Origin of the sequence: Agrobacterium sp. MCAB5, from assembly GCF_052114365.1 — a bacterium.
GTDB classification, from domain to species: domain Bacteria; phylum Pseudomonadota; class Alphaproteobacteria; order Rhizobiales; family Rhizobiaceae; genus Agrobacterium; species Agrobacterium tumefaciens.
Genome location: NZ_JBFREP010000008.1, coordinates 115,344 through 280,818, shown reverse-complemented (window position 1 = coordinate 280,818; position 165,475 = coordinate 115,344). Strand labels below are relative to the sequence as shown.

Genomic DNA, 165,475 nt, shown 5'->3' with positions numbered 1-165,475 from the left:
GAGTAGTGATCTGCGATTGAGTTTGATCTGCTGTTATCGGCATGATTGGCCTCCAGAGAGTTTTCTAGCGACCTCACTCTGCCATGGTGCAGGCCGCTACTCACCCCTGATGGGATCTCAAGGCGGTAAATACATATCCTGTTCCCTGTACAGTAGATGAGGACCGCACATCTGGAGCATTTATTCACTCAGGCATGCGACCCAAGACTCACCACACTTCAGCGACACGACGCCTGCAGCAACTTGCGGCAGTCCCGAAATGATGGCGCTTTTGACGTACCATTCGGCGATGGCGGCGATCTGGGACCAGCTTTTCGCAACGAGCTCGAACTGCATGGAGAGGAACATCAGGCGCGATCTCGGATTCGTACGGAGAGTTACTCAATGGGACAGGCGATCACCATATTTTCTTGGACCGAGAGAGTTCAGGCACCAAGGGCCTCGAGTCTTTCTATCCATGGAAAAAGGACCGGGCTGTCGTAGATCGATGGAAGGTGACGTCGGGTGAAATAACCTATTTTGCGGAAGACCTGGAAACATCGTCCGACAATCCGGAGTGCGCAAAAACAAGGATGATGCTGATCTTACGGTCCGCCGGTTCATATCCAGGCGAGTTTATAGGGAAAAATTTGCGAAAGCGAAGGAACACAGTTTCGAAAACGTGCAGGAGGTTTTCGATCCCGTCATAACTGTTGGGCGGTCTCGGTATTTCTATCTGACCTCACCAGCGCTTCGAATGTCGACCGGTGCATTTCCCTTAACGGTTTGCGTCGGCGATCGCTCATGCAGTTTGTCTGTTGAGATCAGGCCGCAGTTGTTTGCCCGCTTTCGATATTCCCCTTCCGTATGCGGATTCGATCGGCTTCTTGAAACGACCCTAGCCATCCACAAAAGGCTTCTGTCGCGTATTCGATGACTTCGCGGTAGAGTGTGACTCGCTCCGCCGGGCTGTTAAACATCACCGTTGCTCAGACATACACCGATGACGGAATTGGCGCACCACGCTGAAGCTGCAACCGAGCTAGCGCAACTTCCGAAAATGCTTTGATATACTCCTGCCGGGCTCCATGTCCGTCGGTAACATCAGCGGCCCCGCGCACCCTTTCCAAGCAACGGCGACTTCAATCTCGCCAGTCGTGGAAATGTGACCTTGAAGTGCGACCACATATGTGCGGGCTCCTTTTTCAATTTGAGGGATCGTGCCATTAATGAAAAACGACTGAACCTTCACGCCAGCCGCGGGCCCATATGGAATACGCGGATCAGATCCAACTCGGCTACGCGCGCTCTGGGCACTCATCAACTTAATGTTCCTCTGATTCGGTCTCTGACCGATTGCCCATAATCGTGCCCTCCGAGCAGTACGACCGGCTTTCCTGACTTTGACCGGAGGGATGTTGCGGTAAGCGCTTCCTTTGCCTGCTCGAACTCAAAGGTCATCAAAGGCGGCGGCGTGAGGGATCCGATGACAAGCTTCTTGAAGATCTCGTTGCGAGCGTGCTTTGCGGTTTCTGGATATGCAGCTACAAAATGCCTCACGTCGACACCGACGAGCGAAGCGCTTTTCAAGAGTGCCAGATTTGATGGGATGGCCGGGATTGATCCCGACGCGAAGCCGATGACGAGATGACGGCCCTCTTTGCCAAGAGAGCGGAACAGGGTTTCGCTTAACGAACCCCCTATTGGATCTACAACCACATTGATCCCGTGCGGCGCCAGTCGCCTGAGTTCGTCACGCAGGTGCGGATCTGTGGGTGAGATCGCGGCGATGGCGCCAAGCTGCAACGCACGGGCACGGCTCTGCGGATCCGAGACAAGCGCGAAGACCCGGGCGCCTCGGTCTCGCGCCATCTGGACAGCGGCCGAACCGACGCCTCCGAGCGCCCCGGCCACCAACACCGTTTCGTGTGCTTGGAGTTGGCCTCGTTCGCTCAATGCGTAACGAGCGGTCTGATAATCTACGAGCACCGCAGCAGCTACGCGCAGGTCGAGTTCGTCCGGAATGACGTCGGTTTCTGCTGCCGACACGACAATACTGTCGGCGAGACCACCACCTAACTGCCAGGTGACGACACGCGCTCCCACTTCAAGGTCACGCACATCAGGGCCAATCATGTCGACAATTCCACTGATCTCGCCTCCAGGAGTGAAGGGCAACGTCGGTGTCATCTGGTAGCGGCCCGCGGCGATCAGTCCGTCCACGAAACCGAGCGCCACCGCGTGCACTCTGATGCGCACCTGTCCCGGGCCGGGATAAGGATCCGGCACGTCCTCGAATCTGAAATTTTCCGGGGATCCCAGCTCAAACGCGGTCAAACGGCGCATGCAGCCCTCCGCAATCAGTGGAAGAGCTCGACGGCAAGTGCAGTTGCCTCACCACCGCCAATGCACAGTGAGGCCACCCCTTTTGTCAGGCCGCGCGCCTTTAGTGCCGAGAGCAGCGTGACGAGGACCCTTGTTCCCGAGCAGCCAAGCGGATGGCCCAGGGCACAGGCGCCTCCGTTGACGTTGAGTTTTTCATGAGGGATTCCAAGATCGCGCATGGTGAGCATGGGAACGACTGCGAAAGCCTCGTTTATCTCGAACAGATCGACGTCATCGGTGCTCCAACCGAGCTTTTCCAGAAGACCGCCGATGGCGTAGACCGGAGCCGTGGTAAACAGACTGGGTTCCTGTGCGAACCCGCCGGTCCCGCGAATATAAGCAAGCGGCTGCACGCCCAGCTTCTCCGCAGTGGACAATCGGGTTACAACAACGGCCGCCGCTCCGTCCGAAATGGAAGCAGAACTTGCGGCTGTGATCGTTCCGTTCTCCTTGAACGCCGGACGGAGCTGAGGGATCTTCTCCCGCTTTGCTTTTCCGGGCTGTTCGTCGGCAGCAAGATCGCCCGCTGCTACGATTTCCTTCTTGAAAGAGCCGTCTGCTATTGCTCTGGTTGCACGATCGAGGCTCTCCATTGCGTAAGCGTCCACGTCGGCCCGGGTGAACTGGTAGGTTTCGGCCGTCTGTTCGGCGAACGCGCCCATGGACCGCCCGCGATCATATGCATCTTCCAAACCGTCGAGGAACATGTGGTCAATGACCCGGCCATGCCCCATCCGCGCTCCTCCTCGATGCTTCTCCAGCAGATAAGGGGAATTGGTCATGCTCTCCATGCCACCCGCGACAACGAGGCCTGCGGTCCCGACAGCCAAAGCGTCGTGCGCCATCATGATCGTCTTCATGCCGGATCCGCACACCTTGTTGACGGTCGAGCATGGGACGGACCAGGGAAGGCCCGCATTGTGGGCGGCCTGCCGCGCCGGCGCCTGTCCGAGCCCTGCCGGGAGGACGCAGCCCATCAACAACTCATCCACATCGTCCGGTCGGACTGAGGCGCGTCGTAGAGCTTCGCTTATCGCAATCCCGCCGAGCTCGGTCGCCTGAAAGTTCTTCAAGCTACCCTGGAAAGAGCCGATTGGAGTGCGGGCGGCGGATATGATTACGATCGGGTCCCGTTCAGTGTCCATGTTAGTTTCCTTATCTTCCGAGATCTATTTGCCGCTTCGGCGAGAAAGAAATGCCGCTACGCCTCGCTGGAAGGCTTCCGACTGCCAGTGCGTTTCGAGCGTCGCGATCTCTGCTTCGAGGCCATCGGAAAAGTTCTGTTCATCGACCATCGACAGCAGCACTTTTGCCCGGCCCATCGATTCCGTATCGCCGCGTGTCATTGCCAGAACATGGCGCTCAGTGGTGGCCAGAAGATCGGCATCGTCAACGACGTCGAATACGAGGCCCCACTCGCGGGCCGTCCCGGCGTCGATCGATTCCGCACTCAGGATCATCCATTTGGCGCGCTGCCAACCGATCGCGCGGTGCAGACGCACAGTTGATCCCCCGCCTGGAAGGAGACCCTTCGAGAGATGGGCGTCGCCGAAGGTGGCGGATTTGCCGGCAATGACGAGATCACAGGCCAGTGCGATTTCAATGCCCCCCGCACGTGCTGCACCGTGTACGGCGACCGCGACGATGAGATGCGATCGCTCAATCCTGATCGTGACCTCACGGAAGAGGTCGAGCAGCTTGCGCACCCCACCAGGACCGTTCCCCAACAGTTCGTTGAGATCGGCTCCCGCGCAAAAATGTGCGCCTGAGCCGTGCAGGACAATCCCCTCGATGCCCGGCGTTGCCTCGGCACGGTCGATGGCGTCGAGGATCTGCTCAAGGGTCTCGACATTCAGGGCATTCGCGCGCTCTGGCCGCGAAAGCGTAATCCACGCGATCCGTCCCTCCCGCTCGCAAAGCACGTTGATGCGCTCTCGCGGTGCGGGGGCGATGTGAACTGCAACGTCGTTCATGTGTCGTCTTCCTTGATGATCACGCTGGAAGCCTCGCTCCGCCGTCGAGGCGGATCAGAGAGCCGTTAAGATAGGTATTCTCAACGATGTGTCTGACGAGAAGCGCGAACTCCGTCGGCAGTCCCATGCGCGCCGGATAGAGGAGGGCGCGTTTCAGCGCCTCGATCCCCTTCTCAGGTATTTGCTCGAACAGTTCGGTGCCGAATAGGCCCGGCGCTATCGCGACGCACCTGACGCCGTATTCTGCGAGATCACGCGCAACGGGGAGGGAGAGTGCTGCTACCCCCGCCTTGCTGGCGGCATAGGCGGCCTGGCCCTTCTGCCCGTCCTCGGCTGCGACCGACGCCGTGTTGACGATAATCCCGCGTTCTGCGGCCTCTCCCAACGGATCGTTTTTGACCATGCGTGCCGCAGCGAGCCGCATGACGTTGAAGGTCCCGTTGAGGTTGATGTCGATCACCTTGCGCCAGAGATCGAAATCGTGGGGATCGCCCCGCGAGACGATCTTGGCGGAGGAAGCGATACCAGCGCAGTTCACGGTGGCCCGGAGAGCACCGAACTGTTCAATCGCCTTGTCGAAAGCGTTCTCGATCTCATCGGGATTTCTGATATCCACTGATGCCGATACGGTCTTTTCAAGCCCAAGCTCAGATTGGAACTCTGCCAGTCGGTCCTTGTTGAGGTCGAGTAGAAGAAGATTGGCCCCGGCGTCATAAAGGGCTTTTGCGGTCGCCCGTCCCAAGCCTGAGGCGGCACCGGTAACAGCGCACAGCTTTCCGTCAATCTGCATGAGCGGTTTCCTTGGTGTTCAGCGTTTCAAGCGTACCTTCGCGTGCCTGCTGCCTGACCACGAATCTCTGAATTTTTCCGGACGGCGTTTTAGGCAGGCTCTCAACGAAATAAATCCGGCGTGGATAAGCGTGGGCGGCGAAGTTCTGCTTGACGTGTGACTGCAGTTCCTTGGCCAGAGCCTCCGAAGGCACCACGCCGGCTCGCAGCACGACGACCGCTTCGAGCACTTCACCCCGGACCTGGTCAGGGATTGCGATAACCGCAGACTCGGCTATAGCGGGATGGGTCGCCAGGACAGATTCGACCTCGAAAGGGCCGATTCGATAGCCTGCCATGATGATGATGTCGTCGTCACGCGCACTGAAATACACGTAGCCCTCGTCATCGATCCTGGCGAGGTCGCCGGACAAGTACCATCTGCCATCGCCCGCGAACTTTTCCTGAGATTTGACCGGCTCCTCGACATACCCTGAGAACCAGGCGAACGGGCTCTCGCCGAGTTCGAAAGCCAGACGGCCGACTTCTCCGGCCGGGGCAAGCTCATCCTCGTCCAGCTTAAGCACAACGGCCCTCCACCCGGGCATTGGCAACCCCATCGATCCCTCCTTCAGTGGACCATGGAGATCCGGATGGTGATGATTGTTGACCAGCATGCCCGCTTCCGTCTGTCCGAAATGATCATGCACCAGAACACCGAGCGCATCCTTGCTCCAGGCGTTGACTTCGGGTGTCAGCGGCTCGCCCGCGCTGCTTGCGCAGCGAAGGCTTACCAGGGGAGGTGTGATGCCCGAACCTATCAGCGATCGATAAACCGTTGGCGCCGCGGTGAAGTTGGTGACGTGAAACTGCGACAGCACCTTGTATGTGAGTTCGGGCGAGAACCCGGCGCAAAGCATGATGGACGGTGTTCCGGTGGTGAGCGTCGCCAGCACACCAAAGTACAGGCCATAACCCCAGCCAGGGTCTGCAGAGTTCCAGAAAACGTCATCCGGCTTCAGGCCGAGTGCGAATTCCGCATAGGCATGGAAACCCGCGAGCGCCTTTGCCGGAACGACCACGCCTTTCGGTTTCCCCGTCGTGCCGGACGTGTAGATTTGAATGAAAGCTCCATTTCCACCCACCGCGACGCTCGGTGTACCGCTTGTTCCCGCCGCCAATAGCGTATCGAACGACAGATCTCCATTCGAGCCATGACCAGTGGTCATGACGCGCCATGTCGGAGCCGGATGTTCCTTTTCGAGGGTACTCAGCTTGGTCCGCTGCGAAGCGTCGCAAGCCACGAGCTTTGCACCGCAGGATGCCAGTCTGAACTGAATGGCTGGAGGCGCGAAGGCCGTGAAGAGAGGAACGTGGACCGCCCCGATCCGCCAGATGGCGATGATGGTGACGAGGTACTCGCGTCCCTTGCCCATCAGCGTCGCAATCCGGTCTCCCTGGACGACTCCGAGGTCGAGAAAAGATGCGGCTAGCTTTTCGGACTCAACGCGAAGCTCGCCGTAGGTGAGTTTCGCAGACGAGAGATCGTCCCCGATTATGGTGTGCGCGACGGCGTCTGCCGGATGTCGGTCGCAAAGATGCCATGCGACATTGAAGTCTGCTGAAGAATAAGTTTGGACGAGTTCCAGGACGCGGTCCTGCGTGGATTGAGCGTAGCTCATGATAGGCCTCCCGTGTGACGGCGAGCTCCACCTCGCCTTACTTGACTGAACAAGTGTTCAGGACGCTAAAGCTCGACTGTACACTTGTCAAGTATCGTTTTGGCTTTCATAACAATGAACACGATCATCCGGCTGCAGCCGCGCCGATGTAATGGGAGACGATGCTGATGGACGCCGACAGCGAGGAAAGTGGCGGACGGAAGTTTGCGGTAGGACATGCCTTTAGCAAGTCATTCACCTTCGATGAGCAGGGTATAAGCGCGTTCGCGTTGGCAGCGGGCGACACTAACCCGCTGCATCACGATGGAGCGGTCGCAGAACGCTCGCGTTTTGGCGGAATTATCGCCAGTGGGACTCACTATACCGCGCTCATGATGGGACTGGTAGCGGATCACTTTTCACGCACGGGCGAGATGGTAGGCCTCGAATTCAGCTTTCAATTCCGAAAAGCTGTCCCGGCTGAATCTACGATGCACGCTGAATGGACGATCACGGACGTGGTGCGAAACGACAAGCTTGGTGGCCACATTGTTCACCTGGCCGGGACGCTGAAGCGCGGCGACGTCGTCCACGTCACGGCTCTTGGGAAAGCCCTGTCCATCACCGAATGAAGAAACAAAAAAAGGCCGCGGCATCGTGCGCCGCGGCCCTTGCTTGTGCTTGTGCTTGTGCTTGGACGGTTAGCCCTTGGATATGTCAGTCCCGCGTGTTTCACGCGCGAAGATCAGACTCAGCACCATGCAGGTCGCGGCGATGCCAACTGGATAGTAGAGACCCGAATAGACGTTTCCTGTCGCTGCTACGATCGCGAACGCCGTAGCTGGCAGGAACCCGCCAAACCAGGCGGCGCTCAGATGGTACGGGAAGGACATCGCGGTATATCGAATGCGTGACGGGAACATCTCCAGCAGGGATGTCGTCGTCGGCGCGAACACCATAGCACCAAGTGCAAGCAGCACACAAAGCAACGCGATGATAGCCGGACTATTGACCTCCTCCGGATTGGCGTTGCCCAGCGGATAGCCGGCGTCAGTCAGAGCCTGCTTCAGTTCGGTATCGAGGCGGGTTTTCTGCGCGGCGGCGTCAGCAGCGTCAGCCGGGTAGCTCAAGATCGTGCGGTCACCGACCTTGACTGCCGCGACGGTTCCCACTGCCGCTTCCTCGCTTCGATAGTTCAGCCCAAGCCCCGTGACTGCACCAATTCCGACATCGCACGACTTGACAAATTTCGCGGTTCCGAGAGGGTTAAACTGGAATGAGCAATCCTGAGGATCTGCAACGATCGTAATCGGCGCACGATCCTGTGCAGCCTCGAGCGCCGGATTGGCAAAGTGGGTAAGCCCCTGAAAAGCCGGGATGGTCACGATTGCGGCGATAAGGTAGCCAACGATATAGACCGGTTTTCTTCCAATCTTGTCCGAAAGCTTGCCGAAGACCACGTAGAGCGGGGCCGTCAGCACTGTTGCCGTGATCAGCATCAGGTTCGCCGACAGGTTTTCAACCTTCAGAACCTTTGTCAGAAAGAACAGCGTGTAGAACTGGCCCGTATACCAGATAACGGCTTGTGCAGGTAGAATGCACAGGGCCGCAATGATGATGAGCCTGACATTCTTCCAGGTGCCGAATGTTTCAGCCAAAGGAGACCTGGAGGCTTTGCCTTCTGCCTTCATGCGCTTGAATTCCGGGGATTCGTCCAGCTTCAGACGGATCCAGAGAGAAACCCCGAGCAGCACGATCGAAATCAGGAACGGAACGCGCCAGCCCCACAACGTGAAAGCATCTGGCCCCAGAGCAAGCCGCAAGGGAATGATAACCGCAACCGCGAGCAGGAATCCGATGGCGGCAGTCATGATGATATAAGCGGTGTAAGTTGCGCGTTTATCGGTTGGCGCATGCTCTGCCACGTAAACCATCGCCCCGCCGAACTCGCCGCCAAGAGCAAGACCCTGAAGCATTCGCATGGTCACGAACAGGATAGGTGCCGCAACACCTATAGTCGCATAGGCAGGGAGAAGACCGATCAGGAATGTGGAACTGCCCATGAGCACGATGGTTATGAGAAAGGTGTATTTGCGACCCACGAGGTCGCCGAGACGTCCGAAGACGATGGCGCCAAACGGCCGAAGCATAAAGCCGGCGGCAAATCCGAGGAGGGTGAAGATAAACCCAGCCGTCGGATTAACACCCGAAAAGAATGCCCTCGCGATTTCAGTCGCGACAAGGCCGATAAGGAAAAAGTCGTAGAATTCGAATACTGTCCCAAGAGACGCCGCGAGTATGACCTTTCGGTCTCGCGCGGATATGCCCTCGGCCCGGGTCATTGTTTCCACATGTGTCATCTGATCCTCCCAATCAGTTAAATTCGCGAAGGATGACAATCATCCGCGCGGATATTTTTGGTCGAGCAGGAGCGTTCGGCGTGGATCTGATCCGCGACGATGCGCTTGCTCTAAAGCAATCGGTCAATGAATGGCGAATGCGGTGCAGGTGCTCTCGGTTCGCTCCCTGCAAACCGTGACTATGCCCCTGTCCAGTCTCCTCCCACTAAGCTGAACAACTGTTCAGCGATAGTACGGTTGACTGTACACTTGTCAAGTCGTTTCAGTTGACTTTTGCCGATCAGCGTTTCGTGCCGCAAGGACTGTTATGGAGTGTCGAAGACGAAAGGGAGCGACGCGGCAAGATGTGTAGTCCCCCGCGATTGTTACGGGGGAGTGGGCTGCTTCAGGTTTTGAGGGGCTTAAAGAGCTTGAGCAGCGCAGTTTCGCAATCTTCACGCAGCGCGCCGTAGCTCCGCTCCCAGTTCTTGTCCTGCAGCCACTGGATGAAGCTCCCTTCAACGACTGCACGCGCGCGCTTGGCAGCGCCGGCAAGATCGTCCACCTCGAACAGACCGGCCTCTACGCCCTGCCGGATCACGCTGGCATAGGTGCCGTCGATATGGGTCCGAAGCAGGTCGGCGAGTTCAACGAATGTCGACTCGCGCGTCGAATACTGTACGAGGTCAAGATAGATCAGATGGAAATCGCGGCTGGGCTTGGGCCCAAGGAAAACGCCGTCCATGAGGGCCGAAAAAGCCGCGCGCGCATCCTTTGCATTGGCAACCTTCTTCGAGATACGGCGCACGGTCCCCGCGAGCGCCCATCGCATGGTCTCCATGACGAGGGCATCTCTTGACTTGAAATGATAGCCAATCAGCGCCGGACTGACCTCCAGTTCCTTCGCGATCCGGCGCAGAGACAGTTGCTGCGTACCGATCGTCGCCATTGCCTTATAGGTCCCGCGGATGATGCGGATCTCGTGCGGAGAGTAGGTCGGAATTTCGAAGCCCTGCATGAAGGCGTCGTCTTTGACGCCGACCGGTGAAGGAGGGGATAGTGTTTCTTTAGTGTTATCTTGCAACTTGAAGCCTGACTCGAACCGGGGACCCAAGCTCATATGCCAAGACCGGCTCGGAGGCGTCAAGTGCGACGAAATCGAACTGATTGCGAGCGTTGCATTCCGTTCAACTTTGCTTCGGCTGGGCCACCTCCTCGAATTCTGTCAGAACCCCGAACAGACCGGAGGGATGGGCGAATATAACGGGATTGCCATGAGCGCCGATCCTTGGCTCACCCGAGCCTAGAACCCGAATATCATTGTCTCGAAGCACGGATGTCACAGGGTCAAGTTTGTCGACCTCGAAGCATATATGATGCATGCCGCCCAAGGGGTTCTTATCCATGAAGCGCTCTATCGGGGACGCATCACCTAGCGCCTGAACAAGCTCGATCTTGAGGTTTTGGAATTCCAGAAAACACACCTGTACCCCGTGCTCTGGAAGCTTCTGCGGTTCGGAAACGGAAACACCGAGACGGCGATAGGTTTCACCGGCCAATTTCAGGTCTGGAACCGCGATCGCGATATGGTTTACTCTTCTGATCATTATGGCCCCTAGCTGTTTAGTCGTTTGCCTTCGAGCAGATCAAGGATCCTGTTTGCAGCGTCGAGCACATTGGTACCGGGACCGAATACGGCCGCTACGCCGTTTTTGAGGAGAAAGTCATAGTCCTGTCTTGGGATCACACCCCCGACGACGACAACGACCTCATGTCCATTCCTCGTTCGCAGGGCCTCGACAAGCTGGGGAGCAAGCGTCCTGTGTCCCGCGGCGAGAGAGGACATCCCGACCACGTGAACGTGTTTGCGCATCGCAAGATCGGCCGCTTCTTCGGGCGTCTGGAACAACGGTCCCGCGATCACCTCAAACCCGATATCTCCGAAAGCAGACGCAATCACTTTGGCGCCGCGGTCATGTCCGTCCTGGCCAAGCTTCGCAATCAGAATACTCGGCTTCAGTCCGGTGGAGGCAGCAAGATCCCCAAGCCTGGTCACCAGTGTCTCGTACTCGGGATCGTTTTCGTAGGCCGGGCCGTAAATGTCACTGACCACTTCGGGCACGGCTTTGTGATCGCCGAACACCGTGCGCATTGCGTCCGATATCTCCCCGACCGTTGCGCGAGCGCGGGCCGCGTCGACAGCAGCCTCGAGAAGATTGCCAGTACCTGTTGCTGCGATCGTGGAAAGAGTGGCGAGCGTGCGCGCCACAGACTCGGGATCTCTTCGCCGCTTCACCTGCTCCAGCCTATCGACCTGAGCCTTGCGAACCAGGGTGTTATCGATAGCGAGGATCTGCAGTTCGTCCTCGTTTTCCAAACGATATTTGTTCACCCCGACGATCACCTCGTCTCCCCGATCGACCCTTGCCTGGCGCCGGGTCGCGGCTTCTTCGATAAGCCGTTTGGGCAGTCCGTCTGCCACCGCCTTGGTCATGCCGCCGAGTGCCTCGACCTCCTCGATCAATGTCCAGGCTTTCGTCGCCAGTTCATGCGTGAGGCTCTCAACGTAGTACGAGCCGGCCAGCGGATCGACAACCTTGGTCACGCCGGTCTCGTGCTGCAGGATAAGCTGGGTGTTGCGGGCAATACGGGCCGAAAATTCGGTCGGAAGAGCGATGGCCTCGTCGAGCGCGTTGGTATGCAGCGACTGGGTGCCGCCAAGGGCTGACGATAAAGCTTCATAAGCCGTCCGGATGACGTTGTTATAAGGATCCTGCTCCTGCAGCGACACGCCCGATGTCTGGCAGTGCGTCCGGAGCATAAGCGATGACGCCTTTTTCGGTTCGAATTCTTCCATGATCCGCGTCCAGAGAAGGCGCGCGGCGCGCAGTTTGGCAGCTTCCATGAAGAAGTTCATGCCGATGGCGAAGAAGAACGACAGCCGTCCAGCGAACTCGTCCACACTCAGGCCCTTTGCAAGTGCTGCACGCACATACTCTCGACCATCTGCCAGCGTGAAAGCGAGTTCTTGCACGAGTGTCGATCCGGCCTCCTGCATGTGGTAACCGGAGATGGAGATTGAATTGAACTTCGGCATTTCTTTCGCCGTATATTCGATGATGTCGGCGACGATCCGCATCGAGGGCTCAGGCGGATAGATATAGGTATTGCGGACCATGAACTCCTTCAGGATGTCGTTCTGGATGGTCCCCGACAGTTCGGCGCGCGAGCAGCCCTGTTCCTCGCCGGCAACGATGAAGGAGGCGAGGATCGGGATCACCGCACCGTTCATCGTCATCGATACCGACATATCCTTCAGCGGGATGCCGTCGAACAGGATCTTCATGTCCTCGACCGAGTCGATCGCCACACCGGCCTTGCCGACATCGCCCTCGACGCGTGGATGATCGCTGTCATAGCCACGATGGGTCGCAAGATCGAAGGCGACCGACAAGCCCTTCTGACCGGCTGCAAGATTCCTGCGGTAGAACGCATTCGAGGCCTCAGCGGTCGAAAACCCGGCATATTGACGGATCGTCCAGGGCCTGCCGGCATACATTGTTGCGCGCGGCCCGCGCACGAACGGCTTCATGCCCGGGAGCGTGTTCAGGTGGTCAATGCCGTCAAGATCGTCCGCCGTGTAGAGCGGCTTGATATCAATGCCCTCGGGCGTGCGCCATAGAAGCGTCTCCGGGGAGGCCTTGAGTTCTTTCTCGGCCAATGCGCGCCATTCGTTCGTTGCCTTTGACATAAACGCCTCCGTCACGCGAATTCCATGATAAGTTCATCGACGGCCAGGCTCTGTCCTGGTGTCACTACGATCCGCTTGACGGTGCCTTTCCGCTCGGCCTTCAATGAATTCTCCATTTTCATGGCTTCCACCGTCGCCAGTGTCTGCCCTGCCTCCACCTCATCCCCCGCTTCGACAGTCACTGACGTGATGATGCCGGGCATCGGGCAGAGGAGCAACTTCGAGGTGTCCGGCGGCAGCTTTTTCGGCATTAGCCTGGCAAGCTCCGCGACCCTGGGCGAACGGACGTGAACGCGGACATCGATGCCGTTCCAGCGGAGCCGGATCGACGAGCCAATCAGATCGACCTTGACCCCCATGGACATCGCGTCGACCAGAAAGGCCCCATGGCTTTGTCCGGGGAGCCACGTTCCGGCGATCGCTATCCTTGAGCCGTCAGCAAGAACTATTGCCGCTCCATCCACGAGCGTTTCGAACGACAGCGGTACCTCGGTTGAAGGGAATGACACGACCCATGCGTTTCCGAGCGTGCGCTGATGGTTCCCGATCGCGCCTGAGATCGACGTAGCACGCAACTGTACGGTTTGATTGATGAGCGCGGCCACCGCAGCCAGTCGGGCATACTCCTCTGGTTCCGGTTCCACCCCGACGAACCCTTCAGGGAACTCCTCATCGATGTAAGCGGTGGTCAGTCGCCCTGATCTGAACCGCTCCTGTCTCATGACTGCCGACAGAAACGGAAGGTTGTTCCCGCAGCCCTCGACCTCGAAATCGTCAAGCGCCGCCGCCATTGCGTCGATAGCCTGCGTCCGATCTTCCGCCCATGTGCAGAGTTTGGCGATCATCGGGTCGTAGTACATCGAGATCTCGCCGCCCTCAAAGACGCCGGTATCGTTGCGCACGATGGTGCCATCGGACGTCTTGCCTTCGACTGGTGGCCGGTAGCGCGACAGACGCCCAATCGAGGGCAGGAAGTTGCGATAGGGATCCTCGGCATAGAGCCGGCTTTCGATCGCCCAGCCGTTGAGCTTGATGTCGTCCTGAGCGAAGGACAGCATTTCGCCGGCGGCGACACGGATCATCTGCTCGACCAGATCGATGCCGGTGATGAGTTCCGTCACCGGATGCTCGACCTGCAGGCGGGTGTTCATCTCAAGAAAGTAGAAATTGCGGTCGCCATCGACGATGAATTCGACGGTGCCAGCCGAGTGATAGCCGACCGCCTTCGATAGCGCCACCGCCTGCTCGCCCATGGCGCGCCGGGTGACCGCATCCAGGAACGGCGAGGGGGCTTCCTCGATGACCTTCTGGTTTCGCCGCTGGATCGAGCATTCGCGCTCGCCGAGATAAACCACAGTGCCGTGTTTGTCGCCGAGCACCTGGATTTCGATATGGCGCGGCTGGGTGATGAATTTCTCGATGAAGATACGGTCGTCGCCGAACGAACTCTTCGCCTCGTTTTTCGAGGCCTGAAAACCTTCGCGGGCTTCCGCGTCGTTCCAGGCGATGCGCATTCCCTTGCCACCACCGCCGGCGGACGCCTTGATCATCACCGGATAGCCGACCGAAGCGGAGATTTTCACGGCTTCATCCGCATCCGCAATCAGGCCCATGTGGCCCGGTACTGTGGAGACTCCTGCCTCGGCGGCCAGCTTCTTGGAGGTAATCTTGTCGCCCATCGCCTGGATAGCGCCGACCGGCGGGCCGATGAAGGCAACGCTTTCGTTTTCCAGCGCCTGCGCAAACGCTGCGTTTTCAGACAGGAAGCCATAGCCCGGATGGACCGCATCGGCACCGCTCTTGCGGATCGCATCCAGAATCCTGTCGATGAGGATATAGGACTGGCTGGAAGGTGCCGGCCCGATATGAACGGCCTCGTCAGCCATCTTCACATGCAGCGCATCGGCATCCGCATCGGAATAGACGGCAACGGTCGCGATGCCCATTTTCTTTGCCGTCTTGATGACCCGGCAGGCGATCTCGCCACGGTTGGCGATCAGAATTTTCCTAAACATGCTTCTTGGCCGTCCGTTCAATGAGGAGTTTCGCGCCCTGGTCCCGCGCGGTCATGCCACTCCCGCGCAAACTTTCGGCTATGTTGATTGCGCACAGGCACCAATCCATATGGCCCTCGTGGTGGTTCCAGACGAGCGCGTCCTCATCGTCGAGCACGCTGGCTAACTGCCGAGGGGTCGCAATTTCCACCCCGTCCATCACCGCTATGACACATCTGATGTTGTCTAAAGCGGGATCGTGTCGTGCTTCTTCCATCGGCCTACCACCTCCTTATTGCGCAATGAGGCAAACGCACGGGCGATGCGTCGGCGGGACGAGTGCGGCATGATCACTTCGTCGATGAAGCCACGCTCGGCCGCCACAAACGGGTTCGCGAATCGCTCCTCGTATTCCTTTGTCCGGGCAGCGATTTTTTCCGCATCGCCGAGTTCCGAACGATAGAGAATTTCGGTCGCTCCCTTGGCGCCCATCACAGCGATTTCAGCCGTCGGCCAGGCATAGTTGACGTCGGCCCCAATGTGTTTCGATGCCATGACATCGTACGCTCCGCCGTAGGCCTTGCGGGTGATGAGGGTCACCATCGGCACTGTTGCTTCGGAATACGCAAACAGCAACTTCGCTCCGTGCTTGATGACGCCACCATATTCCTGTGCAGTCCCAGGCAGGAAACCGGGGACATCCACCAACGTCAGGATGGGGATGTTGAAGGCATCACAGAAACGCACGAAGCGAGCGGCTTTCCGTGCGCTGTCGATGTCGAGGCATCCCGCGAGAACCATCGGCTGATTGGCGACGATCCCGATAGTCTGCCCTTCAATGCGGACGAAGCCAGTGATGATGTTGCGTGCAAAAGCTTCCTGTATTTCGAAAAAGTCGCCTTCGTCGGCGATCGCGGAGATCAACTCCTTCATGTCGTATGGTTTGTTCGAGCTGTCGGGAATGAGGGTGTCGAGTCGCTGCTCCATCCGGCCCGGGTCGTCATAGAACGGGCGGACCGGCGCGGTAGCCTTGTTGTTGAGTGGCAGGAAATCGAACAACTGACGCACTGCTTCAAGGGCCTCGACATCGTTCTCATATGCGCCATCGGCAACGGAGGATTTTTTGGTGTGTGTGGAGGCGCCGCCCAGCTCTTCCGCCGTGACGATCTCGTTGGTCACGGTCTTCACCACATCCGGCCCGGTTACGAACATGTAGGAGGTGTCGCGCACCATGAAGATGAAGTCGGTCATGGCAGGCGAATAAACGGCACCACCGGCACACGGCCCCATGATGACAGAGATTTGAGGCACGACACCGGAGGCGATGACGTTGCGCTTGAAAACGTCGGCATAACCGCCGAGCGAAGCAACGCCTTCCTGGATACGGGCGCCTCCGGAATCATTGAGGCCGACAACGGGCGCGCCGACCTTCATCGCCATGTCCATGATCTTGCAGATCTTCTCCGCATGGGTTTCGGAGAGTGAGCCGCCGAGCACTGTGAAGTCCTGGCTGAAGACATAAACCTGACGGCCGTTAATTGTACCCCACCCCGTGACAACACCGTCGCCGGCGATTTTTTGGCTGCCCATGCCAAAATCCACCGCGCGGTGCGTGACGTACATGTCAAATTCTTCAAAGGAGCCGTCGTCGAGAAGGACTTCGATGCGCTCCCGCGCCGTTAGCTTTCCCTTTGAGTGCTGCGCGTCGATGCGCTTTTGCCCGCCGCCCAGGCGGGCCTCCGCACGACGTATTTCCAGGTTTTCTAGAACTCGCTGCATCTGTCCTCTCTTTCTAAGTTTTTCTAGGATGGAGCCGATGTGAAAAAAAGAGTTGGAAATGTGCGCAGGGGAATTTACAATAATTTATAATTGAAATTGTGAATTTGCAAAATGGCCGTCGGAAAGCTTTTCATAGGCAAGAGTGTGCGGGAGCTTCGGCTGTCGCGAAAATGGAATCAGGTCCAGTTTGCTGAAAGGCTCGGGATATCGACGAGTTATCTCAACCAGATCGAAAGCAACAACCGGCCTGTATCAGCCACCGTACTCCTGGCACTGGCCGATAAGTTCCAACTTCAGCTCTCGGAAATAGCAGGCGGCGAGGGTGATCGCCTTCTGTCAGCGTTCTCGGAGGCGCTAGGTGACCCCCTGTTCGAAAGCCTTTCACCGACGGTCCAGGACATCAAGCTTGTGGTGCAGAATGCTCCGAGTATAGCCCACGCAATAATCCTCGCTCACCAGGCATACAGGCGTAGCACCGAACAGCTCGCGAGCATCGATGAGGAACTGGCCAAAGGAATGGCAGAGGCGACACCGTACGAAGAGGTGCGAGACTATTTTCATTTCGTTGACAACTATGTGCACGATCTGGACGTCGCTGCAGAGCGGCTGGCTACAAAGCTCGGACTACCGGAAGATTCCTTCGGCGCGATGAAGCGAGAGTTGGACAGATGCGGCATCACTGTGCGCCACGTTATAGACGAGGGCGCGCTTCGGAGCTTCCACACCGACACATCGACACTCTATCTAAACAAGCACTCCCCGGCCCAGACGCAGCAGTTCCAAATGGCCATTCAGCTTGCTCAACTTGAGTTCAGTGACAGCATTGCTAAGATAGCCTTGGCGGCGGGTTTCCGAACGGAAGAGGCGGTAGAGATCTGCAAGATCGGCCTGCAAAACTACTTCGCGGGCGCACTTTTAATGCCCTACGGCGATTTCGCGAAAGCCGCGATGGATCTCCGTCACGACGTCGAGCTGCTGGCGCTTCAATTCAACACATCGATCGAGCAGGTCTGCCATCGGCTTTCCACCTTGCAACGGCCCGGCCAAAAAGGCGTGCCGATGTTCTTTGCCAGAATTGATCGTGCGGGCAATATCACCAAGCGCCACAGCGCAACCAAACTTCAGTTCGCTCGCTTCGGAGCGGCTTGTCCGGTTTGGCACGTGCATCGCGCTTTCGAATCTCAGGGGCGGATCTTGCGTCAAATGGCGGAAACCCCTGACGGCGGAAAGTATCTCTCGCTGGCGATACAAGTGACAAAGCGTTCTGGTGGGTTTCGAGGGCTAGATATAGCATATGCGCTCGCTTTTGGATGCGAAATGAGCAACGCCGAGGCATTTGTCTACGCAGATGAATTTCTTGAGGCGCAAAGACCGGCGTTCCAGCCGATTGGGATTTCCTGTCGGATCTGCGAACGGATTGGATGTGCGAGCCGAGCCTGGCCGCCTGTGAAAGGACGTATCGGCGTAAACCATAATCAAAGAATGACTTTGCCTTACGCCATATCTTGAAGCCATGAACCATTTTCCGATCCGCGCTTGTCACACCAAATTGCTCGAAAGAGCCATCTGCTCTATGAGACGGACTAGGCATCGGGTGGTTGCCGAGCGCGAACTTAGCGCCCCCATGTGTTATCCCCCACGTACTTATGCTCCGACGTATGTACGATGGTCAGAGGCTCTGAACCGCCCCGGCTTTGCCGGAGACCCGGACTCCTGAGAAGTAGGGTCTATGACAAGCAAGACGACGAACAAATTCTCCCCTGAAGTCCGAGCCCGTGCCGTGCGAATTGTGTCGGAGCATGAAGCCGAGCATCCGCCGCGGTGGACTGCTGTTTCCTCTATCGCAGCTAAGATCGGCTGCTCGGCACATACGCTCAATGAGTGGATGAAGAAGGCCGAGGTCGACAGTGGCAAGCGGGCAGGTCTGCCAAGCGACGTGGCGGAGAAGATGAAGGCACTGGAACAGGCGAACCGCGAGCTCCGTCAGGCCAACGAGATTTTACGAAAAGCGTCAGCATATTTTGCCCAGGCGGAGCTCGACCGCCCACTGAAGCGATGATTTCCTTCATCGATGGACACCGCTCGGTGCTCGGGGTCGAGCCAATCTGCAGACTGCTGCCGATTGCCGCGTCCACCTATTATGAGGTCATCGCCAAGCGCGATCACGGCAACCTTCTTTTCTACCGCCATTGCAAATCCCGGTAAATTCAGGAAGTCCCGCAATTTAGGTGCCTGGATCGGTCTTACAACGCGCCGCTATCAATCCGGCAAAGTCGACTATGACGGTCATATCCCCAGACGCGGAGATCGTCATTTTCGCTGGCTTTTCTACGAAGCAGCGTTGGTTACTGACACGCATCCCAAAAGAGAGCTGCTTACGAACATGGGGGCTTCAACTCCGTGAACGCATAAGCTTCAAAAGAGTTGCCGTGGCCGGTGGCGCGCAAACTTGCTGTCACCATGCACGCCGGGCTGGCGACAGGAGAATCTTTGATCCGCATGCGGGAATCGCATTGTAATGGCGTTCGACGCCCGAAATGTCCCTGCCGGGACGCGAGCCGAGCCATTCCGTTGAGGGGGTTACATCGCTGTCTCAGCTGAATGCGTGGTCCACGTTGAAGGCTCGTTCCGCGAGGCTTTATCATGCGGCGACAGTTGTCCACCGCGACGACAAACATACATCCGACAGTGTCGTTTCAACATCAGAACGCTGGGCGCCCCACTTGCGATTAGACAACCCCATCAACGCGGCTAGAGTGGATTGCGCATTAAAGGGCCGGAAGAAAACACTGATGAATGATCCATGATAGGAAAAACGTATTAGATGGCTTCAAACTTAGGAATGGACCTGTTGCGCCATTCGAACCCACGATACCCTTCACTGCATTTGCAAAGTGCGCTTCTAGAGGTCCAAAACAATGAACGCCATCCAGCGCTTCTCGTCCCGCCTTGAGAACGTTTCCTTTGTACTGCGGTGAATTAAATGCTTATGCAACGTGCTCGGGTGGTAGGAGGCCGGGCGGCTTGACAGTGGTGATTGGGAGGCGCTGCACCGAGTGGGTTAATGTGAATAATAAGTGGTCCGTGCATTCGGCTCTGTCTGACTGCATTCTGATTCATACTAGGGAGGAGCATCATGAAGACTTCAAACAGCCGCGGCATTACGCGCCGAGGGCTTATCGCCGCGGGAGCAGCGCTACCTTTGGTCACTATCCTCGGATATCCGGCCTCGGCTGCTGAGTTCGAGTTCAAGCTTGCGAATGGGCAGCCTGCAACTCATCCAGTTAACATTCGCGCCCGAGAGGCGCTCGATCGTATTCGCGAGGCGACGAGCGGACGACTCGACATCAAACTGTTTCCGTCCGGTCAGCTAGGATCTGACGCTGATCTGATGTCTCAGGTGCGGAGTGGCGGCATCGAGTTCGCTGTAGCGGCAGACGTAATTTTAGCATCTTTAGTGCCGCTATGCAGCATTTCGAGCATCGGTTTTGCCTTCAAGGACTACGATGCCGTTTGGCAGGCGATGGACGGGGATCTCGGAGATCATATCCGGGCCGGGATCGCGGAAACGTCCGTCACCACCGTATCGAAAATCTGGGATAACGGCTTTCGTCACATCACTTCATCGACGCGTGAAATCAAAACGCCCGACGACCTCAAGGGCTTCAAGTTGCGCGTACCGGCGGCGCCGATCTTGACGTCGCTTTTCGCGGCGCTTGGCGCTGCGCCCACAGCGATCAACGTCACCGAGACCTATATGGCTCTGCAGACGAAAATAGTTGAAGGCCAGGAGAATCCGCTACCCACAATAGCCACCAACAAATTTAACGAGGTACAGGAAACCTGCAGCCTCACGGGTCATACATGGGGTGGTGTTTGGATTATTGGCAATAAGCGCGCTCTCCAGCGTCTACCGGAAGACATTCGAGAGATCGTCGCACAGGAGTTCGACCGCTCTGCCGCCGACCAACGTGCTGACGTCGCAGCGCTCAATGTCACTGCCCGCGGGGAAATGGAAGGAAAAGGTCTCCGTTTCATTGATGTGGATAAGGAACTGTTCCGTCAGTCCTTGGCAAATTCGACTTTCTATAAGGACTGGAAAGAAAAATTTGGGCCGGAAGCGTGGGCGCTGCTTGAAAAATATTCCGGAACGCTGGGGTAAGTCTTGAGTTCAATCCAACAGGTTGGATGAACTCCCGGGGGGAGGGCGAGGCCGTAAAAGCGGTATCAAGCAGCAGCAGTCGCTGCTTCAACAATGAATGCTTAGGTCCCGGTGGTGCTGCTATTCGCTCTCGGGACTGAGGCAATGACAGAAAGCGGAGGATGGAATAACATGGTGGCAGTTAGCATTGATACGGGCCAATTAGAAGGTAATCCCACCCGCCCAAGGGGCGGGTCGGCGCTGCTCAGGCCCATAGAAATGATCGCCTCCGCCATCTTGGTGGCGATCATAGGGCTGCTGCTGACCGGCGTAACCTTCCGCTATGTGCTATCGGCTCCCCTCGTCTGGGTTGATGAGGTCACCGGATTCGGCTTCCTCTGGCTTGCCATGTTTGGCGCAGCTATCGCTATCGATCGCGATGAGCATCTTCGCCTGAGCTTGTTCGTCAACATGTTGCCGGAAACACTGCGGGGTTTCTTCGCTGCCTTGGGGACACTTCTCGTGGCGGTCTTTCTCATTGGGCTGTTGTGGCCTGCCATCGATTACGTCATCGAGGAGCGCTATATAACCTCGCCGGCGCTTAATATTGCCGCAAGCTGGCGCACGTCTGCGCTCCCTGTTGGTATCGCCCTGATGGCGATACTGTCGCTCAGAGAGACTGTGCGATCCGCCAATGTTCTCGAAATCTTGATGGCCGGTGCCCTTATTTCTGCCGCAGGCGCAACGCTTTGGCTCGCCTCCCCCTTTCTGCCGTCGTTGGGCCAAATCAACATCCTCATTTTCCTCGTGGGCTTCGTTGCCTTCTTTCTTGTAATCGGCGTTCCTATCGCCTTTTGCTTCGGCCTCGGTGCACTCACTTTCCTGACCTTCACAAGCTCGGTGCCGACAATGGTGATGATCGGACGAATCGACGAAGGCATGTCGAGCATTATCCTCGTGTCCGTTCCAATCTTCGTTTTGCTGGGTTGCATCCTGGACGCCACGGGTATGGGAAGGGCCATCGTCGAGTTTCTGGCTTCTATGCTTGGACACGTTAAGGCCGGCATGTCGTATGTTCTTCTCGGCTCTCTCTTCCTTGTATCGGGCATTTCCGGCTCCAAGGTTTCCGATATGGCGACTGTCGCGCCGGCCCTCTTCCCGGAAATGAAACGCCGGGGCCACGAGCCAAGGGAGATGATCGCACTTCTTGCTACCGGCGCCGCCATGGCCGATACGGTTCCGCCCTCAATCCTGCTGATCGTTCTCGGGTCAGTGGCGGGCGTCTCCATCGCCGGCCTGTTCACCTCTGGTTTTGTAATAGCGATGGTTTTGCTTCTCGCTCTCGCCCTCCTCGCGCGCTGGAGGGCGCGCGGTGAATCAATGGACGGTATTCGGCGGCCCTCGCTCCGGACAGTCGGAAAGGCGCTTATCGTTGCTGCTCCAGCATTGATGCTACCCTTCATTATCCGAGGTGCTGTGGGTGGCGGGATTGCGACGGCAACGGAGGTCTCCACCATTGCAGTGCTCTACGCCATGATCATCGGAATGGTTTTGTACGGAGGTATCCGCCCCCGCAAGATCTACGCCATGTTAGTGGAAACGGCAGCGCTCTCCGGAGTGATCCTGATCATCCTAGGAACAGCATCGGCCATGGCCTGGACGTTGACGCAGACCGGCTTCGCCTCGCAGATGGCAGCGATGGTAACCGATCTACCCGGGGGATGGGTTTCCTATATGTTGGTTACAATTGGTGTGTTCATACTGCTCGGGAGCGTCCTCGAGGGATTGCCAGCCATTGTCCTTATGGCACCAATCATGTTTCCGATCGCGAAGACCTTAGGCATCAACGACATTCACTATTCTATGGTGGTGGTGACGGCTCTGAATGTGGGATTGATGGCACCGCCGATAGGTGTTGGCTTCTACATCGCCTGCAAGATCGGCAACGTCTCCCCAGATGATGCCATGCGAGGCATCTGGCCATATCTGGGCGCACTTTTGGTCGGGCTTTTGGTCATTGCCCTGGTCCCAGCTTTATCAACCGCATTCCTGTAAAGAGGGAGATTTGCGCGTTTCCGGTACTCATCCCTCAGGTCCCAAGGCGACCCCGTTGACGGTCTTACGGCGTCGAACGCACGGCCGATCGGGGCGGTTCGCTTGTCCACATTGGACCGTCGAAGATAGAATCCGAGTTACCGCCGCTGCTTGGCAAGACAGGCACCGGGTACTCCCTAACGGCAATCGGGTAGTGGAGCCGTCCGGTCTGCTGGATGCGGTTTACAATTTTGCAGTAACAAGCGAGCAGGTTAAGTTACTGGGGGGAAAGACGAAATTAAATTGCACGAGCGAGCGCGATCGGCGGATCGTGAGCTTAGAATGTTCGACCGTTTTTCGCTCCCGTCCTGACCAACCGTCGGCCCACTGCGACGCGTAAGCTGAGCGCGTTCAGCCGTTTCTGCTCCGACCAGAGAGGAGCACTCTCCCTTCGTGTCCCTGACACACGCGTCTAGAGTACTGAAATAGTAGGTAAGCGCGTCGGCATCATAGGCTGTGTCCGCTAGGAACACTTCGGGGTCGACCTCCAGAAGAGGCTTGGCCTGCGCCAGGCCCGGTCTCAGAGAGAGCGCCACCGGACTGCCGAGCGTATCGAGCATCACATGAATCTTCGTCGTCAATCCGCCTAGGGACCGACCGATCGCTTGATCCACCCTTCTTGCGCGCCAGCACTATGCAGGTGGGCGCACGATGGTGGAATTCAGCATCAAGAACTCGTTGTCGTGATCGGCAGCCCAGTGTCTGAATAGACGCTCGCAGATGCCGCTTACGCCACATCGGCGCAATCCCATGCGGACGTTTTTTCAGTCTCCGAACGCTCGCGAAGAACTAGCCAAGTTATCCCAGCACAGTATTGATAAAGCACCGCTTCCACGAAAAGGCGATTATCCGCAACCGTATCCCAACATGACATTTGTCCCGCAATCCATAACGACGTGCTATAACCAGCCCTCCAGTAGCGGGTCTGCTATGAATCACATAAAACTTTATTTGGGAATCTGGAGCCGTAAGTTATTTTACTGACGACGCGCTCTAGTATCTAAGGGATAAAGCAGGGGAATTTGCCTAATGTCGGAACGTGAGTATCGTAGCAGCGATCAGCCTAGGCCCGTCCGTATGGACGACGTTGCACGCGTGGCGGGGGTTTCGCAAATGACCGTTTCTCGGGCTTTGCGTAGCCCGGACCAAGTGTCAGCTGAGACACGGCGACGGATCACGGAAGCGATGGCATCGGTCGGCTATCTGCACAACAAGATCGCCGGGGGCTTGGCTGCGGAAAAGACCAACATCATCGGGCTTATCACAACGACCCTGCAGAACCCCCTGGTGGCGTCTGTCGCACAGGGCGTTTGCGACACGATCGCAAAGAGCGGATATCAGCTAATGCTCGGCATGGGCGAAGACACCGAAGCTGAAGAGCGGGTCATTCGCGAATTCCTATCCTATCGTCCAGCTGCGCTTCTGTTACATAGGACGAGCCACACCGAGTCGGCTAGGTCCCTGCTGAGAACGACAGGTCTACCGGTGGTGGAAATGGGTAATCTGGTGGCGCGCCCGATCGACATGGTCGTGAGTTTGTCGAACTTTAGCGCTGCCAAGGCCATGACTGCATATCTGGCCACCAAATACGTCCGTATCGCTTATGTCGGGATGGTCTCCAAGGGCGACGACCGGTTCATGTCGCGCCGGCGAGGCTACTTGGCTGCGTTGCGCGAGGCTGGCATTCAGCCAGATACTGGCACGATACTCGAAGTTCCCTCAACCGGTCCGGGTGGCGGCGGCGACGCACTTGCTAAACTCATGGACGGGCGACCGGATACCCAGGCTGTGTTCTTCGCAAGCGGTGCCCTCGCCAGCGATGCACTGGCCGAATGCAAAGCACGCGGCTGGAAAGTACCGCAGCGACTTGCAATCGCGGGATTTGATGATTACGAATCCGTGATCAGCTCGATGGCCAGCATCACGGCAGTCCGCGTTCCCCGTTACGAGATCGGATCCCGCGCCGCCGAAGTGGTCCTGGCTCGCCTGCGCGGTGACCAGGACGTTCCCAAGCGAACAGAATTTGCATTCGAGATAATCCGGCGGAAAAGCACCTAAACCGCCACGGGCGTTGCCAGCAGTCGCCCGGGACAGCGTCGATCGTAACCGGAACCTGCTGAACAGACGAGCGACGCCTCGTATGGCGCAGGGTGCCTTGCCCAATTAGGCTACAAATTGCAACAGCCATAAGTGCACAAGGAAAACATGCTATAAAAGGCCTCAGAGTTGGTGCGGAAATTTTACAACTCGAAAAAAGCCTTCGCCGCATGAGGCGGATTGATGCCAGTTTGAGGAAGACGGGCGCGTTGCGCGACAAGTTTTTGAAGTTTTTAACCAGTCGGCGGCATCGCCCCAGCCGAACACGTCCACTCTACGACCCAGCGCCGTGTGGCCAGCTCGATCTCGATCCGCAAAAAAAGCTGATCTTCACAGACGAGACCGGTCTTTCGCCGAAGATGGCACGTCTGCGTGGACGTGCAATTCGCGGCGAGCATTGTCGAGCTGGCGTGCCCCATGGTCATTGGAAAACAACGACATTCACCGGCGCCCTGTGCCTGACCGCCATGACCGCGCCGTTCGTCTACGATGGAGCGGTGAACGGCAACGTCTTCCTGGCCTATGTCGAGCAGTGTTGTTACCGACCCTTAAGCCCGGGGATATTGTCGTCATGGACAATCTGCCCGCGCACAAAACGGCCGGGGTGCGCGAGGCCATCGAGCGCAAGCCCAACAGTCCCGACTCCAACCCCATTGAAAATGCCTTCTCAAAGTCGAAGGCCATGTTGCGGGCTCGGGCAGAGAGAAAGATCGATGCCCGTTGTGGGATGCGGTCGGCGTATTGATGCCCCGCTTCACGCCGATAGAATGCGCAAACTACTTCAGAGGTGCTGGATATGACCTGGATTGAACAGGGTCTGCTCTAGAAGTCGGTCGGACAAACCAGTGCGTGCAGCAGACCTACAGTGTCGACAAGGATATGCCGCTTCTTCCGAGTGATTCCTCCTTGCACGCTACCCGCAGGGGTCGATGCAAAGCACACTTTTTCCTTGCCTTTGACGCTCTGGCTGTCGATGATCGCCGCCGTCGGACTGACCTCCCCGCCCATCGCCTCGCGGTATTTCACGTACAGATCCCCATGAATGCAGCCGAGAATGCCCTGTCAGTTCCACCGGTCGAAATCGCCGAACAGCGTGCTTTAGCGACAGGTCCTTCGGCATGGCTCGCCAATGGCAGCCCGTGCGGAGAACATAAAACAGGTCGTCGATGACGTCGTCTAGATCGACCTCACTCTTGCGGCCGCCACGCTTAGCTGGCGGGATCAAAGGCTCAACCAGCACCCGTTCCGCATCCGTCAAATTGTCCGCATAGCGCAATAGGTTATATTCCCCTCGGTTCGTCGTCATCCACGTCGTTTCCATGTCCGCGTCGAGTTAAATTAGTTGGAGAGAATCACAACCGATTTATGTTGTTTAACTTGTTTATGGTCCGACACGTAGACGTACGGGATGATCGCTGAATGAACGCTTTCGAGGTTAAATTGGCACGGCGATCTTACAGCCAGATCGGTTTGCCGGCTCTACTTCCACTGAAAACGTTCCGCACAAATTCACTTGCGGGACATGCTCGCATCGATTATGTTTGCGTAATCATTTTGTGGGAAAGTCTTCCCGATCTTTGGCACGTCGGACCCCATTGCTAACGGGCGGGGCGCTGCAGGAAGTGAAGCGCACGGAGTAGCTCAACACGGAGGAAGAGCTAAGGCGTGTTGCTCATCGGCGTTGACGCTCCTTGAGCGGCCTATTGCCGAGAGCCTCGGTAAGATGAGTTAGGTTTGGTGCGCCAGGATGCCGGAAATGCAGGCGCTTCTGCGGAGGAAGAAAAGTCATGAAGCACTATCAAATGTTCATAGGTGGGCGTTGGGTCGAGGGCTCAAAAGGCGAGCGCTTTGATACAAGCGATCCTTACACTGGAAAACCTTGGGCAACTATCGCGCGCGGTACCGAAGCAGATGCAGCGCTCGCCGTTGAAGCTGCCCACTCGGCAATGCGCGCCGGCGCATGGGCAGTTATGTCGGCCAGTGCACGGGGCGCACTGATACGTCGTCTCGGAGATGCGATCGCCGAGAAAGCAGATTTTCTAGGCGAGCTAGAAACCCGTGACAACGGTAAGCTGATTTCAGAGATGAGACTGCAGGTTCGCTATCTCCCGCAGTTCTGCTACTATTATGCCGGTCTAGCGGATAAAATCGAGGGAACCGCACCTCCGGCAGAACGTCATGGATACTTCAACTATACACGCAACGAGCCCATCGGCGTTGTCGTGGCTATTACGCCTTGGAACTCTCCGCTGTTCCAGGCGGTGATGAAGGTTACGACGGCGCTTGCTGCTGGTTGTTCCGTGGTCGTGAAGCCGTCGGAATTCACTTCTGCATCGACGCTGGAACTCGCAAGKCTGGTTGAGGCGGTCGGCTTCCCGCCGGGTGTGTTCAACGTTGTATGCGGTTATGGCAAGGACGTAGGCGACGCGCTCGTCCGGCATCCTAAGACGGCGAAGATATCCTTCACCGGCAGCGAGTACGCGGGACGCACGGTCTACGAGGCGGCGGCGGGCGACTTCAAGTCCGTTACGCTGGAGCTCGGTGGCAAGTCGCCGAACATCGTCTTCGAGGACGCCAATATCGAGGACGCTTTGAAAGGAGCGGTCTCCGGCATCTTTGCCGCCTCTGGACAAACTTGCATCGCTGGCTCGCGCCTGCTCCTGCAGGAATCGATCCATGACCAATTCGTTGAACGCTTGCTCGCCTTCGCGAAAACCGTGCGGATTGGCAATCCCATGTTGGAGGACACCCAGATGGGACCGGTGGCTACGCCGCCCCAGTTCAAGAAAATTCTCGACTACATCGACGTGGCCAAGTCCGAGGGCGCGGAACTTGTACTTGGCGGAGGATCATCCGATGCCGGCGAGTGGTTCATCCAACCGACAATTTTCACCAATGTCGATAACAGCATGCGTATCGCGCAACAGGAGGTTTTCGGCCCCGTACTCTCTGTCATCAAGTTTCGTGATCAGGATGAGGCAATCGCCATCGCCAACGACACAATGTACGGCCTCGCCGCCGGGGTATGGACTCAGGACATACGGCGCATGTTTACCATGGCCAACGCGATTGAGGCAGGTACGGTCTGGATCAATACGTACCGTGATGCCAGCTATACGATGCCTTTTGGCGGTTACAAGAATTCGGGTGTGGGTTTTGAAAACGGAATCAGTTCAATCCGGCAATATCTCAAGACCAAGAGCGTGTGGATCAACTACGACTCCGAAGTCCCCAACCCGTTTGTTATGCGCCTGAACTGAGGGGCTTGGCCAGCTCCGGTCGAACACTGCAAAAAGAGACCCGTTGCCCATTCACGGCAAAATCGACGAAGGAGTGCGGATCGACATCTGCGGTAACCGTGACATTCAATCTATTTAGATAGGTCGCGGCATTGACGTTACTTGCCGGGGCATGCGCGGCGGATGCGAGGCTTCTTTGACAAGAAGGCCCCTGCTTGCCCCAATTGAAGCTGAGGAAGAACGGACCCGTAGTCTCCTCGATAATCGGTAAGCAGGACCCTTATGAAAAGTGCAGAACAACGTTTCACGTACATCATCGTCGGAGCTGGCTCAGCCGGCTGCGTACTAGCGAACCGACTTTCCGAAGATCCTTCCAATACGGTCTGCCTGATCGAGGCGGGGCCGGTCGATCGCAATCCGCTGATTCACGTGCCCCTTGGCATCATGCGGCTACTCAAACATCCGCGCCTGAACTGGAATTTTACCACTACCCCACAGACCCACGCCGGCAACCGCAAGATCGCGATTCCACRTGGCAAGACGCTTGGTGGGTCGAGCTCGATCAATGGCATGGTCTACACGCGGGGCGATCCCACGGACTATGACGACTGGGCGAACCTCGGGAACCCGGGTTGGTCATTTCGAGAATTACTGCCTTACTTTCGACGCTCCGAGAACAACCGGGATTTCCGCGATTCGGTCTACCACGGTACCGATGGCCCGATTGAGGTCGGGTTTCTCGACCGGTACAATCCGCTGTCCGAGGTCTTTTTCCAGGCGGGAGAGGCACTGCAGTATCACCGCAACGAGGATTTCTGCGGCGAGACGCACGAAGGCTTTGGGCGACGCCAGGCGTCAATCGCGCGCGGCCGCCGCTGTTCCACGTCCACGGCATATCTAGCGCCCGCGCGCCACCGCCCGAACCTGCATATACTCACCGGCGCCCTCGCCCGCCGAGTGGTCATCGAAGACGGCCGCGCCGTTGGTGTAGAGATTGAGACTGATGGTGAGGTGCGCTTAGTGGAGGCCGACCGCGAGGTAATCCTATCCGCCGGGGCGATCGGCTCCCCGCATCTTCTGTTACTGTCAGGGATTGGCGATGCAGACGATCTGCGCGAAAAAGGGATCGAGGTAAAGCATCACCTCCCCGGAGTCGGGCGAAATCTCCGGGACCACATCGCGGCTCCGATCCAGTACAAAAGTCCAAGCACTGTGCCCTACGGGTTGTCTTGGAAGAGTTTGCCTCGGCTCGCCTGGGATGTCCTGTCCTACCCGTTCACCGGACGGGGACTGCTCGCCAACAACATTCTTCATTCCGGCGCCTTTATCCGCAGCCAGCCCGGTCTAGCCCGCCCAGACGTCCAACTCATATTCGTCCCCGCGCTTCGGGACAAGGCGGGGCGCATGGGTCGCGGATTTGGCTTCGGCATGCTAAGTGTGCTTTTGCGCCCGAAGAGCATAGGCCGCGTATTCCTCCTAAGCGCCGACCCAAAGGCCGCACCTGGAGTTGATCCCAACTTGCTTGCTGAGCCCGAAGATGTCGAAACCGTTGTGCGGGGCCTGCGCATCGCCAGACGGCTAGTCGAGACCGAGCCATTCGCTCCTTATCGCGGATTGGAGATAGACCCGGGCCGCGACGTAGAACGCGCGGATGATATGACAGCTTATGTGCGCGAAAACTCACACACCGCGTATCACCCGGTCGGCACCTGCGCGATGGGTCCAGGAAAAGAAGCTGTAGTAGACAGCGAATTGAGGGTTTACGGGATCAAAGGGCTTCGGGTCGCCGATGCTTCGATAATGCCCACTCTGCTCGGAGGCAATACCAACGGCCCTACAATTATGGTCGGCGAGAAAGCGGCTGACATGATTCTTGGGAAGCAGCCATTGGCAGCAGACCCTTTGCCTTGAAACTCATTGGTACGCTCGAACGGCTCGGCTTACTGTTCGCCGGAGTGGAGGTCGCCGTCTCCGCTTAGAATCGATGAAGCCGTGTGCTTCTTGGAAGAGGCTGCTCCTGAAGAGGCCTTCTCCACGGCCGACATAGCAGTCCGGCAGGCCCGCGCAAGGCGAACGGGCTGGAGCTGTCAAGCAGATAAACTGACTATCATTGCATTAATTCAGCCTCCTCCGCGGGGCATCGGTACAGATTTGCTATCAAAGATATATGAACTGCGAATTTTACTTCCCGGTCGGCCCACAACACATTTGCGGTCCATCAATTCTGGAGGTTTTCATGACAAACACGCTACTCGCCCGCCTTGCTTCGCTAGATACGAACACCGTCTCTGATGCGCTGGACTTCCTCGGCCTTCCTGGTGCCACCTATGGTCTTAGGCCGCTGTGGAATTGCCCGAAGATTGTCGGCCGGGCCAGCACAATCCAAATCGGAGCGAAGACCGACGACACACTGACGCCGCATCTCATTACGCCCGTTATCGCTTCGATCACCACCGACGACCGCATCCTCGTGATCGCCGGTGGCCTCGAAGGCATTTCCTCCTGGGGCGACATCATCGCAAACGCCGCGACGGTCAAAAAAGTGCGAGGGACCATTATCGATGGTGTCAGCCGGGACATCGAGGGCAGCGAGTCCATCGGCTATCCGGTCTACGGTCGCGGCGTAACCATGATCAGCGGCCGTAATCGTGTCGTGCAGCTCGGTTCCGGCACCCCGATCGAGGTCGCCGGCGTGACGGTAAATGAAGGGGATTACGTAATCGCCGACCGCTGCGGGACGGTTTTCGTGCCGGCCGCACGTATTGAAGAAGCGCTTGATCTTGGAGAGCGCATAGCCAAGCGACAGGACGGTATGGTGAGAGAGGTCCGTTCAGGACGTTCTGTCGCGGACGTGATGCACGATAAGGAATTCGAAGCCATTCGTCACCAGTGACCACACCTTCAGGAGCAATACAGATGAACAATCCAAAAAGCGCCAGTTCCGAGGATCAGGAACTCGTTGCACTCTTCGTCGGCCTCGACACGCCAGGTGTTTCCGATGCGCTGGACAAGCTCGGCATTCACGGGCAGGCGATCGGGATCGCGCCACTCGCCAATTATACTAAGGTCACAGTAGGCCCTGCATACACGGTGAAATACGTACCCGCTGCCGTGCCTCCGGGTAGTGTAGGTGATTTCATCGATGATGTGGCCGAGGGAGACATCATTGTCATCGATAATGATGGACGCACCGACTGCACGGTATGGGGCGACATCATGACTCAGTATGCCGGACTACGCGCCATCGCGGCTACGGTCATCGACGGCGTCTGCCGCGACGTCGGCAAGGCGCTTGCGGACGGCTATCCTTTGTTCACGGCAGGCCGCTTTATGCGAACCGGGAAAGACCGAGTTCAGGTGGAATCGGTCAACGCCACGGTCGGGATCGGTACGGTCCGCGTTGCATCCCGCGATATTGTAGTTGCTGACGCAAACGGTGTGGTGATCGTACCGCGGGCCCGCGCCCGTGAGGTCGCGGAAGCAGCCCACAAGATAGAAACCACCGAGGCAGCAATCCGCGAGCAAATCGCGAAGGGAGCGACGATCGGTGAGGCGCGTGCATCACTTGGCTACCACAATCTGCAGCGAAAGGCTTGAGTATCACAACGACTGACAGTGTCACGCAGACCTGCAGGGGGTGCGTGACATTGGGGATCAAGCGTCGAAAACGCTTCTTCAACAGGGCGTTGGCGCGGCTAATCTTCATCGACGAAACCTCGACCAATACCCGCCTGACCAAACGCACCGGATAGTCACAGAAGGGGCAGCGCTATGCCGCCTATGCGCCGTTTGGAAAATGGAAGACGCAAACCTTCATTGCCGGTCTGAGATGCCACGGCCTCACGGCCCCGTTCATTGTCGATGCGCCGATGAATGGTCGCATGGTCGAAGCCTGGATCGAGACCCAGCTCGCGCCGACGTTGTCGCCTGGCGATGTCGTCATTCTTGACAATGTCGGCTTCCACAAAAGCCAACGGGTAAAACAGTTGGTCAAGGATCGAGGCGCATGGCTGCTGTTCCCGCCACCCTATTCGCCAGACCTAAACCCGATCGTGGCCTTCTCAAAACTCAAGGCCCTCTTGAGTGAGAAAGCGGGCCGCAGCAGTTTTGATGCAATCGCAACAGCGCTGGGCGATATTATCGACCTCTTCTCCGTTGCTGAATGCCAGAATTTCTTCAAGGCGGCAGGATACGAGGTGGAATAAATACGACACGCTTTAAGTGTTTTCATTCAAACGTTGCCGCCTCGATTTGATCAGTGCGCAGGTTCGACAGACATACCAATCAGAGTGTCGATAAATTCATTGCTGCGTGTCTTTTTTGTAATGATGGATATGGTGGCGATGTCGCATCTCTGCGCGATCGGCTTGTAGATGACTTTGTACAGCGCAGGTAACGCACGCGCGTAGGTGCTGGGAATCAAAGCTACTCCTTGACCACAGCCGACCATGGCGTTTTGCGCGGAAATCGACCTACATTCACTCAAGGTGCGAGGCGTGTATCCGGCAGACGAGCAGAGTGAGATAATGCTGTCAAAGAACTCAGGAGCAGTCTGACGAGGAAAAAGGATCAAAGACTCCTCTTTCAGGTTCGCGAGGTCGATCTTAGTGTGTGCGCTGAACGGATGGCTATCCGTTAACGCCACGACAAGATCGTCTTTCTTCACGAGCTGGACATCCAGTTTTTCTGGACCACGCGTGAGGCGTGCGTAGGCAGCATCAAGTTCGCCTGACTCAACCAACTCAAGCGCCTGGTAGCTATCGATCTCAACAATTGACAACGACAGGTCCGGGAAGGTCTGGCGCAATTTTTCCACGATCGGGGGTAAGATATTTTCTATCACCGAGAGGATCGCGCCGATCCGCAACTCGCTGGCTTTGCCGTCTTTTGCGGCGCGAACCATTCCATCGACGCGAGCAGCGTGGTCAATGAAGCGGCGGACCGTGGGGAGAATCGCGGCGCCATGGACTGACAGGATCGTGCCGCGTCGTGACCGATCGAAAAGCTTAACGCCCAAGGCATGCTCTAAGAGCTGGATCTGCTGTGTCAGGGGCGGTTGCGACATACCCAGCCGAACCGCCGCCCTGCCAAAATGTCCTTCTTCGGCGACAATCAAAAAGGCATGTAAGTGGCGGACCAAACGAAAATCGATCATGCTCATAGCATCAGCATATCAACGGCCTTTGTCAATCGTAATTGACATATGAAAGGCCCCGATTAGACTATGCGTTGAGGATATCGTGACGCTGGTGCGTCAATCGAAGAAAGCGTGTTTTCACATTTGGTTGGCATCCAGAATGGCGGCACGCAAACAGCTGCGAGAGCGGTTTTTTCATCATTCATCGCTGTGTCGTGAAGGGGTATAATGGTGCGCGATCTACTTGAACTTGGTACGTCAACGCTGAGCGAAGCCTCCGGCCTAAAATGTTCGCTCGACCCAGCCCTCCGCCCGGTGTGGAAGGGCGCTGCGTTCGCTGGACCGGCATTTCCGGTCAGCTGCCCTCCGGGGGACAATTTAGCCATTCATCTAGCAGTGGAGCGGGCGCCGAAGGGAAGTGTGCTCATGGTCGATGCCGCAGGCTGTCAGGCCGGATATTGGGGAGAAGTGTTTGCTGTAGCGGCGGAAGCCCGCGGCATCGTCGGTCTCGTGATCGACGGAGGCGCGCGCGACATCGATGCTTTAGAAGCCCGGGGCTTTCCCGTCTTCGCCCGGTGCGTGTCCATGCGTGGCACGATCAAGCGTCAAGCTTTGTGCGTTGGCGAAACCACGACAGTCGCGGGCGTCTCTGTCGCGCTGGGGGACATGGTCGTCGCCGACGTCGACGGCGTAATGAGTATTCCAGCTCATCATTTGGAAGCCACCTTATCGGCGGCGAGGGACCGTCAGGAGAAAGAGAAGATCGTGATGGACCGACTTCGCAAGGGCGAAACGACAGTGGAAATTCTAGGCCTGACTCACTACCGCAATTGACGGCCTGTCAGATGGACCATCGACAGAAGCAGAGTGAGATCGAGGTAAAGGTGACATGAATACCGTGAACACGCCCGGTGCGGGAACCGCTACGACCGCAAGTACGCAAGCGCCCAAACTCGTGCGCGGGCCGCTTGGCAAGATGCTTGCCTTGAACGACTTTGAGAGAGTGGCCAAACGCCACCTTCCCAAATCCATTTTTGCCTATGTCTCGGGCGTCGCGGAAGAAGGGCAGGCAGCCGACGCAATTAACCGGTCGTTCCACGAAACCAGGCTGATGCCGAGGGTGTTGCGCGACGTTAGCGGCCGCGTCCAGGCTACGACACTATTCGGCAAAACTTACAACCATCCGTTCGGCATCGCACCGATGGGCAGTAGCGTCCTGGCAGCATTCGACGGCGACGTGGTGCTTGCGCGGTCCGCGGCGAAGCGAGGCATTCCTTCAATTGTTAGTGGTGCCTCGCTTACGCGTCTCGAGCGCGTTGAAGACGAAGCGCCAGGGCGCTGGTTTCAGGCCTACCTCGGCGCCGATGAGGCACGGGTCGAAGCGCTCGTGGATCGAGTTGCCAACGCCGGCTTCGAGACACTTGTCTTTACAGCGGATGTTGCTGTACTCGGGAATCGCGAGCACTATGTGCGGGCGGGTTTCGAGACACCACTTCGACCAAGTTGGAATCTGGCGTGGCAGGGCGTAACGCACCCGCGGTGGCTGCTCGGCACGGCGGCGAAGACGTTGATGAAACATGGTATCCCCCACTTCGAGAACATGGAGGCCTATCGAGGAGCGCCTATTCTTTCCCGCAATGTCATGCGTGACTTTGGCAAGCGCGATCATTTCAGTTGGAAACATCTGGAAATCATTCGCAGACGGTGGAAGGGCAACCTTGTCGTTAAGGGCATACTTGCAGCCGCGGACGCTCGGATCGCTGCCGATTGCGGCGTAGATGGGATTATTGTCTCGAGCCATGGTGGGCGGCAACTCGACGGTGCCGTGGCTCCTCTCCACGCTTTGCCCGGGATCATTGACCAAGCCGGCTCCACAACCGTGATGTTGGATGGTGGCATCCGCCGCGGGACAGATGTGATCAAGGCGATAGCGTTGGGCGCGCAGTTCGTTTTCGTTGGCCGACCATTCCTTTATGCCGCCGCCGTGTTTGGCGAACGCGGAGTGATCCGCGCTATTGATCTTCTCTCTCAAGAAGTAGACCGAAACCTCGGAATGCTCGGGCTGAAGAACATAGGGGACGTTGATAGATCAGTCATCGCTTAGTAAAGGTGAAGACGTATAGGCATGTTTGTTTTTGTCGTAGGTGGAGAGATATTTATGTTACCCTATCCCAAGTATGACATTGTTGTGATGGGAAGTAGTATTAAGCTTGACGTGGGATTTATCGGGATATCGAATATCACACTGATTCAAGTCGAGGATGGCTACATTCTATTCGACGTTGGTGGCCCTGTTACACGCGACATGTTGGTAAAGGGGCTGCGCGACAGGGGGCTTTCGCCGAACGATATAACTAAAATATTTCTCTCGCATCTTCATAGCGACCACTGCCTCAATATCGACCTTTTCCCGTTCAGCACCGAGGTTTTTGTAAGTAAGGCAGAATGGAATTACGCCGACAGGCCGCATGAGAAGGACATCTACATACCTTGGCTCATCAAGGAGCAGCTTTCCAAGTATAGGTTGTCGGTGATTGAGGGCAGGGGGGATCTCGCGCCGGGCGTCAAGTATTTCCCGGCCCCCGGACATACGCCTGGTTGCTATGCGATCAAGCTGGCCTTGCCTGATGGCTCAAGGGTGACGCTGGCCGGCGATGCTCTCAAGATGCCAACCGAGGCGCTTCGGGGTAGGGCGGACATGTGTTTCGACACTCAGGAATCATCCGCGACTACAATTGCGGAAATTTTATCCGATAGCGACCTCATAATCCCAGGGCATTATCCGCCCCTGACACTGGAGGATGGCAAAATATTCTGGACGGACAGCCAGTGCATTTCTTTAGTGGTCAGATAATTCAACACAACCCGGTTTCCGTTCACATTATCCCGGATTTTGGCAAGATCTGCGCAGCCGGTCCTGCATACCAGAGCCTTGGCTGAGGTTGCCGTCAACAAACGTAAGGACGAAAAGCGTGGCTCGAGAACAGACGATTCATGGCGCGGATTTCAAGGCAAAGGTGGCCCTAGAGGCCATTCTCGGCGATGCGACGATCTCTGAACTGGCGTCGAACTATGGGCTGGATCAGACGATGGTGTCTTCTTGGAAGATCAAGGCGCTCGAAGGTATGTCCGAGATTTTCTCGCACGACGCCCAGGCGGAAGCCGCTGTTCTGGAAGATGAGGCCTATTCCGAGGTCTGCCAAATGTCATTGCAGATGCGCTGGGGCGATATGGATGCCGCCGGACATCTGAACAACACCGTCTATTTTCGTTTCATGGAGCAAATCCGGATTACATGGTTTGAAGGCCTCGGCCTCCTCGGCGATGTTGGCCATGGCGAAGGACCGGTTATCGTTGATGCGGCCGCCGCTTTTCTGCGGCAGTTGAGCTACCCGGGTGATGTTCTTGTCACAATGTCGGTCGGGCTGCCTGGCCGAAGCAGCTTCGATACCCGCTACAAGCTGAGCCGCGCTGATGAGCCGGAAAAAATCTGTGCTACAGGCTCCGCTCGCTGCGTCTGGATTGACTTTTCCAGGCAGAAATCAGTGCCGATGCCAGACAGCTTGCGGAATACACTTCTACAGGCGCGCCTGACTTGCGCCCCGATTAACCCAGGTTCGTAATGAGCGCGCTCGGGGTTAATCGAGCGTGTGATCACCAGCAGAGCCGATCGTGATCTGCGCTAAGTCATAGCCGAGCGAGGCAGATTATTTCCGGCGCGAGATAGAGCCGTGCTGCCCTCCGTCACGTTGACTCACCATAGGCAATGGCGTCCTCGTCGCGCGTCGGCGAAAACATGCCGACGCGAAATTAGGGCCACTCAGGCATAGAATGATACCGTCGAGCGCAGTACTATCAACAGGCATGATATGCGGGGCCCTACGGCTATTAATCCCCAGTGGAGATCGGCGTGCAGGATGAGACGTGCGTTGACGTGAGCGCTGATGGCGAAGACGGTAGCTTGTCCGAAATGCGGAGAGCCCGTCAGCCGGCGATGATGTTCCAGGACTCTCTCTTCATATACAGTCAGCAGGTCGCACTCGAAGGGCGTGCTGTGCTGCGGCGCGGCTGACGTGTCACAAACCGCGGCCCGATGACCGAGCGGCGGTTCTTTAGGCGCCTATTTCTTAACGATCCCGATCCTGTTGCCGCGCACGACACCGAGCCAGATCTCGTCCCCGAGGTCGAGGGCGCTGGTGACGAAGCCGAGCAGTTTCGGATCGGCATCAACCTTCAGCCGGTGCTTCACCGACATGTCCGCCGGATGCAGTTCGACGACGTCGTCCTCGCCTCCGCAAGTCTGTGCGTCGGTCCCCAAGCATTGGACTACATTCATGAATACTTCCTGATTGTCTGACTGTGCCACCACCAAGAACGTTCCGTCGTCCGTCTTATGAATGTTGTCCGGATAACCAGTGATCTCCGCAGTCACGCGCGGGGTCGATCCATTTCGACTAATCTTGTGAACCTTTTTGGCGCCCCATTCCGCCACTATGAGGGAGGCGTCGTCCAACGCAACGATGCCGTTAGCGCCCGCCATCCCAGAATCCGGAACCTTGGACCAGCCCTTGCCCGGATGCCATTCGAAGACATCGCCTGTGAGCTTCCCCTGCATCATGTCCGAAAACCAGGTTTTTGAACTCGCGATCTGGAAGTAGACGGTAGCGGCAATCCCGCCATCGGGAAGCTCGGCAAGCCCATTCAATGAATCTCCGTTCGGGCTAGGGAGGCAACCAACCCATTTGAATTCGGGAACCTCGTCTCCCTTCGGCGTGACTTCGAATACCTCAACCGCTTCGCGCTTTCCATGATTGATCGCGAACAGAAGTTGCTTGCCATCCTTGCCGGCGACGAACGTCATACCGTGGCCGACAAATTCCTCCGCGACGAGCGGGCTCGGGCAGCCCGGATAGGCTGCGTCGTTGTAACTGGCGGCCGAGCCGTCGATGGGCAATACGCCCCATTGCCGGCTCTTCCGATGAATGATCGAAATCGCGCCTTTCTTAACATTCGGCGACCCGAGCTGGCTGGCCACAATCCAGGGCGTCCCGTCCAGAGGGAGCAGTTCCTCTGCGTTCACCGGACCGCAGACGAATTCGAACTTGCCTGCCGGATCACAACTTCCGCTTCTCAACTCGACCGCGTTCGCCGCCACAATAGACGTTCCAAGCAGCGCGCCGGCGGTCACCGCCACGGCATAGAGACATTTACCGAAATACGCCGTCATGGATTTCCCCCCACGCGAACCCTCCCAGAGGTTCCACTGCGTAAGGATAGTTGAAGGCTGCCGGCTCTGGCAAGCGAAATTATGTTTGCGCAAACGTCTGTCGGCAAGCGATTGTGATCAGATCACACTTCAAGAATATTCATATTGCATCATCCCGTCGGCACGCTTCGTCCCACAGTGCATCGTCAATCTCATTGCATCGGGGTGTCCGCGACCAGCTCACGGAGAAAAATACCACGAGCCTCATTCTCACATTCGGTGAAGGACCCAATTGCCGCTTTGCATCAGGCGCGCCCGTAGCCGGACGTTGGCGAGATTCTCGAACTCCCCTCGACCGGTCCGGGCGGCGGCGGCGCCGCACTCGCTAAACTGCTCGACGCGCGACCGAATACTCAGGCCGTCTTCTTCGCAAGCGGTGCCCTTGCCAGCGATGCACTAACCGAATGCAACGCTCGCGGCTGGAAAGTGCCGCAGCGGTTGACGATCGCTGGGTTCGACGATTACGAATCCGTGATCAGTTCCATGGCCAGCATTCCCGCAGTCCGCGTTCCACGTTACGAGATCGGATGCCGCGCTACCGAAGTGGTCTTGGCGAGCGTAGGTGGTGGCGACAAGAGCGTTCCGAAACGCACAGAGTTGCCTTTGAGATCATTCTGCGGGAAAGCACAGGATCCGGGGCGGGGTCGTTCGGCGGTCAGGTGTACACGGCCCCGGCCACTGATGTATCGCCCTGCAGAGCGGCCATGAGCCGCCAGCGCGGCCTCGTGGTCCTAATGGATTCAAAGCTGCGCCGCAATCTTCGAGCATTTCATAATTGCGATCGTGGCCTCCGCGCACGGCGGAATCGCGATGACTCTCTTAGAGAGGTAAAGGCGTGTGATCCGTTGCGTCGCAGGATAGCTTCGATATCGGTTGTATAGAACGGGTTTATCTGACGCTTGACGATGTCGAGGTTCGCCTGGGGTTGGTGCGACGGTCTCGTAAAACTGCTCTTTCAACGCCCCGACGGAGAATGTCAGCATTGCGTATCGCTCCGAACAGCGCCGCGGCAGCGGGCGAAACCAATCGGAGCGCAAACTTTTGCGTAGAATGATCGATTTGCCAGACCATTTCCGAGAAACTGTTTGAGCAAAGACAATGAGCCTGCTAAGGGCTTCTGCGGGGCTATGATTGCGTAAACATATAAGTCTGGCGGATACAGGCGCGTCGTCCCACGACTTCGACGCCTATTAGTCGGTCAACCCAAAACATCAACGGAGGAGACAATAACTATGCTTTCCCGATTTATGGCAACCGGCCTCTTGGCCATGGGCGTGCTCGCCGGCTTCCCGGCGACTGCGGCCGAACCGATCGTCGTTGGCGCCACCATCTCGCAGACGGGCTCTCTGGCCGACTCGGCCGAACACTACCGGAAGGGCATTGTGCTCTGGCAGGAACAGATCAACAAGGCAGGCGGCCTGTTAAACCGGCCGGTTGAGTTCAAGTATTATGACGATAAGAGCGACCCGGCGACGGTTGCCCTCCTTACGGAGCGGCTGATAACCGATGACAAGGTCGACTTCCTGATCGCTCCGTTCGGATCCGCCAACGTGATAGCCGCCAGCGCTGTGTCGGAGAAGCATGGGAGAGTGATGATCAATTCAGGCGGCAGCTCGGAGAAGATCCATGAGCGCGGCTTTAAGTATATTTTCCAGACGGGCTCCAACATCCTCACATTTGGCACCGGCGTCTTCGCAGTAGCGGAGCAGCAGGGCTACAAGACGATGGCGGTGGTCAGCCGCGACTATGAGGCTGCGCACGAATTCTATGAGACCATCAAGCCAATGGCGCTCAAGAGCAACATCAAGATCGTGATGACGGAGTATTTTCCAATCAACACCAACGATTTTTCCCCCTACTTCGCTTCCGCCCGCAAGCTCAATCCGGATGTCTGGCTCTCGCTCGGCTATCCAAATGAGGCGATCGAGATCGTCCGCCAGATGCGCGCAAACAACTACATGCCGAAGATGTTTGTACACAATGGTGTGGCCTTAGAAGGCTACCTGGAAGCTACGGGAAAGGACGCGGAGTATACAGTCGGCATGTCGAGATATCATCCGAGCATAAAGATCGGGAATAACGAGCAGTTCGTCAAGGCATTCAAAGAAAAATGGGGCTACGAGCCGGGCTATTACGCAGCCACTAGCTATGCGGGCCTGCAGGTCTTGCAGCAGGCTGTTGAGAAGACCGGCAGTACCGACCAAGAGAAGCTCCGTGAGGCCCTGCTGACACTGGAGACGAATGACGTTCTGGGTCCCTACAAAGTTGATGAGACTGGCCTCCAGACTGCCCTGCAAAGCATGATTGTGCAGGTTTTGAATGGCCAGTGGGAAATCGTCTGGCCGTCCGAAATCCAATCGAAGTCAGCGGTCCTCCCGACTCCGGATTGGTCCAAGCGCTAAGCGCCGCCGCACTGACAACCAACTGGCCGATACGGCGTTGATCCCGGCAGGCAAGAGCGTTATCTCACTTCGAGGATCATGGGCGCGGTCATGCCCAATAGCCTGAGCGCACCGGAGAATGTCGTTGTCTTCCAATGGCCGTCTGGGATCGGAGAGCGGCATCGCTCTCCACAAATGGCCTGTCCGAGAAGCCGGCACATTTTCGTGCTGAGACCGTTTTCATCGATGAAGACGATCCGCGCCGATCGAGATCGAGCTGGCCGTCGAACCAGTCCCCACGACGCTTCGTGAGGTCGTGGCGGTCCTGCTCCAGTGCATGTGCGGTCTTTTTTGAAAGTCGAGCCGCGCTTTCGCAGCCAGACATCGAGCGCGTTACGGCCAATGGAAACGGCTCTCTCCTCATGCAATCGCAGGACCATCTCGTTGAGGGTGATGTCCTTTGTTTCTTCGATCATGCCGACGATGAAGTCCTCGTGGGCATCAAGGAGCGAGCCACCCCGTCGGCCTTGTTTCGCAGGCGTCAGCCGACCAGCGCGCGCACTCGCAATCCAGGCGATGGCTGTCGAAATGCCGATCCCAAACCGGGGCGCTGCTGAACGCGCCGACATGCCACCCTGTGACGCAGCCAGAACGCGACTACGCAGATCATCGCTGAAAGCGCGGGTCATATTGCCTCCGACCAAATCACCCGTCAGAGCGATGGAAACAGAATTCGCCAGCCACGCGAATCCTCAGTGAGATTCCGCGTTCAACGGACGCGCTCTAGGAGACAGAGGACGCCCTCTTAGGTGAAAGCCCATGTGGAAGTCGACCGAGTGGGAGGGCTGTATGCCCCTCGGTCCGGTTTCATCGAAGTGACGGGGGATGGCTTAGATGTTTACGCAAACAATTTCGTTTGCCAAGCCAGCACCTCTCGTCTATGTTTGCGTAATCATGGTCGGCTTGCCAGATATCGACGCGTCCTACGGGCGCTACATTTGCACTTTATGCAGGGCAAGGTCGGGCCCTCAATATGGAGGAGGTACGAGGATGAGTGATTCGAATGGTGATACCGCATTTGCCGGAAAGCGCATGCCACTAGAGGGCGTACGCGTTCTCGACATATCCAACTACTTGGCGGCCCCCACAGCTTCAATGTTTCTGGGTGATTATGGCGCCGACGTGGTCAAGATTGAGCGGCCGGGGCACGGCGACGAGATGCGTTACTGGGGCAACAGTAAGAACGGTGTCGGTCTCTATTACAAAGTGGTGAACCGAAATAAAAAGTCGGTGTGCGCCGACCTTCGTACTCCATTGGGAGTCGAAATTGTGAAGAGGCTGGTGAAGGACGTCGACATCGTCGTCGAAAATTACCGGACCGGAACTCTGGAGAAGTGGGGTCTCGACTACGATGTCCTTAGCGCCATAAATCCCGGGCTGGTGATGTTAAGAATTACCGGCTACGGCCAGACTGGGCCAAACCGCAATCGCCCCGGGTTCGGAACCCTTGCGGAGGCATTCTCCGGATTGGCATACATCACCGGCCATCCGGACCGGCCGCCGCTCCTGCCCGGCTTCGGGCTGGGCGATGCCAGCACGGGCTTGATGGGCGCCTTCCTCACGATGGTGGCCCTTCATGAGAAGAAAGTGAACGGGGGCAAAGGGCAAGTCATCGATCTCGCCCTCTATGAGACTCTCTATACCCTGCTGGGTCCGCAAGTGGTCAACTATGACCAGCTCGGCATCATTCAACAACGCGAGGGGAGCCGGCTGCCTTTCACGGCGCCACGCAACACCTATGAGACGCGTGATGGTAAATTCGTCGCAATAGCCGGCAGCACTCAGAGCATTTTCGAGCGGCTGTGTGCTGCCCTCGACGTCCCCGATCTCGCAAATGATCCGCGTTTCTCGGATAATCGGGTGCGCTTGGAAAATGCAACGGAGCTTGATGTGCATCTCCAGAAGGCGATTTCGAATTTCGATTTGGATGATCTTTTGTCTCGTCTCGTGTCTTTTGAAGCGGCGGTAGCCCCTGCCTACAGTGTTGCCGAGACCTTCGACGACCCACAGTTTATAGCGCGCGAAAACGTAGCGTCCATCCCCGACGAAGAGCTTGGCGGCCCCTTGCGCATGCAAAACGTTGTCGGGAAACTCTCGGCGACGCCTGGTAAGATCCGTTCCACTGGGCCGCGTTTGGGCGAGCATAACCGCGAGGTACTGATTGACCAGCTAGGGTTCAGTGAAGACGAGCTGCGTGCAGCACAGATCGTCGTCTAATCGGAGCGTGGCCCATGCTGAAACTGCCAAACAAGGTTAAGATCGTCGAAGTGGCGCCGCGGGATGGTCTTCAAGGCTTTCCGCGTTGGATTGATACGGAAACCAAGATAGCCATCGTCGATCGGCTGAGCGAGGTCGGGTTTCCAGTCATCGAGGTCACCGGGTTCGTGCACCCGCGGGCCATCCCCAATCTGCGTGACGCTCAAGAGGTGATGGCAGGGATCAAGCGCCGGCCGGGAACGGTGTACCGGGCGCTTGTCCCGAACGCCAAGGGCGCGGAACTGGCGGTGCACTCGGCTGCACCGCCAGATGAAATCCTGGGTCTTATCACTACCAGCGAAAGGTATATGAAAAAGAACCAGAACATGAGCACTGAGCAGGCGATCGAGCAGGCCATCCGCGCCTTCCAGATTGCCAGCGATGCCGGTGTCGGCTTCGTAATGGCTGTCGCTTCGGCTTTGTGGGACATTTACGATGGTCGCGTCCCGGTAGACAGGGTCGTGGACCTGGTGGGACGGTTTCGTGATGCCGGAATCAAGCGATTCTATTTCGGCGGAAGCTTGGGAATGGAAGATCCGCGGCATGTTAGTGAGCTATTCGGGGCAGTGAACACGCGTTGGCCGGAGCTCGAAACCGGCTTTCATGTTCACAACATGGCTGGCACTGCGACGGCCAACATCCTGGCCGCACTTGATGCCGGCGCGACTTTCGTTGAAGGCGCGATATGTGGTATCGGCGGCGGCGTCGCCATGCCAGGCGGAATTAGTGCTCTCGGCAATCTTGCGACTGAAGACATTGTCTATCTTCTCAACGAGATGGGAATCGAGACCGGTCTCGACACTGACGCGACGATCGCCGCTTCGCGTGACATCGCTGATATTCTCGGCATCCAGCCCGTGGGGCATGTAGCTTACTGCGGTTCGCGCCGCGAGCTGATGGAGAGAGGGCAGTAGCGCCCCATGTGGAATCCGAGGTGAGCCGGCTCATCGGATTGGGCGGAGTATGTGGCAGTCTGTCCACTGATCATGTTTCAGGTTCCTCAAGAACGGGCCTGGGCAGGCACCGCGCCTGATCAAAATCGGCTCGACGAGAGGGATGGGTAAAGCCACGTTCTGTGCCGACAGCCGGGCATTCGCCAAGTGACCAGCAGGAAACTACGCGAATATCCCGATAAACTTCGACGACTGAGTGGAGGACCGCTATGAATTCGATCAACAATTCCATCCAGACCAATGCGCCTTCGGGCACCGACCAAGATCCGCAGGAGACTGCGGACTGGGTACAGTCGCTCGATTCCGTTGCAAAGCATGCTGGCGGCTCCCGAGCGCGGTTTCTTCTCGACGAGCTCGACCGTCGTGCCAAGCAACTCGGCTTGGTAGAAGGTGCTCTTCCCTACTCGCCCTATCGAAATACCATCGAACTTGACAAGCAGCTTCCATATCCCGGCGATCTCGCCATGGAGGAGCGCATCACCTCGATCATCCGCTGGAACGCCCTGGCAATGGTGGTTCGCGCCAACCGGGCCTACGGCGAACTCGGCGGTCACGTCGCCAGCTATGCATCCGCCGCGGAGATCTTCGAAATCGGCTTCAACCATTTCTTCCATGCCAACGACGGGCAGCACGGCGGGGATCTGGTGTTCTTCCAGCCCCATTCCGCGCCCGGCGTATACGCTCGCGCGTTCCTTGAGGGCCGACTCACCGAGAACCAACTCTCGCACTACCGGCAGGAAATCACAGGTGAAGGCCTCTGCTCTTACCCTCATCCATGGTTGATGCCTGACTTCTGGCAGTTTCCAACGGGATCGATGGGCATCGGTCCCATCAGCGCAATTTACCAGGCGCGATTCATGCGTTATCTCCGGGATCGCAAGCTGCATGACACCAACGCCCAGCATGTCTGGGGCGTGTTCGGCGATGGAGAGATGGACGAACCGGAATCCATCGCGGCCCTTTCGCTCGCTGCCCGCGAGAAGCTCGACAACCTGACATTTGTCATCAACTGCAACCTGCAACGCCTCGACGGTCCGGTACGAGGCAATGGGCAGATCGTCCAGGAGCTGGAGAGCGTCTTCAAGGGCGCCGGCTGGAATGTCGTCAAGGTTCTATGGGGATCGGAATGGGACCAGATCTTCGCAAGGGACGAGAACCATAGCCTGCTCAAGCGTTTCGCAGAGACCGTCGACGGAAAGTACCAAACGCTGGGCGCCAAAGACGGTGCCTACAATCTGGCACACTTCTTCGATGGCGACCCGGAGGTAAAGCGCTTGGTTTCGCACATGTCCGACAAGGATATCGAAGCGCTTAAGCGAGGCGGTCACGACTTCAAGAAACTACATGCTGCATTCCAAGCGGCCAAGGATACCAAGGGGCGGCCAACCGTTATTCTCGCCAAGACCAAGAAGGGCTTTGGCATGGGCGGCGCCGGGGAGTCGCGCATGACCGCCCATCAGGCCAAGAAGCTCGAAGTCGGTGCGCTCATCGCATTCAGGGACAAGTTCAGCTTGCCACTGACCGACAAACAGGTCGAAGATCTCGAATTCTTCCGTCCTCATGAAGACTCCTCTGAGATGAAGTATCTCCGTGCACGGCGCGCAGCGCTGGGTGGCTTTTTGCCGCGGCGTCGGTCGTCGTCGGACCCGATCGCAGTTCCGGCATTTTCGAGCTACGCGGATTTTGCGACGAAGCCGGACGGCAAGGAGATGTCGACCACCGTTGCAGCGGTCCGTCTCTTCAGCAATCTCCTCAAGAGCAAGGATTTCGGCGATCGCATCGTTCCGATCGTAGCGGACGAGGCCCGCACCTTCGGGATGGACAACCTCTTTCGACAGGTCGGCATCTACTCCCCCGTGGGACAACTTTACGAACCGGAAGATGCCGGCTCGATGCTCTACTACAAGGAGTCTGTCGACGGGCAACTCCTCGAGGAAGGCATTACCGAAGCGGGCGCCATATCGTCCTGGGTCGCCGCGGCAACCTCTTACAGTGTGCACGGCAAGCCTATGCTGCCGTTCTACATCTACTACTCTATGTTCGGTTTTCAGCGCGTCGGCGATCTGATCTGGGCGGCCGCCGATCAGCGGGCCCGTGGCTTCCTGATCGGCGCAACTGCCGGTCGTACGACCTTAGGCGGCGAAGGGCTGCAACATCAGGATGGCAGCAGCCATGTGATGGCCGCCACCGTTCCCAACTGCCGCGCCTACGATCCCGCCTATGCCTACGAAATGGCAGTGATCGTCGATCACGGTGCTCGTCGCATGATGGAGGATGGCAAGGACGAGTTCTACTACATCACCGCGATGAACGAGGGCTACGCACAGCCATCCATGCCTGCCGGAGTCGAAGAGGGCATCGTCAAGGGTATGTACCGCCTTGCGGGTCCTGAGGGCGAAGCCGCGATCAGGCTTGTCGGTTCGGGTGCTATTTTGCCCGAAGTGGTTGCCGCCGCAGAGCTGCTGAAGACGGATTGGAAGATCGAGGCGGAGATCTTCAGCGCGACAAGTTTCACGGAGCTGGCGCGGGAAGCGCGCGAGATCGAGCGCGAGGAGATGTTCGGCGCGGAAGCTCACGCTCGTCGCAGCTATGTGGGTACCCTGCTCGCAGGTCAGGCACCGATCGTCGCCGCGACCGATTACGTCCGTGCTTATCCTCAGTTGATCGCCTCATACGTGACCGGAAGATTCGTGGTTCTGGGCACAGATGGTTTCGGAAGGAGCGACAACCGTCGTGCGCTCCGTGACTTCTTCGAAGTCGACCGCCATCACGTCGTGGTCGCCGCACTCTCCACGCTAGCTTCGGAGGGGAAGATTGATCGATCGAAAGTGCTTGAGGCGATCGGCAAATATGGCATCACCTTGAACGTCGACGCTCCATGGAACTGCTGATGCCAATGACGCCCTGTGAGCGTAACGCCATCTACCAAGGACATTTTCAGCGCACACATTCCCTTCGGAATGGCCAGCGCTTACCCGAATGATAGGGAGGAACCGCCGATGGGCGTCCCACAGACCATAGAATTGCCCGACATCGGCGATTACAAGAACGTGCCTGTCGTCGAGATCCTCGTCAAACCAGGCGACACCGTGACGGTCGACCAACCGTTGATCACTCTGGAGTCCGACAAGGCCACCATCGAAGTGCCTTCCCCCGTCGCGGGCAGGGTCATTCAACTCCTGATCGAGCTGGGCCAGAAAGTATCACAGGGTGCCCCGGTGATGGTGCTGGACGCCGGAGAAGTCGCGGAAGCAGGATCAGCGGTCGTCACCGCCGCTCCGCCTGCCCGGGAAACGGCGCAAGCACTGGCTGCGGCGTTTGCGCCGACGGAGCCTCTGGTCGAAAAAACCTCGCCTCTAACAACGTCGCCGTCTGCGGGTTCGACGCATGCCTCGCCCTCTGTCAGGGCATTCGCTCGCGAGTTGGGTGTGGACCTGGGCAGGGTGCCGGCCAGCGGTGCCAATGGCAGGATACTTCGCGAGGACGTGAACAACTTCATCAAGGCCCAAATCTCCGGTGGCAGTGCCCAGACGCCGGTCTTGTCGGCATCCGGCATCCCCTCGCTTCCGACCTACGATTTTACCAAGTTCGGCGAGATCGAAAGCGCGCCGCTGTCGCGCATCCAGAAGATCGCTGGCAGCAACCTGCATCGCAACTGGCTGAACATCCCGCACGTCACCAACTTCGACAACGCAGACGTGACTGATCTCGAAGCGTTCAGGCTTACCTTGAATGGGGAGAAACGGGATCCGGCGGTCAAGGTTACCATGGTGGCCTTCCTTATAAAGGCTTCGGCCTTGACCCTCGCCGCCCATCCCCGCTTCAACACCTCACTGGACGGCGAAACGCTGATTCAGAAGAAATATGCGCACGTCGGCTTCGCAGTGGACACGCCGAAGGGCTTGATGGTCCCCGTCATCCGCGACTGCGATCGCAAGGGCTTGCTGGAGATAGCGGCGGAGATGGGCGCGCTTTCAGACAAGGCTCGCTCCGGCAAGCTGCAACCGTCGGAGATGGAGGGCGGAAGCTTCTCGGTGTCGTCGCTCGGGGGGGTAGGGGGAACCGGGTTCACGCCGATAATCAACTCGCCCGAAGTCGCGATCCTTGGTGCGGCGCGTTCCCAAGTGCAGCCTGTGTGGGATGGCAAGGACTTCCAGCCTCGACTCATCATGCCCATAAGCCTTTCCTGGGACCATCGTGTCGTCGACGGAGTCGCCGCCGCTCGGTTTCTTGGCCACTTGGCGACGATGCTCGGCGACTTCCGCCGCGCGATCCTCTGATAAACATCGAGAGAAACGTCATGACGACAGTCGATATTCTGGTGCCTGACCTCGGAGACTTCAAGGAAGTCGTCGTCGCAGAGGTATTTGTTAAGAACGGCGATATCGTCGCCGCCGAGCAGCCGGTCGCGTCGGTTGAGACGGATAAGGCGACGATGGACATTCCCGGTCCATCGGCCGGGACGGTCATTGATGTGAGGGTATCCGTCGGCGACACGGTCAGCAGTGGGTCCCTGCTGGCCACGCTTGAGCTTTCGGCCTCCGGGCACGCCCCGGTTCCCGCAACTACTGCCGCCGGTGTCGGCGAAACCCCAAACATTGCCCCCGGGCAGCAGGGCTACGACCTGCTCGTCATCGGGGGTGGTCCAGGCGGCTATACAGCTGCATTCCGGGCAGCCGATCTCGGACTACGGGTGGCACTGGTCGAAAGATATGACGTGCTTGGGGGCGTTTGCTTGAACGTGGGCTGCATCCCATCCAAGGCGTTGCTCCACGTCGCGGCGGTCAAGGAGGAAGCCGAACGGCTCGGAACTCACGGCGTAAGTTTCGCGGCGCCAGAAATCGACGTCAACAAGCTGCGCGGCTTTAAGGAGGCAACGGTGAGAAAGCTTACCGATGGACTCGGCCAAATGGCGAAGCTGCGCAAGGTCGAACGCATCACAGGAACAGGGAAGTTCGGCAGCCCCAATCATGTATTGGTTAGCACTGACGCCGGTGAGCAGCGGATCGACTTCAAGTCGTGCGTCGTGGCGGCCGGATCGACTCCGGTGGCACTTCCCTTCCTGCCCGACGATCCACGTGTCATTAACTCGACTGGTGCCTTGGCCCTGGAGTCCATCCCGGAGCGGATGCTGGTTGTGGGCGGCGGCATCATCGGACTGGAGATGGCGACCGTCTACAGTGCACTGGGCACACGCATCGACATCGTAGAGCAATTGGATCAGCTCCTTACAGGCGTCGACAGTGACTTGGTCGCCATCTGGTCTAAACACAACGCGCATAGGTTCGACCGCGTCATGCTGTCTACGAAGCTGGCATCCGTCGTGGTCTCTGAAGAAGGTTTGTCGGCGACCTTCGATGGCGGCAACGAGCCTGCAGTCTACGATCGCGTGCTGCAATCAGTCGGTCGCCGTCCGAACGGGGGTAACCTCGATCTTGACGCTGCAGGCATCGAAACCCAAAACGGCTACATCTCGGTCGACGATCAGATGCGCACGAGCGTTGGCAATATTTTCGCTATTGGCGACATAGTCGGACAACCGATGCTGGCGCACAAGGCGGTCCATCAGGGCCACGTGGCCGCCGAAGTCTTGGCAGGACACAAATCGGCGTTCGATCCGATGGTCATTCCGTCTGTTGCGTACTTGGAACCTGAGATCGCTTGGGTGGGCCTTACCGAAGATGCTGCGAAATCAGACGGTATCGAAGTCAAGGTAGGGCGGTTCCCATGGGCCGCATCTGGGCGCGCGATAGCAAATGGCGTCGAGTATGGACAGACCAAGCTTATCTTCTCGGTGAAGACTGGCCGCATCGTAGGCGGCGCGATGATCGGACCCAATGCAGGCGACATGATCGGGGAGGTATGCCTGGCAATAGAACTCGGTGCAGACGCAGCCGATGTCGGCAAGACTATCCACCCCCACCCCACGCTTGGCGAGACCATTGGCATGGCCGCCGAAGTTGCACAAGGAACGTGCACTGACTTGCCGCCAATGCGGCGACAATGAGAGGGTCTGCACCTGTCAACGCCGGAATAAAACCAGGCCCGGCGGCGAACTAAAACCAGGCCACCTTGGAGCGCCCATAAGTCCTGCTGGAGGGCGCAGCCCGAGCGGGTTCTCATGCGCGCGCAGCTTTTGGTCGTCGGACAACGAATTTGCCAAGGTTGGCGCATCTTGCGCTGCGTCCCGTTAATAACCACTCACGCAAAAATTAAACACGGTGTGTGGTACGCCCCTCAGTAGTTTCGCAGCTCCGTGTGGAAGACCAGCATTGTTTTGATAGGAAGCTGCATTTTGTCCACGGTTGGTTTGGCCCGTCTATCTGGGAGAAGCTGAACGATCGCATTGATAGCTGAACCGGACCCAGCATTCCGTGATTAACCGACGGATCACGCAATGCTGCAATGCAGAAATCGCGTTTCATTTTCCTCAAAGCGTCAGGCATAATCAGCAGCATGCAAAAATGAGGTATCCTTTAATGACGCAGGTTCATCAATCGACATTCGCGACGATCCGCCAAAAGATGTGGGTTGCAATTGTGTCTTCGCGCCAGCGCGAGGTCAGACGGGTTCTGCAAGTGCGTGATCTCGAAAAATAAGATCGATTGCGACAGCCGTCACACCTAGTGACAGATCGGAAGGGCGATGTCACGTGGTCTGCAGCTTAACGATTGACGGATAATTCGGCGAGGATGAACTCGACGATAATCAGTTATAAGAACCATCGCCTCCCACCGCAGATCATCTCGCATGCTGCGCGGTTGTATTTCCGGTTCCCGTTGAGCCTGCGGCTGGTCGAGGAAATGTTGCTGGAGCGCGGCATCGTCGTCTCTTACGAATGATACGGCGATGGGGTCGAAAATTCGGGACGGCTTATGCGAAGAAGTTGCGGAGAAAGAAGCCTTCGCGCAAAGATATCTGGCATCTGGACGAGGTCGTGATTTCCATCGGCGGCCGAAAATATTGGCTGTGGCGTGCGGTCGATCAGGACCCACGTTCTCGATGAGATCGTTCAGACCCGCCGCGATACCAAGGCTGCCAGGGCGGTTGATGGTCAGGCTGCTGAAGAAGCAGGGTCTGTCGCCGAAGCGCATCATCACCGACAAACTGCGCTCATACGGCGCGGAAAAACGGGACGTAATGCCCGGCGTCGAACATCGATCGCACAAGGGCCTTAACAATCGTGCAGAGAATTCTCACGTGCCGCTTCGAAAACGGGAGCAGGTGATGCAGGGCTTCCGATCCGCGGGAGGATTGCAACGTTTCGTCTCGATCTTTTCAGCAGTCACCAATCTCTTCGTGCCACCGCACCAGAAACGCTCAGCCCTCGCCACACATTTTCATTGGATCCGCGCGAGGACGCTCGTATTGCGTTTCCTCGAGGGCTAACGGCAGGGTGTTTCCGGAACGCGAACCTGATACAATGCCCTATGCTATGTTTCGAGGTTGACCTTGGCATAGTGGTTTGTCGTATCGAGGCTCACGTGACCGAGCCAGCTACGGACACGTCTCGCGCAGTGATGGTAGGCTGGCCTATCCGACACTCTGGACTACGAGGCGTCGCGAGGAGCAAGGTGACCGTTTAGGACTCGGAACTCCCTCGGTGTGCAATTGGCTTCACGTTTGAAGAACTTGCTGAAATGGCTCGCTTCCTGAAATCCAAGTTTTTCCGCGATGGCACCCACCGTTAGGTCCGTATGGGTGAGCAGGCGCTTGGCTTCGAGATTGATGCGTTTGGAAATAAATGCCTTCGCGCTCATGCCAATTGCCAGAGTGGTGGCACCGGTCAGGGTTTTTTCGGTGCAACCGAGCTCCGTCGCGTATTCGCTGAGTTGGTTCCACTTGGCGTAGCGCTGTTCTACCAGCTTCTGAAAGCGCTTGAAGCGCTGTAACGCGGTAGAAACCCGTGAATCTTGCGTCCGCCGCTCGCCATGAACAACGGTCAGCCAACTCATCAGGGCATAAAACTGGTAACGCAGCAGTGCGTTAACATTGCCGGTAAGCTCGCTTGCGGGGCCGGCATCCTTGGACAGTAAACCCCCGATCAAAGAATCGTAGCGCATCTGCAGGATCGAACGCGCCGCCCGATCGAGCTCTGAAAAAGGCTTAGCGTGATGGTGTTTGTCGTGATTCATTTGCTTCATTGAGATTGGAGGATGGATGCGCGGCGGCGATCTGAGGACAGGTGAACTCTTCAGCAATATCGATCTTGAGGATTGCGTTCGTCGTGATCATCCGCTGAGGGCGATCCGCCAGATCGTGAATGATGCACTCGTCTTGCTGGAGCATGATTTTGCAGCATTCTATTCGCCGATCGGGCGACCATCGATCGCGCCTGAGAAGCTTTTTTACGCGCCATGCTTTTGCAAGCCTTCTATTCCATCCGCTGTGAGCGGCTTTTGATGGAGCGGATGGAATGGGCTGACGACTGGAGCCCGGTCACTGCCGCCGGTCTTGTTCGGGGCGCAACATTGTGTAATGTCCGAAAAGTATCATCCAATGTCTGAACTTTACCTTTAATCAGCATCGGTAAAGTCCGATAAAGCTTATCCGGTCCTCGGATGCTCGTGCACCTGAACGCCGTTCCTGAAGAGGCGTCTTGTTGCAGTACGAATTGTTTGCTGTCGGCACCCGGGAACTGCGCCAAGCTAAATACCTGCGAAAGCGCCACGCCGGTCCGAAGAAGGGAGTTTCCATGAATACAACCATGCGAGCCGTGGTGGTCTCTGAACCCGGCGGCATTGACAAGCTTGTTGTCAAGGACGTGCCATTACCCGGCGTTGAACCCGGCTATGTGCGCATACGGGTGAAGGCGTTTGGCGTCAACGAGTCCGAAGTGACCAGCCGCAAAGGTTTGTCCAGCCCGGATTTTACAATGCCGCGTATACTGGGCATCGAATGCGTCGGTATCGTAGATCAGGCCTCACCTGGCAGCGATCTCCAGCCCGGCCAGATGGTGGCCACTATGATGGGTGGCATGGGCAGATCGTTCGACGGGGCCTATGCCGAATACACCGTTGTCCCCACCTCCCAGGTCATCCCGTTCGAGACAAAGCTTCCCTGGGATGTCGTCGGGGCACTTCCGGAAATGCTCCAGACTGCTTACGGCTCGCTGACCAAAGGGCTCGACCTCCGCCCTGGTCAGACGCTGCTGATCCGCGGCGGCACATCGACGGTCGGCCTTTCGGCGGCTTCGATCGCCAGTGAAATGGGAGCGGTCGTGATCGCCACCACGCGCCGTCCGGATCGGCTGGAGATGTTGCGGGGCGTCGGCGTGGACCATCCGATCGTCGATGACGGAAAGGTCGCCGACGCTGTTCGGGCGATCTTCCCCGACGGTGTCGATGCGGCGCTTGAACTGGTGGGCGGCCGGGCCTTGCGGGACACGATGCAGGCGACTCGCGTCCACGGCACGGTCTGCTTCACTGGCGCCCTGTCGGACGACTGGACAGTCGCCGACTTTAGCCCACTTGGCTACATTCCGTTCGGGGTGCGGCTGACGGCCTACGGCGGTGGAGCCACCGACCTGCCAGCCGAGGTCTTCGACCGCCAACTTCGGGCCATCGCGGCCGGCCGGCTGAAGATCTCTGTCGCCAAGGTCTATCAAGGACTGGAGAGAGTTCGTGACGCGCAGGCCGACCTCGAGGCGCGGGCAGAGCCGGGCAAATATGTAGTCGTTCTCGACTAACTCAGCCGCGCACCTATTCATCCCAGAAAAAGGACAAGCAGATGTCGAAACAATCCGAACAGACGAAGCACCTTGCCGAACACTATGTCGATCAACTGTCGGACTGGGCGAAAATCACGACAAAGCCACTGTTCGGCGCTGTTGCGCTCTATCGCAACGATAATGTCTTCGCCATGGCCTGGCAGGGCGCGCTTTACTTCAAGGTCGATGACGATTCGCGCGCCCAGTACGAGACAGCGGGCTCCCACACGCTTGGCTATTCGCACGAAGGAGAGGACCACGCTCTCAAGTCTTACTGGACTGTTCCTGCCGACATACTGGAAGATAATGAGAAGCTGCATGAGTGGGCCGATCGCGCCTACCAAGCTGCACTGAAGAGCGGCCGGACCTGACTTGCAGCCGCCAATGACTTTGACTGAAGCTGAAACAGCCGGCCCGCTTGCCGGTTTCACGCCAGCGACCCGCACATGGTTTGCGTCGACGTTCGCTGCGCCAACGGCTGTGCAGGCAGCAGCCTGGGCGGCTATCGGTGCGGGTGAGAACGCGCTGGTGATCGCGCCGACCGGCTCTGGAAAGACCCTCGCCGCCTTTATGCAGGCCATCGATCAGTTGTTCCGCGAGCGAACACAGGACCCCGTCTCAGACGCAACCCCCGGATCGTCGAAGTCGGCGACCCGCATCCTTTACATTTCGCCGATCAAGGCGCTGGGCGCTGACGTCCAAAGGAACCTGCGCATTCCGCTTCAGGGCGTCAGCGCAGAACGCCAGCGTCGTGGCGATCCGCCGGTCGAAATCTCTGTCGGCATGCGCACTGGCGACACGCCGGCGGGCGAGCGAGCCATCCTCATACGCCGCCCTCCCGATATCCTGATTACCACTCCTGAATCGCTCTACCTGATGCTGACCTCAAAGGCCCGTGATACCCTGCGCGGTGTGCGCACCGTCATCATCGATGAAATTCACGCAGTGGCCGACGGCAAGCGCGGCTCGCACCTGGCACTCAGTCTCGAGCGTCTTGAGGCGTTGGTCGACGAACCGGCGCAGCGGGTGGGACTGTCTGCGACGGTGCGGCCCGTGAATGAAGTTGCGCGTTTCCTGGGAGGAGACCGGCCGGTCACGGTGGTAAACCCGCCCTCCAACCGTCAGATCGATCTCAAGATCGTCGTGCCCGTTGAGGATATGACCGACATTCCGGCAAGGAATGACCAAGCTCACAGCGGCCAGCAGAGCGGCCGGGTATGCTCGATCTGGCCGCATGTCGAAGCCAGTATCCTCGATCAGGTGCTTGCCCGACATTCGACCATCGTCTTCGCCAACTCGCGGGGCCTTGCGGAGAAGCTGACGGCAAGGCTGAACGAACTTTACGCCGAACGCTTTACCGACGAAATCCCGGCCCCATTGCCGGACAGCAACAGTGAACCTGTCCATCATGACTCTTCCTCGGGAAGCGCCGAGGCTCGATCGTCGGGCGCGCCGCCGCTAATTGCGCGGTCACACCACGGTTCGGTCTCGAAGGCGCAGCGCGGCGAGATTGAGCGGGCGCTCAAATCCGGCGATTTGCGATGCGTTGTCGCAACATCGAGCCTCGAACTTGGCATCGACATGGGACTGGTCGATCTGGTGATCCAGGTCGCGGCGCCGTTTTCAGTGTCAAGCGCCCTGCAACGGGTCGGACGTGCTGGCCATCAGGTCGGTGGCACTTCGTCCGGCTTGATCTATCCGCGCACAAGGCGCGATCTGCTCGACGCTGCCGTTACTGTCGAGTGCATGCAAACTGGCCGTATCGAGGCGATCGATCCGCCGCGCAATCCGCTCGACGTGCTGGCGCAACAAACAGTCGCCGCGGTCGCCATGGATCCCCTAAATGTCGATGACTGGTATATGGCGGTCAGGCGTGCTGCACCTTTCCGGAACCTGCCACGCTCCGCCTTCGACGCCACTCTCGATATGCTGACAGGCCGCTATCCCTCTGATGATTTCGCAGAGTTCCGGCCACGCATCGTCTGGAACCGTGAAACCGGCGTGCTGACCCCACGCCCTGGCGCCCACCAGCTTGCGGTGACCAGTGGCGGCACCATTCCCGACCGCGGCATGTTCAGCGTCGTGTTGCCCGAAGGTGAGGAGCGGGCCGGCTCGCGCCGCGTCGGCGAACTCGACGAGGAAATGGTCTACGAATCTCGCGTCAACGACGTCGTCACCCTCGGCGCTACGTCCTGGCGCATTCAGCAGATCACCAACGATCAGGTGATCGTAACGCCAGCACCGGGCCGGTCGGCACGGTTGCCCTTCTGGCGAGGCGAGGGGGTTGGGCGACCGGCCGAACTGGGAGAAGCGATCGGCGCCTTCCTCGGAATGCTCGAAGCCAATGTGGACGTCAACGGTGATGGCGATATAGCGCCAGTATTAGAGGCACGGCTCAAGGCGACCGGGCTTGATCGGAACGCCGTCGTCAACCTGTTCAGCATGATTACCGAACAGCGCCGCGCCACCGGTGTGCTGCCTACGGATCGGACCCTGGTGATCGAGCGTTGCCGCGACGAAATCGGGGATTGGCGGGTCATCCTGCATTCGCCATACGGTCGCCGTGTCCATGAACCCTGGGCACTGGCGGTCGCGGAACGCATCCGTCAGCGCTGGAACATCGACCCATCCGTCGTCGCCAGCGATGACGGCATTGTCGCTCGCATGCCCGACACATCCGGTCGCATACCGGGCTCGGAACTGTTCACTTTTGATGCTGTCAGCCTGCGGCAACTGGTAACCGAGGCTCTCGGCGGGTCGGCGTTGTTCGCGGCCCGCTTCCGCGAATGCGCCGCCCGCGCCCTGCTGCTACCGCGTCGGAGCCCCGGCCGCCGCTCTCCACTCTGGCAGCAGCGCTTGCGCGCCGGCCAGCTATTGGAGATCGCCCAAGGTTATCCGGATTTTCCGATACTGATCGAGGCGGCCCGGGAATGCCTGCAGGATGTCTATGACCTGGCCGCTCTCGACACGCTCATGGAGCGCCTCGGCGACGGTAAAATCCAGATCGCGGAGATTACCACCGAGGTTCCCTCGCCGTTCGCGGCCAGCTTGCTGTTCGGCTACGTTGCTGAGTTCATGTACGAGACGGATGCGCCGCTCGCCGAGCGCCGGGCCTCGGTGCTGTCGCTTGACAGCGGGTTGCTGAGCGATCTTCTGGGCCAGGTTGATATTGGCGAACTGCTCGATCCGGATGTCATCGAGCGCGTCGAAGGTGAACTGCAACGCCTTGTGCCCGACTATCGGGCGAAAAGCGCCGAGAGCGTGGTCGATCTGCTGCGCGAACTCGGCCCCTTGTCGGCGAGCGAAGTCGCCCGGCGCCTTGCCGATGGAAGCGGCGACGCCAAGGCGCACCTCGCTTTGCTTGAATCCGAACGGCGTGTCATCCGGGTGCCAATTGCCGGCGACGACCGATGGGCCGCCGTCGAGGATGCAGCCCGGCTGCGCGACGCGCTCGGCGTGGCACTGCCAGCCGCCATTCCCGATATCTTCCTGCAACCGACCGCTGAACCGCTGCGCGACCTGGTTGGGCGCTATGTGCGCACCCACACGCCTTTCAGCACCGGCGAGATCGCAACAAGTTTCGGTCTTGGCGTGGCCGTGGTCGACATGGCCCTGGAGCGGTTGCGCGATCAGGGCAAAGTGTTGAAAGGGCGGTTCGGGGTGGAGCGCCGCCTTCAGGCGAAGGATCCCTCCGGCATTGGCGGCAATCCCCTGGCGCAACATGAATGGGTCGGCGACGAGGTGTTCCGGCGCCTGCGGCTGCGGTCCCTTCAGGCTGCCCGAGAGGCTACCCGCCCGGTGCCTCGGGAAGCCTTTGCGCGCCTGCTGCTGGAGCGGCACGGCCTTATTGCCGAATCCGCCGGCCATGCCGCCTTAAAGACGACGAGCCCACCCGGGGGAGCGATCGAAGGGATAAATGGCGTCGCCCGCGTCGTGCAACAACTGGCCGGTGTACTTCTGCCAGCCTCCCTGTGGGAGAGCCAGATCTTGCGGGCCCGCGTCAGCGACTATACGCTTGGCATGCTGGACGAGTTGATCGCCACCGGCGCGGTTATCTGGTCCGGCCATGGACGGCTTGGCGAAGAAGATGGTTTGGTGGCCCTGCATCTTCAGGAGTTTGCTAACGAAACCCTCGCGGCTGTGCCCGCTGCGGCGACGCTCCCGCCGCTTCAGCAAGCGATGCTCGACATCTTCGCCGATGGCGGGGCATATTTTGTGCGCCAGATCGTCACGCTGGTGCAAGCCAGGCACCCAGGGATTGGCGGGCGGGAAACCGGGTCGCTTCCAGCTGAAATTCATGAGGCGCTTTGGGATTTGGCCTGGACCGGATATGTCACCACTGACACCTGGTCGCCATTGCGCTCCCTCTCGGGCGGTACGCAGGCATCGCGCAGGCCAAGCCCAGTTCGTGCCTCTGGGCGACCGGGCGGGCGTCGCGCTTTGTCCTTTACCGGGGGCGGGGATCCGGCTTTGGCAGGCCGCTGGTCCCTGCTGCATAGAGAGCCGGTCGCCGATACCGTCCGCGCGGTTGCGTTGGTCGAGGGACTGCTTGATCGTTTCGGCGTCGTCACACGCGGCGCGGCAGTCGCCGAAGAGGTGCCGGGAGGCTTTCCTGCGCTGCAACCGGTGTTTCGCGGAATGGAGGATACGGGCCGTGTGTTGCGCGGCCGCTTCGTGGAGGGATTAGGGGGCGCGCAGTTCGCGGAGCGCTCAACAATCGAACGGCTCCGCGAATTGGCCGACGCGCGGCCAAGTGAACCAATCGCGGTGGCATTGTCTGCCGCCGATCCGGCCAACCCTTTCGGGCGGATTCTTCCCTGGCCAACTCATCAATCCCCGGTGCGTCCGGCACGACGAAGCGGTGCCTTCGCCGTCATCGTCGATGGACGTCTGCTGCTGTACTTGGTCCAGGGCGGGCGCAATCTGCTGACCTATGTCGATATCGACGATCCTGCCATGTCCCGGACGCTGGCAACGGGTTTGCTGGCGCTGTCCGCCGCGCTGAAGCGCGAGCCACACCTCGTGTTTACCCTGGAACAGGTCAACGATCTTCGAGTGGCAAAAACCAGCCTGTCGCCCGCCTTGCGCGCCATCGGTTTTTCCACGGTACCCAAGGGGCTGATCTGGTTCGGTTGACGCCGGGATCGTTGGTTAACTTTGTGGAGAAAGCGTTGAGGGCAGATCATGCCGCATTTCGACCGGGTGATCCCGCCTGTCAGACGTCGGCGCTGTTCGCCGGTCGTTCGCGCTTGGCCATTGACTTGAGGACAAGCCGGTAGGAGGTCTTCACCGTTTCGGTCACCAAAGTGCTGGTGATACCTTTGCCTGAGCCAATGGATATCCAGTGGTCTTTGTCGAGATAGCGACCGGCAGTCACGGATGGAAAGCGGTCGAACAGGGGGTCCCGTTGTTCGTGACCGACCTTCACCGTGATAATTCGCTCGGTCGGATCATCCGTCACGATCAGGAAGACCTTGGCACCGACCTTGTAGACATCTAGCTTTTCGACGAAAGGGCGCCCATGGCTGACGCCGGGTAGTCCGGATGCGACTTTACGAGCGAGGGACTGCAATCGCTGGCCGGACAAACTTCGTTGCCGCATCCCTGCGGGGGTGAGCTCATCAAGCAACGGCAATTTTGACCGCACCAGCCGATAGGACTCTCGCACCTCCTCCTCGACGAGGTCCTTGGTGATGGTATCGCCCTCCGTAATCGAGACCCAGTGCCGCTTGTTCATACCATGGCCGGGCGAGATCCCTGTGTGTCGCTGGCGCAGTATTTCGGCTCGGATGGGATCGGCCTTGATGGTCACCACCGCGCCTTCCGTCACGATCATAAATGTTTTTCCCAACACCCGGTAAACTCGTCTTTCTGAACCAGCCGCCTGCTGTAAAGCGACCTCTGGGAGTTGCTCAGCGGCTGTACAGGCGGCGGCGAGTGTTTTAGCGTCCATCGGAAAACTTTCCTCTTCAGCGGCGGTCATACTCGAATAGTCCTCGCCGGTTGTAACCGGGGCCGCCGTTAGACGACAGCCCTGGTCCCGAGCCGCCGAGCCTTCCTATGTATTTTAATCGTTGTCGCGAAGTGAGGAAGTGTCCCGGATAGGCGGGTTGCCAAACAGGCGGCGATATTCACGATTGAACTGCGTGGCGCTTTCGTAACCGACCGACAGCGCAGCGGTCGCGGCGTCGATCCGATCGGTCAGCAGCAGGCGTCGGGCCTCGTGGAGGCGGATGTGCTTTTGGAACTGGAGGGGGCTCATCCGGGTGATGCCGCTGAAATGATGGTGGAAGGTTGAGACGCCCATGGCAGCCATCTCGGCCAACTCCTCGACCCGCACGGAGCGCGCATGGTTTTCCCGGAGCCAAACGATCACCCGACCGATCCGATTGCCCCGCGTTTCCAGCATCGCGATCTCCCGCAGCCAGGCACCGGCGGGGCTGAGCAACAAGCGGTAGGTCACCTCGCGCATCAGCAATGGCCCCATAAACGGTATGTCTCCAGGCCGGTCCGCCAAGGCCTCTAACCGAATGACAGCGTCGAGTAGATCAGCGGTTACGGTTCCGAGCGCCATCGGTATGTGCACCGCGTCATTGATTAGTCCATGACTGTCGATGGTGGCGGCGACCTCCTGCGCGATCTGTAGATCCAGCTTGAGCATGATCGATAGGAACGGGCGGACCGAACTCGCCTCGATGACATGAGACATTGTAGGTAGATCGACGGACGTCAACAGAAACCGGTCCGGATCATATTCGATCCAATCCGCGCCGAGAATCACGCGCTTGCGGCCTTGAACCGGAAGCGCGAGGCTCGGCTCGTAAAGGGCTGAAACGGCGTCGCTAGGGCTGTCGCGGCGAATAAGCAGTAGGCCGGGTACGGGGGAGACATGTTCGCCATCGCTTGGCAGAACGTCGCCGATTCTGAGCGCCAGCGTCGACCGTAGGTGATTTAGGCGATGCTCGTCGCCGTCGTTCGGTGCATGAGAAGGCGATGTCGTGAAAAGCATGTGGACAGAATGACACCCGGCACCCTTCCAGACAAGCGATATGAGCCTGATCAAGAGAAATGGGCAATTATTCGGAAGGATCGGGCTAACCGGTCCTGACGAGTGAAGCGTAGAAAGGCTCCATCCCAGCCACGTGGTGCACAAAGATTACAGGCTGCGGGTTCGCGTACTCGATGGAGGGATGACGATCAGGCAACCGAAGCCTCGTTCAATGACGAAGCGATACTAATCACGAATGTTCGTCATTTCCCGCCAGCAGATACGCCGAAATGTGGAAAAGAATACGTCGGCGGATTTCTATCAGGAAAAGGATACAGAATGCAAAAGCGCAGGTTGGGCACAAACGGTCCGGAAGTCTCTGCCATCGGCTATGGCGCCATGGGCTTTCATCTGGCTTACGGCTCTGCCGACGAAGAGGCCGGCCTAGCGACAATCCGTCGTGCGTACGATCTCGGCGTGACGTTCTTCGATACGGCCGAGCTTTATGGCTGGGGCGACAACGAGAAGTTCATCGGCCGCGCCGTCAAAGGCTTCCGCGACGACGTCTTGTTGGCCACCAAGTTTGGCTTTACCCCCTCATGGGGGACTGACAGCCGCCCCGCGCACATTCGCGAAGTTACCGAGAACAGCCTGGGCTATCTGGGTGTCGACCATATCGACGTGCTCTACCAGCACCGCGTTGATCCGAACGTGCCGATCGAAGATGTGGCCGGCACGGTCAAGGACCTGATCGCCGAGGGCAAGGTCAAGCATTTCGGATTGAGCGAGGCTGGTCCCCAAACCATCCGCAAGGCTCACGCCGTGCAGGAAGTGGCGATGCTTCAGACCGAATACTCGGTCTTCGAGCGCGACGTGGAAGTCCTGTTTCCGCTCTTGCGAGAGCTCGGCATCGGCTTCGTCCCGTACTCGCCGCTTGGCCGTGGCTTTCTAACAGGTGCGGTCAAGCCGGCCGCCGAACTCGAAGAGAGTGATATGCGCCGGGGCGATCCTCGCTGGCAGCCCGGCAATTTCGAAAAGAATGTCGAAGCCGTCCGCCAGTTGAAAGAGCTTGCTGCATCGAAGTGCGCGACCGTATCGCAATTGGCGCTCGCCTGGTTGCTGGCTCAGGGCAACGACATCGTGCCGATCCCGGGCTCTCGCAAAGCGGAGCGCGTCGCGGAAAACGTCGGTGCCGCCGATCTGGTGCTGACGGCGGAAGACCTAGCGAAGATCAAGGAAATCCTGCCTGAAGGCGGTTTCGGTGAGCGCTATGCCGAAGAATTCGCGCCGATCTGGATCTGACCGCGCCTCGCGAGCCCGGTCCGCACCTGCAAGTTCGGATCATTCCCCCAATCGTTGCGAAAGAAAAAGCATGTCTCTCACCAATTACCGCGCCCTTGGCCGATCCGGCCTTATCGTCAGCCCCCTGGCGCTCGGCACAATGACCTTTGGCACCGATGTGTGGGGTGCGGACGAGGCTGGCTCGCGCGCCATCTTCGAGCATTACCGTGAAGCCGGCGGCAATTTCATCGACACAGCCGATATCTATAGCGATGGCGAAAGCGAGAAACTGGTCGGCAAATTCATAGCCGATAGCGGCTCACGCGATGAAATCGTGCTTTCGACGAAGTTCGCCTTCAACGCGTCGGCCAATCCGACATCGGGCGTGCACGTCGCAGGCGACAACCCGAACGCGGGCGGCGCGGGCGCGAAGAACATCCACCGGGCGCTCGACGCCTCGCTGAAACGGCTCGGCACCGACTATATCGACCTGTACTGGATGCATATCTGGGATCAGGTCACGCCGATCGAGGAAATCGTCCAGACGCTCGGCGACCTCGTTCGCGCAGGCAAGATCCGCTATTACGGCCTGTCGGACATGCCGGCCTGGGTGGCGATGAAGGCAGCCACGATCGCGGCGGAACGGCGGGTGCCAGGCCCGATCGCGATGCAGCTCGAATATTCGCTAGTTGCGCGCGACGTGGAGAGCGAGCATTTCCCGGTAGCGCGCGAGGCCGGGATGGGCGTGATGCCATGGAGCCCGCTGGCCGGCGGTTTTCTATCCGGAAAATACCGGCCAGAAAATATTAAAGGCAAGGGTCGGCTCAGCGGTCCCAATCCGCTCGGCGACACCAAGTTTACCGAACGTAACTGGACAATTCTCGGAACGCTGGAACAGGTGGCAGCGGAGCTGGAGCGCCCGATTGCCGAGGTTGCGCTGGCATGGACACTGGTGCACGAGAGGGTGGCATCGACGCTGGTAGGCGCCAGCAAGGTCTCGCAGCTCGAAAGCAACATCGCCGCCACCGACCTCCGTCTCGACGGCGCGCATCTCGAACGCCTAAACGATGCGAGCGCGCCCTCGATCGGGTTTACGTCCGGTCTCGGCTCACCGATGATCCGTCGCATGGTCTTCGGCGGTCACAATGTCCTCGGGTGGGGTGAGTATCCCCGCTGGATGAACGAGGTGTAGAACGTCGACCGCTTCAATCAGGCGGCCGGCATCGCAGCCGCACGCAGTAAATAAGAAACGCAACCACACCGGGAGTAGGTAATGGGTATGAGACGATCACGATATTCGGCTGCTGCCTTTGCGGCGGCGCTATATGCGGCGGCCTTGACCGGCGCTCATGCGCAGGCTCTTCAACCTGTCGGCCATATGAATTTTCAAGGCAAGTTCCTCGTTGCGATATCGGATGCGGACATGGTGGCCTCGGCCTATCGTGACGGCCGGCTCGGGCCCGAACAGGGGCAGGATGCGCTTTCGGTCATCCGGCTGGACAGGCCGCCGTCAGAGTGGCGCGCAACAAGTGTTCCGGTCGGCAATGCCGTCGTTGGTCCTCCCACCGCGCTCACACTCACGCAGGACGGGCGCTACGCGATCGTGGTCGAGACGCGCGGTCCACGTCCCGCCGGCAAGGCTGATGCCGTCATGTCCGACATGCCAAACTCGCGGAAGATCACAGTCGTCGATCTGAGCGATCCGGACCACCCGACGGTGGTTCAGACCCTCGACGGTTTTGCACAGCCTTCGACGGTTGCCATCAATGCAGGCGGAAACCTCGTCGCCATCAGCCATGCGCTTGGCGGAGATGGACGTGAAACACCATTGGCGCTCTATCGGTTCGCGAACGGCCGATTGTCGTTTTTGTCCGCCTCCGCGATTCCGGGCTGGACGCCCGGCGACTTGTTGATGGATGCCAGCTTCCACCCGCAACTCAACATTATCGCCCTTACCAACTGGACGCGACCGGAGTTGTCGTTTGTGGAGGTCGTCGGCGAAGGCGACGCGACGCGACTGGCCCGCTGGGGCAATTCCATTCCGATCAGTTGGTATCCCTTCACCGCCAAGTTCACTCCAGACGGTCGCCACATCCTGACGAATTCCATCTATGCAGGGCTCGGCGGCGAGGCGCCTCCCGGCACGATCACCAGCATTCGCCTCGATGCGTCGCGCGATGAAGATGGAACGCCGCAGCACATCCAGGTGTCGCGCGCCGAGGTCGGCGTCGTTCCCGAAGGGCTTGCTGTCAGCCCGGATGGCCGATGGGCAGTGACCGCCAACCTTGAACGTAGCCCGCCGGCTCATGACGATCCCTCGCAGTCTTTTTTCTCCTCTCTCAGCTTGCTGCGGATAAACCCGGAAACCGGCCATCTGACGACGGTCGGCACCTATCCGTTCGACGGCATCCTTCCCGAATCCGTGGTGTTCGACAATTCCAGCCGTTTCGTCGCCGCAACGACCTACGACCACTATGACGGAAGGATGCCGGGCGGATCGATCGATTTCTGGCGCATCTCTGGCGACCCTGGCGATCCCGACCGGATCGAGTTCGTGAAGACGAGCTATTCCGTCCCGGTGACGCGCGGCCCGCATGTGATCAGCATCGTGCGCTAGCCGATGGACCAATCGGGAGACGGGAGACATGACAAACCATTGCCCCGTGTTTCCAGTCCACACAACGCCCCGGACAGGATCGCAGTTCCGCCACGCATCACATCCGACCTCGCATCTCGCTAGGAATGACGATGTTCGGGAGAGGAGAATAAATGTCGAATAAATCTAACCAGCCTGCAGCCGCAATAAGTCGCCGATCCACCCTGCTTCTGGCGGTTGCCGGAACCGCTGGGTTGGCGATGGCGCCGGCGAGACACGCTGAGGCGCAAAGTGTCATTGCCACATTGGATGACCGGGATTTCGCTCCCGGTTGGCGTCGTTTCCAGATCGGGGATGCGCGCATAACCTGCTTGCTGGATGGCGTTTCCATCGCAGAAGGGTTCGATCCGATCTACGGCCCGGATCAGGATCGCGGGGCCATGCAGGAGTTGATGAGGGCAAACGCCTTGCCGGAGGATCGGTTCGCAAGCTCCCTCATGCCGGTAGCGGTGCAGCTCGGCGACCAGCTCGTCGTGGTTGATACAGGATTCGGCGCGGCAGGCAGTGAAAGGGGTACGGGCATGTTGCTGGAGCGGCTGGAAGCCTCCGGTTACAGCCGAAATGATGTGGACCTCGTGCTGTTCACCCATCTCCATATCGATCACATCCTGGGGGTCTCGGAAAATGGAAACCCGCTTTTCCCAAATGCTTCCTACGCAGTCGGGCGGGTAGAAATGAACTATTGGGAGACCGAGGCGACAGGCGATGGCGCGGGTCTCGTCGCGCGATTGTTCGGGCCGCTTCGCAAGCGCACCCGCCTTCTCGACGATGGCGAGGCGATCATGCCGGGACTGACGGCGCGGGCCACCTATGGACATACGCCAGGAATGCTGGCTTTCGAACTTGACGGGGGCAACGGCCATCGGCTGCTGATCACAGGGGATGTCTTCCACAGGCCCATCGCCTCCTTCCAGCGGTCAGACTGGCGGGTGCCGTTTGACGTTGACCACGAGGCCGCAGTCGCGACGCGGCACCGGGTGGCTCAGCAATTGGCGGAGACAGGCATGCCGTTCACGGCATATCACCTTCCTTTTCCCGGTATTGGCTATGTGCAGCGTGACGGCGACGCCTATCGCTTCATACCCGAGAGCTACCAGTTGGCGATGAACAGGAAATAGGCCGACGTGTTCGATGAAAGCGTCGGTGCGGTAGAAATTCACGCAGAGCAATCGGCGGTGTTGCCGGACACAGTGTTCCTGAGGGGCAGCGTGGGCTCGCGACTTGAAAGCGCCATTGGTAGTGACACGGTGTGTTCAGTAGTAACTTGCGCAAGACGACACTGTGGCCGAGCTCATCCGTGTGGGATAACGATAAGGAGTTTGATAAATGGAAAAACGTAAACTCGGCAATTCTGGCCTTCTGGTTTCGCTGGTCGGGCTCGGCTGCAATAATTTTGGCGGAATGAGAGAGTCGCTCGATGTGGAAGGGGCACGTCTGGTAGTTCATGCAGCGATGGATGCCGGAGTGAATTTCTTCGATACAGCGGATGCCTACGGTGTGAATGGCGGCTCCGAGATAGTTCTGGGTGAAATTCTTGGCAGCAACCGCGAGGAAATCGTTCTGGCGAGCAAGTTTGCTTTGCCAATGAACCCTGAGAAGAGCACGCGCTACAATGGCTCGCGCGGTTACATCATGAAGGCAGTTGAAGACAGTCTCCGCCGTCTGAAGACCGACTATATCGACCTCTACCAGTACCATTTCCCCGATCCGCAGACGCCTATCGAGGAAACATTGCGGGCACTCGACGATCTCGTCCGTCAGGGTAAGGTGCGTTACGTTGCCTCTTCCAATCTTGCGCCGTGGCAACTGATCGATGCATGGTGGACCACGCGTCACCATAATCTTCACAGCCTGCTGTCGACACAGCACGAGTATAGCTTGCTGGAACGCGGCGTAGAAACCAGTCTCTTCCCGGCGCTTGAGCGCACCGGAATTTCACTGCTGCCTTACTTCCCACTGGCCAGTGGACTTCTGACCGGCAAGTATCGCAAGGGGCAGGCAATCCCGGAGGACACGCGCATGTCCATGCCTTATTTCCAGGCGGGCATGACCGATGAACGTCTTGATACGGTGGGAAAACTGATCGCTTTCGCCGAGTCTCGCGGCCACACCATGTTGGAGCTCGCCATGAGCTGGCTTGGTTCTAACCCGTTGGTTTCCAGCATCATTGCTGGCGCCACTCGTCCCGAGCAGGTTACGGCTAACGCCAAGTCAGTTGGCTGGAAGTTGTCCGCTGAAGACCTCACGGAGATCGACGTCATCACCGGCAAATAACACTGGCCGGCGCCCCCCAAGGAAATCTCCATGAGCAAGTCCATCATGATCGTCGGCGCGGGCCCCGGCATCGGCCAGTCTGTCCGCCCGCTTCGGCCGCGAAAGGCTGGAGCGTCATCCTCACCGGCCGCGCAGAAGGAGCCGTGCCTGTGCCCGAGGGGCTGGAACTGGCTGAGGCCGCCGCGCTGCCAATGGGCGTCATGACCGGGTACGATCCCATCCAAAAGGGGCTTCGATGCCAAGCCAGGATACCTTATCCTCGTCACCGGCGCGGCCGGAAGCGTGGGCCGGGCTGCGATCTGTGCCGCTGCCTCGCGCGGCGCGACCGTTGTCGCTCTCGTGCGCGCGCCTGTCGAAGTCGCCATCAGCGGTGCAGCAGAAACCATCGTCCTACCAAACGACGACGCCATATCCGGAGCGCTTCCGTACACATCGCGAGCATGGGGCTTTGCTGGCCACGTAGGGTCAACGGCATCCTGGCAGATTATCTGACGCTGATTTCGACATTCCTGCACGCAGGTTTGAGGTTGGCGTTTGAGCCGTCAGCGATGGATGCTGCTCATCGCCGATGAGCTTCCTGCAAGATAACGGTGACTGCTTCTCAACATTTGTTGATCGAGCTGGCACATAATGGATTTGACGATCCAGTCTGGCTTTGCAAGACTGGATTACGCAATCCACTTATGGAGATGAATTTGGATCGACGCAATTTTCTTGGACTGTCAATCGGCGGCACTCTTGCTGCGACTGCGATTCCCACGCTGTCTTTTGCACAAACGGAGGCTGTCGCCCCAACTCTGCCTGTTCGACTGACCGAGCGTGGTTCGGTTTTACCGACCCGGGGCAACATCACGGGGGCTTCGCTTCCCACCAATGGCGGTAACCACGGGATGCGGTACATGACGCCCGGTCGGTTCGGCATGGGCGGCACACAGATAGGCAATATCTTTGCGCCTATCAGCGATGCCGACGCGCACGACATCCTGCAGGCTGCCTGGGACGCGGGCGTACGGTATTTCGATACATCCCCGTTTTACGGATTCGGTCTTAGCGAGTACCGGCTCGGCCGTTTCCTGCACACAAAGAACCCGGATGATTACGTTATCTCCACAAAAGTGGGCCGCATCCTGACGGCCGCCGGCAAACCCGTTGGCGACAAGGCAATCTGGACTTCACCTGCACCGTTTAACTATGCCTACGATTACACAGCAGCAGGCGCGCGCCGCTCTGTAGAGGACAGCCTTCAACGTCTCGGACTACCGCGGATCGATATCGTCTATATTCACGATCTTTCTCCCGACAATTCCGAGCTTCCCGGTTCCTGGGAGGACGTCTACAAGGTGGCCGCGCCGGGAGCCATGTCGGAATTGTCCAAAATGCGAGACGAAGGTCTGATCAAGGCTTGGGGCTTCGGCATTAACACGCCCAATGCAGCCGTCCGTGCGACCGAACTGGACGGTCCTGTTCCCGATATCGTGCTTCTCGCCTGCCAATACACCATCATTGATCACGATGAAGCGCTGACGAAAACTTTCCCGGCACTTCAGAAAAAAGGCACGTCCGTCGTCGTCGGCACGCCTCTCAATGACGGTTTTCTGGGTGGTCGCAGCCGCTTCAACTTCAGTGCAGATCTGCCCAAAGGGGTCGCGGAAAAGCGAGCGAAGCTGATGGCTGTCGCCGACAGGTTTGGACTAGATATCCGAACGGCAGCGTTGCAATTCGCCGCTGCACATCCGATCGTTTCGGCGATTATTCCCGGCGCTCGCGCTCCGAGACAGGTCGCCGCCAACGTTCAGTCGATGAAAGTTGCGATCCCCGAGGAGTTCTGGCAGGCGCTCCGAAGCGAGAAACTGATTGCCGATAGCGCCCCGACAGCATCGTAGCACATCAAGCCCAGGATCGCATTAATACGACAACTGCAGCTACCGCATGAACCGCTGCCAGGAACTGGTGTTCTGGCAGCGGTTCATGCGAGCCTTGTAAACCACACCGGAGGATCGTCTTGAGCACCAAAATCCGATTTATTCTAGCGGCTCTTGCCTGGGGGCTGTTCGCTGCATTGCCAAACGCGCTTGCCCAGACCGTTACACCGTCCATATCCCAGCAACCGCGCAATCTGGTGCAGGAGGAACAGAACCGGTCTCTCGTCATCGAGTTCTACACCAAAGTACTCAGCGAGCGCCGGGTTGATCTGGCACCAAATTACATGCGGGAAGATTACATCCAGCACAATCCGCTGGCACCGAACGGCCGCGAGGCGTTCATGAATTTCTTCCGTGAGATGTTCAAAAGCTTTCCCCAATCCGAGCACCGCATCATTCGAACTGCAGTGGATGGCGATCTGGTTTATCTTCATGTTTTTGCCAGAAACAATCCTGAAGATCGCGGACGCGCGGTGATGGATATCCTGAGGGTCCAGGACGGCAAGATAGCCGAACATTGGGATGTGGTACAGCCGGTTCCGGAGGGCTCCGCAAATCCGAATTCCATGTTCTGAACTACCGCAGTTTCCGGATCCGATTGTTTTGGATGGCTGGCTTACCGAGGTTGCAAGCCGTCCAAAACTCCAGTTGCACAGGGAGGTTGTCCTTTCCAAGCAAGGAATTGGTTGAGCACGATCATCCAAATGCATCTGTCATCTAGCGTATGACAGATCAGCGATGTCAAAGGCTTGGTTGCGCACAGGTAGACGCTTAGGCGACCGCCGCCATTTCAGACTTAGCCCACTCTGCTGTAAACCTCCCGGTCTCGCCACATGTACATTCCAAGAGACTTGGTTCACCGAGAGGAATCAGTTCCCCCCATCCGCAGTCACCATTTTCAGGCGTCGGGTTGCCTCTGAAAAAACTGCTTCCAGATGGCTGCTGGAGCCTGTCGTTCTGAGAAGTAAAAGTCCGCCCTGTATGCCCGCAAGGAGAGATGCTGCAAATGGTTTGGGATCGAGTTCCGAGGAAACGCAGTTAGCACTCTGCAGCGCCTTAACGCCGGAAGCAATGGCTTCTTCCCATCGACTTTGCATATCCATGAGCAATTTCTGCGTTGCGGGGTCGGCAGGATCTACCTGCGTAATAATTCGGCCGAAACCGCAAAGAATTCCTCTGCCGGTGTAGCATGAAATCATATTCTCGCACCAAGCCTCCCAGCCCGGCCAGTCCTCGAGGGTCTGTAGCCAGTGTTCCTGTTCTTCGAAAAATCGATCGATCTCGAAGGAGAGCACGGCAATAAACAACGCCGCCCTGCCTTCTGGAAAATAGTGGAAAAGTTGGCTGCTGCTAATTTTGGCGGCGGCCTTCACATCCTCCAATGTCGTATGTGCAAGGCCTTTGTCCTGCACAACAGCAGCGGCCGAACAGATGATTCTGTCGCGTACGGCCCGTCCTTTTTGGGTGATACGAATCGTCATAAGAAAATGCTATTTATTCCTATTGGTGAAAGCGGCTAATGGATATCACAGGCCGCCCTGATCCGTAAAATTAAAGATGAAAGCGAGCCGATCCCGGCTGATATCATTATCTCGACGTCGGACAGATCGGGACATGGACACCGAACCAACATCCGGTTGTTGACAATACTTCGAGCGCAGGCACGATATCGGATCCGACAGCAAAAAGAGAATAAGGGGCAATTAGCAAGTCTATTGCCGGTTGGAATATCGGGGAGTTCGTGGCCGACCTGCCAAGCGGTTTTCCGATGCGCATGCGTGGTTTGGCCGCGTTCCACACCATGGTGCTCTATAGATGAACCCGTTGAACCCGAACCTGCCCTCACGAGCATAACATTTGAACCTTGCGGAGCGAGGCCGGATGATGCCTCGCATCAGAGCCAGAGCCAAGCTCCTGGATAAGGGTAGGGGTGTAAATGCGACCGGAGACGATTAAACGGACGGCCACTTCAAAGGCGGTCGGTCGGCGATGGTCGAAGAAACCACCGCTGCCAGCCAGGTCCTCGCAAACGAGGAGCAAAACTGCAGGATCAACTTCAGCGTTTCCGGCTGGAGGTTCAAGTAGATGAAGCCCGCAAGTATTTCGAAACGCAGCCTAAACGACCCCACGCTTCGATTCAAAAGCAGAAGTGGCGCAACCTGTGGTTTGCGCCACGTCGTTACCCACGTTGATGTAAGAAAGCCGTGTCAGGCACATTTGCCGGTAAAAGAAAATGCCTAAGCCACCGTCGGGTGTTCTATTGCTTGACGCATCTCCCGGACATGCCGCGCCGGCGGCGCGCCAAATTGCCTGAGATACTCGCGGCTGAATTGGGAGGCGCTCTCGTATCCGACCGCGAACGCCGCATCAGACGCGCTATGACTGCCCGCCAGCAACAGTTGGCGCGCCTCCTGCAATTTAAGCTGTTTCTGGTACTGGAGAGGGCTGAAACCCGTCATCGCAAGGAAATGGCGATGCAGGCTTGCACGGCTCATCCCGCAGGCATCGCAAAGGGCGTCGATCCGAAGGTGCGTGTCGGTATGATCCCGGATCCACGCGATGGCGCGCCGGACACGGTCTAAGGCGCCGTCGGGGCGTGCGATTTGGCGCAGCAATCGCCCTTGGGGACCTTGCAGCAACCGGTACAGTAACTCGCGCTCGATCATAGGGCCAAGGACCGGAATGTCGGTGGGACTATCGAGCAACGACAGCAAGCGCAGCAATGTATCGCGAAGCGGAGGCGTCATCGGATTGATCGCAACCCCCATGCCGTCTTGATCGCCTTCGCGTACTGACGGCATTGTCGCAGCCAACTCAGCCAACAGCGCCGGCTCCAGAACCAGGGAGACCGCGACATAGGGCCGACCCTTGCCGGCATCCAGGATTTCCCCAATCAGCGGCAGGTCAAGAGCGCTTACGAAATACTGAGCGCTATCGTAACTTAGAACGGTGTCGCCGATTGCGACACGCTTGGACCCCTGTAGAATGAAGCAGATCATTGAGCGATAAAGGCAAGGAGCCTTCCCGGTGGAGTCTTCTCCTACGAACATGTCGAGGCGAGGGATCTGTGTGTCCGTCAAGCCTGTCGAGGCATGACGCAAAACAATATCTAGATGCGGCGCGAGGTCGTCTGTCATTCCGGCATTGTGTCATGTTTCGTCCGGGAAAGCAAAGGCATTGAGACGATAAGGCAAGAAGTTGAGCCGATCGGGCGGGTTTACATACCGGTATTGGCCTATCTTGGATCCAGCAAAAGCGCTTTAGGGCGCAACGATCCGAGAAAGGCACTCCATGACCCACCCAATCGCACTCATCACCGGCGCAAGCCGCGGCCTTGGCCGTAACATGGCGCTTCATTTGGCCAAGCGAGGGGTCCACATCATCGGCACCTACCGCACCGGCGAAGCCGAGGCAAACGCCGTGCGTCAGGAAATCGAAGCTCTAGGTGGCAAGGTGTCGATGCTGGCACTCGATGTGACCGATATAGCGAGCTTCGCGGCGTTCGCCGGAGCCGTCGCCGAGACGCTCAATAAAGATTTTCACCAGGATCGTTTCGACTATCTCGTCAACAACGCTGGAAACGGCCTGTTCTCGAACTTTGTCGATGCGACTGAGGAGCAGTTTGCTTCCCTGGTTTCCACCCATCTCCAGGGACCGATTTTCTTGACCCAGAAGCTTCTGCCGCTGATCGCGGACGGCGGGCGCATCCTGAACGTCTCCTCCGGCTTCGTACGCTTCACCATGCCGGGATACAGCCTCTATGCAGCCATGAAGGCCGCAGTCGAGGTACTTTCCCGTTATCTGGCTGTGGAGTTGGGTGAACGCAGGATCCGCGTCAATGCCATCGCGCCGGGCGCCATCGCAACTGATTTCGGCGGCGGTGCCGTGCGCGATAATGAGGGAGTGAACGCGTATGTGGCGCAGGGCATTGCACTCGGCCGCGTCGGCCTGCCGGACGATGTGGGTAGCGCCGTCGCCGCCATCCTGTCCGACGACATGGCTTGGGCGAACGGCACGACCTTCGATATTTCGGGCGGGCAGTTGCTGTAATCCGTGACGATTACCTGTCCCGACCTCTTCGGCGACGATCTGCGTCAGCATGATGCGATGATCGCCGCCTGATCCCGCCTAATGTTAAGGACCAAAATCATGACAGAAGCATCCAAGAGCGCGCTGATCTTGATCGAATACGTCAACGACTGGCTCTCGCCGACCGGCGGAATATATCCATCGTTTCAGGATCGCGAGCAGGTCGACACCGCAATCACAAATTCAACGATCGCGCTCGCCGAAGCCCGCCGTCGCGGGATGCACGTGATCCACGCCGCGCTTAAGTTCGAGCCTGAGTTCAAGGTCCTGGGCGAGGGCAAGTACGGGCTGCGCAAGATGATGCGCGATTACGGGTCGTTCCTGGGCGAGCAGGCAGAGTTCTTTCCTGGCTTCGAGCCTGCAGAGGGCGAATTCGTCGTCCGCGAACGCGGCGGCGGGAGCAGCGTCTTCGTCGGCACCACTCTCGACAGCTATCTACGCAACAACCGCATCTTCGACATCTACCTTGCCGGCTTCTCCCTGCGCCAGTGCGTTGAATCCTCGATGCGCAACGCCCACGATCTCGGCTATCACACCAACGTCATCTACGACGCGTCGGCCGGCTACACCCGGAAGCAGCAGGAGGACTTCGTGGCTGAAATCGCGCCGTTCTACGCCAACGCCATGACCACGCAGGATTTCGTGGCGCAGGCGTGAACCCTAGCCGGGTCCAGCCATCACGGGCACCAGGCATTCGCGCAGCCGGAAGTGGAAGCGATACGATGATCGGAATGATAGTCGGACTTACCATTGCACCGGGCAGCGGCGATGCATTCGAACGCGCATTCGCGGTGCAGGCTGCGGCGGTCCGCGCCAACGAGCCCGGCAACCGGCAGTACGAACTGTTCCGCTCGCAGACGTTGCCCAACAACTACACGCTCGTCGAGATCTACGACGATGAGGCAGCGCTCGCCGCGCACCGGGCATCGCCGCAAATGGCGACGAGCCGCCCGCTGACAGCGCCGTTCCTCGTCGAGCCGCCCGCCATGCAGGTGTTCGACGTTGTATCCGCTGATGCAGGCGTATCTGCTTCCCAGCAGTTTCGCCCGGCGGATCCGCAAGGCCGCAACACAGGAGATCGTAACATGCCGACCCCAATGGAAACGGTCAGTGCTTTTTGCGCTGCATTCTCGGAAAATCACGCGGAAGATGCGATCCGGCGATGGTTTACCCCCACGACGATCTGGATCAATGAAGGATTGTCGATGACTACTGGCGTAGAAGAGGCGATAAAACGGCCCAGATCGCCGGACGTCGCAGCTGTCTATTTCGACATGCTTTCGATTGCTGCGGACGGAAATCGCGTTCTTACCGAAAGACTGGACCGCTTCGTGCGCTCTGACGGGAGCGAGGTCGCTGCACTGAAGGTGATGGGCATCTTCGAAATAGAAGGCGATTTTATTGTTGCGTGGCGCGACTATTTCGACGTCAATCTCGCCAAAAAAATGCCCAAAGATCAACAATAGCGGCTCGGGCCTATCCGACCATGCCGGTGGATCCGTCGCCGCTAATTCTGTCAAACGGTATGGGTGAGGCAAACGCTCCCCCATCGCCCTTCCTTGCCGCCTCACGAGAGATTATCATGCCAGACAGCCACCTCACGCTTATCAGCCATCCGCTTTGCCCTTTCGTTCAAAGAGCGGCGATCGTCCTCTTGGAAAAGGGCGTGTCGTTCGAGAGGATCGACGTTGATCTCACGGACAAACCGGACTGGTTCCTTGCGCTCTCTCCAACGGGCAAAGTACCCTTGCTGAAGGTGGAGCAGGAAAACACAGAGAACGCGACACTATTCGAAAGCATGGTGATCTGCGAATATCTTGAAGAGACGCAGAGCGGTCGCAAGCTCTACGCGGAAGATGCGCTGTCGCGCGCCCAGCAGCGGGCTTGGATCGAATACGGCACGGCAACGCTTACCGAAGCATGGCAATTCCTGAACGCGAAGGACCGCACGACTTCCGACGCAAGGCTTGCCGCCTTTCGGGAAAAGCTGGAGCGACTGGAGGAGGTCGTTGCTGCAGAACCCTTTTTCAGCGGTGACGCCTTTGGCATGGTCGATGCTGTTTACGCGCCTGTCTTTCGGTATTTCGACATCCTTGATCCGGAAATATCCCAGCCAATCTTCGAGGGCCTTCCCCGCGTCACGGCGTGGAAAAAGGCGCTGGCGGCACGAGAGAGCGTCATTGCCGCTGTAGGAGGCGACTATGCCGAGCGTTTCCACCAGCACCTACGTCAGCACAAGGCACTCCTTGTTGACTGATTGCCGGTTATAAGCCACCGCTGTCTCAGCTCTCGACGTTCCCCGTGGCCGAAGGACCGAATACATGACTGATGCTAATACCGCTGCCCACTCGATCCGCTCTTGGCTAGGCATCCCTTATGCCACCGCCGAACGTTTTCGCCGTCCGATCCTGCTGCCGTTCGATCCGGGCCGACCATACGACCAGAAGGGACCGGCCCCGCTGCAAGCCGGGGACACCAGCTGGCTCGAGGCCGACAATGGGTTCTCGGAGGATTGCCTGAACCTGAACGTCTGGGCACCTGAAAACGCCGGCAATCGGCCCCTTCCGGTGATTGTCTATATCTATGGCGGCGGGTTCGAGCTTGGTGCAAACACCCAGACAACGTCAAACGCCTCGGGTCTGGCCGCGACCGGCCGCGCCGTCGGGGTGTCCCTCAACTACCGGCTCGGGCCGTTCGGCTGGCTTTCACTTTCACACTATGGGGGCGTGTTCGCGGACGCCACCAATCTCGGCCTCCAGGACATCATCACCGCACTCCAGTGGGTAAAAGCGAACATTGCCCGTTTTGGAGGCGATCCGAACAACGTCACCGTTACCGGCCACAGCGCAGGTGCTTTCGCGACCCTCGCCCTCCTTGCCGCGCCATCGGCCGATGGCCTCTACCACCACCTCGCGGCTTTCTCCGGCATGGCTTCACGTTTGGTGCCTGCGTGGGGCGCGGAAGAACGCGCACTGGACGTGCTCACCGCGCTCGGAATTCAGGACGATCCCGAGAAGCTGCTGAACATTGACGCAAAGTTGCTCGCCGAGACAATGAGCAAGACGCAACCTGCAGACCCCGGTGCACGCCACGGCATCGACAACAATGTCATTGCCATTGTGGATGACCACGCCCAGCCGGGTGGTATCATTGCGCATCATCCCCTGCGGGTCCTCGAATCCGGACGGCATCGGGACATTGACATCCTGTTAAGCAGCACTACCCACGAAACCGACTGGTGGGTTCTTCACAAGACCAAGGACTTCGATCCCGGCAGCATCAGCGAACTCGTCAAGGAATTCGCCACGAGGAATCGAATTCCACACAGTCTCGCCCGTGCGGTCATTGGCGCGTACGATATCGACGGGCGCACTCCCGTTCAGGTCCGCGGGGCATTGCTCACCGATTTCTCCTTTACTCTGCCACACGTCCGTGCTGCGCTGGCGCACGCCGCAGCGGGCGGAAATGCGCACCTGCTGTCGGTCGGCCCCGTCGAGGGCGCGCACGCGGTGCATGGCACCGAGATGTACGGCATTGTCGGCCAGGAACGCCCAGGTGCCAGCGGAGAGCAGATTGTCCGCGACACCTTCGTCCGTGACACCCTCCTGGATTTTGCAGAAGGAAACAGAAACCGCCTTTGGACTGCCGTTAGCACCGAACCCACCACCAAAGGGATCGGAAACATGCCATATGACGCGACCCTCCATGCGGCCGAAGTCTTTAAAACTTTTCAAGGCATCGAGAGGCCCTGAGCTGCCCTCCGGACAAAGTGACGGACAACCCGCTCTGGCAGAGCCACACGCGGAAACGAGAGATCACGACGAACCCGTCATGCCACCCCGGATGGGTATTTGCCGCAAGGGTCGACTTATTTCGTCAGGTCGTAGCTTTCGTCGAGAAGCGCGAAGACATCTTCCCTCGATACTGATCCATCGAGGACAACGGTAAGCCAGTGCTCCTTGTTCATATGATAGGCCGGCCTGAAGCCAGGCTTTGTCTTGAGGTCGTCAATTTTTCCCGGATGGCATTTGATGTCGATCACATCGACATCTCCTTCGCCTTTGAGAGCTAGCTTTTCCTGAGGTACATTCATGATCAGCCCAAACCATCTGTTGTCGTCGGTATGGCGAAGGATCGCGTACCGCGGAAACTTCTCGAACGGATAATCGGGTTTGGCGTCGAACTTCCTTTTGGCGTAGTCGAAGATTTCAGAACGTCCAATCATGAGAGATCTCCTGTGTTGTCCTGTGTGCCCGGTCCTTGTACATATACATAGAGTTGGCAAAGCCTTTCGTTCCAGGTTTTCACCCTTACCAAAGCCGACGGCTCGCAATGCCTGCAACATCGGGCTGCCGCCGAGATAAACCTAGCGTTTGACGTTAGTGGTCGCCGCTTTCGGCAACGTCTGGCCTCACACTAAGCGATTTCGGTCGATTGGTTCCCCCCAAGCCCGCCTTCGCTCTCTCGGTATCTTGACCCGGCGGTGCTCCGAAGAGACGCTTGTATTCACGGCTGAACTGCGAGGCGCTTTCATAGCCGACAGCGAACCCCACCTCGGCTGCGCTCACGTGGTCCGCGATCATGCGGCGACGGGCCTCGTGGAGCCGGATGTACTTTTGATACTGGAGTGGGCTAACGGCAGCGACGGATCTAAAGCGGTCGTAAAAAACGGACACACTCATGCCCGCAAGGTTTGCGACCGCCTTGAAATCGAGACGCTCGGTATAATGATCCCGGATCCAGGCCATGGCTTTTCGGATGTGCGCCAAGCGCGAACTGCTTCCGGCGATCTGACGGAGGAGGGTGCCGTGCGGCCCCATCAGCAGCCGGAACATGAGTTCATGCTCCAGGGACTGCGCCATGACCGGTATTTCAGCCGGGCGGTCGAGCAACTCCAACAATCTTCGCCAAGCCCCCACAAGCGACGCACTCGCGGCACTCACCCCGTATCCTGACGCGATCGGCAAATCAGGTATCGAGGCCATTTCGAGTATAAGATCCGATAGCACTACAGGATCGAGAAAGAGGCCGACCGCAACGAACGGCTTGTCCTTCGACGCCTCACAGACTTGGCCTAACGCGGCGATCTCAGCCGCCATGATCATGCTCTGGCCGGGGCCATACTCGAACATCTGGTCGCCGATGAACATGCGTTGGGTCCCTTGGATTACCAGAGACGCTGCAGGGTCGTAGACCAGGGGATCGACTTCGGTCGTATGGTCGAGGGTGTAAGCAACCAGCCTTGGCAGCTGTTGGTTTGGCCGTCCGGCATGCCGCACCGCCATTTCGCGGATTTCGTCGAGTTCGCTCATCAAGGCACGTTAGCTTGATTGCCCAGAATTATCAAACATTCCGGAAAATCAGGCAATGATGGCGGATAATCCGACATCGTGGCGTCGCGGTTCGTCCACTATTTTTAGGCTCAACAACGAGACCATTAAGGCCTCGAGATCAATTAAAGGAGCTACTATGCCCACCCCAATCAAAACTGTTTCGGCCTTTTGCGCTGCGTTTGTTGAAGACGGCGGAAGGCCAGCTGTCCATCGCTGGTTTACTCCCACCACGAGTTGGGTCAACGAAGGTGTTTCCGTGACAACGGGCATCGATGAGGCCATCGCCATGATCAACGAACTGGAGAAGTCGATGGGCATCGCGACGGTCCATATCGATATGCTCGCGATTGCCGCAGACGAAAACCGCGTTCTCACTGAAAGGCTCGACCGGTTCGAGCGTGCCGATGGCAGCGAAATCGGACGGTTCAAGGTCATGGGCATCTTCGAGCTCGAAGGCGACAAGATCGTCGCGTGGCGGGACTATTTCGACGTTAAAGCCATCGAAACGTTCGCCGCGCCTTGAGGAGCCCGCTCGCGGACGATGAAAAGGGGCGGAGGTTATTGTCTCCGCACCGAGCGCGCAATTCAACTCTAGATAATGAGCAAAAGACTACAGCTACTTTTCGATAGGCCGATCCCTCCGCTTAGGTCACTCTTATGAATTTAGACGTGGAGAGTGTTCAAATGTTATCTGCGCTTATAACCAGGCTGCTGGGATGGTTTAGGTCGTTGCTAGGTATCAGTCGCCCGATATATCATTCAAGTAAAGGACAACAGAATGCCAAAGCCCATCGAAATCGTCAAAGCCTTCTCCGCTGCTATCCCTGAGGAGGATGGCAAGGTCGCCATCCGGCGATATTTCACGTCCCAGACGGTTTGGGTCAATGAAGGTGTTTCGAGAACGACCGGCATTGACGAAGCCATCGCGTTTCTTCAGCGGCCAAACAGATCGAGGAGCGTCGCGGCAGTCCATTTTGACATGCTCGCGATCGCCGCAGACGGGAATCGCGTGCTCACCGAGCGACTGGACCGCTTTGTACGCGCCGACGGCAGTGAGATCGCCGCAATCAAGGTGATGGGCATATTCGAGGTGGAGGGCGACCATATCGTGGCTTGGCGCGATTACTTCGACATCAACGCTGGTAAAAAATTGTCAGATGATAAGAGCTAGCTCACTGGAGCCTTGGTCGACTCTATACAGATGTCCCGTCGCAAGCCTGCAAAACGATAGTCCAAGCTTCATCGCTCAGATCGGTTCAGAAGTGCGCCCAAGCGTGCGATGAAACAAGCAGCGGCAGGGCGCACAGGGTGGCCCGCTTTATATACTGAGTGGAACGGATAGGGGCGTTCCTCCCATTCGGCAAGACGCAGCCTTTTGAGATTGCCAGCGGCAATATCTTCGCTAATCAACGGTTCTGGCAAGTTACCCCATCCCAACCCTGCAAGGATTAGGTAGTGCTTCGCTCTGAGGTCAGAAACTCGAATAGTTTCGGTTGCAAGTACTGAGAAATCCCGCCCCGCGGACAATTTCGAATTATCCGATAGCACGACTTGCGTATGGCGCTGCGCCTCGGAGGAGCGTATCGCGTCCTCTTTATACGACAAGGGGTGATCAGGTGAGGCGACAGGCAGCAGCCTGGTTTTGCCGATATACGTATGATCGAGGCCATCTATCCGGTAAAAAAGGGGGCCACTAATACCGATATCGGTCTCTCCACTAAGAACGCTTAATGGTACGCCCCCAAGCAATTCGATGCGAAGCGAAATAAGCAAGCTCGGAAATTCTTCCCGCAACTCCTTTAATACAGCAACAACCCAGGATGCCGGAAGCAAGGCGTCAACTACTAAGCGCAGTTCAGGCTCCACTCCAGAAAGAAGCCCGTCCACCCTGGCGGCCAGACCATCCATCTCCTGTACTATACGCCTTGCATCGACCAGAACCGCTCTTCCAACCTCCGTAAGGACAGGACGCCGCTTGCTTCTATCAAACAATTCGACCCCACCAAGCTGCGCTTCCATGGCTGCTATCGAATAGCTAATGACCGATTGTTGCCTATTAAGATGGCGGGCTGCAGCCGCGAAGCCTTTCTCGTCCACGACGGTGAGAAAAACACTCATTTGGTCGAGTGTGGGTAGCTTGCGTCTTCTATCGATAAAACTGTTCATTAGGATAGACATTATAGGAATTTATCGATCAGTCAATTTGATGGATTTAGACGGCGAACCTGACGAAACCACTGCCGCCTTGCCGATCGTTGTCGTGAAGTGCAACGGCCAGACAATTAGATTGAGGGCCCCATGAAGATAACTACAGTCTCCACCGCGTTGCTGGCGGGATTTCTTTTCAGCTCGGCAGCACTTGCTGCGAGCGACGACGGTGTCGCAATGGACGCATCCAAGTATTCGGATCGGATTGTCAAAAAGGACTTCACCGCGGCCGCCTGCCCGGACAACCCGAGAGCTCTCGAACACATCAAGGGAAATCTCTATCGTCACACGACGGGTCCCGGACTGGCCGTCCACAGCGGTTTGGTACTTATCACCACCGAAGGCGCTTTAGTCATCGACCCCGCGATGACATGCACGTCAGAATGGCTAAAGAATGAGATTCAGAGTAAATTCCACGTGCCGGTAAAATATGTCGTGTACACCCACGCACATGCCGACCATATCAGCGGCGGACAGATTTTCCAGCAGGCGGGCGCAATTGTGGTAGCGAATGCCAGGGCTGTCGAGCCGATCGTGGGAGAGGGGATACCGACAGCGCTCCCCGACAAAGTGTTCGATGAAGATATGACGATCACTCTCGGAGGCGAGAAAGTTAATCTTCATCGTGTCGCAGGCAGCCATTCCGACAGCATGGTAATGGTGTCGTTTCCGAAGGATCGGGCTTTGCAGTGCACCGACGTGTGCGAGAGCAAGTCGATGCCATATAACGACTTTCTTGACTTTTATTATGAGGGCTGGGTCGAGACGCTTGATTGGGTGATCAAACAGGATGTCGATTTCATTGATGTTGGCCATTACACACCTGCTGCTAAGGCAGATATCGTTGCAGAGCGCTCGTACATGGTTGATCTGCATCAGCAGGTGCTTGATCTTGTGCGTCAGGGACAGTCCTGGGACGAACTGTATCGCAACATAAAGTTCAGTCCTGAAGTCCAGTCATGGACCGCATTCAGCACAATGAAGACCTTAAACGTCCTCGGCATGTATCGCTGGGTCAGCAATCATCGTCGCGGCAATTGGTAATGAAGCCGGTAAACGCATAGCCGGGCTTCGATCACGAGAAAATTGGCCTGTATAATTCATCAGAAAGATAAGGGGTTCGCAAAATGGATAAATCTCGTCGATTTCTGCTTCAAGGCGCTGGAGTGGGACTTGTGGCAGCAGCGATGGAGCCGGCTGCGGTACACGCAGCCAATGGCGCGAAACCAATGCACCAAGCTTCACAAAAGCAGTTGCCGAAAAATAAGCCGCTATTAATTGTGAACTTCGACCTTCTGGAACAGGAAGCAAAGAAGGTCATGTCAGAAGCTGCCTATGCCTATATCGGGCACGCAGCAGGCGACGAGTGGACCTACCGCGAGAACCGCCGAGCTTGCAACGACTTCTCAATCCGAACACATCGTCTGGCGGGAGTGTTGGCCAAAAGCATCAACCTCGAAACCGACCTGCTGGGCCATAGGCTGCCCTTTTCGATTATGGTTGCTCCTATGGGTGCCCAGATCTTTGCCAGTCCCATCCCCGAACTCGCCGCAGCTGGTGGAGCAGGTATGGCGGAGCTCTGTATCAATCGTCCGGGGCATCAAACAGGCCGTTGGAAGAGATTGCGGAGGCAACAACAGGGCCTAAATGGTTCCAGCTTTACTACAATGCCGATGAAAAAGTTACGCAGAGCCTTCTGGACAGAGCCCGTAACGCTGGCTACAGCGCTGTCATTCTCACGGCGGACGCCTTGGGTCCAGGCGCCAGCGACGAGTTCATTCGACTTGGCCGACCGTTTCCCAGCGAGTTCACCTTGGCAATCACGACCCGCGTTACGGTGGCACCGGTGACTTCCGCAATAAGAAAATTGATCTGACTTTCGATGATATTGGTCGTGTCAAATCGATGTCTCGCCTCCCCGTCGTTGTGAAAGGTATCATGCGGGGTCCCGACGCAGACGCAGCGATCAAAGCCGGGGCAAGCGCTGTTCAAGTTTCGAATCATGGCGGTAGACAGTTGGATGGATTACCTGCCTCGATTTCCGTCCTGAGCGAGGTGGTGGAAGCTGTAGGAGGTCGCGTTCCCGTCATCTTCGATAGCGGCATCCGTCGCGGCATCGATGTCGTCCGCGCTCTGTCGCTAGGTGCGACGGCCGTCGCAGTAGGTCGTCCGGTTCTGTTTGGCTCCGTCATGGGTGGCGCCCAAGGAGCGCAAAGCGTCATCGAGCATCTGCGCGACGAGGAAGTGGTTGGAACGTTGGAGCGCCTCCTCGAAGAGCTCGGAAACGTGCTTTTGATCTGGCAGCGAGCACCTCAACTGAACTGATGGGGTGGATGCCCCCTTCCGGCCGGCATCGGCGTATGATGCCTGCCTAGCGCCATTGTGGCGCTCACGGAGGGAAAGCAGATGACACAGGTGAATATCCTTGCGATCGACCTCGCGAAGCGGAGCTTCCAAGTCTGTGGAACGGATCGCTGTTGATTTTCACTGAGAAGTGACCCGGCGGGGGTGCGGATAAAAACTTGGACTGATTTATAAGATCAGGCCGAGACTTTTACGATATTCGACCGGGCTGAGTGAGCCCAGCGATATCTTGATGCGCTTCTCATTGTACCAGCAGATATAGGCATCCACCTCGCCGACGAACTGTTCGATGGTCATGGCCTTCCACTCCCGAGGATAGAAGAGTTCGTTTTTCAACCGGCCGAAGAAGCCTTCGCACGCGGCGTTGTCTTGAGAGCAACCCTTTCGGGACATCGAGCGAACCAGTTTCGCTTCGCTGATCCGGGTCAGCCAGCCTGGCCAGCGGTAATGAGCTCCGCGATCGGAATGAACGATTGGCCGTTCTTCAACTTCGGTCACGGTCACAATGGCTGCATCCAGCATGGTGTTGACCAGCCCTGCATCGGGTTGCGTTCCAATCGACCAACTGATGACCATGCCGTCGAAGCAGTCGATGATAGGCGAAAGGTAGACCTTCCCAGCTGGGATCTGGAACTCGGTGATGTCTGTCAGCCACTTCACGTTCGGCGCATTCGCATGGAAATCGCGATTGATTATGTTCTCGGGCGCCGGACTGATTTCTCCCATGTAGGATCCGAAACGCTTTCGACGTGGTCTTGCGACCACCAGCTGCTCCTGCTTCATCAAGCGCTGGACCACCTTTTCCGAGATTGTCACGCTCTGCCTGCCCAACGACGCCTGTAGTCTGCGATAGCCGTAACAACGATGGTTCGTTTCAAAGATTTCCGTCATGCTGCGGCGGATGGCGACATATTTGTCTGCCAGGCCCGCACGGATCCTGTGATAGAAGTAGGAGCTGCGCGCCAAGCCCAATTGGGCAAGCAGTTCCGGCACTCGATAGATAGTCCTAAGGGCGTCAACCAGCTGTGTCTTCTCCCGATTACTCAGGATCTGCAGATCGACGCCCAGGCCTTTTTTTAGCAGTTCATTGGCCTTCTTTAGGAGGTCATGCTCGAGTTGCAATTGGCGGACATCGCGCTGGAGGGCTTCGAGCTGTCGCTCGAGTTCTTCACGTTCTGGCGCTTTAGCGTTGGTTTTGCGGCGTTTCATGGATGAAGAAGCCTCATGACCGAGAAGCTGGTCTCTCCAGCTATACAATGTCGGCCTTGAGACGCCCAGCCGGTCAGCCACCTGTTGAGCGCTTTGATCTCCACTACAGAGACCTATGACCCCTACTTGCCGGATCTCATCGGAATAGCCACGGCGCCAAGATCGACCAACCATGGATGAGCGCGCCTCCGGAAAGGCCTCCCGGACCCATCCGGTTAAAGTTCCGCGACCAGGGTAGCCAAGCGCCCTCATCGTTGAAGAGATGCAACGATCGTGAGTGCGGTAATGCTCAAGGGCAGCCTGCTTTTGGGCCTCGGAAAATTTTGGTGCTCGAGCTACCGCCTGAACACGCAAGTCGCGATTCTCGACGTGCTCGCGGTACCAACCCCTCAAAGCATTCTTTGTGGGATAACCCAACTGCCGAATGGTTGCCTTGAGCCGCTTGCCAAGCCGGATGTAGAGCTCAACGGCTCGAAGTCTGTCTGCGTAGGAATACATGAACTACCTCCTGCTGGTGGTCCAAGTTTTCGTCCGCACCCCCTATCCTGCGCTACCGGGTCACTTCTCAGTGGCAATCAACAACCAGCGGTCGCGAGCGTTCCCCGCTTTGAGTGTCTGGATCGTTCCGAGCTTATTAAAATTCGCCGTCATTGCGACTAGCCGCTGGTGGACAACTTTGTCGAGGATGAGTTGATCGTGCTCTTGGCTACGTTCGCGCTCATCGCGAGCATTGGCCAGCATAAGAACTTTGGTTCAATTTCCTCGATCTATCGGCGACGAAGGGATTGTTGTGATTGATGAGCATGAAACGGCGTTGGGCAAGATCGCTTCCGTTTTGGCACGCTTGACGATGTTGCGTCTCATATACCTTGTAGTACATCAGATATCGTGTTTGGTATGTGATGGTAATTTGATGATGAATAGCGAATGACGAAAGCGTGCTCCTGTTGACAGCATACGTTTGTGAATTTATAGATACGCATTAGTTTGTATTATAGACTACAGAGTCTATCTTCCGTACGGTCGGACTAGTTGGCGCGCCCTTTTGAGCCTCAGGCAGACGGTAAATTTAACAGCAGGGTTATGCAGGGTTATCATGTACGTTTGGGACTTAAATGTAATCTGGGACTATAAAGGGCTGCTTCTAAGCGGTCTGCTATATACCGTCGTGTTTGCGCTGCTGACGATCATAGGTGGCATGATATTCGGACTGAGCGCGGCGTTTGCGCGGCTGTCAGGCAGCTTGTTTCTGATCGCACCATTCGCAGCCATCACCGAACTCTTCAGATGTACGCCCCTGCTCGTAAGCCTAATCTGGTTCTACTATGCGCTGCCTGCTCTTCTTGGCGTCGAGATTAGTGCGAGTGTTGCCGCTTTCTGGGCGTTGTCTTTGTATGGTGGTGCATTCTACGGCGAGATCATCCGGGGCGGCATCAAGTCAGTCGACGAAGGCCAGACCGAAGCCGCAAAGGCCTTGGGGATGAGACGAGGCGCTGTCATGCGCCGTATCGTGTTGCCCCAAGCACTCAAGAAGATGGTTCCTCCCTTGGTAAACCAGTCCATTATGCAGTTGAAGAATACCTCGCTTATATCTGTCCTCGCGCTGCCAGACCTCATCTATCAGTCGCAGTTGATCACACATGAAACTTACCGACCGCTTGAGTTGTACTCAGCTGTCGCGGTGCTCTATTTCCTCATTCTGTTTCCCGCGACTCTTCTGGCTCGACGCCTGGAGATCAAGAAAAGTATGGGAGCGTGACCATGCTAGTGTCTTCCAATGAAACCGTCGTTCGCGTGTCGAAGCTCAACAAGTATTACGCCGACCATCGAGTGCTGCAAGACATCGATTTCAGCGTCAAAAAGGGCGAGGTTGTTGCACTGATCGGGCCATCTGGATCCGGTAAATCAACGCTTTGCCGATGTCTTAACCTCTTGGTGGCCCCAACAACCGGCAGTATCGAAGTTTGCGGCAAATTATTTGAGTTCCAAAAATCGAGCCGCGCCCCAAAAGATAATAGCTTATCGGCGTTCCGCGAACAGATCGGCATGGTGTTTCAGAGCTTCAATCTCTTCCCCCACATGACGGTAATCGAAAATGTCATCGAAGGCTTGGTGACAGTGAAGAAGCGCAAGAAGGCTGATGCGAAGCAGGAAGGTCTCGCATTGCTGCAGAAAGTCGGCCTGAGCCCAAAAGCGAATGATTACCCGGCGCAGTTGTCAGGCGGACAAAAGCAGCGCGTCGCTATCGCTCGCGCTTTGGCAATGAAGCCAGAGGTCATGTTGTTCGATGAGGCTACATCGGCGCTCGACCCTGAATTGGTGGCCGAGGTGCTTAGCGTGATGAAGGATCTCGCCAAAGAGGGAATGACCATGGTCGTCGTCACGCACGAAATGTCATTCGCGCATGACGTTGCGGATCGAGTGCTGTTTATGAAGGAAGGCTTGATCGTCGAAGACGCTAGATCGAACGACTTCTTCGCAGCACCAACAACCGACGCGGCTAAAACGTTCTTATCTCACTATGTAAGGCCGTAGCCGCTGGAAGTGAGTACCACGAACCCTGAAAGTTCGCTGGCGTTGTTTGAACAAACAAAATAAGGGGAAGTTCATTGGAAAAGATTGATAATACTCGGAGCCGTAGAGGATTCGGTAAACTGGTTCTCGGTGCAACGGCGACTGCTGCTTACATCGGAGTTCAAACAAAGCTTGCCAGCGCGCAGCCTTCTGACTCTAGAATTGACAAGATCAAAGATCGCGGCGTCCTTCGGGTCGCAGCACCTGTTGGCGAGCCCCCGTACTTCGTCAAGGACCTGAAGAGCGGCGAGATCATCGGCGCGGCTGTCGAGATGGCCAAAGACATCGCGAATATTCTCAAGGTCAAGGTTCAGTTCGTCGACTCGACATGGGGCGACCAGATCCTTCAGCTTCAGACCGACAAGGTCGACATTGGTATGGCTTCGACGCACACCGGTGCTCGCGCCTTGGCTGTCGGATTCACGATCCCTTACTTCAATCAAGGTTATGGGGTTGTCGCAAAGCCTAATGTTGAAGCGAATAGCTGGGCCGACATAAATAAGCCGGAAATCCGTATAGTGACCGACATCGGCTCCACGCAGGAATTTGCGGCGCGTCAGAATGCTCCGAAGGCAACAATTACTTCATTCCCAACTCGCGATGAGGTGATACTCGCCATGCAGTCGGGCAGGGCAGATTGTGCAGCATTTGCTGCCATACCCGGACTTGCAGCCTTGAAAAAAACGCCGCAGCTTGGTCGCTTCCTGATGCTGCGCGATCCAATGGTTGCGATGCCGACGGGCATTGTTATCCCAAAAGAGACCAATAGAGACTGGCGTGATTTCCTGGACGCCTGGATTGAGTACAACAAGGGCGCTGGGCAGATTGGCGCGTGGATGCGTGGTGGGCTTGCGCTGGCAGGCGTCAAAGCAGAGGACATTCCGCCAGAGGTAATTTTCTGATCCACAGGGGCGGGGTTATGCTCGCCCTTTTTTTATTCGGAGCTTGCAACCTAAAAACAAAGCCCTATCGAAAAATTGTTACTTGTTCTTATATCGCTGTTATCCACCCGACGCTGGTTATGCCGATTCAGTATTTGGGCAGGAAGTTGGCCAAGCGCGTAGAACAGGGCGTAGATACCAACGATCAGACCCGCCTGTGTTCGAGAGGCTGAATTCTTCCTGGATACGGTGAATGCAATGTCGATATCGGCCCCGTCTGCCGCCGCTAACGCATACCGATAACCAGCCAGCGAAAGCGTGAGCTTCGGTCGCCGGATCGGTGAGCGCCGCTGATAGCCGGGCGGCGTGGAATACGGCAGATCATGTTTTCGCAGCAAGCCCCCAACCCGGTCAGTCATCGAGTGTCTGCAGACAGTGCTCCTGTTTGTCGAAAAAACGATCGATCTCAAAGGAGAGCACGGGAAGAAACAACTCCGCCCGACCATCTGGAAAATAGTAGAAAAGTCGGCTGCTGCTAATTTTGGCAACAGCTTTCACGTCCTGCAGTGTCGTATGTGCAAGACCTCTGACCTACACGACAGTAGCGGCCGAGCAGAGCATCCTCCCAGTGCAAGTCAGGTGGATTTTGGATCGGTCTTTGCCAAGATGCAGGCATTGAACGCAAGCGGCGCTGGCCGTTAGAGGTGAAGCTGACCATCCTGGCGCAAGCAGCTCAGCCTGGCGCGCGTGACCTTTCGGACACTCTGCCACTGCGGCAAATGGATGCCGGCAAAGAACATCAGCGGTTTGGTTGCGTCGCGGGCGCACCACGTATTGGGCACGTTTCCGCCATCCTCCTGGCTGGCCGGATCCGGTTCCGCGAAACTTGTAACCGGGACGAGGCATCCGTTTTCGACACCGAACCATCGTCTCCAGTGCGGGAAACTGAGCTTGCGCACATTGGTTGTGCCACGATCGGCCTCCATGCGGATCATCTCGTCGAGATCGAAAGGCTTGCCCTTGGCTTTGGCGGCCTTCTCAAGTGCGAAGCGCGGGGAGGGCAGTCAGTTGCCCGAAAGCCTGAATCCACTGCCGGATGAATGGCTATGCTCATTGATGCTCTCCTTCCCTCCCTGGCCGTTTGCGATATGCCCGGCCGAGCTCTGCAATCAGTCTGCTAATCGTTGCGCGTGCCAGCGCAGATGGTCCTGCATAAAGGTCGAAGTGAAAAAGTAGGAGTGGCCGTAGCCTTCCTGCATGCGAAGCTGCAGGGGAAGCCGCCGATATTCGCCCTTGTCCATGACATTGGCATGCGTGCAGGTCAGGCCGGACAGGTACCACAGCACCGGGCAATTGCCCCCGGCGGCGTGCGGCGGCAGGTATACCGCGAAGGTCATGTCGCAGCCGCAAGAATCCGAGCGATGGACATAAACCCCTTGAGTACCGCCGTAAGACTTGTCGATGGAGATGGTTTTCATGGCTTAGTAGACCACCACGCCGCGGATCGATTCACCCGAATGCATCAGCTCGAAGCCCTTGTTGATGTCTTCGAGTGGCATGGTGTGGGTGATGAGCGGATCGATGATGATCTTGCCGTCCATGTACCAGTCGACGATCTTGGGAACATCGGTACGACCGCGGGCGCCACCGAATGCAGTGCCCATCCAGTTGCGGCCGGTGACCAACTGGAACGGACGCGTGGAGATTTCCTGACCGGCACCGGCCACGCCGATGATGATCGACTTGCCCCAGCCGCGGTGCGAGGCTTCCAGTGCCTGACGCATGACCTTGGTGTTGCCGGTGCAATCGAATGTGTAATCCGCACCGCCGATGGTGTCGCCATTGCGCTTCGTCATGTTGACGAGGTAGGGCACGATGTCGTCGCCGACTTCCTTCGGGTTGACGAAATGCGTCATGCCGAAGCGTTCGCCCCAAGCCTTGCGCTCATTGTTGATATCGACGCCGATGATCATGTCCGCACCGGCAAGGCGAAGACCCTGCAACACGTTGAGACCGATGCCACCGAGACCGAAGACGATGGCGGTGGAGCCGATCTCGACCTTGGCAGTGTTGATGACGGCGCCAATGCCAGTCGTCACGCCGCAGCCGATGTAGCATATCTTGTCGAATGGCGCGTCGGGATTGACTTTGGCCAGCGCAATTTCAGGCAGAACCGTGTAGTTCGCAAAGGTCGAGCAGCCCATATAGTGGTGAATCTTGTCCTTGCCGATGGAAAAGCGTGATGTGCCGTCCGGCATCAGGCCCTGGCCCTGCGTGGCGCGGATGGAGGTGCAGAGATTGGTCTTGCGCGACAGGCAGGAATAACACTCGCGGCATTCGGGCGTGTAGAGCGGGATGACGTGGTCGCCCTTCTTCACAGATGTGGCGCCCGGTCCAACGTCCACAACGATACCAGCACCTTCATGGCCGAGAATGGCGGGGAACAGACCTTCCGGGTCGGCACCTGAGAGCGTGAAGTCGTCGGTGTGGCAAATGCCGGTTGCCTTGACCTCGATCAGCACTTCGCCGGCCTTGGGGCCTTCGAGCTGCACGGTCATCACTTCGAGTGGTTTTCCTGCCTGAACGGCAACAGCGGCGCGAACGTCCATCGTTGAGTTCCTTTCCGGATTTTCAGTTGAGATATGTGCCCAAGCCGAACGATCAGTTTGCTCGATCGTCCCGCTTGGGTCACTTGAGAGCCAAGCCCTTATCGACCGCGGACATCATCGCGCGGGCTTCAATTCTGTCGTGAGAGGTACGTGGTAGAGGAACGAGGCGCTGGCGTTTCCGCAAAGCGCCCCGGTTTTGCTATTCCTCAAACCACCAACGATTGATGCAGCGGAACCCGTCGAGATCGCCGTCCGACGACAGGGCCTCTTGATGCTTAACCCTGGATTTGGAAGCCCAGACGTAATTCGCGAACATTGGGATGACGGAGCCGCTCTCATCGTGAACGAGTTGCTGCATCTCGTGATACATGCCGGCCCGCTCCTTTTCGTCAACGGTTCCGCGAGCCTTAATCAGGAGTTCGTTAAAGCGATCGTTTTCGAACCGGGTTTCGTTCCACGTAGCGCCTTTCGAGTAGGCGAGCGTGAACTGCGCATCGGCCGACGCCTGTTGTGTCCAGTAATCGGCAGTGAACGGCTTTTTCATCCAGACGTTTTCGAAATAACCATCGTCGGGTTCGCGCGTCACATTGATCGTGACGCCGGCTTTCGACGCAGAGGCAGCAAAAAGCGCGGCGGCGGCGTTCGCACCCTGGAATGCGGCTTCCGAAACGCTGAGCGGGATCTCCAGAGACGTCAGTCCTGCCTGCTTGAGATAGTACCTCGCTTTGTCCGGATCATATTCACGCTGTGGAAGACTGCTGTCCCAATATGGGTGATTGGAGGCAATGGGGTGGTCGTTCCCGAGGGTACCGTGGCCAGACAGAATCTTCTCGAGCATTTCTTTTCGGTCGATGGAGTACTTTACTGCCTGGCGAACGTTCTTGTCCTTGAAAGGATCGGTATTCGCCATCATGCCGAAGATGTAGTAGCGTCCACTTGGAACGTCGTCGATCGTGATGCCCTTGACGCGCCTGAGCATGTCGAGCGTTCTTAGGTCGATGGCATTGGCCACGTCCACTTGTCCGACCCGCAGGGCGTTCATGCGCGCAGCGGCATCTGTGATGATGATCACCTCTGCGGTATCAAAGAAGCCGACGTTTTCCTTGTCCCAGTAATTTGGGTTTCGCTTGAAGCGGATCCTTTGTCCCGGCTCAAAGCTTTCAATGCTATAAGGACCAGTGCCGTCCGTGGTAGTGACGTCGGCTTTGCCATCCTTCGATGGCACAATCACAAAACGCAGATCCCTTAGAATGCTTGGAAAATCGACGTTAGCGTCCTTAAGCTTGAAGATGATTTTGTTCGGAGCTTCGGCGAGGATATCGTCGACCGCCGCCAGCGCCGACTTGGCGGGAGAAGTGGTGTCCGGACCGCGATGTCTGTTGAACGAAGCGACGATATCATTCAACTCGAGCGACTTTCCACTATGGAAAGTCACGCCCTGCCGGATGGTGAAAGTCCAGGTCTTGAGATCGTCGGAGTGTTCCCATTTTTCAGCGAGATCGGGAACAATCTCTCCGTTCGCGGCGCGTTTCGTCAAGTTGCTGCGGGCGGTAGCCATCGTCAGATAGGCGGAATCGTAGAGAACATTCGCGGGATCCAGGGTATCCTGCGAGGAGCCCCCAGATAGGCCGATCTTGATATGGCCGCCGCGCTTCGGCGCGGCGAACGCCGCCTTCGGCGCGGCTGACAACAGCAAACCAGCCGCTGCGGTTTTCATGAGTGTTCTTCGTTTGATTTCGAGCATTTGTGTTCCCCTTTTGCGATATCGCTTCATTTTAATTTGAGCGTTGAACCTAGCCGCATAGATACAGAGCCCCTCCCGCAACCTGCGGGAACCAGGCAAGGGCTGTGTCAGTTGAGGACGTGAGAACCGGCGGAATGGCCAGGAATGATACCGCGGGCGAACGTGGCGAGACTCGCGGAGCGTCGTCCCCTCAGTGAAGTTGAACTCGTCCGGCATGCCTCTCTCCCAGAAATGGATGAAAAGTGAACTCATCCCATTAAAAAAAGACGCATAAGTATGTAATTCAATCCAGCAAGTCGGGTATGAAGTCAAGCTCGTTCGTGGAAGCGGCTTCAAAATGTTTGCAGCCACCCGCAGCTCTGACCAATCGAGGCAGCGATTACTAAAAGCGAGGAGCGGGATAATCGTCAGCCAGTGCGCAAACCGCTTTATTGTCCCGGCTTCGATCAGCGCCATCAATGTCCGCCGGCGACGAGCAAACAATTTCCCTCAAGGGTTGTCCGTAATCCGCGCTGACCTCCATGAGTGTGATGTTGGACATTTGAAGATTTTCCTTGTACCGCCGGGTTATTTTTTATACGTATGGGTACATTGAAGGCCACCGCAGACATTATAAAGGAACGCGTGCCTGCGGAACGGGCCCTACGCTCTGAAGTAAGAACAGTCTTTCGATTAAGTTCAGGAGCGAGGACACCCAAGGGAGAGTTAAGGCATGGAACATCACACCGTGGGTCTCGGCGGGGAGAATCTTGCCTCGGTAGCAATAGACCGGCCAAGCGGACGGTCAAATGGCGTGTATGGACGTCTTGCACGGCTGATTGGACAACGCGCACTGCTCGCGATCACATCGCTTTTCGTCGTCTCAGTCATCATCTTTGGATCGGTTACGCTTCTTCCCGGCAACTACGCAACGGCCGTCCTAGGTCAGTCGGCGACGCCGGAGACTGTCGCTGCTTTCGAGCGGGAACTTGGGCTCGACCGCCCTCCGGTGGAGCGCTACATTACCTGGATTAGCGGCGCGGTGCGCGGCGACTTTGGAGCATCGTTCACAAGTCGCGGCGACAACAAACGCTATGTAACGGCGATTGTCGCTCCCCGGCTTTACAACACCCTTTTCCTTGCTAGTTTCGTAGCCCTCATAGCGGTTCCGTTATCGATATGTCTCGGAATAGTTTGCGCTTTTTATAGAAACGGTTGGGTAGACCGGGGACTGAACAGCGCGACGCTAACAGCTATCTCGGTCCCTGAATTCTTCGTCGCATACATCCTGACCTACTTCGTCATCATGCGAGACAATTTTGCGATGACAGGATTGGCGCAGGTGCTGCCAGAGTGGCTTTCGCAGGGCATCGCCGTCGTATTCAGCTATATCCCAGCATTCCCGATACTGGCCGACGTTTCCCCAGACATGGGGATCGGCGATCGAATTTGGATGTGCATGCTTCCGGCGATGACACTGGCCTTGGTGACGATTGCATATATGATGAGAATGACGCGGGCGGCCATCATCAATCTCCTCGCCACCCCGTACGTGGAGATGGCCTACCTAAAAGGAGTGAGCCCGTTCTCGGTCATTGTACGGCACGCGCTACCGAACGCTTGGGGCCCTATCGCCTACGTGGTTACGGTCAACCTGGCATACCTGATCACTGGTGTGGTCGTGGTGGAGGTTGTCTTCGTTTACCCCGGCGCCGGGCAGCTGCTTGTCGACGGCGTTCGATCGCGTGACATACCGGTTGTACAGGCCTGCACGCTCATCTTTGCGAGCGCATACATCCTGCTCAACCTGATCACCGATATCGTAACTATCGTAACCAACCCAAGGCTACTTCACGCGCGATGACCAATATGAACAACATCGAAACCGTTACACCCGCGCTGCGTACGCCCTTTAAACCGGGCCGTACCCGTCGCACTAAGCTCCGCAAGGCCCTTATCACCGCTCCAATCAGCGCTTGGTTTGGCTTGGTCGTTGTAGCCACTTATGTTGCCGTGGCTCTGTTCGCTCCCCTGATTGCTCCCTATGGCGAAGCGCAGGTATTCCCCGAACCATTCGCACCTTGGAGCGAGCAGTACCTTCTTGGAACAGACCAATTGGGCCGCGACGTCTTCACTCGTCTGGTCTACGGTGCACGGAACACCCTTGGTATTGCGGTCCTGACGACTGGGTTGTCCTTTTTCATCGGGGTCTCGCTTGGGGTCGTGGCCGCTTTGCTCCGGGGATGGGTCGATCAAGTCCTCTCGCGATCAGTCGATATCGTATTGTCGATCCCCGGTCTGATTTTCTCGCTGATGCTTCTGGCAATCTTTGGATCAAACGTCTGGAGCCTTATCCTCATCATCGCTGTCCTGGACTCGACCAATTTCTTCAGATTGGCACGCACCAGCGGCTTGTCGGTGGCATCGCTGGAATTCATTGAAGCAGCCAGACTACGTGGCGAGCGCTCGCACTGGATCGTCTTCAATGAAATTCTTCCGAACATTATGCCTCCGCTCATCGCGGAAGCGGGTCTACGTTTTTGCTTCGTCYTCCTGACGATCTCAGCGTTGTCCTTCCTCGGCGTTGGCATACAACCACCGACAGCCGATTGGGGATCCATGGTGCGCGAAAACGCGACACTGATCACCTACGGCGACGTCACCCCACTTCTGCCCGCAGCGGCCATCGGCCTTCTGACGGTAGCCGTAAATTTTGTTGTCGACTGGCTCTTGCATAATCTGAGTGGGCTTAAAAATGGGCAATGATAAACGCAGCTTCGATACGCGCTCCAAAGGCGGCGATCTTCTCGAGATCAGAGACCTGCGGATCGACGGGTACAGCAACGACCGCTGGCACGAGATTGTAAAGGGCGTTGACCTCACGGTTAAGCGCGGAGAGATTGTCGGCCTTATCGGAGAGTCGGGAGCGGGAAAATCTTCACTTGGTCTCGCGGCAATGGGCTATGCCAAACCCGGATGCAAGATCGTTGGCGGCCAGGTATTGTTCGATGGCGAGGATCTTACGCGCTGTTCGGAAAAGCGCCTTCGGGACCTTCGTGGAAACCGGATCGCGTATGTTGCGCAGAGTGCTGCTGCGGCGTTCAATCCGGCCAAGCGCCTTATTGCGCAAACTATAGAAGCGGCGGTTCGCAGAGGCATCAAGTCCCGTGAAGAGGCTGAGGCCGATGCGATCGAGCTCTACCGAGAGCTACATCTGCCCAAACCGGAGGAGATCGGCTATCGTTACCCGCATCAGGTCTCAGGCGGGCAGCTCCAGCGCATAATGACCGCAATGGCCATGATCTGTAAGCCGGACCTCATCATTTTCGATGAGCCGACCACAGCACTGGATGTGACCACACAGGTCGAGGTTTTGGCGTCGATCCGGTCGTTGGTCGAGCGCCACCACACCGCCGCGCTTTACATTACCCACGATTTGGCCGTTGTTGCCCAGATGGCGGATCGAATCAAGGTTCTTCGGTACGGAACCACAGTCGAAGAGGCGCCGACGAACGAGATGATTACCGAGCCCAAAGAGGACTATACGAAGTCCCTTTGGGCCGTTCGGAACCTCTACAAGGAGCCGACGACGTCAGAGGACTCGTTGCTCTCCGTTCAGAACCTTACGGCATCCTACGGGACGCACCAGGTGCTGCACGACATCAATATCGTGCTGCCTAAGGGGCGCACTGTCTGCGTTGTCGGCGAGTCCGGCTCTGGGAAGTCGAGTCTTGCGCGTTCAATCGCGGGATTGTTCCCTCCCACGAGTGGTTCGGTCTTATACTGTGGACGGCCGCTTCCAAGCTCGCTTCGAAGTCGCGACCGATCGGTGCTGAAAAAGATCCAACTCGTGCACCAGATCCCTGATACAGCATTGAATCCACGCCACACCGTCGGCGAGATTCTCTCCCGAGCGATCCGGGTATTCAAGAATATCAAGGGTGCTGCGCTCGTTGCGGAAACTGTCAAGCTGCTTGAGCGGATAGAACTCGATTCATCGTACTATGATCGTTTGCCATCAGAGCTTTCGGGGGGGCAGAAGCAGCGCATCTGCATCGCCCGAGCACTCGCCGCGGATCCAGAACTCATTATCTGTGACGAAGTGACGTCTGCGCTCGATCAGGTGGTTCAAGAGGGCATCCTCAAGCTGCTAACTGATCTGCAACGCGACTCCGGTGTCACTTATATGTTCATCACGCATGACATCAACACGGTCCGTGCTATCGCTGACGAAGTTATCGTGATGAACGACGGCAAGATCATTGAGCAGGGTCTCAAGACCGATGTCCTGAACCCTCCATGTCACCCCTATACCGAACTCCTGCTTTCGTCGGTTCCAAAAATGGAGACCGGTTGGCTGTCTTCAATTCTAAGTGCGCGGGCGGGCTCATCGACTGCAACAGCAGAAAAAATCCAGAAAACTGCCGTGTAGCCGCCGATATCCGAAAACTGGACGTAGCAGTCCCCGGGGGATGGCGAGCGGAGAATTCGAAGGTCTGCACTTGACGCCTTCGGCCCCCGAGAATACTAATTAGACTAAATTCCTACTCGTCAGTTTGTGATGGTGACTTGTCGCCGATACCGGGCGCGAGGAACTTGAAGAACTCTTGGGAGCGTCGCTACATGCTGAAAGAATACGACTTCATTGTTGTCGGCGGCGGATCGGCTGGATGTGCCCTTGCGGCGCGGCTCAGCGAAGACCATTCAGTATCGGTGCTCCTGATCGAAGCCGGGCCGGACGCCAGCCCCTGGCAGATCAGGATGCCTCTTGCCGTCGATAGTCTTCTGACCTCTACCAAGTACAATTGGGGATTTGAGTCCCAGGCCGAAAAAGGTCTCAACGGAAGAACGATGAGCCATCCCCGCGGCAGAGTAATTGGCGGCTCTTCGGCGATCAACGGGATGGTGTACACGCGAGGCAATCCGCAAGACTACGACGAGTGGCGCGACGAGCATGGATGTACAGGCTGGGGTTACGCCGATGTTCTCCCGTACTTCAGGCGGATGGAAACCGCCAAGGCAGGCGATGACCGCTACAGGGGCAGAACGGGGCCGCTGCGCGTGACGCGGCCAAAGCCAAACAATCCGCTGAACGCGGCGTTCCTCGAAGCGGGAAGGGCACTCGGCTATCCCATTTCTGACGATATAAATGGACCTCAACATGAGGGCTTTGGCGTCGCTGAGCAAACCATCATCGATGGTCAACGGAATACAGCCGCGGCGGCATTTCTGAACCGTGAGGTACGATCTCGTTCGAACCTGACGATCACCCCGAGAGCACTTGTCGAAAGAGTGATCTTGGAAGGAAAGCGTGCAGTTGGCGTTCGGTGCAGGATGAACAACGGCTCCCTGACGTTCACCGCACACCGCGAGATCATCCTCTGCGCCGGGGGTGTCGGCACTCCTCACATTCTTCAGCTTTCGGGTATCGGACCCGCAGAGGAACTGCTCAAGCACGGAATTCCTGTGGTTCACAATGCTGCCGGAGTTGGAAGCAACCTTCAGGATCATCTTGATCTTCCGGTTCAGTTCTCCTGCAAACAAGCTGTTAGCCTGAGACGGGCTGCGGCATGGCCGAACAAGGGCCTGGTCGGCGTAAACTGGTTTCTGTTTAAGAAAGGCGTTGCAGCGAGCAACCAGTTTGAGGTGAGCGCCTACATCCGCACAAGAGCCGGTCTATCAAAGCCCAATCTCAAATTTGAATTTTTCCCTCTAAGCATCTCGCACGACACTTTTAAGCCGCATCCGCAGGAAGCCTTCCAGATCCATTGTACTGCGGAGACTTCTTTTGCCCGCGGGACATTGCGTCTTCGCTCCAAAGACGCCTCACAAATGCCCCTGCTTCAGTTCAACTATCTGTCCGACGAACGAGACATGCAGACGTTCCGGGAAGCGATCGCCCTGGTTCGTGAGCTCGTTGGCACTGCTCCTTTCGAAGCTTTTAGAGGCGCGGAGATTGAACCTGGAGAGGCGGTCCAGAGCAAGGAGGCACTGGATGCCTGGATCCGCAAACGCGCCACAACGGCATTTCACATAGCAAGCACTTGTGCGATGGGCCGAAGCAGCGACCCCAAGGCTGTGGTGGGTCCCGATCTAAAGGTACATGGCGTGGAGGGCCTCCGGGTGGCGGACTGCTCTATTATGCCCGTCGTCGTTACCTCCAATCTGAATGCCTCGGCCATGATGATCGGAGACAGAGCTGCGGATCTGTGTCTCGGACGTCCGCAGCTAAGTCCATCGAACGAGCCCTACTGGGTCAACCCGAACTGGCAGACAAGCCAACGCTGACGCTGTACGTGCCGCGCGGAGCGGAAGGTTTCTGAACTGAAGTTGACTATGTGAGCTGTTCTATTTTCACGGCTCCAACATTCTTAGAAGCGGAGATACTCATGGATGCCAAGGTAACCGTCCCCGAAAAAATGCGCGCCGTTCTGCTCACGGGCTATGGTGGCATCGACAAGCTCGAGTATCGGGACGACGTTGCAGTTCCACTGCCCGAAGTAAGCGAGGTGCTTATCCGGGTTGGCGCTTGCGGGGTCAACAATACCGACATCAATTTGCGCACTCGGTGGTATGACCGCGCAGTCAATGAAAGTCTGTCCGAGGATGTCGGCCTCAGAGGCGCAGATGCCAAGGGTGAGGATGACAACGACACAAAAGGAACATGGAGCTCCCAGGCTGCTCTGTTCCCGCGTATTCAAGGGGCCGCGGTAGTTGGTACCATTATCAAGGTCGGTGCCGGCGTTGACGATTCCAGGATCGGACAGCGGGTGATCGTCGATCCTCAGGTGAGAGATCTTGCGCTACCGGAGCGCGCGCAGTTGATTGCTTATCTTGGCGGAGACAGGGACGGCGGCTTCGCAGAATTTACCGCGGTGCCCTCGGAGAATGCTTATTCAATCGATAGTTCGCTGAGCGATGCCGAGCTGGCAACGTTTCCGACATCTTACGATACCGCCGAAGAAATGCTTGCACGGGCGCGTCTGGGGAATGGCGAAACGGTGGTCATAACGGGGGCTGCAGGCGGTGTTGGCACCGCGCTGATCCAGCTCTCGCTCATTCGCGGCGCACGCGTCATTGCCATTGCCGGCGCTGCAAAGAAAGAGCGTGTTCTCTCGCTCGGGGCGCATCATTTCGTTGCGAGAGAAGGCAAAGACGTTCGGGCAGATATCGAAGCGATCTCCGGAGAAAATGGCGTCCACGTCGTCGCGGATGTTGTCGGTGGCCCATTCTTCACCGACAGTTTGAAATTGCTTGCCCGTGGGGGTCGTTACTCGACGGCAGGTGCTATCGGAGGGCCGATCCAACCTATCGATCTTAGAGACCTGATCTACAAGGATCTGGAAATGTTCGGGATTACGTGCCCCACACCAGAGACGTTCCGCGCCGTTGTAGATCATGTCGCATCCGGTCGGTTGAGACCCCTGATCGAAAAAACATTTGCACTGCGCGATCTTCCACTCGCCCAGACTGAATTGGTAAAGCGTAATCACGTCGGAAAACTGGTCATAGTTCCCTGACGCCATCAACGGGTCGATCAAACTCGCAGCCATTGCCCTTGCAAACAAAATGGCAAGGATCATTTGGGCGGTGATGACCGCGAGGAGACCTACCGACGCACAAGTATCGATCGCCAGGATCAGATGGATGCTGGCGGTCGTAAGTGCAGCGGCAGTCAAGGCGTGGATGACGCGACAGTTGATAGACGAGCTCAGGACACCGAGCTGCGGGCCCTTCGAGCGCGTCAGTTTGTTATGAACCCGGTCCCTCAATCTGATCTGGACCAGCAGCGAGATGTGCCACCTTTATGCAGACCCGACGCATGCAGCCGCCGACTTTCGCGCGCCAAATAAGCCTCTTGTTTGACGGGAGCCATTCACACAGATGCAGCTCGTGATGAGCGAGGCGATGGTTGCCCGGTCTTCGCTGTGAGCACACCTCGCTGGCGAACCTCATGAAGCAGTATGGTATCTCACGGACCAAATTAAGGGTCAGCTGTGGCACGACCTTTCCGCCCGATCGAATGATATCCGAGACGCGCATGCGAACAATAGCTTGCTGCGCGTCTCGAGTTGCCGGTGTTGGGGAGGGGGTTATGCTGCAAGCCACCAACGGGCGATGCATTGGAAGGAATCGAGGTCTCCAAGGGTGGTCAGATCCTCAGGGCGGCGCACTTTGTCCGTCATCGCCCAGACGTAGTTTACAAAAGCGGGGTTCACCAGCCCGCCTTCATCGTGAATGATCTTTTGCATTTCATGATACATCCCAGCACGAGAGTTCTCGTCGACTGTTTTGCGCGCCGTGACCACAAGCTCATTAAAGCGTGGGTTACTGAAATGCGTCTCATTCCAAGGCGACTTGGGCAGGAACGCTTCGGTGAACCGCGCATCGGCGGTGATCGCCTGGTGCCAATAGGCAGCGCAGAACGGCTGTTTCATCCAAATTCGTTCGAAATATCCATCGTCGGGCTCTCGGCTGACCTTAAGGTTGATGCCGGCGGCCTTGGCTGAAGCCGCATACAGCTCGCCCGCTGCGGTTGCGCCGGGGAATCCGATCTCAGCGACATTCAACGGAATGTCGATCGTGTTTAGTCCCGACTGCTTCAGGTAGTACTTGGCCTTATCCGGATCGTACTCGCGCTGCGGGATATCAGTAGCGCTGTATTTCACATTCTTGAAGATGGGATGGTCATTGCCAACGGTTCCGTGGCCGAGCAAAACCTTATCCACGATCTCCTGCCGATTAATCGCATACTTTAGGGCAAGGCGAACATTATTGTCGTTGAAGGGAGCCACGTCCGTGAGCATGGGGAGACCATAATAGAGCCCGCTCGGCACGTCCTCCACTTTTATCCCCGGCACACGTTTCAGCATACCAGCGGTTTTGAGGTCGACCGAGTTAACCAGGTCCACGCGGCCTGAGCGCAAAGCGTTCATCCTGGCAGCGGCGTCCGCGATTATAACGATCTCGGCGGAGTCCAGGAATCCGTAGTTATCGAGGTCCCAGTAGTTTGCGTTGCGCGTAAAGCGCATGCGCTGTCCAGGCTCGAAGCTCTCAAGCGAATACGGTCCGGTACCGTCCTTGCTGGCCCGGTCGACGTTACCGCCCTTCGACGGCAAGATCACAAGGAAGTCCGTCCTGAGAAGGCTCGCAAAATCGACGTCCGGGCTCTCGAGGGTGATCACGACCCGATTCGGCCCATCGGCGGCGATCTTGGTAATGGGCTGCAGCAACGCCTTAGCCGGCGATGCCGTCTCATCTCCGCGATGGAGGTTGAGTGACGCGACCACATCGTCGGCGGTCACGGTCTTGCCACTGTGGAAAGTTGCGCCTTTGCGGATATTAAAAACCCATTGCGTCAGGTCCTTCGAGGGCTCCCAGCTCTCCGCGAGGTTGGGAACAAGCTCACCCTTGGAATCCATTCCAACGAGCGTGCTTCTCATCGTTGCCAAGGTCAAAAAGCCAGAGTCGACCGGTGTAGCCGTCGGGTCAAGGGTATCTGTTGACGTTCCGCCAGCGAGGCCTACGCGCAGATGACCGCCTCGCCTTGGTGCGGCCGACGCTTGTCCCGAAAGGGCACTCGCGATGACGGCAGCGCCCGTCGCTTTCAAGATCGTTCTACGTGAAATTTCAATCATGGTCTGATCCCCTTTTTTACATGATATCCTTAGTGGTATCTTTTTGTACGGGACAGTGTATTCCAACTCGGGTGGACGTCAAGGACAATTGTCCAACTTCGTCAATCCGGTCAGCGCCGCAGAAAAGGCTCCGGCGCATGCCTCTCCCCCCGATGGACACAGTCACCGCAGAAGTGGGCTTACACCTATACCCTCTTGTCCCATCGACTAGGATCGCTCCGTGCAGAGCCCATCGCGATACACGAGCCTTCGATGCGGCGATCAATCATGCCTTGAAAAAAATCAGGCCGCGATGTTCTGCTGCCTGACTGAAACCCTTATTCGAACCACCACCGCTCGATACAACGGAAGCCATCCAGGTCGCCCTTGGTCGAAAGTTCCGGCTGATGCATAACGTTCGCTTTCGTTGCCCAGACATAGTTTGCGAACATCGGGATTACCGCGCCACTTTCCTCGTGGATCAGATGTTGCATCTCGGAATACATTTCTGAACGCTTGGCTTCGTCCAGTGTCGCCCGGGCCTGCACAAGCAGATCATTAAAACGCTTGTTATCGAAGTGCGTCTCGTTGAATGGAGAACCAGGCGCGTAGCCTTGAGTAAATTGTGCATCCGCTGAGGCAAGCTTCGTCCAGTAGTCTGCCGTGAAGGGTTTCTTCATCCAGACATTTTCGAAGTACCCGTCGTCCGGTTCACGTGTCACATCGATAGTTATCCCTGCCTGTTCGGCGGAAGCGGCATACAAAGACCCTGCCGCAACCGCACCTGGGAAAGCTGCCTCGGAGACACTGAGCGGGATTTTGAGAGATGAAAGCCCGGCCTGCTTGAGGTAAAATTTCGCCTTTTCAGGGTCAAACTCTCGTTGCGGCAGGCTCTTATCAAAATATTTTTGCGCCCGGTCGAGAGGCTGATCGTTCCCCACCGTTCCATGTCCGAGCAGAATTTTATCAACCATCTCCTGGCGATTGACGGCGTACTTTACCGCCTGACGTACGTTCTTGTCGGTGAAGGGCGCGGAATCCGACATCATGCCGAAGATATAGAAACGGCCACTTGGAACATCCTCGACCTTGATCCCCGGCACTCGCTTAAGCATATTGAGCGTTTTCAGGTCCGCGAGATTGATCACATCGACCTGTCCTGAACGCAATGCATTCATTCGCGCGGCCGCATCAGTGATGATGATCACCTCGGCGGTGTCGAAGAACCCGGATTTCTCGGCATTCCAATAGTTGGGGTTTCGTTTGAACCGAATTCGCTGGCCCGGCTCGAAGCTCTCAATAACATAAGGCCCGGTTCCATCCATCGTCTGGCGATTCGCCTTCCCGTCTTTGGCAGGCACGATGACCAGCCGCAGATCGGTCAGAACTGCGGGGAAGTCAACATTGGGCCCGTTCAACTTCACGACAATCTTGTTATTGCCGTCAGCGACGATGTCGGTCACCGGGTCAAGCAAGGATTTTGCGGGAGAGGTCGACTCGGCGCCCCTATGTAGGTTGATCGAGGCGATGATGTCCTCAAGTTCGAGCTTCTTGCCACTGTGGAAAGTGACGCCGGGGCGGATCTCGAACGTCCACTGTGTAACGTCGGCGGACGGCTCCCACTTGACAGCGAGACCTGGTGAGAGGTCGCCGTTGGGCTCGACGTTGGTCAACGTGTTTCGAGCGGTGGCCATGGTCAGATACGCCGTATCGTAGACCACGCTGGCAGGGTCGAGATTGTCCTGAGAAGATCCTCCCGCAAGGCCGATCCGAAGATTGCCGCCGCGTTTCGGAGCCGCCATTGCCGGGCGGTAAGCGACGGACGCGAGCATCGCCGCTGCCGTGCCTTGCATGAACGTTCTTCGAGTGACGTCGATCATCGGAAAGATTCCCCTTGTACTGGTCAGACAAATTTTATACCAATGCGTACATAATAGATCGCCGCGCTGATGTGTCAAGCGCCGTCAGACACTCGCCAGTTCGTTGCCGGTCTTTCGGATCGATCGACCAGCTGGCCAACGGCGCGACTTACAGACGAGGGATAGATCAATGATGGAAATCGACGACGTACTCGCCCACTTGCCTCCTGAGATCGTCGTTCGCGATCCGGATATCGTAAGCAAATATACCACTGATTTTCGACATCTTTATATTGGTCGAACTCCAGCCGTCCTTCGACCGCGGTCTGTGAGCGAAATTCAACAGATCGTCGCGGCGCTGCGCGCGCGCGCCGTTTCGGTCGTGCCCCAAGGCGGTAATACAAGCTACTGTACGTCTGCTACGCCGAGCGATGACGGAAGCGAAATTGTTGTCAGCCTGGAGCGCATGAACAAGATCCGAGAGATCGACGCCGGCAATCTATCAATGACGGTCGATGCCGGGTGCGTGCTCAGCCAACTGCAAGACGCCGCCGCAGACAAAGACCTGATGTTGCCCTTGAGCCTCGGATCCCAGCAGTCGTGCCAGATTGGTGGAAACATTTCCACGAATGCTGGCGGGATCAACGTTGTCCGATATGGAATGGCGCGGGAGCTGGTTCTCGGCCTCGAGGTGGTGCTACCCGACGGTTCGCTGATGAGCGACTTAAGCCCGCTGAGGAAAAACAACTCCGGCTATGATGTAAAACAGTTGTTCATAGGAGGCGAGGGCACCCTCGGCATCATAACGGGAGCATCGTTGAAGCTGGTGAGAAAGCCTAAGCAGGTGGTGACGGCTTTTCTCGCAATTTCCGACATTTCTGAATTGTCAGCGCTTCTCGATCAAGCTCAGCAGTTCACCGGTGATGCAGTCACCTCCTTCGAATACGTTTCGAACAGTTCGCTGGAACTGCTTCTTCAAAAGCGGCCCCATCTTCGGCGGCCCCTTGAGGAGGCGAGCGAGCACTACATACTGCTAGAGGCAGCAACATCGTCTCACCTCCTCGACCTCCCGGGTGCGGTCAACGCTCTTTTGGAGGACGCAATGAGCATCGGGTTGGTAACGGATGGCGCAATCGCGGCAAACGAAGAGCACCGAAAGCAGTTTTGGCATCTCAGGGAGAATATCCCTGAAGGAGAAGTTTTGAACGGAGGATCCGTCAAACACGACGTTTCGGTCAGGACCTCCCGCCTTGCTAGCTTCATCGAGGAGGCATCAGGGATCGTGCGCACTCATTCATCGGAGGCGATCCTTTCAGTCTATGGTCACGTCGGGGACGGAAACGTCCATTTCAACGTCGTTCCTCCTAAAGGGGCAGTAACCGGCGCTTTCAAATCTTCATTCGAGGAGATGGTCTCTCCGCTTATTTACAAGCTGGTCGCGGAGATGGGCGGGTCCTTCAGCGCCGAATACGGAATTGGCCGGATAAAACTCGACCTTCTCGATAAGTACGGTGACCCCGGCAAGCTCGCTGTTATGAAAGCGATAAAAAAAGCCCTCGATCCGGCGGGGCATATGAACCCTGGCAAAGTTGTGAGATCGGCAACGGGATCCTCGGCAAGACCGTATCCATGAGGATCGCTTTCGAGATGACCAGCCGATCACCGAAGGATTTTCCTCGCAAAAAGCGCAAGGATGTGGACAACCTACGGTCCGGGATGTAGAGATACGCCACAGTATGTTTGCGGGCGCCTCCGCATAAGCCGGTAGCTGAGATCCGCTCTCTCCAGGAGCGAGACGAAAGACAAGAAAGAGGAACATCATGGAAAACGCGAGTAAGTTCTATATCGATGGAAAATGGGTAGCGCCAATTTCCAGTGAGACCCGCGAACTCATCGACCCGTCGACCGAGAAAGTCTACGCAAAGGTGGCCATGGGGAACGCCGCTGATGTCGACGAAGCGGTGAAGGCCGCCCGTCGCGCATTCCCAATTTTCTCGAAGACATCGGTGAGCGAGCGCATTGAATTGCTGGAGAAGCTTGGCGCGATTTTCCGCCGCCGCGAGCGCGAGATTGCCGAGACGGTTACGCAGGAGATGGGAATGACCATTTCCCTTAGCACGACCGGCCTGCTCGACTGGTGCAAAGTACATACGGCCGAAACAATCGAGATTCTCCGGACATTCGAGTTTGTCGAGAACATCGGCACCACGACCGTCTACAAGGATCCCATCGGCGTTGTGGGCCTTATTACGCCGTGGAATTTTGCGATTGGTCAGGTATTCACGAAAATTCTGCCGGCGTTGGCAACAGGATGCACGATGGTGCTTAAGCCCAGTGAGCTAACTCCACTCGACGCAATCATCCTCGCCGAAATCATGGATGAGGCCGGCGTTCCGGCAGGCGTGTTCAACCTTGTCAATGGCGACGGTCCCACCGTTGGGGACGCGATCTCCCGGCACCCCGATATCGACATGGTTTCCTTTACAGGCTCCACGCGCGCTGGTGTTCAGATCAGTAAGTCCGCTGCTGATACAGTTAAACGTGTCGTTACCGAACTCGGCGGCAAGTCTGCGAACATTATTGTTGATGACGCTGATTTTCCGAGCGCGATTGAGAGCGCGATCGCAAACTGCTTCTTCATCAACGGCCAGGCATGCGATGCAGGAACTCGGCTCCTCGTTCCGCGGAGTCGCCTCGATGAGACGGTCAAACTCGCCGCCGCCGCGGCAGAAGCCAATGTCGTAGGTCCTCCGAGCGACCCGAAGACCACACTTGGTCCAGTCATGAATGCAAACCAGTTCAGGAGCATTCAGGAGCGCATCAAATCCGGCATCGAGGAGGGGGCTCGGCTGGTTACGGGCGGCCTCGGCCGGCCAGAGGGGTTTGGCGCCGGGTATTTCGTAAAGCCGACGGTATTCGCCGACGTGCAGCCAAGCATGACAATCTACAAAGAGGAAATCTTTGGACCTGTGCTCAGCATCATTGCGTATGATGACCTCGACGACGCTGTTCGGATTGCAAACGACACCGAATATGGTCTGGCGGCACACATCACAGGTAAAGACATGGAGAAGGTGCGAAAGCTCGCACGCGAGTTGAGGGCAGGATCCATTTACGTCAACTCGCCGGATGTGGACCCGAAGGCTCCCTTTGGCGGCTATCGGCAGTCTGGCAACGGGCGGGAAAACGGCAAATACGGCTTTAACGAATACCTGGAACTCAAGGCGGTTATCGGACACGGTTAGTGTGCGAGAGTAATCGAACGAAAAGCAGGCTACGCCGTGCCGGTGCAGCCTGCATTTTCCGGCACGCAGAGTGCGTGGGTGACAAGCCGCCTTCGATTACGCCTGCGTGGGATAATCGTGCGACTCGCAGCCGCCTGATGACTTCAGACGGCCGACTATCGATGCCGTCGACATATTCGCAACAGGACGGGACGGAACTCGCGCTCATAGCGTCGCCATGCATCGGAAGAATCGGAATGGTTTCTTGCGTGCGCGAAAGCTGCAACATTGTGGCGACAAGCCAACTTGCAAGCGTATTTCCTCGGTCCGGCTCCAACGACGCGCGATCCCCGAGCGGACCTGATCAAGGGCCTTGTCTTGCCTGGTCGTAGCTCGTTCATGCCTCCAGCCCCCCGCGATATCTCGAAAACCGCCGCCTCGGGTGAAACAGTAAAAAATTTGAGGTCTGTGGCATCTTCCGTATTGTACTAAGCGGAATGTCTTTGTACTAATGCGTATATATGGCCCTTCGCAGTGATGGCCGGCATTTCGCACACCTTTCATTCGGTTCGTCCAAGTGGAGACAGACATGAAGATTCTCGTCCCCGTCAAGCGGGTGGTTGATTACAACGTGAAGATCCGCGTGAAGCCGGATGGCACTGGGGTAGAACTGGCCAACGTGAAGATGTCGATGAACCCCTTCGACGAGATCTCGGTGGAAGAAGCGCTTCGCCTCAAGGAAGCCGGCAAGGCCGAGGAAGTGATCGTGGTCTCGATCGGCCCGGCCAAGGCTGAAGAAACGCTGCGCACCGCGCTCRCCATGGGCGCCGACCGCGCCATTCTCGTCGAGACCGACGACGCCGTCGAACCGCTCGCTGTCGCCAAGATCCTGAAGGGCGTCGCGGACGCCGAACGGCCGGGCCTGATCATCGTCGGCAAGCAGGCGATCGATGACGACTCGAACCAGACCGGTCAGATGCTGGCCGCTCTCCTGGGCACCGCGCAGGCCACCTTCGCCTCGAAGATCGAGATCGGCGATGGCAAGGCAACCGTGACCCGCGAAGTCGAYGGCGGCCTGCAGACAATCGACRTCAARYTGCCGGCMGTSGTCACCACCGACCTGCGCCTCAACGAGCCGCGCTACGCTTCGCTGCCGAACATCATGAAGGCCAAGAAAAAGCCGCTCGACAGACAAGCGCCCGCCGATTTCGGCGTTTCCACCGCGCCGAAGCTCAAGGTGCTGAAGACCGAAGAACCCTCGGGCCGCACGGCAGGCGTAAAGGTGGCATCGGTCGCTGAGCTCGTCGAAAAGCTCAAGTCCGCTGGCGTTCTCTAAGCGTCGAGAAAGGAATAAATCATCATGGCAATTCTTCTTCTGGCTGATCACGACAACGCCACGCTTTCCGACCAGACCGCCAAGACGCTGACGGCCGCCGCCAAGATCGGTGGCGATATTCATATCCTCGTCGCCGGCAGGGGCGCCGGGACTGCTGCCGACGCGGCCGCTCAGCTTGCGGGCGTGTCGAAAGTATTGCTCGCCGAAACGGACAATCTTGCGGAGCCGCTGGCCGGCCTTATTGTCTCACTAGCGGGCGGCTACGACACGATCATCGCGGCTGCGACCTCGACCGGCAAGAACGTCCTGCCGCGCGTCGCAGCCCTGCTCGATGTCGCGCAGATCTCCGAGATCATCGAAGTCGTCTCGGCCGACACCTTCAAGCGCCCGATCTATGCCGGCAACGCCATCCAGACGGTCCAGTCGCTCGACGGTAAAAAGGTGATCACCGTTCGAACGGCTGCCTTTTCCCCGGCCTCCCCAGGCCCATCCGTTGTCGTCGAGGCTCTTCCGACGGCATCTTTGCCTTCAGACCTCTCCAAGGAGGTTTCCATTTCCATCACGCCGTCGGATCGCCCCGACCTCACGTCTGCTAAAGTCGTGATCGCTGGCGGACGTGCGCTGGGGTCTTCAGAGAAGTTCAAGGAAGTTATTCTCCCTGTTGCGGATAAGCTGAATGCCGCTGTGGGCGCCTCACGCGCCGCCGTCGACGCAGGCTACGCGCCGAATGACTGGCAAGTCGGTCAGACCGGCAAGGTTGTCGCCCCACAACTTTATATCGCCGTGGGTATTTCGGGCGCGATTCAGCACCTGGCGGGCATGAAGGATTCGAAAGTCATCGTCGCCATCAACAAAGACGAGGAAGCTCCAATCTTCCAGGTAGCTGACTACGGACTTGTTGGGGATCTCTTCGAAATTCTGCCGGAACTGCACAAGGCACTCTGAGATCGATATGGCGACGTTGGCTGGAAAGAGCGCAGCTCTAAAATGGCAAGAAGATCTGCTTCTCGCCGGTTCAAGTCTAATGGAGACCCGGCCGTCTCGAACGCGACGAGTGGGTCGGCCCGTCGAGCTATCGGAAATCCAGCAGTTGCTTGGCGATATTCTCCTTGCATACAACGTTCCGCTCATGGCGAAGTTCAACGCCGGAAAGATCATGACTCTGCTGGACCGTGCTGGGATCGTGATTTCTGATACCGCACCCGCGTCCCCGCAGCCACTTCTAGATTCAGGGCGGGAGATCCTACGTAAGCTTTGTCAAGACGGGGGGCAATATGGGGCACTGGCCCGCGGTCTTCTAAGACTTATGGATCGCATCGAGTGGACCCGAGGTGGCGGTGGACCGTTCGCAAGCCTAGACTTTGGACGGAGCCATTTACACGCGCTTCTTGTTGAACCGGAAGCGACAGAACATCGAACTGACCTGCGGGTCGGCCTCACGTTGATGGCACCCTACACACGGTTTCCCGATCATAGGCAATATCATTCAAAAGTGTTTCTCCCCCTGACGATGGGCGAGTTCCGCTTTGGCGACGAACACTGGCTGGGAGCTGGACAAGGCGACATCCTCTTCAACGGCGCTGGCCGACTCTGCGCAATACGATGCACGGGTCGCCCGCTTTTCATCCTCTGGTGCCATCTCCAGGCATGACGCGGTCGTGTTCGAGGGAGGTCGATTCACACAGGAGAGACAGATGCGATTGATACTGCTTGGGCCACCAGGGGCCGGGAAAGGCACCCAGGGCCAGCGCTTGATGGAGCGGTTTGATATTCCCCAGCTTTCGACCGGCGACATGCTTCGCGCGGCGGTGAGAGCGTCAACTCCCATGGGCCTCGAAGCGAAAGCGGTTATCGATTCCGGCGGGCTCGTGGGCGATGACATAGTTGTCGGGTGCGTTAGGGAGAGGTTGGCTGAGACGGATGCGTTAAACGGGTTCATTCTCGATGGTTTCCCGCGAACCTTGCCGCAGGCGCGAGCGTTGGACGATATCCTAAGTGCGGGCCACCAACATCTCAACGCTGTCATCGAGCTTGTCGTTGACGAGGCGCAGTTGATAAAGCGGGTCGAAAAGCGCGCCCGGGACGCTATCGCGAACGGAATGGAGCCTAGATCCGATGACAACCCGGAAACCATGCGAAAGCGTCTAGCGTCGTACCGCGAAAGTACAACCGTGCTTTCTAACTTCTACTACAACCAGGGGCGGCTCATATCCGTGGATGGAATGCGCGAAGTCGATGTCGTGACTGCGGAAATCCTGGAGGCACTAGCATGAACGAAGAAGTGGGCGGACCTCTTCGCCTATGGCGAGGACAGGTGCTGGCGGATTGGCTCGATTACAATGGTCACATGACGGAGCATAGGTATCTGCAGGTCTTCGGGGAAAGTTCAGACGCGCTTTATGGCGAGCTCGGCGTCGACTTTGGTAATGCTACAAATGGTGCATACTTTACGCTTGAAACGCATATACGCCATCGCGCCGAGGCGAAACTGCACACTCCACTCTGGAGTGAAACCGAAATTCTCGGTTACGACGAAAAACGCCTACACTTGCTCCACAGGCTCTTCGACGAAGGGAACAATTTGCTTGCCACGGGAGAGCACCTTTCCATCCATGTAAAGAACGCTGCGGTCACAGCGGCTCCCGATTTAATGCAGAAACGGATCGCTATGATATTCGATGAACACCGTCAGCTGTCGAAGCCGGAGGGTGTGGGCAGCGTGCTCAAGAAACCGCTTGCCTACAGCCGTTGATCCCGACGGGTTTAAGTTTTGATGCCAGGCCGATAGTCTGAGTTGCTCGTCGTGCGCGGGCAATACCAAGCTCATCGTCGGACCTTACCGAAGAATGCCTGCGCCCGTTCGGTCTGCGGTCGCGTGAAGATTTCGTCGGGCGCGCCTTGCTCGACGATCAACCCGGCGTCCATGAAGGTGACGGTATCTGCGACTTCACGTGCGAACCCCATCTCGTGCGTGACGACCACCATAGTGGTACCGTCCCTCGCGAGTTCTTTCATCACGCCCAACACCTCACCGACAAGTTCGGGATCGAGTGCACTCGTGGGTTCATCAAACAGCATCACCTTAGGCCGCATTGCTAAGGCGCGAGCAATAGCAACTCTTTGCTGTTGGCCGCCCGAAAGCATACGTGGGTAGGCATCTTTTTTATGTTCGAGGCCAACCTTCCTCAGCAGTATGCGAGCGTAATCGACCGCCTCTTCACGGGCGATCTTCTTCACGCCAATCGGTGCTTCAATGATGTTCTGGAGAACGGTCATATGCGGGAAGAGATTGAAGCCTTGAAAGACCATGCCAATGTCTGACCGGGCCTTTGCAATGTCTTTTTGACCGAGTTCGTAGAGCTTTCCATTTTGCTGGCGATAACCGACCAATTCCCCGGCTACGGCGAGGCTGCCCCCGTCGAGGGGTTCCAGATGGTTCATGCATCGCAGGAAGGTGCTCTTCCCAGATCCTGACGGGCCGAGGATGCAAGCGACTTTGCCATATTCAACGTCGAAGTTGATCCCCTTAAGGACTTCGAGGTTCCCGTAACGTTTTCTTACATTTCGTGCCGAGACGGCAGAACCGCCGAAACATTTTTCACTAGCCGTCATTTCACTGGGCTCCCGGTTTCCTCGATCCTCGGCGCTGTGGCAGCAGTTGCGTCACTTCGACCGAAGTGGCGCTCGAGAAAGAATTGGCCAGTTGATAGGACCGTTGTAATCAGAAGGTACCAAATCGAAGCCACAATGAGCAGCGGAATGGTTTGGAACGTGGTCGAGTAAATCAGCTGTGCGGAATAGAGGAGCTCCTGTATCGCGATCACGCTGACGACGGATGTCGTCTTCAGCATTCCGATCAGCTGGTTTCCAGTGGGCGGTATGATAATCCGCATTGCTTGTGGCAGAACAATCCTGACCAAAATTCTTCGACTGCTCATGCCAAGCGCCTCGGCTGCCTCGCGCTGCCCTGGAGGGATTGCGTTGAGGCCAGATCGGACAATCTCTGACATATAGGCGGCCTCATTGAGGCCCAGACCCAAGACCGCCGCCACGTACACGGTGATGAATGTGTTGGCATCCAGGCTCAGAAATGTCGGGCCGAACGGCACCCCAACTTCGATCTGTGGGTACAGCGCTGCGATATTGTACCAAAAGATCAACTGCACCAGGAGAGGTGTGCCGCGAAATATCCACGCATATCCTGTCGCGAACTTGTTCAGCACAGGATTTTTGGATGATCGCATGACCGCGATGACAGTTCCAAGGACCACACCGATAAGCATGGCTGCCACCGTCAGCCAGAGCGTCGTGTACAGCCCCTCGATGATGGACCGATCGAACAAGTATTCTCCAACGACAGCCCACTGGAATCGAGGATTTGTGAATGCAGAGCGGACCAGCGCTGCAAATATGATCGCAATCATCGCTCCTGCCGCCCAGCGTCCGTAATGACGCATACGAACAACCGGCAGATCAACATGTTCGGAAGTTTTTGAGCTCGAATAGACGGTGGAGGACATTTGGCGCATTCCGATTCTGGCAAGGCGACATGGGTCCGAACTCCGGACCTAGGGAGCTGCCTATCCGATAAGGCAGCTCCAGAGTGTGGCTATTCCTCTTTATAGACTGGCGGGTTAGAGCCCTGGGCATAGATTGTCGCTTCGGTAATAGCCCCGTATCCCGTGTCATTCTTTTCGAGGATTTTTGTGTAGTCGCCTGTTTTGATAAGGTGGTCGAGGGCCGCTTTGCTCGCCTCTAGCATCTGCTTCGAGTTATCGTTGCGCGCAACGGCAATAGCGCAGACGCCACCACCAAGTCTGCCGCTTCTGTCGATCCCCGGATTGGCCTTCATCATGTCGCTGGCCACGCCGATATCAGCCCTCACGGCGTCAACTCGTCCACTGACGAGCGCCAGTACCGCCGCGCTGCTTGTCGGAAACGCCTCGACCTTAATCGGGGCCGCCGCACATGACGACTTCGCCTTCTCCAACGCAGCCAAATCCACCGACCCGGTCATAGCGGCAACACTCTTACCGCAGACGTCGGGGACCTTCTCTGGAGTGAACTTCGAATCTTTGCGAACAAGGAAGGTTGCATAAGTCTGCCAGCTGGTGATGAAGTCGGCGGCCTTCATACGTTCGCTGGTGATGTAGAATTCGCCAAAGGATATGTCGAATTTGTTCGCCTGGAGACCGGTCAGTGCCGAGGCGAACGGAATGAGGGTTACTTGCGGCTTGAGCCCAAGTGTCGCGGCCATGGCATTCGCGAGATCGACATCCATGCCCTTGAGTTCAGAGCCGACCTTATATGCGAATGGCTTGCCTTGATCCGGCATGGCGATGCGCAGGACACCTGCTTCCTTAACCAACGGCGGCAGCTTCGCCGCAATTTCGGGAACCGCAGGCAGGTCTTCAGCGCCGGCGTTAACCACGCCGGCAGCCAGTGCCGGAAGGATTATGGCGAGGGCTTTGAAGCTTCGAGCAAATGGAACTTCCATGTCATTCCTCCTGGTTGGCGCAACCGTCCATCCGTGTTCCCTTAGTCTAGTTCAGGTACGGGCGCGATTTGGAATGTACGCATAAGTCTAAGAGCTAGTCTAGCTAGTTTGTTATACGGCCCGCGCGGAATCTCGGCGCTATCGAGGCTTCGAAAATTGTCCGTGGTCGGACGGCAATTTCCGGTTGAAAAATAGGTTCGAGCCAAGTGACGGCGCGGCTTAGTAGAAGCCGCGGCACAAGAAGTCAAAGATGAAAATGAACAGATCGAGCCTGCCCGATGAGCGATTTCTGGACGTCATTTCGACCGGTCTGGCACGCTATCGCTACACGGTTCTCGATCAATATGAGCCGGTTGCTCGACCCACGCGGATTAACGGGTAGGGCCCATGTATCGCAGCAGCTCTTGAAGCAACCGCGCCGGTCAGGGATATGGAACCAGGAGGCAGGCAGGGGGGACACGGGGAGGCCGTCTCGCTCGGCCTCCCGCCATCCTCAGATGCTCAAGCAGAGGTATTTGATTTCTGTATAGTCATCCAATCCGTATTTTGAGCCTTCGCGGCCTTGTCCGGATTGCTTGATGCCGCCGAATGGCGCGACCTCAGTCGAGATTAACCCCGTGTTGATGCCGACCATGCCGTATTCCAGTTCTTCGGCAACACGGAAAATCTTCGAGATGTCCTTCGAGTAAAAGTACGAGGCCAAGCCGAACTCGGTATTGTTCGCCAATTCGACGACCTCTTCTTCGGTATCAAACTTGAAGAGCGGCGCGACCGGTCCGAAAGTCTCCTCTCGTGCAACCTTCATGTCCGCCGTGACACCGGTCAGAACCGTCGGTTCGAAGAACAGCCCGCCTCTATCGTGAGGCTTACCGCCCACTGCAACTTTCGCGCCTTTGGACAACGCGTCTTCGATGTGCTCCTCAACCTTCGCAAGCGCCTTCTTGTCGATCAGCGGCCCCGCGTTGACACCCTGTTCGAAGCCGTCTCCGACCTTCATGGCGGAAACCCGCTCAGCCAATTTCTTCGCGAAAGCATCGTAGACGCCGGACTGCACGTATAGCCGGTTTGCGCATACGCATGTTTGCCCATTGTTGCGGTATTTCGACACCATCGCGCCTTCAACGGCGGCGTCTAGATCTGCGTCATCAAAGACGATGAATGGAGCATTGCCGCCCAACTCCAGCCCAAGCTTCAGGATCTGCTCCGCTCCCTGGCGGGCGAGGATACGGCCCACCTCGGTGGAGCCCGTAAAGGTCAGTTTGCGAACCTTAGGGTTTTCGGTGAACTCCAATCCCATCGCCGAGGAGTTCTTGGAGGGGATAACGTTGAAAATGCCCGCTGGAACGCCGGCACGATCTGCAAGCAGCCCGAGTGCCAGAGCGGACAGTGGTGTCTCGCGGGCAGGTTTCGATATCATCGCACAACCGGCAGCGATTGCTGGAGCCATCTTTCTAGAGAGCATGGCATTTGGGAAGTTCCAAGGCGTAATCGCTGCCACGACGCCCACGGGCTGCTTGATGACCATGATGCGCTTGTCAGGTAGATGGCCTGGGATGACGTCGCCATAGAGGCGTTTAGCCTCCTCGCCGAACCATTCAACGTAAGAGGCTCCATAAAGGATCTCTCCACGGGCCTCGGCAAACGGCTTTCCCATCTCCAGCGTCAGAATAGTCCCGAGGTCGTCGGCATTTCCAACCATGAGATCGAAGAGCTTTCTAAGGATCGCCGCGCGCTCCTTTCCGGTTCTCTTGGCCCAGGATTTTTGTGCTTTGTAGGCGGCATCGATCGCCCGCTTGGCTTCTCCCCGGTCCATATCGGGAAGGGTCGCGAGGACTTCCCCGGTTGAAGGATTGGTCACGTCGAATGTCTTGCCGCTATCGGCGGCACCGACCCATTCGCCCGCGATCAGGGCCTTGTCCACCGCAAGGGATGGATCCTTCAGTTTCGACGTCAGACTGTTCGAGATCGTCATATCAGCCCTCCTGCACGGCTTCGCGAATGCTTTCTTCGAGGATGTCGAGCGATTCCGCGAAGACGTCATCCGGAATTGTGATTGGCGCTAGAAAACGAATGACATTGCCGTAGACGCCGCACGTGAGGAGAATCAGCCCGTTGTCCAGAGCCTTCTGCCTGACCTTGTTCGTAAAGTCGGGATTGGGCGTCTTTGAACCAGGCAGATTGAACTCGACTGCGTTCATAAACCCAAGGCCGCGAACGTCCGCAATCTGCGGGACTGACTCCCTGAGAGACTGCAGTCGCTGTTTGAGCCGGTTGCCCAGAAGCGCAGCCCGCTCATTGAGACCCTCTTCCTCAATCACGTCCAGGACGGCGTTTCCGGCTGCGACGCCAATCGGATTTCCGCCATAGGTTCCGCCAAGACCGCCGGGCCCGGGAGCGTCCATGATTTCCGCACGCCCGGTGACGGCCGCGATCGGAAAACCCCCGCCGAGGCCCTTTGCCATCGTCGTAATATCTGCTGCGACGCCGTAGTGCTCCATCGCAAAATGCTTACCCGTCCGCGAGAAGCCGGTTTGTACCTCGTCGGCAATCAGCAGGATGCCATGCTTGTCCGCAAGTTCACGAAGCTTAAGCATGAACGCCCGCGGGACCTCGTAGAAGCCGCCTTCACCCTGGACGGGCTCGACGATGAACGCCGCAACGCGAGCCGGGTCAACGTCAGCTTTGAACAGCTTGTCGAGGACGGACAGCGAGTCCTCAACGGACGTGCCGTGCAGTTCGACAGGGAAGGGAACGTGAAACACGTCCGGCATCATTGCGCCGAACCCTGTCTTGTAAGGCACGACCTTTCCAGTCAGTGCCATACCCATGAATGTCCGGCCATGGAAGCCGCCTGTGAATGCAATGATTGCGGAGCGATTGGTCGCGGCCCGCGCGATCTTCACTGCGTTCTCAACGGCCTCAGCGCCGGTGGTGACGAAGATCGTTTTCTTTTTGAAGTCGCCTGGAACGAGATCATTGAGACGTTCCGCTAGCCGCACGTAGTTTTCGTATGGGACGACCTGATGGCAGGTGTGCGTAAAACGGTCGAGCTGGGCTTTCACAGCTTCGATAACCTTGATGACGGTGGCCGGTGTTGACCACCGCAATGCCGGCGGCGAAATCGATATAGCGCCGGCCCTCGACATCCCAAATTTCCGCGTTCTCTGCGCGTTCGGCATAAACCTGCGTTGTGACGCCCACGCCCTTGGATACGGCGTCGTTGCGGCGTGAGGCGATTTCTGAATTCAGCATTGGTAAACTCCTGGAAAGTAACAACCTTCACATGGTCGGATAGACAGGTCCCTCGCCGCCCTGCGGCGGGACCCAGTTGATGTTCTGGTTCGGGTCCTTGATGTCGCAGGTCTTGCAGTGGACGCAGTTCTGGGCGTTGATGACAAAGGTGTCCTTGCCGTCCTTCTCCACCCATTCGTAGACGCCGGCGGGACAGTAGCGGGTCGACGGACCGGCGTAGATGTCGTGCTCTGATGACTTCTGCAGCGCCATGTCCTTGACCTGCAGATGAACAGGCTGGTCTTCCTCGTGATTGGTGTTCGACAGGAACACCGAGGAGAGACGGTCGAAGGTGAGAACGCCGTCCGGCTTCGGATAGTCGATCTTCTTGTGCTGCGAAGCCGGTTCCAGCGAAGCGGCGTCGGTCTTGCCGTGGCCGAGCGTGCCGAAGAAGGAGAAGCCGAACAGCGTATTGGTCCACATGTCGAGACCGCCAAGACCGATGCCGATAAGCGTGCCGAACTTCGACCAGAGCGGCTTGACGTTACGGACTTGTCTCAGGTCCTTACCGATCGCAGTCTTGCGCCATTTGTTCTCGATCTCGACGACTTCGTCATTGGCGCGGCCCGCCGCGATTGCATCGGCAATCTTCTCGGCGGCCAACATGCCCGAGAGCACGGCATTGTGGCTGCCCTTAATGCGGGGAACATTGACGAAGCCGGCCGAGCAGCCGATCAGCGCGCCACCTGGGAAGGTCAGCTTCGGGACTGACTGGTAGCCGCCCTCGGTGATGGCGCGGGCGCCATAGGAGAGCCGCTTGCCGCCCTCGAAGGTGGTGCGGATCGCCGGATGGGTCTTGAAGCGCTGGAATTCCTCGAAAGGATAAAGATAGGGGTTCTTGTAGTTCAGGTGGACGACGAAGCCGACGGCGACCATATTGTCTTCGAGGTGGTAGAGGAACGAGCCGCCGCCCGCGGCCATGCCGAGCGGCCAGCCGAAGGAGTGCTGCACGAGACCTTGGCTGTGGTTCTCCGGCTTGACCTGCCACAGTTCCTTGATGCCGATGCCGAATTTCTGCGGCTCGCGATCCTTGGAAAGGTCGAATTTGGCGATCAGCTGCTTGGCGAGCGAGCCGCGCACGCCTTCGCCGATCAGCACATATTTGCCGAGGAGCGCCATGCCCCGGGTGTAGTTCGGCCCAGGCTCGCCGTCTTTTTCGATGCCCATGTCGCCGGTGGCGACGCCGATGACAGCGCCGTCATCGTTATAGAGCGCTTCGGTGGCGGCAAAGCCGGGATAGATCTCGACGCCGAGCGATTCGGCGTGGCCTGCCAGCCAGCGACAGACAAGCCCAAGCGATACGATATAGTTGCCGTGATTGTTCATCAGCGGCGGCATCAGCACGTTCGGCAACCGCAGTTTTCCGGCAGGGCCGAGCACCAGGAATTGATCGTCAGTCACCGCTGTCTTGAAGGGATGGGCGTCCTCTTCGCGCCAATTGGGCAGAAGCCGGTCGATGCCGATGGGATCAACCACGGCACCCGACAGGATATGCGCGCCAACTTCGGCTCCCTTTTCTAGCACCACGACCGACAGTTCCGGATTGACCTGCTTCAGCCGGATCGCCGCCGAAAGACCTGCCGGACCGCCGCCGACGATCACCACGTCGAATTCCATGCTTTCGCGTTCGAGGTTCATACTGTTACTGCCAAAAATCTATTATGGAGCGTCGTTCTGGCGAACATGGTGGTTCGCCAGTTACCCGTCACTGACGCATTGTGACAGGCATGGATTCAACTTAGTAAGAGGTGACGCCCTGCAGTTTCTCAAGCGCCTCTACATATTCGTTGAGCATCCGCTCGATCTCGGATTTCACCGTCGTATGCTCGTGCATATCGCCAACTGCCTGGCCGACGGAGTAGGTCCAGTAGTCGAGGTTCCGACCGCGCTCGGCGCGCTTGAATGGGTACCCGTTCATGATCGATTGCATCGGCCAGTCAAGGGGCTCCGGAGCCTCGGGACGGTGCCAAGCGTCCACGTACTTGGTGTAGAGCATGCGACCTTGCTTACCGGTCATAGCCTTGGACAGGCGCGCGTCTTCGGATGCGGCGGCAAAGAGCTTTTCTCGCATCTCCAAGCTCAGATCGCTCTCGGCCGTTCCCAGCCAAAGCGAGCCCATCCAGACACCCTGGCAACCGAGTGCCAAGGCGGCCAGGATATGCGATCCGCGCGTGATCCCCCCTGCCGCCAGCACGGGGATGCCTTCAGCCGCCTCGACGACCTGTGGCCATAAAACCATGGAGGCAATATTGCCCACGCTTCCGCCGGCCTCTGTTCCTTGGGCAACCAGCACATCCACGCCGGCCGACCGCTGCTTTGCCGCGTGTCTTGCGTTGCCAACAAGTGCGCCGACCTGGACACCTTTGGCGTGAGCTTCCTTGACGACCCATTCCGGGGTGACACCGAGTGCGCCCACCACGAGGTCGACGGACTTTTTGCCAAGCACCACGTCAAGCTGCTCGCGGCTCTTCTTGTTGGTCATCGCCATTTTTTCGGCATACTCGGCCAGATACGCATCCCGGTCGGTCTCGGAAATGTCCGCAATCCCTGCATCGTCAAGAAGCCGCTTCACAAAGTTGAGGTGTTCTTTGGGAATGAGCTTCCGGTACTCGTCGGGGGTCTTTTCGACGCCTTCTCCCCCCGTGCCGGGAAACACCAGGTCGACCGAAAAGGGGCGCCCATCAACACGCTCCTCGATCCATTCGATTGACATCTCCAACTCTTCCGGAGTCATCCACGCCGCGCCGAGCGAACCCATTCCTCCAGCCTTCGTCACTGCGGCGACGACGTCGCGGCAGTGCGAGAACGCAAAAATTGGAAGCTCAATACCAAGCGTTTTCGTTAGTTCTGTTTGCAACTTTGACCCTCCGGGACCCTTTTGGTGAGCGGCGCGTCTCAGCCAGCTTACCAACACCGCTTATTTGTCTACCGATGCGTATAATAAACATTACTATGGGTATGTTTGTAAAGAGGCGATGGGCGATATGATGGGTTTTCGAAACGAGGAGGGTGTTTCCGTAACATCGAAGAAAACGCGATTTCGTTCTCCGGATGCCGTTGCGCAATCCGTAGCGTACTGTATTGTACGTGTGAGTATGTCCGGTGAAAAAAGCGTCAATATCTCAAGTTTGGTGGCGTGGCAGGATCAGACCGTGCCCCCAGATGGCCTCTTTCGACGAACGGACCTGCTGAATTGGCGAAGCTGAAGGAACTTGCATATGTTCGACTTTAAGGAAAAAGTTGTCGTTATCACGGGCGGCGAAACAGGTATCGGCAGGGCGACCGTTGAAGCATTCGCCCGCGCCGGCGGACAGGTCATCATTGCTGGATATTTGGAAGACCAGGGTGAGGACGTTGTAAAGTCTCTCGCTTCGGAAGGGTTGTCTGTTGAGTTTATCAAGACGGACGTTCAGCAGGAGAGTTCGGTCGATAACGTCGTAACGTCTGTGTTGGCCAAGCACGGCCGCATTGACGTTCTTGTCAACAATGCATCCGTCTTCGACGGATTTGCCGGCGTGCTTGAGACCTCCAACGCCCTTTGGGAAAAGGTCATCAACACCAACCTTCGGGGCACATTCTACTTCTGCCGTGCCGTGCTGAAGGACATGGTTGCGCGCGGAGATGGTCGCATCGTCAACGTCTCATCCGTAGGAGGTATCATCGGTGGTGCAGACGGCCTGGCCTATACAACGTCCAAATTCGGCGTGATCGGCCTGACACGGCAGATGGCGGTAGATCTGACCAAGACAGGTGTTGGGATCAACGCAGTGTGCCCTGGCATGATCCAGACCGATATGCGCGGCAATTCGGCTCGGATCCTCGGCGACACCGCTCCCGACATGGCACGCGGCGTTGGCGTAAATCCCGACGCACTGAAGCGCGTTCCTGCAGGAAAGAAAGGCGTACCGTTGGACATCGCGAACGCGATCATGTTCGCTGCGTCGCCATACGCCAGCTACATGGCAGGTCATTCGCTTGTCATCGACGCGGGCTGGACGGTCCAGTAACAAGCCGGCTCATATCCAATAGGGAGTTTTCCCGGCTCAATCGCGCCGGGAAATCGCCATAACGAGCGGCGATCTAAGTGTATGCAAAAAGTGTCACGGTACTCGCTTGTTCTAACCAGTCTCTTTGACGGTTGTCGTTGGTCGTAGGGGAAACGCCGGTGCGTCCGGCTGGTTTCGCCGACAGATCGAACGAAGTCAGGACCAATATTGAGGGAAGTCGAGATGAGCTGTGACGAAGGGAGCCCATACAAGGCACTCATTTCCTTGGCAAAGGCTCGCTATTCTTGCCGTGCGTTCACGAGCACGCCGGTCCCATCCCGTGACATTCATAAAATTCTGGAGGTTGCCCGCACGGCGCCCTCGGACTGCAACACGCAGCCAACCAAGGTCTTCGTCGTCAGTGGCGAGCCTTTGGATCTACTACGAGCCGAAATGTACAGGTCCGCTTTGGACGGCGCAGACAGAAAGTCCGATGTTCCGCCAATCGGTGTCTACACCGGAATTTTCCAGGAGCGTCGGCGCGAATGCGGTTGGGCCCTGTACAATGCCGTTGGCGTCCAGAAGGGAGATCGAGTGGCTTCAGCCAAACAGGCGCTTGAAAACTTCCGCTTCTTCGGTGCACCACACCTTGCCATTATAACCGTTCACAAGGACTTGGCTGAGCGAGGGCTATTTGACGCGGGTATATACCTCGGGCACTTCCTGCTTGCCGCCCAGGCTGTCGGGGTTTCGGCCGTCCCGCAAGGCGCCATCGCTCACTATGCGCAAATTATCCGCAAGCACGCGGCAATCGAAAACGACTTCCGGATCGTTTGCGGAGTTTCTTTCGGATACGAGGTAAAAGATCACGCTGCCAATAGCTTCCGTACGACGCGCGCAGAGCTATCGGACAGCGTAATTTTCGTCGAATAGGGTTTCCTATTTCAGGGCAACACCCTGAATAAGCTGATCAGCGAAAACTGACGCAACTTCCTCGGCGCTATGCTTGAAGGTCGGCTTGAACCAAGTGTAGGGCCAGTTGCAAGCGCCGATAATGCAGCTAACAGCGATGGCTGGAGGTACGTCGCGGAAGACACCTTCTTTGACACCTTTGGCGTACAGATCCTGGATCTGTTTGTTGTATTTCCGACGGTTGCCAGTGACGACCTCGCGTTGCTCGTCGTTGAGCTCGTTTTCATCCCTGTTGTAGATCGTCGCCCAAGCGCTCCGTGACATCACATTCAGCGAATGCATCTTCACGATCCGCGCAAGGACCTCGGTGACACTACCGCCTGATTTCAAAACTTCGGCCAAACCCTTGGAATACGTGTCGTCGATCTTCTCGAAGATCCTCCAGAGGATTTCGTTCTTGTTCTTCATGTAGTAGTAGACGATCGATTTGGTGAAGCCCATCTCCGCGCTGATGTCGTCTACCGTAACGGCGCGAAAGCCGCGGGCCGCGATAAGGCGAGCGGCCGCGTCGAGGATTTCTTCCTGAATTAGCTCGGTCTTTTGCTGCTTGATCTTGCCCCGAATGTTGGGTTTGGCAGAATCTTTTTGAGCTTCCATATCCATGGTGTACCTTCCTGAGTATTTTTTCGTTCTTTACGGTATAAAAACCAGAAAGGCAACCTTGCCTGAGGACCTACATATTCGAATGCCTGCACCCAACTGCCTCAGCCGTTGGTGAAGTTTGCCAATCAAGTATTATAAGATCCCGCTTCCCACTTCTTCTGAGCTTTCCAGTCCGGCGAAAGGTCGATGAATCGATCGAGACTGAGCCTTTCAACAGGAGCCGACGTCTCGCCCTTTAGAGCGAGGTCAGCCATGGCAATCCCGACGGCCGGACACATCCCAAAACCATGTCCCCCGCCCGCAGCGACGAGCAGCCCTTCGGGATCGTCGAACCTATGGATGATCGACTTCTGGTCGCGCGTAATGTCGAGAACGCCCGCCCAGGTCCGCAAAAGTTGCGTCCCTTTCGCGACCGGAAACGCCTCGATCATGCGGCGGACCAAATTGCGAACGATCGGCGTGTTCGGCTTTGCGGGCTCGTGATCTGCGTCTACATCGACCCACTCATGTGGACCGCCGTTGGCATGGAGATTGCCACGTTTTGTCTGCCGTATTGACAGTCCATTCAAACCGATGAACCCTACCTCGTACATGGGCGGCAGAGGAGTCGTCACCAATGCCTCCAAGCGTACAGAGGCGACTGGAAACACAACGCCGAAGGGCTCGAGGAGGTTGGCATTATAGCCTCCGGCACAAAGAACAACCCGATCTGCATAAAGGTCTCCCGTTGCGGTTTTGACGCCTTTGACTCTCCCCGACTCCGAGATGACGGAATAAACAGGCGTGTTTTCGAGAATGACCCCACCTAGGTCTTGAAACGCCCAAGCGTAGGCTTGCGATACACGCTGTGGGTTGGCGTGCCCCGACCGCGGTGTGTAAAGACCCGCCCGCGACTCGTTGGAGAGAATGGGAATAAGCTTACGGCATGCATCCGCATCTATGATTTCGAAGCCGAAGTCAGCTCTTTGAAAGGCTTTGTGGGTGGCATGGAGTTCTTCCACCTGCTTGTCAGAAAAAGCGACCCACAGACGGCCTTTCTGCGTCCATTCGGTCGGGTACCCCAGTTCCTCCTCCAAACCATCCCAAAGTTTCTCGGCCATCTCCGCAAGCGGCGCTTCGTCGGGATCGTCGGCGCGCAGGCTCAGATAGCCCGTTGCGCGAGAAGAGGCTTCGTACGCCACCGGCCCGCGGTCGACAACGAGTACGCGAACACCTGCTTTTTGAGCCTGGTATGCGGTCGCTAATCCAAGCAGCCCGGAGCCGACGACGATGATATCATAACTGTTCATGTCTTCTTACCTCTTCTGCTGGCCTGCGACGCTTTCGGGAACGACTTCTTCGTGCATCCAGTGAGGCCATCTTTCCCGGGTGTGGTAGTCGTCATCCTCTGCCGCAATCAGGCCCATGTCCACCGGTCTGACCGGGAAGCGATAGCTGGCCGGCTTGATATCGGCGACGTCAATTCCGTATCTCTGGGCAAGCAGCATGGCAGCCTCGTCGCGACAACGTTTGCCTTGGCAGTGGCCCATGCCGACCCGCGTCATCCGCTTCGTCATGTCCTGACTGACCTTTGGACCAACGTCTCCGCCCGTCGTCGCCACATGTGGTGCGCGCAAGCCGGCTTTGAGGTACCGAGGCGGTTGCAGGTCCAGAAACTCGCCCCGCGTCACCGACTCGCATTGGCACAAGACGACGTCGGAGCCTCCCATCTCGTGCAGCTTCGCAACCCAGAGATCTATGTAATTCGCAGGGTTTGGTTGTCCGGAAGGCGCTGAATCGCGTAACGCGTCGATGTTCTCGCCGGCGGTTGGCGCGAGAAGGCGAGCGACTTGGTCATCCTGCCTGTTGAAATTTGACAGCCAATACACATTCGGGACAGATGTCTCGAGCTTTGCGTCAACGACCGGCAGCCACGCCGGGTATTCCCCGGCAAATCGCATAGCACAGCCCATGGCGGCCGGTAGTTCCACATTCGGGAGAACCGCGATGGCAACACATATCGTATCGCAGTTGATGTCGACACGTTTGTCGGTGCCGTCGATGGAAATGACGGTCGCTGACGAGATCTTGTCGGTGCCCTGCGCTTCGAGAAGGACGCTTTGATAGAAAACCGGAATATCCTGTTCGCCCGTCCAGTGGCCATCTTCCTCACCTGATTGAAAGGTGGCGGTTGGCTCGACGAATCCCGCGATTTCGATGCCACGGTCGATCGCAGCCCGCGCAAACTCGACGGCGAGGGTGGTCGTTCCCAGCACGAGGCAGCGGCTGCCGTTGAAACACTGGTAAGACTGGAGAAGCTTAGTTGCTGCCTTTCCCCCCATTACTCCTGGTAAATCCCATCCCTTGAAGGACGGTACGAAGTCACGGGAACCGGGCGCGAGTACCAGTCGGTCGTATTCCAGGAGTTCGTTCCCCTCCCGAGAGACGATTCCCACCTTAGGAATTTCGATGTGCCGGGAGTTAGGAGCGTTGTGAAACGCACCCCAGGCAACCACACCGATCTTGACATCGACTTCGTTCTCGACGCATTCCAGCAAAAGATCATTTGAACTCAGGACGTTATCGAAGACGGCGGTTTCGTCGCTGAGCGACGTGGGCAGACCCGATCCGTAAAAATACGGGGCGTCAAAAGACATGCTCTTGAGTTCCTGAGGGTGCTCGTCAACCAACGTGACCTCATCGCCGGCTGCACGAGCAGCCAATGCAAATTCACAACCCAGCCGGCTCGCTCCAACCACAACGACACGCTTGCCGCTCATTTGAATGTTCCCTTCTTATAACCTCGCAAATGCGAGCTCTTGTTATCGGGCCGGCAGCATCCACATAGAAACTTCGACCACAAATGCAGGCGGAAGCGGTTGGGCGCGCTTCCGATCAGCTTCAGAGTTTTTTCATGGCCGCAGCCAGGATTTCTTCGTAGTCACCGACGATGCCGATATCCGCAATCTTGAAAATATTTGCATCCGGGTCTTTGTTGATCGCTATGACCTTCTTCGCCCCGCCGATCCCGGCGAGGTGATGCACTGCACCGGAAATGCCGACTGCCACGTAAACCTCAGGGCTGATTTTCTGGCCGCTGAAGCCCACTTGCCGAGACGAAGGCACCCATCCCATCTCAACCGCGGCGCGACTAGCGCCGACTGCCGCGTCAACTTTGGCCGCAAACTCCTCAATGACACGCCATTTTTCACCGGAACCCACACCAAGTCCACCGGACACCACTTTGCTCGCGCCACGAAGCGGAAGGCCACCGCTGTCGGGCAGAGCCTCCGAGGCGACAAAACGCACGGCTCCGGGATTGACCGGTTCGGTGACCACTTGCGCTTCGACATCCTGAGCAGCAGGTGCGGACAGAGCGTCACCGCTATAAAGAAGGACGGCCTTACGCCCTTCGAGTGAAAGGATCTTCTGCGCCAAGCCGCCCATTACCGGGCCGGTGATTTCAATATTGCCTTCGCGGGCTTGAATGACTTCGCAGGATGTCACGAATTCCGCGGCTAGCGCAGCCGCGACTTGCGGTCCCCAATTCCGGTTGGAAATCGTGCCAAAGCCAACGACCAGTGAGCTTTCACGATCGGAGGCCGCCTTACCGACGACCTGGACCAGATAGTTTGCACCGTCACCGACAGGCTTGTTCGGCCTCACCACGGACGCGCTTCGGAACACCCCGCCATACTTCACAGTCACACTGGAAGAACCTGTCGTGTTTAGGATGAGCAGATCGGAGGAATAACCCGCCGCAGCGAGATTCGCCGCGATCGACGCCAATGTGGCGAACTCTGTCGCGCGGGTCTCGGAAGTATGATGGATTACAAAGAGAGCGTTCTTCATCGGTGATCTCACTTGTCGAGTGCTGCGAGAAGGGCGGCGGCCTTGTCTTCATTGCTGCCATCGATGAATGTGGTGGACTGGCCGGAGCGCTGCGCCTTTTTCGGAGAATATTTGGGCCTGGAGCCAGTCGGGCCGTCAGACGTCGCTTGAGCGACCTCGATAGTCGCCTTTTTGGCCGTCATGACGCCCTTCAAGCCAGGGGTTCGGGGCTTGTTGATTTCATTCGAGACGAGCAGAACGGCAGGGAGGGAAATCTCGTATTCGTCGATGGTCGCGTCGGCGAGCTTGCCCACATTGATCACCTTGTCGCCTACAGACTTAATTGCGACAACCGGGGAGATCGCCGGGATACCCAACCCGTGTGCCACGAGGTAGGGCACGTAGCCGGAATCGGTGTCCGACGATTGTCGTCCGGCAATAATCAGCGATGGAGTTCCCTTCTTCTCTATCGCAGTAACGATTGCCTGAGCGGTCTTGAAGGAGTCGGTGCGAGCGGCTTTGTCGAGATCAACGCGGATGGCATTATCAGCGCCCATTGCAAGCACGCGTCGCAAATATTGCTCGGCTGAAGCGTCGTCAGCAGTGAGTACGGTTACGCTTCCGCCATGTGTCTCTTTAAGTCCAATCGCCGCTTCCACGGCATTCAGGTCATAAAGATTGATCGAGTACTGTGCCGATGCATGCACGACGATCTCGTCACCGGCGTCGGATATCGACACCAGTTGCTCGGGAAGGTTTGGATCAGCGACCCTCTTGATGAGTACAAATATATCCATTTGCAGTTTCAGCGCTCCTATCGCCGGCAGTGCCCGCACAATCGCATTTCGGTTCTTGCCCTACGCCTCTGCAGCGCGGGAAGGTGCTGTCGTTCGATGGTCAACGCCAGGCCGGGAATGGAACATGACTTTCCATATGCCTTGTTGACAAACTTCTTCTCGCTGGTTCCGAACCTCCAGCCAGAAGTTCACAATCCCGCGCGTGGGGTTCGAGGTGCGTCGGACTTCCTCGACACGCTGGTAGACGTGGATCGTGTCTCCCATCTTCACCGGAGCTTTCAGATCCCAGGTCATTCCCAAGAAAGCGATGGCTGTGCCCTCTTTGAGGCCGAGCCGAAACTCCAATCCGGTGGTGATAGCGAAGACGGCAGGGCCGTGAAGGATCCGCGCACCAAATGGCGTGGATCGTGCGTAGAGCTCGTCCGTGTGCACCGGGTTATGGTCGCCGGTCAGTGCGGCGAACATCACGATATCGGTTTCAGTAATCGTCCGACGGGGGGTGGTCCATTCCTGACCAACCTCGAAATCGTCGAAGAACATAGCGCTTGGACCGACGCTCAGTGCATTAGGGTCGATTATAGCGTCCATTCATTACCTCCTTGAGCGCCGTGGCGCATTAATCGCTTTGTGGACTCCCGCATCCGCTCCAAAGCTCAGTTTTTCATACTGATGAGAATGTATTTTCTACCAGCTGGTTCGATGTGTCAAGCGAACAGTATGCCAAGACGCGGCATCTCCTCCGCTCGAAATCATCTCCAGCCGGCGCTCTTGAGAGCGCTGTCGAGATCGCGGCGAACCTGCGTGTATTCGACATGCGTGTCGGGTACGAGGCGGTTACGAACGCCCGAACCTAACTCTTCCGATATGTGAGCGATAACGCCAGGCATGGTCGACAGGATCGCCAATCCGCACATCTCCTGGGGCGTGAAACCCATCTGCACCATGATAGCGGCGAGCATTCCGACGTCGTTCAAGACCAGTTCGGGCTTGTTGCTCACTATCTGGAACGCCCTGTGGACGGCTTCATACCACTCGTTTGCTTCGCCCCATACGCCCTCAGACTTGGCTATCGCCTTCAGCCTCTCGGATCGCGGATCCAGATATCTGAAGACTTGGTGGCCAAAGCCGGGGACCCGGCGCTTTTCCGACCGCAGGTTTTGAACAAGCTCTGCCGCGGCTTCGTCCATCGGCTGGTTGCCGGCCTTCCATCCGGAAAAAGTCTCCGCGATAAAGCGGCCAGTATCTTCGGGCGAAACCGCATATGCACCGGCCGCCAGAACGGCTGCGCCGAGGCCGGCCGTCATGACGGGATTGACGGAAACTACGGCGCGAGCGGCGAGGGTACCGGACTTTTGGAGGCCGAAGTCGAGAATGGAGGAGAGAATGACGTCCATCATCCTTGACTGGCCTGGAGTCGGGAGTTCTCCGCGAACCAACAAGTAGGTGATTGCGGAGAAGGGGACGGCGCCGACCAGTTCGTTCATCGCATATCCGCGTATGTAGATACCTTCTTCCGCTATCTCACTTACAGCGGTCACCCAATGCGACGGTGTTCCTTTGGTCATAAATGCCTCGAAAGATGAACAAGAATGCAAGCTTCGTTCGGCAGCTTTGGCGACCGGGTCCGAACCGAAATTCAAGTTCATACTAGATAATCCATGAAACATACTCAAGCGTACAATCAGTGGGCACTGGAAATTTCTTGTCGACATGGGTCCGGGATAAAATCGTGTCCACATACTTCCACGTATCCCATAAGTCTGCGATGGTATGTCGGAGCGCCCCGTCGGGTACACCCGGCGGAAGGCAACTCACTAGTCTTTTGACGAAAGGAAGAAATTCATGTTGTCCCCAGTAAACCCACCTGAAGCCAACTGGCCGGGCCCGTCTCAAGGCATGGTCGTCAAGGGGAGCGGGTTCTTCGTCTCGGGCGGTCATTGCGGTCTTGACCAGTCGGGAGAGCCAGTGACGAGTTCGATGGAAGATCAGATCGTGGCGATGTTCGAGAACCTGAAGCGGACGCTCGCCGCAGCCGGTCTGACATTCGAGCACGTGGCACGGACCACTTGCTTTGTTAAGGAGTTCACCCCGGAGCTATTGAAAACGATCAAGGAGGTGCGTGCGAAACACTACAATCAGGAATGCCCGCCAGCCAGCGTGATGGTCCAGGCCGGGCTTTACGACCCGCGCCTCTTCGCGGAAGTTGAAGTCATTGCAGTCTTGCCGTAGGCGCTTGGTGCCGAGCCGGGTGGAGCGCCGTCAGTCCCCGGCTAGGTCGGCGCAATGTCCCGAAGACTTTCTATAGCGTTGCGCCATGCGTTAACCACCAGACCTTTCGCTTATTCCGTTCCGATTCCGTCACCGGAAAGGACCGGGATTGGATGTAGGTCCGTGATGATGGCAGCTTCACAGGTTCATCGTCACGCCCACGCCGCAGCGGGGAAGCCATTGCGTAAGCGCGAAGTATCCATTGAGTTCCAACAGGAACGTAAATGCCATCAACTGGGCCTGTGAAGCTTGCAATGTCGGCACATTCCCGCTACGCATACCAAATCGAATTAAAACATACCTACTAGTACTATTTTTGCCTCCCCGTTTGTCCGTGGGGCACAAGTCGGGGGCGAATCGCGCAAAGGACGAGTGATGACAACTGTCTGTCTCACATTTGATTTCGACGCAGTTTCACTTTGGATCAGCACCATGCGCCAGACGAGCGCCACACCTCTCTCGCGCGGCGAGTTTGGGGCTCTGGTCGGCTTGCCACGTGTGTTGAGCCTTCTCGCAGAAAAAAAGGTGCCTGCTACTTTTTTTGTTCCTTCGCACACCGCCGCAGCGTTCCCATCGCAAACACTGCGGATCCGTGAAGAGGGGCATGAGCTTGCGCTGCATGGGTATTGCCATGAGACGCCAGTGGGGCTTTCTCGAAACGATGAGGAGCGGCTGCTCGATCGCTCGATTTCGAAGATGCGGTCGATCCTGGGTAGCGACTTTCTTCCGAAGGGCTATCGCTCTCCAGCCTGGGACCTCGGGCCCGACTCAATATCAATCCTTGAGGATCGTGGAATAATCTACGACTCGAGCATGATGGGGGATGACTACCGACCGTATTTGGCGCGCACAGGTATTGTCGCAACGGAAGATGATTACGATCCTGGCACGCCGAGCAAAATCCTGGAGATGCCGGTAGCATGGGAACTGGACGATTTCCCACATTTCGTTTTTCTCAACAAGCCAATGTATCTTGGCATGAGAACCCCTCAGGAAGTGTATGAGCTTTGGAGGGAAGAGTTCGACTTCTGCGCCTCCCTAGGCGATGGCGTATTCACGCTTACAATGCATCCTCAAATTATTGGACGAGGACCGAGAATTAACATGCTGGCGAGGCTGATCGACCACATGAAGTCGACAGCGGGCGTGATCTTCCGAACTGCTTCCGATGAAGCGCGGGACAGACTTCGCAAGCTGCATGGAGCGCAGGCCGAAGCAAACCAAGCATTTGAAACCTTCACCGACTAATCAAGAAGAATCACGCCTCATGGAAAATCACCTCTCTCCTCTCCCGTCGGTTTACGATGCACTTCGTGCAGCTGCTGAAAAACGGTCTGAGAAAACAGCCATCGTCTACGATCAAGAAACCATCTCCTACGCTGGACTTCTCCGTCGTATCGATCAGGTGATCCGCAAGCTGCGTTCGCTTGATATAGGAAAGGGGGACGTCTTCGCGATTTACGGACAAAATCACCCCGAGCAGCTGTACTGCTACTACGCTGCCTCCAAGATGGGGGCTGTGTTTGTTTCTCTTAACCCCAATCTCACGGCAGACGAGGTTGGTTATAGCTTCGACCACAGCGAGGCCATGGTACTTTTCTTCGATGATCACGTAGAGGGGATCGCTCGACAAGCAGTTCACTCTGACAAGCTTTTGCATCTCTCGACGCTATCCGCTGACACAGAAGGTTTGGAGGAGCCGCACGCGGATATCGATACCGAGTCAGACTTCATAATTACCTATTCCTCTGGGACAACCGGCAATCCAAAGGCCGTTGTCCTCGACCAGCGCGCGCAAATCGACGTGGCGGCCTCGCTGGCGAGAATGTGGGGGATCTCCGAAACGGATACGACCCTCGTCGCACTTCCTCTCGGTTATCTTTTCGGGCTCTCCACGGCAGCCGCGACGGGTCTGCATGCGGGGGGCACTGTCGTGATCCTTCGCCGTTTCCACCCGCGCGACGTGTTAGAGGCTTTCGCAGCCCATCACATAACCGTCTATCATGGCGTGCCGACTATGTACTCCATGATGATGGAGTACTGCGAGCAACGGCAACTCACGTTCGACCTCTCCGGCGCTCGTCTCCTTATTTGCTCCGGGGCTCCCCTACCAGAGGAGGTCGGTGCTCGTTTCGTCGCAAAGTTCAATAAGTCGTTGCAGAACTATTATGCGCTTACCGAAGTGACGCCTGTCTTTGGCCGCTACCACGACGATCCGGCCCAACTACCCGCAGGGGCGATCGGCAAGGCCGCGCCTGGCGCGACAATCAAAATCCTCGCCCCAGACGGCTCGGAATGTAACGCGGGAGAGCCCGGCGAAGCGTTTGTACGTGGCGCGGCAACACTCAAGCGTTATTCAAAGGATCCTGAGCTCACAGCGGCAACGCTCAAGGAAGGCCTGTTCCGGACCGGCGATCTCGTCAGTCGCGACAACGAGGGCTTCTACTACATCGTCGGCCGTATCAAGGACATCATTATCCGCGGAGGCCACAACATCTCACCGGCGGAAGTGGAGAAAACGATCCTTGTCCACGAGGCGATCCAGGACGCTGCAGTTGTCGGTATTGCCGACCGCATTTTCGGAGAAACGCCGATCGCTTTCGTCGTCCTGCGTCCAGCAATGGATGTCTCTTCGGACGAATTGATCGCTTATCTCGAACAGAAGATGGCCGACTTCAAAGTCCCCCGGACAATTTTCTTTGAGACAGAACTGCCCCAGGGAAAGACCGGCAAGGTCGACAAGAAAGTGCTGAAACTGCGCGCCGAACAGCAAATTCTTGCTGTCTGACCAGGTTAGGACAAACCATATCATGAATAAGAGCGAATATCGCAAGCAGGACGGTCTCGACCTAGCCAGGATGCTTCGAGACAAGCAACTGACACCCCTCGAACTCATGGACTGTGCGATCGACTACGCCGAGCAGATCAATCCCAAGATCAACGCTTTGACTTGCACAAATTTCGAGACTAGCCGAGACCTCGCGCGCAACGCAACGCTGAAGGGGCGGTTCGGGGCGCTTCCGTTTCTGCTCAAGGATTCCGGGCTTGCCTATCCGCCACTTACCAACAGCTTCGGCTCGCGATTGTTCGCGGACCTCAAGATCGATTTCAATGCGACCTTGACGGACAGATTCCTTGAGGATGGCTTCCTGCCTTTCGGTCGAACGACCGTTCCGGAATTTAGTATGGCGCCGACCACCGAGGCAGTTCAGAACGGCGGACCAACGCGCAACCCATGGAACCTTGATCACTCGCCGGGCGGATCGAGCGGCGGCGCCGCCGCGGCTGTTGCAGCCGGAATTGTCCCCATTGCTCATGGCAGTGACGGCGGCGGCTCTATACGCATTCCCGCCTCTTGTTGTGGTATCTACGGTCTAAAACCTTCCCGAGGGCTTATTCCAGCTGGCCCCGCACGCGGGGAAGGTTGGGGTGGCCTTGCGACTGACGGAGTATTGTCGCGATCAGTGCGCGATACGGCGGCTGCACTCGATGGTATTTCGGGGATGGAAACTGGTGCCCCGTACGCCTCACCGCTGAAGAACGGTTCCTACGCATTTGTATTGAATAAGCCCTTTAGAAGGCGACGGCGCATCGCGATGTGGAGTGTGGGCTTTGACGATATCCCTATCCACCCGGAGTGCCTTGCAGCGCTGCAGACAGCCAAACGGTTGCTCGAAGAGGTTGGCCAGGAAGTCGTCGATGCACCACTTCCGCCCATTCAGTTCTCGAAATTCGTGGAGGCTCAAATCAACGTGATGGCCGCCAACGTCACGGTCACGGTTAACGGGAAAATCCGCAACGATCCGAAGTCTGGATGGGAAAGGAAGTTGGAGCCTGCCATCCTAGATGCTTATCACCGGGGAAAGAGCCTGAGCGCGGAAGCCTATGCGTTGGCAATTACGCGGTTTCACACGATCGGCCGGCAACTGGCAAACTATCTTCTTGAATACGACTTCATCGTCACGCCGACGCTAATGCAGCCGCCGGCAGTGCTGGGGGCGATTTCGACGGATGACGACTTCTTCAGCTTTAGAAGCAAGATAAGCCGCTACGCGACGTTCCTCGCACTCATCAACGCGTCCGGGCAACCGGCTGCCAGCCTTCCCCTGCATTGGTCTGCGCAAGGATTGCCGATCGGCGTACAGATCATTGCGCCGTTCGGGGGCGAAAGCGACCTGTTGAGGCTCTCCGCACGTCTGGAGGAAGCACGGCCGTGGTTCGATCGCGTCCCGGCAGTTTGAAATGAAAAGATGTTTCCGCCTACCCGCCAATAAGAAGGAGCGACCTAATGCCTGATGGAACCGAGAAAAGCCGAGGATTTACCGTCGCCCTGGGTGGCTGTTGCAGCATGTTCTATCCGGAGCCAACGCCCGCGGACCGATCCCCGCCCCCGGCCGACGAAAGTGAAAACGCCTTAAGCTTGACGTGGTCATTCCGGCAACTGATCGCAAGGGTGACCGGGCTGTTCGCTCGTCTTCAAAGGGCGAGAGCTTTGCGGTAGCAGCAGTCGGGCTCCGCTAGAATGCCCGCCTGGTTAGGCCACTCAACGCCCGGAAACGTGTGAATTCGCTCTAAGGGCGGCGGCCTACATGTTTCCAAGATCTAGGTCGGTTGCTCCAGTGGGAGAATTTTTGCTCGGTCAAAAAGCGCCTCCGCCATTTCGTAGCTTAGCGCCTTTGCCCCGGAGTTTTCCGGGTCGGAAAAATACTGGAAGCTGCAACCGTCGACGATGACCAACAAGGATCTTGCAAGGACCGTGGTATCCCATTGACATGTGCAGCCTGAGATCTCAAGTGCTTCGTTCAATACGACGGTTAGCTCGTGGAGATACATGGGATACATGGTCAGCCGGACTGGTTCGCTGTTGCGAAGCGCCCACAGGAAGAGTTCGAACTGAGCCTGTGCGTTCTGGGGCATGCGCTCGACGCCTTCCCACCAAGAGTCGAGCATAGAACGGACGGCATTGCGAACGCCGCCGCTCGTGGAAAATTTCATGGAATCAGAAATCATCTCCTTCAGCCACCTGTCGACAGCAGCATTGATCAGGTCGTCCTTGTCCTTAAAACAGTAGTGTAAAATTGCTAGGGGAGCCTTGGCTCTCGCCGCGACATCCCGCACAGTTACCGACTGGACACCGTTTTCGCGCATGATCTCAATTGTCGCGTCGACCAATTGTTCACGTCGGATTGCCGATGGAATGCGCACGTCTAAATCCTTCACTTTTTTCGGAAATGGGCATTGAAGCGCAAGGCTAGCCGCATCCATCCACCATTTGCAAGCCGTTAAAACGGGGGTCGGCCGATACTTGGGCAATTGACTTGGACAATTGTCCATGTGATCTTCGTCCTCACTTCGGCGGGTCGGCAACTCGGCTAATTCAGGACGTTTCCGTTGACAAAGCGATCGGGGATTGTTCCGTGGCCCTCGCTTCGACCCATGTTCCTCCAGTTACTCATGGTTCCTTACATGACGCAGAAAGAAATTATCCCACCGGCGCTTGCTGCCGATTTTGCCGTAGGACATTGGGGAACACATCGCGTCGAACGGGACGGGGTCGGAAAGATTGCTCTCAAGCCATGGGAAGGCGACAGCGATCCGAGCCCAATCGGACTAGACCAGCTCTCCGATGCGGTTAGCGCATTGCGCGTCCGTCGGCCGGCCTTCCGCGAGGGATGGCTGAAGAAAGGGCCGGGAGACCATCGACAGCGAAGAGGCTCAGATCACTTTGTCGAGGTCCCCTGGGATGAAGCGTTCGACATTGTCGCCGACGAATTGCAGCGGGTCAGGCAGTCCTTTGGGAACAATGCTATTTTCGGAGGATCTTATGGATGGGGAAGCGCGGGCCGCTTCCATCACGCGCAAAGTCAGATCCACCGCTTCCTCAATGTAATCGGGGGCTACGTGCGGGGCCGGGACTCCTACAGCTTCGGCGCTGGCTCCGTCATCATGCCGCGCATCGTGGCTCCGATGGAGCAACTTCTCGAACAGCACACGGACTGGAACAGTCTCGCAGATCACACGGAGCTGTTTGTCGCCTTTGGTGGGTTGCCACTTAGAAATACCCAGATGACGGCAGGGGGCGCGGGACGTCATCGAGTACGCCAGGCGATAGAGACGATGCGCGCACGGGGCGTACGGTTTGTAAATGTCAGCCCCCTCCGACAGGACGTCAGTGTCGAAGCCGATTGGGTTTCCATACGGCCAAACACTGACGTCGCACTGATGCTCGCACTGATCCATGTGCTCACTTCGGAGAATTTGCACGATCTTGCCTTTCTCGATCGGTTCTGTACCGGAAGCGATAAAGTCGAGGCGTATGTTCTCGGCATACATGATGGGGTGGCCAAAACGCCCGAATGGGCGGCTAAAATCACAGGCGTTCCAAGTGGTCAGATAGAGCGGCTTGCCAGGCAGATGGCAGCGTCGAAGACCATGATCAATGCTTCTTGGTCTCTGCAGCGCCAAAGCCACGGGGAGCAGTCCTACTGGGCGCTCGTGACCTTAGCGGCGCATTTAGGACAGATCGGCAGCCCGGGCGGTGGTTTCGGTATCGGTTACGCAACCCTCAACTCTATCGGTTCGGACGAACTCAAGATTTCCGGCCCGCGGCTACCGCAGGGTAGCAATCCCATAAAGGATTTCATTCCGGTCGCTCGCATTGCGGACATGCTTCTCGACCCTGGAGGTCAGTTCGACTATGACGGCAACTCCTATCGATATCCTGATGTGAGGCTTGTTTACTGGGCGGGCGGCAATCCCTTCCATCATCATCAGGACCTCAACCGGTTTATCGGTGCCTGGCAAAAACCGGAGACGATTATCGTCCACGAACAGTTTTGGACGAGCACTGCCAAGGCCGCGGACATCGTTCTTCCCGCGAGTACTTCCCTCGAAAGAAATGACCTTGGTTTCGCATCACGTGAGGGGCAGCTTGTCGCGATGCGCCAGTTTCAACCCCCACTAGGCGAGGCGAAAAGCGACTTCGACATCTTTGCAGGTGTCGCAATGAAGATGGGGGTCGGGAAGGAGTTCACCGGCGGCAGGACAGCCGCTCAGTGGATCGAGCACATGTACTGCGAGTTCCGCGCGAACCTCCGTTCACGCATCGACTTGCCCGATCTCGAGGAATTTTGGGAAATGGGCCGCATCGATTTCCCTTCATCGAACAAGCCGACAATCATGCTGGCTGATTTCCGGGCTGACCCCGACAACCATCCGCTGGGCACGCCATCAGGACGCATTGAGCTATATTCGGAGGAAATTGCCGGATTTGGCTACGACGATTGTCCTGGACAGGCAACCTGGATGGAGYCGGTCGAGTGGCTGGGCTCGGACCGAGCTTCACGGTACCCACTTCATCTGATCAGCCAGGAGCCACGCCGTCGGCTACACAGTCAGCTTGATCACTCTCCGCACAGTCGGGCAGGGAAGATCAAGGATAGAGAGCCTGTCTTGATGAACCCGGCCGATGCGGATGCTCGAAATATCAAGGATGGCGACGCCGTCCGCATCTTCAACGATCGCGGTGCGTGCTTGTCCGCGGCGCAGTTGACAGACGAACTCCTTCCAGGCGTGGTTATCATCGCGACGGGTGCATGGTTTGACCCACAAACCTGGTGTCCCGACAACATCCTCGAACGACACGGTAATCCCAATGTGCTGACGATCGACATAGGGTCTTCTAAGTTGACCCAAGCGACTGTTGCGCAATCTTGTCTGGTCGAAGTTGAACGTTTTGACGAAGCTTTGCCCGAAGTAAGGGCGTTCAAAGCGCCGCCGTTGACAGAGCAGCGAGTGTCCGAACCTCACGATCGCGCCCAAATAAGAGACTGATCGAAACGGAAGCGATCTGTCGAAGGCCGGCACATCGAAGAGTCCATCGACAGAACCGCAGCATGAATAAGCGGATTAGGTGCTGTACCTTTCGTGGCCCTTGGTCGAGACCGGCGTTGAAAAGATGTAATTAAAAAATCGGGTCAGCCGCGAGCTTCATGCCGCTGTCGGCAGAAGCGGTCTCGACCCTGATCGACAACGAGCGTCCACCAGGGTCTGTTTTCGAAGTTCTCCGGCTTAAACGGCGGCCATCAAGCTGTCGATAAGATCGAGGGCAGGGCGAACGGCGCCTTCTGCAAGAGGGTTCAACGGGCCGGGCTGGAACTTCCGCGAGAGGACGCCCTTGTAGTTTCGCTCGCAGAGTTCCTTATCCTCGGCGTTCGTAGCGCGCCAGACTTCGATCACCTTGTCGATTTCGTAGTCCACGCCCTCGATCGCATCTGAGTGCACATACCAGCGCGAGGTCCACTCGACTTCCGATTCCGAGATCGGGTTCATCGTGTGAATAATAGCGTGGTCGATGTGAAAGATTACGCGGCTGAGGACGGGAAGCAGCCCCACGCCATCAGTAATTTCCACGGGCAGTTCCTTCTTGTCCGCATATATGCCGAGCGGCTTGCTAACGAGTTCTCCATTCATGGAAACCGTCGTGAAACCTTTCCGCAGCGGCTCGCCGCCGAGGAAGCAGCTGCCGCCCCAGCCCGCAGTCTGGCCGTAGGAGGATTGGATGTCGAACGCGATGCCGAGTTCGGGGTGAGAGCCGGCACAGTGGTAGCATTCAAGATAGTTTTCCAGGAGGGTCTTCCAATTCCCCTTTACAGGCAGGGCCTCGCGAAAGATTTCCTTCATGTTCTCAGGTTGAAGCTTTTTGAGTTCGTCCGACGGAGTGCCAAGCAGTTCGGTCAAGCTTTCAGTGGGATTGCTCGTGAGGTTCACGAAGATCAGGCCGGCCCACACCTCGACGGCGGCCGGAAAGAGAGAGAGCTTTTCGTAATCGATGCAGTCCTTATCGGCCATCATCGGCGCACGGCGAAGTGAGCCGTCAAGGCCGTAGCTCCACTGGTGGTATGGGCACACAAAATTGCGAACATTTCCTTTATCCGATTTGGACAGCTGTGAACCTCGGTGGCGACAGACGTTGTAGTGGGCACGAACGCTTTCGGTGCTCTCCCTGACGATGAGGAGGTTCTCCCCTGCAAAGTTATGGGAGAAGAAGTCGCCGACATTCGGAATTTGGGAGATATGGCCCGCAAAGGTCCACTGCTTCGCAAAAATCTGACGGGTCTCTTCTTCAAAGACCGCAGGTGAGACGTAGCGCTCGCGAGGGAACGTTGTTTCCGTAGAACGCACAGCACGGAGGCTGTTTGGCGCGATTTCCTGTCCCATTTGTTTCTCCTTCAAGGTTTGATTTCAAAATATACCAGGACAACCGTGTTCGCTGGCGCTCTAGGCATCGAGTTCAATCTCGGGACCGAGCGCACGAGATACGCAAACCATCATCCAGTCGCCCTGCTGTTGCTCCGAAGCGCTAAGCACCGAATCGCGATGGTCGATAGCGCCAGACAAAACCCGCGTCTCGCATGAACCGCAGGTTCCCTCACGACACGCGCTAGGCCAACGAATACCTTCGCGTGTCATGGCCTCCAAAATGCTCTCCTCTGCGCCTACCGAAATCGAACGCCCAGAGGCGCGAAGATGCGCTGTGAACGCATGATTTTGAACTGGCGCAGAGACTGTTATCGGGCTGAATCTCTCGCTGTGCAGCGTGTCCTTGGGCCAATCAGAGGACAACGCGGTCAGAGCGTTTAAAAGTCCCTCTGGTCCGCAAGAGTACAGTTTTGTCCCAGGGGCGATAGTATTTGCGATTGCCTTCAGATCGAGAATGCCAGCGTGGTCTTCCGCAACGATCCGCACATGCCCGCCGAGCGCTTCGAGCTCCTGATGATACGCCATTGATGAACGGCTTCTGCCGCCGTAATACAAGACCCAAGGAGTGCCACGCGCCGTAGCTTGCTCAATCATTGGAAGGATCGGCGTGATGCCTATTCCGCCTGCAACGAAGATGTACTCCGATGCGGCCTCAAGCGGAAAGTGGTTTCGCGGACCCTGAGCTTCCAGGATGTCGCCCTTCCTCAGATTCTCATGGATAAATTGCGATCCGCCGCGGCCATTGCCGGCGCGTAGGACGGCGACTCGCCAGTGTGCGGTATCGCCAAGCGGACCACAGAGCGAATATTGTCGTTCAAGCTGCGGCCCGAGCTTCAGGGACAAGTGCGCCCCCGGTTCCCACGACGGCAGCTCTCGTCCCTGGGCGTCCGCAAGCACGAGCTCGGCGACATCATCTGCCCGCTTCACGATATCTACTACACGCAGGGACCTTGTTTCTTGCTCGTTCATACACTCTCACATCATTGGCAGGCGACTGTCGATCAGGCCCTCGTGCGACCCGGTCAAAGCTTGAAGCGGGTAGGGTCATGCAGAACGTAGCGGACACTGAACATTCCGGTGAGTATGTGTTCGATGGCGTTGCGGCGCAATTGAAACTGTGTCCTACTCTTCATGACGATTTGTCATGATGAAATCGGAAAGCCCATGGCGTTGTACCTTCCGCCGACAGAGCAGCTTCTTGCCTTCAAGCTGGCGATCGAACACGGGAGCTTTACGGCTGCCGCGAGCGAACTTAACATCACGCAATCTGCGGTGAGCCACCAGGTGGCTAAACTCGAACGAGCGGTCGGCTCTCGCCTGATTACACGAAGTGCCCGTGGCCTGGCTCTAACCGACGCGGGGGAAACGCTGATTGCCGCGATTAGCGACCCGATTTCGCAGCTATTGTCGGCCTTCGAGTCACTCTCAGTTCCCAGTTCCACCAACTTGCTGAAAATTCAGGTTGAGTCTGCTTTCGCAGCGTCTTGGCTTTCACCCAGACTTGACAGTTTTCTCGGGCGGTTCCCGAACCTGCGCCTTGAACAATATCGCTCAACGAACTTGAGGCTGTCGGATCGCGTTGAGCTTGCTATCAAATGGGGTAGTGGTCGATGGCCGGATTTGGTGTCTGAGAAGCTGCTTAGCATCTACTACACGCCAGTTTGCTCATCGGCGATCGCCGCCTCGGGCAAATTGAATAATGCAGAGGACCTGCAGAACTTCACGCTCTTGCATGATCGGCGCTACAAGGACTGGCAGCAGTGGCTAGACCAGTATTATATCCACCACCCAAACGTCCGACGTGGGCATATCGTGGACGACGCTTACATCCTCAGCGAGATGGCTATGGAAAGCCGGGGTATAGCCTTGTGCGCTCCGATCTTAGCCAGGCGGGAACTCGCAAGCGGCAGTCTCGTCTGTCCATTTCCGGCAATGCGGCTATTTCCAAAGGAAGCCTACTATCTTGTGAAAAGGAAAGAGACACGACTTTCGCGCAACGCGGAAGCTTTTGCAGCCTGGCTGAAAGATGAAGCAGCCGAAGCTAGTGCCTGACGAACGATGCCCTACCAATGCGTTGGACATGACTGTCGCAGCCAAGCACAACACCGGCCTGACCAAGATCGAGATATGATACTTGCCAGTAAACCGCCCTAGACGGTAGCTCGCAGTCTCATTAGAGCCGACTGGTGCACCAGCCGACTGGATCGCGGGATCAACAGTTGAAGCCTCTTATTCGCATCACATACTTGACAGAATAATTTTCAAACGAAAAGGTATGGCGCTCACCGGTTCGCCGAGCTTTCGTATCAAATATGGGCGCCTTGGAGGGGTTGATGGATTCGACAGGAACAACCAGGGCTGCTTCTGCGGCCGGAACAACACCGATGGTGGGAACTACCGGCGGACAAGTTTCCGGGTACACCACTGGTAGGGTTAACGTCTTCAAAGGCGTGCCGTATGGACGCGACACAGCCGCGTCCAGGTTTGAAGGCGCGGTTCCAGCAGCCGCTTGGGATGCGCCGCTTGTCGCACAAGCAGTAGGCGACCCATGCTACCAAAAGAACAGGGATTGGAAAGGTTGGACCGACAATCGCGACGGTAGTGAGAACTGCCTTTTCTTAAATGTCTGGTCGCCGAACGACGCAAAAGGCAAGCCCGTGATGGTTTTCTTCCACGGTGGCGGCTATCGCTACGGCACTGGCGGTGCGCCGCTTTATGACGGCGAGCGACTTGCCGTGCGCGGTGACGTCGTCGTCGTCACCGTCAACCATCGCCTGCATGTCCTTGGGTTTACATTTCTTGGCGACCTCTTGCCAGACAGCGATTACGCACCAAATCCTGGCCTACTTGATCTCGTCGCTGCTCTACATTGGGTGAGGTTAAATATTTCCGCATTCGGCGGAGACCCACAAAATGTAACGATTTTCGGTGAATCCGGCGGCGGCGGTAAGGTTTCTTGCCTTATGGCGATGCCCAGCGCGAAGGGCCTCTTTCACCGTGCTATTGTTCAAAGTGGTGCGCAGCGTAAACTGCGGAGCCGTGAGCAAGCTACAAAAGACACGGTCGCGCTCCTGGAAGCTCTAGATTTGGGGCACAAAGACGCCGGCAAGCTGGCGGACATTCCCGTCGACATGCTTTACACCGCCTACCGGAAAGTGGTCGGGAATTTGTCTGTCCGAGGAGCACTATCGGGCCCATTCAGTCCGGTTCTCGATGGCGAAGTACTGCCTTGGCATCCCTCCGACCCGCAAGCTTTCGACAATTGCAGCGTCGTTACTAAGATGTACGGCGCCAACGCTCACGAGTCGGCCTATTACCTGGATTTCGCGGGGCTGCTTTCACACCCCGTAACAGATGAGGATATGTTGCGTGACGCGGTCTCCTACCTGAACCTCGACCCATCAGAGCTGGCCGATTTTTCGCTGCTGATCAGCGATTATAAGACACGCTTGCCTGACATTGGTCTCGACCGTCTGAAGGTGGGGTTGCTGTCAGATCTATGGATGGCCTCCGATACTCTCAAGCAGAGCTTGGCGGCTGCTTCTCAGGCGTCGAGCGCTCCTGTCTATCATTACGTATTTGCGTGGGAGGAGCCATATCAGGGCGACTTCTGGTCCCTGCACGGAGCAGAACTCCTTTTCACGTTCGACAACGTAGACGCTGACGAGATGTGGGGGGAAAGCGGGGCTCCGGCGGCTCGGGCAAACCGCGACCCCTCAGGGTATCGCTATCTGCTGCGTGATAACGTCGTCAGCGCGTGGGCCAGCTTCGCCAAAACCGGACAGCCCTCATTGAAGGATGGTACGGCTTGGCCCGCCTTTGACCCTAAAACGCTGAACACAATGGTGCTCGGCGAGGGGTGTGAAGTCCAACAGGACTATTTCGGTAACGCGACAAGAAGGATATTCGACAGGATCGAGGCTGGCGTCGGATCCTGATCACTGTCGGAGCAAGTTCCCTCCAAGGCATCCGTCGCGGCATCGATGTCGTCCGCGCTCTGTCGCTAGGTGCGACGGCCGTCGCAGTAGGTCGTCCGGTTCTGTTTGGCTCCGTCATGGGTGGCGCCCAAGGAGCGCAAAGCGTCATCGAGCATCTGCGCGACGAGTTAAGAGCGGCTATGCTTTTAGGCGGAGCTGCAAACGTAACCGGCTTGTCACGGGACTATCTGAAAGTCTGACAGAGGCAATCCCGGAGGTGGTTGGAACGTTGGAGCGCCTCCTCGAAGAGCTCGGAAAGGTGCTTTTGATCTGGCAGCGAGCACCTCAACCGCCTACGGGCAGAGTCGTTCTCAATGCCGCTCAGACGTGAAGTAATTCGAAGCGAAGATTGGATTAATCATTATTCCTACAAAGTTTCCTCCAACTGTCTCGTATGGACGAAACACAGCTTGTTGCCGTCCGGATCGCGGCAGTAGGCTGCGTAATAGTCATCGCCATGACCATCCCGAAATCCGGGGGTACCCTCATCGTACCCCCATTTTCAATGACAGCCTGAAACGCACGATCGAGCGACTCCCGAGAAGGTGCGATGAAGCTCACCTGTGTGCCATTGCCCCAGGTCGCCGGAAAACCATTCGCCGGAAGATGTGCGTAAAAGGCAGGTGCTGATGTTCCTGGCCGCATCCATCCTCTACTTTTCTGGCTGTCGTCATATTGACCGTGACGAACCATGCCAAGCGCTCCTAGGACATCGTCATAGAAGCGGGATGAAACCTCAAGGTCGCGAACCCCCACGGTTATATGACTGAACATGCCAAACTCCTTGTTACTTTGAGGAATGCGGGTTCGAAGTTACGATGCGCCATTCATTTGACGGTGGGCTTCGGCGATGATTTCGAACGATCGTAGGCGCTTCGGGTGTTCGTAGATATCTGAGACGATCATGAGTTCATCGGCCCCCGTCTTTGCCAGAAAGTCCTCCATGCCGAATTGTATCGTCTCATGAGAGCCTATAATCGAGCATTTGAGCATTCGGTTGACCTGAGACTTCTCAGAGGGTGTCCAAAAAGTTTCGATATCGTCGATAGGCGGCTGACTTAAGTCGCGTTCACCACGAAAAATTCCGGCAAATGACATCTGTTGTGTCGTCGCTAGCTTTCGTGCCTCTGCATCTGTCTCCGCCGCGATGATGTTCACCCCAGCGATCGCATAGGGCCGGTCGAGCTGTTCTGAAGGCTTAAAGCTTCTACGATAGAGATCGAGGGCGGGCAAAAGATAGTCTGGAGCGAAATGGGAGGCAAAAGCGTAAGGTAAGCCTAGTTCGGCTGCTAGAAGAGCCCCGAAATTACTCGATCCAAGAATCCAGACCGGAACTTCCGTTCCAGCCGCTGGAACAGCGCGAATACGCTGGTCTGGGCCCGCGGGCGCCAGGAAGGCGTGTAGTTCCAACACGTCCTGCGGAAAATTGTCTGAAGCGTCCGCTGGCCGGCGCAAGGCGCGCACTGTCAGCTGATCGGTTCCAGGAGCCCGTCCGACGCCAAGATCGATGCGGCCAGGAAAGAGCCTCGCCAAAGTGCCGAACTGCTCGGCGATAACGTAAGGCGCGTGGTTAGGCAGCATAATACCGCCTGCGCCAACGCGGATGGTTTTGGTCCCCTCGGCAATATGGCCGACGACGATTGAAGTAGCGGCGCTTGCGATTCCCGGCATATTATGATGCTCTGCGACCCAGATGCGCTCGTATCCTAGTGCTTCGGCATGTCGTGCAACGTCCCTAGCATTGTTCAGAGCTCCACGGGCGTCTGTATCTCTCGTGACCCGGACCAAGTCCAAAATCGAAAGTTTTACCATTGCGTACTCCTCATTACTAAATTGCGCGTCCCTGACTGGTCAAAACAGGTCGAAGCTCCGACGCAACTTCAAAACTGCTTTCGTGGCTCCGCCACATATGGGATGTTGGCGGACAGAAACTGTTGCTCTGAGCATCAGCGCTTAACGGTTCATGTCTGCTCCTTCGTGACCGAATTATACGACCTTCGGCCAATTGCTGTCCAACAGCAGATCGTCGTTAAGGTCCATGTCGCAGCCCCTCTTGTGAATTTCGGTGCAGACGATCCATCGAAATACCGCCCTGTAGAGTCAGTCGTCACGCGCGGGGACAGCAGGCTCTAGACACCCAAGAAAGCGTTTAACGCAGATAGGCATTCCAAACCGATCGCATTACCTAGGCATCCGGCAAGACTGTTGATCCCGGAGCGCTTTAATCAACATCTCGACGCGTCACCTTGCAGGAGCAATTCCATGTTCGCTATAACCGGGCTGTCTGTAGCGAAAGATTAGCAGTGAAACGAACGCCAATTTCACTAGCATTCCTTTCGTTCAATCTTATAATTCCATAATGACGAATGGAAATCGCTTCGACGGCCTTTTGGAATTTGCCGAAACGGTGCGTACCGGAACCTTCACGGCAGCAGCAGAGGTTCTCGGCGTTACTGCGTCCGCCGTAGGCAAAAGCGTCACGCGGTTGGAAGCCCGCCTCGGGACAAAGCTGCTTCACCGGACGACGAGAAGCCTCAGTCTGACAAACGAAGGGGAGGTCTATTTAGCGACCTGTTTAAGCGTCTTGGATGAACTCGACGGGGCGGAAGGCGCGTTTGCTGTCGGTAGAAGCGTACCAGTCGGGCGCATTCGCGTCGATCTTCCTGGTGCTTTCGGACGGCGCCATGTTTTGCCAATATTGCTCGATTTATCTGAACGTCACGCAAGACTCGATCTCTCAGTCAACTTCTCGGAGAGAACAATCGATATGGTCGCCGAATCGAGTGATCTCGCGGTCAGAATCGGCGATCTCAATGATGACTCCGCTTTGACTGCGCGACGTTTGGGTACGCAACGCCTCGTCGTTTGCGCGGCTCCTAATTACTTGGCCGAGAAGGGCGTACCAGACACTCCCCAGGATTTGCAGCAAAAAGACTGTGTGTTTGGTTGGCGCCGAGGTCAGCAGGGATCGTGGATCTTCAAATCCCGCGAGGGGGTTACGTTTTCTCAGGACATTCGCCTCCGACATGAATTCAGCGATGGAGAAGCCATGGTCGACGCGATCCTTGCAGGCTGCGGGGTCAGCCAGCTGCCTACATGGCTTGTCCACGAGCATCTGCAAAGGGGTACGCTTGTCGAAGTTCTAAAGGACTATGCAGGAGCAGAAATGCCGATCCACGCAATCTGGCCTCAATCCCGCTTCATGAAACCGAAGCTAAGAGTACTGATAGACGCGTTGGTAGATGCCGCCGCACTGCCCAGGTCCGGTTTCCGCCCTTGATACGAGGCGAGCCCAGATCAGGGCCTACTTTCACCTTTTTCTGAGCCGGTCCAAGACATTACGCTCGACATTAAAGCGTTTCATGAATGAAAATAGACGATAGGATGAGTAGGAACAGGGGCGCGGACTTCCTGCGGCGCGAGGGTAGATATCGACGCTGCAAGATTAAGGAAACTGCCGCGAAGAAAGATCGCGGCAGTAAAGGTCACAACTCAAAGTCCTTTCACTTCGGTAAGGCGTAGGCGATGATATAATCTCCCCGCTTCGGTGATTGGCGAGCACCACCGGCGGAAATGACCACGAACTGTCGGCCGCTTTCTGGCGAGACATAGCTCATCGGAGTGGCTTGGCCACCAACTGGCAGCTCGCCCTTCCAGAGTTCCTTACCGGACGTTTGATCAAGGGCACGCAGGTAGAAATCCTGTGTCCCGGCGAAGAAGACCAGGCCCGAGCGAGTGGTCATCGGACCACCGAGCGTCGGCATTCCAATCGGGACAGACAGTCCGGTGCCATTGCCGAGATCTTTCACAGTTCCGGCAGGGACCTGCCAGGCGACCTTGCCCGACTTGAGGTCAACACCGCTGATCGTTCCGAAAGGCGGTGTCACGCAAGGCACACCCAACGGAGACATGAAAGGTGAGTTCCTCACCGCATAGGGCGTGCCCTTCATCGGCGAGTATAGATCATGGCCCTGGAAGTTTCCGTTTTTCTCCAGCTCCAGGTCATGCTCTACCAGACGAACGCGTATCGGCAGTCGAATGTCGTTGACGACAAGCAGGCCGGTATCCTCGTTGATGGATGCACTGCCCCAATTCATGCCCCCGTAGTTGCCGGGATTCTGAAGGCTAACGCTGTCCGGCCGCGGAGGCGTGAACTCGCCGTCATAACGCAACGACTTGAACTCGATACGGCACCATAGCTGATCGAACGGGGTAGCGCCCCACATATCCGCCTCGGTCAATGGCCGCGCGCCATTTCCCATAACCGGCATTTCGACCGAATATGGCTGGGTCGGGGAGAGCCGTTCGCCCGGTGCACCATCTTGCGGGGCCTTCTTTTCTTCCACCTTCTTGATGGGTTCCCCGGTTGCTCGGTTCAGCATGAATATCTGACCACGCTTCGTGACTTGAACCAACGCCGGGGTCACTCCGCCGTTTCCATCGGGCATGTCGTAAAGCGCCGGCTGAGCGGGAACATCATAGTCCCAGAGGTCGTGATGGACGGTCTGGAATTTCCAGCGCTCTCGGCCGGTATTGATATCCAATGCCACGACGGACGACGAATATGCGTCATCGAAATCGCGCCGATGCGCACCGTAGTAGTCGGGAGGGGCGTTACCCATCGGCAGATAGACGAGGCCAAGCTTGTCGTCAAAAGCGGGCGTCGACCACATATTCGGCGTCCCTTCTGTATACGTCTGGCCTTCTGCAGGTAACTTAGTAATGTTGGGGTTTCCGAGGTCCCATGCCCAGACGACGTCGCCGGTACGCGCGCTGAAAGCACGGATGACGCCCGAAGGTTCGCCAAGACCGCGATTGTCCCAGACCCAGCCACCAACGATAACTAGGCCACGCGAGACGGTTGGTGCTGAGGTCGGAATGTAGAAGCCTGGGGCACCGGCAGCAATACCGGTCTTGAGGCTGACCGTGCCATTGTCGCCAAAGTCAGCGCAGGATTGGCCCGACTTCGCATCGATCGCAATGAGGCGCCCATCTATGGTCGAGAGGATAATCCGCTGAGCGCAGAGCTGGTCAGCAGATGGCAGCGCCGCGGGGTCCGTCGGGTTGTTTGATGCGACCCTCGCATCGAAGTAGCCTAGGCCACGGCAACGATGCCAGATTGGCGACTGTGCTTTCGGATCAAATTTCCAGCGCTGCTCGCCATTTTCGGCATCGATCGCGAAAACAATGTTATTGGGCGTGCAGGCGTAAACAGTATCGCCGATCTGCAGCGGGGTGTTCTGATCCTCCTGCGGTCCGTCGGCCACATCGCCAGTTCGGAAAGTCCAGGCGACTTTGAGCTGCGACACGTTGTCCTTTGTGATTTGATCAAATGGCGCAAAGCGTGTGCCTGACGCGGTGCGACCGTAGAACTGCCAGTCCTTCGAGCTCTCTTGCAAGGGCGTCGTCTTTGAGAGGTTTGCTGCCACTTCCGCGTTGTAGATCGTCCCATGGGGGAAGAACAGCGAGACGCCGGTGACAACAAGTCCAAGCGCAAAAATTGTAGCACCGGACCAAGATATGTTTCGAACCGTTCGAGGCGCTGCTCGAAACGAAAGCAGTGGGAGAAGCAGAAATACAAAAACCGCTAGAACGCTTGGGGCAACGAGCCTTGGCAAAAGCGGCCAGAACTGAAATCCGGCTTCGGAAAGCGCCCAGATTAGGGTTCCGAAGAATGCGACCGCGTAGATCCAGGCGGCGATCGCTTTTCTCAAGACAAATAGGATTCCGCTGATAATCAGCAGGGTACCGATGACTGCATAATAAGGTGACCCGCCCAACAGGAGCAAGCGAGCACCGCCATATCCAAGAGAGAGTCCGACAATTACAAGGATAGCACCGAATAGCCTAAGGACCACCCGATGCCACGTTTTTTCGAGAGTTAACGTAGCCATTGTACCTGAGCCTTGCCAATTTTAGCATTTGGGCTGCGACTATCGCGTTGGCCAAAACTGGATTTTCTTCTTGGACTGAGGTTTTCGCTACGCAACGCAACAGATACGGCGCGCTCGCGCCCAGTGAACCCCTCCCTGGAAGAAAGTCTTTAGAGAGCGGCGCTATTTAAGCGATTTAGGCAAAGCACATTCTGTGCCGGGCAACATCATCATGACCCGGAAGAACTTTCGGCTTACTTGCAGTGTGCTATTGTCGAAGCGGCAGAAAACCCGGTATCAGCTCTACTGGAGCCTTGAGCTTTAAATGACTGCATGGTCATTTAAAGTCAATATTAAAAATGACCGGAGGGCCACTTTTGGTCAAGGAACTCGGACAAAAAACCGTTAGGTCCCGGACACGGGGCCCCAGCATCGAAAAAACCGCAGAGACGCGCGGCCGCTTGATCGAGGCCGCCTTGGCGGTCTTCGTTGAGCATGGCTATGCCAACACCACGATCGCGGACATAGCCAAACGCGCAGGGATCGCCAAAGGAACGCCGTATCGATACTTCACGACGAAGGAGCATCTTTTGGAGGGTGTTCTAGAAGATGTCGTGGTTTCGGCCGTCTCTGACCTCAATAGACTTGCCCCCTCGAACGACGAGACCGTCGAGGCATTTCTTCGTCGAACAGTCCTGCCCTTCATGCGAGAATTCGAAAAATCGGGCCGCGCTGCAATTGCGCGGCTCGTCATTTGTGACGGTGGGGCGTTCCCGAAGTTGGTTGAGATTTACAAGATCAAGGTCTACGAACCCATGATTGATCTCATCCGGCGCTCGGCGGCGCTTGCTCGCGAGAGGGGAGAGATCAGCGATCGCTATCTTGCCGACTGTCCTCACTTGCTTGTTGCTCCGCTTTGGGTCGGGATCGTTCACAACGCTGTACTAAGTCCTGAGTCCCATCTCGACATCGGAGCAATGTTCGAGCTTCAGCTTGATCTGCTGTTCTCATCAGGCAAGCGAACAGACAAACAGCGATGAGGGGTTGGTTCGCCTTTGTTGCAACCAGAGAGGCGATCCGCACATCCAGCAACCGATCATCTCGGTGGCATCAAGCCTTTGTCTTTGCTTCCAGGCAGCCGAAGCTTGGGCCTCCGCATTGGCATTTCGGAAGAGTTCTGCACAATTCGCAGCGGGGATTTGGCTGGAAGACGCAACCACCATCCGACGGTCAGGCTTCGAGCCAATCTTCTTATTTCTGCCGGCGAGCAGGAGAGCATGAATAGCTCGCCGGCATCATGTCCGCCGGACGCAGCACGGTTCATTCAGCGGGTTGCGACACCGCCTTACCGCGTTGCCCCATCACGATCTTGGCAAGGATACTTAGGAACGCAAGCGCGGCAAACAGCGCACCGCTCAGCATGACGGACTGTGGGCCTATCCCGGCGATGAACCATCCCCCAACCATCGCACCAACTGTAATTCCCAGATTTGAGAACGACATATAGAGGCTGTTGGCGAACTCCGGGGCCTCTTTTGCTTCCTCACTTAACCAGTGTTGACTGACGACCAAACCGGACGAATGCAGAATCCCCCAAGGCACGAGTAGTCCCCACATGGCAGCCTGCGAAGCTCCCAACTCGAATATAGCGATATAGATAACGGCGTAAATGACCGGATAAAGCAGAGTCGTGCGCGGTACGTTCCTTTGCAGCATATGGCTATAAAGGAAGTTACCGATGAAGCCGCAAATGCCGAAAACGATGAGCATAATGCTAACAATGTTGGTATCGAACGCAGGCACTTTCCCGAGAAAGTCAGAAATGTAGCTGAATGCCGAAAACATTGCGGCGAATACGAAAACGACGGTGGAAATCGCCATCCAGACCCCGCCAGACTTTAGAATGCCGAGCTGGTCACCGTAAGATAGCGATTTAGCGCCGGGGAGCGTCGGAATAAACACGATGATTCCAATCAAAGCCACCGCGTTGACAGCAGCTGCAAAGTAGAACGCAGCAGCAAGGGAGGCATGGTCAGCAATCAAGACGCTGAGTGGAATGCCCAGGACAAGTCCCGCTGCAACGCCGGCGAACACCTTGGCGGCTGCGCCCGCCTTTTTCTCTGAAGGCACCGCATTCGTTGCCACGACCAAGGCCGCGGAAAAGAAAGCCGCATGCACGAACGCGGGAATCACCCGGAAGATCAGCATTAACTCGAAGAAACCAGTAAGAGCGTAGATCACATTGGAGACAACGAAAATCGCCATAATCGACACAAGTACGGTCTTCTTGTTAAACCGAGAGAGAAATAGGGTGACGAACGGTCCAGTGACCGCGACGACCAAGGCATACAAACTGACGAGATAACCCGCCTTTGTTGCATCGACTTTTAGTTGTTGCATGATCTGGGGCAGGAGGCCGATTGTTCCAAGTTCCGTGGTGATGACGCCAAACACCGCGGCGGACAGCGTCCAGATGAGCATCGAATTGTTCTTTTTCATAAGCTATCCTTCCACAAACAGCTCAATGGCTGGTGGTTTGCGAAGTCGACTTTTTTGTAGGCAAGACACCGCCATAGCGTAGCGCGTAGCGGAGTTCGGATTTATTATTTAGGTGATCGCTTCCGGGGGGTGAAGGCCGCCTCTGGATCGACAGTTTGTCGTATATTTCCAGAATGCAGGATAAAAACGGTCCTTTGTCGAGATCCGAGTACTGGAAATCAACACGAAAGATCAGGTTCATTTAATCTGCGAGTTCCAGATTGAATGGAATTCTTTCTAACTAATCTGCGCGTACTCAGATCCTTATCTGCATCCTTGGAAACCGAAGGAGATTGAAGATGAGCATGAGTTGGCAAAACGAAACCAAGTTGCAGACCACATCAGATCCAGCCCTCCATCCTGGCAAAAGGCGCGTTTTCAAAGAGGGCCATCTTACAGTCGGTTTGATCCTCCCGTTAGAAAGCCATCCGGACAATCCCGCACCGACGATGGAAAATCACATTGGGATGGCGCAACTCGCCGAAAGGCACGGTTTCGGAGCACTATGGATGCGAGACGTGCCGTTCTTCGACCCGAACTATGGAGACATCGGCCAGATTTTCGAGCCCCTGGTCTACATCGCGTCGCTCGCTGCAGCGACCGACAGCATCGCGTTGGGCACGGCAGGAATTGTCTTGCCTTTGCGGGAACCAATGATTTTAGCGAAGCAGGTGACTTCGCTTGATCAGCTTTCAGGCGGGAGAATGATACTTGGCCTTTCGTCCGGCGACAGGCCAGCCGAGTATCCATTATTCGATATTGACTTCAACAGCCGCGGGGAGCGGTTCAGAGACGGATATGACGTCTACCGAAAGGTGAGCCAGCAGTCCTTTCCAACTTTCCGATCACCTCGTTTCGGGAAATCGAGCGGCCACCTGGACCTTCTTCCAAAGCCACCTTTCGGCAAGACACCAACAATCGCGGTCGGGCGAGCTCAACAAACCATCGACTGGGTCGCGCGAAATATGGATGGATTGATCGGCGCGTCGCCGACGACGGAAAACCTAGAGCAGTTCGCAAGGGACTGGCACGATCTCGTTCGCTCTACCTGTGGAAAGCAGACATTCAAACCGGTCGGTATTGGTGGCTTTCTCGATCTTGTAGAAGACAAAAACCATCCATTCCAAAAGATGCGCGGTGGTATCAGGATCGGGTCCCGGGCACTTGCCGGTTTCCTCAACTCGGCGCGGGCCGCAGGGGTTAATCACGCTGCACTCAACCCGAAGGTCAGCCGTCGTCCGTATGTAGAGGTGATGGCAGATCTCGCAGAAAACGTACTGCCCTTGTTCCCCTCGATCGTTCCGACGTCGGCTCCCGGCCATACAACCTCTGAATAAGACGCTGTCTCGGTGAGGATGAAGTCGATGTGGGCGAACGACCTATTAGACACCAGATGCCATACGCCATGGCTGATGACGTGAGAGCTAGCTACGCCTTTACGTTATATGGGCTTTAGCTGCTACGTATCTGGTCTCGCGCCAGCCGCCTCAAAGTTCTCGAGGTTCGAGCAGAGGAGATAAATAAAAATTCGTCAATAGCGAACCGTATTTGCATGCACAAATAACTCTGCTAGCCTTCTGACGGGAGGAATAGAGCTCTTTGCAACAGCATCGCGCTCGTAGAATTCCTCAATCGCACTCTGGGAGGGGATGCAATGCGAGATCTAGGCAAACAATTTGTGGTCGCGACGATGGCGGCGGCATTGATGGTAGCAGCGACAAATTCACGATCGACCGCAGCCGAATATGCTGTTTCGGACAAAGGCGCCGACATCACGCCGCTGTGTGGCACCAAGCCCATGAAGGTGGCCCTTGTCGATGGGGTTGGAAGCAATACCTGGCGAAAGATTGCTGTTGCCGAATTCAAGGACGAACTCAGCAAATGCCCGAATGTAACCGACGTCCTATACGCGGACTCGCTCGGAGACCAACAGAAATACAATAGCGACCTGAACAGCATGGCCTCCATGGGCGTGAACGTCCTTGTGACTTTCACTGATTACGGAGATGCCGCGCTGCCGGCCTATCGCTCGGCATTTGATGGGGGATCGACGGTGGTTGTTCCTTACTATTCCAGGGTCTCTGGGACACCGGGTCAAGATTTCAGCGTCAACGTCTATCAGGACCAGTCCTACATCGGCAAACTCTGGGCCGACTGGGTGAACAAGACGCTTAACGGCAAAGGCAACATCGTGATGTTGGGCGGCACGCCCGGCGCGAAGTCGTCCGAGGACTTTTTCAACGGCCTGAAAGAGGGGCTCAAAAAGTATCCTGGGATCAAGATGCTGGATGAAAGCTATATCGTCACGAACTGGAACCCTGCCGACGCGCAGCGAGCAGTGACCGGTCTTATTGCCAAGTATCCGCAGATTGACGCGATCGTTTCGGATTCCGGCATGGCGACGATCGCTGCAACCAAAGCCTATGAGCAGGCTGGCCTTCCAATCCCTCCGGAAGCTACGATCAACGGCATCAATGAAATGGGATGCAGATACGAAGACCTGACGGCCGCCGGAAAGGGATGGAAACATTTTTCCGTCGACGGAGCGACCTCGATGGTTCGAGTTGCGGTGCGCGCCGGCGTCGCAGCCTATCAAGGGACGGAGAGCAACGAGCCGACGGTTATTGTACCTTATGTCTATGCCGACACTGAAGCTGGGAAACCACCCCGCTGCAATCGCGGTGCGCCCCCGGATGCAGACCTCTCGTCGACGCTTTCGGAAGACAAGCTGAAAGCCGTCTTCAACTAGACCTAAACAAAGTCAGCTGCAGTATTGTAAACCTACCGCGGCTGACCGTACTCTCAACCCGGAGCGGGAAACGGGTCACCGCAGCTGTCGGCGAGCACCTGCTGAACGGTCTTCATAGCGGCTAAGGCGGCGGGGAATCCACAATAGACCGCGGCGTGCATGACGGCTTCTCGGATCTCGGTCGGTGATATTCCGTTGTTCAGGCCGCCAAGGACATGCACTTTAAGCTCGTCCTGCCTATTTAAGGCAATCAGCATTCCAATTGTGAGCAGGGATCGAGAACGCAGGTCCAAGTCCTCTCGCGACCAAATCTGTCCCCAAGCAAAGGATGTCACCAACTCCTGCAATGGCAGAGTGAAGTCATCCGCGTTTTCGAGGGACGTCTGGACCCTCGCCGCACCGACGACAGCGCGCCTTATTCTCAAGCCGACCTCGAAAATACCCTCGGTCATTCTCGACTCTCTCCCTTGCGCCAATCAAAGCCGTTCGACGCACATGGCAACACCCATGCCGCCACCAATGCACAAGGTTGCCAAACCCCTGGACAGTCTACGGCGCCTCAGCTCGAACAGGAGCGTATTGAGCACACGTGCGCCAGAGGCACCAATTGGATGGCCGATGGCGATGGCGCCGCCGTTGACATTGACGATCGACGGATCCCAGCCGAGTTCCTTGTTGACGGCGCAGGCCTGCGCGGCGAACGCCTCATTGGCCTCGACGAGTTCTATATCTTCAATTCTCCAGCCTGCTTTTTGAAGTGCCTTTCGCGAAGCAGGGATCGGGCCCGTTCCCATGATCTGCGGATCGACGCCTGCCGTGGCCCAGGAGACAATACGGGCAAGTGGCTCAATCCCGCGGCGCGAAGCTTCGTCCTCGCTCATCAGCAATGTTGCGGCTGCACCATCATTCAAACCGGAAGCATTGCCTGCCGTTACTGTCCCATCTTTTTCGAACGCAGGGCGCAGTTTCGAAAGCGAATCGAGGGTAGCCTCGTAGCGAATGTATTCGTCTCGATCGATCGTAACCTCTCCCTTGCGTCCCTTCACAACAAACGGCACGATCTCATCTACGAACCGCCCTGCTATTTGAGCGGCCTCAGCCTTGTTTTGTGATGCAAGAGCGAAATGGTCCTGTTCTTCGCGCGACAACTGCCACTTGTTGGCAATGTTTTCGGCAGTCTTCCCCATATGGTAGCCATAAAAGGCATCGGTCAGGCCGTCCTTGATCATTGTATCGACCATGGTGTAATCACCCATTTTAACGCCACCGCGCAGATGCGCGCAGTGCGGCGCCATCGACATCGATTCCATGCCTCCAGCAACGATGAACTTTGCGTCTCCGGCAGCGATCTGCTGCATGCCAAGGGCGACCGCCCGCAACCCCGAGCCGCACAATTGGTTCACGCTCCAAGCGGTCGCCTCCTGCGGAACACCTGCTTTGATAGCTGCCTGTCGAGCAGGGTTCTGGCCCTCGCCCGCGGCGAGTACTTGCCCGAGGATGACCTCGTCAATCTCGGTGGCATCGACATTGGCGCGTCCGAGCACACCTCTGATAACCGCGGCACCGAGTTCGTGCGCTGGCGTCGCGGCGAAGGCACCATTGAAGGATCCGACGGCTGTGCGCGCCGCACTTGCAATTACGATCGAAGGGCTCGACATTTGCTGGTCTCCTTATTCATACGATGTTTGCTTCGGTCGCTTGCCGCAGGTCGGTTTCCGACACTCCATCGGCTAGTTCGACGATTTTCAGCCCGCCATCAACGACGTCGAGGACTCCGAGATTGGTGATGATCCTATCAACCACGCCGGCACCAGTCAGCGGAAGCGAACATTCGTGTAATAGCTTGCTCTCTCCGTGCTTGGACGTATGTTCCATCACGACGACGACCCTGCCGACGCCGGCTACCAGGTCCATAGCTCCGCCCATGCCCTTGACGAGCTTGCCGGGAATCATCCAGTTGGCAAGGTCACCCTTTTCCGAGACTTCCATGGCTCCGAGGATAGCCATGGCGATCTTGCCACCTCGGATCATGGCGAAGCTTGTGGCGCTGTCAAAATAGCTCGTATGGGGCAATTCGGTAATCGTCTGCTTTCCAGCGTTAATCAGGTCGGCATCCTCTTCTCCTTCGAAGGGGAAGGGCCCCATGCCCAACATGCCGTTTTCCGACTGCAAGGTCACGGAAACGCCGGATGGTATGTAGTTCGAAACCAATGTCGGTATCCCAATACCAAGATTTACGTACCAACCGTCCTGCAGCTCCTTTGCCGCACGGGCAGCCATTTGATTGCGGTCCCACATATTCTTGTCCTTTTATGCGCGCTTGCGGACGGTGCGTTGCTCGATACGATTCTCGTGCTCGCCCTGTATTAGCCGATGAACGTAGATGCCTGGGAGGTGAATCCCGTCCGGATCGAGACTGCCGGCCGGCACAATTTCCTCAACTTCGGCGACGCAAACCCGACCGCAGGTCGCAGCCGGCGGATTAAAATTGCGTGCGGTTTTGCGAAATACGAGATTGCCGGTCGTGTCGGCCTTCCACGCTTTTACGATTGAGAGATCTGCCACGATGCCGCGCTCGAGAATGAAGGTCTCGCCTTCGAACTGCTTGTGTTCCTTACCTTCGGCGATAAGGGTGCCCACGCCGGTGCGGGTATAGAAGCCGGGAATGCCCGCTCCACCCGCCCGCATTCGTTCCGCCAACGTACCTTGCGGATTGAACTCCAGCTCTAGTTCGCCGCTCAGATACTGCCGCATGAATTCGGCATTCTCGCCAACATAGGACGAGATCATTTTTTTGACCTGCCGGGTTTCGAGAAGAACGCCGAGGCCAAATCCGTCAACACCGGCGTTGTTGGAAGCAATCGTCAACTCTCTTGTCCCGGCAGCCCGTACAGCGGCAATGAGGAGCTCGGGAATGCCGCAGAGACCAAATCCGCCTGCTGCTATCGTCATGCCGTCGAAAAGCAATCCTTCTAGTGCCGTTTCGGCTCCGCTGTAGATTTTCTGCACTCTGATCTCCGTCAATTTATCCACTACAAAGCCGAGCGTCCGTGACAGTCCCGGCTGTAGCTCCGACTGTCATTGTTTACTCGTTCGCCCCGGACATGTGGCGGGCAGCGATGTAGCCGAAGGTGATTGCCGGTCCGAGGGTGATGCCGCCGCCGGGATAATTTCCACCCATGATGCTCGCAGCATCGTTGCCGGCGGCGTAGAGACCAGCAATTGGCCGCCCGTCGCCGTTGAGCACTTGAGCGTTCTCGTTGGTCTTCAGGCCAGCATAGGTGCCAAGGTCGCCGACATAGAGCCGAACGGCGTAGAACGGGCCTTTTACGATCGGTGCGACGCAGGGATTGGGCTTGTGCTCTGGATCGCCGAGCGAGCGATTGTAGGCTGTCGACCCCTTATGGAATTCTGGATCCTCGCCCTTTTCCGCATGCTTGTTGAACTCGGAAACAGTGCGTTCCAACTGAACCGGATCAGCCCCCAACTGCTCCGCCAATTCACCGAGAGTTTTGCCACGCACCAGATATCCGTTCTCAATCAGTTTACCGTAGGGAACGGGTGCAGGCTTGGCAAAGCCGAGGCCGTATTTCCTAAAAGTGCGGTGATCGGCGATAAACCAGGCGGCGAGCTCGCCACCTTCCTCGCCACAGCGCTTGATCATGGCCTGGCAGAAATCATGGTAGGAATTGGCCTCGTTGACGAAGCGCCTACCGGACCGCGTGATCGCAATGACCCCCGGCTTGGAACGGTCGACGAAATGCGGAAAGGTCCCGAGCGTTCCGTCAGGCTTGCGCGGCCGGGAAATCGGCACAAGTGCAACCGCGTTTGGAAGGCTCGTATCGACTGTCGCGCCGACCCTTTCGCCCATGCGCAAGCCATCACCAGTATTGCCAGGAGGGGCCGGTGACACATGCTCGTGGCCGGAAGGTGAATGCGGAATGAGTTCCTTGCGGCGCACCGCATCCTGTGGAAAGCCGCCTGCTGCGAGGACAACGCCCTTTGCTGCGAAGACCTCGTATTGCCCGTTGGGGCTGTCCACCCTCGCACCGACGACCCGCCCGCTTTCGTCCTTGATGAGATCTTTGACGGGGCTGGACGTCCAGATCGGCACATCTTTGTCCATGCATGACTTGACCAGCCTACCCACCAGAGCATTGCCGTTCAGGAGGCGCATTGGACGGCCATGAAAGGCCATGTCGCGAACGAATTTGCTGAACAGCTTTGCAACATACCACATAGACACCGGCGATCGGGTGACGTTGAAGAAATGCAGCAATTCCTTGCCGGAACCGATCATCATCCCAAGGAAGGTGATCTCCCACAGAGGCGGACGCAGCCGCTTGATCTCCTTCCCGAGTTCACGACCGTCAAAAGGTTGTGCCACGATAGAGCGCCCGCCCGGCATCCCGCCTGGTGCGTCCGGGTGATAGTCCGAGAAGGTCGGACCGAGGTCAAATTTCAGCGCGGTCTCCCGTTCGAAAAAGTCGACTGCGGCCGGCCCTGCCTGAAGGAAGGCGTCAATTCGTGGTGCATCGAAATGCGTGCCCGTTTCGTGCTGGAGATAGATTCTCGCCTTTTCGGCACTGTCGACGACGCCTGCGCGCTTGGCTGGGGCGTTACCCGGTACCCACATCCATCCCCCAGAGCGAGCGGTCGTGCCACCGAACACCGGTTCCTTTTCGACGACGAGAACTTTAAGCCGGCGGTGCGCTGCTGACACAGCGCTTGCGAGACCACCTGCGCCAGAGCCGACGACAAGAACATCACAATCGTAACGCTTCATGACATAATCCTTCATTACGGAATGCGCTCCCAAGAGCGGCATAAGTAGAATTGCGAGCTGAACGAGAGCAGGCATGGGGGGCAGCCACAGGCCGTGAGGAGGTTAGTCCAGCTCGACATTCGAGATGAACAGCTCTGTTGCGGCTCGGACTGTTAGAGAAGTTTATATACGAGCAGCTGCGACAGTCGGCGGGATCGCTAACCCCAGCGAAGCCCAACTAACCGGCGCCATTGGAGATTGGACCGCAAGCGACCAGTAGCCCGCGCTTTGCGTGAACAAGTTCGCCAAAAGGCCAAGACTTCGCACTATGATAACTCCTCCTGCTTTGACCTGGGTGTCACCTCATGCCAACTCCCCGCGGCGTACTCCCGTCACGCCGCCTCCGGACCGAGGCATCCCCCGGGCCATCCGCGAACACATTCTTTGATAACGAACCGATTTGTCAATAGGAAATTTTTGATTGAGGCCTTACCATGTTGACCGCAGGCGTCAGCTGCGGTTTAAGAGAGGATTGTGGGAGCGAGACAAAAATCTGAGAAAACGGAGACTTAATGGCTAAGGGGGAAGGGCGAGGAATCCAGTCTATCGACATTGGCGGCCGGTTGCTGTCGGTGCTGGTCGATGCAGATGGCCCTATGATGTTGAAGGACCTTGCAGCGATCGCCGACCTCCCGCCGGCGCAAGCTCACGCCTACATTTCAAGTTTTCGCCGTCTTGATTTGATAGAGCAGGACGTTGCCACTGGCCGTTACCAGTTGGGGCCTTTGGCAATCCGGCTAGGGTTGGCGCGTGTGGCCAGCTTCGGGCCGCTACGCGCAGCGCGCGATGCGACGGTTCAACTAGAACTCAAGTTGGGCTTGATGGTGGCTTTGGTCGTATGGGGGGTAGGCGCTCCGACAGCATTACAAGTGCAAACGGGGAATTATCCGCTGAACGTCAACCTACGACCGGGCATGGCGCTACCGGTTCTCGGGTCCGCAGCGGGCCGCGTTTTCGCGGCCTTCGGATGTCCCGCCGGCATAGAGGCCATCATCGAGGACGAGTTTGCCCAGACCCCGGGCGACAAAAAATCTGCAAAGAAGGCCCGCAAGGCATTTGAAGACGAGTTGGAAACAGTTCGTCGAACGGGCTATGCGGTGACCCGAAGTGAGCCCGTTCCAGACATTGACACGATTGCTGCGCCGGTTCGCGGAGCAAACAACGAAGTTATTGCCGTGATCACCGTTGTCGGAAGCTCAGCCAATCTGGACCTTAGTATCCACGGAGCGCCAGTGCTCGCTCTGCTAAAGATCTCCGAAGAATTGTCACAAGGTATCCAGCAATGACCGAAAAGGTTCATCCCCGGAACGGTCTTGACGCCCGTGGTGTTCAGTCGGTTGAAGTCGGCCTCGGAATTCTTTTGCCTTTCCTCGACGCCAAAGACCCCCTCAAACTCCGTGAGGTCGCCGAGAGGGCTGGTGTGCCACCAACAAAGGCGCACGCCTATCTGGTGAGTTTCCGCCGTATGGGTCTGGTCGAGCAGGACGAGGTCAGCGGCCGCTACCGGCTCGGTCCATATGCTTTGCTCCTGGCGATTGGCCGAATGCGAAGTTTTGATGCGATGAAAGCTGCCGCCGTGGCAGTCGAAGCACTGTCAGAAGAAACGGGTCTAACAGTTGCCGTGAGTGTCTGGGGTTCTTTCGGGCCAACGGTGGTCCAGATACGCAAGGGCGTCGATCAGAACTATATCAACACCAACGTTGGGACTGTCTACTCCGTCTCGGGGACAGCGGCTGGTATGGTCTTTGCCGGAAACATGCCAGAAGCGACAATCAGAGCGGCAATCCGAGCAGAGGTTCGAGAGGGAGGAAAGACCCTCCGTGTCGGCAAAACGCGAGCCTATTCTGACATTGTCGATGAAATCGAACTTGTGAAGAACCGCGGATTTGCGACCATTTTCCCACGACCAGTTCCTGGAATTTCCGCTGTCGGCGCGCCGGTCATCGATCATACGGAGCAGGTGCAGATGGCCGTAACCCTGATAGGGCCGGAAAGCCATCTCGACATTGACCCGAATGGTGCGACTGTAAAAAAGCTCCTGGCGGTCACCAAACGACTGTCCTTCGAACATGGCTATGTATCCCCACGATAACGTGGCCGACGGTCGGAATCGGTTATTTGCATTCAAGGCAAGCTCTTGGCCGATTCAAGCGGTTTCCCAAACAGAATGGCGCATAATCCGTTATTGACACATCGATTTGTTTTAGGCAAATGTGCTGACCGGTGTCAACGCGACCTTCGCGCTCGCCGGATGGACATGGGAGATGTCCTAATTCAAGGAGGAGTTACAATGATTGTTCGTTTCGGCCTGTTGACACGGCGCGAGGATCTATCGACCGAGGCCTTCGGCACATATTGGCGCGGCAACCACGCTGACGTCGTTAAAGCGACCATGCCGAACCTGCGGGGCTACATTCAGAACCATGTGGTCGATCGCAGCCAGAAAGGCATTGATTACAAGCGAATCTCGATCGAAATTGATGGGATGGCGCAATTGTTTTTCAATTCCCTTGCAGACACACGCAGCTTTTCAGACCCGGCAAAAATTAAAACACTTCAGGATGATGAACAGAATTTCCTGGGTGGCATCGCAATTCTGACCGCCTTCCAGAATGTCGTGGTCACGCCTCCTACCAAAGGGAAATTTGCCAAGCGCATGTCCCTGATACGCAAGCGCCCTGATGTGACAATGGAGCAATTTCAGGACGAATGGTTTAATATGCATCCGGTCCTCGTCAAACGTCTGCCCGGTCTTCTCGGTTACCGGCAAAATATCGTCATCGATCGGCAAAAAGACCGCCTTAAGGCCGATGAAAACGGCGATGATATTCAGGTGGATGGTGTGGTCGAGCTATGGTTCGAAAGCGCAGCAGCAACGGAGGAAGCTTTCCGCTCACCTCGCGGGCTCACGGCGATGAGCCACGCGCAGGAATTCCTGGGTGAGATTTCCACCTACATGGTGGATGTGACCGAAGTCATCGCCGAACCCCAGGTCTGAGCCTTCAACGGCAAGTTGGACAACCCGCCAAAAAACATTGGCTGGAGTCTCCGTCGTTTCAATGGAGGAGATCGCCTTGGACTGGCTATTCTACATTGTCGCCACTCTGGCGGTAATCATTCTCGGTTTATCAAAAGGCGGTTTCGCAGGCATTGGCATGATTAGTACGCCGATGTTGGCGCTCGTCGTCGGCCCCGTCAGTGCAGCCGGTTTCATCTTTCCTATCCTGATCATTCAGGATGCGGTCGCCGTTTGGATGTACAAGCGCGAATGGAACCGGCAGATCGTTTCGATCATGGTGCCGGGCGCAGCTATTGGCGTATGGCTGGCATACGAGCTTGCTTCGACCGTCCCCGAATGGATCGTTCAAATTTCGCTCGGGGTCATCTCGCTGGTTTTTGCTTCAAGCCAACTCCTTCTTTCGTTGAAAAAAACCCAAGAGATCGGTCGGCCACCCGTGAAGGCTCTGGGCCTGTTGAGCGGCATGGGCGCCGGTTTCACGAGCATGATAGCCCATGCCGGCACGCCGCCATTCCAGCTCTATGTTGTGCCGCAAAAGCTCAGTCGGGATGCCTATATAGGCACGAGCGTCATTTTTTTCGCGCTGCTCAACCTGATGAAACTGCCGGCGTTCGCTTTGCTCGGGCAGCTCAGTCCGCACCACCTGATGGCAGCATTTATCTTCGCTCCAGTTGCCGTGGCATCGAGCTGGCTTGGCGTTCAACTGGTGCGCAGGGTCGACGTCGTCCGCTTCAATATGATCATCACCATAATCCTGATCGGCGTAAGCGTGACCCTGATTGGTCAAGGCATGCTTGGGCGATAGACCATTCGCGAGCATCGATTGGGATTTGAACATCTCGCTGATCGCTACGACGGATCAAAGATTTTCCCAGTAAGGAGGAGAACCGATTTGTTCGATGAGAAAATCGGACACCTCGCGCACCTTCCGTGAGCGAATTCGGTTGCCTGGCGAGAGTAGCTGCACATGCATCTGTTCTGCTGAAGCAGATATGTCCCAGTCAGAGAGCAGCGTTACTAGGCGACCATCCCTGAAGCTGGATGGGTCGAACAGCCAACTGGGAAAAAGAACGATACCTTGAGACGCGATTGCTGCGGCAACCAATACCTCCGCATTATTGCTTCTGAGAGGGCCACTCACCTCAAGTGATTTGAAGTCGCCTTCGGTCGGGCGCTTGAAATACCAGCGCTGAGCACCTTGTTCGCCTTTATAGAGCAGACAACTGTGGTCACGCAGATCGTCAGGTACCTGTGGCACGCCGCTAGCGCGCAGATATTCAGGGCTTGCCGCAAGTACATATCGCTGGCCACTAACAGTGCGACCAAGCAGACCGGAGTCTATGACCCGTCCTACACGTACGGTGATGTCAACCCGTTCCTGGACCGGGTCAACGAATGCGTCGGTGAGGGTAAGCTCCAGTATGAGGTCGGGGTACTTTTCCTGCAAGCGGGCAAGCAGGGGTGCTATATGAAGTCGGCCGAGCGCAACGGGCGCATTAATCCTGACCACTCCCTTCAATCCTACATCGCGTTGGGTGAGGTCTTCGGCAGCAGTATCAAGCAGCTCAATGGCTTCTTGTACTTGAAGGTAGAAGCGCTCACCCTCGTCCGTCAGTCTCACTGCGCGAGTGCTACGGTAGAATAGCTGGCGGCCAAGCTCTTTTTCCAAAGCTGATATGAAGCGTGAAACGGAGGATGCTGGCACTTCGAAGTGCCTGGAGGTAGCAAGGAAGCTGCCGTTTGCCGCTACAGCGAGAAAGTAGCGCAACGCCTGAAGCTGCATAACGTCCCTCCTTTGATCTGCACGCAGTGCCAGATAATTGCTATTCAAGCAATTCTTATTTGAAGATTGCAGCTATTGTTGCATTAATTGCAGGTGGCTACCTAGGTTCAGTAAATTTGTTTTTCAGCCTTATGGAGCGCCATTTCATGACAGAGTTGTTCAAACCGTTCGACCTCGCAAGGCTTACCCTGCGAAATCGCATTGTGATGGCGCCGATGACCCGTGCGCGAGCGACCAACGATGCGGCTGATGTGCTGACGGCGCTCTACTACGCGCAACGTGCGACTGCAGGCCTTATCGTAAGCGAAGGCACATCGATCTCAAGAGAAGGGCAGGGCTATCTTTTCAACCCTGCCATCTACACTGCGCAGCAAGTCGCAGGGTGGAAGCTGGTCACTGACTCGGTCCATGCAGTGGGCGGGCACATTTTTGCGCAGCTATGGCACGTCGGTCGTGTCTCGCATCCCTCAATTCAAGAAAACGGAGAGCTGCCGGTAAGCCCGAGTTCAAAAAAGGCAGAGGGTGCGAGGGCCTACGGGTACAACGAGCGAGGTGAACCTGACCAAGTCGAGCCTCCAGCACCCCGTCAACTTGCCACCGAAGAGGTTGAACGTATCGTAAATGATTTCGCCCAAGCCGCATCCAACGCCGTCGAAGCCGGGTTCGATGGCGTCGAGATTCATGGAGCAAATGGCTACCTCCATGAGCAGTTTTTGAACCCTAAAGTGAACGATCGCACAGACAAATATTCGGCGGACCAGTTAGACAACAGGCTACGTTTCACGCTGGAAGTAATCGATGCTGTGGTTGCTCGCATCGGAGCTCACAGGGTAGGCATCCGAGTTTCACCTTACGGTCAGCTCTTCGACATGCCGCTTTACGATGAAATAGATGAAACTTATCTCGCGTTATCCCGTGAGATTGCAGAGCGGAAACTGGCCTATGTGCATGTGATGAACCAAGATAGCTTCGAGCGGATTGATCGTGGCGTCCAAGGCTTCGCAAATGGCGGGCTATTTTCCTTGCTCAGGAAGATCAAGTCAGAGCTGACAGACACGGCGCTGATATTGACAGGGGGACTTACACACGCGCGAGCTGAAGAGTTCCTTTCCGATGGTCTGATCGACCTGGCCGGCTTTGGACACGCGTTCATCAGTAATCCCGATCTTGTTTCACGGCTGGAGCATGGCTGGGCACTTGCGCCGGCTGATCGCGCGACTTTTTATGGCGGTAATGCCAAAGGCTACATCGACTATCCGCCGTATCGCCCATAGTTCACTGCTTGCATGTGACGTTGTGACGATGTTGAGCGTAGCCGTGACGCCATACCTATGGGGGAAGTCATCGCCGTTTCAATATCTGGCTCTCCGCAGGCTTGTAGGGCCCGGAGAGCGGTCGGCACGAGCGAAACGGTGGCTTGATGACTTGAGCATTTCTGGCGCGCTTGCTGTCTTCCGACAAAGGTTCGACTGCGCGCTCTAGTCGAAGCAATCATGCCCATCCCGATGCCTTCCCAGTGCAGCGATCAGAGCTGGTTCCAAGGAGGCTGCGGTATGAACCTGGCGACGAGTTCGTCAATTACCACGCGTACTTTAGGTGCGACGAGCCGCGACCTTGGCCAAATGACATGAATGGGAAAGCCGCGTGTTTGGACTCCCGGAAGAATCTGTCGCAGCCGGCCTTCACGAAGATGGTCGGCGATGAGCCAAGTCGCTAGCTGAGCGATGCCCTGTCCTGCAATAGCCGCTGCGCATATCGCGTCAGAATCGTTGCTAGTGATGCGACCAGTGACCGGACGTGCAATCAATCCACCGCCCTCATCCGCAAACCACCAGGGCAATGGTTGCCGGCCGCTCGCAAAAACAATGCAATCGTGCTCTGCAAGTGCTTCGATCGACTGAGGAGATCCTTTACGCTCGATATAGGCTGGTGACGCGCACAGAATGGATTCCTGGATACCGAGTTGGCGGGCAATCAGTGTCGAACTGTCCTCCAGATCGCCGATGCGTACCACAAGATCGACCCCATCTTCGACGGGGTCTATGCGTCGGTCAGTGAATTTGATCTCAAGCGAGAGGTCATGATGGCGAGCCGCTATGTCAAGGAGAACCGGCAGC

General features: G+C 57.1%; 130 protein-coding genes, 14 pseudogenes and 1 other annotated feature (1 of these 145 running past the window's edge). Of the genes and pseudogenes, 81 read left to right on the top strand and 63 right to left on the bottom strand.

From position 1 onward, the window contains the following. Positions 1 to 180: 180 nt before the first annotated feature. The 6 genes from AB4Z23_RS18910 to AB4Z23_RS18885 form a co-directional block, all read right to left on the bottom strand. The gene (locus AB4Z23_RS18910) at positions 181 to 348 is read right to left on the bottom strand and encodes a hypothetical protein (RefSeq protein WP_441360581.1); all 168 of its coding nucleotides are present in this window, start codon (positions 346 to 348) and stop codon (positions 181 to 183) included. 951 nt (positions 349 to 1,299) lie between these two features. Next, a complete protein-coding gene (locus tag AB4Z23_RS18905; protein ID WP_441360580.1) occupies positions 1,300 to 2,325 on the bottom strand; it encodes an NADPH:quinone oxidoreductase family protein in 1,026 nt (341 codons plus the stop codon). A gap of 14 nt (positions 2,326 to 2,339) precedes the next feature. Beyond that, entirely contained in the window at positions 2,340 to 3,509 is a 1,170-nt protein-coding gene (locus AB4Z23_RS18900; protein ID WP_441360579.1) for an acetyl-CoA C-acyltransferase, read from the bottom strand. Positions 3,510 to 3,533: 24 nt separating this feature from the next. Next, positions 3,534 to 4,337: an enoyl-CoA hydratase/isomerase family protein gene (locus AB4Z23_RS18895; RefSeq protein ID WP_441360578.1), complete on the bottom strand. Its 804-nt coding sequence runs from the start codon at positions 4,335 to 4,337 to the stop codon at positions 3,534 to 3,536. A 19-nt stretch (positions 4,338 to 4,356) separates the two neighbouring features. Further along, positions 4,357 to 5,127 carry an SDR family NAD(P)-dependent oxidoreductase gene (locus tag AB4Z23_RS18890; RefSeq protein ID WP_441360577.1) on the bottom strand — a complete coding sequence of 257 codons (771 nt, stop codon included), beginning with the start codon at positions 5,125 to 5,127 and terminating at the stop codon, positions 4,357 to 4,359. Further along, entirely contained in the window at positions 5,117 to 6,787 is a 1,671-nt protein-coding gene (locus tag AB4Z23_RS18885; RefSeq protein WP_441360576.1) for an AMP-binding protein, read from the bottom strand. Before AB4Z23_RS18885 ends, AB4Z23_RS18890 begins: the two co-directional genes overlap by 11 nt. A 167-nt stretch (positions 6,788 to 6,954) precedes the next feature. On the opposite strand from AB4Z23_RS18885, the gene AB4Z23_RS18880 reads away from it, so the two are divergent. Further along, a complete protein-coding gene (locus AB4Z23_RS18880) occupies positions 6,955 to 7,398 on the top strand; it encodes a MaoC family dehydratase (protein ID WP_441360575.1) in 444 nt (147 codons plus the stop codon). A 69-nt stretch (positions 7,399 to 7,467) separates the two neighbouring features. Here AB4Z23_RS18880 and AB4Z23_RS18875 read toward each other — a convergent pair whose 3' ends face one another. The 6 genes from AB4Z23_RS18875 to AB4Z23_RS18850 all read right to left on the bottom strand — a co-directional run bounded on the left by AB4Z23_RS18875 (position 7,468) and on the right by AB4Z23_RS18850 (position 16,629). After that, a complete protein-coding gene (locus AB4Z23_RS18875) occupies positions 7,468 to 9,126 on the bottom strand; it encodes an MFS transporter (RefSeq protein WP_441360574.1) in 1,659 nt (552 codons plus the stop codon). 385 nt (positions 9,127 to 9,511) lie between these two features. Next, on the bottom strand, positions 9,512 to 10,123 hold the full coding sequence (locus tag AB4Z23_RS18870; RefSeq protein ID WP_441360573.1) for a TetR/AcrR family transcriptional regulator: 612 nt from the start codon (positions 10,121 to 10,123) through the stop codon (positions 9,512 to 9,514). A 169-nt stretch (positions 10,124 to 10,292) separates the two neighbouring features. Then, positions 10,293 to 10,712, bottom strand: a complete 420-nt coding sequence (gene mce, locus AB4Z23_RS18865) for a methylmalonyl-CoA epimerase (RefSeq protein WP_441360572.1) — start codon at positions 10,710 to 10,712, stop codon at positions 10,293 to 10,295. Between the two features lie 8 nt (positions 10,713 to 10,720). Further along, positions 10,721 to 12,856, bottom strand: a complete 2,136-nt coding sequence (gene scpA / locus AB4Z23_RS18860) for a methylmalonyl-CoA mutase (RefSeq protein WP_441360571.1) — start codon at positions 12,854 to 12,856, stop codon at positions 10,721 to 10,723. A gap of 11 nt (positions 12,857 to 12,867) precedes the next feature. Then, positions 12,868 to 14,871 (bottom strand): acetyl-CoA carboxylase biotin carboxylase subunit, encoded by a 2,004-nt coding sequence (locus AB4Z23_RS18855; protein ID WP_441360570.1) that lies wholly within the window; start codon positions 14,869 to 14,871, stop codon positions 12,868 to 12,870. Positions 14,872 to 15,096: 225 nt separating this feature from the next. Beyond that, positions 15,097 to 16,629, bottom strand: coding sequence for an acyl-CoA carboxylase subunit beta (locus AB4Z23_RS18850; RefSeq protein WP_441360569.1), 1,533 nt, complete (start codon positions 16,627 to 16,629; stop codon positions 15,097 to 15,099). A gap of 111 nt (positions 16,630 to 16,740) precedes the next feature. Here AB4Z23_RS18850 and AB4Z23_RS18845 point away from each other — a divergent pair, with 111 nt between their 5' ends. The 5 genes and pseudogenes from AB4Z23_RS18845 (at position 16,741) to AB4Z23_RS18825 (ending at position 22,825) form a co-directional block, all read left to right on the top strand. Next, a complete protein-coding gene (locus tag AB4Z23_RS18845) occupies positions 16,741 to 18,138 on the top strand; it encodes a helix-turn-helix domain-containing protein (RefSeq protein ID WP_441360568.1) in 1,398 nt (465 codons plus the stop codon). A gap of 220 nt (positions 18,139 to 18,358) precedes the next feature. After that, positions 18,359 to 18,789: pseudogene (locus tag AB4Z23_RS18840) on the top strand (transposase); the annotation flags it as partial. After that, positions 18,643 to 18,759, top strand: a sequence feature (AL1L pseudoknot). (Overlaps the previous pseudogene by 117 nt.) After that, positions 18,719 to 19,119: pseudogene (locus tag AB4Z23_RS18835) on the top strand (transposase); the annotation flags it as partial. The pseudogenes AB4Z23_RS18840 and AB4Z23_RS18835, both read left to right, overlap by 71 nt. A 646-nt stretch (positions 19,120 to 19,765) precedes the next feature. Next, a complete protein-coding gene (locus AB4Z23_RS18830; protein ID WP_441360567.1) occupies positions 19,766 to 20,791 on the top strand; it encodes a TRAP transporter substrate-binding protein in 1,026 nt (341 codons plus the stop codon). 171 nt (positions 20,792 to 20,962) lie between these two features. After that, entirely contained in the window at positions 20,963 to 22,825 is a 1,863-nt protein-coding gene (locus tag AB4Z23_RS18825) for a TRAP transporter large permease (protein ID WP_441360588.1), read from the top strand. Positions 22,826 to 23,298: 473 nt separating this feature from the next. Here AB4Z23_RS18825 and AB4Z23_RS18820 read toward each other — a convergent pair. Beyond that, positions 23,299 to 23,723, bottom strand: a pseudogene (locus tag AB4Z23_RS18820) (IS5/IS1182 family transposase); the annotation flags it as partial. 170 nt (positions 23,724 to 23,893) lie between these two features. Between AB4Z23_RS18820 and AB4Z23_RS18815 the strand changes: the two are divergent. Beyond that, on the top strand, positions 23,894 to 24,922 hold the full coding sequence (locus tag AB4Z23_RS18815) for a LacI family DNA-binding transcriptional regulator (protein ID WP_441360566.1): 1,029 nt from the start codon (positions 23,894 to 23,896) through the stop codon (positions 24,920 to 24,922). Positions 24,923 to 25,118: 196 nt separating this feature from the next. On the opposite strand, the pseudogene AB4Z23_RS18810 reads toward AB4Z23_RS18815, so the two are convergent. After that, positions 25,119 to 25,251: pseudogene (locus AB4Z23_RS18810) on the bottom strand (IS5/IS1182 family transposase); the annotation flags it as partial. 3 nt (positions 25,252 to 25,254) lie between these two features. On the opposite strand from AB4Z23_RS18810, the pseudogene AB4Z23_RS18805 reads away from it, so the two are divergent. Next, a pseudogene (locus AB4Z23_RS18805) lies at positions 25,255 to 25,771 on the top strand (IS630 family transposase); the annotation flags it as partial. Positions 25,772 to 25,789: 18 nt separating this feature from the next. On the opposite strand, the pseudogene AB4Z23_RS18800 reads toward AB4Z23_RS18805, so the two are convergent. Then, a pseudogene (locus AB4Z23_RS18800) lies at positions 25,790 to 26,282 on the bottom strand (transposase); the annotation flags it as partial. 466 nt (positions 26,283 to 26,748) lie between these two features. On the opposite strand from AB4Z23_RS18800, the gene AB4Z23_RS18795 reads away from it, so the two are divergent. From AB4Z23_RS18795 to AB4Z23_RS18775, 5 genes and pseudogenes are all read left to right on the top strand, one after another. Continuing rightward, positions 26,749 to 28,221 carry an aldehyde dehydrogenase gene (locus AB4Z23_RS18795; protein ID WP_441360565.1) on the top strand — a complete coding sequence of 491 codons (1,473 nt, stop codon included), beginning with the start codon at positions 26,749 to 26,751 and terminating at the stop codon, positions 28,219 to 28,221. A gap of 261 nt (positions 28,222 to 28,482) precedes the next feature. Then, complete coding sequence (locus AB4Z23_RS18790) at positions 28,483 to 30,111, top strand: GMC family oxidoreductase (protein WP_441360564.1); 1,629 nt, start codon at positions 28,483 to 28,485, stop codon at positions 30,109 to 30,111. A gap of 325 nt (positions 30,112 to 30,436) precedes the next feature. After that, on the top strand, positions 30,437 to 31,093 hold the full coding sequence (locus tag AB4Z23_RS18785) for an RraA family protein (RefSeq protein ID WP_441360563.1): 657 nt from the start codon (positions 30,437 to 30,439) through the stop codon (positions 31,091 to 31,093). Positions 31,094 to 31,116: 23 nt separating this feature from the next. Then, positions 31,117 to 31,797 (top strand): RraA family protein, encoded by a 681-nt coding sequence (locus AB4Z23_RS18780; RefSeq protein WP_441360562.1) that lies wholly within the window; start codon positions 31,117 to 31,119, stop codon positions 31,795 to 31,797. A gap of 170 nt (positions 31,798 to 31,967) precedes the next feature. Further along, positions 31,968 to 32,405: pseudogene (locus AB4Z23_RS18775) on the top strand (transposase); the annotation flags it as partial. Positions 32,406 to 32,455: 50 nt separating this feature from the next. On the opposite strand, the gene AB4Z23_RS18770 reads toward AB4Z23_RS18775, so the two are convergent. Further along, on the bottom strand, positions 32,456 to 33,361 hold the full coding sequence (locus tag AB4Z23_RS18770; protein ID WP_441360561.1) for a LysR family transcriptional regulator: 906 nt from the start codon (positions 33,359 to 33,361) through the stop codon (positions 32,456 to 32,458). Between the two features lie 204 nt (positions 33,362 to 33,565). On the opposite strand from AB4Z23_RS18770, the gene AB4Z23_RS18765 reads away from it, so the two are divergent. The 4 genes from AB4Z23_RS18765 to AB4Z23_RS18750 all read left to right on the top strand — a co-directional run bounded on the left by AB4Z23_RS18765 (position 33,566) and on the right by AB4Z23_RS18750 (position 36,960). Beyond that, on the top strand, positions 33,566 to 34,171 hold the full coding sequence (locus AB4Z23_RS18765) for an RraA family protein (protein ID WP_441360560.1): 606 nt from the start codon (positions 33,566 to 33,568) through the stop codon (positions 34,169 to 34,171). A 142-nt stretch (positions 34,172 to 34,313) separates the two neighbouring features. Beyond that, entirely contained in the window at positions 34,314 to 35,441 is a 1,128-nt protein-coding gene (locus AB4Z23_RS18760; RefSeq protein ID WP_441360587.1) for an alpha-hydroxy acid oxidase, read from the top strand. Positions 35,442 to 35,462: 21 nt separating this feature from the next. After that, positions 35,463 to 36,191, top strand: coding sequence for an MBL fold metallo-hydrolase (locus AB4Z23_RS18755; RefSeq protein WP_441360559.1), 729 nt, complete (start codon positions 35,463 to 35,465; stop codon positions 36,189 to 36,191). A gap of 118 nt (positions 36,192 to 36,309) precedes the next feature. Beyond that, complete coding sequence (locus AB4Z23_RS18750; RefSeq protein ID WP_441360558.1) at positions 36,310 to 36,960, top strand: thioesterase family protein; 651 nt, start codon at positions 36,310 to 36,312, stop codon at positions 36,958 to 36,960. 497 nt (positions 36,961 to 37,457) lie between these two features. Here AB4Z23_RS18750 and AB4Z23_RS18745 read toward each other — a convergent pair whose 3' ends face one another. Continuing rightward, complete coding sequence (locus tag AB4Z23_RS18745) at positions 37,458 to 38,564, bottom strand: hypothetical protein (RefSeq protein ID WP_441360557.1); 1,107 nt, start codon at positions 38,562 to 38,564, stop codon at positions 37,458 to 37,460. Between the two features lie 315 nt (positions 38,565 to 38,879). Between AB4Z23_RS18745 and AB4Z23_RS18740 the strand changes: the two genes are divergently transcribed. Both AB4Z23_RS18740 and AB4Z23_RS18735 read left to right on the top strand, forming a co-directional pair. Continuing rightward, positions 38,880 to 39,311, top strand: a complete 432-nt coding sequence (locus tag AB4Z23_RS18740) for a substrate-binding domain-containing protein (RefSeq protein ID WP_441360586.1) — start codon at positions 38,880 to 38,882, stop codon at positions 39,309 to 39,311. A 524-nt stretch (positions 39,312 to 39,835) separates the two neighbouring features. Further along, a complete protein-coding gene (locus tag AB4Z23_RS18735; protein ID WP_441360556.1) occupies positions 39,836 to 41,005 on the top strand; it encodes an amino acid ABC transporter substrate-binding protein in 1,170 nt (389 codons plus the stop codon). Positions 41,006 to 41,073: 68 nt separating this feature from the next. Here AB4Z23_RS18735 and AB4Z23_RS18730 read toward each other — a convergent pair. Continuing rightward, positions 41,074 to 41,673 (bottom strand): annotated as a pseudogene (locus AB4Z23_RS18730) (IS630 family transposase); the annotation flags it as partial. A 361-nt stretch (positions 41,674 to 42,034) separates the two neighbouring features. On the opposite strand from AB4Z23_RS18730, the gene AB4Z23_RS18725 reads away from it, so the two are divergent. The 6 genes and pseudogenes from AB4Z23_RS18725 (at position 42,035) to AB4Z23_RS18700 (ending at position 51,642) form a co-directional block, all read left to right on the top strand. Beyond that, entirely contained in the window at positions 42,035 to 43,261 is a 1,227-nt protein-coding gene (locus AB4Z23_RS18725) for a CaiB/BaiF CoA transferase family protein (RefSeq protein ID WP_441360555.1), read from the top strand. Between the two features lie 14 nt (positions 43,262 to 43,275). Next, the gene (locus AB4Z23_RS18720) at positions 43,276 to 44,214 is read left to right on the top strand and encodes a hydroxymethylglutaryl-CoA lyase (protein ID WP_441360554.1); all 939 of its coding nucleotides are present in this window, start codon (positions 43,276 to 43,278) and stop codon (positions 44,212 to 44,214) included. Positions 44,215 to 44,462: 248 nt separating this feature from the next. Next, positions 44,463 to 47,144 (top strand): alpha-ketoglutarate dehydrogenase, encoded by a 2,682-nt coding sequence (gene mdeB / locus AB4Z23_RS18715; RefSeq protein ID WP_441360553.1) that lies wholly within the window; start codon positions 44,463 to 44,465, stop codon positions 47,142 to 47,144. A gap of 108 nt (positions 47,145 to 47,252) precedes the next feature. After that, positions 47,253 to 48,533: a 2-oxo acid dehydrogenase subunit E2 gene (locus AB4Z23_RS18710; protein ID WP_441360552.1), complete on the top strand. Its 1,281-nt coding sequence runs from the start codon at positions 47,253 to 47,255 to the stop codon at positions 48,531 to 48,533. A 20-nt stretch (positions 48,534 to 48,553) separates the two neighbouring features. After that, entirely contained in the window at positions 48,554 to 50,260 is a 1,707-nt protein-coding gene (lpdA, locus tag AB4Z23_RS18705; protein WP_441360551.1) for a dihydrolipoyl dehydrogenase, read from the top strand. Positions 50,261 to 50,945: 685 nt separating this feature from the next. Beyond that, positions 50,946 to 51,642 (top strand): annotated as a pseudogene (locus AB4Z23_RS18700) (IS6 family transposase). Positions 51,643 to 51,803: 161 nt separating this feature from the next. Here the strand turns inward: AB4Z23_RS18700 and AB4Z23_RS18695 are convergent. Beyond that, entirely contained in the window at positions 51,804 to 52,388 is a 585-nt protein-coding gene (locus AB4Z23_RS18695) for a helix-turn-helix domain-containing protein (RefSeq protein WP_441360550.1), read from the bottom strand. A 25-nt stretch (positions 52,389 to 52,413) separates the two neighbouring features. Between AB4Z23_RS18695 and AB4Z23_RS18690 the strand changes: the two are divergent. The 4 genes and pseudogenes from AB4Z23_RS18690 to AB4Z23_RS18675 form a co-directional block, all read left to right on the top strand. Further along, positions 52,414 to 52,673, top strand: a pseudogene (locus AB4Z23_RS18690) (transposase); the annotation flags it as partial. Positions 52,674 to 52,852: 179 nt separating this feature from the next. Beyond that, entirely contained in the window at positions 52,853 to 53,941 is a 1,089-nt protein-coding gene (locus AB4Z23_RS18685) for a zinc-binding dehydrogenase (protein WP_441360549.1), read from the top strand. A gap of 41 nt (positions 53,942 to 53,982) precedes the next feature. Continuing rightward, positions 53,983 to 54,333, top strand: coding sequence for a TfoX/Sxy family protein (locus AB4Z23_RS18680; RefSeq protein WP_441360548.1), 351 nt, complete (start codon positions 53,983 to 53,985; stop codon positions 54,331 to 54,333). Positions 54,334 to 54,346: 13 nt separating this feature from the next. Next, positions 54,347 to 59,098 carry an ATP-dependent helicase gene (locus tag AB4Z23_RS18675; RefSeq protein WP_441360547.1) on the top strand — a complete coding sequence of 1,584 codons (4,752 nt, stop codon included), beginning with the start codon at positions 54,347 to 54,349 and terminating at the stop codon, positions 59,096 to 59,098. Between the two features lie 79 nt (positions 59,099 to 59,177). On the opposite strand, the gene AB4Z23_RS18670 is transcribed toward AB4Z23_RS18675, so the two are convergent. Together AB4Z23_RS18670 and AB4Z23_RS18665 are read right to left on the bottom strand one after the other, a co-directional pair. Continuing rightward, positions 59,178 to 59,945, bottom strand: a complete 768-nt coding sequence (locus tag AB4Z23_RS18670) for an MmcQ/YjbR family DNA-binding protein (RefSeq protein WP_441360546.1) — start codon at positions 59,943 to 59,945, stop codon at positions 59,178 to 59,180. An 84-nt stretch (positions 59,946 to 60,029) separates the two neighbouring features. After that, positions 60,030 to 60,971: an AraC family transcriptional regulator N-terminal domain-containing protein gene (locus AB4Z23_RS18665; RefSeq protein ID WP_441360545.1), complete on the bottom strand. Its 942-nt coding sequence runs from the start codon at positions 60,969 to 60,971 to the stop codon at positions 60,030 to 60,032. A 318-nt stretch (positions 60,972 to 61,289) separates the two neighbouring features. Here AB4Z23_RS18665 and AB4Z23_RS18660 point away from each other — a divergent pair, with 318 nt between their 5' ends. The 8 genes from AB4Z23_RS18660 (at position 61,290) to AB4Z23_RS18625 (ending at position 69,658) form a co-directional block, all read left to right on the top strand. Then, the gene (locus tag AB4Z23_RS18660; RefSeq protein ID WP_441360544.1) at positions 61,290 to 62,252 is read left to right on the top strand and encodes an aldo/keto reductase; all 963 of its coding nucleotides are present in this window, start codon (positions 61,290 to 61,292) and stop codon (positions 62,250 to 62,252) included. A 70-nt stretch (positions 62,253 to 62,322) separates the two neighbouring features. After that, positions 62,323 to 63,423 carry an aldo/keto reductase gene (locus AB4Z23_RS18655; protein WP_441360543.1) on the top strand — a complete coding sequence of 367 codons (1,101 nt, stop codon included), beginning with the start codon at positions 62,323 to 62,325 and terminating at the stop codon, positions 63,421 to 63,423. Positions 63,424 to 63,504: 81 nt separating this feature from the next. Further along, entirely contained in the window at positions 63,505 to 64,848 is a 1,344-nt protein-coding gene (locus tag AB4Z23_RS18650) for a hypothetical protein (RefSeq protein WP_441360542.1), read from the top strand. A gap of 152 nt (positions 64,849 to 65,000) precedes the next feature. Further along, positions 65,001 to 66,005 (top strand): MBL fold metallo-hydrolase, encoded by a 1,005-nt coding sequence (locus tag AB4Z23_RS18645; protein WP_441360541.1) that lies wholly within the window; start codon positions 65,001 to 65,003, stop codon positions 66,003 to 66,005. A 208-nt stretch (positions 66,006 to 66,213) separates the two neighbouring features. Then, complete coding sequence (locus AB4Z23_RS18640) at positions 66,214 to 67,161, top strand: aldo/keto reductase (protein ID WP_441360540.1); 948 nt, start codon at positions 66,214 to 66,216, stop codon at positions 67,159 to 67,161. A 30-nt stretch (positions 67,162 to 67,191) separates the two neighbouring features. Then, complete coding sequence (locus AB4Z23_RS18635; protein ID WP_441360539.1) at positions 67,192 to 67,365, top strand: hypothetical protein; 174 nt, start codon at positions 67,192 to 67,194, stop codon at positions 67,363 to 67,365. Between the two features lie 407 nt (positions 67,366 to 67,772). Then, positions 67,773 to 69,044 carry an aldo/keto reductase gene (locus AB4Z23_RS18630; RefSeq protein ID WP_441360538.1) on the top strand — a complete coding sequence of 424 codons (1,272 nt, stop codon included), beginning with the start codon at positions 67,773 to 67,775 and terminating at the stop codon, positions 69,042 to 69,044. A 119-nt stretch (positions 69,045 to 69,163) separates the two neighbouring features. Then, the gene (locus AB4Z23_RS18625; RefSeq protein WP_441360537.1) at positions 69,164 to 69,658 is read left to right on the top strand and encodes a nuclear transport factor 2 family protein; all 495 of its coding nucleotides are present in this window, start codon (positions 69,164 to 69,166) and stop codon (positions 69,656 to 69,658) included. A gap of 294 nt (positions 69,659 to 69,952) precedes the next feature. On the opposite strand, the gene AB4Z23_RS18620 is transcribed toward AB4Z23_RS18625, so the two are convergent. Then, positions 69,953 to 70,564, bottom strand: coding sequence for a TetR/AcrR family transcriptional regulator (locus AB4Z23_RS18620; RefSeq protein ID WP_441360536.1), 612 nt, complete (start codon positions 70,562 to 70,564; stop codon positions 69,953 to 69,955). 756 nt (positions 70,565 to 71,320) lie between these two features. Beyond that, complete coding sequence (locus AB4Z23_RS18615; RefSeq protein ID WP_441360535.1) at positions 71,321 to 72,220, bottom strand: AraC family transcriptional regulator N-terminal domain-containing protein; 900 nt, start codon at positions 72,218 to 72,220, stop codon at positions 71,321 to 71,323. A gap of 154 nt (positions 72,221 to 72,374) precedes the next feature. Between AB4Z23_RS18615 and AB4Z23_RS18610 the strand changes: the two genes are divergently transcribed. From AB4Z23_RS18610 to AB4Z23_RS18590, 5 genes are all read left to right on the top strand, one after another. Beyond that, a complete protein-coding gene (locus AB4Z23_RS18610) occupies positions 72,375 to 73,133 on the top strand; it encodes an SDR family NAD(P)-dependent oxidoreductase (protein ID WP_441360534.1) in 759 nt (252 codons plus the stop codon). 99 nt (positions 73,134 to 73,232) lie between these two features. Beyond that, complete coding sequence (locus AB4Z23_RS18605) at positions 73,233 to 73,829, top strand: isochorismatase family cysteine hydrolase (protein ID WP_441360533.1); 597 nt, start codon at positions 73,233 to 73,235, stop codon at positions 73,827 to 73,829. 65 nt (positions 73,830 to 73,894) lie between these two features. Continuing rightward, entirely contained in the window at positions 73,895 to 74,638 is a 744-nt protein-coding gene (locus tag AB4Z23_RS18600; protein ID WP_441360532.1) for an antibiotic biosynthesis monooxygenase, read from the top strand. A 116-nt stretch (positions 74,639 to 74,754) separates the two neighbouring features. Next, positions 74,755 to 75,429 carry a glutathione S-transferase family protein gene (locus AB4Z23_RS18595; protein WP_441360531.1) on the top strand — a complete coding sequence of 225 codons (675 nt, stop codon included), beginning with the start codon at positions 74,755 to 74,757 and terminating at the stop codon, positions 75,427 to 75,429. A gap of 64 nt (positions 75,430 to 75,493) precedes the next feature. Then, positions 75,494 to 76,924 carry a carboxylesterase family protein gene (locus AB4Z23_RS18590; protein WP_441360530.1) on the top strand — a complete coding sequence of 477 codons (1,431 nt, stop codon included), beginning with the start codon at positions 75,494 to 75,496 and terminating at the stop codon, positions 76,922 to 76,924. Between the two features lie 116 nt (positions 76,925 to 77,040). On the opposite strand, the gene AB4Z23_RS18585 is transcribed toward AB4Z23_RS18590, so the two are convergent. Beyond that, complete coding sequence (locus AB4Z23_RS18585; protein ID WP_441360529.1) at positions 77,041 to 77,397, bottom strand: MmcQ/YjbR family DNA-binding protein; 357 nt, start codon at positions 77,395 to 77,397, stop codon at positions 77,041 to 77,043. A 154-nt stretch (positions 77,398 to 77,551) separates the two neighbouring features. Next, the gene (locus AB4Z23_RS18580) at positions 77,552 to 78,484 is read right to left on the bottom strand and encodes an AraC family transcriptional regulator (RefSeq protein WP_441360528.1); all 933 of its coding nucleotides are present in this window, start codon (positions 78,482 to 78,484) and stop codon (positions 77,552 to 77,554) included. A 157-nt stretch (positions 78,485 to 78,641) separates the two neighbouring features. On the opposite strand from AB4Z23_RS18580, the gene AB4Z23_RS18575 reads away from it, so the two are divergent. Beyond that, complete coding sequence (locus AB4Z23_RS18575) at positions 78,642 to 79,028, top strand: limonene-1,2-epoxide hydrolase (protein WP_441360527.1); 387 nt, start codon at positions 78,642 to 78,644, stop codon at positions 79,026 to 79,028. Between the two features lie 255 nt (positions 79,029 to 79,283). After that, entirely contained in the window at positions 79,284 to 79,676 is a 393-nt protein-coding gene (locus AB4Z23_RS18570; protein ID WP_441360526.1) for a limonene-1,2-epoxide hydrolase family protein, read from the top strand. A gap of 68 nt (positions 79,677 to 79,744) precedes the next feature. Here AB4Z23_RS18570 and AB4Z23_RS18565 read toward each other — a convergent pair whose 3' ends face one another. Next, positions 79,745 to 80,671: a LysR family transcriptional regulator gene (locus tag AB4Z23_RS18565; protein ID WP_441360525.1), complete on the bottom strand. Its 927-nt coding sequence runs from the start codon at positions 80,669 to 80,671 to the stop codon at positions 79,745 to 79,747. A 132-nt stretch (positions 80,672 to 80,803) separates the two neighbouring features. Here AB4Z23_RS18565 and AB4Z23_RS18560 point away from each other — a divergent pair, with 132 nt between their 5' ends. Next, positions 80,804 to 81,757, top strand: a complete 954-nt coding sequence (locus AB4Z23_RS18560) for an MBL fold metallo-hydrolase (RefSeq protein ID WP_441360524.1) — start codon at positions 80,804 to 80,806, stop codon at positions 81,755 to 81,757. An 83-nt stretch (positions 81,758 to 81,840) separates the two neighbouring features. Continuing rightward, positions 81,841 to 83,038, top strand: a pseudogene (locus AB4Z23_RS18555) (alpha-hydroxy-acid oxidizing protein). Between the two features lie 207 nt (positions 83,039 to 83,245). Here AB4Z23_RS18555 and AB4Z23_RS18550 read toward each other — a convergent pair. Together AB4Z23_RS18550 and AB4Z23_RS18545 are read right to left on the bottom strand one after the other, a co-directional pair. Next, on the bottom strand, positions 83,246 to 84,784 hold the full coding sequence (locus tag AB4Z23_RS18550; protein WP_441360523.1) for an IS3 family transposase: 1,539 nt from the start codon (positions 84,782 to 84,784) through the stop codon (positions 83,246 to 83,248). A gap of 60 nt (positions 84,785 to 84,844) precedes the next feature. Beyond that, positions 84,845 to 85,027, bottom strand: a complete 183-nt coding sequence (locus AB4Z23_RS18545; protein WP_441360522.1) for a hypothetical protein — start codon at positions 85,025 to 85,027, stop codon at positions 84,845 to 84,847. Between the two features lie 355 nt (positions 85,028 to 85,382). Here AB4Z23_RS18545 and AB4Z23_RS18540 point away from each other — a divergent pair, with 355 nt between their 5' ends. From AB4Z23_RS18540 to AB4Z23_RS18530, 3 genes are all read left to right on the top strand, one after another. Next, positions 85,383 to 86,045 carry an amino acid ABC transporter permease gene (locus AB4Z23_RS18540; protein WP_441360521.1) on the top strand — a complete coding sequence of 221 codons (663 nt, stop codon included), beginning with the start codon at positions 85,383 to 85,385 and terminating at the stop codon, positions 86,043 to 86,045. 2 nt (positions 86,046 to 86,047) lie between these two features. Continuing rightward, complete coding sequence (locus AB4Z23_RS18535; protein WP_441360520.1) at positions 86,048 to 86,821, top strand: amino acid ABC transporter ATP-binding protein; 774 nt, start codon at positions 86,048 to 86,050, stop codon at positions 86,819 to 86,821. A gap of 74 nt (positions 86,822 to 86,895) precedes the next feature. Beyond that, positions 86,896 to 87,762: a transporter substrate-binding domain-containing protein gene (locus tag AB4Z23_RS18530; protein WP_441360519.1), complete on the top strand. Its 867-nt coding sequence runs from the start codon at positions 86,896 to 86,898 to the stop codon at positions 87,760 to 87,762. Positions 87,763 to 87,812: 50 nt separating this feature from the next. On the opposite strand, the gene AB4Z23_RS18525 is transcribed toward AB4Z23_RS18530, so the two are convergent. The 5 genes and pseudogenes from AB4Z23_RS18525 to AB4Z23_RS18505 all read right to left on the bottom strand — a co-directional run bounded on the left by AB4Z23_RS18525 (position 87,813) and on the right by AB4Z23_RS18505 (position 92,550). Next, positions 87,813 to 88,160 (bottom strand): hypothetical protein, encoded by a 348-nt coding sequence (locus tag AB4Z23_RS18525; protein ID WP_441360518.1) that lies wholly within the window; start codon positions 88,158 to 88,160, stop codon positions 87,813 to 87,815. Positions 88,161 to 88,490: 330 nt separating this feature from the next. Continuing rightward, positions 88,491 to 88,805, bottom strand: a pseudogene (locus AB4Z23_RS18520) (SOS response-associated peptidase); the annotation flags it as partial. A gap of 198 nt (positions 88,806 to 89,003) precedes the next feature. Next, positions 89,004 to 89,219: pseudogene (locus AB4Z23_RS18515) on the bottom strand (alpha/beta hydrolase-fold protein); the annotation flags it as partial. A 3-nt stretch (positions 89,220 to 89,222) separates the two neighbouring features. After that, the gene (locus AB4Z23_RS18510; RefSeq protein ID WP_441360517.1) at positions 89,223 to 90,350 is read right to left on the bottom strand and encodes an S-(hydroxymethyl)glutathione dehydrogenase/class III alcohol dehydrogenase; all 1,128 of its coding nucleotides are present in this window, start codon (positions 90,348 to 90,350) and stop codon (positions 89,223 to 89,225) included. Positions 90,351 to 90,549: 199 nt separating this feature from the next. Beyond that, complete coding sequence (locus tag AB4Z23_RS18505) at positions 90,550 to 92,550, bottom strand: ABC transporter substrate-binding protein (RefSeq protein ID WP_441360516.1); 2,001 nt, start codon at positions 92,548 to 92,550, stop codon at positions 90,550 to 90,552. A 256-nt stretch (positions 92,551 to 92,806) separates the two neighbouring features. On the opposite strand from AB4Z23_RS18505, the gene AB4Z23_RS18500 reads away from it, so the two are divergent. From AB4Z23_RS18500 to AB4Z23_RS18480, 5 genes are all read left to right on the top strand, one after another. Continuing rightward, the gene (locus tag AB4Z23_RS18500) at positions 92,807 to 93,937 is read left to right on the top strand and encodes an ABC transporter permease (protein WP_441360515.1); all 1,131 of its coding nucleotides are present in this window, start codon (positions 92,807 to 92,809) and stop codon (positions 93,935 to 93,937) included. Positions 93,938 to 93,942: 5 nt separating this feature from the next. After that, on the top strand, positions 93,943 to 94,839 hold the full coding sequence (locus AB4Z23_RS18495) for an ABC transporter permease (RefSeq protein ID WP_441360514.1): 897 nt from the start codon (positions 93,943 to 93,945) through the stop codon (positions 94,837 to 94,839). Next, entirely contained in the window at positions 94,829 to 96,505 is a 1,677-nt protein-coding gene (locus tag AB4Z23_RS18490) for an ABC transporter ATP-binding protein (protein WP_441360513.1), read from the top strand. The genes AB4Z23_RS18495 and AB4Z23_RS18490 overlap by 11 nt, the downstream gene beginning before the upstream one ends. Before the next feature lie 191 nt (positions 96,506 to 96,696). After that, a complete protein-coding gene (locus AB4Z23_RS18485; RefSeq protein WP_441360512.1) occupies positions 96,697 to 98,361 on the top strand; it encodes a choline dehydrogenase in 1,665 nt (554 codons plus the stop codon). A 101-nt stretch (positions 98,362 to 98,462) separates the two neighbouring features. After that, the gene (locus AB4Z23_RS18480) at positions 98,463 to 99,593 is read left to right on the top strand and encodes an alcohol dehydrogenase family protein (RefSeq protein ID WP_441360511.1); all 1,131 of its coding nucleotides are present in this window, start codon (positions 98,463 to 98,465) and stop codon (positions 99,591 to 99,593) included. Positions 99,594 to 100,166: 573 nt separating this feature from the next. Here AB4Z23_RS18480 and AB4Z23_RS18475 read toward each other — a convergent pair. Both AB4Z23_RS18475 and AB4Z23_RS18470 read right to left on the bottom strand, forming a co-directional pair. After that, the gene (locus AB4Z23_RS18475; RefSeq protein WP_441360510.1) at positions 100,167 to 101,711 is read right to left on the bottom strand and encodes an ABC transporter substrate-binding protein; all 1,545 of its coding nucleotides are present in this window, start codon (positions 101,709 to 101,711) and stop codon (positions 100,167 to 100,169) included. Positions 101,712 to 102,028: 317 nt separating this feature from the next. Continuing rightward, the gene (locus AB4Z23_RS18470; RefSeq protein WP_441360509.1) at positions 102,029 to 103,570 is read right to left on the bottom strand and encodes an ABC transporter substrate-binding protein; all 1,542 of its coding nucleotides are present in this window, start codon (positions 103,568 to 103,570) and stop codon (positions 102,029 to 102,031) included. Between the two features lie 169 nt (positions 103,571 to 103,739). Between AB4Z23_RS18470 and AB4Z23_RS18465 the strand changes: the two genes are divergently transcribed. The 7 genes from AB4Z23_RS18465 (at position 103,740) to AB4Z23_RS18435 (ending at position 110,861) form a co-directional block, all read left to right on the top strand. After that, a complete protein-coding gene (locus tag AB4Z23_RS18465) occupies positions 103,740 to 105,182 on the top strand; it encodes an FAD-binding oxidoreductase (protein ID WP_441360508.1) in 1,443 nt (480 codons plus the stop codon). A 187-nt stretch (positions 105,183 to 105,369) separates the two neighbouring features. After that, complete coding sequence (locus AB4Z23_RS18460; protein WP_441360507.1) at positions 105,370 to 106,794, top strand: aldehyde dehydrogenase family protein; 1,425 nt, start codon at positions 105,370 to 105,372, stop codon at positions 106,792 to 106,794. Between the two features lie 568 nt (positions 106,795 to 107,362). Next, on the top strand, positions 107,363 to 108,109 hold the full coding sequence (locus AB4Z23_RS18455) for an electron transfer flavoprotein subunit beta/FixA family protein (RefSeq protein ID WP_441360506.1): 747 nt from the start codon (positions 107,363 to 107,365) through the stop codon (positions 108,107 to 108,109). A 24-nt stretch (positions 108,110 to 108,133) separates the two neighbouring features. Further along, a complete protein-coding gene (locus AB4Z23_RS18450; RefSeq protein WP_441360505.1) occupies positions 108,134 to 109,054 on the top strand; it encodes an electron transfer flavoprotein subunit alpha/FixB family protein in 921 nt (306 codons plus the stop codon). Between the two features lie 7 nt (positions 109,055 to 109,061). After that, the gene (locus tag AB4Z23_RS18445) at positions 109,062 to 109,760 is read left to right on the top strand and encodes a dimethylsulfonioproprionate lyase family protein (RefSeq protein WP_441360504.1); all 699 of its coding nucleotides are present in this window, start codon (positions 109,062 to 109,064) and stop codon (positions 109,758 to 109,760) included. A 43-nt stretch (positions 109,761 to 109,803) separates the two neighbouring features. Beyond that, entirely contained in the window at positions 109,804 to 110,382 is a 579-nt protein-coding gene (locus AB4Z23_RS18440) for an adenylate kinase (protein WP_441360503.1), read from the top strand. Next, entirely contained in the window at positions 110,379 to 110,861 is a 483-nt protein-coding gene (locus tag AB4Z23_RS18435; RefSeq protein WP_441360502.1) for a thioesterase family protein, read from the top strand. The genes AB4Z23_RS18440 and AB4Z23_RS18435 overlap by 4 nt, the downstream gene beginning before the upstream one ends. Positions 110,862 to 110,932: 71 nt before the next feature. Here the strand turns inward: AB4Z23_RS18435 and AB4Z23_RS18430 are convergent, their stop codons facing one another. The 3 genes from AB4Z23_RS18430 to AB4Z23_RS18420 form a co-directional block, all read right to left on the bottom strand. Then, positions 110,933 to 111,721, bottom strand: a complete 789-nt coding sequence (locus tag AB4Z23_RS18430; RefSeq protein WP_441360501.1) for an amino acid ABC transporter ATP-binding protein — start codon at positions 111,719 to 111,721, stop codon at positions 110,933 to 110,935. Continuing rightward, complete coding sequence (locus AB4Z23_RS18425; protein ID WP_441360500.1) at positions 111,718 to 112,629, bottom strand: amino acid ABC transporter permease; 912 nt, start codon at positions 112,627 to 112,629, stop codon at positions 111,718 to 111,720. Before AB4Z23_RS18425 ends, AB4Z23_RS18430 begins: the two co-directional genes overlap by 4 nt. A gap of 89 nt (positions 112,630 to 112,718) precedes the next feature. Beyond that, entirely contained in the window at positions 112,719 to 113,606 is an 888-nt protein-coding gene (locus AB4Z23_RS18420) for a transporter substrate-binding domain-containing protein (protein WP_441360499.1), read from the bottom strand. A 250-nt stretch (positions 113,607 to 113,856) separates the two neighbouring features. Between AB4Z23_RS18420 and AB4Z23_RS18415 the strand changes: the two genes are divergently transcribed. Beyond that, positions 113,857 to 113,988 carry a hypothetical protein gene (locus tag AB4Z23_RS18415; protein ID WP_441360498.1) on the top strand — a complete coding sequence of 44 codons (132 nt, stop codon included), beginning with the start codon at positions 113,857 to 113,859 and terminating at the stop codon, positions 113,986 to 113,988. 111 nt (positions 113,989 to 114,099) lie between these two features. On the opposite strand, the gene AB4Z23_RS18410 is transcribed toward AB4Z23_RS18415, so the two are convergent. The 4 genes and pseudogenes from AB4Z23_RS18410 to AB4Z23_RS18395 form a co-directional block, all read right to left on the bottom strand. Next, the gene (locus AB4Z23_RS18410) at positions 114,100 to 115,578 is read right to left on the bottom strand and encodes an NAD-dependent succinate-semialdehyde dehydrogenase (protein WP_441360497.1); all 1,479 of its coding nucleotides are present in this window, start codon (positions 115,576 to 115,578) and stop codon (positions 114,100 to 114,102) included. A gap of 1 nt (position 115,579) precedes the next feature. After that, positions 115,580 to 116,858, bottom strand: a pseudogene (locus AB4Z23_RS18405) (4-aminobutyrate--2-oxoglutarate transaminase). 27 nt (positions 116,859 to 116,885) lie between these two features. Further along, a complete protein-coding gene (locus tag AB4Z23_RS18400) occupies positions 116,886 to 118,535 on the bottom strand; it encodes an electron transfer flavoprotein-ubiquinone oxidoreductase (protein WP_441360496.1) in 1,650 nt (549 codons plus the stop codon). A gap of 100 nt (positions 118,536 to 118,635) precedes the next feature. Beyond that, positions 118,636 to 119,754, bottom strand: coding sequence for a nitronate monooxygenase (locus AB4Z23_RS18395; RefSeq protein WP_441360495.1), 1,119 nt, complete (start codon positions 119,752 to 119,754; stop codon positions 118,636 to 118,638). A 361-nt stretch (positions 119,755 to 120,115) separates the two neighbouring features. Here AB4Z23_RS18395 and AB4Z23_RS18390 point away from each other — a divergent pair, with 361 nt between their 5' ends. Together AB4Z23_RS18390 and AB4Z23_RS18385 are read left to right on the top strand one after the other, a co-directional pair. Then, positions 120,116 to 120,904, top strand: a complete 789-nt coding sequence (locus tag AB4Z23_RS18390) for an SDR family NAD(P)-dependent oxidoreductase (protein WP_441360494.1) — start codon at positions 120,116 to 120,118, stop codon at positions 120,902 to 120,904. 222 nt (positions 120,905 to 121,126) lie between these two features. Next, a complete protein-coding gene (locus AB4Z23_RS18385) occupies positions 121,127 to 121,816 on the top strand; it encodes a nitroreductase (protein WP_441360493.1) in 690 nt (229 codons plus the stop codon). Between the two features lie 6 nt (positions 121,817 to 121,822). Here the strand turns inward: AB4Z23_RS18385 and AB4Z23_RS18380 are convergent, their stop codons facing one another. The 7 genes from AB4Z23_RS18380 to AB4Z23_RS18350 all read right to left on the bottom strand — a co-directional run bounded on the left by AB4Z23_RS18380 (position 121,823) and on the right by AB4Z23_RS18350 (position 128,630). Then, a complete protein-coding gene (locus tag AB4Z23_RS18380) occupies positions 121,823 to 122,458 on the bottom strand; it encodes a TetR/AcrR family transcriptional regulator (protein ID WP_441360492.1) in 636 nt (211 codons plus the stop codon). Between the two features lie 125 nt (positions 122,459 to 122,583). Further along, positions 122,584 to 123,747, bottom strand: a complete 1,164-nt coding sequence (locus AB4Z23_RS18375; RefSeq protein WP_441360491.1) for an NAD(P)/FAD-dependent oxidoreductase — start codon at positions 123,745 to 123,747, stop codon at positions 122,584 to 122,586. 6 nt (positions 123,748 to 123,753) lie between these two features. Further along, the gene (locus tag AB4Z23_RS18370) at positions 123,754 to 125,217 is read right to left on the bottom strand and encodes an FAD-dependent oxidoreductase (RefSeq protein ID WP_441360490.1); all 1,464 of its coding nucleotides are present in this window, start codon (positions 125,215 to 125,217) and stop codon (positions 123,754 to 123,756) included. Positions 125,218 to 125,338: 121 nt separating this feature from the next. Continuing rightward, a complete protein-coding gene (locus AB4Z23_RS18365; protein ID WP_441360489.1) occupies positions 125,339 to 126,289 on the bottom strand; it encodes an electron transfer flavoprotein subunit alpha/FixB family protein in 951 nt (316 codons plus the stop codon). A gap of 8 nt (positions 126,290 to 126,297) precedes the next feature. After that, positions 126,298 to 127,065 carry an electron transfer flavoprotein subunit beta/FixA family protein gene (locus AB4Z23_RS18360; RefSeq protein ID WP_441360488.1) on the bottom strand — a complete coding sequence of 256 codons (768 nt, stop codon included), beginning with the start codon at positions 127,063 to 127,065 and terminating at the stop codon, positions 126,298 to 126,300. A 60-nt stretch (positions 127,066 to 127,125) separates the two neighbouring features. Beyond that, positions 127,126 to 127,653 (bottom strand): MaoC/PaaZ C-terminal domain-containing protein, encoded by a 528-nt coding sequence (locus tag AB4Z23_RS18355; protein WP_441360487.1) that lies wholly within the window; start codon positions 127,651 to 127,653, stop codon positions 127,126 to 127,128. Positions 127,654 to 127,814: 161 nt separating this feature from the next. Further along, on the bottom strand, positions 127,815 to 128,630 hold the full coding sequence (locus tag AB4Z23_RS18350; RefSeq protein ID WP_441360486.1) for a citryl-CoA lyase: 816 nt from the start codon (positions 128,628 to 128,630) through the stop codon (positions 127,815 to 127,817). 277 nt (positions 128,631 to 128,907) lie between these two features. On the opposite strand from AB4Z23_RS18350, the gene AB4Z23_RS18345 reads away from it, so the two are divergent. From AB4Z23_RS18345 to AB4Z23_RS18330, 4 genes are all read left to right on the top strand, one after another. After that, a complete protein-coding gene (locus AB4Z23_RS18345) occupies positions 128,908 to 129,294 on the top strand; it encodes a RidA family protein (protein WP_441360485.1) in 387 nt (128 codons plus the stop codon). Between the two features lie 414 nt (positions 129,295 to 129,708). Beyond that, positions 129,709 to 130,581, top strand: a complete 873-nt coding sequence (locus AB4Z23_RS18340; protein ID WP_441360484.1) for a polysaccharide deacetylase family protein — start codon at positions 129,709 to 129,711, stop codon at positions 130,579 to 130,581. A 19-nt stretch (positions 130,582 to 130,600) separates the two neighbouring features. Continuing rightward, a complete protein-coding gene (locus tag AB4Z23_RS18335) occupies positions 130,601 to 132,121 on the top strand; it encodes a class I adenylate-forming enzyme family protein (protein WP_441360483.1) in 1,521 nt (506 codons plus the stop codon). 22 nt (positions 132,122 to 132,143) lie between these two features. Beyond that, positions 132,144 to 133,574, top strand: a complete 1,431-nt coding sequence (locus AB4Z23_RS18330; protein ID WP_441360482.1) for an amidase — start codon at positions 132,144 to 132,146, stop codon at positions 133,572 to 133,574. Positions 133,575 to 133,935: 361 nt separating this feature from the next. Here the strand turns inward: AB4Z23_RS18330 and AB4Z23_RS18325 are convergent, their stop codons facing one another. Next, positions 133,936 to 134,598, bottom strand: a complete 663-nt coding sequence (locus AB4Z23_RS18325; RefSeq protein ID WP_441360481.1) for a TetR/AcrR family transcriptional regulator — start codon at positions 134,596 to 134,598, stop codon at positions 133,936 to 133,938. Between the two features lie 201 nt (positions 134,599 to 134,799). Here AB4Z23_RS18325 and AB4Z23_RS18320 point away from each other — a divergent pair, with 201 nt between their 5' ends. Then, a complete protein-coding gene (locus AB4Z23_RS18320; RefSeq protein ID WP_441360480.1) occupies positions 134,800 to 137,166 on the top strand; it encodes a molybdopterin-dependent oxidoreductase in 2,367 nt (788 codons plus the stop codon). A 237-nt stretch (positions 137,167 to 137,403) separates the two neighbouring features. Here AB4Z23_RS18320 and AB4Z23_RS18315 read toward each other — a convergent pair whose 3' ends face one another. Together AB4Z23_RS18315 and AB4Z23_RS18310 are read right to left on the bottom strand one after the other, a co-directional pair. Continuing rightward, positions 137,404 to 138,552, bottom strand: coding sequence for an aromatic ring-hydroxylating oxygenase subunit alpha (locus tag AB4Z23_RS18315; protein ID WP_441360479.1), 1,149 nt, complete (start codon positions 138,550 to 138,552; stop codon positions 137,404 to 137,406). A gap of 60 nt (positions 138,553 to 138,612) precedes the next feature. After that, positions 138,613 to 139,563: a PDR/VanB family oxidoreductase gene (locus AB4Z23_RS18310; protein ID WP_441360478.1), complete on the bottom strand. Its 951-nt coding sequence runs from the start codon at positions 139,561 to 139,563 to the stop codon at positions 138,613 to 138,615. Positions 139,564 to 139,758: 195 nt separating this feature from the next. Here AB4Z23_RS18310 and AB4Z23_RS18305 point away from each other — a divergent pair, with 195 nt between their 5' ends. From AB4Z23_RS18305 to AB4Z23_RS18295, 3 genes are all read left to right on the top strand, one after another. Continuing rightward, positions 139,759 to 140,646, top strand: a complete 888-nt coding sequence (locus tag AB4Z23_RS18305; protein WP_441360477.1) for a LysR substrate-binding domain-containing protein — start codon at positions 139,759 to 139,761, stop codon at positions 140,644 to 140,646. A 281-nt stretch (positions 140,647 to 140,927) separates the two neighbouring features. Next, complete coding sequence (locus tag AB4Z23_RS18300; RefSeq protein ID WP_441360476.1) at positions 140,928 to 142,532, top strand: carboxylesterase/lipase family protein; 1,605 nt, start codon at positions 140,928 to 140,930, stop codon at positions 142,530 to 142,532. Next, positions 142,499 to 142,771: an alpha-hydroxy-acid oxidizing protein gene (locus tag AB4Z23_RS18295; RefSeq protein ID WP_441360585.1), complete on the top strand. Its 273-nt coding sequence runs from the start codon at positions 142,499 to 142,501 to the stop codon at positions 142,769 to 142,771. The genes AB4Z23_RS18300 and AB4Z23_RS18295 overlap by 34 nt, the downstream gene beginning before the upstream one ends. A 154-nt stretch (positions 142,772 to 142,925) precedes the next feature. Here AB4Z23_RS18295 and AB4Z23_RS18290 read toward each other — a convergent pair whose 3' ends face one another. Together AB4Z23_RS18290 and AB4Z23_RS18285 are read right to left on the bottom strand one after the other, a co-directional pair. Beyond that, the gene (locus AB4Z23_RS18290) at positions 142,926 to 143,345 is read right to left on the bottom strand and encodes a VOC family protein (protein WP_441360475.1); all 420 of its coding nucleotides are present in this window, start codon (positions 143,343 to 143,345) and stop codon (positions 142,926 to 142,928) included. Between the two features lie 39 nt (positions 143,346 to 143,384). Continuing rightward, positions 143,385 to 144,383: an LLM class flavin-dependent oxidoreductase gene (locus tag AB4Z23_RS18285; RefSeq protein ID WP_441360474.1), complete on the bottom strand. Its 999-nt coding sequence runs from the start codon at positions 144,381 to 144,383 to the stop codon at positions 143,385 to 143,387. 547 nt (positions 144,384 to 144,930) lie between these two features. Here AB4Z23_RS18285 and AB4Z23_RS18280 point away from each other — a divergent pair. After that, entirely contained in the window at positions 144,931 to 145,851 is a 921-nt protein-coding gene (locus AB4Z23_RS18280) for a LysR family transcriptional regulator (RefSeq protein ID WP_441360473.1), read from the top strand. A 223-nt stretch (positions 145,852 to 146,074) separates the two neighbouring features. Here AB4Z23_RS18280 and AB4Z23_RS18275 read toward each other — a convergent pair whose 3' ends face one another. Then, positions 146,075 to 148,465, bottom strand: coding sequence for a membrane-bound PQQ-dependent dehydrogenase, glucose/quinate/shikimate family (locus AB4Z23_RS18275; RefSeq protein WP_441360472.1), 2,391 nt, complete (start codon positions 148,463 to 148,465; stop codon positions 146,075 to 146,077). A gap of 356 nt (positions 148,466 to 148,821) precedes the next feature. On the opposite strand from AB4Z23_RS18275, the gene AB4Z23_RS18270 reads away from it, so the two are divergent. After that, positions 148,822 to 149,484 carry a TetR/AcrR family transcriptional regulator gene (locus AB4Z23_RS18270; protein ID WP_441360471.1) on the top strand — a complete coding sequence of 221 codons (663 nt, stop codon included), beginning with the start codon at positions 148,822 to 148,824 and terminating at the stop codon, positions 149,482 to 149,484. A 280-nt stretch (positions 149,485 to 149,764) separates the two neighbouring features. Here the strand turns inward: AB4Z23_RS18270 and AB4Z23_RS18265 are convergent, their stop codons facing one another. After that, positions 149,765 to 150,943 carry an MFS transporter gene (locus AB4Z23_RS18265; protein ID WP_441360470.1) on the bottom strand — a complete coding sequence of 393 codons (1,179 nt, stop codon included), beginning with the start codon at positions 150,941 to 150,943 and terminating at the stop codon, positions 149,765 to 149,767. 338 nt (positions 150,944 to 151,281) lie between these two features. Here AB4Z23_RS18265 and AB4Z23_RS18260 point away from each other — a divergent pair, with 338 nt between their 5' ends. Beyond that, positions 151,282 to 152,319 carry an LLM class oxidoreductase gene (locus AB4Z23_RS18260; protein WP_441360469.1) on the top strand — a complete coding sequence of 346 codons (1,038 nt, stop codon included), beginning with the start codon at positions 151,282 to 151,284 and terminating at the stop codon, positions 152,317 to 152,319. Between the two features lie 317 nt (positions 152,320 to 152,636). Further along, entirely contained in the window at positions 152,637 to 153,731 is a 1,095-nt protein-coding gene (locus AB4Z23_RS18255; RefSeq protein WP_441360468.1) for a substrate-binding domain-containing protein, read from the top strand. A gap of 53 nt (positions 153,732 to 153,784) precedes the next feature. Here AB4Z23_RS18255 and AB4Z23_RS18250 read toward each other — a convergent pair whose 3' ends face one another. The 5 genes from AB4Z23_RS18250 to AB4Z23_RS18230 all read right to left on the bottom strand — a co-directional run bounded on the left by AB4Z23_RS18250 (position 153,785) and on the right by AB4Z23_RS18230 (position 158,532). Further along, a complete protein-coding gene (locus tag AB4Z23_RS18250) occupies positions 153,785 to 154,183 on the bottom strand; it encodes a carboxymuconolactone decarboxylase family protein (protein WP_441360467.1) in 399 nt (132 codons plus the stop codon). A 24-nt stretch (positions 154,184 to 154,207) separates the two neighbouring features. After that, positions 154,208 to 155,389, bottom strand: a complete 1,182-nt coding sequence (locus AB4Z23_RS18245) for an acetyl-CoA C-acetyltransferase (protein WP_441360466.1) — start codon at positions 155,387 to 155,389, stop codon at positions 154,208 to 154,210. A gap of 16 nt (positions 155,390 to 155,405) precedes the next feature. Then, a complete protein-coding gene (locus AB4Z23_RS18240) occupies positions 155,406 to 156,029 on the bottom strand; it encodes a 3-oxoacid CoA-transferase subunit B (RefSeq protein WP_441360465.1) in 624 nt (207 codons plus the stop codon). A gap of 12 nt (positions 156,030 to 156,041) precedes the next feature. Then, positions 156,042 to 156,740 carry a CoA transferase subunit A gene (locus tag AB4Z23_RS18235; protein ID WP_441360464.1) on the bottom strand — a complete coding sequence of 233 codons (699 nt, stop codon included), beginning with the start codon at positions 156,738 to 156,740 and terminating at the stop codon, positions 156,042 to 156,044. 76 nt (positions 156,741 to 156,816) lie between these two features. Continuing rightward, positions 156,817 to 158,532, bottom strand: a complete 1,716-nt coding sequence (locus AB4Z23_RS18230; protein WP_441360463.1) for an FAD-dependent oxidoreductase — start codon at positions 158,530 to 158,532, stop codon at positions 156,817 to 156,819. Between the two features lie 536 nt (positions 158,533 to 159,068). Here AB4Z23_RS18230 and AB4Z23_RS18225 point away from each other — a divergent pair. The 4 genes from AB4Z23_RS18225 (at position 159,069) to AB4Z23_RS18210 (ending at position 162,380) form a co-directional block, all read left to right on the top strand. Further along, complete coding sequence (locus tag AB4Z23_RS18225) at positions 159,069 to 159,842, top strand: IclR family transcriptional regulator (protein ID WP_441360462.1); 774 nt, start codon at positions 159,069 to 159,071, stop codon at positions 159,840 to 159,842. After that, positions 159,839 to 160,648: an IclR family transcriptional regulator gene (locus tag AB4Z23_RS18220; protein WP_441360461.1), complete on the top strand. Its 810-nt coding sequence runs from the start codon at positions 159,839 to 159,841 to the stop codon at positions 160,646 to 160,648. Before AB4Z23_RS18225 ends, AB4Z23_RS18220 begins: the two co-directional genes overlap by 4 nt. Positions 160,649 to 160,693: 45 nt before the next feature. Next, complete coding sequence (locus tag AB4Z23_RS18215; RefSeq protein ID WP_441360460.1) at positions 160,694 to 161,554, top strand: EthD domain-containing protein; 861 nt, start codon at positions 160,694 to 160,696, stop codon at positions 161,552 to 161,554. Positions 161,555 to 161,615: 61 nt separating this feature from the next. Then, the gene (locus AB4Z23_RS18210) at positions 161,616 to 162,380 is read left to right on the top strand and encodes a sulfite exporter TauE/SafE family protein (protein WP_441360459.1); all 765 of its coding nucleotides are present in this window, start codon (positions 161,616 to 161,618) and stop codon (positions 162,378 to 162,380) included. Positions 162,381 to 162,434: 54 nt separating this feature from the next. Here the strand turns inward: AB4Z23_RS18210 and AB4Z23_RS18205 are convergent, their stop codons facing one another. Next, a complete protein-coding gene (locus AB4Z23_RS18205; protein ID WP_441360458.1) occupies positions 162,435 to 163,358 on the bottom strand; it encodes a LysR substrate-binding domain-containing protein in 924 nt (307 codons plus the stop codon). Positions 163,359 to 163,417: 59 nt separating this feature from the next. On the opposite strand from AB4Z23_RS18205, the gene AB4Z23_RS18200 reads away from it, so the two are divergent. After that, on the top strand, positions 163,418 to 164,632 hold the full coding sequence (locus AB4Z23_RS18200) for an alkene reductase (RefSeq protein WP_441360457.1): 1,215 nt from the start codon (positions 163,418 to 163,420) through the stop codon (positions 164,630 to 164,632). 251 nt (positions 164,633 to 164,883) lie between these two features. Here the strand turns inward: AB4Z23_RS18200 and AB4Z23_RS18195 are convergent, their stop codons facing one another. Beyond that, on the bottom strand, positions 164,884 to 165,475 hold the 3' portion of the coding sequence (locus AB4Z23_RS18195; RefSeq protein WP_441360456.1) for a LysR substrate-binding domain-containing protein. Its footprint extends 329 nt past the window's final position; 592 of the gene's 921 nt are visible here — the last part of the coding sequence; its start codon lies off the right edge, out of view; it ends in the stop codon at positions 164,884 to 164,886.

Coding starts and splice junctions, on each gene's coding strand:
- AB4Z23_RS18910 (WP_441360581.1), bottom strand. CDS start 348: ATGTTCCTCTCCATGCAGTTCGAGCTCGTTGCGAAAAGCTGGTCCCAG.
- AB4Z23_RS18905 (WP_441360580.1), bottom strand. CDS start 2,325: ATGCGCCGTTTGACCGCGTTTGAGCTGGGATCCCCGGAAAATTTCAGA.
- AB4Z23_RS18900 (WP_441360579.1), bottom strand. CDS start 3,509: ATGGACACTGAACGGGACCCGATCGTAATCATATCCGCCGCCCGCACT.
- AB4Z23_RS18895 (WP_441360578.1), bottom strand. CDS start 4,337: ATGAACGACGTTGCAGTTCACATCGCCCCCGCACCGCGAGAGCGCATC.
- AB4Z23_RS18890 (WP_441360577.1), bottom strand. CDS start 5,127: ATGCAGATTGACGGAAAGCTGTGCGCTGTTACCGGTGCCGCCTCAGGC.
- AB4Z23_RS18885 (WP_441360576.1), bottom strand. CDS start 6,787: ATGAGCTACGCTCAATCCACGCAGGACCGCGTCCTGGAACTCGTCCAA.
- AB4Z23_RS18880 (WP_441360575.1), top strand. CDS start 6,955: ATGGACGCCGACAGCGAGGAAAGTGGCGGACGGAAGTTTGCGGTAGGA.
- AB4Z23_RS18875 (WP_441360574.1), bottom strand. CDS start 9,126: ATGACACATGTGGAAACAATGACCCGGGCCGAGGGCATATCCGCGCGA.
- AB4Z23_RS18870 (WP_441360573.1), bottom strand. CDS start 10,123: ATGCAGGGCTTCGAAATTCCGACCTACTCTCCGCACGAGATCCGCATC.
- mce (WP_441360572.1), bottom strand. CDS start 10,712: ATGATCAGAAGAGTAAACCATATCGCGATCGCGGTTCCAGACCTGAAA.
- scpA (WP_441360571.1), bottom strand. CDS start 12,856: ATGTCAAAGGCAACGAACGAATGGCGCGCATTGGCCGAGAAAGAACTC.
- AB4Z23_RS18855 (WP_441360570.1), bottom strand. CDS start 14,871: ATGTTTAGGAAAATTCTGATCGCCAACCGTGGCGAGATCGCCTGCCGG.
- AB4Z23_RS18850 (WP_441360569.1), bottom strand. CDS start 16,629: ATGCAGCGAGTTCTAGAAAACCTGGAAATACGTCGTGCGGAGGCCCGC.
- AB4Z23_RS18845 (WP_441360568.1), top strand. CDS start 16,741: ATGGCCGTCGGAAAGCTTTTCATAGGCAAGAGTGTGCGGGAGCTTCGG.
- AB4Z23_RS18830 (WP_441360567.1), top strand. CDS start 19,766: ATGAAGACTTCAAACAGCCGCGGCATTACGCGCCGAGGGCTTATCGCC.
- AB4Z23_RS18825 (WP_441360588.1), top strand. CDS start 20,963: ATGGTGGCAGTTAGCATTGATACGGGCCAATTAGAAGGTAATCCCACC.
- AB4Z23_RS18815 (WP_441360566.1), top strand. CDS start 23,894: ATGTCGGAACGTGAGTATCGTAGCAGCGATCAGCCTAGGCCCGTCCGT.
- AB4Z23_RS18785 (WP_441360563.1), top strand. CDS start 30,437: ATGACAAACACGCTACTCGCCCGCCTTGCTTCGCTAGATACGAACACC.
- AB4Z23_RS18780 (WP_441360562.1), top strand. CDS start 31,117: ATGAACAATCCAAAAAGCGCCAGTTCCGAGGATCAGGAACTCGTTGCA.
- AB4Z23_RS18770 (WP_441360561.1), bottom strand. CDS start 33,361: ATGAGCATGATCGATTTTCGTTTGGTCCGCCACTTACATGCCTTTTTG.
- AB4Z23_RS18765 (WP_441360560.1), top strand. CDS start 33,566: ATGGTGCGCGATCTACTTGAACTTGGTACGTCAACGCTGAGCGAAGCC.
- AB4Z23_RS18760 (WP_441360587.1), top strand. CDS start 34,314: ATGCTTGCCTTGAACGACTTTGAGAGAGTGGCCAAACGCCACCTTCCC.
- AB4Z23_RS18755 (WP_441360559.1), top strand. CDS start 35,463: ATGTTTGTTTTTGTCGTAGGTGGAGAGATATTTATGTTACCCTATCCC.
- AB4Z23_RS18745 (WP_441360557.1), bottom strand. CDS start 38,564: ATGACGGCGTATTTCGGTAAATGTCTCTATGCCGTGGCGGTGACCGCC.
- AB4Z23_RS18735 (WP_441360556.1), top strand. CDS start 39,836: ATGCTTTCCCGATTTATGGCAACCGGCCTCTTGGCCATGGGCGTGCTC.
- AB4Z23_RS18725 (WP_441360555.1), top strand. CDS start 42,035: ATGAGTGATTCGAATGGTGATACCGCATTTGCCGGAAAGCGCATGCCA.
- AB4Z23_RS18720 (WP_441360554.1), top strand. CDS start 43,276: ATGCTGAAACTGCCAAACAAGGTTAAGATCGTCGAAGTGGCGCCGCGG.
- mdeB (WP_441360553.1), top strand. CDS start 44,463: ATGAATTCGATCAACAATTCCATCCAGACCAATGCGCCTTCGGGCACC.
- AB4Z23_RS18710 (WP_441360552.1), top strand. CDS start 47,253: ATGGGCGTCCCACAGACCATAGAATTGCCCGACATCGGCGATTACAAG.
- lpdA (WP_441360551.1), top strand. CDS start 48,554: ATGACGACAGTCGATATTCTGGTGCCTGACCTCGGAGACTTCAAGGAA.
- AB4Z23_RS18695 (WP_441360550.1), bottom strand. CDS start 52,388: ATGAATCACGACAAACACCATCACGCTAAGCCTTTTTCAGAGCTCGAT.
- AB4Z23_RS18680 (WP_441360548.1), top strand. CDS start 53,983: ATGTCGAAACAATCCGAACAGACGAAGCACCTTGCCGAACACTATGTC.
- AB4Z23_RS18675 (WP_441360547.1), top strand. CDS start 54,347: ATGACTTTGACTGAAGCTGAAACAGCCGGCCCGCTTGCCGGTTTCACG.
- AB4Z23_RS18670 (WP_441360546.1), bottom strand. CDS start 59,945: ATGACCGCCGCTGAAGAGGAAAGTTTTCCGATGGACGCTAAAACACTC.
- AB4Z23_RS18665 (WP_441360545.1), bottom strand. CDS start 60,971: ATGCTTTTCACGACATCGCCTTCTCATGCACCGAACGACGGCGACGAG.
- AB4Z23_RS18660 (WP_441360544.1), top strand. CDS start 61,290: ATGCAAAAGCGCAGGTTGGGCACAAACGGTCCGGAAGTCTCTGCCATC.
- AB4Z23_RS18655 (WP_441360543.1), top strand. CDS start 62,323: ATGTCTCTCACCAATTACCGCGCCCTTGGCCGATCCGGCCTTATCGTC.
- AB4Z23_RS18650 (WP_441360542.1), top strand. CDS start 63,505: ATGGGTATGAGACGATCACGATATTCGGCTGCTGCCTTTGCGGCGGCG.
- AB4Z23_RS18645 (WP_441360541.1), top strand. CDS start 65,001: ATGTCGAATAAATCTAACCAGCCTGCAGCCGCAATAAGTCGCCGATCC.
- AB4Z23_RS18640 (WP_441360540.1), top strand. CDS start 66,214: ATGGAAAAACGTAAACTCGGCAATTCTGGCCTTCTGGTTTCGCTGGTC.
- AB4Z23_RS18635 (WP_441360539.1), top strand. CDS start 67,192: ATGAGCAAGTCCATCATGATCGTCGGCGCGGGCCCCGGCATCGGCCAG.
- AB4Z23_RS18620 (WP_441360536.1), bottom strand. CDS start 70,564: ATGACGATTCGTATCACCCAAAAAGGACGGGCCGTACGCGACAGAATC.
- AB4Z23_RS18615 (WP_441360535.1), bottom strand. CDS start 72,220: ATGACAGACGACCTCGCGCCGCATCTAGATATTGTTTTGCGTCATGCC.
- AB4Z23_RS18610 (WP_441360534.1), top strand. CDS start 72,375: ATGACCCACCCAATCGCACTCATCACCGGCGCAAGCCGCGGCCTTGGC.
- AB4Z23_RS18605 (WP_441360533.1), top strand. CDS start 73,233: ATGACAGAAGCATCCAAGAGCGCGCTGATCTTGATCGAATACGTCAAC.
- AB4Z23_RS18600 (WP_441360532.1), top strand. CDS start 73,895: ATGATCGGAATGATAGTCGGACTTACCATTGCACCGGGCAGCGGCGAT.
- AB4Z23_RS18595 (WP_441360531.1), top strand. CDS start 74,755: ATGCCAGACAGCCACCTCACGCTTATCAGCCATCCGCTTTGCCCTTTC.
- AB4Z23_RS18590 (WP_441360530.1), top strand. CDS start 75,494: ATGACTGATGCTAATACCGCTGCCCACTCGATCCGCTCTTGGCTAGGC.
- AB4Z23_RS18585 (WP_441360529.1), bottom strand. CDS start 77,397: ATGATTGGACGTTCTGAAATCTTCGACTACGCCAAAAGGAAGTTCGAC.
- AB4Z23_RS18580 (WP_441360528.1), bottom strand. CDS start 78,484: ATGAGCGAACTCGACGAAATCCGCGAAATGGCGGTGCGGCATGCCGGA.
- AB4Z23_RS18575 (WP_441360527.1), top strand. CDS start 78,642: ATGCCCACCCCAATCAAAACTGTTTCGGCCTTTTGCGCTGCGTTTGTT.
- AB4Z23_RS18570 (WP_441360526.1), top strand. CDS start 79,284: ATGCCAAAGCCCATCGAAATCGTCAAAGCCTTCTCCGCTGCTATCCCT.
- AB4Z23_RS18565 (WP_441360525.1), bottom strand. CDS start 80,671: ATGAACAGTTTTATCGATAGAAGACGCAAGCTACCCACACTCGACCAA.
- AB4Z23_RS18560 (WP_441360524.1), top strand. CDS start 80,804: ATGAAGATAACTACAGTCTCCACCGCGTTGCTGGCGGGATTTCTTTTC.
- AB4Z23_RS18550 (WP_441360523.1), bottom strand. CDS start 84,784: ATGTATTCCTACGCAGACAGACTTCGAGCCGTTGAGCTCTACATCCGG.
- AB4Z23_RS18545 (WP_441360522.1), bottom strand. CDS start 85,027: ATGCTGGCCAATGCTCGCGATGAGCGCGAACGTAGCCAAGAGCACGAT.
- AB4Z23_RS18540 (WP_441360521.1), top strand. CDS start 85,383: ATGTACGTTTGGGACTTAAATGTAATCTGGGACTATAAAGGGCTGCTT.
- AB4Z23_RS18535 (WP_441360520.1), top strand. CDS start 86,048: ATGCTAGTGTCTTCCAATGAAACCGTCGTTCGCGTGTCGAAGCTCAAC.
- AB4Z23_RS18525 (WP_441360518.1), bottom strand. CDS start 88,160: ATGACTGACCGGGTTGGGGGCTTGCTGCGAAAACATGATCTGCCGTAT.
- AB4Z23_RS18510 (WP_441360517.1), bottom strand. CDS start 90,350: ATGGACGTTCGCGCCGCTGTTGCCGTTCAGGCAGGAAAACCACTCGAA.
- AB4Z23_RS18505 (WP_441360516.1), bottom strand. CDS start 92,550: ATGGCGCTGATCGAAGCCGGGACAATAAAGCGGTTTGCGCACTGGCTG.
- AB4Z23_RS18500 (WP_441360515.1), top strand. CDS start 92,807: ATGGAACATCACACCGTGGGTCTCGGCGGGGAGAATCTTGCCTCGGTA.
- AB4Z23_RS18490 (WP_441360513.1), top strand. CDS start 94,829: ATGGGCAATGATAAACGCAGCTTCGATACGCGCTCCAAAGGCGGCGAT.
- AB4Z23_RS18485 (WP_441360512.1), top strand. CDS start 96,697: ATGCTGAAAGAATACGACTTCATTGTTGTCGGCGGCGGATCGGCTGGA.
- AB4Z23_RS18480 (WP_441360511.1), top strand. CDS start 98,463: ATGGATGCCAAGGTAACCGTCCCCGAAAAAATGCGCGCCGTTCTGCTC.
- AB4Z23_RS18475 (WP_441360510.1), bottom strand. CDS start 101,711: ATGATTGAAATTTCACGTAGAACGATCTTGAAAGCGACGGGCGCTGCC.
- AB4Z23_RS18470 (WP_441360509.1), bottom strand. CDS start 103,570: ATGATCGACGTCACTCGAAGAACGTTCATGCAAGGCACGGCAGCGGCG.
- AB4Z23_RS18465 (WP_441360508.1), top strand. CDS start 103,740: ATGATGGAAATCGACGACGTACTCGCCCACTTGCCTCCTGAGATCGTC.
- AB4Z23_RS18460 (WP_441360507.1), top strand. CDS start 105,370: ATGGAAAACGCGAGTAAGTTCTATATCGATGGAAAATGGGTAGCGCCA.
- AB4Z23_RS18450 (WP_441360505.1), top strand. CDS start 108,134: ATGGCAATTCTTCTTCTGGCTGATCACGACAACGCCACGCTTTCCGAC.
- AB4Z23_RS18445 (WP_441360504.1), top strand. CDS start 109,062: ATGGCGACGTTGGCTGGAAAGAGCGCAGCTCTAAAATGGCAAGAAGAT.
- AB4Z23_RS18440 (WP_441360503.1), top strand. CDS start 109,804: ATGCGATTGATACTGCTTGGGCCACCAGGGGCCGGGAAAGGCACCCAG.
- AB4Z23_RS18435 (WP_441360502.1), top strand. CDS start 110,379: ATGAACGAAGAAGTGGGCGGACCTCTTCGCCTATGGCGAGGACAGGTG.
- AB4Z23_RS18430 (WP_441360501.1), bottom strand. CDS start 111,721: ATGACGGCTAGTGAAAAATGTTTCGGCGGTTCTGCCGTCTCGGCACGA.
- AB4Z23_RS18425 (WP_441360500.1), bottom strand. CDS start 112,629: ATGTCCTCCACCGTCTATTCGAGCTCAAAAACTTCCGAACATGTTGAT.
- AB4Z23_RS18420 (WP_441360499.1), bottom strand. CDS start 113,606: ATGGAAGTTCCATTTGCTCGAAGCTTCAAAGCCCTCGCCATAATCCTT.
- AB4Z23_RS18415 (WP_441360498.1), top strand. CDS start 113,857: ATGAAAATGAACAGATCGAGCCTGCCCGATGAGCGATTTCTGGACGTC.
- AB4Z23_RS18410 (WP_441360497.1), bottom strand. CDS start 115,578: ATGACGATCTCGAACAGTCTGACGTCGAAACTGAAGGATCCATCCCTT.
- AB4Z23_RS18400 (WP_441360496.1), bottom strand. CDS start 118,535: ATGAACCTCGAACGCGAAAGCATGGAATTCGACGTGGTGATCGTCGGC.
- AB4Z23_RS18390 (WP_441360494.1), top strand. CDS start 120,116: ATGTTCGACTTTAAGGAAAAAGTTGTCGTTATCACGGGCGGCGAAACA.
- AB4Z23_RS18385 (WP_441360493.1), top strand. CDS start 121,127: ATGAGCTGTGACGAAGGGAGCCCATACAAGGCACTCATTTCCTTGGCA.
- AB4Z23_RS18380 (WP_441360492.1), bottom strand. CDS start 122,458: ATGGATATGGAAGCTCAAAAAGATTCTGCCAAACCCAACATTCGGGGC.
- AB4Z23_RS18375 (WP_441360491.1), bottom strand. CDS start 123,747: ATGAACAGTTATGATATCATCGTCGTCGGCTCCGGGCTGCTTGGATTA.
- AB4Z23_RS18370 (WP_441360490.1), bottom strand. CDS start 125,217: ATGAGCGGCAAGCGTGTCGTTGTGGTTGGAGCGAGCCGGCTGGGTTGT.
- AB4Z23_RS18365 (WP_441360489.1), bottom strand. CDS start 126,289: ATGAAGAACGCTCTCTTTGTAATCCATCATACTTCCGAGACCCGCGCG.
- AB4Z23_RS18360 (WP_441360488.1), bottom strand. CDS start 127,065: ATGGATATATTTGTACTCATCAAGAGGGTCGCTGATCCAAACCTTCCC.
- AB4Z23_RS18355 (WP_441360487.1), bottom strand. CDS start 127,653: ATGGACGCTATAATCGACCCTAATGCACTGAGCGTCGGTCCAAGCGCT.
- AB4Z23_RS18350 (WP_441360486.1), bottom strand. CDS start 128,630: ATGACCAAAGGAACACCGTCGCATTGGGTGACCGCTGTAAGTGAGATA.
- AB4Z23_RS18345 (WP_441360485.1), top strand. CDS start 128,908: ATGTTGTCCCCAGTAAACCCACCTGAAGCCAACTGGCCGGGCCCGTCT.
- AB4Z23_RS18340 (WP_441360484.1), top strand. CDS start 129,709: ATGACAACTGTCTGTCTCACATTTGATTTCGACGCAGTTTCACTTTGG.
- AB4Z23_RS18335 (WP_441360483.1), top strand. CDS start 130,601: ATGGAAAATCACCTCTCTCCTCTCCCGTCGGTTTACGATGCACTTCGT.
- AB4Z23_RS18330 (WP_441360482.1), top strand. CDS start 132,144: ATGAATAAGAGCGAATATCGCAAGCAGGACGGTCTCGACCTAGCCAGG.
- AB4Z23_RS18325 (WP_441360481.1), bottom strand. CDS start 134,598: ATGGATGCGGCTAGCCTTGCGCTTCAATGCCCATTTCCGAAAAAAGTG.
- AB4Z23_RS18315 (WP_441360479.1), bottom strand. CDS start 138,552: ATGGGACAGGAAATCGCGCCAAACAGCCTCCGTGCTGTGCGTTCTACG.
- AB4Z23_RS18310 (WP_441360478.1), bottom strand. CDS start 139,563: ATGAACGAGCAAGAAACAAGGTCCCTGCGTGTAGTAGATATCGTGAAG.
- AB4Z23_RS18305 (WP_441360477.1), top strand. CDS start 139,759: ATGGCGTTGTACCTTCCGCCGACAGAGCAGCTTCTTGCCTTCAAGCTG.
- AB4Z23_RS18300 (WP_441360476.1), top strand. CDS start 140,928: ATGGATTCGACAGGAACAACCAGGGCTGCTTCTGCGGCCGGAACAACA.
- AB4Z23_RS18290 (WP_441360475.1), bottom strand. CDS start 143,345: ATGTTCAGTCATATAACCGTGGGGGTTCGCGACCTTGAGGTTTCATCC.
- AB4Z23_RS18285 (WP_441360474.1), bottom strand. CDS start 144,383: ATGGTAAAACTTTCGATTTTGGACTTGGTCCGGGTCACGAGAGATACA.
- AB4Z23_RS18280 (WP_441360473.1), top strand. CDS start 144,931: ATGACGAATGGAAATCGCTTCGACGGCCTTTTGGAATTTGCCGAAACG.
- AB4Z23_RS18275 (WP_441360472.1), bottom strand. CDS start 148,465: ATGGCTACGTTAACTCTCGAAAAAACGTGGCATCGGGTGGTCCTTAGG.
- AB4Z23_RS18265 (WP_441360470.1), bottom strand. CDS start 150,943: ATGAAAAAGAACAATTCGATGCTCATCTGGACGCTGTCCGCCGCGGTG.
- AB4Z23_RS18260 (WP_441360469.1), top strand. CDS start 151,282: ATGAGCATGAGTTGGCAAAACGAAACCAAGTTGCAGACCACATCAGAT.
- AB4Z23_RS18255 (WP_441360468.1), top strand. CDS start 152,637: ATGCGAGATCTAGGCAAACAATTTGTGGTCGCGACGATGGCGGCGGCA.
- AB4Z23_RS18250 (WP_441360467.1), bottom strand. CDS start 154,183: ATGACCGAGGGTATTTTCGAGGTCGGCTTGAGAATAAGGCGCGCTGTC.
- AB4Z23_RS18245 (WP_441360466.1), bottom strand. CDS start 155,389: ATGTCGAGCCCTTCGATCGTAATTGCAAGTGCGGCGCGCACAGCCGTC.
- AB4Z23_RS18240 (WP_441360465.1), bottom strand. CDS start 156,029: ATGTGGGACCGCAATCAAATGGCTGCCCGTGCGGCAAAGGAGCTGCAG.
- AB4Z23_RS18230 (WP_441360463.1), bottom strand. CDS start 158,532: ATGAAGGATTATGTCATGAAGCGTTACGATTGTGATGTTCTTGTCGTC.
- AB4Z23_RS18225 (WP_441360462.1), top strand. CDS start 159,069: ATGGCTAAGGGGGAAGGGCGAGGAATCCAGTCTATCGACATTGGCGGC.
- AB4Z23_RS18220 (WP_441360461.1), top strand. CDS start 159,839: ATGACCGAAAAGGTTCATCCCCGGAACGGTCTTGACGCCCGTGGTGTT.
- AB4Z23_RS18210 (WP_441360459.1), top strand. CDS start 161,616: ATGGAGGAGATCGCCTTGGACTGGCTATTCTACATTGTCGCCACTCTG.
- AB4Z23_RS18205 (WP_441360458.1), bottom strand. CDS start 163,358: ATGCAGCTTCAGGCGTTGCGCTACTTTCTCGCTGTAGCGGCAAACGGC.